Here is a 222,917-nt window from a genome sequence, read left to right on the forward strand (position 1 = left end):
TGCGCTGTTACAATCGCTGCATTTCCTGCTTCGGCAACCGCAGCTGTTTCGACAGATGTTTCATTTAATGTTTGCGTGGACTCCGCAATACGTTGCACACCCGAAGCTGTTTCGTCTGTTGCTTTTGCTGTTTCAGCGGCAGCAGATGATGAAATACGCGCTAAGTCAGCTACTTCTACCATATTGGTTGTCACTTCTTGACTAGAAGCATTCATTTGTTGTGTGCTAGCAGATAATAACATCGCAGATTGCGATACTTGATTACTATTTTGTTGAACATTGCTTACAATACGATGTAAATTGTCTTTCATCGTATTAAATGCGTTTGCAAGCATCCCGATTTCATCGTTTGCTTTATGTTGTAGCGAAGGAATTGTTAAGTCGCCTTGTGCAATGGCATCCGCGTGTGACACAACATTGCGTAATGGGCGCGTTATGAAGTTACGTACTAGAACGATTGCTAAAATACTAATAATGATACCAATGGCGATGGCTGTAAATGCAATGATTGACGCTGTCGTAACGGATGCTTCTGTATCCTTCTTAACAATTTGTAGTTGCTTTTGTTGATAGGCCATAATGTCTTTTGATGCGTCTAAAATGCCGATATTGGCTGTACGTGCTTGTGTGTTCACAAACATAAGTGCTGCCGCTTCATTATTGTCATCTAGCGCTGTTAGTACATCACTAATGGCGTCGTTAAATGAGTTGTTATAGTCATTTAAAATTGATACATATTCTTGAAACTCTGCTGTTTCTTTTGTGGTAAGTTGTTGTAATTCGGCAATTGAATCATCTAATTGCTGTTGATACGTGGCGAGGTCGTTACGGTTGCTTTCAGTATTTTCTAACATCAGTGCGCGCATATATAAACCTTGCATCGCTAGTTCAAATTGAATATCATTGCTTACTTGAACTTGCAGCATGCGGTTATCAACTGTATCTTCCACTTTTTGGTCAATAATCGTAATTTGTGCGAAAATAATCCCAAGTGAAAGGACAAGAACTGCTAAAATGATGAAAAAGCCGATATTCAGTTTTTTCCCTATGGACATATTACATCCTCCTTACTAATGAATATGTTTATAATAACGCATAAAGAAATTGAAACAAAGCCCTTATGCCTAAAAAGAATAAAAAAATAGATAAAAAGATAGCATCCGTAAAAAAGTAAATAGTGAGACTGTAGTCATTGGAAAAGCTTTCCATAATGCAGACGAAAGACGTATGTAGTCACGGTATACAAGAACTGCCTAACAACTAGCATCGTGTTTTCCAAAAGAGGAGAAATCAGAAAATTATTAAGGTAACGGCAATTATTTGCACATCTTTTTAACTATAATCAGCGCACGTAAAAAAATCCTTCAGCGAGGAAAACTGCTGAAGGATAAAAGTTGCTAGTTTATTGTCATTGTTACGCACGTTTTAGTTGCATAACTAATGCTTCGTCTGGTGTTACAAATAATGTTTTTTGCTCAAAATAAATAACGAAGCCTGGTTTTGAGCCATTTGGTTTTTTTACGTGGCGTACTTCAGTGTAATCCACCGGCACAGCAGACGATTCGCGCGCTTTACTAAAGTAAGCGCTTAGTACAGCTGCTTCTGCAAGGGTTTGCTCATCGGGGGCGTCACTATGAATGACGACGTGTGAGCCAGGAATATCTTTTGTATGCAGCCATGTTTCATTACGTTTTGCAAGCTTAAACGTTAAGAAATCATTTTGTTTATTGTTTTTGCCGACAGAGATGGCGATACCAGTAGACGATGTAAAGTTTTCTGGTAACGGCTTTGTGGGTTTTTTCTTTTTCTTAGAAGCACGTAGACGTAAATAGCCTTGTTCAGCTAGCTCTTCGCGAATTTCTTCAATATCGCTTGGGGCAGCGTGTTGTACTTGTTGCGCCAGTAAATCAAAGTATGCAATATCGTCACGTGTTTTATCAAGCTGCTCTTGAATACGTACAAGCGCATTTTTGGCTTTATTGTAGCGTGTGTAATAGCTTTGCGCGTTTTCTACAGGCGTTTTACGTTCATTTAATGGAATGGTTACTTGTGCGCCATCCTCACTATAATAATTGACGACCGTCACTTCTTTCATGCCTTTTGAAAAGCTATAAATATTCGCCATTAATAGCTCGCCGTAAAGCTGTAATGTATCGAGCTTTTCAGCACGTGCATAATCTTGCTCTAGCTTGCGCACCTTTAGTTGTAACTTATCGCGCTCATTTTGTAGCCAACGTTCTAAATCACCAGCTTGTTGCTTCACACGATCACGTTCTGCACGGGCGAAAAAGACGCGGTCTAACAGTTCGCCAAGTGTCGCAAATGTTGTTGCTGTAGCAGGAAGATGGGTCAAGGTTGTTGGTGAGAAGGAAATTTTGCCGTCAATTTCATAATAGCTTGGTGTAGCACCGTCACGGATTTCAGTTAAAAATTGTTGCCAAGCTGTGACGATGTCGCTGTCGCCAATACGGTGCAAAATTTCTTGTGCGTGCAATGTTGAGAAGCCTGCAAAAAATTGCTGTACTTCTTTCGCTTCACGTCCACGTGCAAAAAAGTTAATCACATCATTTATTGGAATTGTATACGGGTTTTCCTTTTGTTGTGCAGGTGGTGCGATATAGGCAGCACCCGGCATAATGGTACGATAGCTGTTTACAGCAGGTGGTAAATGCTTTAAGCTATCGATAATTTTATTTGTGGCGCAGTCAATTAATAAAATATTACTGTGGCGTCCCATAATTTCTGCCGATAAAATGCGTTTTACGGGGTCGCCAATTTCATTTGTCGCATTTACTTCCATTGTAATAATACGGTCTGTGCCGTCCTGGGTAATGCTCGCAATCATACCGCCTTCTAAATGCTTGCGTAACAGCGTACAAAACATCGGTGGTTCTGCTGGATTTTCAATCGATTGGTTTGTCAGTTGCACACGTGCGTATGCAGAGTGAATTGAATACAGTAATTTATAGTTTGTCCCACCTGCGCGCACATGTAATAAAATCTCTTGTGCGTTCGGTTGGTGAATTTTTGTAATACGACCTGTGACAAGTTTTTGTAGTTCTGTTGTCATCGCTGTTGTAAATAATCCATCAAATGCCATGTGTCATTCCTCGTTCCATATGAGTTCTATTGTTTATAGTAGCATCTTTTTCGCATTTCATCATTATGCAGCTGTCATTTAAATTCCTGCGCCGAGCAACTTTTATTTATGGTATAATGTTTTCTAGTATGCAAAGAAAGGTGTGACGAACCTTGGTGCGTAGTATGACTGGTTTTGGCAGAGGTGTCACAACTACGGAAACATTCCAACTCACAGTTGAAGTTCGATCTGTAAACCATCGCTTTTTAGAAATTTATACGAAGTTTCCGAAAGAGTGGATGGAAGCAGAGCAATTAGCGAAGAAGCTAATTTCACAAGAAGTGTTACGCGGTAAACTAGACGTTGCCGTTCATGTAAAATCATTAGCAGAAAGCGATGAAATGTTCCAAATTAATTGGCCATTAATTGAGGCGTACAAAAAAGCAAAAGCACAACTTGCTGAAGTAGTCCCATTAGATGCTTCATGGACAATGCAGGAATTATTCTCACTGGAGCATGCATTAACGTACGAAAAGCAAGAGATTGCCATAGAACAACTAACAGCAGCGGTTGAACAAGCCGTTCAGCAAGCCATTGTTGGGTTAGTTGATATGCGAATGCGGGAAGGGCAGTCATTGAAAAATGCTGTGCTGCAATATAAGGAAGAGCTTCATACGCAAATCCGCCTCATTCGTGATGTGTCACCACAAGCTGTTCAAAAGTACCGTGAGCGCTTAATCGAAAGAATTGCCGAGATTGCGAACGTCGATGTGCTAGAGGATCGTTTGTTAGCAGAAGTTGCATTGTTTGCAGAGCGGGTTGATATAGCGGAAGAGCTAGACCGTTTAGAAAGTCATTTTGAGCAATTAACGTCTACGCTTAATGAAGCGGGTTCAATTGGTCGTAAATTGGATTTCTTAATGCAGGAAATGCACCGAGAAATTAATACAATCGGCTCGAAAAACCAATCTTCAGAAGCGTCTGTCGCAGTTGTTCAAGCAAAAACCATTTTAGAAAAAATGCGCGAACAAGTACAAAACATTGAATAATTTTGGACTTTCGCTCATAATAAACAAGTTACCCAGTATATAAAGGAGTTATGGTGAATGAGAAAAGAACGCGGCTTGTTAATCGTGTTGTCAGGGCCATCAGGTGTTGGTAAAGGCACGGTTCGTAAAGAGTTATTCTCGCAACCGGATACGAATTACGAATATTCGATTTCAATGACGACACGCCAACCTCGTGAAGGGGAAATAGACGGTGTCGATTATTTCTTCAAAACACGTGAACAATTTGAAGAGCTAATTGAAGAAGGTGGCTTATTAGAGCACGCTGAATTTGTTGGCAATTATTACGGTACACCATTAGCTTATGTCAATGAAACACTTGATGCAGGGCGCGATGTATTTTTAGAAATTGAAGTGCAAGGAGCTGCGCAAATTCGTGAAAAAGCACCGGATGCACTCTTTATTTTCTTAGCACCGCCAAGCATTTCAGAGTTACGCGAACGTTTAGTTGGTCGCGGGACAGAGACAGAAGATGTCATTGCAAAGCGTATTGCGACAGCCAATGAAGAAGTAGAAATGATGAACTTATACGATTACGTTGTCGAAAATGATGAAGTTCAAAACGCTTGTGACCGCATTAATGCCATTATTATGGCAGAGCATTGCCGCCGTGAACGCGTAGAGAAACGTTATTTATCGATGTTGAAGGGAGAATAAAACAGATGTTATATCCATCAGTTGACGCATTAAAAAAAGAAGTAGATTCAAAGTATTCATTAGTGAGCCTAGCGTCTAAACGTGCTCGCCAAATGCAAGAGGTACAAGGTACAGAACGCTTAGAGAAGTATGTATCGTACAAGCCAGTAGGTCGTGCACTTGAGGAAGTATCTAGCGGAGAGCTACGTATGAAAGAACAAGACGCTTCAACTATTTACGAAGACGAAATTTAATGACACGTATATAAGCTCCCGGAGAATTCTCTTTGGGAGCTTATCGTTTGAAGGGGTGGAAACGACATGAATGGTAAAAAGGTTTTAGTATGTGTGACAGGTGGCATTGCCGTTTATAAAGCGGTTGCTCTTGTAAGTAAATTACAGCAAGCAGGTGCGGTTGTAAAAGTGATGATGACTGATTCAGCACGTCAATTTGTCAATCCATTAAGCTTTCAAGTAATGTCAAAAAATGATGTCTTTTTCGATACATTTGATGAAAAAGATTCAAGTGTCATCGCGCATATCGATTTAGCAGATTGGGCGGATTTAATTTTAGTTGCGCCTGCCACAGCGAATGTGATTGGCAAAGTGGCCAATGGCATTGCCGACAATATGGTTACAACAACATTACTTGCTGCGTCAAGCCCTGTTTGGATGGCACCAGCGATGAATGTACATATGTATGACCATCCAGCTGTTGTACGTAATATTGAACAATTATACAAAGATGGCGTGCGCTTTATTGAGCCGTCAGAAGGCTTTTTAGCATGTGGGTATGTTGGAAAAGGGCGTATGGAAGAGCCTGAAAAAATCGTTGCACTTGTAGCGGAGCATTTCCAACCGAAAACATTACCACTGCAAGGTAAAAAGGTCATTGTATCTGCTGGACCTACACGTGAGCGTATCGATCCGGTTCGTTTTGTGACGAATTTTTCAAGTGGCAAAATGGGCTATGCTATGGCTGAAGCTGCACGTGATTTAGGGGCGGATGTTGTGCTCGTTTCAGGACCGGTCGCACTTGCAAAACCAACTGGTATGCGTGTTGTCGATGTGGAAAGCGCACAAGATATGCTAGAAGCGATTGAAGCGGAATATGATACAGCCGATATCGTTGTGAAAACAGCGGCAGTTGCGGATTATCGTCCGAAAAATGCGGCAACACAAAAGGTCAAGAAAAAAGACGGTGATACGTTTATGGAAATGGAACGCACACCGGATATTTTAGCAACACTTGGCAACAAGAAGAAGCATCAGTTACTGATTGGCTTTGCTGCTGAAACGAATGATGTTGAAACATATGCGCAAGGGAAATTAACGCGTAAAAATGCGGATTATATCGTTGCAAACGATGTGACTGAAGTCGGTGCAGGATTTAATACCGATACAAATACCGTCACGCTGATTGGACACAGTGATTATCGTGCGCGCTTTGAGCATATGCCAAAAACCGAATTAGCAAAACGTTTATTTGAAACGATTTTAAAGCGAGCTGAGCAATAATGTTTGCACAAGTTATTGTCGATGTGGCGGCCTATCCTGTAGACCGCCCATTCGATTACCGTATTCCAGAAAAATTAGCGACGGTTGTTGAGCCTGGCAGTCGTGTGAAAGTACCGTTTGGACCGCGGCACGTGCTTGGATACGTCGTTGGCATCGTTTCGCAAACCGATGTGCCACCGAATAAAATTCGCGCGATTAATGAAGTGCTTGATTTAGAGCCAGTCATTAATGCAGAGCTCTTACAATTGTCCAAATGGCTGAAGCATGAAACGATTTGCTTTGAAATTGATGCGCTACAGCTTATGGTGCCGTCTGCATTGCGCGCAAAATATGAAAAAGTAGCACATATGCGTGTCGAGCGTCCGCAACTGGATATGCGACTGCAAGCGATTTTTGGTACGAAGCAAACGGTTGATGTGAAACAGTTTGAAAAAGCAGGTGTTTTGCATCTCTTAAAACAAGCGGTGACTGCTGGAGCTGTCGAACTTGAAAATATTGTGAAGCAACAAGGAAAAGTAAAGACGATTCGCATGGTGAAAGTGGTAGAAGATGTTGCGTGTTTACAGCAAATTCAGGCACACATACCAGCGAAGGCACGCAAACAAATTCAACTAATTGAATGGTTAATACCGTATGCGGGTGAGACATTGACACCTGCTTTTATTTGTGATGAGGCAGATGTTGGAACGACCGTCTTGCACGCTGTACTAGAGCGCGGTGCCGGTGAGTTTGTGCAACAGGAAGTGTATCGTGACCCGTTCACAAAAGACGTGGCGCAAACGACGAATTTACAATTAACAGATGAGCAAGATTTGGCGTTATTAGCGATTCAAAAGAAGTTAGACCAACAAGTTGGACATACGTTTTTATTGCATGGTGTCACGGGTAGCGGAAAAACAGAGATTTATTTGCAGGCGATTGAACAGGTACTTGCACAAGGCAAGCAAGCGATGATGCTCGTACCAGAAATTGCGCTAACGCCCCAAATGACTGAGCGCTTTCGTTCACGCTTTGGCGATGCCGTTGCGGTGATGCATAGTGGCCTATCGACCGGTGAAAAATACGACGAATGGCGCAAAATTCAAAACGGTGAAGTGCAAGTGGTAGTCGGTGCACGTTCTGCGGTGTTTGTGCCGTTTACAAATATCGGCTTAATTATTTTAGATGAAGAGCATGAATCCACATATAAACAAGAAGATTCACCACGCTACCATGCGCGAGATGTCGCTATTTGGCGTAGTCAGTATCATCAATGTCCGGTTATTTTAGGCAGTGCGACACCATCGCTCGAATCGTATGCACGCGCTCAAAAAGGTGTGTATACATTATTGACGTTATCGGAGCGTGCAAAAAAGCAAAGCTTACCGGCTGTTCACGTTGTCGATTTACGCGCAGAGCTCGCCACTGGCAATCGTTCCATGTTCTCTACCGCCTTAGTTGAGGCGATGCGTGTGCGACTTGAAAAAAATGAGCAAATTGTGCTGTTTTTAAATCGTCGTGGTTATTCAAGCTTTGTATTATGTAGAGACTGTGGAACTGTTGTACAATGTAAAAATTGTGATATTTCTTTAACGTACCATCGACACCAAGAAAACTTAAAATGTCATTATTGTGGCTATGAGGAACATGTCCCCTCAACATGTCCACAATGTACAAGTGAGCATATTCGTTATTTTGGGACGGGTACACAAAAAGTTGAAGAAGAGTTGCATGCGCTGTTTCCAGAAGCACGTGTATTGCGGATGGATGTCGACACAACCTCGAAAAAAGGGGCACATGAAGATATTTTAGAAGCGTTTGGCAATAAGGAAGCGAATATTTTACTTGGCACGCAAATGATTGCGAAAGGACTAGACTTTCCAGACATTACACTTGTGGGCGTGCTGAGTGCCGATACGTCGCTGCATTTACCGGATTACCGAGCAGCTGAAAAAACGTATCAACTGCTAACGCAAGTAAGTGGTCGTGCCGGGCGTCATGATAAACCAGGACAAGTTGTCATTCAAACGTACACGCCAGAGCATTATGCAATTGAGTTAGCGAAGGCGCAAGTGTATGCACCGTTTTATACACAAGAGATGGCGAATCGTCGTCGCTCTGGGCATCCACCGTACTATTATATTGCGCTTGTTCAAATTTCGCATGAGGATGTTATGCTCGCTGCCGATTATGCACAGCAGACGATGTACTGGTTACAAGCTCGTTTACCACACACTGTGCAACTACTTGGACCGACAGCAGCAAGCATTAGTCGTCTCCAAAATAGATATCGTTATCAATGTTTGATAAAATACAAAATAGAACCAAGCTTAATTCCAACGCTCCACGCGTTAATTTCGCATTATCGTGCAGAGTGGATAAAACAAGGAGTACAGCTTACAATCGATTTAGATCCGAGTATGATTTAAATACGTACGTATAGAAAGAGGCATATATTATGGCAATTAAAGAAGTTGTAAAAGCACCCGCACAGGTGTTATCACAGAAAACGAAAGAAGTAGAAGTAATTGATGAATCAATTATCGCGTTATTAGACGATTTATATGACACGATGGTTGAGCATGATGGTGTTGGGATTGCTGCACCACAAATTAATGTAAATTTACGTGTTGCTATCGTTGAATTAGGCGAGGATATTTTAGAAATGATTAACCCAATTATCATCGAAACAAAAGGTGAGATTGTAGAAGATATTGAAGGTTGCTTAAGCTTCCCAGATGTATTTGGTATGGTTGAGCGCCCAACATATGTGAAAATTGAAGCAGCAGACCGTGAAGGACGTATTTATGAATTAGAAGCAGAAGATTTCGAAGCGCGTGCAATTATGCATGAAATTGACCATTTAGATGGTGTATTATTCGATTCGAAAATGACACGTCGTCTATCAGAGGAAGAGTTAGAAGCTTTATACGCTGAGGAGGAATAGTCTGTGAAAATTGTATTTATGGGAACACCGGCCTTTTCAGCACCAATTTTACGTATGTTGCATGAAGAAGGTCATGACATTGTAGCGGTTGTAACACAGCCGGATCGTCCAGTGGGGCGTAAAAAAGTATTAACGGCAACACCTGTAAAAGAAGAGGCGTTAGCGTTAGGTTTACCAGTATTACAGCCAGAAAAGCTACGCGGTTCACAAGAGATGGCAGACATTATTGCCATGAATGCGGATTTAATTGTTACAGCGGCATTTGGTCAAATCTTACCGAAAGACATTTTAGATGCACCGCGCTTAGGCTGTGTAAATGTACACGCATCACTGTTACCGAAATATCGCGGTGGTGCACCAATTCACCAATCGATCATTGATGGTGAAGCACAGACAGGTGTGACAATTATGTATATGGCAGAGAAGCTGGATGCCGGTAACATTATTTCACAGCGTGCGATTGCGATTGAAGAAACAGATCATACAGGTAGCATGTTTGATAAACTAAGCATCGTTGGCCGTGATTTATTGAAGGAAACATTGCCTTCACTTGAAGCGGGCACGAATGATTCAATTGTACAAGACGAATCACAAGTGACGTATGCACGCAATATTTCTCGTGAGCAAGAACGTATCGACTGGACAAAATCAGCGCGTGACTTATATAACCAAGTGCGCGGCTTACATCCTTGGCCAGTGGCATACACAACGTTTGAAGAAGCAACGTTTAAAATTTGGTGGGCACAAGTCGGTGGACAAACCGATGCAGTACCAGGCACGGTTGTAGAAATTAACAAAGACTCATTTGGCGTTGCAACAGGTGACGGTGTACTGCTGTTAACAGACGTGCAACCAGCTGGTAAAAAACGTATGTCAGCAACGGATTATTTACGTGGGACAGGGTCGAAATTACAGATTGGGGACCGCTTTGAATGAGTAAACAAAAGAAAAAAGAAATCATTTGGGATGGCAATGTACGCGACGCGGCATTAACGATTTTATTAACGGTTGATAAAAGCCAAGCATACAGTAATTTATTACTGAACCAAACGATTGAGAAATACAACATTAAAGATGCCAAAGACCGCGGTTTATTGACGGAATTAACGTATGGCACATTACAATATAAATATACGCTAGATTATTATTTAGAGCCGTTCATTCGCGGGAAAGTAGACTTATGGGTGCGATGGTTACTGCGTTTATCGCTGTACCAAATGCATTATTTAACACGTATCCCAGCACATGCCGCGGTAAATGAAGCGGTTGAAATTGCGAAACGTCGTGGTCATAAAGGCATTGCTTCAACGGTCAATGGTATATTACGTAGCATTTTACGTGAAGGTGTGCGTTCAGTAGATGATATTGCAGACCGCGTAGAGCGTTTAGCGATTGAAACATCTCATCCGCAGTGGCTTGTATCACGCTGGGTAGAGATGTATGGCTATGAGCAAGCGAGTGATATGTTACAAGAAAACAATGTGCCACCACTGCAAACGATGCGTGTGAATACGACGCGTATTACCGTAGACGAAGCGCTTCAAATTTTAGAGCGCGAAGGTGTGAAAGCACGTCGTAGTGACATTATGCCAGAATGTATTCATTTAATGAGTGGGACAGCTGCGCGAACATCTTTATTTAAAAAAGGATTTGCGACTATTCAAGACGAAAGCTCGATGTTACCAGCAACGGTGCTTGACCCACAGCCAGGTGAACGCATTTATGATATGTGTGCAGCACCAGGTGGGAAAACGACACATATTGCCGAGAAAATGCGCAATGAAGGGAAAGTATTAGCGACAGATTTACATGCGAAAAAGCTTGATTTAATCGATGAAAATACAGCCCGTTTAGGCTTAAACATTGTAGAAGCAGTGCCGCTTGATGGTCGGAAATCAGCAGCTTTACTTGGTGAAGCAAGCTTTGACCGCGTACTTGTTGACGCACCATGTTCAGGCTTAGGGGTTATGCGTCGTAAGCCAGACATTAAATATACGAAGCGTGAAGAAGATTTAGCGAACTTACAAACGATTCAATTAGCACTGCTTGACAATGCCGTGACATTATTAAAACCAAATGGTCGTTTAGTGTATTCAACATGTACGGTTGACCGTACGGAAAATGAAGGCACTGTCGAAGCATTTTTAGCAGCACATCCACAAATGGAAGTAATCGAAATGCAATTGCCAACAAGCTTAATGGATAAGCAGCAAAACGGCATGCTACAAGTATTCCCACAAGACTTCGGTAGTGACGGATTTTTTGTAGCCGCGTTTCGTAAAAAAGGAGAATAATAATTTAATATGTTAGAAAAACAACATGAAGAAATGAAAGAGCAAATTGCAGGCCGTATTGAAGATTTAGTACAAGAAGCTGCACCAAAACGTCGTGAGAAAAAAGAGAAGCCACAACTAAAAGAATCGATTTATTCTTTACGTTTAGATGAACTGCAAGCTTGGTTAGAAGAACACGGCGAGAAAAAATTCCGTGCTGCACAAATTTATGAGTGGTTATATAGTAAACGTGTGAAAACGTATGATGATATGAAAAACCTTCCGAAGTCATTACGTGAAAAGTTAGAGGAAAACTTCCTATTAACAACATTATCAACAATTATTAAACAAGAATCAAAAGATGGCACAATCAAGTTTTTATTCCAATTACAAGATGGCTATTCAATTGAAACGGTATTAATGCGCCATGATTACGGAAATTCAATTTGTGTAACGACACAAGTGGGTTGTCGTATCGGTTGTACGTTCTGTGCGTCAACATTAGGTGGTTTAAAACGTCACTTATTAGCAGGTGAAATTGTTGAGCAAGTAGTGAAAGTACAACAAATTTTAGATGAAACAGAAGAGCGTGTATCGTCTATCGTTATTATGGGTATCGGTGAGCCGTTTGATAACTATGATGCGATGATGAACTTCTTAAAAATTATGAACCACGATAAAGGCTTACACATTGGTGCGCGTCATATTACGGTATCGACATCAGGTATCGTACCGAAAATTTATGAATTCGCAGATGAAGGTATGCAAATTAACTTCGCGGTATCATTACACGCACCGAACCAAGAAGCACGTCAAAAGCTAATGCCAATTGCACGTGCCTATAAATTAGAAGAATTACTAGCAGCGGTGAAATACTATACAGAAAAAACAGGTCGTCGCGTAAGCTTCGAGTATGGGTTAATGTCGGGTGAGAATGACTCAGTTGAAGTTGCAAACGAGTTAGCCACATTAATTAAAGGGATTAAGTGTCACGTAAACTTAATTCCAATCAACTATGTACCAGAGCGCGATTACGTACGTACATCACGCAGCAGTATTTTTGCATTTGAAAAAGCATTAAAAGCACGAGGTGTAAACGTAACTATTCGTCGTGAGCAAGGTGCGGATATTGCCGCTGCATGTGGACAATTACGTGCACAAGAACGTGCTGAAGAAACAAAGTAGGTGAACTATTGTGAAATTCACAGTCGAATCGGATGTGGGCTTAAAACGCGCGGTGAATGAAGACCGTGTACACGTATCAGTGCGAGAAGACGGGCATATGCTCGCGCTTCTTGCCGATGGTATGGGTGGCCATAATGCTGGAGAAATTGCGAGTGACATGGCGATTACATTATTTGAAGAGCAGTTTTTACAAGTAGATACAGCGACACTTAATGAACAACTAAGTAAGCAAGTATGGGTAGAACAAACGGTGAAACGAATTAATGAAGAAGTATATGATTATTCATTACGCCATAAGCAATGTACAGGGATGGGAACGACGTTAATTGCAGCACTTATCGACGGTGGGCATTTCACGATTTGTCACATTGGTGATAGCCGTGTGTATACATTTACCGAACAGGATGCCGTGCAAATTACGCGTGACCATTCCTATGTCAATGTACTTGTAGACCACGGTGAAATTAGCGAGGAAGAAGCGGAGCATCATCCGCGTCGCAATGTTATTACAAAAGCGGTCGGCACGGAGCGACATGTAGAGCCAACATTTTACACATTTGAAGTGCCGGCTGATACGTATATTTTATTATGTTCAGACGGCTTAAGTGATAAATGCAGTATCGCAGAAATACAGGCCATTTTATTGCTCGAAAAAACACTAGAAGAAAAAGGTCGAATGCTTGTACAACTAGCAAACGATAGCGGCGGCGAGGATAACATTTCTCTCGCCCTTCTTTATAATGGATAGGAGGTGTAGGGTATGTTAGAAGGAAAACGTATTAGTGATCGTTATAAAGTGTTAAGTCTTATTGGCGGCGGCGGGATGAGCCACGTTTATTTAGCGCATGATATGATTTTGGACCGTGAAGTGGCGATGAAAGTATTGCGCTATGATTTTAAAAACGAAGAAGAGCTGCATCGTCGTTTTCAGCGAGAAGCATTATCTGTAACGAGCCTTACACATCCAAACATTGTAGGAATTTATGATGTCGGTCAAGATGAAGATGTGCATTATATTGTGATGGAGTATGTCGATGGCCAAACATTGAAAGAATACATACAACAACATTCACCAATTCCGGTAGCACGTGTCGTAGAAATTATGTTAAGTCTGACACACGCGATTAGCCAAGCACATGATAATCATATTATTCACCGTGATATTAAGCCTCAAAATGTGTTGATGAATAAAGAGGGCGAAGTAAAAGTGACGGATTTTGGCATTGCGGTAACGCTCAATGCAACGGCGTATACACAAACAAATTCTGTACTAGGCACAGTGCATTATTTATCGCCTGAACAAGCACGTGGTGGCATGGCAACGAAAAAGTCTGATATTTACGCACTTGGTGTTGTCATGTATGAATTGTTAACGGGGGAGCTACCATTTTATGGTGAATCACCAGTAGCGATTGCTCTGAAGCATTTGCAAGAAGAGACACCATCTGTTCGAGAAAAGTATAGTTATATTCCACAAAGTGTCGAAAATGTCGTGTTAAAAGCGACCGCAAAAGACCCATTGCATCGTTATCAGTCTGTCGAAGAAATGACGCAAGATTTACAAACGGTATTAAGTCCTCAGCGTTTACATGAACAACTCTTTACATTGCCGCTTGACGATGATGATGCAACAAAGGCAATGCCGATTATAAAACCGGTATTTCCGGTGCAAGATGCGACACCGACACGTCGTATAGAACCGGTACAGCCCGCTGTTGAAGAGGAAGACGATGATGTGGTCATTGCACCACCTATAAAAAAGGCGGCTGTTGAACCATCGCCGCCATCACCAGAACCGCCAGCGAAAAAGAAAAAGTCGAAAAGCCCGATGATTATTGGTATTTTGCTCGGTATTATGGCACTACTTGCTTTGCTGATCTTTTTACTGCCGTCTCTTATGTCACCGACAAAAGTAAGTGTACCAGACGTCACAGCACTGACATTAGAAGAAGCGATTGATGAGCTTGAATCACAAGGCTTTGCGGTAGGTGACGAGCGTGAACGTACATCTGATACGGTTGACGAAGGTAAGATTATTGAAACGTCACCAGCTGCTGGAAAAGAAATTGAGCAAGGTGGCGAAATTGATTTAATCGTCAGCATTGGGAAAGAAAAGAAAAGCGTCAGCAATTATGTTGGACAAAATGTCGACCAAGTACTGAGCATTTTAAAAGACCGCGATTATGTGGATGTTGTCATTAATGAAGAGTATTCAGACGAAAAAGCAGGTACTGTGTTGTCGCAGTCGCCAGTGCCAGGAGAGCAAGTCGTTGAAAGTGAAACGGTACTGACATTAACGGTGAGCCAAGGTAGCAATACAGCGCGTGTTGCGGACTTAACAGGTTACAATGAATCGGCGTTAAATGAATATGCGCGTTCGTCTGGCTTTAAAATTAACGTCACACGAGAAGAGCATTCAGAGACGATTCCAGCAGGCGATGTTATGAACCAAACACCATCAGCCAATTCGTCAATTGAAGTCGGCAGCACCATTAGTGTTGTCATGTCAAAAGGACCAGCAGAAAAGCCGGTAAAAACATTCGTGCAAGTCATTTCGATTCCTTACAGTGCTGAGGAACAACCAGTAACGGAAGCACCGCAACAAGAGGAAGAGGCACCAGCGCCGGACGAAGAGCAAGACATTACGGATGAAAATGAGTCTACTGAAGAGGAACTACCAGTCGAAGAAGAGCCGGTAGAGCAGCCTTCTGAAACGGCAGAACCAATCGAGCAAACGATTCAAATTTATATTCAAGATAAAAACAATACGATGTCAAAACCAGTAGAAGAGTTCACAATTACTGAGACGACATCACATCGCATTCAATTGCAAATACAAGAAGGAACAGAAGCTGCGTATCGTGTGATGCGTGACAATGAAGTGATCATTGAAGAAGTAATTTCATATGATGACTTATAAGAAAGGATGATCTGATGGCGACAGGCCAAATTCGTAAAGCTTTAAGTGGCTATTACTATGTAGAAAAAGATGGACAACTGATTCAATGTCGAGGAAGAGGCGTATTTCGAAATCGCGGTGAATCACCATTAGTGGGTGATTTCGTTGAATATACGGTAGAAACAGCAGGCTCCGATGGGACGATTCAAAAGATTTTCCCACGTGATAATGAGCTTGTACGTCCGCCGATTGCCAATATTGACCAAGCTATTTTAGTGTTTTCTGTGAAGGAGCCGAATTTCAATACCATTTTACTCGACCGCTTTTTAGTTGTTTTGGAATCTTTCCACATTCAGCCGATTATTTGCTTAACGAAAATGGATTTATTAAGTGAAGCGCAGCGTACAGAATTACAACCTTATATTGATGATTACAAAGAAATCGGCTATGATGTTATCGAAACATTTATTGACGATGCATCGTTAATGGAGCGTCTTGTGCCAGTACTTGAGGGCAAAACAACGGTTTTAGCAGGACAATCAGGGGTTGGAAAATCAACGTTACTGAACACTTTATTACCATCGTTAGCGCTAAAAACAGGTGTTATTTCACAGCATTTAGGACGCGGTAAACATACAACGCGCCATGTGGAGTTAATGGAAGTAGCAGGTGGCTTATTAGCAGATACGCCAGGGTTTAGCTCGTTTGATTTCGATACGATTGAGCGTGAAGAATTAACGGCGTGCTTCCCAGAACTTGCGCGTACAGCAGAGTCGTGTAAATTCCGTGGCTGTTTACATGTGAAAGAGCCAAAATGTGCTGTGAAAGATGCTGTAGAAGCGGGAGAAATTCGTGCATATCGTTATGAGCATTACTTACAATTTTTAGAAGAAATTATGGATCGAAAGCCGAGGTACTAATAATTATGATTAAAATTGCACCATCTATTTTAGCGGCGGATTTTGCGCAGCTAGGACAAGAAGTAAAAGAAGTAGAAGCAGCTGGAGCACAATTGATTCACGTAGACGTAATGGACGGCCATTTTGTGCCAAATATTTCATTTGGCTCATTAGTAATGGATGCGATTCGTCCGCATACAACATTACCACTTGATGTTCATTTAATGATTGAAAATCCAGACCAGTACATTGAGCAATTTGCAAAAGCAGGTGCAACATATATTACAGTACACGTTGAAGCGTGTCGTCATTTACACCGCACGATTCAATTAATTCGTTCATATGGCGTAAAGCCAGGTGTCGTGTTAAATCCACATACACCGATTGAAACGATTCAGCACGTGTTAGAAGATATCGACATGGTATTATTTATGACCGTAAACCCAGGCTTTGGTGGTCAAAAATTCATTTCATCAGTCGTACCGAAAATTGAAGCGTTATCTACAATTATTAAAGAGCGCGGTTTATCAATTGACATTGAAATTGATGGTGGTATTACAGCAGAAACGATTGTACCATGTGCAAAAGCAGGCGCGAATATCTTTGTTGCCGGTTCGGCTATTTTCGGCAAAGAAGACCGTGCGGCAGCGTTACAAGAGATTCAAGCAGCTGGAGAAGCAGCAATTTCGTGATTGCGTTTATTTGTGCAGGCGGGCCACGAGAACAATTGTATGACCTGACTGCTTTGGCGTCGCGACAAGACATCGTGTATATCGGTGCTGATCGCGGCGCTTTTTATTTACTGCAAGCAGGGCTGAAGCCGACAGCTATTCTTGGAGATTTTGATTCGCTAAATGACGAAGAGTGGGCGTATGTGTCATCGCAAGTATCGGAAATTCACCGTTACGCTGCTGAAAAGGATGATACGGATACCGACTTAGCGTTATTATATGCCGTTGAGCAGGGATTTTCAGAAATTTGGATTACGGGGATTACAGGTGGACGTTTAGACCATTCAGAGGCAGCGATGCGTTCAGTAGGGCGTATTCAGCTTGCGCATGAACAAGTCATTGTGAAGGTACTAAACAATCAAAATGAGCTGCGTATTTTAGTGCCAGGGACGCACCGTGTGAAACGAGCAAAGGAGTTTCCATATATGTCGCTTTTTGCATATGACGGTCATGTTGAAGGCATTACATTACGGGGCGTGAAATATGAAACGACGAATGAAACGATTACACGTATGTCATCGCGTTTTACGAGCAATGAAATTGTAGCAGAGGAAGCGACAATTTCGTTTACAGCGGGCATTTGCTTAGTTGTACGAAGCCACGATTAAACAAATAAAAAAAGGACTTACCATAAAGGTGAGTCCTTTTTATATGCACGAATTAAACGCGCTCGATTTTACCTGATTTTAATGCACGAGCAGAAACCCATACACGCTTTGGCTTACCGTCAACTAGGATACGAACCTTTTGTAGGTTAGCGCCCCAAGTACGTTTAGAAGCGTTCATTGCGTGAGAACGAGTGTTACCTGAACGAGCTTTACGGCCAGTGATTACACATTGTTTTGGCATGTATATTTCCCTCCTAACAAATGAATCTGAAAGCTTGTTTTTCAGTTCGGTATTTCACATACCATAATAATTTACCACAGTCTAAGGGTGAGTGCAAGACATTTCACATACACTTTCAAGAAAAAAACCTTTACACCTAAAATGTGTGACAACAATAGCAAAAGCGCGGATTGAGGAAGAATTATAAGGCAACATATTCCCAAAAGTTTTCACAAACGCCTGTAATTTTTTGAAATAGATACTATGTCTCACTAGCTTAATTGGTGAGTTTTCTTTTATAATGTGTTGTTGTGTAGTACAATATAGTTTAGTCTAATAGAGCCAAGGGGGCATTTACATGTCAATTGAGTTAAACAACGAATTCGGTCAAATTGATATTTCAAACGATGTCATAGCGCAAATTGCTGGAGGTGCAGCGATTGAGTGTTACGGGATTGTTGGGATGGCATCTAAACATCAAATCCGCGATGGACTGACAGATATTCTTCGTAAAGAAAACTTTGCGAAAGGCGTATTAGTACGTCAGCAAAATGACGATTTACATATTGATATGTATATCATTGTAAGCTATGGTACGAAAATTTCGGAAATCGCTTACCAAGTGCAATCAAAAGTAAAATACACAGTAAATAAGACATTAGGAATGAGCGTTAAATCGGTGAACATTTTTGTTCAAGGTGTGCGTGTCATGAACGTATAAGAGGAGGAACAGAATCGCATGCAGTCTTTAGACGGATTAAAGTTTGCGGAAATGGTACAAATGGGTGCACATCACCTTTACCAAAACGCAGGCTACGTAGATTCTTTAAACGTATTCCCAGTACCAGATGGCGATACAGGGACAAATATGAACTTGTCAATGACATCAGGAGCAAAGGAAACAGAAGCACATGCCCAAGCACATATTGGGAAAACAGCACAAGCGTTATCAAAAGGATTATTAATGGGTGCTCGTGGTAACTCAGGTGTTATTTTATCACAGTTATTCCGTGGTTTCGGTAAACATATCGAGAAGCTAGAAGAAGTAACGGCAGCTGATTATGCACAAGCGTTCCAAGCCGGTGTAGATACGGCATATAAAGCCGTTATGAAGCCCGTTGAAGGGACAATTTTAACGGTAGCAAAAGACGGAGCGAAAGCAGCGGTAGCAGCAGCAGAGCATTCGACAGACTTAATTGCGATTACAGAAGCATTAGTACAAGAAGCGAAAGCGTCATTAGACCGTACACCAGATTTACTACCAGTACTAAAAGAAGTAGGCGTAGTCGATAGTGGTGGTCAAGGCTTACTATTCGTTTACGAAGGTTTTTTAGCATCGTTAAAAGGTGAAGCATTACCAGAAAAAAATGATGCATCATTAGATGATTTAATTAACGCAGAGCATCACCGTGCACAAGACTTTATGGATACAGCTGATATTGAATTTGGCTATTGTACAGAAATTATGGTGCGTTTAGAAGCAGACAAAGCACCATTTGATGAATACGCTTTCCGTGAAGAGCTAAGCGTTATGGGTGACTCACTATTAGTCATTTCAGATGATGAAGTTGCAAAAGTACATATTCACTCGGAAACACCAGGTGCTGTACTAACTGCAGGTCAAAAATATGGTAGCTTAATGAAAATTAAAGTCGACAATATGCGTGAGCAACACTCGGCAATCGTCGGTGAAGACCATAAAGCACCAGCGAAAGCTGCAACGAAAAAAGTACCGTATGCGATTGTAACGATTGCGATGGGTGAAGGTGTAGCCGATATGCTACGCTCTATTGGCGCGTCTTACGTAATTGAAGGTGGTCAAACGATGAACCCTTCAACGGAAGATATCGTGAAAGCGGTGCAAGAAATTGGTGCAGAGCGCGTCTTAATTTTACCAAACAATAAAAACATCATCATGGCAGCTGAGCAAGCTGTGGAATTATTAGAGATTGAAGCAGCAGTTGTTGCGACAAAGACAATTCCACAAGGGATGGCAGCTGTGTTAGCATTTAACAGCGAAGTATCGGTAGCCGATAACAAAGAAGTGATGACTGAAGCGTTCTCAGCTGTGAAAACAGGTCAAGTAACATATGCGGTACGCGACACATCAATTGATGGCGTAGAAATTCGCAAAGATGATTATATGGCATTAGCAGAAGGTAAGATTGTTTTATCGACACCACAATTAACAGATGCTGCACAAAAAGTAGTAGCAGAGCTAGTGGATGAAGATTCAGAGATTATTACAATCATTTACGGTGAAGATACGACAGAAGAAGCGGCTAACGAATTAGCTACCTTTATTGAGGAACAATTCGAAGACGCAGAAGTAGAAGTATTTAACGGTAAACAGCCGTTATATCCATATATTATTTCGGTAGAATAATAAAAAGTTGTCCTGAATCAAGTGTTCAGGGCGCTTTTTTTGTTCACATGAAAAGGTCAGACATGTTGCCATTTAACGTTGGTTTTTCCGAATTTTTTCGGGTACAATTAGAGACACATCTTCGAGGAGGGATTTGGAATGAAATTTACATCGGTGTTTGATATTATTGGGCCGGTAATGATTGGCCCTTCCTCGTCACATACAGCAGGTGCTGCGCGTATTGGACGAGTAGCAAGGGATTTATTCGGGCGTCAGCCAAAATGGGCGAAAATTCATTTATACGGCTCATTTGCAGAAACATATAAAGGGCACGGTACGGACGTAGCGTTAGTCGGCGGATTACTGGACTACGATACCGATGATGAGCGTATTAAAACCGCATTTGAAGAAGCGGAAAAAGCAGGACTTGCGTATACATTTATTCCTGAAACGGCGCATATGGAGCATCCGAATACAACACGCATCGTCATGGGCGATGACGAAGGCGAAATGTCTGTTGTCGGCATTTCTATTGGTGGCGGCAAAATTGAAATTAGTGAAGTAAATGACTTTAAGCTGCACTTAACGGGTGGCCTGCCGACGATTTTAGTGGTGCATGATGACCGAGCAGGATGTATCGCGAACGTTGCCAATTGTTTAGCGATGCATAATGTCAATATTGGCCATATGGAAGTATCTCGTATTGAGCGTGGTTTAACAGCATTAATGGTTATTGAAGTAGACCAAAATATTGATGACCGTATTATAGAACAAATATCATATATACCAAATATTATTAAAGTATCACGTATGAATACGTAAGGGGGATTTGACATGGACGTTTTATTTCATAATGTACGCGAACTAGTAGCGCGCGCTGAAAATGAAGGGAAACTGATTTCTGATATTATGATTGAGCAAGAAATGGCAATGACACGCCGTAGCTATGAAGATATTTATGCACAAATGGACCGCAATCTTGTCGTAATGGAAGAAGCGGTTGAGCGTGGCTTAAAAGGTGTAACGTCTGTAACGGGCTTAACCGGTGGAGATGCTGTGTTAATTCAGAAATATATTCAAAGTGGGAACGCACTAAGTGGCGATTTACTACTGGATGCGGTGAGTAAGGCAGTCGCAACAAATGAAGTCAACGCAGCAATGGGTACAATTTGCGCGACACCTACAGCTGGTTCAGCAGGTGTTGTACCAGGTACACTATTCGCTGTGAAAAATAAATTACATCCAACGCGTGAGCAAATGATTCGCTTCTTATTCACGTCAGGCGCATTTGGGTTTGTCGTAGCAAATAATGCTTCGATTTCTGGTGCGGCAGGTGGATGCCAAGCAGAAGTTGGTTCAGCAGCAGCGATGGCAGCAGCAGCGATTGTCGAAATGGCAGGCGGTTCGCCACAGCAAAGTGCCGAAGCGTTTTCAATTACGATGAAAAATATGCTCGGCTTAGTGTGTGACCCAGTAGCGGGCTTAGTAGAAGTACCGTGTGTAAAGCGTAATGCAATGGGCGCAGCCAATGCACTTGTGGCAGCGGATATGGCACTAGCAGGTGTAACAAGTCGTATTCCAACCGATGAAGTAATCGGTGCGATGTTTAGAATTGGGCAACAAATGAGTCCAAGTTTAAAAGAAACCGCTCGTGGTGGATTAGCAGCAACGCCAACAGGTCAGGCACTTGCACGTAAAATCTTCGGAAGCGCAGCAGATGTTCAACACTAAAATTGACACGCCAATTACCGCGCTAAAAGGTGTTGGTAAAGAAACCGCTGAACATTTATTCGCAATGGGCATTTTGACGATGCATGACCTGTTTTACACATTTCCGTATCGTCATGAAGACTTTCGTTTAAAAGATTTAGCAGAAACACCGCACAATGAGCGGGTGACAGTGGAGGCTCGCGTTGAACGTGAGCCTGCTGTTATGTTTTTAGGGAAAGGAAAATCACGTCTTCAAGTGGCGGTGTTAGCAGGACGTCATCTTGTGAAGGCTGTTTTTTTTAATCAAGCATATTTAAAGGCAAAGCTTATCCCTGGAGAAATTGTGACGATTACAGGTAAATGGGACCGCGGACGCCAAGCCATTAATGGCACGCATGTTCATTTTGGGCCGAAAACAGACCAAATCGATTTTGAGCCTGTATACAGCTTACGTGGGACACTACAACAAAAGCGTTTCCGTAAATTAATGCGCCAGGCACTTGATGAATATCAGGAAGATGTGGTCGACATTTTGCCTGCTTCACTACGCGAGCAATATAAGCTGTTACCGGTAAGTGCAGCACTTGAGGGGATTCATTTCCCGCAAAATGCAGAGCATGCCAAGCAGGCGAGGAGACGCTTTGTATTTGAGGAGTTACTGTTGTTCCAATTACAAATTCAAGCACTGCGTAAAATGCGCCGTGATGATGAAAAAGGGACAGTCATTAAATTTGATAACACGCGTCTGAAGCAATTTATCGAAACATTACCATATGAACTGACAGGTGCACAAAAGCGTGTCGTCAATGAAATTTGTCGAGATTTACTGACACCGTACCGGATGAACCGTTTACTGCAAGGCGATGTAGGTTCTGGAAAGACGCTCGTTGCGGCAGTTACATTATATGCAGCCGTAACAGCGGGCTATCAAGGGGCATTGATGGCACCGACTGAAATTTTAGCGGAGCAGCATGCCGAAAATTTAGCAGGGTGGTTTGATGCAGTAGATGTACGTACCGCGCTATTATCAGGTTCTGTAAAGGGCAAAGCACGCCGTCTAATACTAGAACAATTAGCAAATGGCGACATTGATATTTTAATCGGTACACATGCGCTCATTCAGCCCGATGTCGTGTTTCAAAATTTAGGCTTTGTTATTACGGATGAGCAGCACCGATTTGGCGTGGAGCAACGTCGTATTTTACGTGATAAAGGTGAGAGTCCTGATGTGTTATTTATGACGGCAACACCGATTCCAAGAACATTGGCGATTACTGCCTTTGGTGAAATGGATGTGTCGATGATTGATGAAATGCCAGCAGGACGAAAGCCAATTGAAACGCACTGGGTGAAAAAAGAGCAGTTTGGTGCGGTTGTGACGAAGCTTGAGTCAGAGCTTGTGAAAGGGCGACAAGCGTATGCGATTTGTCCATTAATTGAGGAGTCGGACAAGCTCGATGTCCAAAATGCGGTAGAGGCGTATGAGCAATTACGTGAAGTATTCCGAGGACGCTTTGAAGTAGGGCTTATGCATGGCCGTTTAACATCGGCTGAAAAGGATGCTGTGATGCGTGAGTTCAGTGAGGGGCGCATTCATATTTTAGTGTCCACAACGGTCGTTGAAGTAGGTGTAAACGTGCCAAATGCGACATTTATGGTAGTGTATGATGCGGAGCGCTTCGGTTTAGCACAGCTCCACCAATTGCGCGGACGTGTAGGGCGTGGCGAGCATCAATCATACTGCGTATTAATGGCAGACCCGAAAACAGATGAAGGTAAAGAGCGTATGATGTCAATGACGGAAACGAATGACGGCTTTAAACTGGCAGAGAAAGATTTGGAATTGCGAGGACCTGGGGATTTCTTTGGGAAAAAGCAAAGTGGTTTGCCAGATTTTAAAGTAGCGGATTTAGTGCATGATTATCGTGCGCTCGAAGTAGCAAGACAGCATGCGGCAGAACTTGTGCAACAAGATGCGTTTTGGCAACATGTTGAATACGCACCAATACGAGCGATTTTAGCGCGTTCGGGTGTACTTGAAGGTGAACGAATTGACTAATGAAGAATGCAGTAACCAAAAAAGGTTATTGCATTCTTTTTTATGGTCATATATACTGTTGTTAGTACCAAGTGCTAAAAAGGTGGCGGATGATTTATGAGAAGATCCAAAAAAGAACGTCAGCGGTTATTAACGCAAACGATTGAAGACAATCCATTCGTCACAGATGAACAATTAGCGCAGCAATTTAATGTGAGTGTCCAAACGATTCGTTTAGATCGTATGGAGCTAGCGATTCCAGAACTACGTGAACGTATTAAAAACGTTGCCTCAAAAACATTTGAAAATGAAGTGAAATCATTGCCACTTGAAGAAGTAATCGGTGAAATGATTGATATTGAACTAGATAAGCAAGCATTATCGATTTATGATGTCACACCTTCAGATGTATTTGCGCGTAATGGCATTGCACGAGGGCATCATTTATTTGCTCAAGCGAACTCATTAGCTGTCGCCGTGATTGATGATGAATTAGCCTTGACCGTTAAATCAAATATTCATTTCGTCAAGCCTGTACACGTAGGTGACCGCATTATTTCAAAAGCGGTTGTTACAGGAAAAGACGATGACAATAATCGAACATATGTCAATATTACATCGACGGTAAATGGTGAGGTTGTATTTAAAGGCGAGTTTGAAATGTACCGCACGAAAGGTAAGGGTGAATAGCATGAAATTAGCAGTTGATGGCATGGGCGGCGATCACGCACCCAAAAGTGTAATTGACGGTGTATTACGTGCACTAAATGAATTTCCAGATTTAGAAGTGCAGCTATATGGCAATAAAGACACGATGCGTCCGTTTTTAACAGCGCATGACCGTATGCAAGTTATTCACTGTGAAGAAGTGATTACAAATGACGATGACGCAGCACGCGCTGTTCGTCGTAAAAAAGATTCATCGATGGCAAAGATGCTAGAAGCGGTGAAAACAGGAGAGGCACATGCTTGTTTATCTGCTGGGTCAACCGGCGCATTAATGGCAGGTGGTTTATTCCAAGTAGGGCGTATTGCAGGTGTAGAGCGCCCAGCATTAGCGACAACATTACCAACATTAGATGGACAAGGCTTTTTGATGCTAGACTTAGGTGCAACTGCAGATGCAAAGCCCGAGTACTTATTACAATATGCCATTATGGGTGTCATTTATGCGCGTGAAGTACGCGGCATTCAAAACCCAACAGTTGGCTTACTGAACATCGGTACGGAAGATAAAAAGGGTAATGAATTAACAAAGGCAGTATTTGACCTTTTAAAAGCATCAGATGTAAATTTCGTCGGCAACGTCGAATCACGTGATCTTCTGACAGGGGTGGCAGACGTCGTAGTGACAGATGGTTTTACTGGGAATATGGTGTTAAAAACAATTGAAGGTACAGCAGGCATTATGTTCAAAATGTTGAAAGAGGGCTTTATGAGTTCTATGAAAACAAAGATGGCAGCTGCGATGATGAAACCTCAATTAAAAACGATTAAAGACAAAATGGACTATACCGAGTACGGCGGCGCAGCTTTATTTGGCTTGCAAGCACCGGTTATTAAAGCGCACGGTTCGTCGAATGCGACAGCTATTTTTAGTGCGATTAAACAATGTGACTTAATGGTACGCCATAACGTTTGTCCAACAATCGAAAAAACGATTCAAGCGTAACTTGAACATACACAAAGGGGATTTACATAATGAATAAAATTGCGTTTATTTTTCCAGGGCAAGGGTCGCAAGTAGTAGGAATGGGTGCAGAACTTGCTGAGCAAGACAGTACATTATATGCGAAGGCAGATGATATTTTACGTTTGCCATTATCGACATATATGCTTGAAGGGCCAGCAGACACACTGACACTTACTTATCACGCACAGCCTGCACTACTAACAACCGGTGTGATGGTAGCACAGCGTTTACAAGCTCTAGGGGTGGAGCCAGACGTTGTTGCTGGACATTCGCTTGGTGAATATAGTGCGCTCGTGACAGCAGGGGTGATGTCATTTGAGGAAGCAGTCGCAATTGTTCACAAACGTGGTTTATATATGAACGAAGCTGTACCAGCGGGAGAAGGTGCAATGGCAGCCATTTTACAAATGGATGCTACAGATTTACAACAAGTAACAGACGATGTTACAGCAAACGGGCATAGTGTTCAAATTGCCAATTATAACTGTCCTGGCCAAATTGTTATTTCGGGTAGCGCACAAGGAGTACAACAAGCGTGTGAGCTGGCGAAAGAACGCGGGGCGAAACGTGCAATCCCATTACAAGTAAGCGGTCCGTTTCACAGTGCATTAATGGCACCAGCAGCGCAGCAATTACAACAAGATTTGCAGCAATGCACATTTAGTGAAGCGACCTCTACGATTATTGGGAATGTTCGTGCGGACGTTTTAGCAGTAGAAGATGTACAGCAAGAACTCATTGAGCAAGTAAGCCGTCCTGTATTATGGGAGCAATCGGTTCGCAAAATGTTGGACTTAGGTGTGACAACATTTATTGAATGCGGTCCGGGAAAAGTGCTAAGTGGCTTAGTAAAAAAAGTAGACCGTTCAGCAACATGCTTATGTGTCTATGATGAAGCAACATTACAACAAGCAGTTGAACATGTGAAAGGGGCACTTCAGCATGACTAAGTTACAAGGACAAGTCGCAATTGTGACAGGCGCAAGCCGTGGAATCGGTGAAGCTATCGCGTTAGAACTCGCTGCACAAGGCGCAAAAATTGTTGTCAATTATAGCGGTAGCACTGAAAAAGCACAGCAAGTTGTATCTACGATTCAAGCAAATGGCGGCGAAGCGATTGCGGTGCAAGCAAGCGTTTCACAGACAGATGCAGTCGATGCACTTGTGAAACAAACAATCGAAGCATTTGGACGCGTCGATATTTTAGTGAACAATGCAGGCATTACGCGTGATAATTTAATGATGCGTATGAAGGAAGATGAGTGGGACGATGTAATTGACACGAACTTAAAGGGCGTTTTCCTTTGTACAAAAGCTGTAACGCGTACGATGATGAAGCAGCGTTACGGACGTATCATTAATATTTCATCTATTGTGGGTGTATCGGGGAATGCGGGACAGGCAAATTATGTGGCAGCAAAAGCGGGTGTCATTGGCTTAACGAAAACGACAGCCAAAGAGCTTGCAAGCCGCAATATTTTAGTCAATGCGATTGCACCTGGCTTTATTACGACAGAAATGACCGATGCGTTACCGGAAGATGTGAAAAATGCGATGCTCGCACAAATTCCACTTGCAAAGCTAGGACAACCTATGCATATTGCAAAAGCAGTAGCCTTTTTAGCATCTGAGGACGCAAGCTATATTACAGGACAAACGCTACATATCGATGGCGGCTTAGTGATGTAAGGATAGGATCAATAATTACTTTGAGAGGAGGTGGCATACATGAGCACAGTAATCGAGCGTGTAACACGCGTAATCGTTGACCGTTTAGGCGTTGAGGAAAGCGAAGTAACACCAGAAGCTTCATTCCGTGAAGACTTAGGTGCAGACTCATTAGACGTAGTTGAATTAGTAATGGAACTAGAAGATGAGTTTGATATGGAAATCTCTGATGAAGATGCAGAGAAAATCTCAACAGTTGGTCACGCAATTTCGTATATCGAAAGCAAACAATAATAGCGTAAGTAGATGGTTTATCCATTTCAAAGAGGCACGGATTTAACGTGTCTCTTTTTCGTTGCATTATCGGAATTATAGAAAAATAACGACTTCTGCACGATTTTACATGTTTCCTTTTGCACAATTACGCTAAAGAGGATAAACTAACGGTAGAAACTAAAGGAAGGCAGATCTTAAATGGGAACTAAACGTAAAGGGCAACACCAACAGCCAGGTGTATTATCAGAGAAAGCGCGTCAGCAATTTGAAGTATTACAACGTGAATTGAATGTTCAATTCGACAATAAAAATTTGCTATACCAAGCTTTCACACATTCATCTTATGTGAATGAGCATCGTCGTAAATTATTTACAGACAATGAACGACTAGAGTTTCTAGGAGACGCTGTACTCGAATTATCTGTTTCTAAATATCTTTTTGAGAAATACCCACATATGAGTGAAGGAGAGCTAACAAAGCTACGTGCATCTATTGTTTGTGAACCGTCACTTGTTATTTTTGCCAATGAATTAAATTTCGGGCAATTTGTATTACTTGGAAAAGGCGAGGAGCTAACAGGTGGTCGTGAACGTCCAGCATTACTGGCGGACGTATTTGAATCATTTGTTGGCGCATTATATTTAGATAAAGGGTTAGATGAGGCAGTATGCTTTTTAGAAAAAATCGTATTTCCGAAAGTAGAAGTCGGTGCTTTTTCGCATGTGATGGATTTTAAAAGTCAGCTACAAGAAATGGTGCAGCAATCGAATAATGGCGTGCTGCATTATGCCATTATTGAGGAAAAAGGACCGGCACATAACCGTACATTTGTGTCACAAGTTGTGTTAAATGACACAGAGTTAGGGATCGGCCGTGGGAAATCAAAGAAAGAGGCAGAGCAGCAAGCAGCGCAAGTAGCAATGAAAGCGTTGCGCGAAGCAGCTCAACAGGAGGGCTAATATGTTCCTGAAGCGACTAGATGTTATTGGATTTAAATCGTTCGCAGACCGCATTGGTATCGATTTTGTACCCGGCGTAACAGCTGTAGTTGGTCCAAATGGCTCCGGAAAAAGTAATGTCATTGATGCGGTTCGTTGGGTATTAGGTGAACAGTCAGCGAAGTCGCTTCGTGGCGCGAAAATGGAGGATGTTATTTTCGCAGGTAGTGACTCACGTAAGCCACTGAACTTTGCGGAAGTGACATTGGTGTTAGACAACACAGATGAGCAATTAAACTATCCTTATACAGAAGTGAGCGTTACACGTCGTGTGTACCGCTCAGGGGATAGTGAATACTTATTAAATAAGCAAAGCTGTCGATTAAAAGATATTACCGATTTATTTATGGACTCTGGTCTCGGGAAAGAAGCGTTTTCGATTATTTCTCAAGGGCGTGTCGATGAAATTTTAAATAGCCGTGCACTTGATCGCCGCTCGATTTTTGAGGAAGCGGCAGGTGTTTTAAAGTATAAGCTACGCAAGAAAAAAGCAGAGCATAAATTAGTGGAGACAGACGAGAATTTAAATCGAGTGCTCGATATTTTACATGAATTAGATCGTCGTTTGGAGCCACTGCATATGCAGGCATCTGCTGCGCAAGATTATTTACAAATGACCGAAGAAATGCGCGACTACGATATTGCGCTACTTGTACATAATTTGCAAACGTATACGGCACAATTAGCCGCCGCACAAACAGAAATGGCAACATTAAAACAGCAAGAGCAGCAATTTGCGACGCGTATCGAAGCGGAAGAGGCACAAGTATTTACGTTACGTAAAGCGTTAGCGACACTTGATACGACCTTAGATGGCGCACAAAATGCCTTAATCGAAGCGAGTACGGAAGTCGAGCGTTGGGAAGGGCGTAGAGCACTCCAAACACAACGTTCTGAAAGCCGTGAGCAACAGCGTGCAAAATTAACGGAATCAATCGCGGAAGTGCGTGATACGGTAGAAGCATTGACAGCGCAAGAAGCAGATGTAAAAGAACAGTTTGAGCGCAAGCAAACTCTATTAGCGGATATTAAAGCAGAAGTGAAGCGGCTTGAACATGTATTAAGCCGTTCTGCATCAGAAATTGCGGATGAAATTGAAGAGCAAAAATCTATTTATATTGAGCGCTTAAATGAACAAGCAACTGTCAAAAATGAGCTGAAACATTTAGCGAATCAATTAGTACAGCAGCAAGAAATGAACGTTCGTATGACATCACAAACGGAACAAATTAATGATGAGCTGGTCGCGATTCGTGAAGAAAAGCAGCAAGTAGAAGCATTATTAGCACAAACGGACGAGGCACTTTCGACGCAGCTTGCGAATTACGCAACATCACAGCAGCAATTTACACAGTTAGCACAAAAGCTTGAACAAAAAGAAGCAGTGCTCTATGATGCCTATCGTCTACAACAGCAACAACAGGCACGCAAAGATTCTTTAGAAGCGCTTGAAGCGGATTTTTCAGGGTTTTTCCAAGGTGTTAAAGAAACACTTGTTGCGCGTGATAAAGGCGAATTACGTGGCATTGAGGGGGCTGTAGCGGAACTTGTGCAAGTGCCGACACAGTTTACAAAAGCGATTGAAACAGCGCTGGGTGCAGCTGCACAACATATTATTACAACGGATGAACAAGCAGCTCAGCAAGCGATTGCCTTTTTAAAACAAAAGCGCGCAGGTCGTGCAACGTTTTTACCGAAAACGGTGATGAAATCGCGTAAATTACAACGTCAAGCGATTGCGCATATCGTTGAACACCCAGCATTTGTTGCAGTAGCAGATGAGCTGGTGTCATTTGATGACGCAAACCGAACGATTGTTGAGAATTTAATTGGCAATGTGATCGTTGCGAAAGATTTAAACGGTGCAAGTGCCATTGCAAGAGCGTGCCAATTTAAATTCCGTGTTGTGACACTTGATGGAGATATTGTCAATGCAGGTGGTTCATTAACTGGTGGTGCAATGAAAAACCAAAATTCGGTATTCTCACGCCGTTCCGAGTTAGACCAATTACTCGTAACATTAACCGAAATGACAGCGAAAATTGCGCAAGCAGAAAAAAGCATTGCAGCAGATAAGCAAGCACTCATGACGATGCGTGAGCAAGTAGAGCAAGCGAAAGTCGCAAATGATGACTTACGAGCAACGCAAATTGAGCGTGCTGCGAAATTACGCGAGCTGGAATCGATTGAGCGCACATTGAAAACACGTGTATCGCTAACAACGTCTGAGCACAATGATTTTGCGACGCGTAAAGAGGCATTACTTGTTGCACAGCAACGCGCACAGCAACGTTTAACGGAGCTTGCAACAGAGTTGACGCAAATTAACGCCTTAATTGACACGATGAATATATCGAAAGAACAAAATGAATCGAAAAAAGATGCGATACGTGAAACGTTTGCAGAAAAACGCGCGGAGTTAGCGGTGCTTGAAGAGCAACGTGCACACATTCAAGTAACAGCTGCCGAAGTCGCATTGCAAAAAATGCGCGCAACCGAGCGTCTTGAAACGTTAACACAAGAGCTGGAATGGATGGATTCAGAAGAGCAGCAAGGTGAGATGACACTGGAGCATTTAATGCAGCAAGTGCACGACTGGACAGTGAAGCGTCAAACGTTAACGGCTGATATTCAAGCGTTAAAGGAGCAGCGTACAGCAGACCAACAAGCCCTTCAAATATTGGAAGTACAATTACAAGAAGTAGTACGCCAACATAAAGGCTTTGTGGAGGCACTGCACCAATTAGAAGTAAAGAGCAATCGTCTAGAATTATTAGTGGAATCTGAAACGCATCAACTGCATGAGCAATACGAACTCACATTTGAAGATGCACAGTTAGAAGTGAAAAATATTGCTGATTTAGAGTATGCGCGTCGTAAGGTGAAGCTGTTAAAACAATCGATTGAAGAATTAGGTCCTGTCAATTTAAATTCAATTGCGGAGTTCCAAGAAGTATCGGACCGCCATCAATTTTTAACAGACCAGCGTAATGATTTAATTGAAGCGCAAGAAACGCTTCACGGTGCGATTCGTGAAATGGACGATGAAATGACGCAACGCTTTACCGAAACATTTATGTCTATTCGTGAGCATTTCAAAGTCGTCTTCCGTGAATTATTCGGTGGTGGGCAAGCAGATTTAGTGCTGACAGACCCTGAGAATATGTTAGAGACGGGGATTGAAATCGTTGCGCAACCACCAGGCAAAAAGCTCCAAAACTTAAGCTTATTATCCGGTGGTGAACGTGCATTAACGGCAATCGGCTTATTATTTGCGATTTTAAAAACGCGCCCTGTGCCGTTTTGTATTTTAGACGAAGTAGAAGCAGCACTTGATGAATCAAATGTTGTTCGCTATAGTCAATACTTACAAAAATTTAGTGCAAACACACAATTCATTGTCATTACACATCGTAAAGGAACGATGGAAGGTGCCGATGTATTATATGGTATTACGATGCAGGAATCGGGTGTATCGAAGCTTGTCTCTGTTAAGTTAGAGCAAGATGCCCCGGTCACAATGTAGCGAAGGAGAGGTACACATGAGCTTTTTTAAACGTTTAAAAGAAAAGTTAACAGGTAGTAGCAGTGAGGAAGAAAAGGTAGACAAGGTTGTGACTGACGAGCAGGAAGAGCCGAAAGCCGACGAATTGGTTGAAATACCTGCCACAGTAGAGACACCTACAGAGCCGACATTCCCAGCAAAAGAAAAAGAACAAATTGAAGAACATATTGTAACGTTACCGGTTGAGCCAATTCAAGAGGTAGTAACGGTTATCGAAGAGCCAGCTGAAGAAGTAGCTGTTGTAGCTGTAGACGAGGAACAAACAGAAGAGAAAAAAGCTTCTGCATGGTCGATTACGCAAAAATTCAAAGCCGGCTTAGCGAAAACACGCGATTCGTTTACGTCAAAAGTAAATGATTTAGTAGCACGTTATCGTAAAGTCGATGAAGATTTCTTTGAAGAATTAGAAGATTTATTATTGCAAGCCGACGTTGGTATCGAAACGGTTATGGAATTAATGGATAAGCTACGCTTTGAAGTACAGCGTAAAAATATGAAAGATACAAACGGCATTCAAGCGATTATTTCAGAAAAACTTGTTGAAATTTATGAGCGCGGTGAAGAAGATTTAATCGACTTAAACATGCAACCTAAAGGTGAACTAACGGTTATTTTATTCGTAGGTGTAAACGGTGTTGGTAAAACAACAACAATCGGTAAATTAGCACACCGCTTCAAGCAAGAAGGTCGTTCAGTTATGCTAGCAGCGGGGGATACTTTCCGTGCTGGTGCGATTGACCAACTACAAGTATGGGGTGACCGTGTAGGTGCTGAAGTTGTGAAGCAATCAGAAGGTTCAGACCCAGCAGCAGTCATGTTTGATGCGATTCAAGCAGCGAAAAAGCGCGGCGTTGATGTATTAATTTGTGATACAGCTGGTCGCCTTCAAAATAAAGTAAACTTAATGAACGAACTTGAAAAAGTAAAACGCGTTATTTCACGCGAAATTCCAGATGCGCCACATGAAGTATTATTAGCGCTTGACGCAACAACGGGTCAAAATGCGCTTGTACAAGCAAAAATCTTCAAAGAGGCAACAGATGTATCAGGGATTGTGTTAACGAAGCTTGATGGTACAGCAAAAGGTGGTATCGTGTTAGCCATTCGTCAACAGCTTAACATTCCTGTGAAGTTTGTTGGTCTTGGTGAGCAAATGGATGACCTACAACCATTCGATGCAGAACGTTATGTATATGGCTTATTTGCAGAAGGTCTTGAAAAAGAGTTAGAAGAGGCAGACGAATAATTATCATACATGTGTAGGATGAACGTTAAAAAGTAAGTGACACAAAAAGAAATATCCTTCAGCAACGACAACTGCTGAAGGATATTTTTCTGCTTTTGGCGCTACTCTACATAGTAGACGCGTTTCGCAGGTATGGCTTGAGGCAAACACGATGTTTGTCACATCTAAGAGGTGAGGGGAACGGGCGAAGAGAACGAATTTTTACGTGTAGTCTGTAAAATCAGATAATTTATCATTGCTTTTTGTCGCAATATTTGCGATGATAACGTTAACTAAAACGTTTTAGTAACTTTAGGAATTCGAAAAGGAGATAAAAGTGTATATGAAAAAAGTATTCACATTAGGCGATGCACTTATTACGTTTAATCCTATTGCGACAGGACCACTTCGTCATGTATCAAGCTTCGAACGTAAACTAGGCGGCGCAGAACTGAATTTTGCGATAGGCTGTGCACGTTTAGGCTTAGGGGTGAAATGGTTAAGTCGTTTAGGTCATGATGAGTTTGGCAAGTATATTTTTAATACAGTTCGTGGAGAAGGCATCGACATGAGTTACGTACAATTAATGGACGGCTATCCGACATCATTAAATTTTAAAGAAATTCGGGAAGATGGGTCAGGTAAAACGTTTTATTATCGCTATGCGTCACCGATGTCTACGCTGTCGGTTGAGCAATTAACAGCGGATATGCTTGATGATGTAGCTGTTTTACATTTAACAGGCGTGTTTTTAGCGATTGCACCACAGCATATCGACATTTCACTGAAGCTTGCGCAACTTGCAAAAGAGCGTGGCATTACAGTGTCGTTTGATCCAAATATTCGCTTGAAATTATGGAGCATTGAACAAGCGCGTGAAGCCTATGCAAAGCTATTGCCATATGTTGATATTCTTTTAACAGGGCTTGATGAGCTAGAACTGATTTTACAGCAAAGTGGACGACCAGCATTTGAACAATTTGCAGCGCAATATACGATTAAAGAGCTGATTATTAAAAATGGTGCAGCGGGAGCGCAAGCCTATATAAATGGCGTCTGGACCGAAAAGGAAGCGTTCTCAATTACACCGATTGATACTGTGGGTGCAGGAGACGGTTTTGATGCCGGTTATATTTATAGCTATTTACAGCAACTATGTATCGAAGAACGACTGCGCTTTGCGAATGCAGTAGGTGCTATGGTCACGACTGTAAAAGGTGATAATGAAGGCTTACCGGAATTAGATGATGTACACATGTTTTTAGGTCAAAAAATGAGCATTGAGAGGTAATGAACATGGGGAAACAAGAAACAATTCAGCATATTAAAGATACGAAATTAGTAGCCGTTATTCGCGGTGAATCGCCTGAGGAAGCAACCTCCCTTATTAAAGGATCTGTTGCAGGTGGCATTGCATCGATTGAATTAACGTATACAACACCGTATGTAGAAGATGTATTTAAAGCGTTACGTGGTGAAAATATCGTGATTGGTGCAGGCACAGTACTAGACCCTGAAACAGCACGTCATGCCATTTTACAAGGCGCACAGTTTATCGTAAGTCCGTCATTTAACGCTGATATTGCAACGTTATGTAATCGCTATACGATTCCGTATTTACCAGGCTGTATGTCATTAAAAGAAATGGTCACAGCGCTTGAAAGTGGTTGTGATATTTTGAAATTATTCCCAGCGAATAACTTTACACCAAAGTTCATTGGTGCAGTAAAAGGTCCATTACCATACGCGCAAATTATGCCAACAGGTGGTATTAATGCGGATAATTTAGAAGAATGGCTACAAGCTGGAGCTGTCGCAGTTGGAATCGGTAGCGATTTGAATCGTGCATACGCAGCAGGTGGCGTTGAAGCAGTAACAGAAGCAGCACGTGTATATAGTGCAAAATTACAATAGGAGTGAACAGCATGAATATGACATTTCGTTGGTACGGTCGTGACAATGATACCGTAACACTTGAACATATTAAACAAATTCCCGGAACAAAAGGTATCGTCTGGGCGCTTCATCAAAAGCAAGCAGGCGAGGTATGGCATGAGCAAGAAATTGCAGAAGAAGTTGCTTATATTACCTCTCACGGCTTCCATGCGACAGTTGTTGAAAGTGTAAATGTACATGAAGATATTAAATTAGGGAAGCCGAGTCGAGATGCGTATATTGAAAATTACATAACAACGATTCGTAATTTAGCAAAGCACGGTGTAAAAGTGATTTGTTATAATTTTATGCCGATTTTTGACTGGACGCGTACAGATTTATTTCATCCATTACCAGATGGCTCTACAGCATTGTATTTCGATAAAACGAAAGCGATGCGTTTAGACCCACAGCAATTAGTTGATGAAGTTAATGCAAGCTCGCATCTATCATTACCAGGTTGGGAGCCGGAACGATTAGCGCATTTAAAAGATTTATTCGCAGCATATGAACATGTCGATGAAGAGCAGCTTTGGGACAATTTAGCATACTTTTTAGCACGTATTTTACCGGTAGCACAAGAGGTAGGCATTCAAATGGCGATTCACCCTGACGATCCGCCGTATTCAATTTTCGGTTTACCGCGTATTATTACAGGTGCAGCTAGCTATGAGCGTTTACTTCAAATTAGCGACAGCCCAGCAAACGGCTTTACATTATGCTCAGGTTCGATGGGCGCATCACCATATAATGATATGGTCGCGATTTTTGAGCGCTATGCATCACGCGCGCCATTTGCTCATATTCGCAATGTTTTAATTGAAGAAGATGGTAGCTTTGCGGAAACGTCGCATTACACATCAGACGGTTCAGTTGATATTAAAGGAATTGTAAAAGTACTGCAGCAACAAGGTTATACAGGGTATGTGCGTCCAGACCACGGTCGTCATTTATGGAATGAACAGTGTAGACCAGGGTACGGTTTATATGACCGCGCGCTTGGCATTATGTATTTATTAGGGTTATGGGATGCTTATTCAAATGGAGGTTCACAACAATGATTCAACGAACACATCATGCATTACAAAAATGAGTAGCCGTTATTACAGGTGGTAGCGGTGTATTATGTTCAGAAATGGCGAAGGAGCTTGCACGTCAAGGTGTACAAATTGCTGTGCTGAATAAAACATTGGCAAAAGGACAACAAGTGGTAGATGAAATTGAGGCACTTGGTGGCACAGCTATCGCAATTAGCGTCGATGTACTCGACAAATCTTCACTTTTAGCAGCAAGAGAGGAAATCTTGCAGAAGTTTGGTAAAATAAATATATTGATTAACGGCGCTGGTGGAAATCATCCGGACGCGATTACAGCAAATGAAGAATCAATTGAGGACGTAGCGGGTAATTCGTTTTTTGAGCTAAGTGAGCAAGGCTTTTCAAATGTCTTTTCATTGAACTTTACTGGGACATTTTTAGCATGCCAAGTATTTGGTGAAGTGATGTTACAAGCTGAAGCACCAACGATTATTAATGTGTCGTCGATGAGTGGTTACACACCGCTGACGAAAGTACCTGCGTATAGTGCAGCAAAAGCAGCGATTAATAATTTCACCGAATGGCTAGCCGTGCATTTTGCGAAGGAAGGCATGCGCGTAAACGCGATTGCACCTGGATTTTTCGTAACGTCTCAAAACCGTGATTTATTGCTGACAGCAGAAGGAGATTATACTGCCCGTTCGAAAAAAATATTGGCGGCTACTCCAATGAAAAAGTTTGGAGAACCTCAGCATTTATTAGGAGCTTTGTTATTTTTAGCAGATGAAACGTATTCAGGGTTTGTTACTGGCACGACAATTCCGGTAGATGGAGGATTTAACGCCTACAGTGGGGTGTAAACATGAAAAAAGTGACGATTGGAGATGTCGCAAAGGAAGCGGGCGTCTCAATCAGTACAGTGTCACAATTTATGAACAAGCGTTATGAATATATGAGTGCGGAAACACGCACGAAAATTCAAGAAGCTGTTGGACGTTTAAATTACCGTCCGAATATGCTTGCGCGTAGTTTGAAAAATAAAGGAACGAAAACGGTTGGCATTATTGTGGCGAATATTATGCACACATTTACGACGCAAATTATTCATCATTTAGAGCAGTATTTACAGAAACAAGGGTTTCACGTGATTGTATGTAATGCGAATGATGACCCAGAAATAGAGCGTGAGCATATTGAGAATTTATTAGCACGTCAAGTGGAAGGATTTATTTTATTCCCTACTGGTGAAAATATTGCGTTGTACACGCGCCTATATGAAGAAAGAATCCCTGTTGTTTTTATGGATAGAATGGTAGAACATCATGAAATTCCTGCTGTGTTACTAGATAATGAGCAGGCAAGTGCAGTGGCTGTCGAAGCGCTTCACCGTAAAGGCTATACGCAGTTAGCAATTGTTACAGATTCGATTGACCGTCCCACTACGCCACGTTTAGAGCGTTTAACAGGGTTTGAAAAGAAAATGACCGAGCTAGCCTTGCCTTGCGATGAACATCAATTGATTGCAGCAAGTTTAGTCGATATTCCAGATCGTTTACAGCAATTATTTGCACAAACCCCGATAGATGCGATTGTAGCGGGGAATGACCGCGTGTTACTAACGGTGCTGAACAGTTTGCCACATCCAGTCGGCATTGCGGTTATTGACGATATCCCACTTGCTCAATTTATGTCACCAGCTATTACAACGATCGCACAACCAACCGAACAAATGGCGCAAAAAGCAGTAGAGGTTTTTCTGCATATTAAAGAATGTGGTTATAAAAACGTCTTAAAACATGTGTATCGCTTTTCGCCCGTGTTACAACAGAAATAAATGAAAGCTGGGGTAAATTACTGTTTAGTCCAGCTTTCTCTAGATTTTTCGCGTAAAGCGCATCAAAACTAAAAAATATCAGAATATTTATTATTTTGTGTTGCAATACGCCAAAAAATCTTTTATCATCGTTACATTATTGATGTGGCAAGTGGTCAGCAATTAAATCACGAGCGTAATCAATTTAAAGAGATGGCGATCTTTAAAACAGGTGTGACGTTATAACGATACGAAAATTAAGTGAGGCTGTTCAAAAATAACGTGCGAACAGCCTTTTTAGCATGTGCAAAATTTATGTATATTTCATTGCAACAAGTCGCGTGCTTGCGTATGATAGAAGGCGAGTAAGCAATCACTGCTACGGCTTGCTGTATAAAGGTTTTTTCCTTGACAGAACGTGCTTTTTCGATATAATAAACTACAGACAAACTATGATGAGGAGAGGTTTCCTATGCTACTTGAAAAAACAACACGCATGAACTTTCTCTTTGACTTTTATCAAGCGCTCTTAACGGAGAAGCAGCGTAGCTATATGGAGCTGTATTATTTAGATGACAACTCCCTTGGCGAAATTGCTGATTCGTACGGGATTTCACGCCAAGCTGTGTACGATAACATTCGTCGAACAGAGGCAATGCTTGAAGAATATGAAGATAAATTACGTTTACTTGAAAAATTCCAACAGCGTAAGCTAGCAATCGAGCAGTTAACAGAAGGTATCAATAACGATACGTTAACGAAAGCACAACAGATTGATATGCTTGAAAAATTGCAAGATTGGGATTAGGAGGAGACAATTATGGCATTCGAAGGTTTAGCTGAACGCCTTCAAGGAACGATCCAGAAGATTAAAGGTAAAGGTAAAGTTTCTGAACAAGACGTAAAAGAAATGATGCGTGAAGTTCGATTTGCTTTAATCGAAGCGGATGTTAACTTAAAAGTTGTAAAAGACTTTGTTAAGCGCGTAAGTGAACGTGCTGTTGGTGCAGATGTCATGAAATCATTAACACCTGGCCAACAAGTGATTAAAATCGTTCAAGATGAATTACAACAACTAATGGGTGGCGAACAGAGCCCGATTAAATTTAATACAAAGCCACCGACTGTCATTATGATGGTCGGCTTACAAGGTGCCGGTAAAACGACGACAACAGGAAAGCTTGCTAATGTATTGCGCAAAAAATACAACCGTAAGCCATTGCTTGTTGCAGCCGATATTTACCGTCCAGCTGCCATTCAACAATTAGAAACGCTTGGGAAGCAATTATCGCTGCCAGTGTTCTCGTTAGGCAATCAAGTGTCGCCTGTTGAGATTGCGCGTCAAGCCATTGAAAAGGCGAAGGAAGAGCACTTAGACGTTGTCATTATCGATACAGCAGGTCGTCTGCATATTGATGAAGAGCTGATGCAAGAGCTAAAAGATATTCGTAGCTTAAAAGAGCCGGATGAAGTATTTTTAGTGGTAGATGCGATGACAGGTCAAGATGCAGTAAACGTTGCGAAAAGCTTTGATGAAGCAGTAGGCATTACAGGCGTTGTGTTAACAAAGCTTGATGGTGATACACGCGGTGGTGCGGCATTATCAATTCGTGCTGTAACGGAGAAGCCAATTAAATTCGTCGGTATGGGCGAAAAAATGGATGCGTTAGAGCCATTCCACCCAGAGCGTATGGCAAGCCGTATTTTAGGCATGGGTGACGTTTTATCGTTAATCGAAAAAGCGCAAGCTGAAGTTGATATGGATAAAGCAAAAGAGCTTGAAGAAAAGTTTATGACGCAAACATTTACGTTTGATGATTTCATTGAACAGCTACAAGCCGTGAAAAAAATGGGCCCACTTGATGAAATTTTAAAAATGATTCCAGGGGCAAGTAAAATTAAAGGGTTAGACAATGCGAAGGTCGATGAGAAGCAAATGGCGCACATTGAGGCGATTATTTATTCGATGACACCTGCAGAAAAAACAAACCCGGAAATTATTACAGCGAGCCGTAAAAAACGTATTGCGAAAGGGTCAGGCACATCAATTCAAGAAATCAACCGACTGCTAAAACAGTTTGAAGATATGAAGAAGATGATGAAACAAATGACATCAATGGCAGGCGGAAAAGGTAAGAAAAAGATGAAACTACCTGGTTTAGATTCACTTTTTAAATAAAATTATAAGGTGTTAAGAAAAAACACTTTACAAACATCAGAAACATTGATAATATACTATCTTGTGTGAAACTTATTCGGAGGTGCTAGAAAAATGGCAGTTAAAATTCGCTTAAAACGTATGGGAGCTAAAAAATCTCCTTTCTATCGTATCGTAGTTGCAGACGCTCGTTCACCACGTGACGGTCGTTCAATCGAAACAGTTGGTACTTACAACCCACTTACTGTTCCAGCTACAGTTCAAATCGATGAAGAGAAAGCTCTACAATGGTTAACAAATGGTGCAAAACCATCTGATACTGTACGTAACCTGTTCTCAGAACAAGGTATTATGGAGAAATTCCACAACGCAAAATTCGGTAAATAATTTTGGAGGTGCGCTATGGAACAGCTGATTAGAGCAATCGTTACACCGCTTGTCGATTATCCTGAAGAACTTCGTATTGAGACGGAGGAGCATTCAAATCGTATTGTTTACAAACTTTTTGTTCATGCAAATGATCGCGGGAAAGTAATTGGTAAACAAGGTAGAGTTGCGAAAGCGATTCGAACAATTGTTTACTCAGCAGCAAATAGTCACCACACAAAAAAGACGTATGTCGACATACTGGATTAAAAAAAAGGCGTCCGAGCAATGACTTTCGGAACGCCTCTTTTTTTTGTATTTTTGAATGAATGATTCTTTTTTGCGTAACGACATCGCATTCGTTATAATAAAACAAGATTAATATAGAGGTGAAGGACATGCAATGGTTTAACGTAGGACGTATCGTTAACACACACGGAATTCGTGGAGAGTTACGTATCATTTCAACAACAGATTTTGAAGAAGAGCGCTTCGCAATTGGCACAAAGCTAGCAGCATTTAAAAAGGATGATAAAAAACCGACTTGGGTAACAATCGGTTCAGCACGTCGTCATAAAAACTTTATTTTAGTAACGTTTGAAGGCATGGAAAATATCAACCTTGTCGAGCCGTTTAAAGAAGGGATGCTGAAAGTGTCAGCAGACCAACTACAAGACGATGAACTTGGTGAGAACGAATACTATCACTTTGAAATTAAAGATTGTGAAGTGTTCTCAGAAGAAGGCGAGTTAATCGGTGTCGTAACAGATATTTTAGCAACAGGCGCAAACGATGTATGGGAAATTACGGCTGGTAAGAAAAAGCATTACATTCCGTATATTGAAGACGTTGTAAAAGATATTAATGTTGATGAGAAAAAAATCACAATCCATGTGATGGAAGGATTACTATAATGCATATCGAAGTATTTAGTTTATTCCCAGGCATGTTTGAGGGAGTATTTAATGCCTCTATTATGAAAAAAGCCCAGGAAAAAGGTGCTGTGACATTTAATGTGACCGATTTCCGTGCGTATTCAGAGAACAAGCATTCACAAGTGGATGATTATCCGTATGGAGGCGGCGCTGGCATGGTGTTAAAGCCAGAACCGTTGTTTAATGCGGTAGAAAGTTTACAAACGTCAGGGAAAGCGCCACGCGTTATTTTAATGTGCCCACAAGGGGAGCGCTTTACGCAAAAGAAGGCAGAAGAGCTAGCACAAGAAGAAAACTTAGTATTTTTATGTGGGCATTATGAAGGCTATGATGAGCGCATTCGTGAGCATCTTGTAACCGATGAAATTTCAATTGGTGACTTTGTGTTAACAGGCGGAGAACTTGCGGCAATGACGGTTGTCGATAGCGTCGTTCGCTTATTACCAGGTGTATTAGGGCAAGCCGATTCACATATTCAAGATTCGTTTTCAACGGGCTTACTCGAGCACCCGCATTATACGCGTCCAGCCGATTACCGCGGCATGAAAGTACCAGACGTGTTATTATCCGGGAATCACGCGAAAATTGCGCAGTGGCGTGACGAGCAGTCACTGAAGCGTACATTTGAGCGTCGTCCAGATTTACTCGAGCACATCGAGTTAACCGAGAAGCAGCAGGCGTATTTGAACACATTAAAAAAATAAAGATGGTCTTTATGCGATAACGCCACTGTAAAGTAAAAAACCTTGTAATTAAGATGAATTTTAGTTGCAACGTATTTTTCTTTATGGTAATATTCAATTTGTGCTTATAAGCATATGAATTACGGTGTTCCGCTGTGCGTTACAAAAGTCGTGTAAGAGCATCGGTCGAAGGAGAGAAAACATAATGTCAAACATTATTACAGAAATCACTAAAGAACAACTTCGTTCTGACGTACCATCATTCCGTCCGGGTGATACAGTACGTGTACACGTTAAAGTTGTAGAGGGTACTCGTGAGCGTATCCAATTATTCGAAGGCGTTGTAATCAAACGTCGTGGCGGTGGCATCAGCGAAACTTTCACAGTTCGTAAAATTTCTTCTGGTGTTGGTGTTGAGCGTACTTTCCCAGTACACACTCCAAAAATCGCTAAATTAGAAGTAGTACGTAAAGGTAAAGTACGTCGTGCTAAACTTTACTACCTACGCAACCTACGCGGTAAAGCAGCTCGTATTAAAGAATTACGCTAATATGGCTTTGAGGAAAAGGAGTTTTTGTGTTTACACAAAACTCCTTTTTTTCATGACGTTTAAAGCGCTCTAACTTGTCAACATGATGGTATATACACTAAAATGGAAAAGAACTAAAGGGAGGCGTATCGTTTGGAAAGTGCAAAAAAAGAGAAAAATGAACTTTGGGAATGGACCAAAGCATTACTGATTGCGTTTGCTGTAGCAGCAATTATTCGTTTCTTCTTATTTACACCGATTGTCGTAGATGGTGAATCAATGATGCCAACGCTTGAGAACGGTGACCGTATGATTGTGAGTAAAATTGGTTATATGATTGGTGAGCCTGACCGCTTTGATATCGTCGTATTCCATGCACCTGAAGGGAAGGATTATATTAAACGTGTAATCGGTGTACCGGGTGACCATGTTGAATATATTGATGACCAATTATATATTAACGGTGAAGCGATTGAAGAGCCTTATTTAGACGCAAAAAAAGCTGAGTTATCAGAAGGTACGCTAACAGAAGATTTCATGTTAGAAGAAAAAACAGGTGTTTCTGAAATTCCTGAAGGTTATGTATTTGTGATGGGTGATAACCGCCGTTATAGTAAAGATAGCCGTCACATTGGTTTAGTGAGTGAAGAGGAAATTATCGGCAATACAAGCTTAATTTTCTGGCCATTAAACGAAATTAAATTAGTAGATTAACACGCAGGCGAGGGCTGTTTTCACATCCCTCGCTTATGTTTGTAATGGAGGTTCATAGTATGACAATTCAGTGGTTCCCAGGGCATATGGCGAAAGCCCGCCGTGAAGTAACAGAGAAATTAAAATTAGTGGATATTATTTTTGAATTAGTGGATGCACGTTTACCATTATCATCACGTAATCCAATGATTGATGAAGTGATTAATCAAAAGCCACGTTTAATCATTTTAAATAAGATGGATATGGCAGATGAAGTGCAAACACGTCGTTGGGTGCAATTTTTTGAAGAGCGCGGTATGCGAGCAGTAGCACTTAACTCATTCGAAGGAAAAGGCTTGAATGCTTTAAATAAAGCGGCAAAAGAAATTTTACAAGAAAAATGGGACCGTATGGCATCAAAAGGCATGAAGCCACGTGCCATTCGCGCAATGATTGTTGGTATTCCAAACGTAGGGAAATCAACATTAATTAACCGTTTAGCGAAGAAAAATATCGCCAAAACAGGTAATACACCAGGTGTGACAAAAGCGCAGCAATGGATTAAAGTTGGTAAGGAAATTGAGCTATTAGATACGCCGGGTATTTTATGGCCAAAATTCGAAGACCAAAAAATCGGATATAAATTAGCAGTAACAGGTGCCATTAAAGATGCCATTACGAATATGGAAGATTTAGCGATTTATATTTTACGCTTCCTAGAAGAGCGTTACCCAGAGCGTTTACAAGAGCGTTACGGCATTGATGGTGTTGACGAAGATTTAGTTGTGACATTTAATGCAATTGGACAAAAGCGTCGCGTTTTTGGACAAGGTGGCGAGATTGATTATGACCAAGTAGCGCTGTTAATTGTGCGTGATTTACGTGCCGAGTATTTAGGGCGCATTACATTTGATTTTGTTGAAGAAGCAGTGGCAGAGGAAGAACGTCAAGCAGCAATCGCAGAAGAAGATGCAGAACGTCGTCGTCAAAATAAACAACGACGCGCAGAAGAAAAAACAGAATCTTAAACGGAAAGAAGCATCACTAAGAGCACAACTTTTAGTGGTGCTTCTTTTTGTGCGCGGCATGTCTTTTTTGTTTGATATAATGAACAGATGATAAAAGCCGATATAATGATAACGGAAGAAAGAAGGATTTTAACGATGACATCAATTAAAGAGATTACAACTGCCTTAAAAGAGGCGTCAACATATGAAGTGTGGATGGAAGATATTCGTTTAGATGAACGTTTAGGCGTACAAAAAGCGTGGGCAAGTTTTGAAAAGCGTATGCAAAAGCAGCAAGCGATGATTGAGGAACATATGAAAAAAGTTGCATTTGATAAAGAGCATGTACAACAAGGCACGTACGTAGCTGGCGTAGATGAAGCGGGACGCGGCCCATTAGCTGGACCAGTCGTAACAGCTGCAGCTATTTTACCACTTGATTGTGAAGCGTTAATGGGCATTAACGACTCGAAGCAATTATCAAAAGAAAAACGAGCAGCGTATGCCGAGCTGATTAAGCAACATGCCATTAGCTATAGTGTTCATTTTCAGTCGGTTGAAGAAATTGACCGTTTAAATATTTATGAGGCAACAAAAGAGTCCATGAAAATCGCTGTGGAGCAATTGGCTATACAGCCGGATGTAGTGCTTGCTGATGCGATGACTTTAAATATTACACACGCTCAGTACAATATTATTAAAGGTGATGCACTTAGCTTATCAATTGCAGCTGCGTCTATTTTGGCAAAGACGGCACGTGATGCTTATATGGATGATTTACATGAACAGTACCCACAATACGGCTTCAATAAGCATGCAGGCTACGGTACGAAGGAGCATGTTGAAGTATTGCAGCAATATGGTGTTACACCACATCACCGTCGCAGCTTCGAGCCGATTAAATCTATGGTGAAATAAGGAGGGTTTCTATGACATCGATGTCATTTCAACCAATTCAATCACAAAGTGCGCAACCAGTGTCCACACAGCCAGTAGCGTTACAGCAAGGTCAAATGTTTCACGGTACAATTAAGCAGTTATATCCGGACCAAACTGCGGAAATTCAAGTCGGTAACCAAAAGATGATTGCAAAATTAGAAGTGCCGTTAAAACAAGGGGATGCGCATTTATTCCAAGTGACACAAACACAGCCCCAAACGGAATTAAAAGTTGTCACAAATGCAGCAACGCCACAACAGCAAATGCAACAAGTGATGAACGCAATGAATTTACCGAAAACACCAGAGATGCAGCAAGCGTTACAGCATTTTATGAAAGCCCAGCTACCGATTACGAAAGAAAATATGCAACATGTGGCACAATTTTTAAAAACATTACCAGCAGATGTTAGCGTAAAAGATGCACTTGCAGCGATGACGAAAATGATTGAACAAAAATTGCCAATGACGCAAACGGTATTTCAAGCGTTAACGCAAGGGACAAAAACATCGGGCATGGTACAAGTGATGCAGCAGCTACAACAAACAATTGAAGCAGACCCGATGATTCGGCAAGATACGAAACAACAAGTGATGCAACAATTACAAAAAATTGCGCAACCATTTACGGCGCAAACAGCGAATCTATACGCAGCGAAGCTTATCGAACAGTTACAAACAGGTACAGCTATACAAAAGGAACAGGCACTTAGCACGTTAAAGCAAGCCAATTTGCTGCCACCGCAAGCCAGCGTGATAAATTGGCAACAGCCTGCTGGACAAGCAAGCTTAGCGCCACAGGCAACAGCAGGACAAGTGATGCAAGCGTTGACGCAAGCAACGCCACAGCAGTTACAAGCCCAGCTACCGATGCTGAAACAGTGGATGAATGAGCAACCCGCCTTACAAGCTCCACAAAAAGAGGCATTACAGCAATTCATTCAACGTTTTGAGCAATTGCCGAAAACTGCGCAAACAGCAGCCATTTTTACAAAGCAGTTTCATGAACAATTATTGCAACAGATGACGAAAAATAGCCAACAAGGGAATGCAGCTGCAACGGCTCACATGTTATCGTTAGTCTCACCGCAAGCACAAGCGAATATACAGCAACTTCCACAAGTAATCGCGCAGCAGCCACAGCTCCAGCAGATGATGCTGCAAGTGGAAAGCACTGTACAACAAAATGTCGATGCAAAAGCAATTGAGCAAGCGATGCGTCAAACGATGCGAGATTTAGGCATGAGCTATGAAGCAACGATGAAAACAAACGACCCTCAAACGTTGGCGACGCAGCTAAAGCCACAGTTACTGGCGATGTTACAAGAACCGATGCTTGCTGCGACAAAGGATGCGGCAGAAACGATGTTAGCGCGATTAAACGGTATGCAGTTGCAATCGGGCGACAATGGGCATCAACATCAATTAGTGATGCAAGTACCACTGCAATTTTTAGGGAAGCAGAGCGAGGCGACTTTGCAGTGGAATGGACGAATGAAAGATGATGGACAAATTGATGCAGATTATGCGCGCATTTTATTTTATTTACAATTATCGTCATTAGAAGAGACGATGATTGATATGCAAGTGCAAAATCGTATTGTGACGGTACATGTATTTACGCATCACGATGCCCTACAAGCGCTTGCAACACCATTGCAGACTGCGCTGAAAGAAGGATTGGCAAAACATGATTATCAATTGTCTGGTGTCTTTTTAAAGCCATTTACAGCACCAACTGTGACGAAAAAGGTGGAAACCATCCAAACAACAGGGGTTGATTACCGCATATGAGTGAACAAAAACATTATATTCGAAAGCAAGCGATTGCTCTAAAGTACGACCCAGCTGTGTCATCTGGGCCAATTGTCGCCGCAAAAGGAAAAGGGAAAATTGCTGAGGAAATTTTAGCGAAAGCAAGCGAAGCGGAAGTACCGATTTATGAGGACCCGAGCCTTGTAGAAGTACTTGGACAACTCGATTTGAACACAGCGATACCAGAAGAACTTTACCAAGCGGTTGCTGAAGTATTTGCATTTATCTATCATTTAGACCAAAAGCACCAGCTAACACGTAAAAAATAATATTTTTTAAAGAAACTTTTGTGAAATAGTTTCGAACGACGTGTAAAAATTCAAACAATTAAAGTGATAAAACATTCAAAAAACATTTTTTTAGAGAAAAAAAGAGTATTTAACTAAAAAAACTACTTTAAAGAGTATTATAGACATTGTAAGAATTTTTGGGTAAAATAATGTTTGTAAGAACGAATTTAACTATTGTTTGAATGGGAGGATGGATCATGAATATTCATGAGTATCAGGGGAAAGAAATTCTGCGTCAATACGGCGTAGCAGTTCCGCGCGGTTATGTTGCTTTTTCACCAGACGAGGCTGTGAAAGTTGCAAAAGAGTTAGAAACAGCAATAACAGTCGTGAAAGCACAAATTCATGCCGGTGGTCGTGGTAAGGCAGGCGGTGTTAAAATCGCTAAAAATTTAGATGATGTTCGTACATATGCGAAAGAATTACTAGGTAAAGTGTTAGTGACACATCAAACAGGTCCAGAAGGTAAAGAAGTAAAACGTTTATATATAGAAGAAGGCTGCCCAAATATTGAAAAAGAATATTACATCAGCTTAGTAGTAGACCGTGCGACATCTCGCGTAACGGTAATGGGTTCTGCTGAAGGCGGTATGGATATTGAAGAAGTAGCAGCAGAAACACCAGAAAAAATCTTCACGGAAGTTGTCGATCCAGTATTAGGTTTAACAGCATTCCAAGCGCGTCGTTTAGCGTTCAACATAGAGATTCCGGCGAAGCTTGTAAACCAAGCAGCGAAATTAATGTTAGGTTTATACCAAGCATTTTTAGAAAAAGATGCATCAATGTTAGAAATTAACCCACTTGTTGTAACAGGTGACGATAAAGTTTTAGCATTAGACGCGAAATTCAACTTTGATGGCAACTCATTATACCGCCAAGCGGAAGTGCGTGAGTTACGTGACTTAGATGAAGAAGATGCAAAAGAAATTGAAGCATCAAAATATGACTTAAGCTACATTTCTTTAGATGGTAACATCGGTTGTATGGTTAACGGTGCCGGCTTAGCGATGGCAACGATGGATACAATTAGTTACTACGGCGGTTCACCCGCGAACTTCCTGGACGTTGGGGGCGGTGCGAACGCAGAGAAAGTAACAGCAGCATTTAAAATTATCTTATCAGACCCGCAAGTACAAGGCATTTTCGTAAATATCTTCGGTGGTATTATGAAGTGTGACATCATTGCGGAAGGTGTTGTAGCAGCTGCTCGTGAAGTAGGTCTACAAGTGCCATTAGTTGTACGTCTAGAAGGAACAAACGTAGAGCTAGGAAAAGACATTTTAAATAACTCAGGTTTAAATATTATTGCGGCGAACTCAATGGCAGACGGCGCGCAAAAAATTGTGAACTTAGTAGCTGGGGAGGTTAAGGCATGAGCGTTTTCATCAATAAAGACACAAAAGTAATCGTTCAAGGTATCACAGGAGAAACTGCACGTTTCCATACAAAGCAAATGGTTGAATATGGTACAAAAATCGTTGCCGGTGTAACGCCAGGTAAAGGTGGTACAGAGGTTGATGGTATTCCAGTATTCAACACGGTTGAAGATGCAGTAAAAGAAACAGGCGCAACAGTATCTGTTATTTACGTACCAGCAGCATTTGCAGCAGATTCAATTTTAGAAGCAGTTGATGCAGAGTTAGATTTAGCGATTTGTATTACAGAACATATTCCAGTACTTGATATGGTGAAAGTAAAGCGCTATATGGAAGGGAAAAAGACTCGTTTAGTAGGTCCTAACTGCCCAGGTGTTATTACAGCGGATGAGTGTAAAATCGGTATCATGCCTGGTTACATTCATACAAAAGGCCATGTAGGTGTTGTATCTCGTTCTGGTACATTAACATATGAAGCGGTACACCAATTGACACAAGCTGGTATCGGTCAAACGACAGCAGTAGGTATTGGTGGAGACCCTGTAAACGGCACAAACTTCATCGATTGCTTAAAAGCATTCAATGAAGACCCAGAGACATATGCAGTTGTGATGATTGGTGAAATCGGTGGTACAGCTGAAGAAGAAGCAGCTGAGTGGATCCAAGCAAACATGACAAAACCAGTTGTTGGCTTCATCGGTGGTCAAACAGCACCTCCAGGTAAACGTATGGGCCATGCTGGTGCCATCATTTCAGGTGGTCAAGGAACGGCAGCAGGTAAAATCGAGGCGATGAATGCAGCGGGTATCGAAGTTGCACCAACACCATCAGTAATCGGTGAAACATTAATTAAAGTGATTAAAGAAAAAGGCTTATACGAAGCTTGTAAAACACATTAATTAGCTTTAGGAGACTCCATAATCTTTCGTATGGTGGAGTCTCTTTTTCCTATTTCCTCTTGTAAGCACCATGTTCATTTTTAAAAATGACAAAGGAGGCTTATTTTGTATGCGCAAAAATCTTCTATTATTACATCAAATATATCCGGTGTCTTACGATAAAATCTCCCCATTACTCACAATTACTCCGCAGCTCGACGAAGTTGTAACGATGCCAACGAAGCAGTTGCAACAGCTATTACGTACTTCATTTAAACAAGCCCAGAACATTCAGCACTATATGCACACGACAAATTACGAGATTGTAGTAGAACATTACCAACAGCGCGCCATTCACATTGTGATGTATGGTGATGCGCTTTATCCTACGCATTTATATAATATGTACGACCCACCCGCTGTTTTATATGTGAAAGGAAATGAAACATTACTCAAGAGGCGTAAAGTCGCTATTATTGGTTCGCGTGAAGCAACACAATATTCACAAGATGTTATTAACTGGCTTGTACCAGCTTGTAGAGATGCCAATATGACGATTGTTAGTGGCTTAGCACGAGGTGCAGACACAATGGCTCATTTAGCAGCGATGGCTACGCAGGCGTCGACGATTGCAGTACTTGGGCATGGGTTGCAGTATATGTATCCGCCAGAGCACCGTGCACTTGCGGAACAGATGAGTACGCAGCAATTACTTTTGACAGAATATCCATATCATATTGCGCCGCAACGCTGGCATTTTCCGATGCGAAATCGAATTATTAGTGCATTAAGTGACGCTGTTGTTGTAACAGAAGCAGCGAAAAAGAGTGGTACGATGAGTACAGTTGATTATGCTTTAGCGCATGGCAAAGATATTTATGCGTTACCTGGAAATATTTTTTCGAAGCTTTCAGAAGGGCCAAATGCTTTAATAGCAGAGGGTGCGACGCCTTTATTATCACTCGAACATGCGACGTTTTTACAACATTTATATGAGAAAAATTGAAAAAAAGTTGCATTATATGAAAATCTGTTATACATTTTGCAACAGATATTCTTTTCAAATGGCTCTGTTGAAATTTGGGCAAAGACGTCTGAAAATGTTACGAGTTTAGCGAAATAAGGGCAAGCTTTTCATACGATAGAGGTAATGCCGCAATGGTCAATGGATGAAAGAAGTGTCCGCTAACTCAACGCATCAAGAGCTTTACAAACATAAAAAACAAAACCTCTAATTTTAAGAAGGAGGATTATTGAATGGCGGATTATTTAGTAATTGTAGAATCACCAGCAAAAGCAAAAACAATTGAACGTTATTTAGGAAAGAAATATAAAGTAAAAGCATCGATTGGACATGTACGTGATTTACCACGTTCACAAATGGGCATCGATACAGAAAATAATTATGAGCCACGCTATATTACGATTCGTGGGAAAGGGCCGGTGTTACAAGAGTTAAAACAAGCGGCTAAAAAAGCGAAGAAAATTTATTTAGCGGCTGACCCTGACCGTGAAGGGGAAGCAATTGCTTGGCACTTAGCAACCGCGTTAAATATCGACATTGAATCGGATTGTCGCGTGGTATTCAACGAGATTACGAAGGACGCTATTTTAGAATCATTTAAGCATCCACGCCCAATTGATTTAGATTTAGTAGACGCACAACAAGCTCGTCGAATTTTAGACCGTTTAGTTGGCTATAATATTAGTCCTATACTATGGAAGAAAGTCAAAAAAGGTTTGTCGGCTGGTCGTGTACAGTCGATTGCACTACGCTTAATTATTGAGCGTGAAGAAGAAATTAAAAACTTCCAACCAGAAGAATATTGGACGATTGAAGGCGAGTTCGAAAAAGGCAAAAAGCCGTTTAGCGCATTGTATTATGGTGATGGCGACCAAAAGATTAAATTAACGAATGAAGAACAAGTAAAAGAAGTGCTTGGCTCGATTAAAGGGAAAGCATTCAATGTAACGAATGTTGTACGTAAAGAGCGTAAACGTAATGCAGCACCACCATTTACAACGTCTTCTTTACAGCAAGAAGCAGCACGTAAATTAAACTTCCGCGCGAAGAAAACAATGATGCTGGCTCAGCAATTATATGAAGGTATCGATATCGGTAAAAAAGAAGGTACAGTCGGGTTAATTACGTATATGCGTACCGATTCAACACGTATTTCTGATACTGCGAAAGCAGAGTCAGTGGCATTTATCGAAGACACGTATGGTAAAGAGTTTGTGGGCACAGATGTAAAACCTGCGAAGAAAAACTCAAACGCTCAAGATGCGCATGAAGCGATTCGTCCGACAAGTACGTTACGTTCACCAGACACATTAAAAGCGGTGTTATCACGTGATCAATTACGTTTATATCGTTTAATTTGGGAGCGCTTTATCGCAAGTCAAATGGCACCAGCTGTCCTTGATACGATGACGGTTGATTTACAACACGAAAATGTACAATTCCGTGCGAGCGGTTCACAAGTGAAGTTTGCTGGGTTTATGAAATTGTACATTGAAGGTACAGATGACCAAACAGAAGAAACGAATAAATTATTGCCGGCAATGGAAGTTGGGGATGTGGTCAATTCGATTCAAATTGAACCGAAGCAACACTTCACACAACCACCACCACGTTATTCGGAGGCACGTCTTGTAAAAACGTTGGAAGAGCTAGGTATAGGTCGTCCATCAACATATGCACCAACACTGGATACCATTCAAAAGCGTGGATATGTAACGCTTGAGACGAAGCGATTTGTACCGTCTGAGTTAGGAGAAATCGTTCATTGGGCAACGCTAGAGTTCTTCCCTGAAATTTTAAATATCGAGTTCACAGCACAAATGGAACGCGATTTAGATAAAATTGAAGAAGGCGATAAGCGCTGGCGAGAAGTGATTGATGCATTTTATCAAGATTTTGAAAAGCGTGTGCAATATGCTGATGCGGAAATGGAAAAAATCGTTATTAAAGACGAGCCAGCAGGGGAAGATTGTGAGCTATGTGGCTCTCCAATGGTCTTTAAACTAGGGCGTTACGGTAAGTTTATGGCATGCTCGAATTTCCCGGAATGTCGCAATACAAAAGCGATTATGAAGCAAATTGGCGTAAAATGTCCAGACTGTGAAGAAGGACAAGTTGTAGAACGTAAAAGTAAAACGAAACGTCTATTCTACGGCTGTGACCAATACCCAACATGTGAATTTGTATCATGGGATAAGCCAATTAGTAGACCTTGTCCGAAATGTAGTGCATTATTAGTGGAGAAGAAAATTAAAAAAGGTGTTCAAATCCAATGTACGAAATGTGATTATGAAGAAGCACCGACTCAATAATAGAAAGATAGGTAATACAAATATGTCACAACAAATTGTTAATGTAATTGGCGCAGGTTTAGCAGGTAGTGAAGCTGCTTGGCAAATCGCAAAGCGCGGCGTGAAAGTACGTTTATATGAAATGCGTCCAGTGAAGCAAACACCAGCGCATCATACAGATAAGTTTGCAGAATTAGTATGTTCAAACTCATTACGTGCAAACGGTTTAACGAATGCAGTAGGCGTTATTAAAGAAGAAATGCGTCGTTTAGACTCAGTAATTATGGCGGCAGCCGATAAGTGTGCTGTACCAGCAGGTGGTGCATTAGCAGTAGACCGTCATGAGTTTGCAGCTTACGTAACAGAAATGGTGCGTAATCACCCAAATGTAGAAGTCATTAATGAAGAAGTAACGGAAATTCCTGAAGGCATTACAATTATTGCAACAGGTCCATTAACATCTGAAGCGTTAGCGAAGGAAATTCAAGCGTTAACAGGCGAAGAATATTTATATTTCTATGATGCAGCAGCACCGATTTTAGAAAAAGATTCAATCGACATGGATAAAGTATACTTAAAATCACGCTATGACAAAGGTGAAGCAGCATACTTAAACTGTCCGATGACGAAGGAAGAATTTGATGCGTTCCGTCAAGCATTAATCGAAGCAGAATGTGCACCATTGAAAGAATTCGAGAAAGAAAAGTACTTTGAAGGATGTATGCCAATCGAAGTAATGGCAGCTCGTGGTGAGAAAACAATGACATTCGGTCCGATGAAGCCAGTTGGTTTAGAAGATCCGAAAACAGGTAAGCGTCCATATGCAGTTGTGCAATTACGTCAAGATGATGCAGCAGGAACACTTTACAATATCGTTGGTTTCCAAACGCATTTAAAATGGCCGGAGCAAAAACGTGTATTCTCGATGATTCCAGGTTTAGAAAACTTAGAAATCGTACGTTATGGCGTTATGCACCGTAATACATTTATTAACTCACCAAAAGTGTTAGAAAAAACATATCAATTATCAGCGAACAAAAACTTATTCTTTGCCGGTCAAATGACAGGGGTTGAAGGATATGTAGAGTCAGCTGGTTCAGGTTTAGTTGCAGGTATTAATGCAGCGCGCTTAGCAATCGGTGAAGAGCCAATTATTTTCCCATTTGAGACAGCACTTGGCTCAATGGCACGTTACATTACAGAAGCAGATGCGAAAAGCTTCCAGCCGATGAACGTAAACTTCGGTATTTTCCCAGATTTAGGCGAGCGCATTAAATCGAAGCCAGAACGTGCAGAGCGTCACGCAACACGTGCATTAGACACAATTGAGAACTTTATGAACACAACAACAATTTAGTTTGAAAAAGCCTCTAAGACTTGTTATAATCTTAGAGGCTTTTTAGTTGCAAAGCGTATGAAAATATGAAATATTCAACATAAGACGAGATGTCTGACGTTTTGATGACACAAATTAACGAAAATTAGTGGAAAATAATATTTACTACTTGTCAGACAGTTAAAATAAGTCTATTGTCTAAAAGGTGAACTTTTTATACGATACATCTTTCGTCCATTAATCCTTCTAGACGACAATGGAGGTACGACATTTCAATGACACTTGAACAATCATTGCAAAAGTTTATGTACTATATTCAAGCAGAGCGAATGTTGTCACCGCATACCATTCGTGAATATGCTTACGATTTAGAAGAGTTTATAGCATTTTTGGAGCAAGAAGGAGTCCGAGAGATTCTACATGTAGATTACATACATGCGCGTGCCTTTATAACGAAACTATATGAGGAACAAAAAGCAAGAACGACGATTTCAAGAAAAATTTCTTCGATTCGTTCTTTTTTTGCGTTTTTAAACAGAGAGATTGCGTTAGATGACACACCGTTTCAAGCATTGTATCATCCGAAGCGGGAACAGCGGTTGCCGCACTTTTTTTATGAAGAAGAATTAGCACAGCTATTTGAAGCAAATGCCGGTGACGATTTACAATCCATTCGAAATATAGCGTTACTGGAGCTATTGTATGCAACAGGCATACGTGTAAGTGAGCTGCTTGCAATAGAGTGCTCACATATCGATTTTCAATACGGTTTTGTGCGTGTAACAGGAAAAGGTCGAAAAGAGCGAATCGTTCCATTTGGTCAATATGCGTTAAATGCGTTAGCATATTATGTAGAGTATGCACGACCGCGTATTATGAAAAAGGAACAACACGCGATGCTTTTCGTCAATATGCGTGGAGGCGCGTTAACAGCTAGTGGTGTTCATCGTATTTTACAGAAGATGATGGACAAGGCTGCGATGCACTTAAAGATTTATCCGCATATGTTGCGTCATACATTTGCGACGCATTTACTGAATAACGGAGCGGATATTCGAACGGTGCAAGAGCTGTTAGGACATGCGCAACTATCAACAACGCAAGTTTATACACATGTTACAAAAGAACATTTGAAAAAAACATATATGAATGCACATCCAAGGGCATAAGAGGAGTGGAAAGTATGGGACAAATTCATGCAACAACGATTTTTGCAATTCAACACAATGGTGAATGCGCGATGGCTGGTGACGGTCAAGTAACGTTAGGAAACCAAGTAGTTATGAAAGCGACAGCGAAGAAAGTACGCCGTCTGTTTAATGGACAAGTATTAGCGGGCTTTGCCGGTTCGGTGGCAGATGCATTTACATTGTTTGAAATGTTTGAAGCGAAATTAAATGAATATAACGGTAATTTACAGCGTGCAGCAGTAGAAGTAGCTAAACAATGGCGCGGTGATAAAATGCTACGTCAATTAGAGGCATTATTACTTGTGATGGACAAAGACACATTATTACTTGTCTCAGGTACAGGCGAGGTTATCGAACCAGATGATGGCATTTTAGCAATCGGCTCGGGTGGGAACTATGCGTTATCAGCAGGCCGTGCTTTAAAGAAATTCGCAGGTGACACGTTATCAGCAAAAGAAATCGCACATGCATCGCTTGAAACAGCAGCGGATATTTGTGTGTTTACGAACCATAACATTATTTTGGAGGTATTGTAATGACGACAAAAAACTTAACGCCAAAACAAATTACTGAGCATTTAAATCGTTATATCGTAGGACAAAATGATGCGAAACGTGCAGTTGCTGTAGCATTCCGTAACCGATACCGTCGAAGCCTTTTACCGGAAGATATGAAAAATGAGGTCATCCCTAAAAATATTTTAATGATTGGACCAACAGGTGTTGGTAAAACCGAGATTGCGCGTCGTATTGCGAAATTAACGAATGCACCATTTATTAAAGTAGAAGCGACAAAATTTACAGAAGTCGGCTATGTCGGTCGTGATGTAGAATCAATGGTCCGCGATTTAGTGGAATCGGCTGTGCGTGTTGTGAAAGAAGAGAAGATGGAAGATGTGAAGGAGCAAGCGGAGCAGTTAGCGAACGAACAAATTGTGAAGCTACTAGTGCCAGTGATGCGCAAAAAACAAACATCACAAAATCCGTTTGAAGCCTTATTTGGCGGCAATCAACAGCAAACAGATGAAGACCCTTCAGAGCAAGCGGAAGTTCGCTCTCGTCGTGCACAAGTTTCAGTCGATTTAGCGGCAGGTAAACTTGAAGAAGAATGGGTAACGGTTGAAGTGACGGAGCAGCAAGCCTCAATTTTTGATGCACTACAAGGTACAGGTATGGAAATGGCAGGAAACGGCATGCAAGATATGCTGTCGAATTTAATGCCGAAGAAAACAAAGAAACGTCGTGTGCAAGTGAAAGATGCACGCCGTTTATTAACGGTAGAAGAAGCGAATAAGCTTATTGATACAGATGAAGTGACACAGGAAGCTGTAGTACGTGCTGAACAAGCAGGTATCATCTTTATTGATGAGATTGATAAGATTGCGTCAAAAGGTAATACAGGTGGTAATACACTTGTTTCACGCGATGGTGTACAACGTGATATTTTACCAATTATTGAAGGTTCAACAGTGACGACGAAATATGGTCCTGTTAAAACGGATTATATGTTATTTATTGCAGCGGGGGCATTCCACGTTGCGAAACCATCTGATTTAATCCCTGAGTTACAAGGACGTTTCCCAATTCGTGTAGAACTTGAAAAGTTAACGAAGGAAGATTTTGTACGTATTTTACGCGAGCCAGACCACTCATTAATTTTACAGTACAAAGCGTTATTAGAAACAGAAGGTGTAACGATTGAATTTACAGATGAAGCAATTGACCGACTTGCTGAAGTAGCAACAAATGTCAACCAAGAAACAGACAATATTGGTGCGCGTCGTCTACACACAATTTTAGAGCGACTGTTAGAAGAACTATCATATGAAGCATCTGAAATTGCACCGGCACATATCGCGATTACGCCTGCGTATGTGGACCAAAAGTTAGGCGAAATTGTGAAAAATAAAGATTTAACACAATTTATTCTATAATGTTCAGTTCAAATTATTTTATTTGAATTATAAAAAGGTTTAGAATATTAAGTGAATTAGCTCGACGGCAGCAATATGTCATCGAAGCGAAACAACATTAAAAATAGTGATCGATAACGATCAGGAGGATATAGATTCATGAACTTATTAGCAAAAACTCGTAAAATTAACTCGATGCTTCAAGCATCTGCTGGTAAACCAGTAAACTTTAAAGAAATGGCTGACACTTTAGGTGACATCATTGATGCAAACGTATTTATCGTAAGCCGTAAAGGTAAATTATTAGGCTTATCAATTCATCAACAAATTGAAAATGATCGTATTAAAAAAATGTTTGAAGAGCGTCAATTCCCAATTGAGTATACGCAAAACTTATTCTCAATTACAGAAACATCTCCAAACTTAGATATCGACAATGAACATACGGCATTCCCAGTAGAAAACAAAGACCTATTTGCAGCTGGTTTAACAACAATCGTACCAATCGTAGGTGGCGGTGAGCGTTTAGGTACATTAATTTTAGCGCGTATTAACGGCCAATTTGAAGATGACGATTTAATTTTAGCTGAATATGGTGCAACTGTAGTTGGTATGGAAATTTTACGCGAGAAATCAGAAGAGATTGAAGAAGAAGCACGTTCAAAAGCTGTTGTACAAATGGCAATCAACTCATTATCATATTCTGAGTTAGAAGCAATCGAGCATATTTTTGAAGAGTTAGACGGTAATGAAGGTTTATTAGTAGCTTCTAAAATCGCTGACCGTGTCGGTATTACACGTTCAGTAATCGTTAATGCATTACGTAAATTAGAATCAGCTGGCGTTATTGAATCTCGTTCTTTAGGTATGAAAGGAACATACATTAAAGTATTAAATGACAAATTTTTAACAGCTTTAGCAGAAATTAAAATGAAATAAGCAAGTAGGCAGTGTAAGTACCTAGTTAGAGGGAAACTTACATTTTAAAAAGTGACTACTTTGTGACGGACAGATTATGTACTTCTTTTTCAGTGTGAAGAAGACGTAATCTGTTTTTTTTGAGCCTTCAGACTTTGGTCTAAAGCTTTTACACTGTTTAACAAGTGTTAATAGGACTTTTCACTAAAAGGGTATTTGGTTTCATTTTGTGACTTTTATAGTAGGTAACTAGAATCAATTTATGGGATTATTGGGAAGTTAAAAAGATATGAAATGATTAAAACAACCTAGTTTAAATTCCTAAAAGATAATAGACACTATTTCATAACTTCTTTACAATAGTAACTAATGATTTACTTTGAGGAAAGCATTTGTAGAGCGAGGTGTAAAAATGAATTTATTCGGTGGAACAATTAGTAATTTAGAGAACGGTTTACGATATTCAGCAACAAAGCAAAAGACGATTGCACAAAATATTGCCAATGTAGATACACCTAACTACAAAGCGAAAGATGTAAGTTTTGCGAAGATGTTAAAGGATGCACAAACTGAAACGATGTCGGCATTCCGTACCGACCAACGTCATTATGAATTTAAACAACCAGAAGCAACGAGCGGTGTATATAGCTATACAAACTTACGCTATCGCCAAAATGGTAATGGGGTAGATATGGATGCAGAGCAAGCAAAATTAGCTGAAAATAATATTTATTATAATGCGTTAATTGACCGTACAAGCGGAAAACTCACATCATTAAAAAATGTCATTAAAGGAGGCCAATAATTATGAGTATTTTTCATAGTATGAATACGACGGCCTCAGCGTTAACTGCCCAACGACTGCGCATGGATGTAACGTCATCAAATATTGCGAATGTGGACACAACGCGAGGCACACAAAATGCAGATGGCACATGGGACCCATATCGTCGTAAAACAGTGACGATGACTGCACAAGAAGGTAAGTTTTCAAATTTTTTAAATCAAGCAATGGGTATTCAAACTAAAGAAGGTGTCGGCAATGGTGTGAAAGTCACTCAAATTGGTGAGGATACAGAGACACCATTTAAACTAGTATATGATCCTACACATCCAGATGCCAACGAGCAAGGGTATGTAGAAACACCCAATGTGGATTTACTTACAGAGATGGTGGACTTAATGTCAGCAACTCGTTCGTATGAAGCGAATATTACAGTATTTAATGCCAATAAGGCGATGTTAACAAAAGCATTAGAAATCGGGAAATAAAAGGAGAGACAAATAAATGGCGATTTCAGCCGTATCAAATAACGTAGCGACAATGAATGTACAAGAGCAACGTCAAACACCATTCGCGTCACAACAAAACTTCGCTCAATCTTTAAAGGATGCGATTGCGACTGTGAATGAAGGTCAACTTGCTTCAGATAAAGCAACAAACACATTAATTTCCGGTGGCGACATTGAACTGCATGATGTCATGATTGCATCGCAAAAAGCAAGCGTTTCATTAGATTTAACAATGCAAGTTCGTAATAAAGCTGTTGAAGCGTACCAAGAAATTATGCGCATGAGCGTTTAATTAGCATGTAGTTAAGTGGAGCATTTCACGAATACCGGAGGATTCATAATGAATGAACGATTGAATAAATTAAAAACTGACTCCACCGCTTTTTGGACGAGTCGCAGTAAAAAACAAAAAGGCACAATTATTGGCTCAGCAGTTGCAATCATTTTAGTAGCAGCCGCTTTGACATTCTTTTTAACAAGAACTACATATGTACCACTGTTTACCGATTTAACGTTAGAAGAAGCTGCGCAAGTGAAAACGTCGTTAGATGCGTTAGTCGTTGATTATGAGTTAGCAGGTGGTGGCACGTCGATAAACGTACCAGAAGAGCAGCTGGAATCTTTAAAGCTACAGCTTGCTTCAGAAGGGGTACCGAGTGGTTCCGGTAACGGTTACTCTACGTTTTGGAATAACGCTGGATTCGGGATGACTGACAATGAATTTGATGTATTACAGTTATCGGCAATGCAAACAGAGCTTGCCACACTCATTCGTCAAATTGACGGTGTTAATGATGCAAATGTCATGTTGGCGTTACCTGAAACAGGCGTTTTCTTACAAGATACAACACAGGAGCCGACTGCTACTGTTATTTTACAAACAGCATTAGGTCATCAATTTTCAGAAGAACAAATTAAAACGCTTTATAATTTAGTCGCGATGAGTGTACCGAATTTAAAGCCTGAAAATATTGTGATTACAAATCAATATTCAGAAGACTTCTCACTATCAGATACAACTTCATCAGCATCTATTGTCGCTGATCAAATGGCGATTAAAGAGAAAATCGAAAAAGATTTACAGCGCCAAGTACAGAGCTTATTAGGTTCATTAATGGGTGCAGGCAAAGTGGTTGTTTCGGTTACAACGGATATCGACTTTAGCCAAGAGAACCGTAAAGAAGATTTATTAGAGCCGGTAAATGAAGAAAATATGGAAGGTATTATTATTAGTGCCCAAAATATTAGTGAAACGTATACAGGAACTGGTGCAGCGGCTACTGGTGAGCCAGAAGCAGATACAACAACAGATAACTTTACAACCTATAATGAAGGTACATTTGGCGATGGGGAGTATGAGCGTGTAGAGGAGCAATTAAACTACGGTGTAAATGAAATCCATCGTGAAATTTCAGAAAGTCCGTACAAAATTCGTGACTTAGGTATTCAAGTTGTTGTAGAACCACCAACACCGGATGACCAAGCATCAATGCCAGATGGTTTAACAACAGATATTGAAGCGATGTTAGGCACGATTGTTCGAACAACGCTTGATAAATCAGCAGTTGGTCAATTAACAGAAGAACAAGTAGGCGACAAAATTGTCGTGTCGGTACAACAATTACAAGGTATGCCAACAGAGGAAGAGCAAACAACACCAGTTATTCCGTGGTGGGCATATGTCATTGCAGGTATTTTACTTGTAGCGATTATTTTACTTGTTGTTTACATTTTACGTGCGCGTAAGAAGAAGCAATTAGCAGAAGAACAGGCATTGCTTGAAGCACAAGAGGAACTTGTTGTGGAAGAGATTCCAACTGAGGATGATAACGAAGCAACAGTACGTCGTAAGCAGCTTGAAAAATTAGCGAAAGAAAAACCAGAAGAATTTGCGAAATTATTACGTACATGGATTTCTGAGGACTAAGCAGGAGGAACAGCATGTCTCGAAAAGATAATAAAGAACTCACAGGCAAACAAAAAGCTGCGCTTCTATTAATTTCATTAGGACCAGAAGTTTCTGCCTCAGTATATAAGCATCTGAATGAAGAGGAAATCGAACGTTTAACGCTTGAAATTTCAAGCGTTAAAAAGGTCGATTCACAAGTGAAAGAAGAAATTATTGAAGAATTTCATAATATTGCGTTAGCGCAAGATTATATTTCACAAGGTGGTATCGGTTATGCGAAGACTATTTTAGAAAAAGCGTTAGGGGAGCAACAAGCACAAGCCATTATTAATCGTTTAACATCGTCACTACAAGTGCGACCATTCGATTTTGCGCGTAAAGCAGATCCATCGCAAATTTTAAACTTTATTCAAAATGAACATCCGCAAACAATTGCGTTGATTTTATCGTATTTAGACCCAACACAAGCAGGCGTTATTTTATCATCGCTGCCACAAGAAGTGCAGGCTGATATTGCAAAACGTATTGCGATGATGGAGTCAATTTCACCGGAAGTTATTAGTGAGATTGAATCGGTGTTAGAACGTAAATTATCATCGACAGTCACGCAAGATTACACAGAAACAGGCGGCGTAGATGCAGTTGTCGAAGTGTTAAATGGTGTAGACCGTCAAACAGAAAAAACAATTCTCGATGCGCTTGAAATTCAAGACCCAGAGCTTGCAGAAGAAATCAAAAAGCGTATGTTTGTATTCGAAGATATCGTTACACTCGACAATCGTTCGATTCAACGTGTGGTTCGCGACTGCGAGAACGAAGATTTACTATTATCAATGAAAGTATCAAGCGAAGAAGTAAAAGATATTATTTTCCGCAATATGTCACAGCGTATGGCTGAAACATTCCGAGATGAAATGGAAATTATGGGGCCGGTGCGTCTACGTGATGTAGAAGATGCACAATCTCGCATTGTTGCTGTTATTCGTCGCTTAGAGGAGTCTGGTGAAATTATCATTGCCCGTGGCGGAGGAGATGACATCATTGTCTAGAATTATTCGTTCAGTACACTATCAACAACAAGAGAATGAGCCAAAGGAAATTTCGATTCGTCCAATGTTTGAGCAACATACAGCAAACGATTATGAAGAAATTATTCAACAGCCGAAAGTACCGACGTTAGAGGAAGTAATTGCTGAACGAGATACGTTACTTGCAGAAGGACAGCAGCAATTAGCAGAATTGCAACAGCAGCAAGCTGAACAATTTGAAGCGCAGCAACAAGCTTTTTTACAAGAGCAACAAGCGTTTTATGACAGCTTGCCACAAGTGCAACAAGATGGCTATGACGCAGGTTTTCAGCAAGGATTTGAAGAGGGAACATTAAAAGCCCAAGCCGATTTAGCAGCCTCTTTACATCAGGCAAATGATATTGTCGTACAAGCACAACACAATGCGAAGGCGTATATTGATGCCCAAGAAGCATTAATTTTAGAGCTTGCATTAGTGTCTGCTGAACAAATTTTAGGAATTGTGCTCGATCGTCAAGATGAGGCGTTTGTTTCGGTCGTTGCACGTGCTTTAAAAGAAGCGCGTGAAATGAAAGAGATAAAAGTCTATGTCGCACCTGATTTTTATGAGGTAGTGTCGCAAAATCGGGACGAATTAGCCGAAATGTTTCCACCTGACGTACCATTTTTAATATTTGTGAATGAGGACCTACAGTCTACAGAAAGCTATATCGAAACAAATCATGGCAGAATAGTAGTGAGTATTGATACTCAGTTGCAACAATTAAGAAAAGCGTTAAGTGAATTATTGTACAGTAAGGAATGATGACAATGAAAGCAGCTGATTTGCTAAAACATATTCCCAATATGCCGACGCTTAAAAAGTATGGTCGTGTTTCTCGCGTTGTCGGTTTGATGATTGAATCACAAGGGCCAGAAAGCTCGATTGGTGATGTTTGTAAAATTCATGTGCAATCAGCGCGTCACGGTCATCAAGTGATTTTAGCAGAGGTTGTCGGGTTTAAAGATGAAATTGTCGTTTTAATGCCATACACAGCGTTACAGGAGATTTCGACAGGCTGCTTAGTTGAAGGGACAGGTGCGCCGTTAGAAGTGAAGGTAGGGCCTGAACTTATTGGACAGGTGCTTGATTCAATGGGGAATCCATTTGATGGTCGTGCTTTACCAAAAGGGCTTGCGACTATTGCGACTGAAAATGACCCGCCAAACCCACTATCACGCCCGCCCATCCATGAGCGCTTAGAAGTAGGCGTCAAAGCGATTGACGGTATGTTGACGGTTGGGAAGGGACAAAGGATTGGTATATTCGCGGGTTCAGGTGTCGGAAAGAGTACATTGCTTGGCATGATTGCCCGCAATACAAAGGCGGATTTAAACGTGATTGCACTTGTTGGTGAGCGTGGGCGTGAAGTATTAGAATTCGTAGAACGTGACTTAGGCCCAGAAGGATTAAGTCGTTCAATTATTGTCTGTGCAACATCGGACCAACCAGCACTTATGCGTATTAAAGCGGCTTTTACGGCTACAGCAATCGCGGAGTACTTCCGCGAACGTGGTATGGATGTCATGTTGATGATGGATTCTGTGACACGTGTTGCGATGGCGCAGCGTGAAATTGGTCTTGCGACAGGTGAACCGCCTGCAACACGAGGTTACACACCCTCTGTATTCGCGATTTTACCACGTTTATTAGAGCGTACGGGCACGAATGAAAAAGGTTCGATTACGGCATTTTATACGGTACTTGTGGACGGGGATGATATGAATGAGCCAATTGCTGATACAGTTCGCGGTATTTTGGATGGACATATTGTACTCGATCGGAATTTAGCGAATAAAGGGCAATATCCTGCAATCAATGTTCTAAAAAGTGTGAGTCGTTTAATGAACCATATTGCAGAGCCAGCACATAAAGAAGCAGCAGAACGTCTACGAGAGCTTTATTATTTATATGCGAAATCCGAAGACCTGATTAATATTGGTGCTTATAAACGAGGGACGTCAAAAGATATTGACGAAGCCATTCATTATGAGCCAATTATTACGAATTTCTTGAAACAAGGTTTTCGTGACCATGTATCATTGGAGCAATCAACGCAAGAAATGATACGCATTAGTAATGGTGGGTGACGAGTATGAACAATTATACGTATCGCTTTGAGCAAATTTTAACAGTTCGTGAACAAGAGAAAAATGAGACGGAGCAGGCGTATAAAGTGGCTGTACAAGCATTTGAAGAGGTGGCAACGAAGCTGTATGACTTATTACGTCGAAAAGAAGAGCTGCTTGCGTATCAAACAGAGCGCTTACAGTTCGGCTCAACAATTGACGAAATTCATCAAAATGCACGTTTTTTAACGAGCTTAGAAAAGACCATTGATGATGTGCAACAAAAAGTTATGCAAGCACGTGCCAAAATGTCTTGGTATGAAGAGCGTTTGCTCGAAAAAAATTTAGAAGTGCGCAAGTATGAAAAAATGAAAGAGCGTGATTTCGAACACTTTAAAGAAGAGCAGCTTCGTGTGGAAGCAATTATGCTCGATGAAATCTCCACACTTGCGTTTAATAAAAAAGAAATCAGGTGATGTCAATGGCGAAAAAAACACAATCTGTCACATCTGAAGTAACCGAAGTTGACCAATCACCAAGCTTTTTTCAAAAATTATTTTATTGGTTTTTAATTCCGCTCATGTTTTTAGTAGCTGTCGTTCTTGTCGTAGCACAAATTAGCGGTGTAAATGTTTTTGAAAAAGCACGTGAAACAGCTAATGTGTTACCGTTTGTATCTTCTGAACAACAGTCGACAAGCGAATCACAGGCAGCAGGTGAAAAAGTGGTAGAGTTACAGGCTGAAATTATGGAAAAAGAAACACAAATTGCAGAATTACAAACGCAGCTTTCGGGTGTTTCTTCAGAAAACGAACAATTATTAATTGAGCAAGAGAAGTTATTGTATGAAATCGAGACGTTAAAACGTGAAAATAATGCGTCTGAGCTTGAATTCCAAGAAGTGTTAACAACTTACGAAAAAATGTCACCAAAGAAAATTGCAGCAGCAGTTGTACAACTAAATGATGCGGAAGCATTACGAATTTTAAGCAACTTAAAAACAGATACTGTCGCAAAAGTGTTTGAAAAGATGGAGCCAGAACGTGTGGCACATTATACTTCGTTGATGACAGAGTAAGGGGACAAAAGAATATGGCCATTACGTTTACAAATATGATTCAGCCAGCTGCGGCACCTGCACAACAGTCAGTTGCGAAAGTCAATTCGTCGACTTCGCAGTCATCGCAACAAAATAAGTTTGATGATTATTTAACAGACGCCACAACGACAAAAGAGCCGGTACAAACACAAAGTGACCAGCCAGACGTTGTGAAAGAAGTAGAGGAAGTTATTGCTGCTGAGACACTTGATGAAGTGGGCGAAGTACTTGATGTTGAATTAACGGACGATGCAGTTGTTGTAGAAATCGCACCGGAGCAGCTTGTACCAGTAGATGAACTGATGAATTTAGAAGATTTAGCAACACTTCTAAATATCGATATTGAGGAGCTTGAAGCGGTATTAACGCAGCTATTAGAACAAGAAGTGCAATTAGACAGCGTTTGGGATTTAATAACACTTGTTGAACAACAAGCACCTGAAGTGATTGCACAGCTGGTGACAGCATTGCAAAGTGAGCATGCACAAGTGACGCCAAAAGATGCTGCACAAGTGATTAAACTGTTAAAAATAGCCGAGCTAGTTGGGCAAAAAACAGATTTATTACAGCCGCAAGTACAGCAGCTTCAAGCTGTGAAGCAAGCATTAGAGCAAGTAGCAGTAGCGGTTAAACCAGTACCGGTAGAGACGCCAAAACCAGCACCATTACCATTCCAAACGTTCCAGCCAGTATTTGCAAAAGTGACAGTGACGGAAGGGAAAACGGATGTGCCACAGGAAGTGAACGTAGCGCCACAGCAAACGACACAAAATGCGAAACCTCAAGTGATACAAGTAGCATTGCCACAAACAAATTCATCGGCACAATCAGAGGCATTAGCAAAAGAAATTCAAGCGATTATTCAGCGTCAGCAAATTTCTAACCAACAAGGTACGTTAAAGCTAGCGATTAAATTGTATCCAGAAAATTTAGGAACAATTCGTTTAGAACTGATGCATAAAGACGGCATGTTAACAGCTCGTTTAATGGCATCAACGGCGTCAGGTAAAGAACTGCTAGATGCACAAATTAATCAATTGAAGCAAGGTTTAACAGCACAAAATATTCAAATTGATCGTATTGAGATTACGCAATCACTACAAGACCCATCACGTAACTTAAATAATTCAGATCAACATTTATTTAATAACTTCTTCCAACGTCAGCAGCAAGACGACGATGAATCAGAGGACACAGAAGAAGAGCAACCGTCATTTAGTGACTTCTTAGCGCAAATGGAGGAGATAGAAGCATGACAAACAATTCAGCAGGGATTCCAACAGATATTTCTACCGATTTTTATTTAAAGAACGCGCCGAAAAAATCTGTTCAGACAGGTGATAGTAATTTAGGAAAAGACGCCTTTTTACAATTACTTGTGACACAACTACAGCACCAAGATCCAACAGCACCGATGGATAACTCAGAGTTTATTGCACAAATGGCGCAGTTTTCTTCATTAGAACAAATGCAAAATATGACGTCATCCATTGAGAAATTAATTGACATGCAGGGACAATCACAGCTAATTCAATATAGCAATTTCCTTGGACAAAGCGTCAATTGGACAGAGGTAACGGAAGAGCAAGATGAAAATGGTGACTTCATTACAAATACAGGCACAAACAGTGTAACAGGTGTGTCGTATGTTGATGGTTCGCCAGTCTTTTTACTGGATAACGGGAAAGAAATTACACCGGGAAATATTGCCGGAATTTCTTCAACCGAAACAGCTACTACTAATCAGGGGAATGCACTGGTACAAGCAAGCGCATTAATCGGTAAAGTGGTTGAATATTTAGTAGATGACATCGTGACAACTGCTCAAGTGACATCTGTAAGTATGAAAGATGGCAATGTGATGTATACATTGGGAAATGAAGATAGCATTCAAGCAAGTCAGTTTACAGCCATTCGTCAATCATAACTTTTAAATGAGGTGACCTTGATGCACAATATGAACATTTATCATGTGCCGTTACGTGTTAGTCATCCTCCAACATACCAGCAGGCGACGTTAAACAGCAGCTCTTTTGAAGCGCATTTACAGAAAGCGACTGCACAACAACAACCGCTTAAAATTAGCAAGCATGCACAGCTCCGTATGTCTGAACGTGATATCCATATTTCAAGCGAGCAATGGCATCGTATTGAAGAAAAGGTGAAGACCGCTCAACAAAAAGGTGTGCAACAGCCACTTGTATTGATGGACCAAGCTGCGTTAATTATTAGTGCTAAAAAAAGCACGGTCATTACCGCAATGGATCGCATGGAAGCGAAAGAACAAATTTTTACGAATATTGACGGTACAATTATACTGTAGGGCAGGACCTTTATGGATGCCCTTAGCTGTGGACTGATCGAAGCAGCTAGTGAAAAATGAAAGGAGAACGACCATTATGTTACGTTCTATGTATTCAGGTATCTCAGGGTTAAAAAACTTCCAAACTAAACTGGATGTTATTGGTAATAATATTTCTAACGTAAATACGCACGGGTTTAAAAAAGGCCGTGTTATGTTTAAAGATTTATTATCACAATCAAATGCAGGTGCATCAGCGCCAACAACAACACGTGGTGGTGTCAACCCAACACAAATCGGCTTAGGAGCACAAATTGGTGGTATTGATACAATCCACGGTACAGGCTCACTTCAAACAACAGCACGACCATTAGACTTAGCCCTTTCAGGTGATGGCTTCTTCATGGTAGCAGACTCAACAGCAGCACCAGAAGATGGCGTCATTGATGTGACGGGAGAAGACGCATTTGCGAATATTGCGTATACACGTGCAGGAAACTTCTATATGGATGAAAACGGCTATTTAGTAAACCCAGATGGTAAATACTTAGTCGGTGTACGTGCGGATGAATACGCAGATACATTAGAAGACGAAGGTGTTTTAATGGACGATAAACCAAACGTTGCCGGTGATGAAGGTGCCAACCTTTTTGATGAAGATGGTATTTTAACACCTGGTGAAGGGGAAGTCGGCACAATCCGTATACCAACATCAGCACAGCAAATTAGTATTGGGCAAGATGGTACGGTATCGTATACAGACCAAAATGGTGAACTTAAATTTGCAGGTCAATTAATTTTAGCGAAATTCGCGAACCCAGGTGGTTTAGAGAAAGTTGGCGGTAACTATTACCGTGAAACAGCAAACTCAGGCGCAGCGTATGCACAAGTAGCAACGGTGGCAGGTATGGCATCGATTGTATCAGGCTCTTTGGAAATGTCGAACGTTGACTTATCAGAAGAATTCACAGAAATGATTGTTGCACAACGTGGTTTCCAAGCAAACTCACGTATTATTACGACAGCAGATGAAATTTTACAAGAATTAGTAAACTTAAAACGTTAATGACCGTATAATAGGGCATTAAATTCATTGTAGAGGAGGGTCGGGCCGGCTCTTATTTAAGCACCGGCCCTAAATCAATGATTGAATTACAAAAGTTAAACGGAAAGCCATTTACATTGAATGCAATATACATAGAAACGATCGAAGCGAATCCTGATACAACCATTATGCTGACAAATAAAACGAAGTATATTGTGTTGAATTCTGTTGAGGATGTTCGTCGTCAAGTGACACAGTTTTACTTGAATGTACAAATTTTATCGAACCCGCATCTACGAGGTGATGAAGATGAAGAAGAATAAAACAATGAATGTCATGATTATTATTCTAGTAACCATTTTATTATTAGGGGTTGTTGGGATAGTTGTCGTAAAAAAACTTGGTGAAAATAATGCAGAAAATACGTCTGCGCTAGAGCCTTCAATTGATGAAATTTTAGTATCATCTGTAGATGTACCAGAGTTAACAACAAACTTAATGGATAATAAATTCGTACGTATTTCTTTAAAAATTCAAACAAACAGTGAAGATGCTGCTGCTGAATTAACAAAACGAGATTTCCAAACGAACAATATTGTTATTCAAACCTTATCAGAAATGTCTTCAACAGATTTAGAAGGCAAAACTGGTAAAATTGATTTCCAAAATACAATTAAAGTACAGCTAAACGAATTAATGCAACAAGGTGAAGTACAGAAAGTTTACATTACTTCATACATTATTCAGTAAGCAGTCTGATGAGAAGAAATAGGAGGTGGGCAAATGGCAGGAGATGTGTTGTCGCAATCTGAAATTGATGCGCTACTCTCAGCGATTTCAACAGGAGAGATGACGGCAGAAGATGCGAAAAAGGACGAAGAAACGCGTAAAGTAAAATCATATGACTTTAAACGTGCCCTTCGCTTTTCAAAAGACCAAATCCGAAGTTTGACCCGAATACACGAAAACTTTGCGCGATTATTGACAACGTTCTTTTCTGCGCAATTACGAAACTACGTGCAAATTACGGTTGTGTCGGTAGATCAAATTCCGTTTGAAGAATTTGTCCGCTCGATTCCGAATATGACATTGATAAATGTGTTCGAAGTGCCACCATTAGATGGCAATATTTTAATGGAGATTCATCCAAATATTGCGTATTCCATGATGGACCGTTTAATGGGAGGTACAGGTGGCAGTTATAGCAATGTTGATAATTTAACGGAAATTGAAACGAAAATTATGACGAATTTATTTGAACGTTCGTTTGATAATTTACGTGAAGCGTGGGAGAATGTTGCAGAAATTGATCCGATTTTAGTGGAATTAGAAGTGAATCCCCAGTTTTTACAAATGATTTCACCGAATGAAACGGTGATTGTCATTTCATTAAATACCATTATCGGTGATACAAGCGGCATGATTAATATTTGTATTCCGCATGTTGTACTAGAGCCAATCGTACCGAATTTATCGGTACGCTATTGGATGCAATCAAATACGAAGCAAATGTCGGATGAGCAAATCCGCACATTAGAAGGTCGTGTTAAGCAAGCTTCATTACCAGTCGTGACAGAATTAGGGGCAACGGATATTTCGGTGCAAGATTTCTTAACGATGCAAATTGGTGATGTCTTGCAGTTAAATCAAAAAATAGAAGATCCATTAACGATTAAAGTAGGGACATTGCCTAAGTTTACAGGGCAAGCAGGGAAGGTCGGTAAAAAGATGGCCGTACAAATTCTTGACCCACTGAAAGGAGCTGACGAACATGAGTGATGATATGCTTTCACAAGAAGAAATTGAAGCCCTATTACGAGGCGAAACGTTAGGAGAACCAACTCCGCCAACAGACAATACGTCAGTGCCACAAGATGATTTGCATGTGGATGATTATCTGGATTCATTGGAGCAAGATGCACTAGGTGAAGTAGGTAACATTTCATTTGGTAGTTCGGCAACTGCGTTATCGGCATTACTTGGTCAAAAAGTCGATATTACAACACCACATTTAGCGATGATTAATCGCAGTCGCTTAGAGGAAGAGTTTCCACATCCTTATGTAGCGATTCAAGTAGAATATACAACAGGTTTATCAGGCATGAATGTGCTTGTCATTAAACAATCAGACGCAGCCATTATTGCGGACTTAATGTTAGGTGGCGACGGGTTAAACCCGAGCAACGACTTAAGTGAAATTCAATTATCGGCTGTGCAAGAAGCGATGAACCAAATGATGGGTTCTGCCGCTACATCGATGTCAACGATGTTCAATCAAAAGGTGGATATTTCACCACCAACGATTGATTTAATGAATATTTCTAAAAATGAAGGACGCGACAATATCCCAGATGAAGACCTTCTTGTGAAAATTTCGTTCCGTTTACGCGTTGGTGAGCTAATTGATTCAAATTTAATGCAACTTTTACCTTTGAACTTTAGTAAAAAAATCGTAAAATCATTAATGGGAGAACCAGATGGTATTGATAGCGTAGAACAAGCAGCGCCATCATTGCAAAAAGAGCAACCAGCAGCGGTTCAACCACAAATGCAGCAACCGGTTTATGAACAACAGCCAATGCAAGAACCACAAATGCAACAACCAATGTATCAACAACAACCGGTACAGCCACAAATGCAACAGCCGATGTATCAGCAACCACCTGTACAACCGCAAATGCAACAGCCAATGTACCAGCAACCACCCGTACAGCAACCGATGTATCAACAGCAACCGGTACAGCCAGCGTATCAGCAACCTGCTGTAAATGTACAGCAAGCACAGTTTGCAAGCTTTGATGCACCGCAAATGACGGCGAATGAAACGCAAAATTTAAATATGTTACTTGATATTCCATTACAAGTAACGGTAGAATTAGGTCGCACGAAGCGCTCAGTAAAAGAAATTTTAGAGCTAACGAGTGGATCTATTATTGAACTAGATAAGCTTGCAGGTGAGCCTGTCGATATTTTAGTCAATAGCCGTTTAATTGCAAAAGGTGAAGTTGTCGTTATTGATGAAAACTTTGGCGTGCGTATTACAGACATTGTGAGTCAAACGGATCGCTTAAATAATTTAAGATAGTTTAATTGGAGGAATGAATGATGGGAAATCGTATTCTAATCGTAGATGACGCGGCTTTCATGCGTATGATGATTAAAGATATTTTAACGAAAAATGGTTATGAAGTTGTAGGAGAAGCAGCAGATGGAACACAAGCTGTTGAAAAATACAATGAATTAAAGCCAGATTTAGTAACGATGGATATTACAATGCCAGAAAAAGATGGTATTGCAGCATTAAAAGAAATTAAAGCAACGAACCCGAATGCTACAGTAATTATGTGTTCTGCAATGGGGCAACAAGCGATGGTAATTGACGCAATCCAAGCGGGTGCAAAAGACTTTATCGTAAAACCATTCCAAGCAGACCGTGTAATCGAAGCCATTCAAAAAGCTTTAGGTTAATACGATGCATGCACGAATGATTTTGACACGACTGAAACAAAGTGCACTCGCAATTGTGTTAATGATTGTTGCTTTTGGAGCACCTATACATACCCAGGCTTCCGTAAGCGACAACATTAATGCGACGCAAGAGTGTTTACAAAATCCTGACGTTGCATGCCCAGATACTACACCTACAGCTGCCGAAATGGAAACTCCGTCGGCAGCTGTTAGTTTTAATGCTTGGGAATATGTGAAGATGCTCGGTACGTTTGTACTTGTCATTGCACTGTTATTCCTCGTTTTAAAGTTTGTAACAAAGCGTAATCAGCGTGTACAGCAACATGCGCTCATGCAAAATTTAGGTGGCGTACCAGTAGGGCAACAAAAGTCGATTCAGCTCGTAAAAGTAGGGAACAAAATTATGATGGTCGGTGTAGGTGACAATGTTCAGCTTTTAAAAGAGTTGGATGATCAGGAAGAAATTGAAGCATTATTATCGATTTATAATGCTCAACAGTCAGATGAAGAATTGTTACCATATTTTATGAAGTTTTTCAAAAAGAAACAGCAATCAGCTCCGCCACAAGATTTCGGAGCAGAGTTAAATAAACGGTTAGCAGAAATTAAGCAAGGTCGAGCGCAAGAACTCGAGCAGTGGCGTCAAAAGGAGGACAATGAGCGATGAATGATTTTATTAGCATTTTCGCTGATAGTGATCCAACAAACGTCTCGACCTCAGTGAAATTACTTTTATTATTAACGGTGCTGTCGTTAGCGCCAAGTATTTTGATTTTAATGACATCGTTTTTACGAATCGTGATTGTGTTGTCATTTGTGCGTACGGCACTTGCGACAGGGCAAATGCCGCCAAACCAAGTGATTATCGGATTGGCATTATTTTTAACATTCTTCGTTATGACACCGGTGCTTTCGCAAGTAAATGAAGAGGCGTTGCAGCCATTATTTGCAGAAGAGATTGGATTAGAAGAAGCGTATGACCGTGCGGCTGGTCCGTTTAAGGAATTTATGGCTGAGCATACACGTCAGCAAGACTTGGAGCTATTTTTAGAATATAACGGAGCGGAAGCACCTGCATCAGTTGATGAGATTCCGTTAACGATGTTAGTGCCAGCATTTGTTATTAGTGAATTAAAAACAGCATTCCAGATGGGCTTCATGATTTTCATTCCATTTATTGTGATTGATATGATTGTAGCCAGCGTATTAATGGCGATGGGGATGATGATGTTACCACCTGTTATGATTTCGTTGCCATTTAAAATTTTATTATTCGTATTAGTCGATGGTTGGTATTTAGTGATGAAATCGTTATTAGTGAGTTTTTAGGGGGGAACGCATATGACACAAGAAATGGTAGTGAAAATTGCAGAGCAAGCAGTATGGGTTATTTTGCTTGTTTCAGGTCCCCTTATGCTCATTGCACTTATTATCGGGTTGCTCGTAAGTATTTTCCAAGCAACAACATCGATTCAAGAACAAACATTAGCGTTCGTCCCAAAAATTATCGGTGTACTAGTCGGTATTGTTCTTTTTGGGCCGTGGATGTTGTCACATACGACAAGCTATTTTTATGATATTATGAACAATTTAACGCGTTATATAGGGTGAGTAAATGGAAGAATTAATCCCCAAAATCACAATCTTTTTGTTAATTATGGCGCGTTTAACGGCATTTTTTGTGACTGTCCCGTTTTTCTCGTATCGTACAATTCCGAGCCAAGCCAAAATTGCGATTCCTGTCGTATTGGCATGGACGATGTACTATACATTATCAGCGGACGTCGCCATTGCATTTGATGGCACGTATATTTTATATGTGCTGAAAGAAGTAGTGGTCGGTTTAATGCTTGGCTTAATGGCGCAGCTTATTATGGCAGCGGTCCAAATTGCAGGTGGCTTAATCGACTTCCAAATGGGTTTTGCGATTGCCAATGTTATCGATCCGCAAACCGGAGCACAAAGTCCGATTACCGGGCAATTATTTAATATTTTAGCGTTACTGACGTTGTTAGCGATTGATGGGCATCATCTGTTATTAGATGGGATTTATTATAGCTATCAATATATCGCATTAGATGATTTAGCGTTGCATACTGGTGATGAATCTTATGCATGGTTTATGTTTAAAGTAATGTCAACGATGTTTGCAATTGCATTTCAAATGTCAGCACCTGTTATTGCAGCACTCTTTTTAGTAACACTAGCGTTAGGGATTGTCGGGAAAACAGTACCTCAGATGAACATTTTCGTTGTGGGATTCCCGATTAAAATTATGGCTGGTTTTATTTTAATGATTATTGTAATGGGTGTAATGGTTGATGTTATGCGACGTTTAATTGAAGTGATGATTTATGGCTTACGAGATTTTATGACGATATTAGGTGGTATGTAATATGAATTTATTACTTCGTTTAGACTTGCAATTTTTTGCAGGGGAGAAAACTGAAAAAGCGACGCCCAAAAAACGTCAAGATGCTCGTAAGAAAGGACAAGTACTGAAAAGCCAAGACGTAACGGCAGCATTATTATTGCTCATTATGTTTTTAGCATTATTTTTCATTGCACCGTTTATGCAAGAACGCATTTTGAATATTTTGCGGGAGTCGATGGAAACGTATGTCTTGGTAGAAGACTTGTCGATTGAATCAACGATGAAGTTATACGAGACGTATATTATAGAGATGGCAATCATCGTTGTACCAATAATGGTGATGGGGATGCTCGCGGGAGTGGCTGCGAACCTACTGCAATTTGGTTTTTTATTTACGATGCACCCATTGAAAATGGATTTAAAAAAGATGGATCCAATTAAAGGGCTTAAAAAAATATTTTCAGTGCGCGCACTTGTCGATTTAGTAAAGTCGATTTTGAAAATTGCCGTTATTGGTACGGCGACGGTTTTAGTCATTTGGATTTATTTAGAGGATGTGTTAAAGCTCGCCTTTATGGATCCAAAAGACACGATGTCCATGGTGGCTACGTTAACGGGCATTATGGGCATTATTGCAGCGCTTGTGTTGTTGCTCGTATCAGTGATTGACTACTTTTATCAACGCTATGACTATGAAAAGAACTTAAAAATGTCGAAGCAAGACATTAAAGATGAACATAAAAATGTTGAAGGTGACCCACAAATCAAGGGGAAAATTAAACAGAAGCAACGAGAAATGGCGATGCGCCGTATGATGCAAGAAGTGCCCAATGCGGACGTTGTCATTACAAACCCGACACACTATGCGATTGCCTTAAAATATGATGGTGATTCGATGGATGCACCAATTGTTATCGCAAAAGGGACGGACTTTGTAGCTCAAAAAATAAAATTAATTGCAAAACAGCATGATGTTGTGATGGTTGAAAACCGTCCACTTGCACGTAGCATGTATGACCAAGTTGAAATTGGTCAAGCTGTGCCGGACGATTTTTTCAAAGCTGTTGCAGAGGTGCTTGCATATGTATATCGTATTAAACGAAAAATTTGATTGGATGTAATCAGGAGGGACATGTATGAAATTCAGCGATCTTGGCGTGTTAGGTGCGGTTATTTTAATCGTAGCAATGCTTATTATCCCTCTGCCACCATGGCTGTTAAGTTTTTTAATTATCATTAATATCACACTTAGTTTATTAGTATTATTAACAGCGATGAATATGAAAGAAGCGCTTGATTTTGCGATTTTCCCATCCGTTATTTTATTACTAACATTATTCCGTTTAGGATTAAGTATTTCAACAACACGTGCAATTTTAACAGAAGGTGACGCAGGTGAAGTTGTTGATACATTTGGTAACTTCGTAACAGGTGGTAATATCGTTGTCGGGCTTGTTATTTTCGCATTACTTGTCATTATTCAGTTTTTAGTCATTACAAAAGGTTCGGAACGTGTAGCTGAAGTTGCAGCACGTTTCACATTAGATGCGATGCCTGGTAAGCAAATGAGTATTGATGCGGATTTAAACGCCGGGATGATTTCAGAGAAGGAAGCACGTGAGCGTCGCGCGAAAGTATCAGGAGAGTCTGATTTTTACGGTGCGATGGACGGTGCGACAAAGTTCGTAAAAGGGGATGCGATTGCCTCTATTATTATGGTATTTATCAACTTAATCGTTGGTATGATTATTGGGATGATGCAGCTAGGCTTAGAATTTGGTGAAGCAGCAACACAATTCTCGAAATTAACAGTCGGTGATGGATTAGTATCACAAATTCCGGCACTTTTAATTTCTACAGCTACAGGTATTGTTGTAACGCGTGCAGCGTCAGACGGTAACTTAGGTTCTGACATTATGACACAGTTATTCTCACAATCAAAATTATTATATGTAGCAGCAGGTTCAATTGCGATTTTAGGTTTAGTAACGCCATTACCAGATTGGATTACTTTACCAATTGCAGCAACGCTTGCGATTGGGGCGTTCTTAATGGATCGTAACAAGAAGGAAAGTATTGAAGAGATTCAAGAGTTTGAAGAGGAGATTGCGACAGATACAATGAAGAGCCCTGAAAATGTTGTCAACTTATTAAGTGTGGATCCGATTGAGTTTGAATTTGGTTATGGCTTAATTCCACTTGTTGATACGTCACAAGGTGGCGACTTGCTTGACCGTGTTGTGATGATTCGTCGTCAGTTGGCATTAGAGCTAGGGATTGTCATTCCCGTTGTACGTATTCGCGATAATATTCAGCTTCAGCCAAATGAATATCGCATTAAAATTAAGGGGAATGAGCTAGCGCGTGGGGAGCTTTTACTGGACCACTATTTAGCGATGAGCCCTGGTGATGACGATATGATTGAAGGGATTGACACAGTGGAGCCATCATTCGGCTTACCTGCGAAGTGGATTACTGAACAGGTGAAAGAGGATGCAGAAATGTACGGCTATACAGTTGTTGATCCACCAAGTGTTGTATCAACACACTTAACGGAAATTATTCGTGCAAACGCGTCTGATTTATTAGGCCGTCAAGAGACGAAGCAGTTAATCGACCATTTACGCGAAACACATTCGATTTTAGTCGACGAATTAACACCATCACCATTAGCGATTGGGGATATTCAAAAAGTGTTAGGTCGCTTGCTACAAGAAGGTGTATCGGTACGAAATTTACCTGTTATTTTTGAAACGCTCGCAGATTATTCGAAATTAACGAGTGACACGGATATTTTAACGGAGTATGTGCGCCAAGCACTTGCGCGTCAAATTACAGCGCAACATTCAAACGGTCAGCCGACATTAAAAGTGATTACAGTGTCTGGCAAAATCGAAAAATTGCTTGCAGATAGTATTCAACAAACCGAGCATGGTAATTATTTAGCGATGGACCCACAAGATTCACAGCATATTTTAGAAGCCATTGCGAAAGAAGTAGAACGTGTATCGTTTATGGAACAGTCGTCGATTTTATTATGTTCGCCAGCTGTACGTATGTACTTACGTCAATTAACAGAACGTTACTTCCCACAAATTCCAGTGTTGTCTTATAATGAACTAGATGCAGCAATAGAAATCCAAAGTGTTGGGATGGTGAATGTAGATTGAAGATGAAGAAATTTTATGCGCAAACGATGCCAGAAGCCATGTTACAAATTCGGCAGGAGCTTGGCGAGGAAGCGGTTATTTTAAGCCAGCGTATGATTACGACGAAAAAGTTTTTAGGACTTGTGACGACGAAGCAATTCGAAGTAACAGCGGGCATAGATGAAGTCGTAAAGCCTGTTTTTGATAAAACAGCGGATTTTCCAACAGCGGTGTTGCCAAAGCAAGAAATGCAGGTGCAACCTCAGCCAGTAGCAACGGAGCAAACGCAGGAGTTGCGTAATGAAATTGCCGATTTAAAGGCCATGGTTCAATCGATGTCACGCCAGCAGGAACAAACAAAATATCCGCAAGAGTTAGTTGCTTTATTGCAATATTTAAAGCAGCAAGAGCTAGACGATGAGCTCATCACATATATTGGTGATGAGCTTTTCATCCATTTACGCAAGCATCGTAACGTTACAACAGCGATTCTGCGCCAAGAAGCGAAAAGAATACTTGCTGATAAACTAAAACATTTACCGTTTGGCGCATGTGATGCATCCATTCGATATGTGAATTTGTTAGGTCCGACTGGTGTAGGGAAAACGACAACGATTGCTAAAATGGCTGCCCGAACGGTATTAGAGCAAAAGAAAAAAGTTGGCTTTATGACAACAGATACGTATCGTATTGCCGCGATTGAACAATTAAAAACATATGCGAGTTTGTTACAAGCACCGCTTGAAGTTGTGTATACATCGAGTGATTACGCGGCTGCGATTGAGCGATTGCAAACGCAGGAGCGTATTTTTATTGATACAGCAGGGCGCAACTACAAAGAGGCGCGCTATATCGAAGAAATGAAGAAGCTCGTATCTTTTACTGAAGAGACAGAAACGTATATTGTGTTAGCAGCAACGTCGAAGCAGCAAGATATGTGTCAAATTATTGACCAATTTCAGGAGCTACCGTTTCAAAAATTTGTGTTTACAAAGCTAGATGAAACAGATTCTATTGGCACTATAGTCAATTTAATGGTTAAATATAATAAAGGACTTGCTTACTATACGTCTGGTCAAGAAGTCCCGGAAGATATTGAAGAAGCATCCATTGAGCAGTTGATGACGTTATTGTTCCAAGGAGACATTACATGAGGGATCAAGCCGAAAACTTACGAAGAAAATTATTGCAAAGCCAAGGTCAATTAGGACGTTCCATTGCAGTAGTCAGCGGTAAAGGTGGCGTTGGGAAAAGTAACTTCACAACGAACTTTTCGCTAGAGCTAGTTCGAAGAGGCAAGAAAGTGATTATTGTCGATATGGATATCGGTATGGGCAATATTCATATTTTAATCGGTAAAAGTGTGAAATATAGCCTGAAAGATTATTTGGATGGTGAGCAATCACTAGAAGATGTAATGGCTACACAATATAACGGCTTAACGTACATTTCAGGTGGCTCGGGTATGTCAACATTACTTGAATGGAACGACGCACAGTTTGCAAAATTAATTGAGGCGTTTGAATATTTACAGCAGCATTATGACTATATTGTGTTTGATATGGGTGCTGGTGCAACAAACTGGTCTTTAGATTTGCTTGTTTCAGTCGATGATATTGTTGTTATTACAACGGCAGAGCCGACATCGATTACCGATGCGTATTCGATGATGAAATTTATTTATTTAAAAGATGCACAAAAAGATTTTTATTTATTATGCAATCGTGTGTATAACACAGAAGAAGGGCGTGATACATTACAGCGCCTTCGCACCGTGATGACACAATTTTTGCATAAAGACGTAACTTTATTAGGGTCATTGCCCGAAGAACCGTTAGTGCGTAAAGCCGTACAACAACAAATTCCTTTTTCGGAGCTGTATCCACATGCGACGATTACACAAACGCTACGACAAATTGTGTCGACGTTTATTGATCAACGTCAAGAGGAGATACATGCGCCGACTAAAAATAGCAAGTTTTTAACGAAGCTGCGTTCGATTTTTTCGAAAGGACGTGAGTAAATGCTCGCCAAAAAGAAATTACTCATTGTTGATGATTCTGCATTTATGCGCAAGTTGATTGGTGATTTCTTTACGCATCATCCAACGATTGAAGTAATTGGAACCGCGCGTAATGGGAAGGATGCACTTCAAAAGATTGACCAATATAAGCCGGATGTTGTTACGATGGATGTTGAAATGCCGATTATGAATGGCTTAGATGCGGTGAAAGCAATTATGGAAAAACAGCCACTGCCAATTGTGATGTTATCAAGCACAACGCAACAAGGTGCTGAAAATACATTAATTGCGATGGAAAATGGTGCTGTTGATTTTATTGCAAAGCCAAGTGGCACAATTTCGCTTGATTTACATAAAATTCAGCAGGAGCTTGTTCAGAAGGTTGAACATGCACTACATGCGCCCGTTCGTAATTTACGCAAGCCGGTTTATCGTAGACCGCTGCATTCTTCAATGACTTTACGACAAGAGCAAGCCCCTGTATTGACAACGCCGACTGTGCCACGCCAGACGTTACCAGCAAAAGCGCAAAAAGCACCACAGCGCTGGCATGCGGCGTCGAAAAAAATTATTGTCATTGGTACTTCGACAGGTGGACCGCGTGCATTACAAGAAGTGATAACGAAGCTACCCGAGCATATTCAAGCGCCGATTTTAATTGTACAGCATATGCCAGCTGGTTTTACAAAGTCACTTGCGAATCGTTTGGACCAATTAAGTGCCATTCATGTAAAAGAAGCGGAGCATGGTGATATTTTACAAAACGGTACAGCCTATATTGCCCCTGGTGGATATCATATGAAACTACGTAAAGTCGGTATGTCTTTTGGTATTGTACTAGATCAAGAAGAACCACCACGTTCAGGGCATAGACCAGCTGTAGATGTGATGTTTGAAAGTGTCAGTCAATACGATGACTTCGATAAAATTGCGGTTATTATGACGGGCATGGGCTATGATGGCTCAAAAGGATTAGAAGCGTTAAAAAGAAATGGACATGTCATGGCGATTGCTGAATCACAAAATACGTGTATTGTATACGGTATGCCAAAAGCAGCGGTCGAAACACAGCTTGTTGATGAAGTGGCGGACGTTGAAGATATTGCCCAATCTATACTTAAATATTTGCCTTAAAAGGGGTGTCCTCTTATGGAAGTAAATCAATATTTAGAAATGTTCATTGATGAAAGTAAAGAGCATTTACAAGCTTGTAGTGAACATTTACTAGAGCTTGAAAAAAATCCACGTGACTTAGCGATTGTGAGTGAGATTTTTCGTTCAGCACATACGCTAAAAGGAATGTCAGCAACGATGGGCTATGAAGACTTAGCCGATTTAACACATAAAATGGAAAACGTTTTAGATGCGATTCGCAATGCTAAAATTGATGTTACAGCTGAAATTTTAGATGTTGTCTTTGAGTCAGTGGACCATTTGGAAGAAATGGTGAATGATGTTGCAAATGGTGGTGACGGGAAACGTGATGTTTCAGAAACCGTTGCAAAATTAAATCGCATTGAAGCTGGAGAAGACATTCAGACAACTGCTCTGCCGGTTGCTACGCCAACTGTAGAGACAGTGGCTTCGACGCTTAACTTTGATACATTTGAAAATACAGTGATTGCGCAGTCAGCAGAACAAGGTTTCCAAGCATATGAAATTTACGTGACTTTACGTGAAGATTGCTTATTAAAAGCGGCGCGTGTGTTTATGATTTTTGAAATTTTAGAGAAGCTTGGTGAAGTGATTAAAGCTGTACCGAGTGTCGATCAATTGGAAGAAGAGCAGTTTGATAGTGAGTTCCAAATTGGCTTTATTTCAAAAGAAGATGCGACGTCTTTACAACAGCAGTTAATGAAGGTTTCGGAAGTAGCGGCAGTTCGTGTGCAAGCAATTGAAGCGAATGTTGAACAAACGGTGGTAGAAGAGTCAGTTGTTGAAGCGGTGCAACCTGTACAACCCGTACCAACAGTTGAAACGGTCGAAGTAGCGCCAGTGCAAAAAAGTGAAAAAGCAGCACCTGCAAAAGCACAAGCTGCAACAAGCAAAACAATTCGTGTTAATATCGAGCGTTTAGATATTTTAATGAATTTATTTGAAGAGCTTGTGATTGACCGAGGGCGTTTACAGTCGATTGCAGCTGATGTCAACCATATGGAATTAACGGAAACCGTAGAGCGTATGAGTCGGACGATGGGAGATTTACAAACAATCGTCTTAACAATGCGCATGGTACCTGTCGAAACGGTATTTAACCGTTTCCCGAAAATGGTCCGTCAATTATCACGCGACTTAAATAAAAAAATTCGTTTAGATATTATCGGAGCAGAGACGGAGCTAGACCGTACTGTGATTGATGAAATCGGTGACCCACTTGTTCACTTAATTCGTAACTCGGTGGACCATGGTATTGAATCGCCAGCAGAACGTGTTGCAAAAGGAAAGCCAGAAGAGGGCGTTGTCCAATTACGCGCATTCCATAGTGGTAATCATGTATTCATCGAGATTGAAGATGATGGTGCAGGTGTGAACCGTGAAAAAGTATTGAAAAAGGCCATTTCACGTGGTTTAGTGACACCGGAAGTAGCAGCGACATTATCTGATAAGCAAGTAGCTGAATTTATTATGGCTCCAGGTTTCTCAACAGCGGATGTTATTTCGGACGTATCAGGTCGCGGTGTTGGCTTAGATGTTGTGAAAACAACAATCGAGTCATTAGGCGGTCAAATTTCAATTGATTCGACACCAGGAAGCGGTTCAATCTTCTCGATTCAATTGCCATTAACATTATCGATTATTTCTGTCATGCTTGTTGAAATTGAGCAAGAAAGCTATGCGATTCCGTTGTCATCAATTATTGAAACATCGATTATTCGTACATCAGATATTTTAAATGCGCATAATCAAAAAGTGATTGATTTCCGTGGAAAAGTTGTGCCATTAGTATTCTTGGAAGAAATTTTTGAAGTACCACGCGCAGAGCCGAAGACAGATGATTTCCATTCGGTTGTCATCGTTCGTAAAAATGATAAGCTTGCCGGCTTAGTTGTCGATTCATTTATTGGACAGCAAGAAATCGTTTTAAAATCATTAGGAAACTACTTAACAAATATTTTTGCGATTTCAGGTGCAACCATTTTAGGCAATGGTAAAGTTGCGCTAATTGTTGACTGTAACGCATTAATTAAGTAAGAGGTGAATGACAGATGACAGAAACATATACAACGGAAGTGGAAGCGATGAAAGTAATCGTCTTTCAACTAGCGGATAAAGAATATGCTGTACCGGTTGCGCAAGTACAAGGTATTGAAAAATTAATGCATATTACGCGTGTGCCAAAAACGCCTCATTATGTCAAAGGGGTTATTAATTTACGAGGTGTTGTGACGCCGATTATTGATTTGCGTCAGCGCTTCGGGTTACCGATTTCAGAAGATGAGGAAACGACACGCATTATTATTATTCAACTTGATGACATGGAAGTCGGCTTTGTAGTTGACTCCGCAAATGACGTCTTAGACATTGCAACTGACACAATTGAACCGCAGCCCGAAGTAGTAGGCTCACATGAAGAGGATTTTATTTCAGGCGTGGCAAAAATTGAGAAACGATTACTGATTTTATTACACTTAGATAAAGTACTAAATCCGTTAAAGTAGGCGATAGAGATGCATGAAGATACACCAATTACATCGTTACACTTAGATGTTTTAAAGGAAATTGGAAATATTGGTGCGGCACATGCTGCAACAGCATTGTCCGAGCTATTACAAAAGAAAATCGATATGCAAGTGCCCGATGTGAAAACCGTCTCGTTTGATGAGATGATGGATATTGCGGGCGGTGCAGAAGAAATGGTCGTTGGTATTTTCCTTCGTATTGAAGGCGATGCAGAAGGTAGTATGTTTTTTATTTTACCAGTGGAGCAAGCGAATCGTTTTATCCGTCGTTTAATTCACGATGATACATTTGATTTTTATACACCACCTGTATCGGAGCTTGGATTGTCCGCGATGCAGGAAATGGGCAATATTTTATCTGGTTCGTATTTGTCAGCGCTGTCTGATTTTACAGGATTGAAGTTGTACCCAACAGTTCCAGGGCTAAGTATTGATATGTTCGGAGCGATTATTAGTATTGGACTTATTGATTTATCGTATGTAACAGACCAAGTAATCGTTATTGATACGGCAATTTTTGAGGAAGATGAGCAACAATCGCAAAGTTTAAAAGGAAACTTCTTCTTACTGCCAGAGCCAGATTCATTTATGAAAATCTTTAAAGCGTTAGGTGTGATGTAATGCTACCAAATAGCCAAGTGGTGAAAGTAGGCATTGCACAGATGGATATTGCACGAGAGCCTGCGACAATTCGAACGTCGGGACTTGGTTCTTGTGTAGGTGTCGTCCTTTATGATGAGTCTCGCAAGTTAGCGGGGCTTGTCCACGTCATGTTACCGGACTCATCGTTAAACCGCACACCTCAAATTAATGAAGCGAAATTCGCAGATACCGGTGTTGTGGCGATGGCTGAGCTATTAAAGCGAAGTGGAGCGGTGCGTTTAAAAGCGAAAATTGCTGGCGGTGCGCAAATGTTCCAATTTACATCGGATAAAGATTCGATGCGCATTGGTCCACGAAATGTTGAAGCCGTAAAAGAGCAGTTGCGCAAACTAGCGATTCAACTTGTCGCTGAAGATACAGGTGGTAACAGTGGACGGACAATTGAGTTTGACCCTACAACGAGCATTTTGCATATTCGTACGGTAAATCAAGGAGTGACACAGTTATGACGTTATATGGCAGTATCTTTTATAATTGCTGGGTGGCACTTGCTGCTTTTAGTGTGCATTTCTTTATTGCAATTCAAGATGTATATGCGTCGCCGCGTATTTTATTTGGCTGTTTTGCGACGGCAATTATTGCGTTCTTTGTGACATTCATAGTGCGTTATGTCATTGCGTATGCATTATATACGCCAGAACCAGCTATTGTCGAGGATGAACAGACATCGAAAGAAGCGACGCAAGTAGAGGCAGCACCAGCGACTTCTACCATTGAATTTCAAGATGAAAGCTCAGAGGACATTGCGCAAGTGGTGCGTACAATGTTGCATAAAGATGAGCCAGCGAAATAAATTGATACACATGCTACAGCGCTTCCTTTTTGGAGAAGCTGTAGCATTTTTTTATAAAAATGGGTGATAGGACTCGCATATATTATATTTAGTAGTAATATGAGCAGATTTTCATAAAAAGCTGAAAAGAAAGCAATGAAATTGTTTCGTAAATTGTAAAGGTTTAGCTCGTTTTACATAAGGTATTTTATGCGTAGGTATGTTAAATTTAATATAACGAAAAGAGATGTATTGTGAAGAAAGAGGTGGTTTCATGACTCCAAAAACGTCAGAGGAACAGAAACTATGGTTGCGCTGGGCAAAAGATAAAGACCCAGTGGTTGGCGATATTTTAGTGAAGAAATATACCCCACTTGTGTCGTATCATGTACAACGTATTGCATCAGGCTTACCGAAAAATGTTTCTCGTGATGATTTAACGAGCTTAGGAATGATGGGCTTATTTGACGCGCTAAATAAGTTTGATATTCAACGTGATTTAAAGTTTGATACGTATGCATCATTCCGTGTACGCGGTGCGATTATTGACGGTTTACGCAAAGAAGATTGGTTACCACGTTCTGCTCGTGAAAAGGCAAAGCGTCTCGACCAACAAATCGAACAATTGGAACAGAAAATGATGCGTCATGTGACACCAGAAGAAATTGCGGAGCATACACAATTATCAGTAGATGACGTTTATCAGACGGTGCAGGAACATTTCTTTTCGAATGTATTGTCGATCCACGAACAATTTGATGACCAAGATGAAGCGGACGGCAAGTCATTTGTCATTCGTGACGATGCGACATTAACACCTGAACAGCAAACGGTGAAGTCAGAGTTAATTAGCGATTTGATTGACAATATTCAAAAGTTAAATGAAAAAGAGCAATTAGTGTTAAGTTTATTTTATACAGAAGAATTGACGTTAACGGAAATTGGAGAGCTTTTACAATTATCAACATCACGCATTTCACAAATTCATTCAAAAGCCTTGTTTAAGCTACGTAAGTTACTGATGAACGAAATGTTAAATGCTTAAGGAGTTGAACGACTGTGAGTTTAAAAAGTATTGAATTACAAATTGCTATTCCCAAAACATTTGATGCCGGAAAGATTGTCGAGCAGCAACAGCAACATGTTATCAATCAACAAATGCATGCGAATGAGGCGTTAAAAAAGCAAATCGATCGCCAGCAAACGATGGTCAATGATACCGAACATTTAGACGGTGTAGATATTGACGAAGAGCGTCAACAACAAGAGCAACAAGAACAACAAATGAAAAAGAAGCAACAGCTAGCTAAAAAGGCACAGCATCCGTTTAAAGGAAACTTTGTTGATTTTAGTGGATAGGAGTTATACATGGTCATCGCAATCGTCGCACTGTTTATTGGATTACTTGTCGCATTTGCGGTCATTATTTTGCTATATATGAAAGTATCACAATTAAAAGATGTTGAGCACAAACAGCAAATTATGATGCGTGAATTAGATCAATCTGTCAGTGCTTATTTAGTGGATATGAAAGAAGAAAACGACCGTTTTTTAGCAGAGCTACAGCGTACGAAAAAACCAGCTTCATTATTTAACGAGCCGATTGAAACACCGAAAGTAAAAGCTGCGCCGTATGTGCCACCAATGCCAGATGAAGAGGTAGTGGCATTTGAAGTACCGGTTGTGCCAAAGAAAAAGGCAGCGTCCGTATACGCAAGTCAGCCGCCGAAAGCACCGCTAACAAAACGCCCAACATTTGAAGAGGCGATGCAACAGGCGGTTGAAACGCCGGCCGAAAAACCACCTCAAACATTGCAACAACAAATTCAACAAATGCGTGAAGAGGGACAAACGATTGAGCAAATTGCAAAGGCGTTAAACAAAGGAAAAACGGAAGTCGAATTGTTATTAAAGTTTAATCTGCAAAAATAGTTGCAAGGGTATACGTGATATGCTATAGTGATTAACGGTAATAATTACATTACACACGCATTTTGATGTAGTAAGTGGTGCTTCTTTGTTAGAAGTAGCTTGTTACAAATGAAAAATGCGGAGGAAAACAACCAAAACTTAGGAGGCAATATCATGTCAGTAATTTCAATGAAACAATTACTTGAAGCTGGTGTACATTTCGGTCACCAAACTCGTCGTTGGAACCCAAAAATGAAGAAATATATCTTCGTTGAGCGTAACGGGATCTACATCATCGACTTACAAAAAACAGTTAAAAAATTAGAAGAAGCTTATGACTTCATGCGTCAAGTTGGTCAAGACGGTGGTAAAGTTTTATTCGTAGGTACGAAAAAACAAGCACAAGAAGCGATCAAAGAAGAAGCAGAACGTTCAGGTAACTACTACATCAACCAACGTTGGTTAGGTGGTACTTTAACAAACTTCGGTACAATCCAAAAACGTGTTGCTCGTATGAAGCAAATCGAAAAAATGGAAGAAGACGGTACTTTCGAAGTACTTCCGAAGAAAGAAGTTATCCAACTTAAAAAAGAACACGAACGCTTAGTTAAATTCTTAGGCGGTATCCGTGATATGACTGCAATTCCAGATGTAATGTACGTGGTTGACCCACGTAAAGAGCGCATCGCTGTTGCAGAAGCACGTAAACTTAACATCCCTCTAGTTGGTATCGTTGATACAAACTGTGATCCAGATGAAATTGATTACGTAATCCCAGCAAACGATGATGCTATTCGCGCGGTTAAATTATTAACTGCTAAAATGGCTGACGCTTTAATCGAGTCTAAACAAGGTGAAGAAGAAGCTGTAGCTGCAGAAGCAGAAACTGCTGCTGAATAATTCACTTTTACAAAAGGTGATAAGTGGATAAATCCCTTATCACCTTTTTTTGAAGATAACGCATAAAACTTTAAAAGTTTATTTATATTCCAAGGAGGAATTTCCAATGGCAATTACTGCTCAATTAGTAAAAGAATTACGTGAAAAAACTGGCGCAGGTATGATGGACTGCAAAAAAGCTTTAGTACAAACTGACGGTGACATCGATGCTGCAATCGATTTCTTACGTGAAAAAGGTTTAGCTGCTGCTGGCAAAAAATCAGACCGTATCGCTGCTGAAGGTACAACTTACATTTTAGAACAAGGTAACGAAGCAATTCTTTTAGAAGTAAACGCTGAAACAGATTTCGTTGCGAAAAACGAAAAGTTCCAAGTATTAGTTGCTTCTTTAGCTGAGCAATTATTAGCTGCTAAACCAGAATCAGTAGAAGCTGCTTTAGAATTAGAAAAAGACGGCGTGAAAATCGTTGACCAAATTTCTACAGCTACTGCTACAATCGGTGAAAAAATCTCTTTACGTCGTTTTGAAGTAAAAACAAAAACAGATGCAGACGCATTTGGTGCTTACTTACACATGGGCGGACGCATTGGTGTATTAGTAGTTCTTGAAGGTTCTACTGACGCTGCAGCTGCAAAAGACGTAGCAATGCACATCGCTGCTATCAACCCAACTTACGTTTCTCGTGACGAAGTTTCTGCTGAAGAAGTAGAGCGTGAGCGCAAAGTATTAACTGAGCAAGCGTTAAACGAAGGTAAACCAGAAAACATCGTAGCGAAAATGGTAGAAGGTCGTCTTGGTAAATACTTCGAAGACATCTGCTTATTAGACCAAACTTTCGTTAAAAACTCTGACCAAAAAGTACGTACTTTCGTAGAATCTACTGGCGGTCAAGTAACTGGCTTCACTCGTTACGCTGTAGGTGAAGGTATCGAAAAACGTGAAGATAACTTCGCGGAAGAAGTAATGAACCAAGTTAAAGGTAACTAATTAATAGTTTCATAACGAAAAAAGTAGGGAGCACCAATTTGCGTGTTCCCTATTTTTCAAGCAATGAAAACGTAGTAAAATAAAAGAAATGACGGAGGTTTCCTATGAGTGTTTCACAATACAAACGAGTAGTAATTAAGCTGAGCGGCGAAGCATTAGCTGGCGAAGCAGGTTTTGGCTTATCGCCACAAATCATTAAAGAAGTTGCAAAACAGGTGAAAGAAGTCGTTGATTTAGGCGTAGAAGTAGCAGTTGTTGTCGGTGGCGGTAATATTTGGCGCGGAAAAATCGGCAGTGAAATGGGCATGGAACGTGCATCAGCAGACTACATGGGCATGTTAGCAACAGTTATGAACTCGTTGGCATTACAAGACGCTTTAGAAAAGCTAGACATCGAAACACGCGTGCAATCATCTATCGTGATGACGCAAGTGGCAGAGCCGTATATTCGTCGTAAAGCAGTTCGTCATTTAGAGAAAAAACGCGTTGTTATTTTTGCGGCAGGTACAGGGAATCCTTATTTCTCGACAGATACAACAGCAGCATTACGTGCCGCAGAAATTAATGCAGATGCAATTTTAATGGCGAAAAACAATGTAGATGGTGTGTACTCAGCAGATCCTCGCGTTGACAAAGATGCAGTAAAATATGATACTTTAACATACTTAGATGTAATTCAACAAGGGTTACAAGTAATGGATTCTACTGCGTCGACACTATGTATGGATAACGACATTCCGTTAATCGTCTTCTCAATTTCAGAAGAAGGTAACATTCGTCGTGCCGTACAAGGAGAAAAAATCGGTACAGTTGTTAGGAGGAGCTTATAATGACAAAAGAAATTTTAGCATTAGCAAAAGAGAAGATGGAGAAATCAATTTCTGCACTTTCTCGTCAATTAGCATCAATTCGTGCAGGTCGTGCGAACGCTAGCTTACTTGACCGCATCACAGTAGATTACTACGGTGCACCAACGCCAGTAAACCAAATGGCAGGTATCGCGGTACCAGAAGCACGCCTTTTAGTAATCACACCTTACGATAAAACAATCTTAGGTGATATTGAAAAAGCGATTATGAAATCAGATATCGGCATTACGCCAACAAATGATGGTAATGTCATTCGTTTAGCGATTCCAGCATTAACAGAAGAGCGTCGTAAAGAGCTTGCAAAACAAGTGAAAAAAGAAGCAGAAGATGCAAAAGTTGCAGTACGTAACGTGCGTCGTGATGCAAACGATGACTTAAAGAAAGCTGAGAAAAACGGCGACATTACAGAAGACGATTTACGTGGCTACGGTGAAGATATTCAAAAGTTAACAGATGATTTCATCGCAAAAGTAGACGCTGTTGCAAAAGAAAAAGAACAAGAGTTATTAGAAGTTTAATTCGATAGAACCTTGTTCATTTCGGAACGTCCTACACGTTAGGACGTTCTTTTCTTTTTCGCTTACTACATATATCCGTATGACGCGCATTTATCATCCAGTAAAAAATACGAAAAAGCGACTACAAAAAATGGAAGTTTGTTGTAAAACGCTGAAAACTTCACAGAAACATAAGGTAATTTAGGGTAGATTTTGATATGATAATGAAGTACGTCCGATTTGTAGTCAGTGGAGGAATAAAGTAAATGTTAAAAAAATGGTTCGGAAAAACGGAAACGTTGCCGATAAGTGAATCTTTCGAGGAGCGTGTACAACAGGCAACTCAACATACCGTTCCAACGCATATTGCGATTATTATGGATGGCAACGGACGCTGGGCGAAGAAGCGTAGTTTACCACGTGTGGCAGGGCATCATGAAGGCATGAAGACCGTGCGTAAAATTACACGCTTTGCAGATCGTTTAGGCGTAAAAGCGCTGACGGTGTACGCATTCTCAACAGAGAACTGGAAGCGCCCAAAAGCAGAAGTCGAATTTATTATGAAATTACCACAAGAATTTTTAGGTGATTTTTTACCAGAAATGATTGAACGTAATATCCGTGTGGAAACAATTGGAGAGCCGGAATATTTACCAAAGCATACGCGTCTTGCCTTAGAAGAAGCGATTGAGCAAACAAAGCACAATACAGGATTAGTGCTGACATTTGCGCTGAACTATGGAAGCCGTGCTGAAATTGTAAAAGCAACACAAAACATAGCGACTGCCGTAAAAAATGGTGTGTTAGCAGTTGAAGATATTACAGAAGAGACGATGAACGCTGCACTGATGACAGCGGGATTACCAGAGCCAGAGCTACTCATTCGTACAAGTGGAGAAGTACGTTTAAGCAACTTTATGTTATGGCAACTTGCCTATACGGAGTTTTTCTTTACAGATGTGTTGTGGCCGGATTTTGCCGAGCAGCATTTATTAGAGGCTATAGAGAGCTTCCAAGGCCGTGATCGTCGTTACGGTGGTTTAAAAGGAGAGAGCAATTAGTGAAAACACGTATTATTACGGGTGTTGTCGCTGCTGCACTGTTTATACCGTTTGTTGTCTATGGTGGCTTACCATGGACAATTTTAGTGTATGCACTTGCAGCGATTGGTATGTATGAATTACTGAAAATGAATGACATATCGATTTTTTCAACGCCAGGCGTACTTGGAACATTGGCGTTATTTGTTTTGTTAATGCCAAATGAATGGGCAGTACAAGTAGAGCAGTGGACCGGCTATCCGAAGCTAGAGTTAGCTTTTATTATGGTCATTTTATTACTGGTGTATTCGGTATTAATTAAAAATAAATTTACGTTTGATAATGTCGGCTTTGTTGTACTAGCAGCGATATATGTCGGCTTAGGATTCCATTATTTCATCGAAACGCGTAATGAGGGACTTGTATATATTATTTTTGCATTGGTTGTTGTATGGTCAACGGATTCCGGTGCGTATTTTACAGGGCGTAAATTCGGTAAGCGTAAATTATGGCCAGAAATTTCACCGAATAAAACAGTAGAAGGTTTTGTTGGTGGCATCTTGATCGCTGTCGTATTTGCGGTAGCAATGGAACTGATTTATCCATTTGCTTCATCGTGGGCAAGTTTACTTCTTGTCACAATTGTCTGCTCAGTTTTTGGACAAATGGGTGATTTAGTCGAATCAGCGATTAAACGTCATTATGGCGTAAAAGACTCAGGGAATGTGTTACCAGGGCATGGTGGTATTTTAGACCGCTTTGATAGCTTATTGTTTGTGTTACCACTTCTACACTTTTTACATTTTGTGTGACGCTTGAAAGGAATCGTGATAAATATGAAAAAAATTAGTTTACTTGGTGCAACAGGTTCAATTGGTTTACAAACGATTGATATTTTAGAGCAACATCCAGAAGCATTTCAGCTTGTCGCATTTTCATCAGGACGTAATATGGATGTGACACGTTCAATTTTAACAAAATTAACACCAGAGCTAGTGTCGGTCATCTCTGCGGAAGATGCACAAACATTACAGGCAGAATTTCCACATGTCACGTTTACGTATGGAAATGAAGGGCTTGTAGAAGTAGCGACGCATCCAGCTTCGACAGTACTTGTGAATGCCGTCTTAGGAAGTGTAGGGTTAGAATCTACACTTGCAGCGATTCGCATGGGCAAAACGATTGCGATTGCCAATAAGGAAACACTTGTAACAGCAGGACATTTAGTGATGGCAGAAGCGAAAAAATACAATGCCCCAATTTTACCGGTAGATAGTGAACATTCAGCACTTTTCCAATCAATGAATGGCGAAAATACAAAGCGCATTGAACGTTTAATTTTAACAGCCTCTGGTGGTTCATTCCGCGATAAAACACGCGACGAATTAGTCGGTGTGACCGTGAAGGATGCGTTAAATCATCCGAACTGGTCAATGGGCGCGAAAATTACGATTGATTCGGCCACAATGATGAATAAAGGTTTAGAAGTCATTGAAGCACATGTGTTATTTGATATGCCGTATGACAAAGTCGATGTGTTGTTGCACCGTGAAAGTATTATTCACTCGATGGTGGAATACAGCGATACGAGCGTTATGGCACAGCTAGGCTCACCGGATATGCGTGTACCGATTCAATATGCACTGAGCTACCCAGACCGTTTACCGATTCAACATGCACAGCGTTTAAATTTAGCACAAATTGGACAATTGCATTTTGAAGAAGTGAATTTTGAGCGCTATAAAGCATTGCAACTTGCATATGATGCAGGGCGCGCAGGTGGTACGATGCTAACGGCGATGAATGCAGCGAACGAAGCAGCAGTTGCGTTATTTTTAAACGAGCAAATTACGTTTTTACAAATTGAAGAGTTAATCGAGCGTGTCATGCATACGCATAATAATGTGCAATTACCAGATTTAGCAACCATTTTAGCGGTGGATAGCGAAACGAGAAAAATTGTACAGGGCATGGTAAAATAAACACAAGCAATGAAGAGATGAGGGTGACGCAATATGCAAACAGTTTTAGCCTTTATCGTCATTTTCGGTGGACTTGTGTTCTTCCATGAACTAGGGCATTTTATTTTTGCAAAACGTGCAGGCATTATGGTGCGTGAGTTTGCAATTGGGATGGGACCGAAAATTTTTGGCGTAACAAAAGGCGAGACAATTTATACCATTCGTCTGCTGCCCATCGGTGGTTATGTACAGATGGCAGGAGAAGAAATGGATAGTGTGGAGTTAAAGCCAGGCTATCGTATTGGTGTCGTGTTAAACGATGACAATGTGATTGAAAAAATTTACTTCAATCAAAATAAAACATATCCAAACATTTACTTCATGGAAGTGGAGCGCGCCGATTTAAATCGTGAGCTATGGATTGAGGGCTATAACGAAGATGAAGAGCTTGTACGTTTTAATGTATCGCGTACAGCAGCGCTTGTTGAAAATGGTAAGGAAACGATTATCGCTCCGTATGACCGTCAATTTAATTCGAAATCGGTTGGCGCACGTACAATGGCGATTTTTGCAGGACCGTTATTTAACTTCATTTTAGCGTTCTTTATTTTTATGGCACTAGGCTTTATGCAAGGTGTGCCAACGAATGAGCCGATTATTACCGAAGTTGTTGAGGACTCACCAGCAGCAGTTGCAGGGATGCAAGATGGCGACCTTGTGACGGCGATTAATAATGAACCGATTGCTGAGTGGAATGATTTAGTGGCGATTGTGCAGGAAAGCCCGAATCAAGAAATTGCGGTGGATGTTGAGCGTAATGGTGAAGCGTTATCCTTAACGATGGTACCAGGTGTCATTGAGCAAGAAGGGAAAGAATACGGTCAAATTGGCGTACGTTACGCGTCACCAATGGACCGCATTACGAATCCATTTGAAGCGGCTTGGTACGGTGTAACATCAACGGTTGAGTATACAAAAATGATTCTTGGTTTATTAGGGGACTTAATAACGGGTCAATTCTCATTAGATATGTTAAATGGACCGGTTGGTATTTATAAATCAACAGAGGAAGTTGCGAAAACAGGTGTTTACAATTTAATGCACTGGGCAGCAATTTTATCGATTAACCTTGGGATTATGAACCTTTTACCATTACCTGCGCTAGACGGTGGACGTTTAATGTTCTTCGCTGTTGAAGCAGTACGTGGCAAGCCAGTCGACCCACAAAAAGAAGGCATGGTACATTTTGTTGGTATCGTCCTATTAATGATGCTAATGGTTGCAGTGACATGGAATGATATTCAGAGATTTTTCTTCTAATCTACCCATAAAAACATGCAAATGATGCACAAATTTTTCGGCTTTGAGTGTAATTGTCAAATATTGACTAGCGCTCAAAGCCAAATTTGATTATGCTAACTATATTAACTTAAAAGGTGGAACTTTTATTATGAAACAAAGTAAAACATTTATTCCAACGCTGCGTGAAGTACCAGCAGATGCGGATGTAAAGTCACATAAGCAATTATTACGTGCTGGCTTTATTCGTCAAAATACAAGTGGTGTGTATTCATACTTACCATTAGGTCGCCGTGTGCTTGCAAAAATCGAGCAAATCGTGCGCGAAGAAATGGAAGCTGTCAATTCAATTGAGCTATTAATGCCAGCATTACAAGCAGCTGAATTATGGCAAGAATCAGGTCGTTGGGATGCATACGGTCCAGAATTAATGCGTTTACAAGACCGTCATAACCGCGATTTCGCATTAGGTGCGACACATGAAGAGGTTATTACATCATTAGTGCGTGATGAAATTAAATCGTACAAAAAATTACCATTAACACTGTATCAAATTCAAACGAAATTCCGCGACGAAAAACGTCCACGCTTTGGCTTATTACGTGGTCGCGAATTTATTATGAAAGATGCATACTCATTCCACGCAACACGTGAATCATTAGATGAAACGTATGACGATATGTACCGTGCGTATTCAAATATCTTTACGCGTCTTGGCTTGAACTTCCGCGCAGTTATTGCGGATGCAGGGTCAATCGGTGGTAAAGGTACACATGAGTTTATGGTATTATCTGAAATCGGTGAAGATACAATTGCTTACTCGGATTCATCAGATTACGCAGCGAACATTGAAATGGCAGAAGTTGTTGTGGAGTACAAAGCAAGCGAAGAAGCAATGAACGAGCTTGAAAAAGTATCAACACCTGACCAAAAATCAATTGAAGACGTATCAAGCTTCTTAAACGTACCAGCGAATAACTGCATTAAATCATTAGTATTCAATGTTGATGGTGAGTTAGTTGTTGTTTTAGCACGTGGCGACCACGAAATTAACGACATTAAATTAAAAAATGCATTAGGTGCAACATCTGTTGAATTAGCAGAAGAGCAAGAAATTAAAGAGTTAATCGGTGCAAGCATCGGGTCAATCGGTCCAGTGAAATTACCAGTAGGCGTAAAAGTTGTTGCGGATAACGCAGTAAAATCAGTACGCAATGGTGTAGCAGGTGCGAACGAAGATGGCTTCCACTTTGTAAACGTTAATCCTGAGCGCGACTTTGCGGTAAACGATTATTTAGATATTCGTTTCATCCAAGTTGGTGACCCATCTCCAGACGGCAATGGCGTAATTAAGTTTGCTGAAGGAATTGAAGTTGGTCATATTTTCAAACTTGGCACAACGTACTCAGCGAAAATGGGCGCAACATTCTTAGACGACCAAGGGAAAGCACAACCATTTATTATGGGTTGCTACGGTATTGGTGTATCTCGTTTACTTGCAGCAGTTGCTGAACAGTTCCAAGATGATAACGGCTTCGTATGGCCAACACAATTAACACCGTACGACATTCACTTAGTACCGGTAAATGTGAAGGATGAAGCACAAGTTGGCTTAGCAGACGACTTATATTCATTACTACAATCATACCGCTACGATGTGTTATATGATGACCGTGCAGAGCGTGCAGGCGTGAAATTTGCCGATGCAGATTTAATCGGTTTACCAGTGCGTGTAACAGTTGGTAAAAAAGCAGCTGAAGGCATTGTTGAAGTGAAATTCCGTCATTCTGGTGAATCATTTGAATGGCAAAAAGAAGAATTAGTAGACCGCTTAAACGAGTTTTTCCGTACGAACTAATTCGTAGCGTCTTCGCTAATAAACAGCTAAAATAGTAGAAGGATGCATCATGCAGACTATACGATGAAAGGCGCTGACGTGACTCATGCTACGTCAGCCCTTTTATTTTGCTTGGAAAAGAGAAAGTGCAGGTGAAGAGTATGTCAACAACACAAGAAGCGCAGCAGCGTTTTCAAATTTTATTACAGCAATTAGAGTTAACAGAAGATGTGTATATGTCGTTTTTTGAAGGCGGTGAACTATCGCGTATGACCGTTCATAAAACGAATCGACAATGGCATTTTCATGTGACATTACAGCAAATTTTACCATATAAGTTATATGAACTATTTATCGTACGTTTACGCGAGCGCTTTTCGGGCATTGCCGCAATCCAGTTATCATTGTCTTCAGTAGACCCAGAAGTAACGGCGGCACTTATTCATGATTATTGGGCACTTGTTTTAAACAGTATTGATGGCATGGCACCACCGCTTCGTCAAACACTGAGTAATCAACAGCCACAATGGACAGGCAATAAAATGAAGCTCGTATGTGGGCAACAAGTGGAGTATTTAACGTGTAAAAATAAATATACGGACATTATTGCACAGCATTATCAATATTTTGGTTTCCCGCAATTACAAGTAGATTTTGAGCTACAAGAAGATAAAGAAGCATTCACGCGCTTACAGGAACAATTTTTCGAAAAGCGTCGTGAAGAAGAAGAACAGCTTGGGCAAAAAGCGTATGAAATAGTACAAAAAGGTGCTTCTGCTAAAGAAGATGTTGTCGTGAACGATATTGTTGTGCCAGCAGGGCCACTTCAAATTGGTAAGCCACTACAAGATGGCGAAGTGACAGAATTAAAACGTATTCAAGAAGAAGAGCGCTTCGTAGTCGTTGAAGGCTATGTCTTTGATGTCGAAGTGAAGGAGTTACGCTCAGGTCGTCACATTTTAACGATGAAAATGACCGACTATACCGATTCAATTGTTGTGAAAATGTTCTCGAACACGAAAACGGATATTGCACTCATGTCGATGGTGAAAAAAGGTATGTGGGTACGTGTTGGTGGCGGTGTACAAAATGATACATTTTTACGTGATTTAGTCATTATGGGACGTTCGATTACGGAAATTAGCCATGAATCGCGTAAAGATACAGCAAAAGACGACGAAAAGCGTGTAGAGCTGCATTTACACACACCGATGAGCCAAATGGACGCGGTGACACCGGTGAGTACACTTGTGGCACAGGCAGCAAAATGGGGACATCCTGCAGTGGCCATTACTGACCATGCTGTTGTGCAATCATTCCCAGAAGCGTACGCAGCAGGGAAGAAAAATGGCATTAAAGTGTTATACGGACTAGAGGCATATTTAGTAGATGATGGTGTGCCGATTGCGTATGACGCAGAGCATATTGACTTAGAAAATGCAACCTTTGTTGTGTTTGACGTAGAAACGACTGGTTTATCAGCTGTGTATGACACGATTATTGAACTTGCGGCAGTGAAAATTCAAAATGGGCAAAAAATTGATGAATTTTCAAGCTTTGCGAACCCGCACCATAAATTATCGGCAACAACGATTGAGTTAACAGGTATTGAAGATAAAGATGTCGAAAATGCACCAGAAGTGGAAGAAGTGATTCGCCAGTTCCATGACTGGATTGGAGAAGGCAGTATATTAGTGGCACATAACGCATCATTTGATATGGGCTTCCTGTATACATCATATAAACGCTTCGGTTTAGATGATACAATTCATCCGGTTATTGATACGTTAGAATTAGCCCGTTTTTTACATCCTGAAATGAAATCACATCGTTTAAATGTGCTTTGTAAAAAGTTTGGTATTGACTTAACGCAGCATCACCGTGCGATTTATGACTGTCGTGCAACGGGCGATTTACTATTGCATTTGTTAAAAGAAGCGATGGATAACCATGACATTACACATCAAGATGATTTAAATAATTACGTCGGTGCAGGAGATGCGTATAAGCGTGCACGTCCGTACCATTGTACGATTTTAGCAATGGACAATGATGGATTAAAAAACTTATTTAAGCTCGTATCAACAGCGCATGTACAAACATATTACCGTGTGCCACGTGTGACACGTTCTTCGCTGATGCAGTACCGCAAAGGGCTACTTGTCGGAAGCGGCTGTGATAAAGGTGAAGTATTTGAGGCGATGATGCAAAAGCAGCCGGAAGAAGTGGAAGAAATCGCGAAGTTTTACGATTACATCGAAATTATGCCAAAACCCGTGTATGCACATTTACTAGAATCAGAAATGGTGCAAACAGAGTTCCAATTAGAAGATATTATTCGTAAACTTGTGAAGCTTGGTAAAAAGCTCGACAAGCCAGTTGTTGCAACAGGTAATGTGCATTATTTAAATAAAGAAGATGCGATGTTCCGCCAAATTTTAATTGGCTCGCAAGGCGGTGCAAATCCACTTAATCGTTATAAACTGCCAGAAGTGCATTTCCGTACGACGAATGAAATGCTCGACGAATTTGCCTTTTTAGGTGAGGATGTGGCAAAAGAGGTTGTTGTAACGAACACGCAATTAATCGCTAATATGATTGGTGATGTGAAGCCGATTAAAGACGATTTATATACACCGAAAATCGAAGGCTCGGATGAAGAAGTTACGAACTTAACGTATGAAATGGCACGTTCTATTTATGGTGAACAGTTGCCAGATATTGTACAAGCACGTATTGATAAAGAATTAAAGTCGATTTTAGGGCACGGCTTTGGCGTTATTTATTTAATCTCGGCAAAGCTTGTAAAGAAATCATTAGCAGATGGCTACTTAGTAGGGTCGCGTGGTTCGGTTGGGTCGTCACTTGTTGCGACATTTATGGAGATTACCGAAGTAAATCCATTGCCACCACATTATGTATGTCCAGACTGTAAACATTCGGAGTTTATAGCGGATGGTTCTGTTGCATCAGGCTATGACTTACCAAATAAAACATGCCCGAAATGTGGGGCGAATTATAAAAAAGACGGACAAGATATTCCGTTTGAAACATTCCTCGGATTTAAAGGGGACAAGGTGCCGGACATTGATTTGAGTGCGACACGTTGCTAGTTGAAAAGACTAGCCACCATTATTGGTAGAACTGCTATTTCGAAGTGTGGAATGACGGAGTAACGCCCCGAAACACACTCGCTGAAGCTACGACATGCAAGCGGATGACTGCAAAACTGAAACTTGTATGAAGCTCGTTAAAGTAGGCTGAAGTTCACCCAAACAGTACGGCTGTGGAAAGGGAGACATCCTGTGAATGATAGGTCTGGCGTCTATAAACTTTCTATGGTTAGAATCAGTAGAATGACTGGGACAAACCCTCGATTGACTTTTCGTGAATGTCACGTAGTAGAAATGCTGCGGGATCCAAATTAGGATTTCTAGGTGTGGATGAGTAAGCGTTTGGTTATGAAAATCCATCTTGTGTTACAGGCACATGCAAGCCTAGCGGAATTTAGGGGGAACCTAAGGGAAGATGTACAGATAGAAATAGTGGAACGTGTGAAGCTCCGAACGTAAGAGACAGTTGCATGTCGATGACGACGGTACGAGGAAAGGCTTTTAGCTATAACTCGTTTTAACGGAGTGGCAGTAGTGCCGTAGTACCATTGAAGAAATGCCTGTGATGACTGAATACAAAATAGGTCGGAGGATAAAACATTTCAGAGGGAAGGGCACAAGTCGTTAGTGTTGAAATCAAACCTACAAAAAGTCAGATTCTAGTATGACTAAAGAGAACGAAAGCTCAAAAAGGAGTGATTAGTTGGCTGACTTAGTCTATAACATTCAACAAAACTAACGATGGAACGCCGTGTGAGTGTGAAAGCCTCATGCACGGTGTGGGACGGGGGAAAAGCGGGTGATAACTTCAAAGGCTTACCTATCGTCATACTTCTCCGGTGAATACCAACCACAAGCCCATAACTACACAAAGGTGCTTTTTGGTGAAGATTATGTATACCGTGCCGGAACGATTGGTACGGTAGCAGAAAAAACAGCATATGGCTATGTCAAAGGCTATGCGACAGATCATAACTTAACGATTCGTCCACCTGAAGTAGACCGCTTAGTACAAGGTTGTACAGGCGTTAAGCGAACGACGGGCCAACACCCAGGTGGTATTATTGTTGTGCCAGATTATATGGACATTTATGATTTCTCACCTGTACAGTTCCCAGCAGATGCGCAAGGTGCAGAATGGAAAACAACACACTTTGACTTCCATTCGATTCACGATAACATTTTAAAACTAGATATTCTCGGACACGATGACCCGACGATGATTCGTATGCTACAAGATTTATCTGGCATTGATCCGAAAACAATCCCGACAGATGACCCGTTTGTGATGCAAATTTTCTCGTCACCAGAATCACTCGGTGTAACGGCTGAACAAATTGGGACAAAAACAGGGACGCTTGGTATTCCAGAGTTTGGAACGAAATTCGTGCGTCAAATGCTTGAAAGTACGAAACCTTCGACATTTAGTGAGCTTGTACAAATTTCTGGCTTATCGCACGGCACGGACGTATGGCTAGGCAATGCTGAAGAACTTATTAAAGAAGGCACATGCGTACTATCCGAAGTAATTGGTTGTCGAGATGATATTATGGTGTATTTAATTTATCAAGATTTAGAGCCATCATTTGCCTTTAAAATTATGGAATCCGTGCGTAAAGGTAAAGGTTTAACGGAAGAGATGGAAGAAGAAATGCGCGCGAAAAAAGTACCGGAATGGTATATCGATTCGTGCAAAAAAATAAAATATATGTTCCCGAAAGCACATGCCGCTGCATATGTTTTAATGGCAGTACGTATTGCGTGGTTTAAAGTACATTACCCAATTTTATATTATGCAGCGTACTTTACGGTTCGTGCATCTGACTTTGATTTATTGTCGATGACGAAAGGTTCGCAAATGATTCGTGCAAAAATCGATGAAATTAATTTAAAAGGGTTGGACGCTGCACCGAAAGAAAAATCATTATTAACGGTGCTCGAAATTTCACTTGAAATGTGTGAGCGTGGTATGAGCATGGCGAAAGTGGATTTATATCGTTCAGAAGCGACGGAATTTATTATTGATGGGCAAACCATTATTCCACCGTTCAATGCAATTCCAGGGCTTGGCGATAACGTAGCGAAACAAATTGTGCGCGCGCGTCTTGATGGTGAATTTTTATCGAAGGAAGATTTACAGCAACGCGGTCGTGTATCGAAAACATTAATCGAATATATGGATCAAATGGGTTGCTTAGAAGGAATGCCAGACGCCAATCAGTTATCGCTATTTTAGTGGATGACAGTGTGAAACAACCTTTTTCGTATGCGAAATGAATAAAAATGCTTTGAAAGTGGTTAACACTGCTTGATGTCAACGTGCAATGTTTGCATTATAGGCATTCCTATGCTATTCTTGAATTAATTAATTGTTGAAAAACAAACGTGACGAAAGAGTGGGATATCCCGCTCTTTTCTCTTTGTTTGCGAGTAAGACAGAAGTCAGGGGGATTTTATGAGCAATGTAACATCTGTTATAGAAGCGTATGTAACACCTATTGTAGAAGAACTAAACTTAGTGCTAGTTGACATTGAGTTTGTTAAAGAAGGTCGTGACTGGTTTTTACGCGTGTATGTAGATACTCCTGAAGGCGGTATTGATATTGAACAATGCGTACAAGTAAGCGAGCGCTTAAGTCTAGTATTGGATGAAAATGATCCAATCGAAGAAAACTATTACTTAGAAGTGTCATCACCAGGTGCAGAGCGTCCGTTGAAAAACGAACAAGACTTTAACAATGCCGTTGGAAAGTTAATTTTTGTGAAAACATATGAGCCAATCAAGGACATGAAAGAATTCCTAGGCACGTTAGACGCATATGATGGTCAGACATTACAATTAACAATTAAAATTAAAACACGTAAAGTGTCCGTAACAATCGAAAAAGAAAAAGTCGCGCTTGCTCGTCATGCGATTGACTTTTCAGCATAATTTTAGGAGTGAACAAACAAATGAGCAGTGAATTGCTAGATGCGCTAGTTGCGCTGGAAACAGAAAAAGGTATCTCACGTGATGTGTTAATTGAAGCGATTGAAGCGGCATTAGTGACAGCTTACAAACGTAACTTTAACCAAGCACAAAACGTGCGCGTAGATTTAAATCTTGAAAAAGGCTCAATGCTTGTGTTCTCACGTAAAGATGTCGTAGAGGAAGTATTTGATGACCGCCTAGAAATTTCATTAGAAGATGCACAAGCTATCAACCCAGTATTTGAAATCGGTGATATTGTAGAGCAAGAAGTAACACCACGTAACTTCGGGCGTATTGCAGCGCAAACAGCGAAGCAAGTTGTCACACAACGTGTACGTGAAGCAGAACGCGGTAAAATTTATGAAGAATATGTAGAGCGTGAAGACGATATTTTAACAGGTGTTGTTGAGCGTTTAGATGCACGTAATATTTATGTAGGAATCGGTAAAATCGAAGCGGTATTACCAGTGAATGAACAAATTCCTGGTGAATCGTATAATCCACATGACCGCATCAATGTGTACATTACGAAAGTAGAGCGCACAACGCGTGGTCCACAAGTAGTAGTATCTCGTACACATCCTGGTTTATTACGTCGCTTATTCGAAAAAGAAGTGCCAGAAATCTTCGAAGGCTTAGTAGAAATTAAGTCTATCGCTCGTGAAGCGGGCGATCGTTCAAAAATCTCTGTGTTCACAGATAACGAAGAAATCGATCCAGTTGGTTCTTGTGTAGGAACAAAGGGTGGTCGTGTACAAACAATCGTAAACGAGTTAAACGGTGAGAAAATTGATATCGTGGAGTGGTCAGAAGATCCAATCGTCTTTGTTGCGAATGCACTTAGCCCATCGAAAGTATTAGATGTACAAGTGAACGAAGAAGAAAAATCGACAACGGTTGTTGTACCGGACTATCAATTATCATTAGCAATCGGTAAACGCGGTCAAAACGCACGTTTAGCTGCGAAGTTAACAGGTTGGAAAATTGATATTAAGAGTGAAACAGATGCGCGTGAATTAGGTATTTACCCATCTGCAACAAGCGACTATGTACAAGAGCAATTCGCTCAACAAGAAGAAGTAGCATTTGATTTATACCAAGATGACGAAGAATAATTAATAGTTAAGAGTATGCATGTTTATAGGCTTGCCACATGCTCGTGGCAACCTATACATATTCTTCAAGGCTCTGTTTCGTGCAGAGCGTATTCTTTAAAGTCGATTGAAAAGGAAAGGTGATTCTCATGGCGATCCAAAAGAAAGTACCTTTACGTAAGTGTGTCGCTACGGGTGAAATGTTGCCGAAAAAGTCGATGATTCGCGTAGTGCGTTCAAAAGAAGGCGAAGTATCTGTAGACCTTACAGGTAAGAAGTCTGGACGAGGGGCATATGTTTCAAAATCCGAGCAAGCAGTAGAAATTGCCCGTAAGAAAAATGTTTTAGGTCATCATTTAGAGGCGCAAGTGCCTGAGGAAGTGTACGAAGAGCTTATTCGCGTAATTCGTCGAGAAAGTATTTTATGATGACAGCACAGCAACAAATTATCCAAATGCTTGGTCTTGCAGCGCGCGCGCGCAAAATCATTTCTGGTGAAGAACTTGTTGTGACTGCCGTTCGTAACGGTTCAGCGAAGCTAGTCTTCCTTGCAGGTGATGCATCAAAAAACAGCAATAAAAAAATTCAAGATAAATGCACGTATTACAAAGTGCCGTATACGATTTTTGGAGATCGTTATACACTTGGACAAGCAACAGGGAAAGAAGCGCGTGTCACAGTGGCTATCACCGATGCAGGCTTTGCGAAAAAGTTGAAAAGCTTAATTGCACTGCTGGATGAAGCGTAACACCAAAAAACGGAACATACGTCTTTACACGTATGCACAAAAAATCTATGAAAGAAAAAGGGTATTAAAATATAGATATGACACAAAATAACAATAATCGTAATAATAACAACAACAATCGTCGCGGGGGCCAACGCCCGAAAGGTATTAACGGAGGTAAACGTCGTCCACAACGTACGCACCAACCTCAAGTACCAATGAAACAAAAAGAATTACCAGAAAAAATTACTTTCTATGAATCATTAACAGTAGCGGAGTTAGGGAAAAAATTACACCGCGAACCTTCTGAAGTCATTAAAAAATTATTTATGCTTGGCGTAATGGCTACAATTAACCAAGAGCTAGATAAAGATGCAATTGAGTTAATTTGTGCTGAGTACGGAGTAGAAGTAGAAGAAGAAGTACGCATCGACAAAACAGATTTAGACACGTACTTTGACGAGTCAATCGTAGAAGTGGATGAAAATGCTTTAACAGAACGTCCACCAGTTGTAACAATTATGGGTCACGTTGACCACGGTAAAACAACATTATTAGACTCGATTCGTAACACGAAGGTAACTGCAGGAGAAGCTGGTGGTATTACACAGCATATCGGTGCATACCAAGTAGAAGCAAACGGCAAGAAAGTATCATTTTTAGATACACCTGGTCACGCCGCATTCACAACAATGCGTGCACGTGGCGCATCTGTAACAGATATCGCAATTATCGTAGTAGCTGCTGATGACGGTGTAATGCCTCAAACAGTTGAAGCGATTAACCATGCGAAAGCTGCAGAAGTACCGATTATCGTAGCGGTAAACAAAATGGATAAACCATCTGCAAACCCGGACCGTGTACAACAAGAGTTAACAGAACACGGCTTAGTACCAGAAGCTTGGGGCGGGGACACAATCTTCGTACCAATTTCAGCTTTAAAAGGTGAAGGTATTGACGAGTTATTAGAAATGGTATTATTAACAGCCGAGGTAGCAGAATTAAAAGCGAACCCAACACGTTCAGCAATCGGTTCTGTAATCGAAGCACAATTAGATAAAGGTCGCGGTGCTGTTGCGACGTTATTAGTACAAGATGGTACATTACGTGTTGGTGACCCAATCGTAGTTGGTCATGCTTATGGCCGCGTACGTGCAATGGTAAATGACATTGGTCGTCGTGTAAAAGAAGCAGGTCCATCAATGCCAATCGAAGTAACAGGCTTAAACGAAGTACCACAAGCGGGTGACCGTTTCGTAGTATTCGAAGATGAAAAAACAGCTCGTCAAGTTGGTGAGTCTCGTTCAATGACAGCTATTCAAGCACAACGTTCAGAAAAAACACGTGTAACGCTTGATAACTTATTCGAACAAATGAGCCAAGGCGAAATGAAAGAGCTTAACTTAATCGTCAAAGCTGACGTACAAGGTACAGTAGAAGCAATGGCCGCATCATTAATGAAAATCGATGTAGAAGGCGTAAACGTGCGTATTATTCACACGGGCGCTGGTGCAATTACAGAGTCAGATATTTCATTAGCAGCCGCTTCAAACGCAATCGTAATCGGCTTCAACGTGCGTCCAGATGTAAATGCAAAACGCGCAGCTGAAGAAGAAGGCGTAGACATTCGTTTACACCGTATCATCTACAAAGTAATCGAAGAAATTGAGCAAGCGATGAAAGGTTTACTTGACCCTGAATTCGAAGAAAAAGTTGTTGGACAAGCGGAAGTTCGTCAAACAATTAAAGTATCAAAAGTTGGTACAATTGCTGGTTCTTACGTAATCGAAGGTAAGATGGTTCGTGATGCAGGTGTACGTGTTATTCGTGAAGGTATCGTTGTATTCGAAGGTGAATTAGATTCATTAAAACGTTTCAAAGACGATGCAAAAGAAGTAGCACGTGGTTACGAGTGTGGTATTACAATTAAAGCGTATAACGACGTTAAAGAAGGCGACATTATCGAAGCCTTCGTAATGGAAGAAATTAAACGCTAATGATTGTTTACGCTGAATGTGAATTTATGATCCATACAGCACACTCGTTAAAAGAAAAGCGCGCCGTCTTACAAAAAATGACGATGCGCACAAAGCAAAAATTTAATGTGTCAATTGCAGAAATTGACCATCAAAATGTATGGCAACGAACGCGACTCGCGCTCGTTGCTGTTGCATCTTCAAAGCTTGCAGCGGAGAAGGAAATTCAACGAGCCTTACGTTTTTTAGAGTCGAACCCTGAATGGGAACAACTCGACGTTTGGACCGAAAACTTATAAAGAGGTGACATGAGATGTCTTTACGTTCAAATCGTGTTGCAGAGCAAATGAAAAAAGAACTTGGTGAAATTATTACACGCAAAATTAAAGACCCACGCGTAGGATTTGTAACGGTTACAGATGTAGCAGTTACAGGGGATTTACAACAAGCGACTGTATATATTACTTCACTAGGGAACGACCGCGAACGCGCTGAAACGTTACAAGCCCTGGAAAAAGCTTCAGGCTTTATTCGTTCAGAAATCGGTTCACGTATTCGTTTACGTCGTACACCAGAAATTTTCTTCGAGTTTGATTCTGCGATTGAATACGGAAACAAAATCGACGCATTACTTCGTTCATTACACGAAGAGAAATAATGTACAAGTAAGCCTGCTCTGCATGAATTATGCAGGCAGGCTTTTTTATGTATACATTGGAGGAGGCAATTACCATGAACGGAATTATTCCATTGTGGAAAGAGCGTGGCATGACAAGTCATGACTGCGTATTTAAACTACGTAAAATTTTGCATACGAAAAAGGTGGGGCATACCGGTACACTAGATCCGGGTGTTGAGGGTGTATTACCAATTTGTATCGGTACAGCAACGCGCATTGCGGAATATTTAACAGATGCTGGTAAAACGTATGAGGCGGTCATCTCGATTAGCCGTACGACAACAACTGAAGACGCTGAAGGCGAGACCGTTTTAGAAAATACAGAAATGAAGTCATTTAGCCGTGCGCAAATTGAAGAGGTGCTAGCCTCATTAACAGGCGTTATTTCGCAAACACCACCGATGTATTCAGCGGTTAAAGTAAACGGTAAAAAATTATATGAATATGCACGCGCAGGTCAAGAGGTGGAACGTCCAACGCGCCAAGTGACGATTCATGAGCTGCTATTACTGGACGATGCGCAGCAATTTGATGGGCAAGATGTGCGTTTTTCTGTACGTGTAAAATGCAGTAAAGGGACGTATATTCGTACGCTTGCTGTTCAAATTGGGGAAGCGCTTGGGTATCCTGCACATATGCATGAGCTTGTACGTACAGCGTCAGGTTCATTCTCACAAACGAACTGCTTTACACTTGCACAAGTAGCTGAGTTAATGGAAGCCGGTCATATTGACGAGGCACTTTTACCAGTAGAACATGCATTGCGCGATTATCCGTACGTTGAAATTACAGCGGATGTTGACAAACAAATCCATAACGGACAAGTGCTTCCATCACACACATTGCTGACAGAACATGATAAAGTAGTATTTGGGAAGAATGAAAAAGCGGTTGCCGTTTATATTGCGCATCCGACAAAACCAGGTATGATGAAGCCTGATAAAATGTTTCCGAATGTAAACTAGAAGGGGGATTTGACGGTGGACGTCATTCATTTAAAATATCCACATCAAATTGATACACATGTAGAAGCAACATCTTTAGCAATCGGTTTTTTTGACGGTGTTCACCGAGGGCATCAAGCGGTTATTAAGCAGGCACAGCAAAAAGCGACAGCATTAGGTGTGAAAAGTGCCGTTATGACGTTTGATCCGCATCCATCGATTGTATTAGGTGGGCGCAATGAACGCGTGTTTTATATTACATTACTAGAAGAGAAGTTAGCGATTTTAGAAAAGTTGGGCGTGGATGTTGTATACGTTGCGCATTTCACATCAGAGCTTGCACAACTATCACCAGCGGCATTTGTTGAAACGTTTTTACATAAGTTAAATGTGAAGCATGTCACAGCAGGATTTGATTTTACATTTGGTGCGTTCGGTAAAGGCACGATGGCAGATATGAAAGCTTTAGCAAATGGTGCATATGGCGTTACGGTCATTGAAAAGCAAGAATGTGAAGCGGAGAAAATTAGCTCAACACGTATTCGCCAAGTGCTACAAGCTGGGGATATGGAGCAAGCAACGACACTACTAGGTCGACCATTTACAACAGCGGGTATCGTCGTACATGGCGATAAGCGTGGTCGTTTACTTGGTTTCCCAACAGCCAATGTGCAAGAAAAAGAAGGCAGCTTTACACCAGCAGTAGGCGTGTATGCAGTACGTCTATGCTTACAAAATCAATGGTTTGATGGCGTATGCAATGTTGGGTACAAACCAACGTTTAAAAACCCTGAGGAAAAGCAACTTTCGATTGAAGTACATGTCTTTGACTTTGCAAAAGATATTTACGGAGAAGAAGTCGTGGTCGCGTGGCATAAATATTTACGCAATGAACGTAAATTTGATGGGTTAGATGCATTAAAAGCACAGCTAGAAATCGATAAGCAACAAGCGCTCGATTATTTTGCACAATAGTTGCACCGATGAAAGCGACTGTGCTATAATGCTAAAGTATGTTAATTTAGCATACAAACCTTAGCTAGGTAGTGCGTTTCTCCAAACGGTTACTTTGCTAACGGGGATATTATAAATACTAGGAGGTCCATTCAACATGGCAATTACACAACAACGTAAAAACGAACTTATCGCTGAGTTCCGTACTCACGAGAGCGACACTGGTTCACCAGAAGTACAAATCGCTGTATTAACTGCAGAGATCAACGCTTTAAACGCTCACTTACAAACACACAAAAAAGATTTCCACTCTCAACGTGGTCTTTTAAAAATGGTAGGTAAACGCCGTCATTTATTAAAATACTTACGTGAAACTGATGTACAACGCTACCGTGAATTAATTCAACGTTTAGGTTTACGTCGTTAATCTTTGCGCATAACATAAAAAGCGGGAGTATTCCCGCTTTTTATTTATGTACCGAATGCTCCTCAGCCAATTAACTTCAAATATTCAATAAAAATTTTCGCATATAAATATGAATTTTGGTACACTTTAGTATGATACATATTCGATGAAGTGTACATGAGAAAGGGGTTCAGTAAATGAACGACAAAAAAGTCTATTCGTATGAATGGGCTGGCCGTCCTTTAGTAGTAGAAGTAGGACAGTTAGCAAAACAAGCAAATGGTGCGGCAATGGTACGCTACGGTGAAACCGCTGTACTTGCAACGGCAACAATGTCAAAAGAAGCAAAAGCAACAGATTTCTTCCCACTAACAGTAAACTATGAAGAGCGTTTATACGCAGCAGGTAAAATTCCAGGAGGCTTCATCAAACGTGAAGGTCGTCCATCGGAAAATGCTGTTTTAACGTCTCGTTTAATTGACCGTCCAATCCGTCCAATGTTCCCAGATGGTTTCCGTAATGAAGTACAATCAATTTTAATGGTAATGTCAAATGACCAAGATTGCCCAGCAGATGTAGCAGCAATGTTTGGCTCTTCATTATCTTTAGCTATTTCTGATATTCCATTCGATGGCCCAATCGCAGGTGTACACGTTGGTTATATTGATGGTGAATTCGTTGTCAACCCAACAGTAGAGCAAGCCGCTTTATCAACAGTTCACTTAACAGTAGCTGGTAATAAAGATGCGATTAACATGGTAGAAGCAGGCGCATTAGAAGTACCTGAAGAAATTATGTTAGAAGCGATTATGTTTGGTCACGATGAAATTAAAAAATTAATCGCATTCCAAGAGCAAATTGTTGCTGAAGTTGGTAAAGAGAAGAAAGAAGTCGTTCTTTACGAATTAGATGCTGAATTAACGGCTGCCATTAAAGCAGATGCAGAAGCAGATATGAACACAGCTATTCAAACTGTGGACAAGCAACAACGTGAAGTCAATATCACAGCTGTTAAAACACGTGTAATTGAAGCATACGAAGCACAAGAAGCTGACGAAAGTACAATGAAACAAGTCAAAGCCATTTTAGATAAAATGGTAAAAGACGAAGTACGTCGTTTAATTACAGAAGATAAAGTGCGTCCAGATGGTCGTAAACAAGACGAAATTCGTCCATTATCATCTGAAGTGGATTTATTACCACGTGCACACGGTTCAGCAATGTTCACGCGTGGACAAACACAAGCTTTATCAATTTGTACATTAGGGCCACTAGGTGATGTACAAATTATTGACGGATTAGGTGCAGAAGAGTCAAAACGCTTCATGCATCACTATAACTTCCCAGCATTCTCTGTAGGTGAAACAGGTCGTTACGGTTCTCCAGGTCGTCGTGAAATCGGTCACGGTGCATTAGGTGAGCGTGCTATTTTAGCTGTATTACCGTCAGAAGAGGAATTCCCATATGCAATTCGTTGTGTAGCGGAAGTTTTAGAGTCAAACGGTTCAACATCACAAGCGTCAATTTGTGCATCAGTAATGTCTCTAATGGCTGCAGGTGTACCAATTAAAGCACCAGTTGCAGGTATTGCGATGGGTCTTGTGAAAAAAGGTGAGCATTACACAGTATTAACAGATATTCAAGGTATGGAAGACCATTTAGGCGACATGGACTTTAAAGTTGCAGGTACGGCTAAAGGTGTTACAGCACTACAAATGGATATTAAAATCGACGGTTTATCACGTGATATTTTAGAAGAAGCGTTAACGCAAGCGAAAATTGGACGTATGCAAATTTTAGACCATATGTTAACAACAATTGCTGAATCTCGTACAACGTTATCTCAATACGCACCGAAAATCGTAACGATTAAAATTAACCCAGACAAAATCCGCGACGTTATCGGACCAGGTGGGAAACAAATTAACAAAATTATCGACGAAACAGGCGTTAAAATTGATACAGAGCAAGACGGTACAATTTTCATCGCATCTTCTGATGAAGCGATGATTGCGCGTGCAAAAGAAATTATCGAATCAATCGTACGTGAAGCTAAAGTAGGCGAGTACTACATGGGTACAGTAAAGCGTATTGAAAAATTCGGTGCATTCGTTGAAATCTTCACAGGTAAAGATGGTTTATTACACATCTCTGAAATTCAAGAAGAGCGCACAAAAGAAGTAGAAGACGTACTAAAACTTGGCGATCAATTATTAGTGAAATGTATTGAAATCGACAAGCAAGGTCGCGTAAACTTATCACGTAAAATTGTCTTAAAAGAAGAAAAGGAACGCGCTGAGCAACAATAAGAGGCGTTTCATTATATATCGGGGGCTGCGTGAGAATGCGCAGTCCCTTTTTATATGCATGACAAAAGGAGTGTTTGAATGGTTCAAATTTATACATGTCAAAACGGTGTGCGTATCGTGTCAGAGCACGTACCATACGTACATTCAGTTACAATCGGAATTTGGGTAGATGCGGGGTCTCGTTATGAATTACCACATGAAAATGGTATTACACATTTTATTGAGCATATGTTATTTAAAGGCACACAATCGCGTACAGCGCGTCAAATTGCCGAAGCGTTTGACCGTATCGGTGGCGAAATTAATGCCTTTACATCGAAGGAAAATACATGTTATTACACGAAAGTGTTAGCGCATCACGGCGAACATGCGATGGATATGCTCGCAGATATGTTTTTCAACTCGGCATTCCGACAAGAAGATATTGAGCGTGAGCAACAAGTGGTATTAGAAGAAATTTTAATGAGTGAAGATGCAGCAGATGATGATATTCACGAAAAGCTATGGTTTGAGATGTATCCAAAAGACGCGCTCGGCTTACCGATTTTAGGAACAGCGCAAACGTTAGAAACGTTTAATGCAGATATGATTCGTAGTTATATGGATAAACATTATGCACCGGAAAATGTTGTTATTTCAGTTGCTGGGAACGTCTCAACGGCATTGATTCAACATATTGAGCAGTTATTTGGTCATTACGGTCGCACCGAAAAATTCGTGAAGTCTGAATTGACGTACCCAACATTTACAGCAGGATCTTATATGCAAGAGCGTGATATCGAGCAGTCACATGTGGCGATGAGTTATCCAGCAATCGATTGTAAAGATTCACGCTTTTATAGCTTTGTTGCCCTGAATAATTTAATTGGTGGCAATATGAGCTCACGTTTATTCCAAGAAGTGCGTGAAGAGCGTGGTTTAGCGTACACAATTTTCTCATATGAGACAGCATATGCCGATGTTGGCGCATTTACGATTTATGGGAGTACAAGTAATAAACAAATGCCGGTGTTATTACAGACGATTGATGATACATTAGCAAGCATTGTGAAGTCAGGTATTACGTACGAAGAGTTATCGAATGCCAAAGAACAGCTGAAAGCAAGTGTTGTGCTCGGCATTGAATCAATGGAAACGCGCATGAGTCGTAACGGTAAAGCTGAGCTTATTTATGGTAAACATAAAACGATTGATGATGTCATTGCGGGTGTAGATGCTATTTCAATGGAAGTATGTCAGGAGTTAATTGAAGAAATGTTAACGAAAGAACGTGCTATTGCGATTATCCAAGGTACAGAAGACGATGAATAAGCAATCGCTATGAGCAGTAGTTTTTCATCAATAGATGTATTACGGGTGCGTTCGTTATGTAGAGTAGCACCTAAAGCAGAAAAATAGCCTTCAGCAGTTGTCGTTGCTGAAGGCTATTTCTTTTGTCCCGGTCTCGTTTTTTTCTGCCTGGCCCCTTTTTTAGGGAGACATTTGCAGCGATGCGTCATTTTTTGCGCTGAATGATGGTCGTAAAATAAATAAGACAGCCAATCATGCATAAAAAACCACCGATGCTAATGCGGATAGTAATATCAAAGTCGTCCAAAATAAGCAATGCTTGGAGCAAAAAAAGTAGAACTAATAAGTAACCCATCAACATTCCTCCTGATTATATTTTGATAGTTTTTTTACGTGAAATAGGCTAAAATAACACTAGTATAACTGTATAAAAATAATTAAAGATTAGTTATTTATACAATTTTTTAAAAACTAAGATTTTTGTACTCAATTCGCACTTTGTATGGTACAATAGCACACATTATGTAATATGTTAATATTTGAGGAGAGATGAATACAATGACAAAGCAATTAAACGTTGCTGTAGTCGGAGCTACAGGCGCAGTCGGAACAAAAATGATGGAGAAACTTATTGAGCGTAAGTTCCCAATCAAGTCAATTAAATTTTTAGCATCTGCTCGCTCAGCAGGTAACCCAATCGAATTTAATGGTTCTACATATACAATTGAAGAAGCGACACCAGAAAGCTTTGAAGGTGTGGACGTAGCGTTATTCTCAGCAGGTGGTGCTGTTTCAGAAGCATTAGCACCAGAAGCAGCAAAACGCGGTGCTGTTGTAATTGATAACACAAGCCACTTCCGTATGGACCCAGAAGTGCCACTTGTTGTACCGGAAGTAAACCGTCATGTATTAAAAGACATTCCAAAAGGCATTATTGCTAACCCGAACTGTTCAACAATTCAAATGGTAGCAGCATTACAACCATTACGTGAAAAATTCGGTTTAACAAAAGTAGTCGTTTCTACATATCAAGCTGTTTCAGGTTCAGGGATTGCAGCGATTGATGAATTAAAAGCACAATCAGCAAACTGGGATGCAGGCAAAAACGTTGAAGCAAATGTGTTACCAGTAAAATCAGATGTGAAGCATTACCCAATCGCGCGTAACGTGATTCCGCAAATTGATAAATTTACGGAAAATGGCTTCACATATGAAGAAATGAAAATGATTAATGAAACGAAAAAAATTATGGAAATGCCAACATTAAGTGTTGCGGCAACATGTGTACGCGTACCGGTTGTATCAGGTCACTCAGAATCTGTTTACATCGAGCTTGAGCAAGAAGTGTCTGTTGCAGATGTTTTCGAAGCATTACGTCATGCACCAGGTATCGTATTAGAAGATGACATTGCGACACAAACATACCCAATGCCAATTTTCGCTGAGAACGAGGACCCAACTTTTGTAGGGCGTATCCGTCAAGATTTAGATAACAAAAAAGGCTTCCACTTATGGATTGTTGCAGATAACTTATTAAAAGGTGCTGCACTTAACTCAATTCAAATCGCAGAAGCTATGTTAGAGGATAACTTACTATAAGGAGCGTGCTTTCAAATGAATCTTGGTCGTGTAGCAACAGCAATGATTACGCCGTTTAAAAAAGACGGCACAATCAATTATCCAGAATTAGAACGTATTATTAATCACTTAATTGACAACGGCACAGACGCCATTGTTGCGTGTGGGACAACTTCAGAAAACCCGACGATGTCAACAGAGGAGAAAATTGAAGTTGTGCGTTTCACAGTTGAAAAAGTAGCAGGTCGTGTGCCAGTTATCGCTGGTACGGGTGATAACGAAACCGCTTATTCAATTATGATGACACATAAGGCAGAAGAAAATGGTGCAGACGGCATTATGTTAGTAACACCTTACTACAATAAGCCGAACCAACAAGGGATGTATGCCCATTTCACAACAATCGCGAAAGAAACGAAGCTCCCTGTTATGCTCTATAACGTGCCAGGTCGTACCGGTGCAAACTGTAAAGCAGAAACGACGGTTGCATTAAGTAAAATTCACAATATTACATGCGTTAAAGAAGCAAGTGGCGATTTAGACCAAATGGGTGACATTATTGAAAATGTGGACGAGGACTTTATCGTTTATAGCGGTGACGATGGTTTAACATTACCGTTACTAGCGATTGGTGGTCGTGGTATTATTTCAGTAGCGTCACATGTTATTGGTAACGATATGCAAAAGATGATTAAAGCATTTGATGAAGGGCGTCATGCTGATGCAGCAGCCATTCACCGTGCGATGTTACCGCTTGTTCGTGCCTTATTTGCACAGCCGAACCCATCACCGATTAAATATGCGATGACGAAGCTTGGATTTGATACGCTAGATGTACGTTTGCCAATGGTTGAAATGACAGATGATGAAAAAGATGCATTCGACCGCATTTGGGATACATATCAAGAGAAAGCAAAGAATTTTAAGTAAGACTTGAATCATGAATGAATAGACATTGGCGTATTTTCATACGTCGATGTCTATTTTTATATGAGTGCATAGCGAAAAAATGTTTGATAGAGGATCGAGTGCAAAAAACGAGAGGTTCTTGAAATAACGGAATGACAATAGTTTTGCTCAATAATTTTTCGGAATGTGAAGATTTTCTCTTTTTTGTTTGTACAAACTGTAAACAACACCGTATAATAAGGACAAGTGGTTGTTGTTCGGGATATTTTTTAGGAGGAAATAACGTGACGAAAACAAAAAATGAATTAATTCGAGTAATCCCTCTCGGCGGTGTCGGAGAGATTGGTAAAGCAATGTACGTAATTGAAATTGACGAAGAATTATTCGTCGTGGATAGCGGGTTAATGTTCCCAGAAGATGAGATGCTAGGCATTGATATCGTTATTCCAGATATTACGTATTTAGAAGAAAATAAAGACCGCGTAAAAGGGATTTTCTTAACGCACGGTCATGAAGATGCGATTGGGTCAATTGCGTATGTATTACGTAAAATTAAAGCACCTGTATATGGTTCAAAGTTAACGATTGCATTAGCAAAAGAACACTTAAAGGACTTACCAGCACCATACCAAGTGAAGTTCTTTGAAGTGACAAATCGTAGCCGTATGAACTTTAACTCAACACACGTAACGTTCTTCCATACGACACATAGTATTCCTGATTCATTAGGAATTGTGTTCCATACATCAGAAGGCGCTATCGTGCATACAGGTGAGTTTAAATTCGACCAATCGGCACAAGGTAAATTTAGACCAGATTTAGCAAAAATGGCACAGCTCGGTGAAGACGGCGTGTTCATGCTATTATCGGATTCTACAGAAGCAGAGCGTCCAGGATATACAACATCTGAAGCAGTCGTGAATGACCACTTAGCAAAAACATTCCATTCGGCACCAGGTCGTTTAATCGTGGCATTATATGCTTCAAACTTTATTCGTATTCAACAAGTATTGCATCAAGCGCATGCATCAAACCGTAAAATCGCAATTATCGGAAAGCCACTTGAAAAAGTTGTCGATTTAGGTGTGAATTTAAGCTATTTAGAAGTGGAAGAAGATACAATTATTCCAATTCAAGATATTCATAAATACAATGATGACGAGCTAGCGATTATTGCAACCGGTAATCAAGGCGAGCCTTTAGATGCATTAGATAAAATTGTACGTAAGCATCACCGTGAATTAAAAATTAAAGATACCGATTCAGTCTTAATTACATTTACGCCATCACCATCAATGGAAGTACAAATGTTCCATACGATGAACAATTTAGCAAAAGCGGGCGCTACTGTCTTAACATCGGATAAGAAAGTACACGTATCTGGTCACGGTAGCCAAGAAGATTTAAAATTAATGTTAAACTTAATGAAGCCAAAATATTTTGTGCCAATTCAAGGTGAATACCGTATGTTAATTGCGCACTCAAAATTAGCGCAAACATTAGGAATGCCAAAATCACAAATTTTCATTGCTGAAAAAGGCGATATCGTTGAATTTAAGAGCAATAAAGTACGTATGAGCGGACGTGTCCAAGCCGGAAATGTGTTAATTGATGGTTCGGGTGTTGGCGATGTCGGCAATATCGTATTACGTGACCGTAAGCTGTTATCACAAGATGGTATTTTCATCGTTGTTGTCACATTAAACCGTGCACAAAAGAAAATTGCGTCAGGTCCGGAAATTTTATCACGTGGCTTCGTATATGTACGTGAATCAGAAGAGCTTATGCAAGAGTCTGCTAATATTGCCCGCAACGTTATTGAAAAATACGTGGGGAAAGAAACATTTGAATGGACAAATATTAAGCAAGAAATTCGCGATACATTAAACCAATATTTATTCCAAAAAACAAAGCGTCGTCCAATGATTATTCCAATCATTATGGAATATTAAGCCGAATAATTTGTTATGATTCACACACATGATGCATCTGCATTGTGTGTGTTTTTCGTTTGTTACATCGTGTGTGAAGTCCTTTTGTTTAGCTTTGACAATCGTTTCAAATAACCATACGATAATAGAGAGAACTTTTTGTGCTCAAAAAACGTCTGAAAAACAGCTGGTCATCGTAAGAAAGAGGTGAAGAAATGGCTCAGCCAAAAAAGAAAGAAAGTTCTCAACCAACCGCGTCGAAGCGAACGACGCGTAAACAAACAAATACCGCAACGGCCAATAAGCCGAAGCGTCCAACACAGGCGAAGAAATCGCAAAAAGAGGTTGGTGCAACGGTACGGGATGCAGCAGGAGACATGGTCAATGTTATGAAGTTTCATCCACTGGCATATGAAATTACCGGCATTTTATTAATTGCGCTTGCCGTCGTTATTTTCCAAGAATACGGTGTAGTTGGACGTGCATTGCAGTCCACTGCGCGCTTTTTCTTTGGAAATTTACATTTTTTCGTCCCGCTTAGTTTAATTTTAATTGCCATTGCGTGTATGTTACGACGTAAGGTAGCCATTAAAAACCGCATTGTTATCGGGATTAGCTTACTGTTTATGAGTTTCCTTATTTTTAGTCACGCATTATTATTTGAACAGCTAATGGCCGTTAATAATGTCGCATCAACATCTGTGTTAAAACAAACATGGAATATTTTAATTACGACAGGTGGCGTCGAAAATCGTTCAGGTGCGCTCGGTGGTGGGATTATCGGTGGGCTTTTATATAGCGTGCTAGCCGTGTTATTTGATACAACAGGTGCGAAAGTGGTGGCGTGGGTGCTACTGCTTGTCGGTGTCTTATTATTAACGGGTAAAGCGCTCATGCCTATCGTGACAACTCAGTTACAGCGTGGTAAAGAAGCGTTGCTGACAAAATTCCGTACGTTCAAACAACAGCGTCGTCTAAAAAAAGATGTAGAAGATGTAATGGAAGATGATACACAACCTGTTGTTGAAAAGCGACCAGCGCGTACAAAAAAGCCAGCCGTTGCGTTATCGGCTGAAGAGGTTGCCGAAGTGAAACAACAGGTCTCTGTTGAAGAAGAGGAACCAATCGTCATCAAAACATTTGCAGAGCGTGTAAATGACGAAAAGCCGTTTACAACTGGCAAAAAGCAGGAATATAAACAGCAACAGCCGGAAATGCCAACTGAATTACAGGAAGATGATGAAGCGGGTCCTTATGTATTGCCGTCTATCGACATATTGCAACGTTCAGCAGCGCAAGACCAAAGCGAAGAAAAGCGCAATGCGGAGATGAATAAAAAACGTCTTGAACAAACATTTGAAAGCTTTAATGTTCGGGCAAAAGTGACGAATGTATTGTTAGGGCCAGCTGTCACAAAATATGAAGTGACGCCAGAGCCGGGGTATAAAATTAGTAAAATTGTGAGCTTACAAGATGATTTAGCATTAGCACTTGCCGCCAAAGATATTCGTATTGAAGCGCCAATTCCAGGGAAATCAGCTGTAGGAATTGAAGTGCCAAATAGCGAAATCGCGGTTGTCACATTACGTGATGTGCTTGAAACAGATGCCAATAATAAACCAGAATCGAAATTAATGATTGGGTTTGGTATTGATGTGACAGGTGAACCGATATTAGCCGAACTGAATAAAATGCCTCATTTACTCGTTGCTGGTTCAACAGGTAGCGGGAAAAGTGTGTGTATTAATGGCATTATTGTGTCGATTATTATGCGCGCAAAACCCCATGAAGTAAAAATGATGATGATTGACCCAAAAATGGTCGAACTGAATGTGTATAATGGCATTCCGCATCTATTGGCACCGGTTGTAACAGATCCACGTAAAGCAGCCCAAGCATTGCAAAAAGTGGTATCTGAAATGGAGCGTCGTTATGAGTTATTTTCACATACGGGGACACGTAACATTGAAGGGTATAATAATCATGTGATGGAACATAATGAATCGACTGGGGAGAAACATCCGAAATTGCCGTATATTGTCGTGATTGTAGACGAATTAGCGGACTTAATGATGGTTGCGTCTAATGAAGTGGAAGATGCCATTATGCGTTTAGCACAAATGGCGCGTGCAGCAGGGATTCACTTAATTATTGCGACACAACGTCCTTCTGTAGATGTTATTACCGGTATTATTAAAGCAAATATCCCGTCACGTATTGCGTTTGCGGTATCGTCAGCGATTGATTCGCGTACGATTTTAGATATGAGTGGGGCAGAGAAATTACTTGGCCGTGGTGATATGCTCTTTATGCCAGCAGGTGTATCGAAGCCGACCCGTGTACAAGGTGCATTTTTATCCGATAAGGAAGTAGAGAGTATAACACAATTTGTCATTGACCAACAAAAAGCACAGTATGAAGAGAGCATGATCCCAACAGATGAGGACGTTATTGCGCCCGATGATGAGGTAGATGCCCTTTATTTAGATGCAGTGGACTTAGTGGTGGACATGCAAAGTGCTTCCGTATCGATGTTACAACGAAAATTTAAAATTGGTTATTCACGTGCAGCACGTATTGTCGACCAGATGGAAGCCCGCGGAATCGTAGGACCTTCTGAAGGTTCGAAGCCACGTAAAGTACTGGTATAACAGCATTTTGAGAGGAATAGAGCAGACAACTATGTAGAGGTTCTATTCCTCTCTTTTTAAACATTTTTTATAATCGGAATCATTAAAATTTTCTGTATGAAAACGTTTTCTGTCACAATTGCCAAAAAATCGCTGAAATTAGGATTAATTATTACACATTAATTCGAAAAGTATTCCCTTTTAATGCGAAAAGTGTTATATTATTTCTCGATTAGTAGGGATGTTTTACATCAGATGTCTGATTTCTAACTTTGGTGGTGGTTAAAGGTGACTATTAAATCTGATCATCGTCATTTGTACTTGCAAGTAATTGATCGACTAAAATCAGATATTGAACAAGGTATTTTCCGTGAAAACGAGAAGTTACCGTCAGAATTCGAATTATCTAAATTATTAGGCGTGAGCCGTGCGACATTACGCGAAGCGTTACGATTACTTGAAGAAGAAAATGTGATTATTCGTCGACATGGTGTTGGGACGTTTGTTAACCCAAAACCTGTATTTACATCAGGGATTGAGCAACTTACGAGTATCTCTTCAATGATAGAGAATGCTGGCATGGTACCGGGTACAGAATTTTTAAGTGCTCTTGAGATTGTGCCTTCTGAAGATGATATGAAGCGTTTTGAAAGTACAGAGAACGATAAAATAATCACAATAGAGCGAGTGCGGACAGCTGATGGCGAACCAGTCGTTTATTGTGTCGATCAGGCGCCAACAAGTCTACTTCCGAGTGACTTTGCAAACAGCGAGCAACGAGAGTCGATTTTTGAGGCGATTGAGCAAACAGGTGCTGTACGTGTAGCGTATGCAGTTACATATATTGATCCTGTTGGCTATCATGAAAAAGCGTCTCCGATTTTAAAATGTAATCGGGACACAGCGTTATTAGTATTAAAACAAGCACACTACGATGAGCAAGATCGCGTAGTGTTATATTCAAAAAATTATTTCCGAGCTGATAAGTTCAGCTTCCATGTAGTACGCAAACGGGTGTAAAACATTCTTCCGTATTACCTGCTAATTATAAAATTCTAGGGGGATTCTCAAAATGAAAAAACGTAAATTTGGTTTAGCTTTAACAGCGGTATTAGCTGCTGGTACAGTATTAGCTGCTTGTGGAGATGAAGAAGCAACAAACGAAAACGAATCAACAACAGGTGAAGGTTCAAACGCTGGTGATACGTTCTCAGTAGCAATGGTTACTGACGTAGGTGGCGTTGACGATAAATCATTCAACCAATCAGCTTGGGAAGGTATCCAAGCATATGGTGAAGAAAATGGTTTAACAGAAGGTGACGGCGGTTACGCATATTTACAATCAGCTTCGGATGCAGACTATAACACAAACATTAACAACTTATTACGTCGCGATTTCGACTTAGTATTCGGTGTTGGCTTCATGATGGCTGACGCAATGGGCGAAATTGCAAACGAAAACCCAGATTCAAAATTAGCAATCATTGACTCAGAAGTAGATGCGCCAAACGTAGTATCAGTACTATTCAAAGAGCAAGAAGGTGCGTTCTTAGCAGGTGCTGTAGCAGCTTCTATGTCTGAATCAGGTAAAATTGGTTTCGTAGGTGGCGTTGATATTCCAGTAATTAACCGCTTCCACGCTGGTTATGTTGCAGGTGCTCAAGCTGTAAACCCAGACATCGAAATCCAAGTACAATACACAGGTGCGTTTGACAAAGCTGACTTAGGTAAAACAGCAGCAAACTTAATGTACTCTTCTGGCGTAGATATCATTTTCCACGCTGCAGGTGGTACAGGTAACGGTGTATTCTCAGAAGCAAAAGAGCGTAAAGCAAAAGACCCAGATGCAAACGTATGGGTAATCGGTGTAGATGCTGACCAATACGACGAAGGTCAAGTGGATGCAGATACAAACGTAACATTAACATCTATGCTTAAAGGCGTTAACTCAGCTGTAGTAGATATTTCTACACGTGCTAAAGACGGCGAATTTAACGGTGGCGAAACACTTGTGTACGGTCTTAAAGAAGGCGGCGTACAATTAGCAGATTCTCGTGGCGCGATTCCTGAAGAGGTAATGGCAGTTGTAGAAGACTACACAGCAAAAATCTCTTCTGGTGAAATCGTAGTACCTGAAGAAAAGCCAGCTCAATAATTTTTTGTAACTAGCTTACAGACATCATAGAGGTCATCGTGGCTTCTATGATGTTTTTTACACTAAGCACTTAATTTTTAGTTAATTCAAAATTATTAGATGAAAGATTACTAATGGGTAGTCTTTCATGTAGTAATTTTATTTTCCGCACAAGCGGAGCCTTCATAAATTCAAATTCATTTTATGTGTATAAAGGAGTGACAGCAGTGGAATATGTGATCGAGATGCTCGGAATCCGCAAAGAATTTGGCAATTTCGTAGCGAATAATAACATCACGCTCCAGCTTAAAAAGGGTGAGATTCACGCGCTTTTAGGAGAAAATGGTGCCGGAAAATCAACATTAATGAACGTGCTGTTCGGGTTATATCAACCAGAAGCTGGCGAGATTCGTGTAAATGGTAAAGAAGTGAAAATTGCAAATCCAAATGTAGCCAATGATTTAGGCATTGGGATGGTTCACCAACACTTTATGTTAGTCGAAAACTTTACGGTAACGGAAAACATTATTTTAGGTAGCGAACCAACAAAATTCGGTACAGTTAACATTAAGCAAGCGGCGAAAAAAGTACAAGAGCTGTCAACGCGTTACAATTTAGATGTAGACCCATATGCAAAAATCGAAGACATTTCGGTTGGGATGCAACAACGTGTGGAAATTTTAAAGACATTGTACCGCGGTGCGGAAATGTTAATTTTCGATGAACCAACTGCGTCATTAACACCACAAGAAATCGAAGAATTAATCCAAATTATGCGCCTTCTTATTAAAGAAGGAAAATCAATCATTATTATTACGCATAAATTAAAAGAGATTATGGAAGTATCAGACCGCGTAACGATTATTCGTAAAGGGGAAGGGATTGGCACAGTTGTGACAGCTGACACAAACCCGAACGAGCTTGCGGAATTAATGGTTGGTCGTCAAGTGGAGTTTAAAACAGAAAAAACAGATGCAACTCCAGGTGAGGATGTACTATTAGTTGAAGGATTAACCGTTGCAGACTACAGAGGCATTGATAAAGTAGTGAATTTAAACTTAAATGTACGTCGTGGCGAGATTGTCGGTATTGCTGGTATTGACGGTAATGGTCAATCTGAATTAATTGAAGCCATTACCGGTTTACGTAAGGTAAAGAGTGGTTCAATTAAGCTAAATGGTAAAGATATTACCGGCTTAAAACCGCGTCAAATTACAGAGTCGGGTGTTGGACATATTCCAGAAGACCGTCATAAGCACGGCTTAGTACTTGATTTCCCAATCGGTCACAACATCGCATTACAAACTTATTATAAAGAGCCGATTTCGAAAGGCTTCTTAATGGACTATTCAAAAGTAAATGAAAAAGCGCGCCAAGTTATCGAAGAGTTCGATGTGCGTACAGGGCACGGAGAAATGACACCTGCTCGTGCATTATCGGGTGGTAACCAACAAAAGGCGATTATCGGTCGTGAAGTGGACCGTGACCCTGAGTTATTAATTGCGGCATTACCAACACGTGGTTTAGACGTAGGGGCAATTGAGTTCATTCACTCTCGTTTAATTGAGCAACGCGATAAAGGAAAAGCGGTACTCCTTATTTCGTTTGAATTAGATGAAGTAATGAACGTATCAGACCGCATCGCAGTTATTTATGATGGTCAAATTGTCGACACAGTTTATCCGAAATTAACGAACGAGCAAGAGCTAGGTTTATTAATGGCGGGTGAAAAGCGTCAAACAACAACGTTAAATAAGGGAGGGAACGACTAGATGTCAAATCGTCTAATTAATATTCTCGTTCCTGTCGTTTCGATTATTGTCGGTTTATTAGTCGGAGCGGTTGTTATGCTAGTATCTGGCTATGACCCGATACTTGGTTATACAGCGCTATGGAACGGGATTTTCGGAGATTCGTATTCAATCGGTAATACGATTCGTCAAATTACACCATATATTTTAGCTGGTTTAGCGGTAGCGTTCGCGTTCCGTACAGGTTTATTCAATATCGGTGTTGAAGGTCAATTATTAATGGGTTGGCTCGCAGCAGCATGGGTAGGTTACGCGGTTGAATTACCACGTATTATTCACTTACCACTTGCGATTATCGCAGCAGCAGTTGCCGGTGGTTTATGGGCATTCTTAGTAGGTTTCTTAAAAGCACGTTTAAACGTACACGAAGTAATTTCGTCGATTATGTTAAACTACACAGCACTTTATATTACAAATGCAATTATTAAATCATTATCAGATGGTGGCTTTAAAACAGAAACAGTTTTAGCATCAGCGACATTACGTGCACAATGGTTACGTGATTTAACGGATAACTCAAGTTTACACTTAGGGATTATTATCGCCCTGCTAATGGTGATTGTGATGTGGTTCTTACTTGAAAAAACAACGCGTGGTTACGAATTAAAAGCAGTAGGTTTCAACCAAAATGCGGCTGAATATGCTGGCATGAGCGTAAAGAAAAACATCATTTTAGCGATGACAATTTCAGGGATGTTCGCAGGTCTTGCCGGTGCAATGGAAGCACTTGGAACATTCCAAAATGCATCGATTAAAGCTGGCTTTACAGGTGTAGGATTTGACGGTATCGCTGTAGCCTTACTTGGTGCAAATACACCTCTTGGGGTTGTGTTCGGTGCAACATTATTCGGTTCATTAAAGTATGGTGCATTAAATATGCCAAATGCCGCTGGTATCCCAGAGGAAATGGTATCGATTATTATCGCCTTAATTATTTTCTTCGTAGCATGTGGTTACGTAATCCGCTTAGCATTAAGCAAATTTGGATCGAAGAAGGAGGGGAAATAAGATGAGTGCATTAGAAATTTTATACTTCATCATCCCTTCAGCGATTCTTTATGCGACACCGCTGATTTTCACAGCAATTGGTGGCGTATTCTCTGAACGTGCGGGTGTTGTTAACATCGGTTTAGAGGGGATCATGGTTGTTGGTGCGTTTACAGGTATTTATGTGAACTTAGAGTACGGACCGTCAATGGGTGCAAGTGTTATATGGCTAGCGATTTTAGCGGCACTTGTAGCAGGCGCAGTATTCTCGATTTTATTAGCGGTAGCGGCTGTATCGTTCCGCGCTGACCAAACAGTAACAGGGGTAGCCTTAAATATGTTAGGTGGCGCTGTTACAATTTTCTTAGTAAAGTTAATTTATCAAAAAGGGCAAACAGATATTATTTCAAATCCAATTCGTCGATTTTCAATGGACGGTATAGAGATCTGGGGTATTAACTGGTTCCCACTTGCGAATATTCCGTTTTTCGGACCATTATTATTCCAAAACGTTTACAGCACGTCAATTTTAGCGTTTGCCGTAGCGATTGGTGCATGGTTAATTATTTACAAAACGCCATTCGGTTTACGTTTACGTGCAGTTGGTGAACACCCAATGGCAGCAGATACAATGGGTGTGAACGTCGCGAAAATGCGTTATATCGCAGTGCTCATCTCAGGTGCTCTTGGTGGTATCGGGGGTGCGGTATATGCGCAAACGATTACGTTAGACTTCTCAGCGTCAACAATCGCAGGTCAAGGTTTCATGGCGATTGCCGCGTTAATCTTTGGTAAGTGGAATCCACTTGGTGCTTTAGGTGCTGCATTATTCTTCGGGGTAGCGCAAACATTAAGTATCGCGGGTAACCAAATTCCAGTTATTCAAGATATTCCGGCTGTATATTTACAAATCTTGCCGTACGTCTTAACGATTTTAGCGTTAGCTGGTTTCATTGGGAAAGCAACAGCGCCAAAAGCGTCAGGTGTACCATATATTAAAGGGAAACGCTAATTTCCCACATGAATTGAAAAAAACGAGTGAATACATACAAAGTATTCGCTCGTTTTTTTACTTTGCGGTACAATGCAATAGACATGCTTTTTAAATAGAAAGAATTTAGATATGAGTTTTTGAAGGAGGTTATGGATTTGTTTGAAACAATCCAATTAGCAAAAGGGGTACAACTTCATGTGCGCCCAACAACACAATTTAAAACCGTGAACTTTTCGGTGAAATGGCGTACAGCGCTGACGAATGAGGCGGCAGCGGTACGTACGGTGCTGACGAACGTTTTACAGCACAGCAATGCCAAATTCAAAACGACAGCGGCTTTCCGCAGCTATTTAGACGATTTATACGGGACGGTGCTTTACTTTGATACGTCAAAGCGTGGCAATGAACATACGGTCCTATTAAATATTGAAACGGTAAATGACCAATACTTAAACAATGCGAATGTATTACAAGAAGTGCTATCAATTGTACATACAGCTGTCATGGAACCAAACGTCGATGAAAACGGTCAGTTTGTAGAGACGATTGTGAGCCGTGAACGCGAAATGGTCGTACAACGTATTCAATCGATTTTTGACGATAAAACGCGTTATGCACAAACACAATTAACAAAAAATATGCGTCCTAATCACCCTGCATCGATTTCAGCAAATGGCTCACTAGAAGCAGTAAAAGCAGTAACAGTAGAGTCATTAATGGCAGAATATACACGTATGCTTGCGCAAGACCGTGTCGATATTTATGTTGTCGGTGATGTGAATGTAGAAGAGATTGCGGAGCAAATGAAGCAAGCATTGCCGCTTCAAGACCGTGAAGTGTCATCTATAACTGTACCTCAAGCAGATGTACAACCATTTGAATATGTGCGCGAGCAACAAGATATGAAGCAAGGGAAGCTTCATATTGGCTATAGCACACCGGTAAAGTTTGGCGATAGCGACTTTGCGACGATGCAAGTGTTTAACGGTATTTTCGGTGGCTACCCACATGCGAAGTTATTTATGAACGTACGTGAAAAAGAAAGCTTAGCATACTATGCATCAAGTTCTTATTCAGGTCATTACGGTCTGTTGTTCGTTTTAGCGGGCATTGAAGCAGCCAATGAGAAAAAAGCATATACGCTCATTCAGCAGCAGCTAGAGGCGATGCAACAAGGGGAAATTAGTGATTTAGAGCTTGCGCAAACAAAAGCGATGCTAACGAACCAATTAAAAGAAGCGCTAGACTCAGCACGTGGACAAATTGAAATTTACGACCAATATAAAGACTTACCAGAAAGTTTCAATATTGATACATGGTCAGCACGTTGGACACAGGTGACGAAGGAAGATGTGCAACGTATCGCACAGCAAGTGACATTAGAAGCGGTGTACTTCTTGAGTGGAAAGGACAATGCATAATGGAAAAGATTACATTTGAACAACTAGATGAGACATTATATTATGAAAAGCTTGAAAACGGCTTAGATGTGTATATTTTACCAAAAAAAGGTTTCTCAAAAACGTTTGTAACGTTTACAACGAAGTATGGCTCGATTGACCGTACATTTGTGCCAATTGGTCAAGAAGAAATGATTACGGTACCCGACGGCATTGCACACTTTTTAGAGCATAAAATGTTCGAAAAAGAAGAAGGCGATGTATTCCAAAAGTTTAGTGAGCTTGGTGCATCAGCAAATGCATTTACATCATTTACACGCACAGCTTATTTATTCTCAGGTACAAATCATATTTATGACAGCACAAAAGTATTGCTTGATTTCGTGCAACAGCCGTATTTCACTGAAGAAACGGTGAATAAGGAAAAAGGCATTATCGGTCAAGAAATCACGATGTATGATGACCAACCAGATTGGCGCCAATATTTCGGGACGATTGAAAACATGTATCACAACCATCCTGTGAAAATTGATATTGCTGGGACAATTGAAACGATTGATGGCATTACGGCAGAGCATTTATATACGTGCTATAACACGTTTTACCACCCGTCAAATATGTTAATGTTTGTTATTGGTGCAGTGGACCCAGAAGAGATGATGACATTTATTCGTAATGACCAAGCGTCAAAAGAGTTTGCAGAGCCAACGCCATTAAACCGTCATTTCGATGAAGAGCCGACAACTGTAGCGGTAGCGGAGCGTACATTACATATGGACATTCAAAAGCCGAAAGTAATGGTTGGCTTAAAATCACGTAATGTAGCGTTACAAGGCGCGGAGATGTTAAAACATGAGTTAGCGATGAATATTGGCTTTGAGTTATTATTTGGTCGTACATCACCATTTTACACACGCGTATACGAAGCAGATTTAATTGATGAGTCATTTGGACAAGATTTTTCATTAGAAGAAGGCTTCGGCTTTGGCTTAATCGGGTCAGATACATTTGAACCAGAGCGCCTGATTGCGGAAATTAAAGAAGAGCTAGCACAAGCAGAGCAAGCCGTACCGTTTACAGCAGAAGATGTAGAGCGTATGAAACGTAAAAAAATCGGTTTCTATCTACGCGCGATGAACTCGATTGAATTTATTGCTAATTCATTTACGCGTTATAAATTTAACGATATGAACTTATTTGATGCTGTACCAACATTAGAAAGTTTAACATTTGAGGATATTGTTGAAGCATTAACAGCGATTCACGGAGAATCACAACAAACAATCTTTACCGTTTTACCAATGCAAGAGGATTCAAAAAGTGCGTAACCGTTTTGCATTCGTCGCCGGCGCTTCTGGTGCTATCGGTCAAGCAATTTGCCACCGTTTAGCACAGGAAGGATGGTCGCTTTATTTACAATATCATCATGGGCAACAAACGGTACAAACACTGTATAACACACTGCAAGCACAGTATCCTGAGCAAGAGTTTATGCCCATTCAAGCCGATTTTACGGAGCTAGACGCAGCCGATACGTTAGCGACACAGTTATTTCAGCTAGACGCACTTATTTTTGCAAATGGGCAGGCCTATTATAATATGTTGGAGGACACACCAACAGTAGTGATGGAACAGCTTTGGCGTGTACATGTACAAAATCCGATGCGTCTTTGTGCGTTAACGTCTTCTAAGTTACGCGCGAATAACGGCTATATTTTGTTTATTGGGTCGATTTGGGGTGAGGCTGGTGCATCGTTTGAAGTAGCGTATTCAGCGGTAAAAGGTGCACAGCATGCGTTCGTCAAAGCATATGCCCAAGAAGCCGCACCAGCCATTCGCGTGAATGCGATTGTTCCTGGCATGATTCAAACACCAATGAACGGTCATTTAGATGCGGAAGAACTAGCAGCCATTATTGAAGAAATTCCATTAGGTCGTCTTGGTGAAGCCGACGAAGTTGCGAATTTAGTTGCCTTTTATATAAGCGGGCAAGCCGATTACGTAACTGGTCAATGCATTCGTTTAAACGGTGGTTGGTACATTTAGACGTACGTACGTTCCATTCGAGATAACTTCATGGGATATTTGATGTGATTTACATCGAAACACTTGAAAATATCGAGAATGGAACTTTTCAATAGGTAGAAAATCCGCTATGATGTTACATAGAAGCAACAATACACGCACAGGATGAAGGAGTCGGTGTAAATGAATGAATGGTATTTTGAGTACGAAATCCAAGTGAATCGTCCAGGTCTACTCGGTGACATTTCATCACTACTAGGAATGCTGCGTGTTAATATTGTGACGATTAATGGGATTGATGAAGTGCATCGTGGTATGCTACTTTCTGCTGAAAAGGAAGCGTCAATTGAACGCTTTCGCTCGATTGTTTCGACGATGGAGCATATTCATGTAACGAAATTCCATCAACCGAAATTACGCGATTTATTAGCTTTACGTCATGGTCATTATATTCCGAAAGACAGCGACGAAAAAAATACGTTTCGTTTTATTCGAAGTGAGCTCGGTATTTTAGTTGATTTTTTAGCGGAGATTTTTAAAAAGGATGGACATAAGCTAATTGGTGTACGTGGTATGCCGCGTGTTGGTAAAACGGAATCAGTTGTAGCAGCGAGTGTTTGTGCCAATAAACGATGGATTTTTTTATCGTCCACAATGATCAAGCAAACGTTGCGTAACAAGCTACTGGGGGATGAATTTAATCCAAATAACGTTTTTATTTTAGATGGTGTTGTAACACGACGTTCAGGAGATGAACGTCATTTACAGTTAGTGCGAGAGATGATGAGCTTACCTGCGATTAAGGTGGTAGAGCATCCAGATATATTTGTCGAAAACTCGGAATATACGCTAGATGACTTTGACTATATTATTGAATTGCGTCATCATCCTGATGAAGAAATTACATTTGAAATTTTAGAACAAAACCAACGACAATCCAGCTTTGATGGATTTGGGGACTTTGGTGGGTTCAATTTTTAAACAAAGTAGGTGTTAATCGTTGAATGAAATTGGAAGTCGCTTGAAAGAAGCGCGTCAAGCAAAGGGATTATCTTTAGATAATTTACAAGAAATGACGAAAATTCAAAAGCGCTACTTAGAGGCTATCGAAGAAGGTAATTTCGATATTATGCCAGGTGCCTTTTATGTACGCGCTTTTATTAAACAATATGCGGAAGCTGTAGGGCTAGACGCAGAAGAATTATTAGTAACATATAAACTCGATGTACCAAAAACGAGTTCAGAAGAAGTGACACAATCCATTCAAACTACACCTAGTCGTAGAAAGATTTCTCGCTCATCATCGAATAAATTCATGGAAAACATGCCAAAAATTATTGTGGCCTTATTCATTATCGTATTATTTGTCACGTTTTGGATTTTACTACAGAAGAAATTAGGCGATGATACACCACAGGAAGAAGAAACAACGCCAGCAGTAGAATATGTACAACCAGGGGACAATGCGGCTGAAGAAGCACCGGCTGATGACACAACAGAAGATGCAGCAGAAGAGCCTGCTGAGGAAGTTGTCGAAGAAGAGCCAGTGGAGGAAACACCAGCGCAAACAATTGCCCCGGGTGAAATTCAAGGAGACGGTGTAACAACTGTTTATAATGTTTCAGGTACAGAGACGTTAAATATTCGTGTCGAAGCGGCAGGATTAACATGGATTGGTATTCGCAATGCAGCAGGTGCAGAACAAGTAGAAGCACGTGCTTACAATGCAGGTGAAGTCGTTGAGCATGATTCAACAGCCAACCGTTATGCACGTATTCGTTTAGGTGATTCAACACAAGCGAAAGTATTTGTAAACGACCAGGAAGTACCGTACGCACAAACAATTGTAACGCAAAATATTATTATTCAGCTTGCTGAGTAACGCATGAAGGAAGTAGCTATCATATCGGTAGCTATTTCCTTTCTATTGCTTTTAGACATAATTTTAGAAGTGCATGAAAAAACATGATGGTATACGTTCTTTAGTGACGCGCAATATGTTTTTCTATTGTACAATGTAAAGGAACAGAAGGTGATACGACGCAGTTTTTTGCGGAGTGCGCGCTTTCTAAATAAACAATTGAATGAATATATTCAAACTGAAAGGTGTTAAAACAATGAACATTCCGAATAAGATTACGGTTTCTCGTATTTTATTAATCCCGGTATTCATGATTTTCGTCATGTTTGACTTCGGATGGGGAACAATGTCGTTTATCGGTGCAGAAATTGGTGTTAGCCAATTTGTCGGTGCGCTTATTTTTATTTTTGCATCAGCAACAGACTGGGTAGATGGTTATTATGCACGTAAATACAATTTAGTAACAAACTTAGGGAAGTTTTTAGACCCGTTAGCCGATAAGCTTCTTGTATCAGCAGCACTTATTTTATTAGTGGAAATGAGTTATGCACCAGCGTGGGTTGTCATTATTATTATTAGCCGTGAATTTGCTGTAACAGGGTTACGTCTTGTGTTAGCAGGTGGCGGTGAAGTGGTGGCAGCGAACAATTTAGGCAAAATTAAAACATGGACACAAATTGTAGCTATTTCAGCACTTTTATTAAATAATACGATTTTTACATTAATGGACATTCGTTTTGATTTAATTATGTTATATATCGCGTTATTCTTCACAATTTGGTCTGGTTGGAGCTACTTCTACGCGAACCGACATGCTTTACTAACAGAAAAATAAAGGGGCGCTTTGTGTGAACGCAGAAATCATTGCAGTAGGTTCGGAGTTATTATTAGGACAAATTACAAATACAAATGCACGTTTTATTTCAGCGCAATTATCGGAGTTAGGCATCAACGTGTATTATCATACGGTGGTTGGGGATAATCCCCAGCGCTTGGAAGAAGTTGTAGAAACAGCGAAGCAACGTGCAGATTTAATTATTTTTTCAGGTGGCTTAGGCCCAACAAAAGATGATTTGACGAAGGAAACCATTGCACGCCTAGTTGGTAGAAAACTTGTAACGGATGAGGAAGCGATGCAATCAATCGAAGCATTTTTTGCGAAGCGCAATCGTCTGATGACTGAAAATAATCGCAAGCAAGCACTCATCATTGAAGGGAGTGACGTTTTAGTTAATCGTCACGGCATGGCACCAGGAATGTTGCTAGAAGACGGCACACATACGTATATGTTATTACCTGGCCCTCCAAATGAATTAGAACCAATGTTTCAATTTGAAGCAAAGCCTTTGCTTGCAGCGAAACTAAACAATGAGGAATGTGTCATTGTGTCTCATGTTATGCGTTTTTATGGTATTGGTGAATCCGAATTAGAAGAGCGTGTACAACATATTTTAGAAGCGCAAACGAATCCAACAATTGCGCCACTTGCATCAGCAGGCGAGGTGACGCTACGCATTACAGCGAAAGCAGCGACGCTTACAGAAGCCAATCGTTTAAATGCTGAAAAAGAACGTGAGTTACAGGCACTTGTTGGTCAATATCAATATGGTGTGAATGATGATACAATTGTCTCAAAAACAGTGGCGATGTTATCGAAGCATAATTTAAAAATTGCCGCGGCAGAAAGTTTAACAGCAGGCATGTTCCAAGCGGAGCTAGCTGATATTAGCGGTGTCGGTACGGTATTAGTTGGCGGTGTTGTCGTTTACAATGAAAAAATGAAAGAGCAGCAATTAGGCATTTCACGGGACTTTATTGAAGCGCATACGGTCGTAAGTGCAGAGGTAGCACGCGAAATGGCTAAAGCTGTGCAGCGAAAATTTGGTACAGAAATTGGTATAGGTTTAACGGGAGCTGCGGGTCCAATGCCGCACGGGAATAGTGCACCAGGTACGGTCTTTGTCGGCATTGCGATTAATGATGATGTCGAGACATATGAGCTACATTTACAAGGTCAGCGCAATAGCAATCGTATTCGTACTGTGAAATTTGCGTGTCATTATTTAATGCGTCAGCTAGAAAAAAACGGCTATACGCGAGCATAAAGTGTCTCAATTGAGTCTCTATAAGAGGCTCAATTTTTTTATTTTCAACGTGAAAAAAGCTATAATTTAAAGGTAGTTGTAATTTTTAAATTTGAACAAAATCGAAAATATGTTCGCTTTTTGCTTGAATGTTTCAATGAAACAAGTTATACTTTAAATATAGTTAATTGAGAAGAACGAAGGAGGACGCACAGTATATGAGCGATCGTAAACAAGCATTAGAAATGGCTTTAAAACAAATTGAAAAACAATTTGGTAAAGGTTCGGTAATGAAATTAGGTGAGGCGACAGACCGACAAGTGAGCGCTTCATCATCAGGTTCATTAGCATTGGACGCAGCACTAGGAATAGGCGGATATCCAAAAGGACGTATTGTTGAAATTTACGGCCCAGAATCATCAGGTAAAACAACTGTTGCGTTACATGCCATTGCAGAAGTACAAGCAAACGGTGGTACAGCTGCATTTATTGATGCAGAGCATGCATTAGACCCAGTATACGCTCAAAAATTAGGTGTCCAAATTGATGACTTATTATTATCACAGCCAGATACAGGGGAACAAGCATTAGAAATCGCAGAAGCATTAGTACGTTCGGGTGCGATTGATATTATCGTTGTTGACTCAGTAGCAGCATTAGTACCAAAAGCTGAGATTGAAGGCGAAATGGGTGACTCTCACATGGGTCTACAAGCGCGTTTAATGTCTCAAGCGTTACGTAAATTATCAGGTGCGATTAATAAATCAAACACATTAGCCATTTTCATTAACCAAATTCGTGAAAAAATTGGTGTTATGTTCGGTAACCCGGAAACAACTCCAGGTGGACGTGCGTTAAAATTCTATTCATCTGTACGTTTAGAAGTACGTCGTGCAGAAGCGATTAAACAAGGCACGGACATTATCGGGAACAAAACAAAAATTAAAGTGGTGAAAAATAAAGTAGCACCACCATTCCGCACCGTAGAAGTAGACATTATGTACGGCTTAGGGATTTCTAAAGAAGGTGAAATTGTTGACATTGGGGCAGAATTAGATGTCATTCAAAAGAGCGGTTCTTGGTATTCGTACAATGGTGAGCGTATCGGTCAAGGGCGCGAAAACGCGAAACAATTCTTAAAAGAAAATCCACAAATTAGTGAAGATGTATCGAATAAAATTCGTGAATCATACGGTATCGGTGCAGCAGATTATGTCATCGCAGCACATGATGAGTCAGAAAAAGATGAAGAGTTTTCATTATTAGACGATAAAGAATAATCTTTTTAGGAGAGCTGTCCAACAAATACGTTTAGGGCAGCTCTCTTTTTTTCCACAAAAACGAATGAATGATCCTATTTTTACGGTAAATAGATAAAACTATCGAAAAATTGATGGCAATTTAGCAAGAACGACGACAAAGTTAGGCAGGAAGTCCGCGTGTTCTTGACAGTATGGCAACGTTACATTTACAATTAAAGTTGTATAATTTCTTACATTTGAAATGAAAATGCGTATGGATCATACGTAACAATTGAACATGAACTGACATAGCAAGAGGAGGTGTTCGAATGCCAGAAATCATTACAATCATCATCTCCGCAGTGCTTGGTATCATCGTCGGTGCCGTTGTTGTTTATTTCTACGTGAAACAAGTGAATGAATCAAAAGTCAATGGTGCGAAGTTTGTCGCTGAGCAAATTGTCGACGAGGCAAAACGTGAGGCGGAGGCTTTAAAGAAAGAAGCGCTATTGGAAGCAAAGGATGAAACTCACAAACTTCGAACTGAAGCAGAAAATGACATTCGTGAACGTCGTTTCGAACTTCAAAAGCAGGAAAATCGCTTATTACAAAGAGAAGAAAACTTAGATCGTAAGGATGAAGCTCTAAATAAGAGAGAAGAAGGGTTAGAGCGTAAAGATCAAGCTGTAGCTGAAAGACAACAGCAAATTGAGCAGATGGAAAGCAAAGTGGAACAACTTGTTGCACAGCAACAATCTGAACTAGAACGCATCTCGGCACTTACACGTGAAGAGGCGAAAGCCGTTATTTTACGTGAAGTAGAGCAAGAATTATCAACAGATATTGCTGTACTAACAAAAGAAGCAGAAGTGCGTGCGAAAGAAGACGCAGACAAAAAAGCGCGTGAAATTTTATCGCTTGCATTACAACGTTTTGCAGCAGACCATGTAGCTGAAACAACAGTATCTGTTGTTACGTTACCGAATGATGAAATGAAAGGTCGAATTATTGGTCGAGAAGGTCGTAATATTCGAACGCTTGAAACATTAACAGGTATTGATTTAATTATTGATGACACACCAGAAGCGGTTATTTTATCAGGCTTCGATCCAATTCGTCGTGAAACGGCACGTTTAGCGCTTGAAAAATTAGTGCAAGATGGACGTATTCACCCAGCACGTATTGAAGAAATGGTAGAAAAATCACGCCGTGAAGTGGATGAACAAATCCGTGAAACAGGTGAACAAACGACATTTGAAGTAGGTATTCATAATCTACATCCAGATTTAATGAAAATTTTAGGACGTATGAAGTACCGTACAAGTTATGGGCAAAACGTACTGAAACATTCAATCGAAGTGGCACACTTAGCGGGCTTATTAGCCGCAGAGTTAGGCGAGGATGTCACGTTAGCAAAACGTGCAGGTTTACTACATGATATCGGTAAAGCGATTGACCATGAGGTGGAAGGTAGTCACGTTGAAATTGGTGTGGAACTTGCAACAAAATACAAGGAACATCCAGTTGTTATTAACAGTATCGCCTCGCATCATGGAGATACAGAAGCGACATCGGTTATTGCTGTATTAGTTGCAGCAGCAGATGCTTTATCAGCAGCGCGACCAGGTGCTCGTAGTGAAACATTAGAAAACTACATTCGCCGTCTTGAAAAGCTTGAGGAAATTTCAGAGTCATATGATGGGGTTGAAAAGTCATTTGCAATTCAAGCAGGACGTGAAGTACGTATTATTGTTCAACCAGAAAAAATTGATGATTTAGCTGCACATCGATTAGCGCGCGACATTCGCAAACGTATCGAAGAAGAGTTAGATTATCCAGGTCATATTAAAATTACCGTATTGCGTGAAACACGTGCTGTAGAGTACGCTAAATAGTTAAAAAAAGGCAAAAGAGAACTAGTTCTTTTTTGCCTTTTTATTATTCTGATACAATTTTATCCATAACTTTTGTTTTTTACATATGAAATTATATGTGGTAAAGTAATGTATATACAATTAAAGGAGGATTTTGGAATATGACGAAACGAAATAAATTTGTTGCGGCAACAGTCGCATCATTAGTAGCGGTATCAACAGTAGCGGTGGCGGCACCAACACAAGCAGCTGAAACAAATACGGCAGTAACTACTTCAACATCAGTAGTAGCATTCCCAGATGTTCCAACGACACACGGTCATTATGAAACGATTACAGAGCTAGCACAACGTGGCATTGTAAAAGGTTTCCCAGATGGTACATTTAAGCCAGGACAAAGTGTAACACGTGGTCAAGCGGCAAAAATGATTGCTGGTATTTTAGGGCTGGATACGAAAAATGTACAAAACCCAAACTTTACAGATATTAAAACGGATTTCCAATACTACGGTGCAATTGCAGCGTTAGTAGATGAGGGCATCATTGAAGGTTATGAAGACAATACATACCGTCCAGATGCAACTTTAACACGTGGTCACATGGCGAAAATCTTACAACGTGCCTTCAAATTAACAGCTGACGATGAAGTTTCACCATTTACAGATATCGCATTATCTGAGTACAAAAATGACATCGAAGCATTATATGATAACGGTGTAACAGTTGGTACAACACCAACAACATATAGCCCACGTGCAAACGTGACACGTGCACAATTATCATCATTTATTATTCGTGCAGAAGATGCAGTCGCATTTGAGCTTGTAGAAGTATCAGGCACAATTGCAGCAATCTTTGAAGGCGTTATTACAATTGACGGCGTTGAATACCGTGCAGATGCGCAATTAGCGAAATTATTTGGCACAGATAATGCACCAGCTTTATTAGGTGCTGAAGTGGTATTAACTGTTCAAAAGTCAAAAGACGGCAACGTGATTAAAGCTGTAAAATCGTTAAAATTAAAAGCACCTAACACAACATTTGATGGTGATGGTTTACACATTCCAAACCTAGAAGTAGCTGCAACTGGTGTTACAGTGAAAAACGTGAAAACGGATGAATTAAAAGTAGCTGACAATGTGAAAGCAAACATCGCGGATAGCGAAATTGGTAACTTAGTGTTAGGCATAAATGCGCAAGCGGCATTCTCTGGCAATAACCGCGTAGACAAAATTACATTACCTAAAGGTGTAACACCAGGTTCTGTCGTAACAGGTCTACCAAACTTAAATACAATCCCAACAGAAGAGTATGGTGACGGTCCTCCAGTACCACCAACTCCTCCAGGCGGCGGTGGCGGCGGTGTTATCGTCCCAACAAACTACGAGCCGGCACTTGAGTCAATTTTAGGAACGGTATCAGCAACAGCTGGTTTCGAAACATATGCAGATATTGTAGCGAAATATGCAACTGTAACACCGGTTTTAGGTTCAACTACAAACGGCGGTGGTAAAGTTACAATTGACGTAAACGACAAAGCAGCAACAGCTTACGAGCTACAAGAATCATTAAAAGGTGAACAAGGTAGTGGTGCACTGACATTTATTAAAAATGTAAGCTACACAACACCTCAACTAACAGCATTAACGGCATTACGCACAATTGAAATTACATCAACAGATTTTGATACACAAACAATTACAGTGAATGCATCAGCTTCTTTAGATCAAACAATTGAGGCGTTAATTAATGATGCAAATGAAGCACGTAAAGAAATTGCAGCAGATGTAACAGATGGTACATTAGCAAAAGATCTTGCAGATGTAACAGTGAAGCTGACATTCTCAAATAACACAGCATTAACGTACACAATCGACGTACAATAATTGCATGAACGGAGCGGCAAGCAGTGATGCTTGTCGCTTCTTTTTCTGTATTTTTACAACGCACGTAAAAAACGCTATAATAAACGGTATCTATTGGAGAAAGAGTGATGAAATGAAAGTTTTATTTATCGGGGATATCGTAGGTTCAATTGGTCGAGATGCCGTTGAAAAATATTTACCTCGTTTAAAAAAGAAATATGCAGTGGATGTTGTCATTGCAAATGGAGAGAATGCAGCAGCAGGTCGCGGCATTACGCGTTCTATTTATAATGATTTATTACAAATGGGTGTCGATGTGATTACGATGGGGAACCATACATGGGATAATCGTGATATTTTTGAGTTTATTGACGATGCAGATTATTTAATCCGTCCTGCTAACTTCTCACCGGATGCACCAGGTAAAGGAATGGTGCAAGTTTCGAAAAATGGTGTGACATTATCGGTCATTAACTTACATGGTCGTACGTTTTTACCACCACATGATGACCCCTTCGCAAAAGCGGACGAGCTAGTAGCGGAAGCGAAAGAAATTTCACCACTTGTATTTGTAGATTTCCACGCAGAAGCAACGAGTGAAAAAATCGCGCTTGGTTGGCATTTAGATGGTCGTGCTTCAGTAGTTGTTGGCACACATACACATGTACAAACTGCCGATGCACGTATTTACCCAGGTGGAACAGCGTATATTACAGACGTAGGTATGACAGGTCCGTATGATGAAATTTTAGGGATGACAAAGGAAAATGTTATTTATCGTTTCCAAACGCAAATGCCACAACGCTTTGAAGTACCGAAAAAAGGTCGCGATGTGTTAAGTGCATTCTTTGTTGAAATTGACGACAAAACAGGTAAAGCATTACGCCAAGAGCGCATCTATATTAATGCGGATTATCCGTTCCAGCCATAAAGAGTAGCGGTTGCTTAAGCATATGCTTAGGCAACCCTTCTTTTACATAGTGAGTTGAAAAAAATAACTCACTTTATAAAAGTAAAGTGACAGAATTTTGTCATTTTACGAATAATTCATTTCGGCCTAACGACTGAAATTTACAAAAAACCAATAGAAACAATAGAGAAACACTATTCTTCATGTTAAACTTATGAAGGAAATTTATATATATATTTAAGGAGATGTTTACATGTTACATCAGCTTTCGTGGAAAGTCGGTGGGCAACAAGGTGAAGGGATTGAAAGTACAGGTGAAATTTTCTCAACGGCAATGAACCGTTTAGGATATCACTTATATGGATACCGTCATTTCTCTTCTCGTATTAAAGGTGGCCACACGAACAATAAAATTACAGTACGTCCAACACCAGTACAGGTGATTGCTGACGATTTAGATATTTTAGTCGCATTTGACCAAGAAACAATCGATGTGAACTATCAGGAATTAACAGCAAACAGCATTATTTTAGCGGATGCAAAATTTAAGCCGGTTAATCCTGAAGATAGTAAAGCGCCATTATATGCGATTGGTTTTACAGAAATCGCAGCAGAACTTGGCACATCTCTGATGAAAAACATGGTAGCCATTGGTGCAACAGCTGCGTTACTTAACTTAGATGAAGCAGTATTCCAAAGCGTTGTCGATGAAATTTTCGGCCGTAAAGGGGAAGAAGTTGTTGCGAAAAACTTAGAAGCGATTAAACGTGGTCGTGAAGAAGTTGTCGCACAAATTGGCGAGCGTGTCGGTGCATGGGAATTAGTACCAGCAGATGGCAAGCGCCGTATGTTTATGATTGGGAATGATGCCGTAGCACTTGGCGCATTAGCAGCCGGCTCTCGTTTTATGGCAGCATATCCGATTACACCAGCATCTGAAATTATGGAATATATGATTAAGAAAATGCCACTAGTTGGTGGAGCGGTTATTCAAACGGAAGATGAAATTGCTGCTGCAACGATGTCAATTGGTGCAAACTTCGGTGGTGTACGTGCCTTTACAGCATCAGCAGGTCCAGGTTTATCATTAATGATGGAAGCCATTGGTTTATCAGGGATGACCGAACAACCACTTGTGATTATTGATACACAGCGCGGTGGCCCATCAACAGGTTTACCGACAAAGCAAGAGCAGTCAGACTTAATGGCAATGGTGTACGGTACACACGGTGAAATTCCGAAAGTGGTTATCGCACCTTCAACAGGTGAAGAAGCATTTTATGATACGATTCAAGCATTCAACATCGCAGAAGAATTACAATTACCAGTTATCATTATGACGGATTTACAATTATCATTAGGTAAGCAAACAGTGGAGCCGTTTGATTACAGCAAAATTGAAATTCGTCGCGGGAAAATTGTTGAAAGCGTAGAAGATGAAGAAACGAAAGAATATTTCAAACGCTTTGAGGTAACAGAAGATGGCGTATCACCACGTATGTTACCAGGTACAAAAGGTGGTATTCACCATGTAACAGGTGTCGAACATGATGAGCAAGGGAAGCCATCAGAAGCGACAGGCAACCGTCGTGCGCAAATGGATAAACGTTTCCGTAAATTAGAGCATTTAACATTCGATAAACCTGTGCATATTAACGCACCGCATGAAGAAGCGGATGTATTAATCGTTGGATTTAACTCAACACGCGGTACGATTGAAGAAGCAATTGATAAGCTAGCCGAAGAGGGCATTAAGGCGAATCATGCGCATGTTCGTTTAATTTTCCCATTCCCAGCAGAAGAAATGCGTCCACTTGTGGAAAGCGCAAAACGTGTTGTTGTGGTGGAAAATAACGCGACAGGTCAGCTTGCCAATATGCTGAAAATGAACGTTGGCGCACATCAAAAAATCGCAAACGTTTTAAAATATGACGGTACGCCGTTCTTACCACGTGAATTAGCACAACTTGTAAAGGAGAGCATCTAATTATGGCAACATTTAAAGATTTTCGTAACAGCATTAAGCCAAACTGGTGTCCAGGCTGTGGTGACTTCTCGGTACAAGCAGCAATTCAACGTGCGGCAGCAAACGTTGGCTATGAGCCGGAAGAATTAGCTGTTATTTCAGGGATTGGCTGTTCAGGTCGTATTTCAGGCTATATTAACTCATACGGTTTCCACGGTATTCATGGTCGTGCATTACCAATTGCACAAGGCTTAAAAATGGCAAATAAAGATTTAAAAGTTATCGCATCAGGCGGTGACGGTGATGGATTTGCGATTGGTATGGGGCATACCATTCACGCGATTCGTCGTAATATTGATATTACGTATGTCGTAATGGATAATCAAATTTACGGTTTAACGAAAGGGCAAACATCACCACGTTCAGCAGCGGGCTTTATTACGAAGTCGACGCCAGGTGGTGCAATTGAGCCGTCATTAAAACCACTTGAAGTCGCATTAACATCAGGTGCAACATTTGTCGCACAAGGCTTCTCGACAGATATTAAAGAGTTAACAGCGCTAATCGAAGCTGGTTTAAATCATAAAGGGTTCTCATTTATTAACGTGTTCTCACCATGTGTCACATACAATAAAGTAAACACATATGATTGGTTTAAAGAAAACTTAACGAAGCTATCAGAAGTGGAAGGTTATGACCCACATAACCGTGAGCAAGCGATGCAAACAGTAATGGCACATGAAGGTTTAGTAACAGGCTTAATTTATCATGATACAGAAACAACATCGTACCAAGAGAAAATTAAAGGCTACTCTGAATTGCCATTAACGGATATTGATATTTCATTATCAGCTGACCAATTTGATGTCTTTGTGAAAGAATTTATGTAAGTAACGGAGTGTTCGAGAGAAATTTCTCGAACACTCTTTTTTATTTATCGATGTTCATAGTTGTCGTGTCGCTCTTTTTTCGTTACAGTGAAGGGAGGAGGTGATGGTATGACGGAAATTATTGACTTTTTACAGCGACGAGATGCGCAGTTTGAACAGCAAGTAGAGCGATTATTTGCGATGGCGAATTCACATTCAGAGCGTTTGGAAAAATTGCTCGCATACCACGCACCAAAACCACAAGACTATAGTTATTTTTTAGCGTTTATTGCATACACGAAACAGCGTGGTATCGTCGTAAAAGATGTGTTTGACGATGTGCTACGGTTGCCAAAGCATCAGTTTGAATGGCAGTATGATATGAAATGGTCACAAGTTGTGAAATTATGTGTGACATTTTTAACGTTAGCGAGTCGTGCAGAGGTTGTCGGAGAGCAGCCACGTTCGCTATAATAAAGCTTTAGTTATTTGTTTGAGAGGGGTTTATACAACAATATGAATGAGGAACAACGACGCGCAAGTCAACAGGTGAAGGAGCCAAAAGACTACAGTAAATATTTTGAGAAAGTATTTACAGCGCCATCATTAAAAGACGCAAAAAAACGTGGGAAAGAAGATATTAAATATCATAAAGATTTCACGATTGATGAGGCGTTTTTACAAATGGGTGTCGGACGTAAGTTTTATATTCGTACGTACGGCTGCCAAATGAATGAGCACGACACAGAAGTAATGGCAGGGATTTTTGCGAGCCTTGGCTATGAAGCGACAACAAATATTGAAGAGGCAGATGTCGTATTACTAAATACGTGTGCCATTCGTGAAAATGCAGAGAACAAAGTATTTGGAGAGCTTGGCTTCCTGCTAAAATACAAACGTAAAAACCCAGATATGTTAATTGGGGTATGTGGCTGTATGTCACAAGAAGAAGCGGTTGTAAACAAAATTTTAAAACAGTACCAACATGTTGATATGGTATTTGGTACGCATAATATTCACCGCTTACCGAATATTTTAAAAGACGCGTATTTATCAAAAGAAATGGTCGTTGAAGTATGGTCAAAAGAAGGTGACGTCATTGAAAGCCTTCCGAAAAAACGTAATGGTTCCATTAAAGCATGGGTAAACATTATGTACGGCTGTGATAAATTCTGTACGTATTGTATCGTACCGTATACGCGTGGAAAGGAGCGTTCTCGTCGTCCAGAAGAAATTATTCAAGAAGTGCGCGAGCTAGCAGCACAAGGTTATAAAGAAATTATGCTGCTTGGACAAAACGTGAACGCGTACGGGAAAGATTTTGAAGATTCGACGTATCGTTTAGGCGACTTAATGGATGAATTACGTACGATTGATATTCCGCGTATTCGCTTTACAACAAGTCACCCACGTGATTTTGATGACCATTTAATCGAAGTGTTAGCAAAAGGCGGCAACTTAGTTGAACATATTCATTTACCGGTACAATCAGGTTCAAATGATATTTTAAAAATTATGGCACGTAAATATACGCGCGAGCATTTTTTAGCGTTAGTTGATAAAATTAAAGTAGCGATGCCAAATGTAACATTAACGACAGATATTATTGTTGGTTACCCGAATGAAACGGAGGCGCAATTTGAAGAGACGCTTGATTTATATCGTCAAGTTGGCTTTGATATGGCGTTTACGTACATTTATTCACCACGTGAAGGGACACCGGCTGCAAAAATGGTTGATAATGTATCGGACGAAGAGAAGAAGAGCCGTTTACATCGCTTAAATGATGTCGTTGCAGAGTTTTCTGGAAAAGCGCTGAAAAAGCTAGAAGGACAAGTTGTCGAAGTGTTAGTGGAAGGTAGCAGTAAGCGTCGTGACGACGTATTAGCCGGCTACACACGTAGTAACCGTCTTGTAAACTTTGAAGCGGACGTTCCTGCAGAGGAATTAGTTGGTAAGCTTGTACATGTACGTGTTGTCGAAGCGAAAACACACTCATTGCAAGGGGAGTTTATCGAAGTAGTGAAATAAAAGGGGGACTATACATGTCAACGTATTATACGAAAGACCAAATTGTCGAAAAGGCAAAGGAAATCGCCCATATGATTGCGAATACAGAAGAGGTTGCATTTTTTAAGCAAGCAGAAGCACAGCTCAATGAAAATCAATTTGTTCGTGAAAAGATTGCATCACTGAAAACACTACAAAAGCAAGCTGTTAATTTTCAGCATTTAGGGAAAGAAAATGCCCAGCTAAAAATGGAACAAAAAATTGACGCCATCGAAGCTGAAATTGATGCACTGCCAATTGTGCAACAGTTCAAGCAGTCACAAGTCGATGTGAATCATATTTTACAACTTGTGTCGAACAGCATTGCGAACACTGTGACAAATGAAATTATTGAAGCAACAGAAGGCGATTTATTGCGCGGCGAAACAGGTTCAAAGGTTGCCAACGCAACGCCGGGAAGTTGTTCATAAATACGATGTGGTACCGTTTCAACGACGAAGCGGTACCACTTCTTTTGTTTAGGCACGCAAAGCGCAGGGATGTGCTTTTTTTGTTATAATAAAGAAATCTTGAATTTACGTAAGTGAGGTTTTAACGATGGCACACACGCCAATGATGGTCCAATATTTATCAATTAAAGAACAATATAAAGATGCATTTCTGCTATTCCGTTTAGGCGACTTCTATGAAATGTTTTTCGAGGATGCAGAACGCGCATCACAATTACTAGAAATTACATTAACGAGCCGAGCAGGAGATGGCGAGAACCGTATTCCGATGTGCGGTGTGCCACATCATTCAGCACAAGGATATATCGAAACACTTGTGTCAAAAGGCTATAAAGTAGCTATTTGTGAGCAAGTAGAAGATCCTAAAATGACAAAAGGTGTCGTTAAGCGTGAAGTTGTACAACTTGTGACACCGGGGACGATTACACAAGGAAAAGCATTAGATGGGAAAACCAATCATTATTTAGCAGCGACGACACAAGAATCAGCTGGCTATGCACTGGCATATTTAGATGTGACGACAGGTGAAGCGACGGCGATGATGGTCGATGGCGATGAACGTGCACTGCTCAATCAACTGCTAGCGTACAATATTAAAGAGTTAGTTGTAGCAGACAGCCTATACCATACACTTGTTGAGCAGGCAGCAACGATGGGTATTGTATTATCGATTGCAAACGAGCGTATGGCAGATGAGCAGGTAGCACCGTTTGTTATTGATGTACCACTGTATATGCAACAAGCATGCGCATTATTACTCTCGTATGTGATGCAAACACAAATGCGTGCGTTATCGCATTTACAAACCTTTACGTACAATGAAGCGACGAACTTTTTACGTATTGATACAAATTCGAAGCGCAATTTAGAGTTAATTCAATCGATTCGTGGTGGCGATACGAAAGGGACGTTGCTATGGCTTGTTGATGAAACGGTAACAGCAATGGGCGGGCGAAAGCTGAAGCAATGGATGCACCAGCCACTTGCCAGTAAACGTTTAATTGAACAGCGACAGCAATTTGTTGGCGACTTTTTAGATGAATTTTTTGTCCGTGCAGAGCTACAAGATTTACTGAAAAAAGTATATGATTTAGAGCGTTTAGCCGGACGCGTTGCATTTGGCAGTGTCGGTGGACGCGATTTAGCACAGCTGCGTGATTCATTGCGTCAAGTGCCACATATTCAGCACCAATTACAGCAAGCAAATTCAGCAGTGCTGCAACAATTTGGCGCGAACTTGGATGCGTGTGCAGATATTGAAGCGTTTTTAGCAAGTGCTATTACAGACCAGCCACCGTTAACGATTAAAGAAGGCGATGTGATTCGCGACGGCTACAATGTGCGTTTAGATGAATTGCGCGATGCTTCGCGTAACGGCAAAGACTGGATCGCCCAGCTTGAGCAGCGTGAGCGCGACATTACCGGTGTGAAAAATTTAAAAATCGGCTATAACCGTATTTTTGGTTATTATATTGAGCTGACAAAATCACATGTGCAGCATGCGGATTTAACGCGTTATGAGCGTAAGCAAACGTTAGCGAATGCAGAACGTTATATTACGCAGGAGCTAAAGGAAAAAGAAGCGCTTATTTTAAATGCGCAGGAAGAAAGCTTAGAATTAGAATATCAGCTATTTGTAGAGATTCGCGAAACGATGAAAGGCTATATTCCACGTGTGCAAGCATTAGCCGCACAGCTGAGTGAACTCGATGTGTATATGAGCTTTGCATACATTGCAGAGAAATATCATTTTGTGAAGCCAACATTCCATAACGGACGAGCAATGCACATTATCAATGGACGTCACCCAGTCGTTGAAAAAATGCTGGGTAAGCAGACATATGTACCGAATGACTGCGTATTAGAAGAAGAGCGTAATATGTATTTAATTACCGGACCGAATATGTCGGGTAAAAGTACGTATATGCGTCAAGTGGCGCTTATTATCGTCTTAGCGCAAATGGGTAGCTATGTGCCAGCCGATGAAGCGGTGCTACCGATTACGGACCAAATTTTTACGCGTATCGGTGCGGCAGACGATGTAGCGTCAGGACAGTCGACATTTATGGTCGAGATGATGGAGTCACAACATGCGATTATGCATGCGACGAAAAACAGCTTAATGTTATTTGATGAAATTGGACGTGGTACATCAACGTATGATGGTATGAGTTTAGCGCAGGCAATGATGGAATATATTCATGAAGAAATTGGGGCGAATACGTTATTTTCAACGCACTATCACGAATTAACAGCACTTGAAGACGTATTACCACGCTTAACAAATGTCCATGTAGCAGCGGCGGAGCAAGATGGCAAAGTCGTCTTTTTACACAAGGTAAAACCCGGTGCAGCTGACCAATCATATGGTATTCATGTGGCGGAACTTGCGCAGTTACCACAGCCGATTTTAGCGCGTGCACGTGTGTTACTAACGTCGTTTGAAGCGCAAAGTGGCGATGTACAAGTGATTGAAAAAATCGTTGAGAAGCCTGTTGAAGTGATTGTTGAAAAACCAGTTGAAGTCATTGTAGAGCGCGTCGTTGAAAAGCCAGTTGTCCAAGATGATGCACAGCAGCTGTCATTGTTTAGTGAAGAGGGATTAACACCACAGCAAAAAGAAGCACTTGCGCAAATTGAGCAGTGTAATGTTATGAATACAACACCATTTGCGGCATTGCAATTATTAAATGAACTCCAACAATTATTACGAAAATAAAACGAGGTGAAGATGATGGGGAAAATTCATATTATGGACGAATGGCTGTCAAATAAAATTGCAGCAGGGGAAGTAGTTGAACGCCCAGCATCTGTCGTGAAAGAATTAGTTGAAAATGCGATTGATGCAGGCAGCACACAAATTGAAGTGTTTTTAGAGGAAGCGGGGCTCGCGAAAATCCAAGTAACGGATAACGGCAGTGGCATGGATGAGGAAGATGCGATGAAGTCGTTTGCGCGTCATGCGACGAGTAAAATTGTCAATGAGCATGATTTATTTCGTATTCGCACACTTGGCTTTCGTGGTGAGGCATTAGCATCGATTGCATCGGTTTCAAAAATTCATTTGAAAACCTTTGATGGTACATCGGGTATTGATATTGTACTAGAAGGCGGGCAATTAAAAGAGCGTCACGCAGCACCGTCACGTCGTGGTACCGATATGACCGTGAGCCAACTGTTTTTCAATACACCTGCTCGTTTAAAATATATGAAAACGATTCAAACGGAGCTTGGACATACGATTGATTTAATGAACCGTTTAGCACTGTGTAACCCCGATATTGCGTTCAAGCTCATGCATTATGACCAGTTATTGCTACAAACGAATGGGCGTGGCAATGTACAGCAAGTGCTAGCGTCGATTTACGGCATCCAAAATGCGAAAAAAATGATTCGTTTTGAAGGTGCATCAAATGATTATCGCATTTCGGGCTACGCGACACTGCCAGAAGTTACACGTGCGTCGAAAAACTATATGTCGATTTTTGTCAATGGACGTTGGGTCAAGCACTTTTTAGCACAAAAGGCGATTGTCGATGCGTACCATACGTTTTTACCGATTGAACGTTTTCCAATTGTCGTGCTGTTTGTCGAAGGCGACCCTTATTTAACGGATGTTAACGTTCATCCAGCGAAGCATCAAATTCGTTTGTCCAAAGAAACAGAACTAATGGAGCTTGTGCAGCGTACGATTCGTGAGGCAATTCGCGCAGTGCACCGCGTACCTGAAGCGGTGAAACCACAAAAGCCGGTAAAAGTACCATCTGAGCAGATGAATATCTTTAAGCCAAGCTTTGACACGTCACGTTTACAGCAAGTTTCGGAGCGCTTAGCAGCAACGACAACAACGTCTACGATGACCCCACAGCAGCGGGATGTAGCGAAGGAGCTTTACAGTGCACCGGTTATTGAAAAACAGGCATATGAACCGCGTCAAGTGGCGGAAGAATTGTCACCAATTATGCAACCGACGACTACCGAAGAAACGGTTATCGATGCGTATGAGCAACCGATTGATGTGGAACAAGATCGTGAGCATTTCCCAGCTGTTGAAATCGTTGGGCAAATTCACGGGACGTATATTGTGGCACAAATGGAAGAGGGCTTTTATTTAATTGACCAGCATGCGGCACAGGAACGCATTAAATACGAATATTTTCGTGATAAAGTGGGCGAGGTCGATGCGAATGAACGCCAAGCGTTACTGTTACCACTGACATTTCATTACGCAGCAGACGAAGCACTTGCATTACGTGAACACCGCGCAGAGCTAGAGCAAGTCGGTGTGTTTTTAGAAGACTTTGGACAAGGCTCATTTATTGTGCGTGAACATCCGAGCTGGTTCCCAAAAGGTATGGAGCAAGAGATTATTGAAGATTTATTGGAGCAAGTGTTACGCTTTAAGAAAACGGATATAAAAAAATTACGTGAAGAAGCCGCGATTATGATGAGCTGTAAAAAGTCGATTAAGGCGAATTACTATTTAACGAAGGAGCAAATGGAAAAGCTCATCAATGATTTACGTCAATGTGAGCATCCATTTACATGTCCACATGGTCGTCCGGTGCTCATTAATTTTACAACGTATGAAATTGAGAAGATGTTTAAGCGTGTCATGTAGGAGGCGGTCGACATGGAACAGTTTATTACGGTAGAAGATGGTACGCGTATTTTTGTACGCCAGTGGCAAGCCAAAGGGGAAGTGCGTGGGCATATTCATGTATTGCATGGTATGAGCGAGCATAGTGGGCGCTATGCATACTTTGCAGAGCAACTTGCTGAAGTGGGTTATCATGTGTCGGCGCACGATCACCGAGGGCACGGTCAAACAGCGGAGGCAAATGATATGCCATTTGGCTATTTTGCAGCAGTAGATGGTTTTACGCAAGTGGTACGTGATGTCGAAGCGGTGACACAAGCATTACATATTCATGCACCGTTTATATTGTTTGGGCATAGTATGGGGTCATTTATTGCGAAGCGTTATGCACAGCTCTATCCGCACCGTCTAACGAAATTACTCTTATGTGGCACAGGTGCTACGACCGCGCTCCATCTAGTAGGCAAACAGCTTGCGATGCGGCTTGCATCATGGCAAGGGGCAGATGTGCCAAGTCAGTGGATGGATAAACTGTCATTCGGTCAGTTTAACCGTGCGTTTCAACCAGTGCGTACGCCGAGCGATTGGCTTGCGGCAAATGCAGAAGCTGTCGATGCGTACCGAGCAGACCCGTATTGTGGTTTTGTGTCAACGAATCAGCTATATGCTGATTTACTTGGTGGCATGCGAAGTGGTCATACGAAAAGAGCGCTACAACAAACACCTAATATTCCTATTTTGTTAATTAGCGGTGATAAAGACCCGGTTGGACATTACGGAAAAGACGTGTGGAAGGTGGCGAAGCATTACGTTAAAGCAGATGTAACGAATGTGCAAGTGTGTTTAGTGGCCAATATGCACCATGAAATTTTAAATGAAAAAAATCGTGCGAATACAATCGCATATATACAACGGTGGTTATATGAATAAACAAATTGATGTTGTGGCAATTGTTGGCCCAACTGCGTCTGGTAAAACAGCGCTTAGTATTAAGCTTGCGAAGAAGTATAACGGAGAAGTGATTAACGGCGACTCGATGCAAGTGTATAAAGAATTAAATATAGGGACAGCGAAAATTACACCCGAAGAAATGGAAGGGGTTGTCCATCATTTAATCGATATTAAAGAACCGACCGATAGCTTTTCGGTCGCCGAGTATCAAACGCTTGTACGCGCGAAAATTGCTGATATTCAAGCGCGCGGGAAGTTGCCAATTATTGTTGGCGGTACGGGCTTATATGTGCAGTCGGTGCTGTATGACTTCCGCTTTACCGAAGATGAAGTCGATGAAGCACGTCGCCAAGCGTATTATGAAGAGCTAGAGCGCGTCGGTCCTGAAGCAATGCACGCACGTCTTGCACAGCTAGACCCGAAAACAGCAGCTGAGCTTCATCCGAACAATACGCGTCGTGTACTACGTGCTATCGAAATGATTGAAGCAAGCGGCGTGCAGAAATCGAGTGAAGCGCATCAGCAGGGAGACACGCCATTATACAACCATCTCATTATTGGGATGGATTGGCCACGTGACCTTTTATACAAACGTATTAATGTACGAGTTGATATGATGATCGAGAACGGGCTAGAGCAAGAGGTGCGCGGTTTATATGACCGTGGTATTCGCGATGTACAGTCGATTAAAGCGATTGGTTATAAGGAGTTATATGCGTATTTTGATGGGCTGTTGACGCGTGATGAAGCGATTGAAGCGATTAAACAAAATTCACGTCGCTATGCAAAACGTCAGCTCACGTATTTACGCAATAAGCTAAATGTAAAGTGGATTGGGCAAGATTTTTCAGAAATTGAAAAATATTTCATTCCTGAAGAGGTTTAAGAAGGGATTTAATGTGGAAAACCCGAATAAGTGTATTGACGCACAAATAAGGAGGGCTTTTTGTGAAATCCATTAATTTGCAAGAAACATTTTTAAATTACTTACGTAAGAATAATGTACAAGTGACAGTCTTTTTACTGAATGGTTTCCAGCTGAAAGGATACATCAAATCATATGATAATTTTACGGTATTATTTGAAGTAGACGGGAAGCAGCATTTTATTTACAAACATGCCATTTCCACATTTGCACCCTCAAAGCCCGTTCCTTTGAATGGCGAAGGTGAACAAGAAGCATAGACTTTTTGTTCGTTAAGCGTATAATAAAAAATGTACTAATTATTTTGGAGGCAAGAGCATAATGAAAGTAATGTCAACGGAAGAAATCGTAAACTTATTAGATGCAAACGAAGATTTATACATTATCGACGTGCGCGAAGATGAAGAAGTAGCTGAAGGAATGATTCCTGGTGCTGTACATATTCCTCTAGGTCAAATCGCCGAGCGCGCTGATGAATTAGATGCAACAAAACCATACATTTTAGTATGTCGTGCAGGTCGCCGTAGCGAATCAGCATGTGGGATTTTAGAAGAAAAAGGCTTTGATGTAACAAATCTTGAAGGCGGTATGTTAGCATACGATGGCGAGTTAGAGTTCAAATAATGAACGTGATGCGCTAATAGAAAAAGATGTGCTGGGCAGTTGCTCAGCACATCTTTTTTATTTAATCGGCAGCTTCCGAAATGGAAGTTGCCATTTGCGTGTATAAGAAAGTACACGTAAAGCCGTAATGACGACGAACACAATATATAAGGCAATGTCGGACACTGCTAAGCCAAACCAAATCGCAATCGCTGCTAAAATGGCCCAAGCAGCATAAATTTCATCGCGTAATACAAGTGGTTTTCGTTGTGCTAATAAATCACGTACAATACCACCACCACATCCTGTTAATACCGCAGCTACAATGGCTGCACTGAGCGGTAAACCTAAATTAACAGCATGTAGAGCGCCTTGAATGGCAAATGCAGATAAACCGATTGCATCGGTGAAATTCCCCCAACGATGCCAGTGCGACAGTAGGCGATGTGGAAATAAGAAAAATAGCGTGATCGAAAATAAGGCAACTTGGAACATCATTTCTTGGCTCCATAAAGTGGAGACGGGTAGTCCGATTAACAGATTACGGATTGCACCGCCACCAAACGCAGTTACGATGCCGAGTAAATAGACTCCAAATAAATCATAGCCTTCTTCCATTGCAATAATGGCACCTGAAATTGCAAAGGCAATCGTACCAATAATGCTGAACACTTCCCAAGCCATGTCATCATACGTCCTTCCTTTTTACATACTGCCAAGATTGTAGCAAACTTTTTCGAAATGCACTATGTTTTTTTCTATTTCTGTCACAAGTGATTCGTTGTCCCAAAACGTGAGAGAATGTGGTACATTGATAGAATGACAAATTAATAGCAATAGGAGTAAGAAAATATGTTTACATCGAGTTTAAGTACGCAAACAATCGAGCTTGCGCAAAAAGTAGAAGAAAAAGTATATCCGTACCACCGTGCTGTTGATGAGCGCGCGTTTATTAATCAGCAAAAAGTATTAAGTGCTTTTCGAAAGCATCAAGTAAGTGATTTCCATTTAAATCCGTCATCAGGCTACGGCTATGACGATGAAGGTCGTGACAATTTAGAGCGCGTATATGCGACAGTTTTCGGTGCAGAAGCGGCGATTGTCCGTCCCCAAATTATTTCAGGGACACATGCGATTACATTAAGCTTATTTGGTGTGCTACGTCCAAATGATGAGCTTGTTTATATTACAGGGAAACCATATGATACATTGCAGTCGATTGTAGACGGTGGCGATAAAGATACGGGTTCATTAAAAGATTTCCATATTGGTTATAAGCATGTCGATTTAATCGATAACCAAGAAATCGACTGGGCTGGGGTAGAAGCAGCTATAACAGAAAACACAAAAATGGTTGCGATTCAGCGTTCAAAAGGCTATGCGACACGCCCATCGTTTACAATCGCACAAATTCAAGACATGTGTGCGAAAATTCGTCTATTAGCACCACAAGCCATTATTTTCGTCGATAACTGTTACGGCGAATTTGTTGAGCTGCAAGAGCCAACAGAAGTAGGGGCAGATTTAATGGCAGGCTCACTCATTAAAAACCCAGGTGGCGGTTTAGCGAAAATTGGTGGCTATATCGCAGGACGTGCGGATTTAGTCGAACAATGTGCATACCGTATGACATCGCCAGGCATTGGTGCAGAAGCGGGCGCTACATTAAATACATTAGCGGACTTTTACCAAGGTTTCTTCCTAGCACCGCATGTTGTAGCACAAGCGCTAAAAGGCGCAATTTTCACATCGGCTATGTTAGAAGAAGTTGGTATGACCACATCGCCACATTATAGCGAAATACGTACGGATTTAATTCAGTCGGTGTCATTCCAAACGGCTGAGCAAATGGTTGCGTTTTGCCAAGAAATTCAAGCAGCGTCACCTATTAATGCTCATTTTGCACCAGAGCCTGCGTATATGCCGGGTTATGAAGATGATGTTATTATGGCAGCGGGCACATTTGTACAAGGGTCAAGTATTGAACTAACAGCGGACGGTCCAATTCGTCCACCATATACAGCATTTATTCAAGGTGGCTTAACGTATGAACACGTTAAATTTGCCACGTGTGCAGCTGTACAAAAAATTACAGCACAGTAAGCAACTTTTAAAAGCTTTTCTCGTCTAGGTGTAGAGGAGAGGAGCTTTTTTTACGTGGAATTTATTGATTGGTATACATATTATGTGCTGCATTTAGATGAATTAATTGATTATATATTAGAACGTTTTGGTACATGGATTTATGTGATTTTATTCGGCATTATTTTTGCTGAAACAGGCTTCATTATTTTTTCGTTTTTACCAGGAGACTCGTTATTGTTTGCCGCAGGAACATTTGCCGGGCTAGGGGAGTTAAATATTTGGCTATTAGTAGTAGGCTTCTTTTTAGCTGCAACGCTTGGCGATATGCTTAACTTTACGATTGGTCGTTATTGCGGACAAATGCGTTGGGTACGCCGTATGGTAAATAAAAAAAATATGGCAAAAGCACAGCACTTTTTTGAGACGTATGGTGGCATTACCGTCTTATTAGCGCGTTTTATGCCGGTGTTACGTTCGCTCATTCCGTTTGTTGCAGGTGCGAGTGAGATGCGTTATCGCTATTTTATGTTTTACAATATGCTTGGTGCGCTCATTTGGGGTGTGGGTTGTACTGTACTTGGTTACTTTTTAGGGACGATTCCGTGGGTGCAAGATAACTTTATGCTGGTCATTATCGCGATTATGTTCACGACAATAATCCCACCGATTTATGCTATGATAAAAGCACGAACACGTAAGCGCTAACATAAGGGGGAGTTTGTGTGAAGTGGTTTGCTGTTTTGACAATGGTATGTATGTTGCTTGTCGGGTGTCAGCAACAACAAGCAGAGCAAGCAGTTGTTGGCAGTATGGCACCGTCGTTTACAGCGCCAACACTACAGCAAGAGGAACTTGATTTGGCGGCATTTAAAGGCAAGCGTGTCATGCTAAATTTTTGGGCAACGTGGTGTGGGCCATGTCGTGATGAATTGCCGCATATGCAGCAATATTACGACGAAGCAACGGATATTGAAATGATTGCGATTAATCGGACGGACCAAGATTATGGGATCGACAAAATACAAGCATTTACCGATGAATATGGACTGACGTTTCCGGTAGTGCTCGATGAAGATGGTGACATTGCGAAAAAGTACGGTGTTTTAGCCATCCCATCGACGTATTTTTTAGATGAGAACGGGACGATTACAGCGGTAATTAGTGGTCCACTTACAGCCGAACAAATTGCGACTTATATGGACTAAAGCTTGCTAGACTTCACTTCTAGCAAGCTTTTTTGTTGTATGCTACAATGGTATGTGCTGAACATGAACGAATAGAAAGGAAGATTAACTATGGGTGTTGCATCGAAACCAGGTGCAGAGCAACTGTCGCCCGCTAAACTAATGTGGCAAATGACACGCCCGCATACATTGACCGCGACATTTGTGCCGGTTATTTTAGGGACAGTTATTGCATTATTTGAAGCAAGCATGAACTGGGTTATGTTTTTCGCGATGTTAATCGCATGTTTTTGCTTACAAATTGCGACGAATTTATTCAATGAATATTATGATTTTAAACGAGGCTTAGACACAGCTGATTCAGTCGGGATTGGCGGCGGGATTGTCCGTCACGGGCTACAGCCGAAAAATGTATTAACGGTTGCCTTTTTACTATATGCGGTTGCAGCAGTTATTGGCATTTATATTTGTTCTCAAACGAGTTGGATGTTATTAATTATTGGGCTTGCAGGCATGGCGGTAGGTTATTTATATACAGGTGGTCCGCTTCCGATTGCGTATACGCCATTTGGTGAAGTATTCTCAGGCTTATTTATGGGGACGGCGTTTATTTTAATTGCGACGTATATTCAAACAGGTACCATTACAGAGTTAAGCTTGTTTATTTCTGTGCCGATGGGTGTGTTAGTCGGCTTAATCAATATGTCGAACAATATTCGTGACATTGAAGAAGATACAATTGGTGGACGCAAGACGTTGCCGATTTTACTTGGACGTAAAAAAGCGATTTTTGTGCTAGGCATTGGTTTTGCATTTGCATACATTTGGATTATTCAATTAGTCGTATTAGGCGATATTACACCGTGGGCATTGCTTGTATTAGTAAGCTTACCAAAACCTCTAAAAGCATTTACAAGCTTTAAAGAAGGTTTAGGGAAACCAGCAGTGACGGGCTTAGCCATGAAATCAACAGCACTGACAAATACATTTTATGGTGCGCTACTGTCGATTGGGCTAGCGATTGAATTATTACTAAAATAATAATATAAAATGAAGCATACGCGAATGTACTCGTTATTTCGTGTATGCTTTCTTTTGTAGAGTTGCCTTTTTGCGATGGCTTGACCTGTTATTTTTACGAATAAAAAAACAAAAAATGTCAAAGTGAATGCTTATTTTGGAACATTTTCGCTGATTAATAGACAGAATATACGCATTAGTGTTAGAATAAAAAGAAAATGATGTTAGGTTTTCTTACATAGATTTGACAAAGTTTTTGACAGTCTGTATGATGAACCTAGCTAGAGGAGAGGTGAAGGTAGATGAGTAGTGAAATTCGACGTTCAATGCCATTGTTACCAATCAGTATTGTGATGCAGTTAACCGAATTAACAGCGCGTCAAATCCGCTATTATGAGGAGCATCATTTAATTGAGCCGCATCGCACAGAAGGAAACAGACGTATGTTTTCACTGAATGATGTTGATACCCTTCTAGAAATTAAAGATTTACTAGAGCAAGGCATCAATATGGCAGGCATTAAAAAAGTTTTTGCATTAAAAGACTTGCCAGAGAGCGAAAGCGCAGCGGAAGAAATTTCAGATTCAGAACTTCGACGTATTTTACGCGAAGAGATGCGTCAGGCGCAACGCATGCAAAAAACATCGATTCGACAAGGCGATTTATCACGATTCTTTCAATAGTTTCGTATAAATAGATAAAAACTATAAACCATTATTAGGAGTGTGCATTTTCGTGGGTAAATACACAAAAGACGATATCCATCGTTTAGTCAAAGAACAAGAAGTAAAATTCATCCGTTTACAGTTTACTGATATTTTAGGAACGATTAAAAACGTTGAAATTCCAGTAAGCCAGTTAGACAAAGCGTTAGACAACAAAATGATGTTCGATGGTTCATCAATCGAAGGTTTCGTTCGTATTGAAGAATCAGATATGTACTTATTCCCTGATTACGATACATTTATGATTTTCCCTTGGACAGCTGAAAAAGGCAAAGTAGCACGTTTTATTTGTGACATTGCTCGTCCAGACGGAACACCTTTTGAGGGGGACCCACGTTCGAACTTAAAGCGCGTATTAAAAGAAATGGAAGATCTAGGGTTCACAGACTTTAACTTAGGGCCTGAGCCAGAATTCTTCTTATTCAAATTAGACGCTAAAGGCGAACCAACTCTTGAGGTAAACGACCACGGTGGTTACTTCGACTTAGCACCAACAGATTTAGGTGAAAACTGTCGTCGTGATATCGTATTAGAGCTTGAAGAAATGGGCTTTGAAATCGAAGCATCACACCATGAAGTAGCACCAGGTCAGCACGAAATCGACTTTAAATATGCAGATGCAATTCAAGCATGTGATAATATCCAAACATTTAAATTAGTTGTAAAAACAATCGCACGTAAACACGGTTTACACGCTACATTTATGCCAAAGCCATTATTCGGTGAAGCTGGTTCAGGCATGCACTTTAACGTATCATTATTTAAAGGCAAAGAAAATGCTTTCTATGATGACTCAACAGAGCTAGGCTTATCAGAAACAGCAATGCAATTTATGGCGGGAGTGTTAAACCACGTAAAAGGTTTCACAGCGGTTATTAACCCAACAATTAACTCATACAAACGTTTAGTACCAGGTTACGAAGCACCATGTTACGTAGCATGGTCAGCACAAAACCGTTCACCATTAATTCGTATTCCATCGTCTCGTGGTGTATCAACACGCGTAGAAGTACGTTCAGTAGACCCATCTGCAAACCCATACTTAGCGATGGCGGTGATTTTAGAAGCTGGTCTAGAAGGTATTCGTCAACAAGCGACACCACCAGCAGCAATTAACCGCAACATTTATGTGATGAGTGAAACAGAGCGTAAAGCAAACGGTATTGATAATTTACCAGCTTCATTAGAACATGCATTACAATTACTTGCAGAAGATGAAGTAGCGAAAAAAGCATTAGGTGAACACATCTATGCAAACTTCCGAGAAGCAAAAGAAATTGAGTGTGAAATGTTCCGTACACAAGTACATCAATGGGAACGTGACCAATATTTAAAAATGTATTAATTTTAAGCAGTTCCATTAGCATTTATACGCTAATGGAACTATTTTTTTGGTCGGTTGGTGAAATATTTCATAACAATAGTAGTGAATGACACGATTTAGACATCAATACACAAACCTTCGTCGCATTGACAACACTAGTAAAGATTAGGGAAAATAGGGGGTGTAATACTTAGTTGAAGGAGTTTTTTTGATGAGTTGGCTTATTCCACTGCAAACGTCTAGTGAACAATCGCAAACTACCGAAGATGAAGCAATGAAAGAACGCGCATCTTATCAGTCTCATTCGCAAGTAGTTCGCTTGTATCATTCAAGACGACATGAATTTAATGATGAAGGAATCCATAAAAATGGTACGTTTTTAGATGATGAAGGCTACAATATAGATGGTTTTAATTACTTTGGTTATGACCGCGAAGGCTATGACCGTGGAGGCTACAACCGTCACGGCTATGATCGAGATGGCTACAATAAACAGGGTTACAATAAACAGGGTTACAATCGAGAAGGATTAGACGCCTATGGTTATGATGTGGATGGCTATCACCACCTAACAGGCTATAATCGCAACGGTTATGACCGAGAAGGCTACGATGAAGAAGGTTATAATCGCTTTGGATTTAACCGCGAAGGCTATACACGGTATGGCTATGATAAGTATGGCTATGACAAAGACGGCTATACAATTGCTGGCTACAATAAAGACGGCTATAATCGACAAGGGTATAATCGAGAAGGCTATAACGAAGCTGGGTTAGATAAAGATGGATTTGATCAACAAGGCTATAATCGCGACGGAGAAAAACGCGATGTGCGCTTTAATTATTTCCATCGTTAAGAACGAAACGTTTATTGCATACAGCAGTAAGCGTTTTTTGTTTTGAAAAAATACGGTATGATAGAACAAATAGAAGGAGGGTATAATGTTGAACATTGAATTTACAAAAATGCACGGCTTGGGCAATAATTACTTATACATCAATTTATTTGAACATACATATGACGAAGCGTTATTTGTACCACTTGCAATTGCGATGTCCGATGTAAACCGAGGCATCGGTGCAGATGGGCTCGTACTGATTCACCAAACAGCTGATGCGGATTGTGGCATGCGTATTTTTAATAAAGATGGCTCTGAAGCATCGAACTGTGGCAATGCATTACGCTGTGTCGCAAAATACGTATATGATCGCGGATTACTGCCAAGAGCTACATTTACGATTCAAACGAAGTCGGGCATTAATTATGTATCGTTACAAGTGGCAAATGGGGAAGCAACATCGATTACGATTAATATGGGACAGCCAAAATTCGAACGACAAGCGATGCCGATGCAAGGTGAAGCAACTGCACATGTCATTCATGAACCATTTGACGTTGATGGTGAAACATTGCATATGACCAATGTCTTTTTAGGGAACCCTCATGCGGTATTTTTTGTTGAACACATTGAACAAGCACCTTTATATACACTTGGTGAAAAAATTGAGAAGCATCCTATATTCCCAGAACGCACCAATGTCGAGTTTATTGAAGTTGTCAATGACACAGAACTAAACTTTCGTGTTTGGGAGCGCGGGTCAGGTGTTACCGAAGCTTGTGGCACAGGGGCATGCGGAGCAGTAGTTGCAGCTGTTGTCAATGGGCATTGTAAGCGGAATGAAGATGTAACGGTTCATTTAGCGGGCGGCGATTTAACGATTAAGTGGGATGAAGCCGGTGACGTGTGGATGACAGGGCCAGCAGCGTTTATTGCGGACGGTACATTTTTTTACAATCAATAATAAATATGAAAAGCTGTGTAGGGCATAAAGCACCTATACAGCTTTTTATTAATGAATATTACGATATAAGCCAACAACTTTGCCTAAAATCGTGACATGCTCAACGATAATAGGAGCCATTGTTGCATTTTCTGGTTGTAGGCGGAAGTAGCCATCTTCTTTAAAGAAGCGTTTGACCGTTGCTTCGTTATCGAGTGTCATTGCGACAACAATATCGCCGTTTTGTGCAGTTGTTGTTTGACGCACGATGACGTAGTCACCGTCTAAAATACCGGCTTCAATCATTGATTCGCCCATAATTTCTAACATGAAAATATGGTCATCTGCGTTCCCGTACGTATTCGGTAAAGGGAAATATTCTTCAATATTTTCAATCGCTGTAATCGGCGAACCTGCAGTTACCTTTCCGATTAACGGTACGTGAATGACGTCTGTTTTTTGTAAGCCGCTTACATCTGCTTGGTCTAAAATTTCAATGGCACGAGGCTTCGTAGGATCTCGGCGAATTAATCCTTTTGCTTCGAGCCTTGCTAAATGGCCATGAACAGTGGAACTAGATGCTAAGCCAACCGCTTCTCCGATTTCTCGAACAGATGGTGGATAGCCTTTTGTACGTACTTCTTCTTTAATGAAACTTAAAATATCATTTTGTCGTTTAGAAGCTTTTTTCATTTTGTTTCACCTCTCCTACTGCAATTTATTACAGATAGTATAACAAGTGTTCGGTTAAAGTGCAAACACAAGTTCGAAAAACATATTGACAAAAACAAGTGTTCGATTTAAATTGGAAGTAATAAACGAACAAACATTCTAAAAGAGGTGAAAGAATGATGAAAAATATACTGAAATTTTTTAGTTATGTCGTATGCGCAGCAGTCGTGTTATGTGCAATGGGCTTATTTATGTTAAATGAAGATGTGACATACAATGAAATGAACATACCAGAAGGAGAAGATTTATATACATTAGCCGAAAAATATCGTGGTACACTATCAATAAGTGAATGGATAGCCATTGTTAAACGTGAAAATGACATGTATGGCACGTATGTATACGAAGGACAAACATTAATTATTCCCGTTCATAAAGACCTTCCGAGTGTGGAAGACGATTCTATAAAGTTAGCGAGAAATACACAATGACAAAAAAATGTGTTTTATATTGCCGTGTGAGCACCGAAAAAGAGGCGCAACAAACGTCGTTAGCACGTCAAGAAGAAGAGTTAACGATGTTTGCGAAGGAGCAAGGTTACAGCATTGCGCACGTATTTATCGAGCAAGAAAGTGGCTATGATGTAGACCGTGAAGAGTTACTCAATATGCTCGATTATATTAAAGATGAGCAAATCGACGTTGTATTTGTGCAAGACGAAACGCGCTTAGGTCGCGGAAACGCACGTATGGCGATTATCCATATGCTACAAAAAAATAATACAACCGTTTATACATTAAGTGACGGTGGCAAAATGGCACTGACAGATGTCGACCAAATGCTGCTGGAAATTTTAGCGATTGTCGAAGAGTATCAGCGAAAAGTGCACAATGCGAAAATTAAACGGGGTATGAGAAGAGCGGTAGAAAAGGGATATCGCCCTGAAAAAAACTTAACAACACGAGGGAATCCAGAAGGACGTGAGCGTATTGATGTGCCGATTGAAGAAATTGTGGCACTACGAAAAGAAGGCTATACGTATAAAGAGATTGAAACGACGCTCCAAAACCGCGGCTACGAGGTAAGTAAAGCGACAATTCATCGACGTTTTATGGAATATCAATCGAGGCTAGAAGATTAAATACTTGCGATTCTAGCCTTTTTTGCATACCTTTGTATAGAAGGTATTTAAGAAAGGTTGAGAACACATGTTATCAAAAGAAAAATTACAACGTATTAACGAATTATCAAAGAAGAAAAAAGCAGGCACGTTAACGGAAGTTGAAGCGAAAGAGCAAACAGCTTTACGCAAAGAGTATTTAGAAACATTCCGCGCGACGATGCGTGATAATATTGAACATTTAACAATCGTTGACCCAGAAGGTAATGATGTTACACCAGACAAGTTAAAACAAATTAAAGCGAACAAATTCCTTAATTAGTATGACATAATTGTGGATTAGGATAACTTTTTTTCTTAATTCGTGTAAATAGCATTGTTTTATTGACGCTTTTTGCATAAACTGTACTATGAAGATTTTATTATGGAACGAGAAAGGATGTCACTTTAACATGACTCTACAAGCGGATCAATTAGCGATTAACGCTATCCGAACATTATCAATTGACGCAATCGAAAAAGCAAATTCTGGTCACCCAGGTTTACCAATGGGTGCAGCGCCAATGGCTTACACTTTATGGACAAAACAACTTCGTCACAACCCACAAAATCCAAAGTGGTTCAACCGCGATCGTTTCGTACTTTCAGCAGGTCACGGCTCGATGCTATTATATAGCTTATTACATTTAGGTGGTTATGGTTTAGAGTTAGACGAAATTAAAAACTTCCGTCAATGGGATTCAAAAACACCAGGTCACCCAGAGTTTGGTCATACTGTAGGTGTTGAAGCAACAACAGGTCCATTAGGTCAAGGTATCGGTATGGCTGTTGGTATGGCAATGGCAGAAGCACATTTAGCGGCAACATATAATAAAGAGGGTCATAACATCGTTGATCATTACACATATGCATTATGTGGCGATGGCGATTTAATGGAAGGTGTAGCAGCAGAAGCAATTTCATTAGCTGGTCACTTAAACTTAGATAAATTAATCGTTTTATACGATTCAAATGATATTTCATTAGATGGCGATTTAGAGAAATCATTCTCTGAGAACATCCAAAAGCGTTTTGAGTCTTACGGTTGGAGCTATTTAAAAGTACAAGATGGCAATGACATTGAAGATGTAAATGCAAAAATTGAAGCGGCAAAACAATTAAATTCACCAACAATCATTGAAGTGAAAACAGTAATTGGCTTCGGTTCACCAAACAAATCAGGTAAAGCAGATTCTCACGGTGCGCCACTTGGTACAGACGAAGTAACATTAACGAAAGCGGCATATGGTTGGGAGCATGAAGCATTCAACATTCCAGCAGACGTATATGATACATTTACACAAGCAGCACAAGTACAAGGTGTTGATGCAGAAGCGGCATGGAATGCACAGTTCGAAGCATATAAAGCAGCATTCCCAGAGCTTGCAGCACAATTAGAAGAAGCGATTGAAGGGAAAGTCGTTGTAACAGAATTACCATCGTATGAAGTTGGTCAATCAATCGCAACACGTTCATCTTCAGGTGACGCAATTAATGCAATTGCAAAAGCAGTGCCATCATTCTTCGGTGGTTCGGCTGACTTAGCAGGTTCAAATAAAACGACGATGAAGGGCGCTGGCGACTTCGCAAAAGAAGACTACGCTGGTCGCAATATTTGGTTCGGTGTACGTGAATTTGCAATGGGTGCAGCATTAAATGGTATGGCGTTACATGGTGGCTTAAAAGTATTCGGTGGTACTTTCTTTGTATTCTCTGACTACGTACGTCCAGCGATTCGTTTATCAGCGCTTATGGGCTTACCAGTAACATATGTATTTACACATGATTCAATTGCTGTTGGTGAAGATGGTCCAACGCATGAGCCAATCGAGCATTTAGCTTCATTACGCGCAATGCCAAACTTATCGGTGATTCGTCCAGCAGATGCACATGAATCAGCGGCAGCTTGGAAGTTAGCAGTAGAGTCAACGAATGTGCCAACAGTATTAGTATTATCTCGCCAAAACTTACCAGTATTAGACGCACCAGTTGATGCAATTTATACAGGTGTTGAAAAAGGTGCATACGTAGTATCACCAGCAACAAAAGATGTAGCGGATGCAATTTTAATTGCAACAGGTTCTGAAGTATCTCTTGCTGTAGAAGCACAAAAAGCATTACTAGCAGATGGAATTGACGCATCAGTTGTATCAATGCCTTCAGTAGACCGCTTTGATAAGCAGTCAGCAGACTACAAAGAATCAGTATTACCAAAAGCAGTGACAAAACGTTTAGCAATCGAAATGGGTTCTTCATTCGGATGGCATAAATACACTGGATTTGAAGGTGACGTACTTGCAATTGATAAGTTCGGCGCTTCTGCACCAGGTGAAATTGTGATGGCTGAGTACGGCTTCACAGTTGAAAATGTTGTTGCAAAAGTAAAAGCACTATAATTTCAATAAACGTTCACAAACAGCGCCGAAAAGCATTGCTTTTCGGCGCTGTTTTCATTGTTCGATGATTATTTTTCTGTCATAATGATGGAAAGGCACACGACATTTTCTGAGTTCATATAGTAACGACTTTAGAATTAGTGTATAATCGAGCGTGGAGAGTTTTTCTCGGACATCGCAAGCGGAGGAGGTTTGTTATAATGGCTTTATGGTTAGCAATCGTATTAATTATCGTTGCTTTAATCGGTGGTACGGCTTTAGGTTTCTTTATCGCACGTAAATACATGGAGAAATACTTAAAAGAGAACCCACCAATTAATGAAAATATGTTACGCATGATGATGATGCAAATGGGTCAAAAACCATCTGAAAAGAAAATTCGTCAAATGATGGCGCAAATGAATAAATTCCAAGATAAATAAGTTGAAATAGGGCAGTCTGCACGCGCAGATGTGCCCTATTTTTTAGTTTGCTACGTATTGGCGTAAAAAGCGTGCCACCACTTCTTCATATTCAGCAGGGTTCACATTGAAGCTTTGCGCATGAGCACCGTGTTCAAATAAATGAAGCGCCTTTTGATCGGCTTTCGCATTGTATAAATCAACGGACATATTGGCTGGAATATAAGCGTCCGGCAAGCTATGCAAAAAAAGGACAGGCTTTTCAATATGACGAACAGCATCAATAGGGGTTACACTACCAATAGAATAGCCATCACGTAAGCGCACGAAAAACTGCCCGATATGGTACGGCAATGTATGCATTTTTAACTCGGATGTCATAATCGTTGCGAGCAGTGCACGGAAGCTTGAAAAGGCACAATCCGAAATATAAAAGTCGGCATCATCTGCAATTGTTCCGGCATATAAAAGTGTTGTCGCAGCGCCCATTGATTCGCCGTGAATGCCGATAGCAGCATGTTCACCAACAATGTGACGCACATGTTTTACGACGGCTTGTAAATCGAATTTTTCGTAGTGGCCGTAGCTTGTCGTTTTGCCACCGGATTCACCGTGCCGACGATGATCATAAATAACTGTGTTAAAACCGAGGCGTTCGAACATACGCGCATAGCGAGCGGAGTTAATTTTATTTTCAGTAACACCGTGACAAATAATGACGGTGTTCGGTGTATCGAGCGGTCGAAGGAAATAGCCCTTTAATAAATAACCGTTTGGCGAGTCAATGGTTAATGTTTCTTTCGTACATTGTTGAAACCATGCTTCATCATAGCGCTTTGCATCAATTTCACGTTGTAAAATTGTTGTATCTTCTTTCTTTTTAATGTACATAATACGATTGGATATATGCACACCAAGGGAGCTGACAGCTGCAGCTGCAACACTCGCAGCAATCGTTGGGATAAGCCAAGTGCGTTTTTTCATATTATTCACCTCATGACGATTATACCACGCATACATATTCGCAAAGAAACGTCTTCATGCTACAATAAGATGAAAGAATTGGAGGGACGTCCGATGGCAAAGAAAAAACAAACGCCAGCAGCACAAAGTTATGATAAAAAAGAGCAAGTGACATTAAAGGACCAACTTGGCGGTGACGTACTTGCGAAGCTACAACAAGCAAAACAAGGACTCGTTGAAAAAGAAGAACAACAAGCAAAAGCCGTGGCAGAGCAAAAGCGTAAAGAGAAAAAAGAGCGCGAAAAAAATATGTCATTTGAAGAGTTACTGAACTTATACGGTGACAAAACGTCTAAGTATTAATACAAATTGCACAGTTTCGTAAAGAAATTGTGCGATTTCCGTTGAATTTTGGAAACGCTTTCAATTGCGACATAAAATCGCCACCATGTTTACAAAATTGTAAGCATCCCTACTCTTGAAATAGGAGTTATCTTAGTAGTAAGATAAAATTACAAAAAGTTACTAATTTTAAAGAGAAAGCGAGGCATGAAGAATGACCGTTACGATTTATACACAATCAAGCTGTTCTTCATCCAGAAAAGCGATTAAATGGTTGAAGGCACATGACATTGCCTTTCACGAAAAACGCATTACATCTGCATCACTAACGATGGCGGAGTTTAAAGAAATTTTAAGTATGACAGAAGAGGGTACAGACGATATTATTGCAACGAATTCAAATGACTTTAAAGCGCTGCAAGTAGATATTGACCAGTTATCGATTCAACAATTATATGAGCTTATTCAACAGCATCCACGTTTGTTGCGCAGCCCGATTGTAAAAGATGAAAAACGTCTACAAGTAGGCTATAACGAGATTGATATTCGTCGCTTTATCCCACGTAAAGTACGTGCGTTTGAACTGAATTTATTACAGCAAAAAGCGATGGACGTGTAAAAACAGCCCTAGAGAAAAAACTAGGGCTGTTTCTTTTTGCGTAATTTATTTGTTTTATAAATGACCCATGCAATGGATACGAAGAAAAATGCGCCTGTTGTGTCAATATATACATCTTTAATCGTCCCGGTACGGTCGGGTGAAAAACTTTGACGAAATTCATCGAGTGAACCGAGTATAAAAACCGCAGCAATCGCAATAAGCGGTGCAAACGGTCGTTTGCGTAGCACATAGTAAATGACGACACCAATGATGCCGAAAAATGAAAAGTGCGTACCTTTCCGAATTAAAAATTCAAGAAAATGATAATAGCCAGATCTTTCTACTGAAATCAGGCGATTCCAGTACGTAATCTCAAATTGGCTTAAAAAACCGATAAATGGTTGTGTTGGTAATAATGTTTGTAATAATGGAATTAATGTTTGTTGTTCATACGACGTATTGGAAAAGATGGCAAGTAATAAAAGTAATACGCCGAGAACGATATATTTTTTCATCGGTGTTCTGTATAAATAGACTGCTTTGTTTGCGTTGTCGCAAACGTTACATCACTAAGCTCTTGTGCTAATTCATATGCTGAAAGTGTTGTACGCAATTGTTCATCTGAGCTTGCGCCAATGACCGTTGACGCAACAGCTGTATGGTTTAAGTTAAATGCAATCGCTGCAGCCTGTAAATTTCCATAATGCTGTTCCAACGCATTAAGTGTCGTTGTTAAATCGTGATATGTGTAATCTAAATAGCCATCTTCTTTCATACGGTCTTTCCATTCATAAGACAATAAGCCTTTTGCAATCGTCCCGCGTGTGACAACTGATGCACCCGCTTCTTCAATTGCGTCAAACCATTCTTCAGGGCGACGGTCAAGCAAGCTATACTGCATCATTACTGAAGCGGCATTGCTTGGTGGTACGAAGCGTTGAATGACATTTGGACGAATGGATGAAATGCCATATGCTCGAATTAACCCTTCTTTTTTTAACGTTTCAAATGTATCGATTACTTCTTCGAGTTGGTCATCCATTGTACCGCCATGTAATTGATAAAGGTCGATATAATCTGTATCAAGGCGCTGTAAGCTATTTCGAACAGCGCGATTAATATAATCACTTGAGGTATCCCACGACCATCCCTCTTGCCCCTCTATCCACTTATTGCCGACTTTTGTGGCGATGTGCACATCGTGACGATGGTGCTTTAATAATTGGCCGATGAGTTCTTCGTTTTTACCTTGGTTATATAAATCAGCTGTATCAAAGTAGTTGATACCGTAATCAAGTGCTAACGCAATAATTGGCTCTGCTTCTTCGAAAGTTGTAGGTAGTGACATACAACCAAGCCCTAATTCAGAGACGAAAAGCTCACTTTGTCCTAATTGGCGTTTGTTCATGAAAATCCTCCTTTTCTTTCCTGTCTATTCTTAATAATGGTACAATGATTGGTAGCAATAAAACAAGCGAGGGATGCGACATGAAAAAATTTGAAGAGAAAACGTTACATACAGAAGCAATTTTTAACGGACGTATTATTTCATTACAAGTAGACGATGTGTCACTACCAAATGGTGCGACAGCTAAGCGTGAAATTGTGAAACATCCAGGAGCAGTAGCGGTAATTCCAATAACAGATGATGGCAAAATCATAATGGTCGAACAGTACCGTAAAGCGCTAGAGCGTTCTATCATCGAAGTGCCAGCAGGGAAGCTTGAGCCAGGCGAAGAACCGATTGTCACAGCACGACGTGAACTAGAGGAAGAAACAGGCTACGGCTGTGAAACGTTAACGTATATTCAAAGTTTTGCAACGTCGCCAGGTTTTGCGAATGAAATTATTCACATGTATGCGGCAAGTGGTCTTTATAAAATCGAGCATCCGGTAGCAGGGGATGACGATGAATTTGTAGAATTATTATATGTAACGATTGAAGAAGCGGAAGCAATGGTTCAGTCTCAGGCGATTTACGATGCGAAAACAGCGTTTGCAGTAATTTGGGCAAAAATGCAAAAATAAGACATAGATGTATGCGTCATTATACGCCTTGTGTTATGCAGCTATCGCTACGTATAGAAAGAACATGCTTGGCAAAGTTATGTGAATTAAGGCAGATTTTAGGCAAAAAGTGAAAAGTACTCGCATATCGACTATATTTCGCTTATACTATGTGATGGTTTATATTATCAGCATGTTACGATTCATCGAAGAACAACAAAACGTTTATTACTAAAACGTGACATATTTTGAAGAAGCAATCGTCTTATTTCTCGTTTATGAGTGTACCAATCTTGTCAGCAGAATTAATCATTTGGTATAATAAGATGAGTTTAGGAGGGCGTCATATGGAGAGCCGTATTGATCGAATAAAAAAACAGTTGCATAGTGCTAGCTATAAGCTGACGCCTCAGCGAGAAGCGACAGTCGCGGTCCTTTTAGAAAACGAAGAAGATCATCTTTCAGCGGAAGATGTATACTTACTAGTAAAAGAAAAAGCACCGGAAATTGGCTTGGCAACTGTGTATAGAACACTAGAATTATTAACTGAATTAAAAGTCGTTGATAAAATTAATTTCGGAGACGGTGTATCGCGTTATGACTTACGTCAAGAAGGCGCAACACATTTCCACCACCATCTAGTATGTTTAGAATGTGGTGCTGTTGATGAAATTCAAGAAGACTTGCTTGAAGATGTTGAGACGATTGTAGAAAATCGTTGGAACTTCCAAATTAAAGACCATCGTTTGACATTCCATGGCATTTGCTGGCGTTGTCATAGCGAAGAAAATGAATAAATACAGAGCCTAGCAATAGGCTCTGTATTTTTTTATCGGTACAATCACTTTAACAATAGAAGAAAAGGGGTATAACTATGAATGAAGCACAATTTGCACTTGAAGATTATTTACATTTTTTGCGTGTAGAACGTCAGCTTGCGACAAATACATTACGCTCGTATGAACGCGATTTACAAGCGTATTTAGCCTATGTGGATGATAGCGCATTGCCATTAGCGCAAATTGACCGATTACATATTGTGCAATTTTTGCAGCGGTTAAAAGAGCAAGGGAAAAGTACAAGTACCATTTCACGTCATATTTCGTCCATTCGTAAATTCCACCAGTTTTTACTTCGCGCACGTTTAAGTGACACGGACCCGACTGTACATTTAGAAATGCCAAAGCAAGAGAAGAAACTGCCGCATGTATTAAACATTGAGCATATTGAACAGCTACTAGAAGCGCCGAATAAAGAAACTGCACAAGGTTTACGGGATTGTGCGATTTTAGAATTGTTATATGGTAGTGGTATTCGTGTCAGTGAGTGTTTATCGTTAAATTTAGAAGATTTACATTTATCAATGGGCTTTATTCGCGTGTTTGGTAAGGGTGGCAAGGAGCGTATTATTCCACTTGGTCGCAGTGCTGTAGAGGCGTGTGATGCATATGTTCGACAGGCACGACAACTTTTACTTGGTAGTGCCCCTGCAACGGATGCTTTTTTTGTGAATCAACGCGGTGGACGTTTAACACGTCAAGGCATTTGGAAGATTTTAAAGCAACACGCACAAACAGCAGGTATTCAGATTGACATCACGCCACATATTTTACGCCATTCATTTGCCACACATTTAGTCGAAAACGGCGCAGATTTACGTGCGGTACAAGAGATGCTTGGACACGCAGATATTTCAACTACACAAATTTATACCCATGTCAGCAAAACACGATTATCGGAAGTCTACAAGCAATTTCATCCGCGCGCATAAATTTTTGTTAGTCAGAGGTCTGACGTATATTTTTTTAAAAATATTTGGTAGAATAGAACAAGCAGTAGTGTAGGAGGAAAAAACGATGACATTTAAAAAAGTACATGTAATTGTAATGGATTCAGTTGGGATTGGTGAAGCACCAGACGCTGAAAAATTTGGCGATGTAGGTTCTGATACGCTTGGACATATCGCAGAAAAAATGAACGGCTTACACATGCCGAATATGGCAGCACTAGGCTTATCAAATATTCGCGACATTCAAGGTGTTGAGAAAGCGGATACACCGAAAGCATACTTTACAAAAATGCAAGAAGCATCCGTAGGAAAAGATACAATGACAGGTCATTGGGAAATTATGGGCTTAAACATCGATAAGCCATTCAAAGTTTATCCAGACGGTTTCCCACAAGCGCTAATTGATGCGATTGAAGAAAAGACAGGTCGTAAAGTAGTTTGTAACTTACCGTATAGTGGTACACAAGTAATTGATGACTTCGGTCCAGCACATATGGAAGAAGGCAATATTATTGTGTATACATCTGCTGACCCAGTGCTACAAATTGCAGCACATGAAGATATCATTCCGTTAGAAGAATTATATAAAATTTGTGAAATTGTACGTGAGTTAACATTAGACCCGAAATATTTAGTAGGGCGTGTGATTGCTCGTCCATTCATTGGCACACCAGGTAATTTTGCGCGTACAGCGAACCGTCATGATTATGCGTTATCACCATTTGGTCGTACAACAATGGATGAATTAAAAGATGCTGGCAAAGATGTTATCGCTATCGGGAAAATTTCGGATATTTTCAACGGTGCAGGAGTAACAGAATCATTACGCACAAAAGATAACACAGATGGTATGGACAAATTAGCAGAAGTAGTACGTCGTGACTTTAACGGTTTAAGCTTCTTAAACTTAGTCGATTTCGATGCAAACTTTGGACACCGTCGTGACCCAATTGGCTATGGAGAAGCGCTAGAGGAATTTGACCGTCGTTTGCCAGAAATTATTGACGCATTAGGTGACGATGATTTATTAATGATTACAGCAGACCACGGCAATGACCCAACATTTGAAGGAACAGACCATACGCGTGAATATGTACCGTTACTTGTGTACTCACCACGCTTTAACGGCGGCAGTGAATTAGCAATGCCAGAAACATTTGCTGATATCGCAGCGACGATTGCGGAGAACTTCAATGTAGCTGCACCACCATTTGGTACAAGCTTTTTAGGTCAACTAAAATAATAAAGAAAAGGTGGCTACGGAAAACGTATGCCACCATCTTCCGTTAAGGCGTTTTGCAACTTTCGAAGCGGTCAGACGTCTTATTTATAGCTTTGACGCGTTATGCGCGAAAATAATAGAAAGAAGTGACGCATATGAATATCGTAAGCATTATTGAACATAAGAAAAATCACCAATCGTTAACAAAAGAAGAAATCCAATTTTTCATTCAAGGATATGTTGCAGGTGACATTCCAGATTATCAAATTTCCGCATTATTAATGGCGATTCGCTTAAACGGTATGACCCCAGAAGAAACATTTGCATTAACAGATGCGATGATTCAATCAGGTGACGTCGTTGATTTATCTTCAATCGAAGGGTTTAAAGTAGATAAGCATTCAACAGGCGGTGTTGGCGACAAAGTAACATTAGTGGTAACACCAATTTTAGCGGCGCTTGGCGTACCTGTAGCGAAATTTTCTGGTCGTGGCTTAGGTATTACAGGCGGGACATTAGATAAATTAGAATCCATTAAAGGCTTACGTGTCGAGCTTGAAATGGATGAGTTTATTGCAAATGTGCAAAATGCAAACATTGCAGTAGCAGGTCAAACAGCAAATATCGTACCAGCGGATAAAAAATTATATGCACTACGTGATGTAACAGGAACAGTGGACTCGATTCCGTTAATCGCAGCATCAATTATGTCGAAAAAAATCGCTTCCGGTGCTGATGGGATCGTATTAGACGTAAAGTACGGTAACGGTGCGTTTATGAAAACTGAAGAAGAAGCACAAACACTTGGACAAGCGATGCAAGAAATTGGTGAAGCATTTAACCGTAAAATGAAAATTCATTACTCAGATATGAATAATCCACTTGGTCGTTTCATTGGTAATAAGCTAGAAGTAGTCGAAGCAATCGACGTATTAGCGGGGAACTTTGAGAAAACAAGTAAAGATTTAATTGATACGTGCGTAGATGTTGCAACAGATATGTACAATATGGCAACAGACAACAAGCCAACTGCACGTGAAGAAGTGCTAGCAGTTCTTGAAAACGGTCAAGCAAAAGAGAAATTATTTGAAATGATTCGTTTACAAGGCGGCGATGTAACAGATACAGTGATGAACGACGTAGCATATAAAGTAGCGGTTGTTGCGGATAAAGCGGGAGTTGTACAATCAATCGATGCACAACAAATCGGTGAAGTATCTGTATCACTTGGCGCAGGTCGTTTAACGAAAGAATCTGTACTTGATTTTGATGCAGGTATTGAATTAGTCGTTAAAGACGGCGCAGAAGTTGCAGTTGGTGATACAGTCGCGTATTTATATGCGAACAAAGAAATTTCAGCGGCAATCGTTGAACAAGCGTTACGCGCATATAACGTACAATAATATAATAGATGAAAAAGCTCGCCTAAACATAGGGCGGGCTTTTTTGTTTTGTGCAAGCAGTATATGAATATGTGCATAATTATAAGAGGTCTGACAGTTCTAAAAAGTTCAGTAAGTATTGTCAGCATAAACGAAACATATTTGTGAGAGTGTTTGTGATTCTTTATAATTATTCAATTTATCGAATAATTTTAGTCGTCGTTGTTGCGGTTGCAAAAGGTCTGTGGTAAAGTTTTTTCATAATTACGTTTTGAGGTTAAACGCGATTAACGAAGAAATTTGATGAATGATAAGGAGCAAAAAACGATGCATTTATATGGAACACAGGCAATTAAAGATAATGAATTAACAATCGGTGGCGTATCAACAACAGAATTAGCAAATACATATGGTACACCATTATTTGTATATGACACAGCATTAATTCGTGAACGTGCACAAGGCTTCGTCGAAACATTTAAAGAGCTAGGTGTACAAGCACAAGTAGCATATGCATCAAAAGCATTTGCATGTGTAGCGATGTACCAACTAGCTGTACAAGAAAACTTATCAGTAGATGTTGTATCAGGAGGCGAGCTATACACAGCGTTAAAAGCAGGTGTACCAGCAGAGCGCATTCACTTCCATGGTAACAATAAAAGCGTAGAAGAAATTGAAATGGCGTTTGACGCAAAAATCGGCTGCATCGTCGTGGATAACTTTTACGAAATCGAATTAATTAATACAATCGCACAACAAAAAAATGCCAACATGAACGTGTTACTACGTGTAACACCAGGTGTTGAGGCACACACACATGAATTTATTACAACGGGCCAAGCAGATTCAAAATTTGGCTTTGATTTAAATAATGGGCAAGCAGATGATGCCTTTAAAGCAGCGCAAGAAAAATCGGGCATTACATTACTTGGTTTACATTGCCATATCGGTTCTCAAATTTTCGAAACAGAAGGCTTTAGCTTAGCAGCCGGAAAGTTAATGGCGAAATTAGGGGCTTGGCGTGACGAAACAGGCTTTACACCACAAGTATTAAATTTAGGTGGCGGCTTTGGTATTCGTTATACAGCAGAAGACACACCACTTGCACCACAGCAATATGTAGCAGATATGATTCAAGTTGTAAAAGAAGAGGCACAAAAATTAAACCTAGATGTACCAGAGATTTGGATTGAGCCAGGTCGTTCACTTGTTGGTGATGCAGGTACTTCTTTATATACAATCGGTTCTCAAAAAACAGTACCAGGTGTACGTGAATACATCGCAGTTGATGGCGGGATGAGCGATAATATTCGCCCAGCATTATATGATGCGAAGTACGAAGCAGTCATTGCTAATAAAGCAAATGAAGCGGCAGACTATACGTACACAGTAGCGGGTAAATTATGTGAGTCTGGTGATAAATTAATGACAGACGCAAAATTACAAAAGGCAGAAGAAGGCGACATTTTAGCGATGTTCTGTACGGGGGCATATGGCTACTCAATGGCATCAAACTATAACCGTGTAGCACGTCCTGCTGTTGTATTTGTAGAAAATGGACAACATCAACTAGTAATTCGTCGTGAAAGTTATGAAGATTTAATTCAAAATGATTTACCATTCACGTTAAAATAAACTCATAAAGGGGGATGGCAACGTGAGAGGTTCTAATCGTAAGTGGTTAATAATGTTGCTAGGAGTAGGTTTTGCGTGGGGAATTGTCTATTGGTTAAGCGTCTTTTTCTGATGGGAAAAGACTGGTAAAAAATTTGCCCTTCTGTCTGAAATCATGTAGGATATGTCATATGCAATTATGTGACTGAAAAAAATGAGGGATTAAATATTATGTTATATCGTTACAAAAAAGCTTTCGAAAAATTAGCGATGGGATTATTATCGTTTAACCCAGCGCAAAAGGATTTGAAAAAGCTACAAGAGACGATGGCACGTTATGAAGAAGATGAACAATGGCACTTATATTTATGGAAGCAAGACGATGAATATTTGGGCTTAATCGGTGTACAATACGACAACGAAACAGCATATGTTCAGCATATCTCGGTTATGCCGAGCCATCGCGGAGAAGGCATTGCGCGTTGTATGATTGAAGCTGTTGAGCAATTGCCAGGCGTGTCGCATGTTGTGCCGTTAAATGGAACAGCACCTCTTGTTGAAAAATGTACGAGACAATCATAAGCAGCACGACGCTGTAAACTTAAAAAGGGCGTGTCTTAGACGGATGTCTAAGGCACGTCCTTACTTTATGCTCGGCGCGCGGCAATTTTAGCATCGCGTGCTTCATATACTTCTGTGCGGTCACGTAATTTATGCTTGTCGCGTAAAAAATCCTCATCTGCTGGTGGTAAGTTTGCGATACATTGCATAATATGTGCGTGAAGCTCCACGTGGTGAACAGGCAGTGAAAATGGTGTAAATGGCTGTTGTTGCATCATTTGTTCTTTCGTGTTTTGAAGGCGCTCTAGTAATTGCGGCATATGAAAAACCGTTAATAACGGATGTGCTTGTTGAGCATTTATACAAGCAATCCCTTTTTCAAAAATACGGATAGCGCCGCGTAAATTGCCGCGTCGCCAATGATACATACCTGTTGCGATTTGTACGAGTCCAACTAATACATGTTCTTTATCGCGCGGCGCGATGTCTTTCCAATATTCCTCTAAAACTTCGTGGCATTCAAAATAATCACGATTGCCATTAAAATAGGTGATATAATCAATAAACAATGGATGGAATGATGGATGATGCAATTGTTGTTCACTTCCTCTATACTAAAATGGAGTTTAAAATGACAGGATTGATGATACATGTCTTATGAAGTTAAGGTTGACGCATTTAGCGGACCTCTTGATTTATTATTACATTTAATTCACCGCTTGGAAATTGATATTTATGATATTCCGATGGCGGAAATTACCGCGCAGTATATCGAACATATTCATGCGATGAAAGAATTAGAGCTAAATGAAGCAAGCGAATATTTAGTCATGGCAGCAACACTGCTCGCGATTAAAAGTCGTATGCTTTTACCGATTCACGAAGGGGAGTTAGAGGACGAAGAATTTGAACTCGACGCACCTGACCCACGTGAAGAATTAGTCGCACGTTTAATCGAATACAAGAAGTATAAAGAAGCGGCGCAGCAACTGCAAGTGTTAGAGGAGGAGCGTGCCCGTAGCTTTACACGTCCACCAACCGATTTATCACATTTAATGCCGTCTGAGCAGCTACAATTATTTGAGACGAATATTAATGTCTTTGATATGCTCGGCGCATTTCAAAAAATGATGCGACGTAAGCAATTGAAATCACCGCTAAAGACAACGGTGAAGCGCGCAGACTTTTCAATTAAGGAACAAATGCGGACGGTTATTACAACATTGCAAAGCTTTGGCGGACGTACGATGTTTTCAGAGCTATTCCCATATGACGATAAAACGGCACTTGTTGGCACATTTTTATCGATACTCGAGCTGATGAAGCGTCAAGTCATTGAAGTGGAGCAACAGCATAATTTTGACGATTTAACGGTAATGTTAGTAAAAGAGGAGTTTGAACTAAATGACGATACAGAGTAAAGTGGAAAGTTTATTATTTGTTGTTGGTGATGACGGTTTAACATTACAGCAACTTGCGCACATTACCGAAGTAGAAGAGCTGGAGTTAAAGGACGTACTCGCACAGCTACAACAGCAATTAGAGCAAGACGACACACGTGGTGTAACCTTAAAAGAGCTAGCGGGTACATATCAGCTCGTAACGAAACAATCAATGGCAGATACGATTCAAAAGCTCATCGAAAACCCACCGGCGCAGTCGATGTCACAAGCATCACTGGAAGTGTTAGCCATTGTTGCATACAAGCAGCCAATTACACGTGTAGAAGTGGAAGATTTACGTGGTGTGAAATGTGAGCGTCCAATTCAAACGCTTGTGTCAAAAGGGCTGATTCAAGAAGTGGGGCGTGTAGAAGGAACAGGGCGTGCCATTTTATATGGGACGACAAAGGAATTTTTAAATTTCTTCGGTTTAAATGATTTACGCGAATTGCCACCGTTACCGCAAGCAGAACAAGACGGTATCGACGGAGAGCAAGATTTATTCATGACGAAATTCCAAGAAGCCTTTGAAAAAGACGCAGAATAAGTTATACTAAAAGTTAGCTTATAAAGCGTGACACGATATATATACAAGCAAGGGCTGCACAAAAGGAGTTTGCTTTTGGCGCAGCCCTTTTATTGTGGTTCTATAAATAGCCGACTAGGCGAGCCGCTTTCATTCTAGTAGTATTTATGCCATAATCGGTGCTAGAAGAAGCAGGAAATTAATGAGGTGAAGAAGAATGGAAAGATTACAAAAAGTGATTGCATACGCAGGTGTTGCATCTCGTCGTAAAGCAGAAGAATTAATTTTAGAAGGTAAAGTAAAAGTAAACGGCAAAACGGTAACAGAGTTAGGAACAAAGGTGTCAAACTCAGACGTTGTTGAAGTAAATGGTGTGAAGTTAGAGAAGGAAGATAAAGTATACTTCTTACTATATAAACCACGTGGTTATATTTCAGCTGTAACGGATGATAAAGGTCGTCAAACAGTTGTTGATATTTTCGGTAAGCATGTTATTGAACGTATTTTCCCAGTTGGTCGTTTAGACTACGATACATCGGGCTTATTATTATTAACAAATGACGGTGAATTTGCGAACTTAATGACGCACCCGAAATTTAAAATTGATAAAACATATATTGCACGCGTAAAAGGTGTACCGGATAAAAAAGGGTTAATGGCGTTACAAAACGGTATTAAATTAGAAGATGGTAAAACAGCACCAGCGAAAGTAAGCATGACATCATTTGATGAAACAGCGAAAAAAGCGATTTGTGAAATTACGATTCATGAGGGACGTAACCGCCAAGTGCGTCGTATGTTCGAAGCAATTGGTACACCAGTCGTGAAATTAAAACGTGAACGCTTTGCATTTTTAGATTTAGGGAACTTAACACCAGGTGAGTATCGTCAATTAACAAAGCATGAAGTAAAACAATTACGCGTATTAGCTGAAACAGGTTCAATTGGGTAATTCTATTTAAAATGTTTGAAATTCGCTAGAAATACCTTCTTTTTGCTATAATCAAAGTACTGGATGAAACAGAAGGAAGTGATATTGTGGAGAAAAAGAAAAAAAGGCGTTTTACACGTGCGCTTATTTTGACGGTGTTAGCTGGTGCCATTTTATATAGCATCATTAGCAGTCAAGAAGGCGAGAAGCGTGAACTGCTCGCTGTTGGGGATGCCGCACCGAACTTTACGCTAGTCGATATGGATGGTGCGAGCCATACATTGTCTGATTACCGAGGGCAAGGGGTATTTTTGAATTTCTGGGGAACATGGTGTGAGCCATGTAAAAAAGAAATGCCTGCGATGAATCGCCAACATGCTATTTATGAGTCACAAGGTGTTCAAACGTTAGCAGTTAACATTGAGCAATCACCGTTTGAAGTACAAAAGTTTATGCAGCAATATGGTTTACAATTCCCCGTTGTTATTGATACGACAGGTGATGTCAAACAGGCATACAGCATTATTCCACTACCTACGACAGTTTTGATTAATCCAGAAGGAACAGTCACAAAAATCATTACGGGTGAAATGACTGAGCAGCAAATTGCGCAACATATGGAGTCGATTAAACCGACGGAACCAACTGCTCAGTTACACTAGCCGTGAAGGGGTTACAGGATATGGAGACGATTACGTGTGAGTGTGGTCACGTAAATCCATATGGCACACATTTATGTGCCATGTGTGGACGTCCTTTAAGCGATGAGGAGAAGCAACGAAAAATTGTCGATATGCGTTATGAGGGGTCAGCAGTTCGCTCGAAAACGTATAATGTGTCAATCGTTGATAAAATATGGAATTTTTTCTCAAGTGTTAAGGTCGGCGTGACGTTAATTGTGATTACATTAGTAGCTGCAGCAATCGGTACACTTTTGCCACAAACTTTTTATATTCCCGTGTCTGAAGCGGATGCTGCAGCGTATTATGAGCAAGTGTATGGTGAGTTCGGAAAAGTGTATTATGCATTAGGGCTATCGGACTTATATACGACTTGGTGGTTCCAAGTTATTGTCGGCTTACTCGGTATTTCGATTATTATTGCGAGTATTGACCGCGGTATTCCACTACATAAATCATTAACAAATCAACGTGTCAAGCGACATAAAAGCTTTATGAAGCGTCAGCGTATTATTGCAGAAGGGCCCGCTTCACCGCAAACACTTGCACAAGCAGAAGCGCAATTACAAAAAATGCGCTATCGTGTGCGCCGTGAAGATGGTGCGTTGTTAGCGGAAAAAAATCGCTTTTCCCGCTACGGGCCATATATTAACCATGTCGGCTTAATCATCTTTTTAGCAGCGATAATGATGCGTGTCATTCCCGGTGTTTATGTCGATGAGTCAATGTGGGCACGTGAAGGACAAATTACAGCGGTTCCAGGCATGGATGGCTATTATTTAGAAAATAAAGAGTTTATTTTAGAATTTCATGAAGGTCAAGAGCAAACAGATGCCATGATGGAGCAAGGTGTTAATACCGTTGCGAAAAACTTCCAAACAGATGTGGTGTTATATAAGCAACCAGAAGGCGCATTGCCAGGTGATACATCGAACTTAGAAGTTGTTCAGGAGTATTCGATTCGTGTCAATCATCCGTTAACAGAAAGCGGCTATTCATTATTTCAAATGGATTATCGCTTAAATGATGAGTTAAAAGAAATGACCTTTAACTTAACAAATAAAGCGACAAATGAATCGCTTGGTGCGATCACCATTGATTTATATAATCCTGAGCCGCAATATGTCATAGATGACGAAACACGCATTGAAATATTAGGGTATTATCCAAATTTCACAGGGTTTGAAGATGGCGAGCCACAAACAGGTTCACGTTTCCCGACAAATCCAGCATTTTTCTTTAAAATGTTTACACCAGAAACACCAGAAGGCGAAACAAGTTTTGTCGGCATTCAGCAAACCGTCGAATCAACGGGAAATAATGCGTATAAAATGGCGTTTGTTGATGCGCAGTTTACGGATATTTCGGGTTTAACGATTCGTAAAGACCGTACAATTCCACTATTATTCATTGGTGGCTTTATCTTTTTAGTAGGTGTCGCAATCGGTTCATATTGGCAGCATCGTCGTATGTGGATACAACAACAGCCAGACGGTACACTGCTCTTTGCGGCACATACAAATAAAAACTGGTTTAGTTTAAAAAAGGATGTAGATGCGGTACGTGAACATGCACAATTGCCGATATATATAGACCAACTAGCAGAGCAGGAGCAGTTACGTGACCAGGAAGGTGGACGAGGCGAATGACGATGTTACAACTAAGTGGATATTTATTATATGCAGCATTTATCGGTTACTTAATCGCCACGCTTTTATTTGGTGGTGCGATTAAAAAGTCTCCAGTAAAACAGCAGGCGAACCAATGGGAGAAGCTCGCTGTGAGTGTGACAGTGCTTGCATTTATTGCGAATATCGGCTATTTTATTTGTCGATGGATTGCGGTAAAGCATGCGCCGGTTAGCAATATGTTTGAATTCACAGCAGCTTTTGGGATGTTTATTGTCGGTGCGTTTTTAGTGATTTACTTTATGTATCGCGTACCGGCACTTGGCATTGTAGCATTGCCGATTGCGATTTTAGTGATTGGCTATGCCGCGATGTTTGACCGTGAAGTGTCGCCACTTGTGCCGTCACTTCAATCGCATTGGTTAACGATTCACGTCATTTGTGCAGCGATTGGCGAGTCGATTTTAGCGATTAGCGCTGTTGCGGGTCTTGTATATTTACTAAAAAATGTGGATACAACGAAACGTTCAAAATCGAGCTTTTGGCTAGAGAGTGTCATGTACAGTGTAATGATTGTCATTGGATTTGTGCTTGCGAGTGTGACGTTCTCTGTAATAGGGTACGAATCGAGCTTTGATTATGTTGATAAGGAAGGTCGCGACGCTGAAATTACATATACGATGCCTGCCATTTGGGGGATGAATGAGTATGTGCCACAGCAAGAAGATACCTTTACGCCACTTGCCGAAACACCACCTGTTATTAATGCGAAAAAATTAACAACAGTGACGTGGGCAATCTTATTTGGTACGGTGTTATATGGTCTTATTCGTGTAATCGCTCGACGCAGAATTTCGACGATGCTACAGCCATTATTTAAACGTGTCAATTCGGATTTAATGGATGAAATTGGCTACCGTGCTGTATTAATTGGCTATCCAATCTTTGTTCTGGGTGCACTTGTGTTTGCAATGATTTGGGCACATGAAGCATGGGGACGTTATTGGGGCTGGGACCCGAAAGAAGTATGGGCGCTCATTACGGCATTATTTTATACGGTGTTTTTACATTTACGTTTATCAAAAGGTTGGGAAGGCGAGAAATCTGCATGGCTTGCGGTGATTGGCTTTATTATTATTATGTTCAATCTTGTTGCCGTGAACTTAATTATTGCGGGTTTACATTCGTACGCTAGCTAAATGATATGAGAGAAGATGGTAGGAGAAACGATACATTTCTCCTACTACTTTTTTACTTTTAGTGCTACACCATATCGCGTACAAAATTTCGCTTTCTGTTTTACGATGATGTCTGCTGTTTTTATGGTGGAACATTAGCGATGGTTAGCTAAATTGCCCTGCTGTCCCGCGCACATTTTTTGATGAAAACGCCTATTTATCGGGTTTTGCCGCCCCTTTTCCTTTTCATTTATGGCAATACTATGTACAATATAAGATAGAGTAAGCATGAAAGGGGTATACCTTGTGTCAGAAAATATTACGATTTTAGTGGTAGATGACGAAGACCGTATTCGTCGTCTTTTAAAAATGTATTTAGAACGTGAAGGTTATCAAGTAGAAGAAGCTGAAAATGGTGAACAAGCATTGCAAAAAGCAATGGAGTTTGATTACCACTGTATTTTATTAGATATTATGATGCCTGGCAAAGATGGATTAGAAGTATGTGGCGAACTGCGTGAAAAGAAAACAACGCCAATTATTTTATTAACAGCTAAAGGTGAAGAAGCAAATCGCGTACAAGGATTTGAGCTTGGTGCGGACGATTACATCGTAAAGCCATTTAGCCCGCGTGAAGTGGTACTACGCGTAAAAGCAATTTTACGTCGTTCAGCAGCATTTGCACCGACTGTTAATACATCGTCGTCCAAAGACCTTGTTGTATTCCCACACTTAACAATTGACCATGATGCACACCGCGTAACAGCAGATGGTATTGAAGTGAATTTAACACCGAAAGAATACGAATTATTATATTTCTTAGCAAAATCGCCGGATAAAGTATTTGACCGTGAGCAGCTATTAAAAGAAGTGTGGCATTATGATTTCTTCGGTGATTTACGTACGGTTGACACACATGTTAAACGTTTACGTGAGAAATTAAATCGAGTTTCAGAAAACGCCGCGAAAATGATTGTAACGGTATGGGGCGTGGGCTATAAATTCGAGGTCGTGAATGAATAAAATATGGAGAAGCGTAGTCGGGAAGCTATGGGCAACCATATTGCTTCTCGTTTCGTTTATTCTATTCATTTTTACAGTGCTTATGTTGGAGTTTTTGGAAAATTACCATACCAACCAAGCGGAAAGTTCATTGCGTCAAACGGCGTCTGTTATTGCGCGCCTGCTCGATGAAAATGAACAACCAGACCAAACATTAGCGCTCGTAAAAGATATTTTATCAGAGCATACGAACGCACTCATTGCGACTGATAATACGAATATCGCGTTTGCTGTGCAAGAAGGGATTAATGGTGATGCGATTCAACAAGCCATTTTATCAAGCGAGAAATTTTCACGTATTTATGTGATGGATCAGCCGATTGTCAATGAATTAATTTTACCGTCAAACATTGAAGAAGATAAAATGGAAAATTACGTTGTGCTCGGTTTTCCAATTAATGCGGATGAAACATCGCACGGGGCAATCTTTATTTATCAGTCACCAGAGGCACTACGTGATGCAACAACACAAACAACTCGCATTGTCTTTATTTCTGCACTCATTGCATTCGTTTTAACGACATTCTTTGCGTTTTTCTTATCCAGTCGTATTACATTACCGCTGCGTCGTATGCGAGAGGCGGCGTTTGATATGGCGAAGGGGAAATTCGATGCGAAGGTCGAATATAACGGGCAAGATGAAATTGGCCAATTGGCGACAGCTTTTAACCAGATGGGGCGTCAAGTGCACCATCATTTAGAAGTGAATAATCAAGAGAAAGAACAGTTATCCAGCATTTTAACCTCAATGACGGATGCGGTTATTACATTTAATCGGGATAAAACGATTTTAGTAACGAATCCACTAGCTGAAAAACAACTACAAGAATGGTATGTACAAGAAGCGTATGATGCGTCAACGAACCATTTACCGCCTGAAATTTATCATATGCTCGACCATGTATTACATTTTGAGGACCATTTAGCTGAGCGTTTAGAAATTGGTGGGCGCTATTTAATTATTACGTTTAGTCCATTGTATAGCGGAGATGCGGTGCGCGGGGCACTTGCGGTTATTCGTGATAAAACGGAACAACATCGTTTAGAGAAGCTGCGTACTGATTTTGTATCGAATGTATCGCATGAACTACGCACGCCAATTGCGATGCTCCAAGGTTATTCAGAAGCGATTATTGACGGTGTAGTAGAAACTGACGAAGAAAAAGATGAAATGATTCGCATTATTTATGATGAATCACAACGTATGAACCGTCTCGTATCGGATTTATTAACACTTGCCCGTACAGAATCGGGGAAAATGCGTTTGTATAAAGATTTCGTACCGATAGCTTCTACATTTGAACGTATGACGTATAAATTTAGCCAAGTAGCACGCGAAAAAAACATTTATTTGCGTTATGTATGTGAATATACAGACAACTACTATATCGAAATGGATGAAGACCGTATTGAGCAAGTACTGACGAATTTAATTGATAATGCACTGCGTTATACACCAGAGCAAGGTACTGTACAAGTTGCGGTATTGCGTGATGCAGGTATAGCAAAAATAGAAGTACGTGATACGGGGCAAGGCATCCCGAAAGAAGATTTATCGTATGTTTTTGAGCGTTTTTATAAAGCGGATAAAGCACGTACGCGCGGTAAAGGTGGCACAGGCTTAGGGTTAGCCATTGCTAAAAATATCGTAGAAGGTCATAATGGCACGATTAAGGTCGAAAGCATTCAAAATATGGGCACGACGTTCTCGTTCACATTACCGATGAGCGAATAAGTAATAGAAAAATAGTACAACAAAAAGAAGCACTACCGTTTTACGGTATGCTTCTTTTTTGTTTGCATGTCACGCGAAGTTACAATTAAGTATTCTCCTTTATTTAAATATATGCTATAATATACGTAAATATCATGTTTTGTACTTATTTTCTTTTAAAGTATAGTGAATTTGTTGGTTTTTTTGAAACAAAGCTATTTACTTTGAAATTAGGATATGTATAATAGAGATATAACAAATTCATATTGATTCATCTTCGGGGCAGGGTGTAATTCCCGACCGGCGGTAATAAACGATGTAATCTCCGACCGTAATGGAGGACATTACAACAATCGTTTCGAGCCCGCGAGCCGAAATTTATTTCGTGCAGGATTTGGTGCAATTCCAAAGCCGACAGTATAGTCTGGATGGGAGAAGGTGAAGGTGCAGTCGTCTCAATGTTGATGCGCACAAGTACAGTGTTTGAAAAAACTGTTTATTTGTCTATGACAAAAATAGTGAAAAAACGCTTGTTTACGTGTACCTATTCTCCCTTATCAAGCAATTTGATAGGGGATTTTTTATGGCATTAACAGCGCAAGACGCACCTTTCTTCTAGCGAGATGATCAGCAAGAGGAGAGATGTAACGTGAGCAAGCAAAGTAAAAAACTTCGTTCATTCATTACAATCGGGATGTTAAGTAGTATTTCATTTATTTTAATGCTGTTAAATTTCCCATTACCGTGGTTCCCAGCATTTTTACAAATTGATTTTAGTGACGTACCAGCATTAGTTGCAACAATCATTATGGGGCCAGTCGCGGGCATTACTGTAGAACTTGTAAAAAACGTGTTAGATTGGATTTTCTCGGGCGCGCCAACAGGTGTACCAGTTGGGCAAATGGCAAACTTTGCAACGAGTATTTTATTCATTCTTCCAACGTATTTCGTATATAAAAAATTAAAATCATCATCAAAAGGTTTAGCAACAGGTTTAGTAGCAGGTACAATTTCAATGGCAGTTGGCATGAGTATTTTAAATTATGTAGCCTTTTTACCGATGTACACATATTTATTAGGTTGGGGTACATTTGATATGTACGAAACAATCGTATTAGGGATTTTACCATTTAACATTTTTAAAGGTGTCTTAATTATGGCAGTTATGTTATTACTGTATCGCACAATGCATAGCTGGATTGCACAGCAACGTAAAGTCTTTATGGCATAAATCGAAAGCTCATCTCCTTTAGGAGGTGGGCTTTTTTGTGTGCAAGTTTACTTTAGTGATGAAAAATAGCTATTCGTTAGTAATATTGACATAAAAAGAAAGCGTTTTCGCTAAAAGACGTTAATTTTATATCTAAAAGTGCGATAATTCCATTCGAAAATAGATATGTTATTTCTTCTAACATGGGGTTGCGGAAAGAACTTACATGATGGTAAAGTAATACATGTGAAGAGGAGGTAGTTAACATGAGCAGATTAGATAGAAAAGCGATTCCGCTGTTATCGATTAGCACTGTAATGAGAATTACCGATTTAACAGCACGACAAATTCGCTATTATGAAGAGCATAATTTGATTTCACCACAGCGAACAGAAGGCAATCGACGCATGTTTTCATTAAATGACATCGACGCATTACTGGAAGTACGAGAGCTGTTAGAACAAGGAATTAACATGGCTGGTGTTAAGTTAGTGTTTGACATGAAAGCGGAAGGGCAAACGCCTAAAAAGGTAGAGACATTAAAAATCTCTGACCAAGAACTACGTGCGATTTTGCGTGAAGAAATGCAAGCGCAAATGCTGCAACGAACATCAGGCTAATCATACATAAATAAGTCAGAATGTTCTGTAATATGATAACAACAATTAGGAGAGTGAAGGAACATGGGTAAGTACACAAAAGAGGATATTAAACAATTAGTACAAGATAAAAACGTAAAGTATATTCGTTTACAGTTTACGGATATTCTAGGTACGATTAAAAATGTTGAAATTCCAGTAAGCCAGTTAGACAAAGCGTTAGACAACAAAATGATGTTTGACGGTTCATCAATCGAAGGCTTCGTGCGTATCGAAGAGTCAGATATGTATTTACGTCCAGACTTAGACACATTCATGATCTTCCCTTGGACAGCTGAAAAAGGCAAAGTAGCACGTTTCATTTGTGATATTGCTCGCCCAGATGGTACGCCATTTGAGGGGGACCCTCGCTCAAACTTAAAACGAATTTTAAAAGAGATGGAAGCGTTAGGGTTCACAGACTTTAACTTAGGGCCTGAGCCAGAATTCTTCTTATTTAAACTAGATGAAAAAGGACAACCAACATTAGAATTAAATGATGATGGTGGTTACTTCGACTTAGCACCAACAGATTTAGGTGAAAACTGCCGCCGTGATATCGTATTAGAGCTTGAAGAAATGGGCTTTGAAATCGAAGCATCACACCATGAGGTAGCACCAGGTCAACACGAAATCGACTTCAAATATGCAAGTGCGATTGAAGCGTGTGACAATATCCAAACGTTCAAATTAGTTGTAAAAACAATTGCGCGTCAGCACGGTTTACACGCTACATTTATGCCAAAACCATTATTCGGCGTGAATGGTTCAGGGATGCACTTTAACTTATCACTATTCCAAGGCGATAAAAATGCGTTCTGGGATGAAGGGTCAGACTTACAATTATCTGACACAGCACGTCACTTCATGGCAGGTGTTTTAAAGCACGTACAAGGCTTTACAGCAGTGACAAACCCTACTGTTAACTCGTACAAGCGTTTAGTACCAGGTTACGAAGCACCATGTTACGTGGCATGGTCAGCACAAAACCGTTCACCATTAATTCGTATCCCAGCTTCTCGTGGCTTATCAACGCGTGTAGAGCTACGTTCAGTAGACCCATCTGCAAACCCATACTTAGCAATGGCTGTTATTTTAGCATCAGGCTTAGATGGTGTGAAAAATGAAATCGCACCGCCAGCACCAGTAGACCGCAACATTTATGTGATGAATGCGAAAGAACGTGCTGAAAATGGTATCGCGAATTTACCAGCATCACTTGAAGCGGCATTATATGCATTAGAAAGTGATGAAACGGTAAAAGCAGCGTTAGGCGAGCACATTTACTATAACTTCAAAGAAGCGAAAGAAATTGAGTTTGATATGTTCCGTACGGCAGTTCATGAGTGGGAACGCGACCAATATTTAAAAATGTTCTAATGACACAAAAAAAGGTTGGCGAATTTCGCCAACCTTTTTTAGCTGTATCGAGCCAGCATATTCGTAATGGTCTGTTGCATTTCAGCACGTAATGATGCAGGTTCTAACACTTCGATGTGATGCCCTTGTGATAACAACCACATTTGAATGCCACGACTAAACACTTCTGCGCTAAATATAAAATAGTCTTCTTTTTGTACGTACGTAGCGGTCGGTAAGCGGTCGAGTACAGCTTGTGGAGAAGCACCACTGAATTTGAATTTTAGATGGATAAGCTCACCACTATGCATGAACTGAACACGCTTGCGGAATTTGCCTTCTTCAAAGCGAGACGCATACGGCTGTGAAAAATTGCTATCTAACACTGTGAAATCCGTAATGCGATCAACGCGGAATGTAATCGGAATTTGTTTATCGGTTTCTTCTTGCTGTGCGTCATATGCGATAATATAGAAGTAATATTCTGAGAAAATAATACCAAGAGGCTTAATAATGCGACGAGAAGCTGTTTTATCATGTTCTTTTAAATAATACATCTCTACATATTGTGAATGATGGCTCGCATTGGCAAGTTCCCAGACAGTATTCATTAACCATTTGTTATGACGTACCGGTGTGTAGTGCTCTAATTCATTACTAGCTAATGCCCTTACTTTTTTGCGGTCCGTTACAATTGTCGTATCAATTAAAACATTTAAAATATGTTGTAATTCGTCTTTGCGAAATGCGCGCGAATCAAATAAAATTTTAGCTAATGAATAGGAAAATTCTCCTTTAAATGCTCGTTTGTAATGTGATAAATAATATGAATTATCACGTTTGTCATATGGTAGTTCGATATTGTCAAAGGCAAGAATTTCTCGCAAATCGGTAATATCTCGCTGGATAGTTTTAGGTGAAACGCCATAACGCTCTGCTTCATGTGATTTTTTTAGTCGTTCCCCGTCTAATAATCTCGAGTACATCGAAAGTAATCGTTGATTTTGACTTGTTTCCATAATTCTCCTCCTACAACGGTCTACCAGCAGTATATACTAGTGGAATGGACAAAAAATGACTATTTATACAAAAAAATATAGTAAATTGTGAATAGCCGATTATGATAATTTATTATAAGTGAAAAAAGGATTATTTTAAAGAGCTTAAATAGTAATATTAGATTATTTATTTAGTAGTATAAAAGTACTTTTAAAGAGGTTCGTGAAATGTCCATCACATAGCAGAGGAAAGGGGATAAAAAAACACCTACTATAGTAATAGTAGGTGGAAGTAATAAGTGCTATTAACCCATAATGTGATAGCCACTGTCAACATAAATTGTTTCGCCCGTAACGCCACGTGATAATGGTGATAGCATCACAAGTGTCATATCGGCAACTTCTTCTTGATTTGTGTTGCGACGAAGTGGGGCATTGTCTTCGATTTTATGCATAATGTCATTGAAGCTAGGGACACCCTTCGCTGCTAATGTACGAATCGCGCCTGCTGAGATAGCATTGACACGTACACCTTGTTCGCCAAGGTCATAGGCTAAATAACGCATAGCTGCCTCTAATGCTGCTTTTGCGACACCCATGACATTATAGCCTGGTAATACACGTTCAGCGCCTAAATAGCTCATTGTGACGATGCTCGCAGTTGGAGAGAAGTAAGGCTTGGCTGCTTTTGCGACAGCAATTAATGAATACGCACTTGTGTCCTGAGCAAATGCATAGCCTTCACGTGTTGTTTCAACAAATGCGTTGCGTAAATCTTCTGCATGGGCAAATGCAACCGAATGGACTACACCTTCTAATACAGGATACGTTTCGCCAATTGTGGTAAACGCTTGTTGAATACTTTCGTCACTGTTGACATCGCATTCCACTAAAGCAGTAGTAGCGTCTGGATACGCTGTTAATAGCTTTTCAATTTTGCCTTTCGAACGTTCTTTACGATATGTGAAAATAACGGTAGCACCTTCTTCTAATAAGCGCTTTGCGACACCCCACGCAATACTACGCTCATTGGCAACGCCCATCACGACATAATTTTTTCCGCTAATTTGTAAAACTGACATATAAACTAAACCCCTTTGTTGTATGTAGTATTAGTACCTGTTACTAATAATTAGTGTAACACGACTATTCTTATTCGACAAGCGTAAAAATAGAGGACAATTGGGTTGCTGTTACAATAGAAAAAGATAAGGGCGAAATACATTCACCACTTATCTTTTAAGTAATTATACGTTTTGTAATTCTTTATGGAAGTTTGTGCCGTCAGTTGTTGCAGCGATAATGCCTGCACGAATCACGAAGTCGCCGAAGTGTTCGCCTTCTTCACGTTCTTTTGCATAGCGCTGTAAAATTGGCGTTAGCTCTGCTAAAATTTCTGGCTCGCCAATATTTTCTTTGAACAGTTTATTTAAACGACTGCCATCATGCGCAGCTCCTAAGTATAAATTGTATTTACCAGGACCTTTTCCGATAAACCCGATTTCACCAAGTGCCGCACGTGAGCATCCATTTGGACAACCTGACATACGAATGATAATTTCTTTATCGGCAATACCTGACTCATCTAATACAACTTCTAACTTTTCAAGTAAAGATGGTAAGTAACGCTCTGCTTCAGCCATTGCTAAACCACAAGTAGGGAAGGATACACAAGCAATTGAACTACGACGCAGCGCAGAGTAATGCGCGCCATCTGTAATATTATACTGTTCAATTAATGCTTCGATTTTCTTTTTCTTTTGTGCGGTTACGTTCGCAATCACTAAGTTTTGGTTACCGGTCATACGGAATTCACCTGTATGAATTTTAGCGATTTCACGTAAGCCAGTTTTTAACGGATAGCCGTCAAAGTCTTTTACGCGACCACTTTGGATAAATAATGTGAAGTGCCATTTTTTATCTTCACCTTGTACCCAGCCGTAACGGTCGCCAGAGTGTTCAAATGTAAATTCGCGTGCTTCTTCTAACTCGTAACCAAGACGATTGTGTAACTCTTGTTTTACCGCATCTAATCCTAAGCGATCTACCGTATATTTGAAACGAGCATTTTTACGCTCTACACGGTTCCCGTTATCACGTTGAATCGTTAATAACTTTTCACAAACATCTACGACTCTATCTTTTGAGACATAACCAACGAAACGTCCAAGCTGTGGATACGTTGTGTCGTCCCCATGTGCCATACCCATACCGCCACCAGCAAGTACGTTAAAGCCTTTTAACTCATTGTCTTCAATAATCGCGATTAAGCCAATATCTTGTGAATATACATCGACATCATTTAGTGGTGGAATCGCCATACCGATTTTGAATTTACGTGGTAAATAAAGCTCCCCGTAAATTGGCTCCATTTCGCGGTCTGGTGTTGCTTCTACTTTTTCACCATCTAACCATAATTCATGGTAAGCGCGTGTTTTCGGTAATAAATGTTCACTAATAGCTGAAGCGATGTCATATGCTTCTTTGTGTAAGCTTGAGATAAATGGATTCGCATTACACATGACGTTACGGTTAACGTCACCACATGCTGCGATACAGTCAAGTAGCACATCATTAATTTCTTGCATGTATTTTTTGACATTCCATTTTAAAATGCCGTGTACTTGGAATGCTTGACGTGTCGTAATTTTTAATGAGCCATTGCCGTATTTGTCGCCCATTTCGTCCATCACAAGCCATTGTTTCGGTGTAGCGACGCCTCCCGGAGTTCGTACACGTACCATGAATTGGTAAGCAGGCTCTAATTTTTTCTTCGCGCGTTCTGTGCGGACATCACGATCATCTTGTAAGTAAGAACCGTGGAATTTCATTAAACGGTTATCATCGTCATTAATACCAGAACTAATTGGCTCTACCATTGATTCTGCTAATGTGCCGCGTAAGTAGTTACTTTCCGTTTTAATACGTTCAACGTCACTAAATGTGCCGCCTTGTGGTGCGATTGTAATTTTTTCAGTCATGCTTAAATCCCCCTCAATTAATACACGTCGCGTAAGTAACGCTCATCTTGTTGCAGTTGTTTAATATATGCCGATGCTTGTTCTTGTGATAAATTGCCTTGTGTTGCCACGATGTCAATTAACGTTTGTTCCACATCTTTTGCCATATGCTTTTCATCGCCACATACGTAAATATAGGCGCCGTTTTGAAGCCATTTGTATAATTCTTCTGCTTGCTCTTGCATGCGGTGCTGTACGTATACTTTTTGGTCGGTATCACGTGAGAATGCAACATGTAAGTTTGTTAATGTACCGTTTGCTAACCATGCTTGTAATTCTGTTTGGTATAAGAAGTCTGTTACGAAATGTTGTTCACCGAAGAATAACCAAGATTCACCTGTTGCGCCTGTTTCCTCGCGCTCTTGTAAGAACGAACGGAATGGGGCAATCCCTGTACCAGGACCAATCATAATGACTGGTTTATCTTCCGCAGGTAATTTGAAGTTCGGGTTTTTATGAACATATACATTTACTGTATCGCCAATTTCTAGTTGGTCCGCTACTTGTGTAGAGGCAACACCGAAACGCTCACGTCCGTATGCTTCATAACCAACACGTCCGATTGTTACATGTACTTCCTCGTCAACCGCTGATTGTGCGCTTGAAATAGAGTATAAGCGACCCGGAATCTTGCGTAGTAAGCTTACAAATTGCTCTTCTGTCCATGAGAATGGACCATAACTTTCTGCGATATCTAATAAGTCACGCCCATATACGAAGTCTTTTACCGATGTTTGTGTGACAATGTTTTGGAAATCACTATGTGTTGTAAATTCAGCGATTTTTTGTAATAAAGGTTTTGATAATACCGTAATTTCGTAATGGTTAATAAGCGCATCACGTAATGTTTGCGTCGTATCACCAGTAGGAACGGTTTTACTCGCATCGAACTTAAGTGTAGCGATTAATGCATCGACTAATTGTTCATTGTTTTTTGGTACAATGCCTAAGCTATCGCCTGGTTCATACGTAATACCAGAATTTTCAAGTGAAATTTCTAAGTGTGTCGTATGTTTATTTGAGCCTGTCATGTTTAAGTTGATTTTTTCAACGATTTCAGCTGCAAAAGGCTTGTTACGCGTATATTCCACTGCTGTTGCAGGTGATGAAGTCTCTTGTGACGAAGCAGCTGTCGTTTCTGTAGCAGTAGCTAATACTTGTTTCACATCTGTAAACCATTTTGCAGCAGGCTCTTCATAGTCAACATCGCATTCTACGATAGGGAGTAGTGCCTGTGCACCTAATTCTAAGAAGCGGTTGTTAAAGTCATGACCTGTTTTACAGTAAAATTCATACGATGTGTCACCAAGTGCTAATACAGCAAAGCGTACGTGATCAAGCTTTGGTGCGCGTTTTGAATATAAAAATTCATGGAAACCAAGGGCGTTATCAGGTGGCTCACCTTCTCCATTTGTGCTCGCCACAATTAACACATCTTCCACTTTCTTTAAATTGTTTGGCTTGAACTTTGCCATTGACGCTACTTCTACTTCTAAGCCTTGCGTTTGAAGCTCAGCACCGATATTTTGCGCAAGCTTTTGTGCGTTGCCTGTTTGAGAGGCGAATAATACAGTGACTGTACGTGTTTGTGGAGGCGCAGCAGGGGCCCCTACAGTCGGTGTGCTTCCAGCTTCAATCACTTCTTCAACGATAACATCTGACACGCTTGTTGCAGCTAAATAGCCATTTAACCAAACTTTTTGTGCGCTTGTTAGTTTAGGGAGTAACTCATTTAATAGTTTGACTTGTTCCTCGTTAAAAGGACTGTTAATTACTTGTAATTTCACTAATTCCACCTCGTAGAACGTTTGTTATTTCAAACGAATTTTTTCATTCTTTTCGATTTGTACAATGTAATTATCTTGCACCACTAATGTAACTGAACCATATTGAAGGTCACGCAAGAGTTTGCGCAAATTTTCAATCGTAGCTTCATGATTCTCTTTGCGCTTATCCATGCGCCACACGCTCCTTTATTGTTCGAATTTGCTGTAGTGTTTGCTCTGCACGTTCTGCGAGTACCGCTTGGACGTTTTTATCGTAACCGAGTGGGGCACAGAGTGTAACCGGTGCAGTTGTAAACTGTAGGCTTGCGATTGTTTTTTCAATGTGTTGCTGTAGTAAGCCACTAAATAGTAAATACGGAATAATATAAATCGGTGTACGGTCGTTTGATTGCTGTATGTGCTGGAGTGTGTCTTCAAATGTCGGACCAACGCCATACAAAAAGCAAACATCGACAGGGCGCTGAATACGCGCTGAAAAATGTTGAGCAATTATTGTTAAATCTTGCTTCGGTGTTGGGTCACTGCTACCACGACCAATCAAATAAATATGGGCATCTTCTTCCACAGAGTGCGCAAACAGACGGTCATGTAAGCTATCAAGCAGTTTGTCGTGCATACCAAACGGTTTTCCCAAGGTGAACTGTACGTGAGGGAATAATTGTTGTGCTTTTGCTAAGTCTTCAGGGATATCGATTTTGGCATGATTGGCAGTGAGTAATAAAATGGGCACGACAGCAATCGTTGTGGCACCTTGTTCGACGCAACGACGAACACCATCAACAATGTCAGGCTGCGCTAATTCTAAAAAGCAAATTTCCTGAATGTTAGTACGAACGTTTTGTTTGACGAACTCGATGAATTGAATCGCTTCGTCAACACCTTGTTGGACGCGTGTACCATGCGCGACGTATAAAACTGCTTCCATGTTTAACACCTTCTTATACTGAAATTCCTTGAACGCTTGCTTCTTGTGCTAGCTTTTGTTCGAACCATTGGATTTTGTCGCGTACTTGAACGACATCACCAACGATAATCATACTCGGGTTTTGAATTTGTGCTTCTGCAACAATAGTGACAATAGTCTCTAATGTACCAGTAACGGTTTGTTGATTATGTGATGTGCCCCAGTGAATAAGAGCTACAGGTGTCGAAGCGGCTTTACCATGTGTCATCAGCTGCTGCGTAATGTATGGTAAATTACCAACACCCATATAAATCGCTAATGTATCAACGCCTTGTGCTAAATTACTCCATTTAATGGCGTCATCTTTTCCTTCACGCATATGGCCGGTCACAATCGCAAAGCTTGATGCATAATCGCGGTGTGTAACGGGAATGCCTGCATATGCAGGTGCTGCGATACCAGATGTAATGCCTGGTACGATTTCAAATGGAATATTTGCCTCGGCTAATACTTCCGCTTCTTCCGCACCACGACCAAATACGAATGGGTCGCCACCTTTTAAGCGTGTAACTATTTTGCCACGTTTCGCATATTGCACTAACAATGTGTGAATGCGGTCTTGAATAACGCCGTGATAATTTGGTAATTTTCCGACAAAGATTAGCTCCGCACTTGGTTTTGCGTGTGACAATAACTCTTTATTAATTAAACGATCATATAGAATAACATCAGCCTGTTGAATGCATTTAAGTCCTTTAACCGTAATGAGATCAACATCGCCAGGGCCGGCGCCTACAATATATACTTTACTCATGTGAAATCCCCCTCTGTATGTCAGTAAGTTGTTTCTGTGAATTACGGTTTGACTTAACGTGCATAAAACCATATGTATTCACTGCCTCTATCCTGAATAGTCAGCAATTAAAATTTTTTTGTTCTGATTTATCTAACAATTTAGGATAGTCATATAATAATAATTAAAAACATATAAGTCAACTAGGAATTTAAGGTTTTTGGAATTTAATGAGGAAGCGAAAGAGGAGAAAGTCTGTTAAACTAAGGTTTTAGCACCTATACGCTATATATTTACGTGAAAATAAATTTCAGAACATGTAAAATGAAAAAAGAAAAAGCATGAGCGTCACTAGGAAATGCGCTCATGCTTTATGTGTACGAATTATTCGAATTTTAATGCGTCGCCGTCAAATGTTTCGTCAGCAACTTTAATTGAATCTGTTGGACAACCTTCGAATGCATCTTGCATATCTTCTAGTAAGTCCTCATCAATTGCACAAGTACCCATGTTATCATCTAAAATTACGAACGCGATGCCCTCATCATCGTAATCATAAATGTCTGGAGCTGCTGCGCCACAAGCGCCACAAGCGATACATGTATCTTTATCTACGATTGTATATTTAGCCATTTGTAATCTCTCCTTAAATAAATGTCTTTCCAAAAGCTACTACCTTATTCTAAAGCTCAAACGAGGACTTTTCAATAAAAACACTTAAAACGGGGGAATTAAGTTTGAAACTGGAAGAACTTCTATTATATTTATGTCACTTATTTCGAGAGGAACGTACCGTATCTGCACCGTATCATTTGTTAAAAGGAAAAAAGTCTGGACAAACGATTCAAGATGTTGGCTTATTTTCGCTCTATCCGTACTTTGGTATTTTGCCGAAATTACAGCGTGCGACATATGACCGTGCGATACAGCAATTAATCGACCAACAAATGCTCGTTGTTCAACCAGATGGCTATTATCAAATTTTACACATGCCAGAGCAGTTGCAAACGAATATTTTATATTTTGATGGATGGCATTATCGTGGAAACGAAACGATTTTTTTTGCGCGTGTATCGTTAGCTGTACAAACACTATCACAGCAACAAGCAGGTGATATGCGGTTTATCCCGCTTCAAAAAGATGACTATGTACAGCGGTTTGTCCGTGATTTTTTAACATGGGCGCAATATAGTAGCGGTGTCGTAGGGACAGCGTTAAAAGATGAACTGACTGTCATCTGTGAGCATTTAACACCTGAACGAGCACAGCTGCTGCTGCAGCGCTTAGCTGGTGCATCAATAAGTGGTTACTCGTGGGCACAGCTAGCACAATACCGTAATGAAAGCCCGTTAGAGACACAGTTAGCCTTTACAAGTGTACTGCATGAATGTTTAGCCTTAATTGCAACGCTGCATGTACCATTATTACAAGCGCTAGCACAAAATATTCGCATGACCGAGGTCGTTACTTCTTCGGCTGCACAAACTGCCAATTATTTTTATGCGGGTGATACGATTGAGCAAATTGCAGCGAAAAGACGCTTGAAAACGAGCACAATTGAAGACCATTTAATTGAGATGGCAATGAATGATGTGAATTTTCCATTTGAACAATTTGTGAGCGAGGATGAGCGAGCGTCTGTATTAGCACTTGCTGACCAATTACAAACGAAAAAACTACGTCAATTAAAAGAGCATGTACCGCAGCTTAGTTATTTTCAGCTGCGCCTTATTTTAGCGAAAGGGGGAAAAGCGTAATGTTAGAAGCAGCATTACGACAGTATTTTGGGTATCAGCATTTTCGAGAAGGACAGCAAGATGTCATTGAAGCGGTGATGCGCGGTGAAGATGTCATTGCGGTGTTGCCAACAGGGACAGGAAAATCGCTTTGTTATCAACTGCCGACAAAATTACTTCCTCATGCGACATTAATTATTTCACCACTCTTGTCACTGATGCAAGACCAAGTAGACCAATTGAAGCGTTTTGGTGAAAAACGCGTCATTGCCCTAAATTCCTTTTTAAATCGAGGCGAAAAGCAGGAAGTCCTACAGAAGCTTGGGCAATATGAATATATTTTCACATCGCCAGAGATGCTTCAACAGCCACATGTACAGCAAGCGTTACAACACGTAAAATTATCATTAATCGTTGTCGATGAAGCGCATTGTTTATCGCAATGGGGATTTGACTTTCGACCGGATTATTTACAGCTAGCATCAGTGTTTGATTCGTTAGCACGACCGGGTATACTAGCATTATCTGCAACGGCTACAACGCAAGTTTTAGTGGATATTAAACAATATTTGCAAATGCGTAGTCCACATGAATGTATTCATTCTGTCGACCGACCAGCTATTCGCTTAATGCGTGAACGTTTTGAAACAGCAGAGCAAAAATTAGCATGGGCATTTGATTATATTCGACAAGCGCAAGGAGCGGGTATTTTTTATACACAATCTCGTGCTAAATGTGAACAATATGCTGCGGTATTAGTTGAGCAAGGAGTACGCATTGCGTATTATCATGGTGGTATGGAGCTGTACGACCGACAGTTAATCCAACAGCAGTTTTTACAAGGACAGCTGGACTGGATTGTTGCAACGAACGCGTTTGGTATGGGTGTCCATAAAGATAATATTCGGCATATTATGCATGAAACATTGCCACAAACAATGGCAAACTATATGCAAGAAATCGGACGGGCAGGGCGAGACGGGCAGCCAGCAATCGCCGTATTATTATATGCACAAGGAGACGAGGAGCGCGTGCATTATATCGCGACAGAAGACTTACCACAAGATGCTCATGTTGATGCGTATGATGCACATCGACAAGGAGACGTTACACAGCTTGTCACAAATGGTTGGATGACCGAGACACAGTTTCGTGTGCTTCATTACTGGATGCAACAATTTTCCAACATAGAAATGAAACATTTTATCGGGCAACTACGTCTACAGAAGCGAGAGCAAATTATGGCGATGCAAAAAATGGTCGATGAGCAGAGTTGCTTACGACAAGTAATCTTGCACTATTTTGGTCAAACGTTACAAACGACGATTGAACAATGTTGTTCAAATTGTGGGGCTACGTACCAATTGCCAGCGTTTGAAGAGCCAGTAGTAGGGCTTACAATTGATGCATCGTGGCAAAAACGTTTATTGGCAATTTTTCCACAATAATGCATGGATTAACATTTACAATTTTAACGAAATTCGTCATAATGAACGAATAGAAAGTGAAAGACGGGGTGACTCGGAGTGTCAAAAGAAAAAAAGCAAAATAAATTTGAAGATGGCCGACAAGAAATTGATTTGGATAAAATCAATTCACGTGTATCCAAGTCAAGCCAGAACACAGCGACGAAAACGAAATCAAATTCTTCTATTTTAACACCAGTATTTTTATTGTTTATTTGTATTCCTTTAGCATTTGTTATCTATTTTTGGCAGTTTTATGATCCAGCAACGACGGCGGAGCAAGCGAAGGTAGAAGAAAATCAAGTAGTAGAAATCGCTAAAAATAATAATGGAACTTCCAATGAAGAACAAGCACTAGTAGATGATGAAAAAGAAAGTGCTGAGCAAGAAATTTTATCTGAAGAAGAGCGTACAGCGGCAACATTAGCAGCTCAAGCGGCAGCAGAAAAAGCAGCGAAACAAGAAGCGGACCGTGTAGCGCAAAAAATCGCAGAGGAAAAGGCGGCAGAAGAAGCAGCGCAACAAGCAGCGATTGAAGAAGAGCGTCGTAAAGCGGAAGAGGAAGCGCGCCGCCAAGAACAGTTAGCAGAAGAAGCACGTCAAAAAGCGGCTGCACAAGAGGCTGCGCGTCAAAAAGAAGAAGTAACGAAACAACAATCAACTGCGCGTAGTCATACAGTTCAGCCGAATGAAACGATTTATCGTATTTCGGTGAATTATTACGGAAATGGCGACGCGGTAGAACGTATTAAGGCAGCAAATGGTTTAACATCGAATGAAATTAGTGTAGGCCAAACGTTAATATTACCGTAAAAGAGCGCGTGACTTTTAAAAGTCACGCGCTTTTAATGAAACGAAAGGATGATGAAGTATGTGGAAGCAGTTAGGTGTATATGGTGCAATTGCGGGTGTTGGGACATTGGCATATATGTATCAGCTAGCACATCAAAACACCGTGAAAACACACGTGCTAACGTTAAAAGGCAAGCCAGAAACTGTACGTGTCTTTTTTATTTCAGATGTACATGCACGTGTTATCGACGAAGCTTTATTACAGCAAGTAACAAATGTTGATTTTATTATTATTGGCGGAGATTTTTGTGATAAGCGTGTCGGTTTAGCGCAAATAGAAAAAAACCTTGAAAAGCTAACGAATATTGCGCCTGTTTATTTTGCTTGGGGAAATAATGACCGAGAAGTAGGCGAAGCAATGCTAACGGAGCTTTTTGCACAGTATGATGTACGTGAGCTAAATAACGGCAATATTCGCTTGAATCAATTTAACAATCCATGGGTGATTGGCGCGATTAATGATACATCCAAGCGTGATTATAATATTGATGCGGCATTTGAAGGTACAAATGACGAAGATTTTGTTATTTACGTTTCGCATAATCCGCAAGTGTTTCCGCGTACAACACCACGCTATCAACCTGTGTTAATGCTAGGTGGTCATTTACATGGCGGACAAATTCGCGTAGGGCGCTTCGGGATGCACGAAAATGGTCGCTTTAAAATTGTCGATGGACGTGGTGAATTAATTAGTAACGGCTACGGGACGACGTTAGTGCCATTTCGTTTAGGAGCGCCACCTGAGACACATATTATTGAGATGCGTGTGACAGAGTAGAACGTTTTTGCGAACAAGTATATAATGAAAAGCAATTCAATGAGTAGGAGATGTCAATAAACATGGAAAAAGTAGATGCAGTTATTGTTGGTGGCGGGCCGTGTGGGTTAGCAGCAGCCATTGCACTGCAGCAAATTGGTTTACGACCTGTGGTGATTGAAAAAGGGAATATCGTGAACGCTATTTATGAATACCCAACGCACCAAACCTTTTTTAGTTCAAGTGAAAAGTTAGCGATTGGTGATGTGCCATTTATTGTAGAGCAACGTAAGCCACATCGTAACCAAGCGCTTGTCTATTATCGTGAAGTTGTCAAAATGAAGCAAATTACGGTACATCGTTTCGAGAAGGTCGAAAAAGTACAAAAACGACAAGACGGAGCGTTTACAGTGACGACATCAAAGGCATTGTATGACACACCGTATGTAGTGATTGCGACAGGTTATTACGACCATCCGAATTATTTAGGTATTCCAGGGGAACAATTACCAAAAGTACATCATTATTTCAAAGAGGGGCATCCATTTTTTGATACGGATGTTGTCGTGATTGGTGGGAAAAACTCGGCCGTAGATGCGGCACTTGAACTGCATAAAGCAGGTGCACATGTTACATGTGTATACCGAGGTAGTGATTATTCACCGAGCGTGAAGCCGTGGGTATTACCTGATTTTGCGGCACTTGTACGAAATGGCGACATTACGATGCATTTTGAGTCGCATGTGTGTAGCATTGATGAACATAGCGTAACGATTGAGAAACAAGGTGAGCAACTTCACATTGCCAATGATTTTGTATTTGCGATGACAGGTTATCACCCAGACCATAACTTTTTACTTGATATTGGTGTACGTATTGACGAGGAAACCGGGCGTCCATTTGTAAAGGATGAAACGATGGAAACGAATGTGGAAAATTTATTTATTGCGGGCGTAATTGCGGCAGGCAATAATGCCAATGAAATTTTTATTGAAAATGGTCGCTTCCACGGTGAGCAAATTGCGACAGCGATTGCTGCACAGCAACTGATTGAGAAATAAAGCTGTCTATATACGAGAAAAACACACTTCGAAATCATAACCGTTTCGAAGTGTGTTTTTTGTAGTAGTTACGCATTGAAAAAAGCAGATAAATTGACCGTGTCATGACATTCATTGAGCGCGATTAATAGCTTCAGGCGCGCTTTTTGTCCGTTTAAGCCGTTTGCGAAAATAACGCCTGCATCTTCAAGCTGTTTACCACCACCGTCATAGCCATACACACCTTCTGCAATCCCGTTAAAGCAGCGCGAGACAAGTACAATCGGCAACCCTTTTTGGACATATTCAATTAATTTTGTCGCAACGGCTGGAGGGACATTCCCTTGTCCAAGGCCTTCTAGTACAAGTCCGTCATAGCCACATTGCACGATAAAATCAATCGCATCTTCTTCCATACCTGCATATACTTTTAAAAGTGCGACACGTTTGGAAATCGCTTGGATATCGACATATTGTCGGTGAATCGGTGCGTGGTGGAAATGGATTTTCTTCTTTGTCACAAGCGCAATTGGCCCGTACTGCGGCGACTGGAATGTATTGACCGAGCTAGTGGACGTTTTCGTAATATTAAATGCTAAATGCACTTCGTCATTCATCACGACTAAGACGCCTTTTTCACGTGCTTGTGGGTCGATGGTGACACGAACTGCCTCGACTAAATTATAGACACCATCTGCTCCTAGCTCATTTGAGGAACGCATTGCACCGGTCAGCACAATCGGGAATTGAAAGCGTGTTGTCATATCTAAAAAATAGGCAGTTTCTTCGAGTGTATCTGTGCCGTGTGTAATAACGACACCGTCAAGTTGATACAGTTTAGCTTGCTCGACAATCACATCGCGTAGCAATAGCATATGCTGCGGTGTAATATGTGGAGACGGTAAATTAAAGGCTTCTACTTCAATAATATTGGCATATTGGTGGAGCGTTTGTTCATTTTTTAATGGGTTTTCATCATTTAAAATGACCGCTCCTGATTCGGTACTCATTTTCATCGAAATTGTTCCGCCAGTATGAATTAATAAAATGTTTTTCTTCAAACGTCAGCACCTCGCACGTATAATTCATTCGCATGTTATACTGATTATAGCAAAAACGGCGAGAAGGGGTTGGAAAAATTGTTCATTTTACTGACAGTCGCAATTGCGCCTGGTCTTGCGTTGTTTAGCTATTTTTACTTACGCAATGATATGAAAACGGAGCCGCGTCGAACATTACTTCATTCGTTCGTTTATGGTGCAGTCATTACGTTTCCAATTTTATTTATGCAATATGTGTTAACGGAAGAAGGTGTGTTTGCGTATCCGTTTATGCAGCATGTTGTCTTCACAAGTTTTATTGAAGAGTTTTTTAAATGGTTTATATTATATATTGCGATTTATCATCATGTAGAGTTTGATGATCCGTATGATGGTATTTTATATGGCGCCAGTATTTCGCTAGGGTTTGCGACGGTTGAAAATGTTATTTATCTGTTATCGTATGGATTAGACACCGCCTTTATGCGCGCATTATTACCGGTGTCGAGCCATGCACTATTTGGTGTGGTGATGGGCTATTATTTAGGGAAATCAAAGTTCACGGACAGCACGAAAAAGTATTTATATTTAGCGCTTTTTGCACCAATCGCCTTGCATTTAATGTACAACGGGATTTTAATGTTCCGTGATACGTGGGTGTATTTAATGATTCCGTTTATGTTGTTTTTATGGACGTTCGCCTTACATAAAGTAAAAGCGGCGCATGCGCATTTATTAGAACATTTGTATAAGCAGCATAAAATGTAGTGCTAATGATTCAACAAATGGGAGTTAATAGGTAAAAATAATGTGATATTTGTATGTCTTTTGTGGCGATGGGTCAGAGTATATGGCATAATAAAAGTACAAATTTTAACGTAAGTGTGGGGAACGACGTGGAATTAACAATTGGTATGCAATTAACGCTAGAACCAACATATACAGACCGGAATGAAAAGTTTCGCTGTAAAGTAGTTGAGGTGGATGAGCACATATTCTATATTGATTATCCAGTGAATATTGAAACGAAGAAGACCGCTTTTTTAATTGATGGAGCACAATTTTTAGTATTGTTTACAAGCGCAGATGGCAATGCCTCGTTTGCGTTAAACTCAGAAGTGTTAGGGCGTAAAAATGATGGCATTCCAATGATTGCGATGAAGCGACCTCGCGCGGAAGAAATTGTGAAAGTACAACGACGTGAGTTTGTACGTGTACAAACGCGTGTAGATGTAGCGATTGCTACCGAGCACATGACGTATCAACTAACAACTGAAGATATTTCAGCAGGTGGCATTGCAGCAATTTTACGCGGTCATGAGCAACTCGAAGAAAATCAAACGGTAGAACTGACGATTGTGTTGCCATTTGAAAATGGAGATACACATTATGTGATGACGGAAGCTCGAATTGTGCGTATTTTTGAAAAAGATGATGTGCTGAAAATTGCATCGATTCAATTTGTTGAACCGATGGATGTTGACCAACAATATATTGTACGTTTTTGTTTTGAACGACAAATTATGCTGCGTAGAAAAGAATTAAATCAATAATTACATAGAAAGAGTCTCGTAATAATACGAGGCTTTTTTTTTACTTTATGCTACAATAAAAGATGTAAGAAAGGGTTGAAATTGTGAAGAAAACTATTCAAATTGCAATAGACGGACCAGCAGGCGCTGGCAAAAGTACTATTGCCAAAATCGTAGCAGAAAAATTAGGATTTACGTATATTGACACAGGTGCAATGTACCGAGCGATTACGTATAAAGCACTTCAACAAGGTGTTTCTTTAGCAGATGAAGCGGCACTATCAGAGCTTTTACGTCAATCAACAATTACATTAAAGCCGTCTGAACGTGGGCAGCTTGTCTTTTTAGATGGACAAGACGTATCGGAAGTCATCCGTACAAATGATGTGACGGCTTCTGTATCGGAAGTAGCGGCACATGCAGACATTCGTGAGCAAATGGTGGCAGCACAGCAACAATTAGCGGAAGCGGGCGGCGTTGTCATGGATGGGCGTGATATTGCGTCACATGTATTGCCACAAGCAGAGCTAAAAGTGTTTATGTCAGCAACGGTTGAAGAACGTGCACGTCGTCGTTTTGTCGACAATGAAAAGCGTGGTATTCCCGCAACAATCGAATCATTAATCGAAGATATCGCACGCCGTGATAAATTAGATAGTGAACGCGAAGTATCACCGCTAGTGCAGGCTGATGATGCCATTTACTTAGATACAACATCGCTGACAATTGATGAAGCTGCAGAAGAAATTCTACGTTTAGCAAATGCGCAAATGAACTAATTTTTCAAATTTTTAACTTATTTTTTGTTTTTATTAACAAGATAGACTACAATAGAGTTGGAAAGATGCGAAGGAGGGTTACATATGTCTGAAGAAATGAACTTAGGATCAAGCCAAGAATTTAACGAAGGTGACATCGTCCAAGCGACTGCCGTGCAGGTCGATGATAAATCTGTAACAGTAACAATTGAGGGTGCTCCATTTGATGGAATTGTCCCAATTAGTGAGTTATCGAGCTTACACGTTGAAAAAGCTTCTGATGCAGTAGCTGTAGGTGATAAGTTAGAACTCATCATTACAAAAGTTGAAGAAGAAAACTTTGTGTTGTCAAAGCGTAAAGTCGATGCTTTAAATGCATGGGATAAGCTTGAAGCGCAATTTGAAGCGGGTGAAATCTTTGAAGCGGAAGTAAAAGACGTTGTCAAAGGTGGTCTAGTAGTTGATTTAGGTGTACGTGGATTCGTTCCCGCATCGCTTGTAGAAGATTATTTTGTAGAGGAATTTGACGATTACAAAGGGCGCACATTAGCGTTCAAAATTGTTGAGTTAGATAAAGATAAAGGACGCTTAATTTTATCACACCGCGCAGTGGTCGAAGATGAAAAGAAAGCGAAAAAACAAAATGTCATTGAAACCATTTCAGTGGGCGATGAGCTAGACGGTACGGTACAACGTATTGCAGCATTTGGCGCATTTGTTGATTTAGGTGGCATTGATGGTTTAGTGCACATTTCACAGCTATCACATCAACATGTATCAGATGTATCAGATGTGTTAACGGAAGGACAGGAAGTGCGTGTCAAAGTATTATCTGTTGATACTGCAAATGAGCGTATTTCGTTATCAATTAAAGATACGCAACCTGGTCCGTGGGATAGCATTGAAGAAAAAGCACCTGTTGATGCTGTATTAACGGGTACAGTTCGTCGTTTAGTGCCATTTGGCGCATTCGTTGAAGTGTTCCCTGGTGTTGAAGGACTTGTGCATATTTCTCAAATTTCTCATAAGCATATCGGAACACCACATGAAGTATTAACAGAAGGTGACGAGGTGCAAGTGAAAGTGCTGGAAGTAAGTGGTGAAGAAGGCAATCGCCGTTTATCATTAAGCATTAAGCAGCTGCAAGAAAATGATGCACAGCAAGAGAGTGCTGCAGCAGCAGATGAATCATATGAGTTACCAGAAGAAAATAGTGGCTTCTCATTTGCAGATGTGATTGGTGATCAACTAAAAGCATTTAAAAAAGACGAAGAATAAAAAAAATGAGCCGTTCGCATTGCGAATGGCTCGTTTTTTTATGCGTGTTGTTGAATGATTTGTTGCAGTTTTTGCGCAAGCACTGGTACGTCTTGTGTAGATACTGTAACGCGTACGAAGGATTCATCCATATCAAGTGCCTCTGCAAATAAGCTGCTGAGTCCACGAACTTTACGGTCGATTTGAATGAGTAGCTCTGCAGAATGCGCACTTTGTGATAAAAACATCACTTCTACTTCATCGAGACGACCACGGAAAGCGCCACTCGTTGGCACAAATTCAAACTCTTGAACGAATGGGTAACGGTTACGGTAACGCGGCGGTGCAGCCTCACATGCGACTTCACGTAAGCGGAAACCAAGTGATTGTACAGCATTCAATACTTCAGTAACAAGTACAGTAGGTTGTACCGAAATATAATCTTTATCGGTTGGGTCAATTGCCATCGCAATATCAAGTGCTGTATGTACCCAGACGCGTGTTTTACCCATTGTAATAGGTGTTTCATATGGTAGTATAAATGAAAATGGAATTTCTTTTTGTTCGCGGGCGCTAATCGTAAATGGCTCACTTACGCGTACACGCTCTAATTCAAGCTGTTCGTCAAATTTCGTATCATTCATTTCTTTCTCGTATGTTGTATAAAGAATTAATGAAATGGCGTCAATCGTTTGTTCAACATCGCCACCTTGAATACGAACGACTCCTTGTAATGTATCTCCAACGCGGTACGATGTATTCGTTAGTACCGTATCCACAGTTGCTGCACCGACACCGAAACTAGCGAGTGCTTTTTTGAAAAATGACATAAAAATGCCTCCTTATAAATAGTTCATCTATAAATATACGTATGAAGTTCTGGAAGGTTTCACAATACTAAATTGAACTTTTAGTATAAATATAGTGTATCCTTTATAATGGGCAAGAATAAATCGGAAACTAGTGAGTAGTATAAAGATTGGAGGAGCACATGAATAATCGGAAACGTCATGTGGCAGACATCGCCTTGTCATTATTTATTGAACAAGGTGTACAGCAAACATCGATACAGGAAATTATTGAGCAAGCGAATATCTCTAAAGGAACGTTTTATAATTATTTTGCGTCTAAAAATGAGTGTATTGCCGAAATATTAGAGTTGCTACGTTATGAGGCCAGTCAAACACGTTTAGCAATTGAGGTTGGAAAAGATTCAGCCGACCGTGATGTGTTTATTGACCAAGTTTCAGCTTTAATTCAAATGAATGAAGAGCGCCATTTACATTTACTATTTGAAGGGTTATTACATTCTAATGAACAAGAGTTAAAAAAACTTGTGTTGCAGCATCGTTTACATGAACTACGTTGGCTACAGCAGCGTTTAGTTGATATATACGGCTTTAATGTTGAACAAATTTCGTATGAAGCGGCGATTTTATTACATGGTATGATACAGCATATGTTATTTATGGCACGTATTACACATAGTGCCTATTCATTGCGCCAGTTAATTGCCTCTATTTTTTCATACATGGAGCTGATTTTACCGAATATGATCGTTACATTTGTCGATTTGGCAAGTGTCGAAATGTTAGAAGGGCGTGTTTCACAGCGGAATGTATCGAAAGAAGAAGTCATAGAAGCGGCACATGCTATATTAGCGCAAGTCGTGACGAATGAGCAGCGAGAGCTTATTGTAGCATTTATTGAAGAGCTAGAGCGTGTAGAACCGCGTTTATCGGTATTGCGGGCGATTTTGCCAGCGATTCCACAGAGCTTCGTACAATCGCCTCTTGAGGCACAAGTGCAGCAATTTGTGAATACAGCATGGTTTTATGTCAAAGTAAAGTAGGTGTGATGGGTGAGAAAGTGGTTACCGTTCGTGTTAATTTTGTTGCTAGTAGCGTGTAGTGATGAGCAACAACAAGGTGTGTTTCTATACAAAAACGCATATATAGGCGATGCATCAGCTGTTTCAGCAATTGTCGAGCAGCTAGAAAATAGCGAGCAATTTATGCAGATGGAGCTGTTCACAACAGCGAAGCCTTACGCAGTCAATTTGCAGTATGCACATATTTCAGAGCAGCAGGCAATGCGTAATGCCACGTATATATTTACGCTTGTACAAAATGTCGATGTGGTGCAGTTTACATTTGCTGACGAACAGTACGAGTTAACACGCCAAGAGATTGAAAGTGTATACGGGCTTGATGTTCGAAATATACATGACGAACAGAAGCTACAGGCGTTAATCGAAGAAAAATTGTGAGGCTAAATAAGGTCGTCTAAAATAGCGCGTGGACAGAACGTGATATCTCATAAAAATCCCCTTCAGCAATTGTGACTGCTGAAGGGGGTTTTATGTTTTTTTGTCTAGTCACGACGACGGAATAATTCAATATCTTCTATATGGTCTTTTGCTTGGCGTTGTTCGTCGCGTTGGATTTCTGTACCGATTGGACCTTCCTCGATATGAACATCACTTTTTTCGCGTGTTGCTTGATGCGCATCTTGTAAATTATCTTTCGATACCATATATACGATTGCACCGCCAAGATGCAGTAGCGTTAAATAATCATCTAGTTTGCTTTCTGCGACACCGATGTCACGCAGTGCTTCGGCTGACGGCTCCCCACCACTTAAAATCGCTTTTGCGTGATTCCCGATTGTATCTGATTTTTCGACGTCGACCGATGTGTAGTCTTTATATGCCTCTGTGTCTTCCGCTAAAATCGTTAATTCGTCTTTTGTATAGCCCTCTGCTTGAAGTGTTTCGAGCAAATGTTGTAGCTCTGTTACATCTTTTACCGCTTCAATTCTATTCATTGTCAAATTGCCTCCTTTAACGTTCTCTTAGGCTATGTTCCACAAATGATATAAAATTAAACCTTTTCATCATTGTACTATCCGTCAATGGATTTCGTGTGATATAATCAAGTCTTTGAGGTATAATACATTGTGGATTATTATACAAACACTGAAAGTTGGAAGGATGAAAACGATATGACAAAACCAGTAATCGCTATCGTTGGTCGTCCGAACGTTGGTAAATCAACAATTTTTAACCGTATTGTTGGTGAACGTGTATCAATCGTCGAGGATATCCCTGGCGTAACACGTGACCGTATTTATAGTTCGGCTGAATGGCTAACGCATGATTTTAATATTATTGATACAGGCGGCATTGAAATTAGTGACGCACCATTTATGGAGCAAATTCGTCAACAAGCAGAAATCGCTATTGATGAGGCAGATGTTATTATCTTTATGACGAATGGTCGTGAAGGTGTAACATTAGCAGATGAGCAAGTAGCAAAAATGCTTTACAAAACAAAAAAACCAATCGTGCTTGCGGTTAACAAAATTGATAACCCTGATATGCGCGAAATGATGTACGACTTCTATTCATTAGGCTTTGGTGACCCGTTCCCAATTTCTGGTTCACACGGTTTAGGTTTAGGGGATTTATTAGATGAGTGTGCGAAAAACTTCCCACAAGACAACGAGGAGCAATACGGTGAGGATGTCATTAAGTTCTCATTAATCGGTCGTCCAAACGTTGGTAAATCATCATTAGTAAATGCCTTTTTAGGTCAAGACCGCGTTATCGTATCAGATGTTGCGGGTACGACACGTGATGCGATTGATAGCCCGTATGAATATGATGGACAAGAGTATGTCATTATTGATACAGCTGGTATGCGTAAAAAAGGGAAAGTGTACGAAACGACAGAAAAATATTCTGTATTACGTGCATTACGTGCTATTGAACGCTCAGACGTTGTATTAGTTGTTCTAAATGCAGACGAAGGCATTCAAGAACAAGATAAAAAAATCGCTGGTTATGCGCATGAAGCAGGGAAAGCCGTTGTAATCGTTGTTAATAAATGGGATGCTGTTGAAAAAGACGAGAAAACGATGAATTTCTATACAGAGCAAATTCGTGAGCACTTCTTATTCTTAGACTACGCACCAATTATTTTCGTATCAGCGAAAACGCGTAAACGTGTACACCAAATTTTACCGGTTATTCAACGTGCAAGTGAAAACCACGCAATGCGCGTACAATCGTCAATCTTAAATGAAGTTATTGAAGATGCGGTAGCACGTAACCCAGCGCCAACAGATAAAGGGCGCCGTTTACGTATTTACTACGCAACACAAGTAGCGATTAAACCACCGACATTTGTTGTATTCGTCAATGAATCAGAACTAATGCACTTCTCTTATGAGCGTTTCTTAGAAAACCGTATTCGTGAAACATTCGATTTCGAAGGGACACCAATTCGTTTAATTACGCGTACACGTGCATAAGATAGGGGGAATCGATGTGGAGAATATTTCCGTTTTAGGTGCAGGTTCATGGGGGACAGCACTTGCAATGGTGCTTGCTGAAAATGGTCATCGTACAACGATTTGGTCTCATCGACAAGACCAAGTGGATGAAATCAATGAACAGCATACAAATGCTAAATATTTGCCGAACACGGTATTACCACAATCATTAACAGCGACGTCATCAATTGAAGATGCTGTAAATGACCATGATATCATTGTTATCGCTGTACCGACAAAGGCCATTCGTGAAGTGTGTCAGCAATTTGTGGCGACACAAACGACAGAAAAATTATTTGTGCATGTGTCAAAAGGAATTGAGCCAGATTCATTAAAGCGTATTTCTGAGTTGTTGCAAGAGGAAATTCCAGCAGCGCTTCGTTCAGATATTGTTGTATTATCAGGGCCAAGCCACGCAGAAGAAGTTGTGAAACAACAGCCGACAACGGTGACTGTAGCTTGTGAAAATATGGTTGCTGCTGAGCGCGTGCAAGATGCTTTTATGAATGGTTATTTCCGTGTGTATACATTAGAAGATGTTATCGGCGCTGAAATTGGTGGCGCATTAAAAAACGTTATTGCACTAGCAGCAGGCGCTGTTGATGGCTTAGGCTATGGTGACAATGCGAAAGCGGCACTTATTACACGTGGACTTGCTGAAATTACACGTCTTGGCGTGAAAATGGGCGCAAACCCGTTAACATTTTCAGGTTTAACCGGTATGGGTGATTTAATTGTGACCTGTACAAGTGTGCACTCACGTAATTGGCGAGCGGGCAATTTACTAGGGCAAGGGTATAAACTGCCTGAGATTTTGGCACAAATGGGTATGGTTGTGGAGGGTGTGCGTACTGCAAAAGCAGCGCATCAACTCGCACAAACCTATGATGTAGCCATGCCAATTTCTAGTGCTCTTTATAATGTACTGTTTGAAGAACAACCACCGAAAGATGCAGTGGATGCGTTAATGGCACGTATGAAAAAGCGTGAAATTGATGAAATGATGTAATTTCTATAGAAGGATTCCAAAAAGTATAGTTGCTTTTGGAATCCTTTTTTATGTTTTGAAAAAGCTAGTAATGTAAAGATTTTGCTAAGTGATGCGGTGTGATATACTGAAATTACAACTGAAAAGGGGTGTAGAAGGATGGGACCACTTGCGCATTTACCCGCATTAGATGTTATGTGGATTTCGTTTTATTGTATTTTCTTTTTACTTGCATCAATTGGCATTATTTATATGGTACGACATAAAATACATAATCGTTTTTTGCAATGGATGTTTAAATTGATTGCGTATGGCTTATTTTTTCTTGGTTCTTTTTTGATGGTGTTAGTTGTTGCGACGTGGCCAGCATAAGGGGGAATGAACATGAAGCGATGGATAATAGGAAGTTTAATAGCTGTTAGTTGTTTATTAAGCGGCTGTGGTGGAAGTTTTTCAGCAAGTGAGGAACAGCAGCGTTTACAGCAACAAGTAAATCCCGATGATGTGCAAGCTGTACAGCGCGCCGTTGAGGCATTTCAACAGGATTCAGGTGGATTATTACCGATTAAAACAGTGGATAATGATACAGATATTTATATTAAGTATTTAATCGATTTCCAAAAGCTTGTGCCAACGTATTTAGCAGCACTACCAGACAATGCATATGAAAAAGGCGGCATTTATCAGTATGTTATTTGGGATGCGGAACAGTCGCCTACTGTAAAGCTTGTCGATTTAAACGCTGCTGAACGTATTCGTGAGATTAATTTACGTGTGATGGTGCAGCAATACCCAGCGTTTCAGGAGCAAATAGCAGATTATATTTATACGCTTAATTACGAGCGCATGGGGCTAGAGCCGTTATCTGTGCAAAGCCCGTACTCGACAAATTATTTACCTATTGTCGTCACAACACAAGGACAAGCGATTGTTGACTACCGGATTGATTTACAACGCTTAATTGACGACATGGACATAGATATTACGCCAGGCGAAGATTTGCGCCCTTTATTAATTGAACGTTTCGATGTATTGCCTGCTTATTCCGTACCATATACTGTAAATGAAGCGCGCGAGGTAGTGTTTTTTTACACGCCATAAAACATGGAAATGGTGTCTGTTGCTGTAAATTTGAAGCAATCGACCCCTTTTTTATGTGAAAAAGCGAAAAAATGTTCGAAAAAGTGGACAAAACGTTGAAAACAGTAGGGTTTTGAGTTTACTTTATAAGAAATAGTGTATAGTATATTGAGAGTAGAGTTTTGCCGACTGCAAAAAGTGAAATGGGTCCAACAAATATCAGTGAAGTGCGAAGAAATTCAGTTGCATCAAGGGTTTTGTTATGTTACTCTTTTATCATGATTGATGAGCGGCAACCCTTGAGAGGAGGTGAATCGTGTGAATAAAACAGAATTAGTGAACTCTGTTGCTGAAGCTGCAGGTCTTTCTAAGAAAGACGCTTCTAAAGCAGTTGATGCTGTATTTGATACAATTCAAGATGCTCTTGCAAAGGGTGACAAAGTACAATTAATCGGTTTTGGTAACTTTGAAGTGCGTGAACGTGCGGCTCGTAAAGGTCGTAACCCACAAACGGGTGAAGAAATCGAAATTGCTGCAAGCAAAGTACCTGCTTTCAAACCAGGTAAAGCACTTAAGGACGCCGTTAAGTAGTCCGAAAAACCCTTACATAACAAGGGTTCAGGCATTTTATAAGTTCAGTAAAAACTGTCTGGACAAAAACCCTCTGAATTTTTCAGAGGGTTTTTGAATTTTTATGTAAAAATAAAAGAGCTGTTCACTTAAAAATGAACAGCCTCTAAATATTTATTTAGTAAGTAATTTTTGTCGAAGTTCAAAATTTTCTATGGTCAAATTTTCCACTCGTTTTTCTAATGCACTTATAATTTCGAGGTAATTAGATTTTTGATTAGTATCCAATGTGTCTTTAGAATTGGAACTAATAATAGATTGATTATTAAGTAAGATATCATCTATATCTTTAATTAGTTTGTCGTACCAAGTTGAAAGATATTCTGAATCATTGTTTTTCCATAATGATCGATCGCTACTTAATTTTAGTTTATGTGCTATTAATTTGTAGGCTTGAACTTTTGAAATTCGAGCATCAGCTTCATTCTTGGTAGCTTTGTTAATATAAGTCCTTTTAACGCCCTTTGTAGCACCGTATAGCTGGTCTTTAGTGTAAGATGTAGGTTTACTCATATGACTCCTTTAAACTAATTCTAGGGCTTCTGAGAAGCTTAGAGGGATTTTGTTGGTTTTATAATATGTTTTTGCAATCTTATCTAAATTTTTTTCGATTTCATTTCCTTCCTTTTGACGCAAATTGAATTTTGAGAATAGCGTAAAGAACGTTTTTTTTAATTTTTCCTCAATATCCTTTATATTCATTGAAATAAATTCTTTTTCTAATTTGTTTTTCTTAAGATTATCTTTGTAAAATAAAATAAGAACCATATAACGTAATATTTCAGCTTTATGTTCTTTTAACTTATCCTGATCAGGAAGATATTTGTTGCAGCTAAAGCAATCAAGTTCAGTATGTCCGCAATTAACTACAACAGTTGCAGTACAATTATGAGTATACATTGGCATACCTGTTGGCTGAGTTATATTTTCATTACTAGGCAACTGATTTAATTCTTGTTTTACTTTGGTAACTATTTTTTCAACAAGCAAGTTTGCTTCTTGCTTTTGGCTAGAAGTGGTTTGAAATTTAATGCTTCTTTCAATAACTTGATTTAGTGGGATTGTTGACTCGTCCTCTTGATAAGTTGTTAAATTACTCCAAACGCCCTCTAAACTAACTTTTTTTAAATCATTCACCACTTTCTTTGATTTTGTTGCTAAATATGGAAGTTGAGAATCAATATCTCTTTGATTTAATGCGTGTTGTATATCCACTTTTTCCTTTCCAATCATCTTCAAATATAAAGCGTGTATTTTACGAGAAGAGTGTGATGAAAAATGAGTTTTCAATTTAAGTCTTTTTTCAAGTCGCAAGAGAAATCTATTAATAGTTCCAGGTAATAGAATATTTGTGCAGTCTTTATTGGGAAATAGTCTTACTTTTTTTAAATCGTCACCGAATGTTGTAGATACATTTATTGAATTAACCTCTAGAGGAATATTCGGTGTTATTTGTATTAATTCATTGATCCATTCGAACATATTTGAATCCATTTTCACATAGAATTCAGACTTATTTTTTGTTTTATGAAAATGAATAAATTTCTCACCTTGATTATTCGTTGTTATACAGTCTTTTGTTAATAATAATATTTCGTGTATTCTAGCTCCTGTTGTCATTTGTAATAATATTGCCCGACGACATTTAGCCTGTGTGATATCTTTTTCGTCAATGCATTCGTTGCTGTCATTTAACAGTGCATCAATTAGTATTTGCGTCTCACCGAAGTTTATATTTTCACCATACATAGTTTTTTTGTTGGTCATTTTTTTTGGTGCTACCCTGTCGATGTTTATATCATAAATAGAGTTTGTAATTATGTAATATTTAATATAAGCCCTTATATTGTTTCTTATATTGTCCTTTAAGTTTTCGCTAAGGTTTTGAAAATCTTCGCTATTATAAAAGTTAAGAAGTGTGCCTCCGATTAAATCATTGGAATAAAATATCTGATGTTTAAATAGAAGTGGTACAACTTTTCTTAAGGTACTGGAAATCATATTGTAATTTCCCCAGCTCATTTTTTTGAATGTGATCGTTTCTAAATCTCCATTGTGATTTAGAATTTTTAAAGAAGCTGTATTATCGACTCTTAATTTTGTCCATTCCAAATAGTTGTATAAATCCCTATTCAAAGAGCTATCATACAGTGCGGTTAATGCACTCCATTTGTTTTCTTCGGATTCATCGCTAGGGAGTAATTGAACCTGTTTATCGGGTGTAGTAGTGACAGGAGATGAATCGCTATTAAGGAGTATAAATGCGATGAAACGTGCAATCCGTCTCTTATTTTTAAAAGAATATAAATATTGGATTTCGTTATCGGTAATGAATTTCTTATGAATGCCAGGAATCAATCCGAATCCACGCATCCATAGTTTTAGTAATTCATTTAAATATAACTTTCTAAAATTATCCTTATTTTCGAGATTTCCCATAGCAAAATCATCAATATAATCTTCGAAAAGTTTGTATGCTAATTTAAAGTTTGGAAGGATTTCAAGTGGATATAATTTATAGTTTATAGGAGAGCTTTGAAATTGTTTATCTAATTGAATTCGTCCCATTAAGGCTAATTTATAAGCATAAGTTTTTTCTGATTTACTTAATGAATTTATGTCTGTGAAGTAATGAAGGTCTTTATTGAATATATCTTTTCCAAGTTTAGTTGTTCTAAAAATTTCTCTTTGTTCTTGGTTAAAATGAGTCTCGATAAAAAGTTCAAATTCCACACCTCTATATAGAACTGTGAGAGATAAAGCTTTTTCTTCTTGAATGCTTGCAATCGCTAATCCCATATTTCCTCCTTAAAGTGCTTTAAAACCAGTTCTTCAATTTGTTCATCTGAGTATTTTAAATCACTTAGTCTTTCTTTGATTAATGCAATAGCACGAAGTTTATTTTGTGCTATTGTACTGTGTATATTAAAATTTTTGCTGTGCTGCTGGATATCTTTAAATTCCATAATTAGTTTAGCTAGTAATTCGACAGCACCCTCGATTTCTTCACGTTTCATCATAAAGAAAGGGCAGTTCCAACATTTTAAATAGTGATTGCAACTTTGCTCTTCTTCGAAACAATACCCCATTGCTGTTTTACGTCCGTGTTTTTTTATATATTCCTCAAATTCGATATTTTTTTCTAAGTCCTTCATTGTTGCACTATCAAATTCAGTTGTTTCTGTTAATTTAGCTATTATTTTCAAATAAAACTTTCCAGTGATATCTCCAGCTTCATATTTATCTAAAACTCGATATAACAAAGCATTTTTTGCGTGCTTACTCTTAATATACGCTTTTCGAACCATTTTCCCATCGTGATGTCCGGCAGCAGCTTGTGCAGCTTCTTCGCTCCCTGTCTTACGAACAATATGTGTTAACAAATAGTGCCTGAAAGAATGTGAAGAGAATTTCACTTCAGATTTATCCATATTTAAAGATTTTGCTATCTCGGTTTTGAAGTATTTTTCAGAGAAATTATTAATTTCATTTATGCTTAAAATCTTATTTGTACTTGTATATTGGAATAAGTGAATGAACATTCTTTCCGAATCGGTATTAAAGAGAGGTTTATAACAATCTCTATTTTCTTTAATATTTTCTTCTAGTTCACGTACAGCTTCAATCCCCATAGGGTCAAGTATTGGAAATTGCCCATTTTTATTTCCCGCTTTGTCAGAGTCTGTACTATATAGGCATAAGACGTCTTTTTCATTCAACATAGGGTACATACAATTATCGAATTCTAGACTTAATACAAAAGCACTTCTAACGGGGCAAGAAGAAATTATTCGCCAATAATTGTAGGCTAAAAACTCTTCTTCATTTTTGGGTTTAAAAGATTTTAAAATACTAGAAATCATTAATGGATACTCTTCTTTTTCAAAAGCAAAACCATCACTTTCTTCTCGGTGTCGCTTAGCTTCACTTCTTAGCATAGTCATCTTACTTTTTGAAAATTTGACTTTTTGTTTTGGAAGACTTGAGTATGATCCAACGCCCCAATCCAGAAAATTTTGAATCTTAGGTATATAAGTTAGAATGGTACTAGCCAGATAATTTTTGTTTTCCTTGCAATAATCGATAAATTTATCTAAATGTTCATTGCATAGTTCCTCAGAGTTAATGTTGTTAATCTCAATAAAATCAATGAAATTTTTTAGAGAGGTAAAGGAGAGTTTTCTATATGTTTTTTTAGCACCACCGGCAATTAAAAAAGTATTGTAGTCTTGAATTATATGGCCAAATGTATGATTTGCTGATAATAATTCTAAGTTAAACTTTTTTACATTTTTAGTAGACCTTTTATTGAAATAACCAAAGCTATATAAGATTTTTTTTAGGCGCTTTAAATTGTGTTGTGCCATATGATATTCATCAAAATCATTAAAATAACTTTGCATATCTGATATTGTTATTTCACCGAAAGGTTTATTTATATAAACGAAATGTAAATAAAAGAATTTAGCAGAATGAAGGATTAAACTATAATGCTCGGATTTAATCTTATTTACTTGTTCTTGAGTAAAGTAACCAAAGTATATAAGGATATCTAGTATTCGATTTCCTCTTATTCCAGGGCAATCAATAATTTTTTTTAAGATCATTTTTTTATAATTTTCATCAGAAAATAACTTTGTTTTTATTGCCCAAGTTAAAACGTAATAAACGTTATATCTGTTTAATTGCTTAGGAGAATTTAACCAATCGTTGGCCGATGTTTTTTGCAATTGTAATATTGCCTGTTTAACTTCTTCATTCTCGATTTTTAGATGTTTTTTTAATTCCGCATTTAATTTCTCTGAATTAATCCAATCCATTAGTAACCTCTCTATCTGATGAATAAGCGTCTTTTATTTTCTCAATGATATTACCTTCATCTGAAGTATCTTCTTCAAGGTAATGAATATATGTGCCTCTTGTAACGTCTGTGTCGGAGTGACCGAGCATTCTGGATACATCGTCTAAAGTAAATTTTTTTATTCTTAATAGATATGTAGCGAAATAATGGCGAAAAGTATGAGGATGTATCCAACTGAAAGCTATTCCGGATGCTTTAGAAACCCTTTTAGACATAGAAGTAATGATATTATTGGAAGTGTAATTTTTAAAAGCTTTCATTTTATTTCTAGGATTTAAAAATAAAAAATTAGATGTCTCTAAATTAGGTTTAGCTCTAAAAATTAACAATCGTTCTCTTATGACTAAATACAAAGCTGCACTAAATTCTTCCTGTTCAAATATATAAGAAACTTCTCTACTACCGCTTTTATTTCTTTTTGAATAATCTCTACCTTCGGCAATTACGACATTACAAGTCCAACGCTTGATTGAATTATTGTAATAAATATCACCTAGGTTTTTTGAGTTTTTTAGAAATGAAATAGCTTGATCATATGGCAGGCTCAAAAAGTTAGCAGGGATTAAACTATCGAAGAATTTGATATTGGATACTTCAGCTGATCTTAAGCCAAATCCTTTCAGTGTAAGCAAAAGTAGATTATGTATAAAGGTATTTTTTTCTTTAGAAACGCTCATAAATATATTCATTTCAGATAGACTTGGGATTCTTTCTTTCGTTGGTTTCGCTAGTTTATTGGTGTTAGAGTGGTTTAAACCGCTTCGAGCTAGAATATAATTAGCGTCATATACAGTTGAATCATAAGTGTCTTTAATAGTTGAAGAGAATGTTGATTTATTAGAAATGGATTTTCTAGGAATTGTATTAAGTGGTATCGCTTTCTCTTCGTTGTATTGTTCTAAGTATTTTATGGCATTTTGAATGTGTTGTACTATATGGTCCGCAGTGTAACCGCTAGATTGAGTTATATATTTTTGGCCGTATTCATTACTAACCAGCTCCTGAATGGAATCATCAACCAGTGGGACGTAATCTATTAAACTCCACTCAATACTTTTTTGAACTTTTATACTAGAAGTTCCTAACACTTGTAGATAGACAGCGAAACCGATAAGGATGTCTTCTAAATCCATTATTTCATCGAGATTAATTTTAAATAACATTAAGTAGTCTAAAAATTTTGTTAAATCATTCGCAATTCGTTTTATTGTATTAGGCGATTTATTATGGTCATTTAGTGCGATTAACATATTTGTAGCGGTATTATTAGTTACGTGGTCTGGATTTACAATATAGGTAATGCCTTTAGAGCTTATAAAAGATATGTAATGAAAACCTTTAACATCTACTTTCCTCAAATATTCATCCATAGATTTTAATTTTTGAGGATGACTATAAGAAATGATGTTGTTTAAAATAGTTATAGACAAAATCTCTCTCCTATCCATTGAGATTAAAAGTTAAGAAAATTGAATCTATTTAATTATAGAACAAAAGTTCGTGTTTTTCAATTGGTTCGACGATATGAAATACATTAATTTATTTTAAAATATATATTTATAATATAAAATATATTTGTTAATATTTTCTTTTTTGAGAATTTTTTCATTTAGAATGGAGGTTTGTGATGTACATCTCTCAGTTGACATTGAATAATTTTAGAGGGTTTTCTAACAAGGGAACTACATTATATTTCAAAGAAGGAATAAATGTAATACTCGGTGAAAATAATGCTGGGAAAACTACTATAATTAAAGCTTTAGAGATTTTATTTAGTAATAAGGCATCAAAAAAGTTAACTATAAATGACTTTAACAGAAATGTAGATTTAGAGTCTTTAAAAACAGTTGCTCCAAAAATGGTAATCTCTGCAACATTGAAAGAATCAGCGGATGAAGATGCATACTCTGATGAATTATTATCTGTTGCAACCTGGTTAACTAAAATTGAAACGCCGTATGAAGCAAAAATAACATTTGAATTTTTTTTGCCAGAGAATGAACTAGAAACTTATAAAAGCTTTATGGAAAATAGTTTTAGTGGAGATATAAATGATTTTTGGAAAATATTAGACCAGCATTTTTTGAAAAAGTATGTTTCTAAAATCTATGTTGGAAATGTAGATTTCAAAAATCAATTAAATATAGCGGATTTAAATAAATTTGATTTTCAATTTTTAAGCGCCATTAGAGATGTAGAAAGGGATTTGTTCAAAGGAAATAACGCTTTGTTGAAGGAAGTAATAGATTTTTATATGGATTATGAAATCAAAAGTAATTCTGAACTTAGTGATATTGAAAGAATAGAAAAAATTAATGAAAATAAAAAAGTTTTTTCTACAGAGGCAAAAAAGCTAATAGAAGAGCTAAAGAAAAGGATGACGAATGGTGAGGCTCAAATACTAAAGTATGTAGATGATACCGGAGCGAGTATTGATAATTCTAAACCTGTATTCGATGGTGAAATATTAGACACTGAGCTATATTCAAGTTTAAGGTTAATAGTCGAAAAAGAAACAGGGATTAAGCTACCTGCTGTAAGTAACGGCTTAGGTTATAATAATTTGATATATATATCAATTTTGTTATCGAAAATGCAAAGAGATTCAACAGGGAATTATCTAGGTTCGAATGCCAAGACTTTTTCAATTTTAGCTATTGAAGAACCAGAAGCGCACTTACACCCAAGTATGCAATATAAATTTTTGCAATTTTTAAAAAATAATAATCAATCTGAAGTAAATCAAGTTTTTATTACAACACATTCTCCTAATATTACAGCTGCCGTTGATTTAGAAGATCTTATGATATTACAAAAATATAAAAGTTCGGATTTTATAGAAAATATACGAGCTGCATATCCTAGTAAAGTCTTTAAAAATGATGACGAGGATGACGTTAAATCAAGTGAATATGTACGAAGATTTTTAGATGTAACCAAAGCAGATTTATTTTTTGCGAAAAATATTATCCTTGTAGAAGGAGTTGCAGAGCAATTAGTAGTTCCGGAATTTGCGAAAAAGATGAATAGAAGTTTGGAAGATACGCATACAACTATTATAAATATTGGTGGTAGATATTTTAATCATTTTTTAAAATTATTTGACTTAAATAAATCTGAATATGCTCTGAGTAAAAAAGTTGCTTGTCTAACAGATTTAGATCCCGTCAGGAAATTACTTAGCACAAAGGAAGATGGTGAATATGATGACGATATAGAATCTTCTAGCTGGAGCAAATGTTTACCTCTCTTTTTAGATAAAGAAAGAGAAAAATATGAATATAAGCTAAGTTCCAACAAACTAATTACCGAAAGAGATTTTTCGGATAATATAAAAATTTTCAGCCAAGATTTAGGGACTAGTTCAACTTTCGAATATGAATTAATTAGATTTAATTCTAATCAAAAAAAATTAATAACAAGTACGTTATCTAATCAGGCAGAATTAATAAATTTATTCGATATGTTATCTGAAGATGATAGTCTTGGAAAAATGGTTGAGTGTATGAGGAAATCAAAATTTAAAGAAGAACTTAAAGAATTGATAGAAACAAATAAAATAGAGGATACTATTGAAACCAAAATAGCCGTATTAGCCAGTAGATATTTACTATCTTTAAAAAAGGGTGAGGCTGCTCAGGAGCTAGCTTACTTAATTAATAAAAGTAATGGCGAGGAAATTATCCCACCGAAGTATATAAGTGAGGCGATTGAATGGATATCACGTTAGCAGAAGTTCTAGAGTCGAACAATACCAAAATCCCAGTTGATCAAAACTTCAAATTGTATGCGGGGCCAGGTGCAGGGAAAACTACATTTTTAGTCAATCATATTAATGAAATAGTTCATAATTCCACAAGACTAAGTAAGAATAGAAAAATAGCGTGTATTACATACACTAATACAGCTGTAAACACCTTAAAAAATAAGTTGGCTGGATGCGATGAGTCTGTCGAAATATGTACCATACACAGTTTTTGTTATAGATATATTGTGAAGCCATTTATTTGGGTGTTATCTAACTGTGAAATACCTATTGATAAAATAAATGGTCACGAAGAAATTAAATTGAGGCAAAGCCAAATAACTGAGTTTAAAAGAATTACTAATCAATTTCAGTTTGATGATAAACTTTTAGCAAAGGCTCTGTCAAAATTAATTTGGAGTATAGAAGATGGAAAATTAATTTTGAAATTCCCAAAAATCAATGATGGCAAATTAGATAATTACAATATCAAGAAAACTTCATATTTGGAATACAAGAAATTATATTGGAGTGATGGTAAGTTAAGTCACGACGATGTTTTATATTTCGCATACCGAATTTTGACAGAGAAAACTGAGGTTTTAAGAGTTATAAGAGCTATGTTCCCATATATTTTAATAGATGAATTTCAAGATACGAGTCCGATTCAAGCTGAGATAATAAAGATAATTGGAAAAATAGATACTTATGTAGCTGTTATAGGCGATTTATGTCAATCTATATATTCATTTCAAGGGGCAAATGTGAGTTTATTTAAAGAATTTAATTTAAATGAAACAAAGGAATATATTATTTCTGGGAATAGAAGATCAACTGAACAGATTATAAATGTACTTAATAAAATGCGAGGAAACACTGATTTTCAGCAATTTTCTCCTAATGGAACACAGGGAGAAAAACCAACTATATTAATTGGTGCTGCGAAAGATGTAGAAATTTATCTCAATGGTTTGTATAGTGATGTTGTATATCTATCATATAAAAATACTATAGAAACTTTTGATGATATCATTTTAAAAGATTCTAATAGTGATAGAAGCTGGATGATTTATTATGTTGCCCAGTCGATTGAATTTGCAAAAAATCTTGATATGAGCAGTGCTATGAAGTATATGAAACAGGCCTATAGGAAAAATAGTAATTTTGATGATAAATTCTCATTGATGAATTTAAAAAGGCTTATAAGTAAATATCCTACTTTTGAAAATACGTCGATAACGAGCTTTTATAATGATTTTTTGGTTGGTCACTATGATGTAAAAGGTAAAATTTCAAGGGGCGCTATAAAAGATTTCTATGATTCTATGACATTTAATCAGTTAGTAACGCAAATTAATAATGTTGATAAAAATTCAATTAATTATAAAACAATCCATCAATCCAAGGGGGATGAATTCGAGACGGTATGTATTATTTTTTCTAGTGAGTCAAAAGAAAAAAATTTAGAATTTTTAATAAATCCAGATATGAATCAAGAAACTCATAGGGTTTACTATGTGGCTTTAAGTAGAGCTATGAAAAGGTTATTTATTAACGTGGATAATCTTGAAACAGATTTAGAAAATAAAATGATTCAAATTGGTTTTGAAGTAATAAGGTTATGATTTTTATAATATTTTTGTGTGAATTGTAAGCCCGTAATCAAATAACGCATATATTCAGGCAGGCACCT

Annotated in this window: 216 protein-coding genes, 3 pseudogenes and 1 riboswitch (1 of these 220 cut by a window edge); of the genes and pseudogenes, 194 read left to right on the forward strand and 25 right to left on the reverse strand. The window is 40.0% G+C overall.

Annotated elements, in window-relative coordinates; genetic code table 11:
• Positions 1 to 1,055, reverse strand: the 5' portion of a protein-coding gene (locus A6M13_RS04540; protein WP_066543279.1) for a methyl-accepting chemotaxis protein. It extends 637 nt beyond the left edge of the window; only the first 1,055 of its 1,692 coding nucleotides appear in the window; the start codon lies at positions 1,053 to 1,055; its stop codon lies beyond the left edge, outside the window.
• Positions 1,056 to 1,414: 359 nt separating this feature from the next.
• Positions 1,415 to 3,100 (reverse strand): Rqc2 family fibronectin-binding protein, encoded by a 1,686-nt coding sequence (locus A6M13_RS04545; RefSeq protein ID WP_066543280.1) that lies wholly within the window; start codon positions 3,098 to 3,100, stop codon positions 1,415 to 1,417.
• Between the two features lie 152 nt (positions 3,101 to 3,252).
• Between A6M13_RS04545 and A6M13_RS04550 the strand changes: the two genes are divergently transcribed.
• From A6M13_RS04550 to A6M13_RS04615, 14 genes are all read left to right on the forward strand, one after another.
• A complete protein-coding gene (locus A6M13_RS04550) occupies positions 3,253 to 4,128 on the forward strand; it encodes a YicC/YloC family endoribonuclease (protein ID WP_066543282.1) in 876 nt (291 codons plus the stop codon).
• A 57-nt stretch (positions 4,129 to 4,185) separates the two neighbouring features.
• Complete coding sequence (gene gmk, locus A6M13_RS04555) at positions 4,186 to 4,803, forward strand: guanylate kinase (protein ID WP_066543284.1); 618 nt, start codon at positions 4,186 to 4,188, stop codon at positions 4,801 to 4,803.
• Positions 4,804 to 4,808: 5 nt separating this feature from the next.
• A complete protein-coding gene (gene rpoZ, locus A6M13_RS04560) occupies positions 4,809 to 5,036 on the forward strand; it encodes a DNA-directed RNA polymerase subunit omega (RefSeq protein ID WP_066543286.1) in 228 nt (75 codons plus the stop codon).
• Positions 5,037 to 5,102: 66 nt separating this feature from the next.
• Positions 5,103 to 6,299 (forward strand): bifunctional phosphopantothenoylcysteine decarboxylase/phosphopantothenate--cysteine ligase CoaBC, encoded by a 1,197-nt coding sequence (coaBC, locus tag A6M13_RS04565; protein WP_066543288.1) that lies wholly within the window; start codon positions 5,103 to 5,105, stop codon positions 6,297 to 6,299.
• The gene (priA, locus tag A6M13_RS04570; protein ID WP_066543290.1) at positions 6,299 to 8,707 is read left to right on the forward strand and encodes a primosomal protein N'; all 2,409 of its coding nucleotides are present in this window, start codon (positions 6,299 to 6,301) and stop codon (positions 8,705 to 8,707) included. Before coaBC ends, priA begins: the two co-directional genes overlap by 1 nt.
• A gap of 29 nt (positions 8,708 to 8,736) precedes the next feature.
• Positions 8,737 to 9,225 carry a peptide deformylase gene (gene def / locus A6M13_RS04575; protein ID WP_066543292.1) on the forward strand — a complete coding sequence of 163 codons (489 nt, stop codon included), beginning with the start codon at positions 8,737 to 8,739 and terminating at the stop codon, positions 9,223 to 9,225.
• 18 nt (positions 9,226 to 9,243) lie between these two features.
• Positions 9,244 to 10,161 carry a methionyl-tRNA formyltransferase gene (gene fmt, locus A6M13_RS04580; protein ID WP_066543683.1) on the forward strand — a complete coding sequence of 306 codons (918 nt, stop codon included), beginning with the start codon at positions 9,244 to 9,246 and terminating at the stop codon, positions 10,159 to 10,161.
• Positions 10,158 to 11,519: a 16S rRNA (cytosine(967)-C(5))-methyltransferase RsmB gene (gene rsmB, locus A6M13_RS04585; RefSeq protein ID WP_066543297.1), complete on the forward strand. Its 1,362-nt coding sequence runs from the start codon at positions 10,158 to 10,160 to the stop codon at positions 11,517 to 11,519. The genes fmt and rsmB overlap by 4 nt, the downstream gene beginning before the upstream one ends.
• A gap of 33 nt (positions 11,520 to 11,552) precedes the next feature.
• Positions 11,553 to 12,683, forward strand: coding sequence for a dual-specificity RNA methyltransferase RlmN (gene rlmN, locus A6M13_RS04590; protein ID WP_066543684.1), 1,131 nt, complete (start codon positions 11,553 to 11,555; stop codon positions 12,681 to 12,683).
• 10 nt (positions 12,684 to 12,693) lie between these two features.
• Positions 12,694 to 13,431, forward strand: a complete 738-nt coding sequence (locus A6M13_RS04595; RefSeq protein ID WP_066543298.1) for a Stp1/IreP family PP2C-type Ser/Thr phosphatase — start codon at positions 12,694 to 12,696, stop codon at positions 13,429 to 13,431.
• A gap of 12 nt (positions 13,432 to 13,443) precedes the next feature.
• The gene (gene pknB, locus A6M13_RS04600) at positions 13,444 to 15,603 is read left to right on the forward strand and encodes a Stk1 family PASTA domain-containing Ser/Thr kinase (RefSeq protein WP_066543299.1); all 2,160 of its coding nucleotides are present in this window, start codon (positions 13,444 to 13,446) and stop codon (positions 15,601 to 15,603) included.
• Positions 15,604 to 15,617: 14 nt separating this feature from the next.
• Positions 15,618 to 16,502 carry a ribosome small subunit-dependent GTPase A gene (gene rsgA, locus A6M13_RS04605; RefSeq protein WP_066543301.1) on the forward strand — a complete coding sequence of 295 codons (885 nt, stop codon included), beginning with the start codon at positions 15,618 to 15,620 and terminating at the stop codon, positions 16,500 to 16,502.
• A 5-nt stretch (positions 16,503 to 16,507) separates the two neighbouring features.
• The gene (rpe, locus tag A6M13_RS04610; RefSeq protein ID WP_066543303.1) at positions 16,508 to 17,173 is read left to right on the forward strand and encodes a ribulose-phosphate 3-epimerase; all 666 of its coding nucleotides are present in this window, start codon (positions 16,508 to 16,510) and stop codon (positions 17,171 to 17,173) included.
• Complete coding sequence (locus A6M13_RS04615) at positions 17,170 to 17,820, forward strand: thiamine diphosphokinase (protein WP_066543305.1); 651 nt, start codon at positions 17,170 to 17,172, stop codon at positions 17,818 to 17,820. Before rpe ends, A6M13_RS04615 begins: the two co-directional genes overlap by 4 nt.
• A 52-nt stretch (positions 17,821 to 17,872) precedes the next feature.
• Here A6M13_RS04615 and rpmB read toward each other — a convergent pair whose 3' ends face one another.
• Positions 17,873 to 18,061 (reverse strand): 50S ribosomal protein L28, encoded by a 189-nt coding sequence (rpmB, locus tag A6M13_RS04620; RefSeq protein ID WP_066463337.1) that lies wholly within the window; start codon positions 18,059 to 18,061, stop codon positions 17,873 to 17,875.
• A 337-nt stretch (positions 18,062 to 18,398) separates the two neighbouring features.
• Here rpmB and A6M13_RS04625 point away from each other — a divergent pair, with 337 nt between their 5' ends.
• The 98 genes and pseudogenes from A6M13_RS04625 (at position 18,399) to A6M13_RS05105 (ending at position 113,403) form a co-directional block, all read left to right on the forward strand.
• On the forward strand, positions 18,399 to 18,761 hold the full coding sequence (locus tag A6M13_RS04625; RefSeq protein WP_066543308.1) for an Asp23/Gls24 family envelope stress response protein: 363 nt from the start codon (positions 18,399 to 18,401) through the stop codon (positions 18,759 to 18,761).
• An 18-nt stretch (positions 18,762 to 18,779) separates the two neighbouring features.
• A complete protein-coding gene (locus A6M13_RS04630) occupies positions 18,780 to 20,426 on the forward strand; it encodes a DAK2 domain-containing protein (protein WP_066543310.1) in 1,647 nt (548 codons plus the stop codon).
• Positions 20,427 to 20,564: 138 nt separating this feature from the next.
• The gene (gene sdaAB / locus A6M13_RS04635; protein WP_066543311.1) at positions 20,565 to 21,227 is read left to right on the forward strand and encodes an L-serine ammonia-lyase, iron-sulfur-dependent subunit beta; all 663 of its coding nucleotides are present in this window, start codon (positions 20,565 to 20,567) and stop codon (positions 21,225 to 21,227) included.
• Positions 21,228 to 21,239: 12 nt separating this feature from the next.
• Positions 21,240 to 22,136: an L-serine ammonia-lyase, iron-sulfur-dependent, subunit alpha gene (gene sdaAA, locus A6M13_RS04640; protein WP_066543312.1), complete on the forward strand. Its 897-nt coding sequence runs from the start codon at positions 21,240 to 21,242 to the stop codon at positions 22,134 to 22,136.
• The gene (recG, locus tag A6M13_RS04645; RefSeq protein ID WP_066543313.1) at positions 22,123 to 24,174 is read left to right on the forward strand and encodes an ATP-dependent DNA helicase RecG; all 2,052 of its coding nucleotides are present in this window, start codon (positions 22,123 to 22,125) and stop codon (positions 24,172 to 24,174) included. The genes sdaAA and recG overlap by 14 nt, the downstream gene beginning before the upstream one ends.
• 96 nt (positions 24,175 to 24,270) lie before the next feature.
• Positions 24,271 to 24,843 carry a transcription factor FapR gene (gene fapR / locus A6M13_RS04650; protein WP_066543314.1) on the forward strand — a complete coding sequence of 191 codons (573 nt, stop codon included), beginning with the start codon at positions 24,271 to 24,273 and terminating at the stop codon, positions 24,841 to 24,843.
• Between the two features lies 1 nt (position 24,844).
• Positions 24,845 to 25,825: a phosphate acyltransferase PlsX gene (gene plsX / locus A6M13_RS04655; protein ID WP_066543315.1), complete on the forward strand. Its 981-nt coding sequence runs from the start codon at positions 24,845 to 24,847 to the stop codon at positions 25,823 to 25,825.
• A 29-nt stretch (positions 25,826 to 25,854) separates the two neighbouring features.
• Positions 25,855 to 26,796, forward strand: a complete 942-nt coding sequence (gene fabD / locus A6M13_RS04660; RefSeq protein ID WP_066543322.1) for an ACP S-malonyltransferase — start codon at positions 25,855 to 25,857, stop codon at positions 26,794 to 26,796.
• Positions 26,789 to 27,535 carry a 3-oxoacyl-[acyl-carrier-protein] reductase gene (gene fabG / locus A6M13_RS04665; protein WP_066543323.1) on the forward strand — a complete coding sequence of 249 codons (747 nt, stop codon included), beginning with the start codon at positions 26,789 to 26,791 and terminating at the stop codon, positions 27,533 to 27,535. The genes fabD and fabG overlap by 8 nt, the downstream gene beginning before the upstream one ends.
• Positions 27,536 to 27,574: 39 nt before the next feature.
• A complete protein-coding gene (gene acpP, locus A6M13_RS04670) occupies positions 27,575 to 27,808 on the forward strand; it encodes an acyl carrier protein (protein ID WP_066543324.1) in 234 nt (77 codons plus the stop codon).
• A gap of 180 nt (positions 27,809 to 27,988) precedes the next feature.
• Positions 27,989 to 28,750, forward strand: a complete 762-nt coding sequence (gene rnc / locus A6M13_RS04675; RefSeq protein ID WP_066543326.1) for a ribonuclease III — start codon at positions 27,989 to 27,991, stop codon at positions 28,748 to 28,750.
• A 1-nt stretch (position 28,751) separates the two neighbouring features.
• Positions 28,752 to 32,315: a chromosome segregation protein SMC gene (gene smc / locus A6M13_RS04680; protein ID WP_066543328.1), complete on the forward strand. Its 3,564-nt coding sequence runs from the start codon at positions 28,752 to 28,754 to the stop codon at positions 32,313 to 32,315.
• Positions 32,316 to 32,331: 16 nt separating this feature from the next.
• Positions 32,332 to 33,600, forward strand: coding sequence for a signal recognition particle-docking protein FtsY (gene ftsY, locus A6M13_RS04685; RefSeq protein ID WP_066543330.1), 1,269 nt, complete (start codon positions 32,332 to 32,334; stop codon positions 33,598 to 33,600).
• 322 nt (positions 33,601 to 33,922) lie between these two features.
• Entirely contained in the window at positions 33,923 to 34,870 is a 948-nt protein-coding gene (locus A6M13_RS04690) for a sugar kinase (RefSeq protein WP_066543332.1), read from the forward strand.
• Between the two features lie 5 nt (positions 34,871 to 34,875).
• On the forward strand, positions 34,876 to 35,493 hold the full coding sequence (locus A6M13_RS04695) for a bifunctional 2-keto-4-hydroxyglutarate aldolase/2-keto-3-deoxy-6-phosphogluconate aldolase (RefSeq protein ID WP_083998224.1): 618 nt from the start codon (positions 34,876 to 34,878) through the stop codon (positions 35,491 to 35,493).
• 11 nt (positions 35,494 to 35,504) lie between these two features.
• Entirely contained in the window at positions 35,505 to 36,575 is a 1,071-nt protein-coding gene (uxuA, locus tag A6M13_RS04700; RefSeq protein ID WP_066543336.1) for a mannonate dehydratase, read from the forward strand.
• 41 nt (positions 36,576 to 36,616) lie between these two features.
• Entirely contained in the window at positions 36,617 to 37,411 is a 795-nt protein-coding gene (locus tag A6M13_RS04705) for an SDR family oxidoreductase (RefSeq protein ID WP_066543337.1), read from the forward strand.
• 2 nt (positions 37,412 to 37,413) lie between these two features.
• Positions 37,414 to 38,385: a LacI family DNA-binding transcriptional regulator gene (locus A6M13_RS04710; protein WP_066543338.1), complete on the forward strand. Its 972-nt coding sequence runs from the start codon at positions 37,414 to 37,416 to the stop codon at positions 38,383 to 38,385.
• A 132-nt stretch (positions 38,386 to 38,517) separates the two neighbouring features.
• Positions 38,518 to 38,610: pseudogene (locus tag A6M13_RS16500) on the forward strand (hypothetical protein); the annotation flags it as partial.
• Positions 38,611 to 38,836: 226 nt separating this feature from the next.
• Complete coding sequence (locus A6M13_RS04715; protein ID WP_066543339.1) at positions 38,837 to 39,172, forward strand: putative DNA-binding protein; 336 nt, start codon at positions 38,837 to 38,839, stop codon at positions 39,170 to 39,172.
• A 12-nt stretch (positions 39,173 to 39,184) separates the two neighbouring features.
• A complete protein-coding gene (gene ffh, locus A6M13_RS04720) occupies positions 39,185 to 40,543 on the forward strand; it encodes a signal recognition particle protein (protein ID WP_066543340.1) in 1,359 nt (452 codons plus the stop codon).
• A 93-nt stretch (positions 40,544 to 40,636) separates the two neighbouring features.
• Complete coding sequence (gene rpsP / locus A6M13_RS04725) at positions 40,637 to 40,909, forward strand: 30S ribosomal protein S16 (protein ID WP_066543341.1); 273 nt, start codon at positions 40,637 to 40,639, stop codon at positions 40,907 to 40,909.
• Between the two features lie 15 nt (positions 40,910 to 40,924).
• A complete protein-coding gene (locus tag A6M13_RS04730; RefSeq protein WP_066543342.1) occupies positions 40,925 to 41,158 on the forward strand; it encodes a KH domain-containing protein in 234 nt (77 codons plus the stop codon).
• Positions 41,159 to 41,286: 128 nt separating this feature from the next.
• Positions 41,287 to 41,802 carry a ribosome maturation factor RimM gene (rimM, locus tag A6M13_RS04735; protein WP_066543343.1) on the forward strand — a complete coding sequence of 172 codons (516 nt, stop codon included), beginning with the start codon at positions 41,287 to 41,289 and terminating at the stop codon, positions 41,800 to 41,802.
• Positions 41,802 to 42,527, forward strand: coding sequence for a tRNA (guanosine(37)-N1)-methyltransferase TrmD (gene trmD, locus A6M13_RS04740; protein WP_066543345.1), 726 nt, complete (start codon positions 41,802 to 41,804; stop codon positions 42,525 to 42,527). Before rimM ends, trmD begins: the two co-directional genes overlap by 1 nt.
• Before the next feature lie 184 nt (positions 42,528 to 42,711).
• Positions 42,712 to 43,056, forward strand: coding sequence for a 50S ribosomal protein L19 (rplS, locus tag A6M13_RS04745; RefSeq protein ID WP_066543346.1), 345 nt, complete (start codon positions 42,712 to 42,714; stop codon positions 43,054 to 43,056).
• 132 nt (positions 43,057 to 43,188) lie between these two features.
• Positions 43,189 to 43,749, forward strand: coding sequence for a signal peptidase I (gene lepB, locus A6M13_RS04750; protein WP_066543347.1), 561 nt, complete (start codon positions 43,189 to 43,191; stop codon positions 43,747 to 43,749).
• Between the two features lie 59 nt (positions 43,750 to 43,808).
• Positions 43,809 to 44,756 carry a ribosome biogenesis GTPase YlqF gene (gene ylqF, locus A6M13_RS04755; protein ID WP_066543348.1) on the forward strand — a complete coding sequence of 316 codons (948 nt, stop codon included), beginning with the start codon at positions 43,809 to 43,811 and terminating at the stop codon, positions 44,754 to 44,756.
• Positions 44,757 to 44,891: 135 nt separating this feature from the next.
• Entirely contained in the window at positions 44,892 to 45,653 is a 762-nt protein-coding gene (locus tag A6M13_RS04760) for a ribonuclease HII (RefSeq protein ID WP_066543350.1), read from the forward strand.
• An 11-nt stretch (positions 45,654 to 45,664) separates the two neighbouring features.
• On the forward strand, positions 45,665 to 47,467 hold the full coding sequence (locus tag A6M13_RS04765; protein WP_066543351.1) for a hypothetical protein: 1,803 nt from the start codon (positions 45,665 to 45,667) through the stop codon (positions 47,465 to 47,467).
• Positions 47,464 to 47,757: an EscU/YscU/HrcU family type III secretion system export apparatus switch protein gene (locus tag A6M13_RS04770; RefSeq protein ID WP_066543352.1), complete on the forward strand. Its 294-nt coding sequence runs from the start codon at positions 47,464 to 47,466 to the stop codon at positions 47,755 to 47,757. Before A6M13_RS04765 ends, A6M13_RS04770 begins: the two co-directional genes overlap by 4 nt.
• A gap of 218 nt (positions 47,758 to 47,975) precedes the next feature.
• Positions 47,976 to 49,154 (forward strand): ADP-forming succinate--CoA ligase subunit beta, encoded by a 1,179-nt coding sequence (gene sucC / locus A6M13_RS04775; RefSeq protein ID WP_066543353.1) that lies wholly within the window; start codon positions 47,976 to 47,978, stop codon positions 49,152 to 49,154.
• Positions 49,151 to 50,053, forward strand: a complete 903-nt coding sequence (sucD, locus tag A6M13_RS04780; protein WP_066543354.1) for a succinate--CoA ligase subunit alpha — start codon at positions 49,151 to 49,153, stop codon at positions 50,051 to 50,053. Before sucC ends, sucD begins: the two co-directional genes overlap by 4 nt.
• Positions 50,054 to 50,162: 109 nt before the next feature.
• Positions 50,163 to 51,038, forward strand: coding sequence for a DNA-processing protein DprA (dprA, locus tag A6M13_RS04785; protein WP_066543355.1), 876 nt, complete (start codon positions 50,163 to 50,165; stop codon positions 51,036 to 51,038).
• A gap of 251 nt (positions 51,039 to 51,289) precedes the next feature.
• The gene (gene topA / locus A6M13_RS04790) at positions 51,290 to 53,368 is read left to right on the forward strand and encodes a type I DNA topoisomerase (protein WP_066543357.1); all 2,079 of its coding nucleotides are present in this window, start codon (positions 51,290 to 51,292) and stop codon (positions 53,366 to 53,368) included.
• A 22-nt stretch (positions 53,369 to 53,390) separates the two neighbouring features.
• Entirely contained in the window at positions 53,391 to 54,704 is a 1,314-nt protein-coding gene (trmFO, locus tag A6M13_RS04795) for an FADH(2)-oxidizing methylenetetrahydrofolate--tRNA-(uracil(54)-C(5))-methyltransferase TrmFO (RefSeq protein ID WP_066543361.1), read from the forward strand.
• A 248-nt stretch (positions 54,705 to 54,952) separates the two neighbouring features.
• A complete protein-coding gene (xerC, locus tag A6M13_RS04800; RefSeq protein ID WP_245669233.1) occupies positions 54,953 to 55,852 on the forward strand; it encodes a tyrosine recombinase XerC in 900 nt (299 codons plus the stop codon).
• A 14-nt stretch (positions 55,853 to 55,866) separates the two neighbouring features.
• Positions 55,867 to 56,409: an ATP-dependent protease subunit HslV gene (hslV, locus tag A6M13_RS04805; protein WP_066543364.1), complete on the forward strand. Its 543-nt coding sequence runs from the start codon at positions 55,867 to 55,869 to the stop codon at positions 56,407 to 56,409.
• Entirely contained in the window at positions 56,409 to 57,806 is a 1,398-nt protein-coding gene (gene hslU / locus A6M13_RS04810; RefSeq protein ID WP_066543366.1) for an ATP-dependent protease ATPase subunit HslU, read from the forward strand. The genes hslV and hslU overlap by 1 nt, the downstream gene beginning before the upstream one ends.
• 138 nt (positions 57,807 to 57,944) lie before the next feature.
• On the forward strand, positions 57,945 to 58,724 hold the full coding sequence (gene codY, locus A6M13_RS04815; protein WP_066543367.1) for a GTP-sensing pleiotropic transcriptional regulator CodY: 780 nt from the start codon (positions 57,945 to 57,947) through the stop codon (positions 58,722 to 58,724).
• A 391-nt stretch (positions 58,725 to 59,115) separates the two neighbouring features.
• Positions 59,116 to 59,508, forward strand: a complete 393-nt coding sequence (gene flgB / locus A6M13_RS04820; RefSeq protein WP_066543368.1) for a flagellar basal body rod protein FlgB — start codon at positions 59,116 to 59,118, stop codon at positions 59,506 to 59,508.
• A gap of 2 nt (positions 59,509 to 59,510) precedes the next feature.
• Complete coding sequence (gene flgC, locus A6M13_RS04825; RefSeq protein ID WP_066543369.1) at positions 59,511 to 59,975, forward strand: flagellar basal body rod protein FlgC; 465 nt, start codon at positions 59,511 to 59,513, stop codon at positions 59,973 to 59,975.
• Positions 59,976 to 59,991: 16 nt separating this feature from the next.
• Entirely contained in the window at positions 59,992 to 60,288 is a 297-nt protein-coding gene (gene fliE, locus A6M13_RS04830) for a flagellar hook-basal body complex protein FliE (protein ID WP_066543370.1), read from the forward strand.
• 48 nt (positions 60,289 to 60,336) lie between these two features.
• Positions 60,337 to 61,923 carry a flagellar basal-body MS-ring/collar protein FliF gene (fliF, locus tag A6M13_RS04835; protein ID WP_066543376.1) on the forward strand — a complete coding sequence of 529 codons (1,587 nt, stop codon included), beginning with the start codon at positions 60,337 to 60,339 and terminating at the stop codon, positions 61,921 to 61,923.
• A gap of 14 nt (positions 61,924 to 61,937) precedes the next feature.
• Positions 61,938 to 62,954 (forward strand): flagellar motor switch protein FliG, encoded by a 1,017-nt coding sequence (gene fliG, locus A6M13_RS04840; protein ID WP_066543377.1) that lies wholly within the window; start codon positions 61,938 to 61,940, stop codon positions 62,952 to 62,954.
• Positions 62,938 to 63,738: a flagellar assembly protein FliH gene (fliH, locus tag A6M13_RS04845; RefSeq protein ID WP_211270293.1), complete on the forward strand. Its 801-nt coding sequence runs from the start codon at positions 62,938 to 62,940 to the stop codon at positions 63,736 to 63,738. Before fliG ends, fliH begins: the two co-directional genes overlap by 17 nt.
• A gap of 5 nt (positions 63,739 to 63,743) precedes the next feature.
• A complete protein-coding gene (gene fliI, locus A6M13_RS04850) occupies positions 63,744 to 65,063 on the forward strand; it encodes a flagellar protein export ATPase FliI (RefSeq protein ID WP_066543379.1) in 1,320 nt (439 codons plus the stop codon).
• Positions 65,064 to 65,068: 5 nt separating this feature from the next.
• The gene (fliJ, locus tag A6M13_RS04855; RefSeq protein WP_066543380.1) at positions 65,069 to 65,518 is read left to right on the forward strand and encodes a flagellar export protein FliJ; all 450 of its coding nucleotides are present in this window, start codon (positions 65,069 to 65,071) and stop codon (positions 65,516 to 65,518) included.
• A gap of 5 nt (positions 65,519 to 65,523) precedes the next feature.
• On the forward strand, positions 65,524 to 66,120 hold the full coding sequence (locus A6M13_RS04860; RefSeq protein ID WP_066543381.1) for a MotE family protein: 597 nt from the start codon (positions 65,524 to 65,526) through the stop codon (positions 66,118 to 66,120).
• A gap of 14 nt (positions 66,121 to 66,134) precedes the next feature.
• Positions 66,135 to 67,397 carry a flagellar hook-length control protein FliK gene (locus A6M13_RS04865; RefSeq protein WP_066543382.1) on the forward strand — a complete coding sequence of 421 codons (1,263 nt, stop codon included), beginning with the start codon at positions 66,135 to 66,137 and terminating at the stop codon, positions 67,395 to 67,397.
• Complete coding sequence (gene flgD, locus A6M13_RS04870; protein WP_066543383.1) at positions 67,394 to 68,068, forward strand: flagellar hook assembly protein FlgD; 675 nt, start codon at positions 67,394 to 67,396, stop codon at positions 68,066 to 68,068. The genes A6M13_RS04865 and flgD overlap by 4 nt, the downstream gene beginning before the upstream one ends.
• A gap of 21 nt (positions 68,069 to 68,089) precedes the next feature.
• Positions 68,090 to 68,464: a TIGR02530 family flagellar biosynthesis protein gene (locus A6M13_RS04875; RefSeq protein ID WP_066543385.1), complete on the forward strand. Its 375-nt coding sequence runs from the start codon at positions 68,090 to 68,092 to the stop codon at positions 68,462 to 68,464.
• 76 nt (positions 68,465 to 68,540) lie between these two features.
• A complete protein-coding gene (locus tag A6M13_RS04880) occupies positions 68,541 to 69,509 on the forward strand; it encodes a flagellar hook-basal body complex protein (RefSeq protein WP_066543386.1) in 969 nt (322 codons plus the stop codon).
• 77 nt (positions 69,510 to 69,586) lie between these two features.
• The gene (locus tag A6M13_RS04885) at positions 69,587 to 69,811 is read left to right on the forward strand and encodes a flagellar FlbD family protein (RefSeq protein ID WP_066543387.1); all 225 of its coding nucleotides are present in this window, start codon (positions 69,587 to 69,589) and stop codon (positions 69,809 to 69,811) included.
• Complete coding sequence (gene fliL / locus A6M13_RS04890) at positions 69,798 to 70,238, forward strand: flagellar basal body-associated protein FliL (RefSeq protein WP_066543388.1); 441 nt, start codon at positions 69,798 to 69,800, stop codon at positions 70,236 to 70,238. The genes A6M13_RS04885 and fliL overlap by 14 nt, the downstream gene beginning before the upstream one ends.
• Positions 70,239 to 70,271: 33 nt before the next feature.
• The gene (gene fliM / locus A6M13_RS04895; RefSeq protein WP_066543389.1) at positions 70,272 to 71,267 is read left to right on the forward strand and encodes a flagellar motor switch protein FliM; all 996 of its coding nucleotides are present in this window, start codon (positions 70,272 to 70,274) and stop codon (positions 71,265 to 71,267) included.
• Positions 71,260 to 72,573, forward strand: a complete 1,314-nt coding sequence (fliY, locus tag A6M13_RS04900) for a flagellar motor switch phosphatase FliY (protein ID WP_066543391.1) — start codon at positions 71,260 to 71,262, stop codon at positions 72,571 to 72,573. Before fliM ends, fliY begins: the two co-directional genes overlap by 8 nt.
• A 20-nt stretch (positions 72,574 to 72,593) precedes the next feature.
• A complete protein-coding gene (locus tag A6M13_RS04905; RefSeq protein ID WP_066543393.1) occupies positions 72,594 to 72,956 on the forward strand; it encodes a response regulator in 363 nt (120 codons plus the stop codon).
• Positions 72,957 to 72,972: 16 nt separating this feature from the next.
• Positions 72,973 to 73,623 (forward strand): flagellar biosynthetic protein FliO, encoded by a 651-nt coding sequence (locus A6M13_RS04910; protein WP_169817414.1) that lies wholly within the window; start codon positions 72,973 to 72,975, stop codon positions 73,621 to 73,623.
• Positions 73,620 to 74,285, forward strand: a complete 666-nt coding sequence (gene fliP / locus A6M13_RS04915) for a flagellar type III secretion system pore protein FliP (RefSeq protein WP_066543395.1) — start codon at positions 73,620 to 73,622, stop codon at positions 74,283 to 74,285. The genes A6M13_RS04910 and fliP overlap by 4 nt, the downstream gene beginning before the upstream one ends.
• 12 nt (positions 74,286 to 74,297) lie before the next feature.
• Complete coding sequence (gene fliQ / locus A6M13_RS04920) at positions 74,298 to 74,567, forward strand: flagellar biosynthesis protein FliQ (RefSeq protein WP_066543396.1); 270 nt, start codon at positions 74,298 to 74,300, stop codon at positions 74,565 to 74,567.
• 4 nt (positions 74,568 to 74,571) lie between these two features.
• Entirely contained in the window at positions 74,572 to 75,351 is a 780-nt protein-coding gene (gene fliR, locus A6M13_RS04925) for a flagellar biosynthetic protein FliR (RefSeq protein ID WP_066543397.1), read from the forward strand.
• A 1-nt stretch (position 75,352) separates the two neighbouring features.
• Positions 75,353 to 76,441 carry a flagellar biosynthesis protein FlhB gene (flhB, locus tag A6M13_RS04930; RefSeq protein ID WP_066543398.1) on the forward strand — a complete coding sequence of 363 codons (1,089 nt, stop codon included), beginning with the start codon at positions 75,353 to 75,355 and terminating at the stop codon, positions 76,439 to 76,441.
• A 25-nt stretch (positions 76,442 to 76,466) separates the two neighbouring features.
• Positions 76,467 to 78,500 carry a flagellar biosynthesis protein FlhA gene (flhA, locus tag A6M13_RS04935; RefSeq protein ID WP_066543401.1) on the forward strand — a complete coding sequence of 678 codons (2,034 nt, stop codon included), beginning with the start codon at positions 76,467 to 76,469 and terminating at the stop codon, positions 78,498 to 78,500.
• 2 nt (positions 78,501 to 78,502) lie between these two features.
• Complete coding sequence (gene flhF / locus A6M13_RS04940; RefSeq protein ID WP_342669467.1) at positions 78,503 to 79,633, forward strand: flagellar biosynthesis GTPase FlhF; 1,131 nt, start codon at positions 78,503 to 78,505, stop codon at positions 79,631 to 79,633.
• Positions 79,630 to 80,502 (forward strand): MinD/ParA family protein, encoded by an 873-nt coding sequence (locus A6M13_RS04945; protein ID WP_066543405.1) that lies wholly within the window; start codon positions 79,630 to 79,632, stop codon positions 80,500 to 80,502. Before flhF ends, A6M13_RS04945 begins: the two co-directional genes overlap by 4 nt.
• A complete protein-coding gene (locus A6M13_RS04950) occupies positions 80,503 to 81,636 on the forward strand; it encodes a protein-glutamate methylesterase/protein-glutamine glutaminase (protein WP_066543407.1) in 1,134 nt (377 codons plus the stop codon).
• A 15-nt stretch (positions 81,637 to 81,651) separates the two neighbouring features.
• Positions 81,652 to 83,694, forward strand: coding sequence for a chemotaxis protein CheA (locus A6M13_RS04955; RefSeq protein WP_066543409.1), 2,043 nt, complete (start codon positions 81,652 to 81,654; stop codon positions 83,692 to 83,694).
• Between the two features lie 14 nt (positions 83,695 to 83,708).
• Positions 83,709 to 84,161, forward strand: coding sequence for a chemotaxis protein CheW (locus A6M13_RS04960; RefSeq protein WP_066543411.1), 453 nt, complete (start codon positions 83,709 to 83,711; stop codon positions 84,159 to 84,161).
• 9 nt (positions 84,162 to 84,170) lie between these two features.
• The gene (locus tag A6M13_RS04965; RefSeq protein WP_066543413.1) at positions 84,171 to 84,803 is read left to right on the forward strand and encodes a chemotaxis protein CheC; all 633 of its coding nucleotides are present in this window, start codon (positions 84,171 to 84,173) and stop codon (positions 84,801 to 84,803) included.
• Positions 84,803 to 85,294: a chemotaxis protein CheD gene (locus A6M13_RS04970; RefSeq protein ID WP_066543415.1), complete on the forward strand. Its 492-nt coding sequence runs from the start codon at positions 84,803 to 84,805 to the stop codon at positions 85,292 to 85,294. Before A6M13_RS04965 ends, A6M13_RS04970 begins: the two co-directional genes overlap by 1 nt.
• Positions 85,291 to 85,638 carry a hypothetical protein gene (locus A6M13_RS04975; RefSeq protein WP_066543421.1) on the forward strand — a complete coding sequence of 116 codons (348 nt, stop codon included), beginning with the start codon at positions 85,291 to 85,293 and terminating at the stop codon, positions 85,636 to 85,638. The genes A6M13_RS04970 and A6M13_RS04975 overlap by 4 nt, the downstream gene beginning before the upstream one ends.
• A 253-nt stretch (positions 85,639 to 85,891) precedes the next feature.
• A complete protein-coding gene (locus tag A6M13_RS04980; RefSeq protein WP_066543422.1) occupies positions 85,892 to 86,662 on the forward strand; it encodes a FliA/WhiG family RNA polymerase sigma factor in 771 nt (256 codons plus the stop codon).
• 14 nt (positions 86,663 to 86,676) lie between these two features.
• Positions 86,677 to 86,976, forward strand: a complete 300-nt coding sequence (locus A6M13_RS04985; RefSeq protein WP_066543424.1) for an RNA polymerase subunit sigma — start codon at positions 86,677 to 86,679, stop codon at positions 86,974 to 86,976.
• Positions 86,977 to 86,985: 9 nt separating this feature from the next.
• Positions 86,986 to 87,549: a hypothetical protein gene (locus tag A6M13_RS04990; protein ID WP_066543426.1), complete on the forward strand. Its 564-nt coding sequence runs from the start codon at positions 86,986 to 86,988 to the stop codon at positions 87,547 to 87,549.
• Positions 87,550 to 87,702: 153 nt separating this feature from the next.
• Entirely contained in the window at positions 87,703 to 88,428 is a 726-nt protein-coding gene (gene rpsB / locus A6M13_RS04995) for a 30S ribosomal protein S2 (RefSeq protein ID WP_066543428.1), read from the forward strand.
• Positions 88,429 to 88,534: 106 nt separating this feature from the next.
• Positions 88,535 to 89,416: a translation elongation factor Ts gene (tsf, locus tag A6M13_RS05000; protein WP_066543430.1), complete on the forward strand. Its 882-nt coding sequence runs from the start codon at positions 88,535 to 88,537 to the stop codon at positions 89,414 to 89,416.
• A 104-nt stretch (positions 89,417 to 89,520) separates the two neighbouring features.
• Positions 89,521 to 90,246, forward strand: coding sequence for a UMP kinase (pyrH, locus tag A6M13_RS05005; protein WP_066543435.1), 726 nt, complete (start codon positions 89,521 to 89,523; stop codon positions 90,244 to 90,246).
• A complete protein-coding gene (gene frr / locus A6M13_RS05010; RefSeq protein ID WP_066543437.1) occupies positions 90,246 to 90,803 on the forward strand; it encodes a ribosome recycling factor in 558 nt (185 codons plus the stop codon). Before pyrH ends, frr begins: the two co-directional genes overlap by 1 nt.
• Positions 90,804 to 91,048: 245 nt before the next feature.
• Positions 91,049 to 91,843 (forward strand): undecaprenyl pyrophosphate synthase, encoded by a 795-nt coding sequence (locus A6M13_RS05015; RefSeq protein ID WP_066543439.1) that lies wholly within the window; start codon positions 91,049 to 91,051, stop codon positions 91,841 to 91,843.
• Positions 91,843 to 92,634 carry a phosphatidate cytidylyltransferase gene (locus tag A6M13_RS05020; RefSeq protein WP_066543440.1) on the forward strand — a complete coding sequence of 264 codons (792 nt, stop codon included), beginning with the start codon at positions 91,843 to 91,845 and terminating at the stop codon, positions 92,632 to 92,634. Before A6M13_RS05015 ends, A6M13_RS05020 begins: the two co-directional genes overlap by 1 nt.
• Positions 92,635 to 92,658: 24 nt before the next feature.
• Complete coding sequence (locus A6M13_RS05025) at positions 92,659 to 93,804, forward strand: 1-deoxy-D-xylulose-5-phosphate reductoisomerase (protein ID WP_066543441.1); 1,146 nt, start codon at positions 92,659 to 92,661, stop codon at positions 93,802 to 93,804.
• Between the two features lie 33 nt (positions 93,805 to 93,837).
• A complete protein-coding gene (rseP, locus tag A6M13_RS05030) occupies positions 93,838 to 95,103 on the forward strand; it encodes an RIP metalloprotease RseP (RefSeq protein WP_066543442.1) in 1,266 nt (421 codons plus the stop codon).
• Between the two features lie 130 nt (positions 95,104 to 95,233).
• Positions 95,234 to 96,940 carry a proline--tRNA ligase gene (locus tag A6M13_RS05035; protein WP_066543443.1) on the forward strand — a complete coding sequence of 569 codons (1,707 nt, stop codon included), beginning with the start codon at positions 95,234 to 95,236 and terminating at the stop codon, positions 96,938 to 96,940.
• Between the two features lie 140 nt (positions 96,941 to 97,080).
• A pseudogene (locus A6M13_RS05040) lies at positions 97,081 to 100,011 on the forward strand (PolC-type DNA polymerase III); the annotation flags it as partial.
• Positions 100,012 to 100,864: 853 nt separating this feature from the next.
• Positions 100,865 to 102,268: pseudogene (locus tag A6M13_RS05045) on the forward strand (PolC-type DNA polymerase III); the annotation flags it as partial.
• A gap of 219 nt (positions 102,269 to 102,487) precedes the next feature.
• Entirely contained in the window at positions 102,488 to 102,964 is a 477-nt protein-coding gene (rimP, locus tag A6M13_RS05050; protein WP_066543445.1) for a ribosome maturation factor RimP, read from the forward strand.
• 20 nt (positions 102,965 to 102,984) lie between these two features.
• Positions 102,985 to 104,118: a transcription termination factor NusA gene (gene nusA / locus A6M13_RS05055; RefSeq protein ID WP_066543446.1), complete on the forward strand. Its 1,134-nt coding sequence runs from the start codon at positions 102,985 to 102,987 to the stop codon at positions 104,116 to 104,118.
• A gap of 128 nt (positions 104,119 to 104,246) precedes the next feature.
• Entirely contained in the window at positions 104,247 to 104,525 is a 279-nt protein-coding gene (gene rnpM, locus A6M13_RS05060; protein ID WP_066543447.1) for an RNase P modulator RnpM, read from the forward strand.
• The gene (locus A6M13_RS05065) at positions 104,525 to 104,845 is read left to right on the forward strand and encodes a YlxQ family RNA-binding protein (protein WP_066543687.1); all 321 of its coding nucleotides are present in this window, start codon (positions 104,525 to 104,527) and stop codon (positions 104,843 to 104,845) included. Before rnpM ends, A6M13_RS05065 begins: the two co-directional genes overlap by 1 nt.
• Before the next feature lie 77 nt (positions 104,846 to 104,922).
• Positions 104,923 to 106,821, forward strand: coding sequence for a translation initiation factor IF-2 (infB, locus tag A6M13_RS05070; protein ID WP_066543448.1), 1,899 nt, complete (start codon positions 104,923 to 104,925; stop codon positions 106,819 to 106,821).
• Positions 106,821 to 107,099, forward strand: a complete 279-nt coding sequence (locus A6M13_RS05075) for a DUF503 domain-containing protein (RefSeq protein WP_066543450.1) — start codon at positions 106,821 to 106,823, stop codon at positions 107,097 to 107,099. The genes infB and A6M13_RS05075 overlap by 1 nt, the downstream gene beginning before the upstream one ends.
• 14 nt (positions 107,100 to 107,113) lie before the next feature.
• Positions 107,114 to 107,458 (forward strand): 30S ribosome-binding factor RbfA, encoded by a 345-nt coding sequence (gene rbfA / locus A6M13_RS05080; RefSeq protein WP_066543451.1) that lies wholly within the window; start codon positions 107,114 to 107,116, stop codon positions 107,456 to 107,458.
• A 74-nt stretch (positions 107,459 to 107,532) separates the two neighbouring features.
• The gene (gene truB, locus A6M13_RS05085; RefSeq protein WP_066543452.1) at positions 107,533 to 108,444 is read left to right on the forward strand and encodes a tRNA pseudouridine(55) synthase TruB; all 912 of its coding nucleotides are present in this window, start codon (positions 107,533 to 107,535) and stop codon (positions 108,442 to 108,444) included.
• Positions 108,445 to 108,459: 15 nt separating this feature from the next.
• A complete protein-coding gene (ribF, locus tag A6M13_RS05090) occupies positions 108,460 to 109,398 on the forward strand; it encodes a riboflavin biosynthesis protein RibF (protein WP_066543454.1) in 939 nt (312 codons plus the stop codon).
• Between the two features lie 136 nt (positions 109,399 to 109,534).
• The gene (gene rpsO / locus A6M13_RS05095) at positions 109,535 to 109,804 is read left to right on the forward strand and encodes a 30S ribosomal protein S15 (protein ID WP_066543456.1); all 270 of its coding nucleotides are present in this window, start codon (positions 109,535 to 109,537) and stop codon (positions 109,802 to 109,804) included.
• 176 nt (positions 109,805 to 109,980) lie between these two features.
• A complete protein-coding gene (gene pnp / locus A6M13_RS05100) occupies positions 109,981 to 112,092 on the forward strand; it encodes a polyribonucleotide nucleotidyltransferase (protein WP_066543458.1) in 2,112 nt (703 codons plus the stop codon).
• A 78-nt stretch (positions 112,093 to 112,170) separates the two neighbouring features.
• Positions 112,171 to 113,403: a M16 family metallopeptidase gene (locus A6M13_RS05105; protein ID WP_066543459.1), complete on the forward strand. Its 1,233-nt coding sequence runs from the start codon at positions 112,171 to 112,173 to the stop codon at positions 113,401 to 113,403.
• Between the two features lie 184 nt (positions 113,404 to 113,587).
• Here the strand turns inward: A6M13_RS05105 and A6M13_RS16230 are convergent, their stop codons facing one another.
• Positions 113,588 to 113,737, reverse strand: coding sequence for a hypothetical protein (locus A6M13_RS16230; RefSeq protein WP_169817415.1), 150 nt, complete (start codon positions 113,735 to 113,737; stop codon positions 113,588 to 113,590).
• A gap of 203 nt (positions 113,738 to 113,940) precedes the next feature.
• Between A6M13_RS16230 and A6M13_RS05110 the strand changes: the two genes are divergently transcribed.
• From A6M13_RS05110 to A6M13_RS05260, 31 genes are all read left to right on the forward strand, one after another.
• Positions 113,941 to 114,981, forward strand: coding sequence for an aspartate-semialdehyde dehydrogenase (locus tag A6M13_RS05110; RefSeq protein WP_066543460.1), 1,041 nt, complete (start codon positions 113,941 to 113,943; stop codon positions 114,979 to 114,981).
• A gap of 15 nt (positions 114,982 to 114,996) precedes the next feature.
• Positions 114,997 to 115,890 carry a 4-hydroxy-tetrahydrodipicolinate synthase gene (gene dapA / locus A6M13_RS05115; RefSeq protein WP_066543461.1) on the forward strand — a complete coding sequence of 298 codons (894 nt, stop codon included), beginning with the start codon at positions 114,997 to 114,999 and terminating at the stop codon, positions 115,888 to 115,890.
• 263 nt (positions 115,891 to 116,153) lie between these two features.
• Positions 116,154 to 117,821 carry a ribonuclease J gene (locus A6M13_RS05120; protein WP_066543463.1) on the forward strand — a complete coding sequence of 556 codons (1,668 nt, stop codon included), beginning with the start codon at positions 116,154 to 116,156 and terminating at the stop codon, positions 117,819 to 117,821.
• Positions 117,822 to 118,177: 356 nt separating this feature from the next.
• On the forward strand, positions 118,178 to 120,451 hold the full coding sequence (locus tag A6M13_RS05125; RefSeq protein ID WP_066543688.1) for a DNA translocase FtsK: 2,274 nt from the start codon (positions 118,178 to 118,180) through the stop codon (positions 120,449 to 120,451).
• Between the two features lie 267 nt (positions 120,452 to 120,718).
• Positions 120,719 to 121,450, forward strand: coding sequence for a GntR family transcriptional regulator (locus tag A6M13_RS05130; protein ID WP_066543465.1), 732 nt, complete (start codon positions 120,719 to 120,721; stop codon positions 121,448 to 121,450).
• A gap of 52 nt (positions 121,451 to 121,502) precedes the next feature.
• Positions 121,503 to 122,585, forward strand: coding sequence for a BMP family lipoprotein (locus A6M13_RS05135; protein WP_066543467.1), 1,083 nt, complete (start codon positions 121,503 to 121,505; stop codon positions 122,583 to 122,585).
• A gap of 206 nt (positions 122,586 to 122,791) precedes the next feature.
• A complete protein-coding gene (locus A6M13_RS05140) occupies positions 122,792 to 124,336 on the forward strand; it encodes an ABC transporter ATP-binding protein (protein ID WP_066543469.1) in 1,545 nt (514 codons plus the stop codon).
• Complete coding sequence (locus tag A6M13_RS05145) at positions 124,337 to 125,383, forward strand: ABC transporter permease (protein ID WP_066543471.1); 1,047 nt, start codon at positions 124,337 to 124,339, stop codon at positions 125,381 to 125,383.
• Position 125,384: 1 nt separating this feature from the next.
• Positions 125,385 to 126,374: an ABC transporter permease gene (locus tag A6M13_RS05150; RefSeq protein WP_066543473.1), complete on the forward strand. Its 990-nt coding sequence runs from the start codon at positions 125,385 to 125,387 to the stop codon at positions 126,372 to 126,374.
• A 137-nt stretch (positions 126,375 to 126,511) separates the two neighbouring features.
• A complete protein-coding gene (gene yfmF / locus A6M13_RS05155; protein WP_066543475.1) occupies positions 126,512 to 127,777 on the forward strand; it encodes an EF-P 5-aminopentanol modification-associated protein YfmF in 1,266 nt (421 codons plus the stop codon).
• Positions 127,777 to 129,084: an EF-P 5-aminopentanol modification-associated protein YfmH gene (gene yfmH, locus A6M13_RS05160; RefSeq protein ID WP_066543477.1), complete on the forward strand. Its 1,308-nt coding sequence runs from the start codon at positions 127,777 to 127,779 to the stop codon at positions 129,082 to 129,084. The genes yfmF and yfmH overlap by 1 nt, the downstream gene beginning before the upstream one ends.
• A complete protein-coding gene (gene ymfI / locus A6M13_RS05165) occupies positions 129,077 to 129,802 on the forward strand; it encodes an elongation factor P 5-aminopentanone reductase (protein WP_066543479.1) in 726 nt (241 codons plus the stop codon). The genes yfmH and ymfI overlap by 8 nt, the downstream gene beginning before the upstream one ends.
• Positions 129,803 to 129,964: 162 nt before the next feature.
• A complete protein-coding gene (locus A6M13_RS05170) occupies positions 129,965 to 130,762 on the forward strand; it encodes a DUF3388 domain-containing protein (protein ID WP_066543482.1) in 798 nt (265 codons plus the stop codon).
• A gap of 19 nt (positions 130,763 to 130,781) precedes the next feature.
• Positions 130,782 to 131,663: a helix-turn-helix domain-containing protein gene (locus A6M13_RS05175; protein ID WP_066543483.1), complete on the forward strand. Its 882-nt coding sequence runs from the start codon at positions 130,782 to 130,784 to the stop codon at positions 131,661 to 131,663.
• A gap of 235 nt (positions 131,664 to 131,898) precedes the next feature.
• Complete coding sequence (gene pgsA, locus A6M13_RS05180; RefSeq protein ID WP_066543485.1) at positions 131,899 to 132,477, forward strand: CDP-diacylglycerol--glycerol-3-phosphate 3-phosphatidyltransferase; 579 nt, start codon at positions 131,899 to 131,901, stop codon at positions 132,475 to 132,477.
• A gap of 13 nt (positions 132,478 to 132,490) precedes the next feature.
• Positions 132,491 to 133,747, forward strand: a complete 1,257-nt coding sequence (locus A6M13_RS05185) for a competence/damage-inducible protein A (RefSeq protein WP_066543486.1) — start codon at positions 132,491 to 132,493, stop codon at positions 133,745 to 133,747.
• A 197-nt stretch (positions 133,748 to 133,944) separates the two neighbouring features.
• Positions 133,945 to 135,006 carry a recombinase RecA gene (gene recA / locus A6M13_RS05190; RefSeq protein ID WP_066543489.1) on the forward strand — a complete coding sequence of 354 codons (1,062 nt, stop codon included), beginning with the start codon at positions 133,945 to 133,947 and terminating at the stop codon, positions 135,004 to 135,006.
• Between the two features lie 290 nt (positions 135,007 to 135,296).
• On the forward strand, positions 135,297 to 136,862 hold the full coding sequence (gene rny, locus A6M13_RS05195; RefSeq protein ID WP_083998228.1) for a ribonuclease Y: 1,566 nt from the start codon (positions 135,297 to 135,299) through the stop codon (positions 136,860 to 136,862).
• Between the two features lie 140 nt (positions 136,863 to 137,002).
• On the forward strand, positions 137,003 to 138,727 hold the full coding sequence (locus A6M13_RS05200) for an S-layer homology domain-containing protein (protein ID WP_066543491.1): 1,725 nt from the start codon (positions 137,003 to 137,005) through the stop codon (positions 138,725 to 138,727).
• Between the two features lie 112 nt (positions 138,728 to 138,839).
• On the forward strand, positions 138,840 to 139,637 hold the full coding sequence (locus A6M13_RS05205; RefSeq protein ID WP_066543492.1) for a TIGR00282 family metallophosphoesterase: 798 nt from the start codon (positions 138,840 to 138,842) through the stop codon (positions 139,635 to 139,637).
• A gap of 232 nt (positions 139,638 to 139,869) precedes the next feature.
• Positions 139,870 to 141,603, forward strand: a complete 1,734-nt coding sequence (locus tag A6M13_RS05210) for a 2-oxoacid:acceptor oxidoreductase subunit alpha (RefSeq protein ID WP_066543493.1) — start codon at positions 139,870 to 139,872, stop codon at positions 141,601 to 141,603.
• Positions 141,604 to 141,605: 2 nt separating this feature from the next.
• Complete coding sequence (locus A6M13_RS05215) at positions 141,606 to 142,472, forward strand: 2-oxoacid:ferredoxin oxidoreductase subunit beta (RefSeq protein WP_066543495.1); 867 nt, start codon at positions 141,606 to 141,608, stop codon at positions 142,470 to 142,472.
• A gap of 108 nt (positions 142,473 to 142,580) precedes the next feature.
• The gene (locus A6M13_RS05220; protein ID WP_066543497.1) at positions 142,581 to 142,925 is read left to right on the forward strand and encodes a hypothetical protein; all 345 of its coding nucleotides are present in this window, start codon (positions 142,581 to 142,583) and stop codon (positions 142,923 to 142,925) included.
• A 42-nt stretch (positions 142,926 to 142,967) separates the two neighbouring features.
• The gene (gene miaB / locus A6M13_RS05225; RefSeq protein ID WP_066543499.1) at positions 142,968 to 144,482 is read left to right on the forward strand and encodes a tRNA (N6-isopentenyl adenosine(37)-C2)-methylthiotransferase MiaB; all 1,515 of its coding nucleotides are present in this window, start codon (positions 142,968 to 142,970) and stop codon (positions 144,480 to 144,482) included.
• A gap of 14 nt (positions 144,483 to 144,496) precedes the next feature.
• On the forward strand, positions 144,497 to 144,931 hold the full coding sequence (locus tag A6M13_RS05230) for a YlbF/YmcA family competence regulator (RefSeq protein ID WP_066543501.1): 435 nt from the start codon (positions 144,497 to 144,499) through the stop codon (positions 144,929 to 144,931).
• A 127-nt stretch (positions 144,932 to 145,058) separates the two neighbouring features.
• Complete coding sequence (gene mutS, locus A6M13_RS05235) at positions 145,059 to 147,689, forward strand: DNA mismatch repair protein MutS (protein ID WP_066543503.1); 2,631 nt, start codon at positions 145,059 to 145,061, stop codon at positions 147,687 to 147,689.
• A 15-nt stretch (positions 147,690 to 147,704) separates the two neighbouring features.
• On the forward strand, positions 147,705 to 149,591 hold the full coding sequence (gene mutL, locus A6M13_RS05240) for a DNA mismatch repair endonuclease MutL (RefSeq protein ID WP_066543505.1): 1,887 nt from the start codon (positions 147,705 to 147,707) through the stop codon (positions 149,589 to 149,591).
• A 12-nt stretch (positions 149,592 to 149,603) separates the two neighbouring features.
• On the forward strand, positions 149,604 to 150,500 hold the full coding sequence (locus A6M13_RS05245) for an alpha/beta fold hydrolase (RefSeq protein WP_066543507.1): 897 nt from the start codon (positions 149,604 to 149,606) through the stop codon (positions 150,498 to 150,500).
• Positions 150,493 to 151,407 carry a tRNA (adenosine(37)-N6)-dimethylallyltransferase MiaA gene (gene miaA / locus A6M13_RS05250; RefSeq protein ID WP_066543509.1) on the forward strand — a complete coding sequence of 305 codons (915 nt, stop codon included), beginning with the start codon at positions 150,493 to 150,495 and terminating at the stop codon, positions 151,405 to 151,407. Before A6M13_RS05245 ends, miaA begins: the two co-directional genes overlap by 8 nt.
• 62 nt (positions 151,408 to 151,469) lie before the next feature.
• Complete coding sequence (hfq, locus tag A6M13_RS05255; protein ID WP_066543511.1) at positions 151,470 to 151,706, forward strand: RNA chaperone Hfq; 237 nt, start codon at positions 151,470 to 151,472, stop codon at positions 151,704 to 151,706.
• A 61-nt stretch (positions 151,707 to 151,767) separates the two neighbouring features.
• On the forward strand, positions 151,768 to 152,070 hold the full coding sequence (locus A6M13_RS05260) for a rhodanese-like domain-containing protein (RefSeq protein WP_066543513.1): 303 nt from the start codon (positions 151,768 to 151,770) through the stop codon (positions 152,068 to 152,070).
• 57 nt (positions 152,071 to 152,127) lie between these two features.
• Here the strand turns inward: A6M13_RS05260 and A6M13_RS05265 are convergent, their stop codons facing one another.
• The gene (locus A6M13_RS05265) at positions 152,128 to 152,733 is read right to left on the reverse strand and encodes a trimeric intracellular cation channel family protein (RefSeq protein ID WP_066543515.1); all 606 of its coding nucleotides are present in this window, start codon (positions 152,731 to 152,733) and stop codon (positions 152,128 to 152,130) included.
• A 168-nt stretch (positions 152,734 to 152,901) separates the two neighbouring features.
• Here A6M13_RS05265 and A6M13_RS05270 point away from each other — a divergent pair, with 168 nt between their 5' ends.
• The 8 genes from A6M13_RS05270 (at position 152,902) to dapF (ending at position 160,189) form a co-directional block, all read left to right on the forward strand.
• Positions 152,902 to 154,152: a methionine gamma-lyase family protein gene (locus A6M13_RS05270; protein ID WP_066543518.1), complete on the forward strand. Its 1,251-nt coding sequence runs from the start codon at positions 152,902 to 152,904 to the stop codon at positions 154,150 to 154,152.
• Between the two features lie 54 nt (positions 154,153 to 154,206).
• Positions 154,207 to 154,839: a VTT domain-containing protein gene (locus A6M13_RS05275; RefSeq protein ID WP_066543520.1), complete on the forward strand. Its 633-nt coding sequence runs from the start codon at positions 154,207 to 154,209 to the stop codon at positions 154,837 to 154,839.
• Between the two features lie 17 nt (positions 154,840 to 154,856).
• The gene (locus A6M13_RS05280) at positions 154,857 to 155,339 is read left to right on the forward strand and encodes a TlpA family protein disulfide reductase (RefSeq protein ID WP_066543522.1); all 483 of its coding nucleotides are present in this window, start codon (positions 154,857 to 154,859) and stop codon (positions 155,337 to 155,339) included.
• A gap of 90 nt (positions 155,340 to 155,429) precedes the next feature.
• Positions 155,430 to 156,359 carry a 1,4-dihydroxy-2-naphthoate polyprenyltransferase gene (locus A6M13_RS05285; RefSeq protein WP_066543524.1) on the forward strand — a complete coding sequence of 310 codons (930 nt, stop codon included), beginning with the start codon at positions 155,430 to 155,432 and terminating at the stop codon, positions 156,357 to 156,359.
• Positions 156,360 to 156,640: 281 nt separating this feature from the next.
• Positions 156,641 to 157,021: a MerR family transcriptional regulator gene (locus A6M13_RS05290; protein WP_066543525.1), complete on the forward strand. Its 381-nt coding sequence runs from the start codon at positions 156,641 to 156,643 to the stop codon at positions 157,019 to 157,021.
• Positions 157,022 to 157,073: 52 nt separating this feature from the next.
• Positions 157,074 to 158,408: a type I glutamate--ammonia ligase gene (gene glnA, locus A6M13_RS05295; protein ID WP_066543527.1), complete on the forward strand. Its 1,335-nt coding sequence runs from the start codon at positions 157,074 to 157,076 to the stop codon at positions 158,406 to 158,408.
• Between the two features lie 190 nt (positions 158,409 to 158,598).
• On the forward strand, positions 158,599 to 159,243 hold the full coding sequence (locus tag A6M13_RS05300; RefSeq protein WP_066543529.1) for a hypothetical protein: 645 nt from the start codon (positions 158,599 to 158,601) through the stop codon (positions 159,241 to 159,243).
• An 85-nt stretch (positions 159,244 to 159,328) separates the two neighbouring features.
• On the forward strand, positions 159,329 to 160,189 hold the full coding sequence (gene dapF / locus A6M13_RS05305; RefSeq protein ID WP_066543531.1) for a diaminopimelate epimerase: 861 nt from the start codon (positions 159,329 to 159,331) through the stop codon (positions 160,187 to 160,189).
• Between the two features lie 48 nt (positions 160,190 to 160,237).
• Here dapF and lexA read toward each other — a convergent pair whose 3' ends face one another.
• Positions 160,238 to 160,861 carry a transcriptional repressor LexA gene (gene lexA / locus A6M13_RS05310; protein WP_066543533.1) on the reverse strand — a complete coding sequence of 208 codons (624 nt, stop codon included), beginning with the start codon at positions 160,859 to 160,861 and terminating at the stop codon, positions 160,238 to 160,240.
• A gap of 155 nt (positions 160,862 to 161,016) precedes the next feature.
• Between lexA and yneA the strand changes: the two genes are divergently transcribed.
• From yneA to A6M13_RS05335, 5 genes are all read left to right on the forward strand, one after another.
• Positions 161,017 to 161,331: a cell division suppressor protein YneA gene (gene yneA / locus A6M13_RS05315; protein ID WP_066543535.1), complete on the forward strand. Its 315-nt coding sequence runs from the start codon at positions 161,017 to 161,019 to the stop codon at positions 161,329 to 161,331.
• Positions 161,328 to 161,981: a YneB family resolvase-like protein gene (locus tag A6M13_RS05320; protein ID WP_066543537.1), complete on the forward strand. Its 654-nt coding sequence runs from the start codon at positions 161,328 to 161,330 to the stop codon at positions 161,979 to 161,981. The genes yneA and A6M13_RS05320 overlap by 4 nt, the downstream gene beginning before the upstream one ends.
• Before the next feature lie 67 nt (positions 161,982 to 162,048).
• Positions 162,049 to 162,282, forward strand: coding sequence for a DUF896 domain-containing protein (locus A6M13_RS05325; RefSeq protein ID WP_066543539.1), 234 nt, complete (start codon positions 162,049 to 162,051; stop codon positions 162,280 to 162,282).
• Between the two features lie 130 nt (positions 162,283 to 162,412).
• A complete protein-coding gene (tkt, locus tag A6M13_RS05330; protein ID WP_066543541.1) occupies positions 162,413 to 164,395 on the forward strand; it encodes a transketolase in 1,983 nt (660 codons plus the stop codon).
• A gap of 200 nt (positions 164,396 to 164,595) precedes the next feature.
• Positions 164,596 to 164,817, forward strand: coding sequence for a YneF family protein (locus A6M13_RS05335; RefSeq protein ID WP_066543543.1), 222 nt, complete (start codon positions 164,596 to 164,598; stop codon positions 164,815 to 164,817).
• A 42-nt stretch (positions 164,818 to 164,859) separates the two neighbouring features.
• On the opposite strand, the gene A6M13_RS05340 is transcribed toward A6M13_RS05335, so the two are convergent.
• On the reverse strand, positions 164,860 to 165,780 hold the full coding sequence (locus A6M13_RS05340) for an alpha/beta hydrolase (RefSeq protein ID WP_066543544.1): 921 nt from the start codon (positions 165,778 to 165,780) through the stop codon (positions 164,860 to 164,862).
• A 93-nt stretch (positions 165,781 to 165,873) separates the two neighbouring features.
• On the opposite strand from A6M13_RS05340, the gene A6M13_RS05345 reads away from it, so the two are divergent.
• Both A6M13_RS05345 and spx read left to right on the forward strand, forming a co-directional pair.
• Positions 165,874 to 166,122: a YqkE family protein gene (locus tag A6M13_RS05345; protein WP_066543545.1), complete on the forward strand. Its 249-nt coding sequence runs from the start codon at positions 165,874 to 165,876 to the stop codon at positions 166,120 to 166,122.
• A gap of 193 nt (positions 166,123 to 166,315) precedes the next feature.
• Complete coding sequence (gene spx, locus A6M13_RS05350; RefSeq protein ID WP_066543546.1) at positions 166,316 to 166,720, forward strand: transcriptional regulator Spx; 405 nt, start codon at positions 166,316 to 166,318, stop codon at positions 166,718 to 166,720.
• A 20-nt stretch (positions 166,721 to 166,740) separates the two neighbouring features.
• Here the strand turns inward: spx and A6M13_RS05355 are convergent, their stop codons facing one another.
• Complete coding sequence (locus A6M13_RS05355; RefSeq protein ID WP_066543547.1) at positions 166,741 to 167,217, reverse strand: VanZ family protein; 477 nt, start codon at positions 167,215 to 167,217, stop codon at positions 166,741 to 166,743.
• Positions 167,214 to 168,110 (reverse strand): aldo/keto reductase, encoded by an 897-nt coding sequence (locus tag A6M13_RS05360; protein ID WP_066543549.1) that lies wholly within the window; start codon positions 168,108 to 168,110, stop codon positions 167,214 to 167,216. The genes A6M13_RS05355 and A6M13_RS05360 overlap by 4 nt, the downstream gene beginning before the upstream one ends.
• A gap of 80 nt (positions 168,111 to 168,190) precedes the next feature.
• On the opposite strand from A6M13_RS05360, the gene A6M13_RS05365 reads away from it, so the two are divergent.
• From A6M13_RS05365 to A6M13_RS05395, 7 genes are all read left to right on the forward strand, one after another.
• The gene (locus A6M13_RS05365) at positions 168,191 to 168,730 is read left to right on the forward strand and encodes an NUDIX domain-containing protein (RefSeq protein WP_066543551.1); all 540 of its coding nucleotides are present in this window, start codon (positions 168,191 to 168,193) and stop codon (positions 168,728 to 168,730) included.
• A 326-nt stretch (positions 168,731 to 169,056) separates the two neighbouring features.
• The gene (fur, locus tag A6M13_RS05370) at positions 169,057 to 169,506 is read left to right on the forward strand and encodes a ferric iron uptake transcriptional regulator (RefSeq protein WP_066543553.1); all 450 of its coding nucleotides are present in this window, start codon (positions 169,057 to 169,059) and stop codon (positions 169,504 to 169,506) included.
• Between the two features lie 77 nt (positions 169,507 to 169,583).
• Complete coding sequence (gene xerD / locus A6M13_RS05375; RefSeq protein WP_066543555.1) at positions 169,584 to 170,480, forward strand: site-specific tyrosine recombinase XerD; 897 nt, start codon at positions 169,584 to 169,586, stop codon at positions 170,478 to 170,480.
• Positions 170,481 to 170,565: 85 nt separating this feature from the next.
• Positions 170,566 to 171,741: a phosphopentomutase gene (gene deoB, locus A6M13_RS05380; protein WP_066543557.1), complete on the forward strand. Its 1,176-nt coding sequence runs from the start codon at positions 170,566 to 170,568 to the stop codon at positions 171,739 to 171,741.
• A gap of 134 nt (positions 171,742 to 171,875) precedes the next feature.
• Entirely contained in the window at positions 171,876 to 173,123 is a 1,248-nt protein-coding gene (locus tag A6M13_RS05385) for a thymidine phosphorylase (protein ID WP_066543559.1), read from the forward strand.
• A gap of 306 nt (positions 173,124 to 173,429) precedes the next feature.
• Positions 173,430 to 174,737: a diaminopimelate decarboxylase gene (gene lysA, locus A6M13_RS05390; protein WP_066543561.1), complete on the forward strand. Its 1,308-nt coding sequence runs from the start codon at positions 173,430 to 173,432 to the stop codon at positions 174,735 to 174,737.
• Positions 174,738 to 174,947: 210 nt separating this feature from the next.
• Entirely contained in the window at positions 174,948 to 175,298 is a 351-nt protein-coding gene (locus A6M13_RS05395; protein WP_066543563.1) for a GNAT family N-acetyltransferase, read from the forward strand.
• 65 nt (positions 175,299 to 175,363) lie between these two features.
• On the opposite strand, the gene A6M13_RS05400 is transcribed toward A6M13_RS05395, so the two are convergent.
• On the reverse strand, positions 175,364 to 175,870 hold the full coding sequence (locus A6M13_RS05400; protein ID WP_066543565.1) for a DUF309 domain-containing protein: 507 nt from the start codon (positions 175,868 to 175,870) through the stop codon (positions 175,364 to 175,366).
• 57 nt (positions 175,871 to 175,927) lie between these two features.
• Here A6M13_RS05400 and A6M13_RS05405 point away from each other — a divergent pair, with 57 nt between their 5' ends.
• The 11 genes from A6M13_RS05405 (at position 175,928) to glnA (A6M13_RS05455) (ending at position 187,666) form a co-directional block, all read left to right on the forward strand.
• Positions 175,928 to 176,698, forward strand: a complete 771-nt coding sequence (locus A6M13_RS05405; RefSeq protein ID WP_066543567.1) for a segregation/condensation protein A — start codon at positions 175,928 to 175,930, stop codon at positions 176,696 to 176,698.
• Entirely contained in the window at positions 176,682 to 177,266 is a 585-nt protein-coding gene (gene scpB, locus A6M13_RS05410; RefSeq protein ID WP_066543570.1) for an SMC-Scp complex subunit ScpB, read from the forward strand. Before A6M13_RS05405 ends, scpB begins: the two co-directional genes overlap by 17 nt.
• A gap of 196 nt (positions 177,267 to 177,462) precedes the next feature.
• Positions 177,463 to 178,197, forward strand: a complete 735-nt coding sequence (locus A6M13_RS05415; protein ID WP_066543573.1) for a pseudouridine synthase — start codon at positions 177,463 to 177,465, stop codon at positions 178,195 to 178,197.
• Positions 178,198 to 178,283: 86 nt separating this feature from the next.
• Complete coding sequence (resA, locus tag A6M13_RS05420; protein WP_066543575.1) at positions 178,284 to 178,838, forward strand: thiol-disulfide oxidoreductase ResA; 555 nt, start codon at positions 178,284 to 178,286, stop codon at positions 178,836 to 178,838.
• A gap of 20 nt (positions 178,839 to 178,858) precedes the next feature.
• Entirely contained in the window at positions 178,859 to 180,505 is a 1,647-nt protein-coding gene (gene resB, locus A6M13_RS05425; protein ID WP_066543576.1) for a cytochrome c biogenesis protein ResB, read from the forward strand.
• Positions 180,502 to 181,683 carry a c-type cytochrome biogenesis protein CcsB gene (ccsB, locus tag A6M13_RS05430; RefSeq protein ID WP_066543577.1) on the forward strand — a complete coding sequence of 394 codons (1,182 nt, stop codon included), beginning with the start codon at positions 180,502 to 180,504 and terminating at the stop codon, positions 181,681 to 181,683. Before resB ends, ccsB begins: the two co-directional genes overlap by 4 nt.
• Positions 181,684 to 181,968: 285 nt before the next feature.
• Positions 181,969 to 182,685, forward strand: a complete 717-nt coding sequence (locus tag A6M13_RS05435) for a response regulator transcription factor (RefSeq protein ID WP_066543578.1) — start codon at positions 181,969 to 181,971, stop codon at positions 182,683 to 182,685.
• Entirely contained in the window at positions 182,678 to 184,459 is a 1,782-nt protein-coding gene (locus A6M13_RS05440) for an ATP-binding protein (RefSeq protein WP_066543582.1), read from the forward strand. Before A6M13_RS05435 ends, A6M13_RS05440 begins: the two co-directional genes overlap by 8 nt.
• A 248-nt stretch (positions 184,460 to 184,707) precedes the next feature.
• Positions 184,708 to 184,882: riboswitch (FMN riboswitch) on the forward strand.
• A 205-nt stretch (positions 184,883 to 185,087) separates the two neighbouring features.
• Positions 185,088 to 185,669 (forward strand): ECF transporter S component, encoded by a 582-nt coding sequence (locus A6M13_RS05445; protein ID WP_083998229.1) that lies wholly within the window; start codon positions 185,088 to 185,090, stop codon positions 185,667 to 185,669.
• A 245-nt stretch (positions 185,670 to 185,914) separates the two neighbouring features.
• Positions 185,915 to 186,268, forward strand: coding sequence for a MerR family transcriptional regulator (locus A6M13_RS05450; RefSeq protein WP_066543585.1), 354 nt, complete (start codon positions 185,915 to 185,917; stop codon positions 186,266 to 186,268).
• Positions 186,269 to 186,331: 63 nt separating this feature from the next.
• Positions 186,332 to 187,666, forward strand: coding sequence for a type I glutamate--ammonia ligase (gene glnA, locus A6M13_RS05455; protein WP_066543587.1), 1,335 nt, complete (start codon positions 186,332 to 186,334; stop codon positions 187,664 to 187,666).
• Between the two features lie 38 nt (positions 187,667 to 187,704).
• Here the strand turns inward: glnA (A6M13_RS05455) and A6M13_RS05460 are convergent, their stop codons facing one another.
• From A6M13_RS05460 to A6M13_RS05490, 8 genes are all read right to left on the reverse strand, one after another.
• Complete coding sequence (locus A6M13_RS05460) at positions 187,705 to 188,664, reverse strand: helix-turn-helix transcriptional regulator (protein ID WP_066543589.1); 960 nt, start codon at positions 188,662 to 188,664, stop codon at positions 187,705 to 187,707.
• 284 nt (positions 188,665 to 188,948) lie between these two features.
• On the reverse strand, positions 188,949 to 189,725 hold the full coding sequence (locus A6M13_RS05465; protein WP_066543595.1) for an enoyl-ACP reductase FabI: 777 nt from the start codon (positions 189,723 to 189,725) through the stop codon (positions 188,949 to 188,951).
• Between the two features lie 165 nt (positions 189,726 to 189,890).
• Positions 189,891 to 191,624, reverse strand: coding sequence for an assimilatory sulfite reductase (NADPH) hemoprotein subunit (cysI, locus tag A6M13_RS05470; RefSeq protein WP_066543597.1), 1,734 nt, complete (start codon positions 191,622 to 191,624; stop codon positions 189,891 to 189,893).
• A gap of 17 nt (positions 191,625 to 191,641) precedes the next feature.
• Positions 191,642 to 193,450, reverse strand: a complete 1,809-nt coding sequence (locus A6M13_RS05475) for an assimilatory sulfite reductase (NADPH) flavoprotein subunit (protein ID WP_066543599.1) — start codon at positions 193,448 to 193,450, stop codon at positions 191,642 to 191,644.
• Between the two features lie 24 nt (positions 193,451 to 193,474).
• A complete protein-coding gene (locus A6M13_RS15985; RefSeq protein ID WP_083998230.1) occupies positions 193,475 to 193,621 on the reverse strand; it encodes a YezD family protein in 147 nt (48 codons plus the stop codon).
• Entirely contained in the window at positions 193,614 to 194,375 is a 762-nt protein-coding gene (locus A6M13_RS05480) for a sirohydrochlorin chelatase (RefSeq protein ID WP_066543606.1), read from the reverse strand. Before A6M13_RS05480 ends, A6M13_RS15985 begins: the two co-directional genes overlap by 8 nt.
• A gap of 13 nt (positions 194,376 to 194,388) precedes the next feature.
• On the reverse strand, positions 194,389 to 195,168 hold the full coding sequence (cobA, locus tag A6M13_RS05485) for a uroporphyrinogen-III C-methyltransferase (RefSeq protein WP_066543608.1): 780 nt from the start codon (positions 195,166 to 195,168) through the stop codon (positions 194,389 to 194,391).
• Between the two features lie 363 nt (positions 195,169 to 195,531).
• Positions 195,532 to 195,780, reverse strand: a complete 249-nt coding sequence (locus tag A6M13_RS05490; protein WP_066543610.1) for a ferredoxin — start codon at positions 195,778 to 195,780, stop codon at positions 195,532 to 195,534.
• 104 nt (positions 195,781 to 195,884) lie between these two features.
• Between A6M13_RS05490 and A6M13_RS05495 the strand changes: the two genes are divergently transcribed.
• The 5 genes from A6M13_RS05495 (at position 195,885) to A6M13_RS05515 (ending at position 201,019) form a co-directional block, all read left to right on the forward strand.
• Positions 195,885 to 196,904 carry a YpbB family protein gene (locus tag A6M13_RS05495; RefSeq protein WP_066543612.1) on the forward strand — a complete coding sequence of 340 codons (1,020 nt, stop codon included), beginning with the start codon at positions 195,885 to 195,887 and terminating at the stop codon, positions 196,902 to 196,904.
• Entirely contained in the window at positions 196,904 to 198,331 is a 1,428-nt protein-coding gene (locus A6M13_RS05500; RefSeq protein ID WP_066543614.1) for a RecQ family ATP-dependent DNA helicase, read from the forward strand. The genes A6M13_RS05495 and A6M13_RS05500 overlap by 1 nt, the downstream gene beginning before the upstream one ends.
• A gap of 78 nt (positions 198,332 to 198,409) precedes the next feature.
• Positions 198,410 to 199,162 carry a LysM peptidoglycan-binding domain-containing protein gene (locus A6M13_RS05505; RefSeq protein WP_066543617.1) on the forward strand — a complete coding sequence of 251 codons (753 nt, stop codon included), beginning with the start codon at positions 198,410 to 198,412 and terminating at the stop codon, positions 199,160 to 199,162.
• Positions 199,163 to 199,220: 58 nt separating this feature from the next.
• Positions 199,221 to 199,979, forward strand: a complete 759-nt coding sequence (locus A6M13_RS05510; RefSeq protein ID WP_066543622.1) for a metallophosphoesterase — start codon at positions 199,221 to 199,223, stop codon at positions 199,977 to 199,979.
• A 62-nt stretch (positions 199,980 to 200,041) separates the two neighbouring features.
• Positions 200,042 to 201,019, forward strand: coding sequence for a YpdA family putative bacillithiol disulfide reductase (locus tag A6M13_RS05515; protein ID WP_066543623.1), 978 nt, complete (start codon positions 200,042 to 200,044; stop codon positions 201,017 to 201,019).
• Positions 201,020 to 201,087: 68 nt separating this feature from the next.
• On the opposite strand, the gene A6M13_RS05520 is transcribed toward A6M13_RS05515, so the two are convergent.
• Positions 201,088 to 202,059 carry an asparaginase gene (locus tag A6M13_RS05520; RefSeq protein ID WP_083998231.1) on the reverse strand — a complete coding sequence of 324 codons (972 nt, stop codon included), beginning with the start codon at positions 202,057 to 202,059 and terminating at the stop codon, positions 201,088 to 201,090.
• 78 nt (positions 202,060 to 202,137) lie between these two features.
• On the opposite strand from A6M13_RS05520, the gene prsW reads away from it, so the two are divergent.
• From prsW to rpsA, 4 genes are all read left to right on the forward strand, one after another.
• Positions 202,138 to 202,806 (forward strand): glutamic-type intramembrane protease PrsW, encoded by a 669-nt coding sequence (prsW, locus tag A6M13_RS05525; RefSeq protein WP_066543624.1) that lies wholly within the window; start codon positions 202,138 to 202,140, stop codon positions 202,804 to 202,806.
• A gap of 128 nt (positions 202,807 to 202,934) precedes the next feature.
• Positions 202,935 to 203,591, forward strand: coding sequence for a flagellar brake protein (locus A6M13_RS05530; protein ID WP_066543625.1), 657 nt, complete (start codon positions 202,935 to 202,937; stop codon positions 203,589 to 203,591).
• Positions 203,592 to 203,674: 83 nt separating this feature from the next.
• Positions 203,675 to 204,349 carry a (d)CMP kinase gene (cmk, locus tag A6M13_RS05535; protein ID WP_066543627.1) on the forward strand — a complete coding sequence of 225 codons (675 nt, stop codon included), beginning with the start codon at positions 203,675 to 203,677 and terminating at the stop codon, positions 204,347 to 204,349.
• Between the two features lie 84 nt (positions 204,350 to 204,433).
• Complete coding sequence (rpsA, locus tag A6M13_RS05540; RefSeq protein WP_066543630.1) at positions 204,434 to 205,606, forward strand: 30S ribosomal protein S1; 1,173 nt, start codon at positions 204,434 to 204,436, stop codon at positions 205,604 to 205,606.
• A gap of 38 nt (positions 205,607 to 205,644) precedes the next feature.
• Here rpsA and A6M13_RS05545 read toward each other — a convergent pair whose 3' ends face one another.
• Positions 205,645 to 206,415 carry a sporulation protein gene (locus A6M13_RS05545; RefSeq protein WP_066543632.1) on the reverse strand — a complete coding sequence of 257 codons (771 nt, stop codon included), beginning with the start codon at positions 206,413 to 206,415 and terminating at the stop codon, positions 205,645 to 205,647.
• Between the two features lie 161 nt (positions 206,416 to 206,576).
• Between A6M13_RS05545 and A6M13_RS05550 the strand changes: the two genes are divergently transcribed.
• Both A6M13_RS05550 and A6M13_RS05555 read left to right on the forward strand, forming a co-directional pair.
• Positions 206,577 to 207,437 (forward strand): TetR/AcrR family transcriptional regulator, encoded by an 861-nt coding sequence (locus A6M13_RS05550; RefSeq protein WP_066543634.1) that lies wholly within the window; start codon positions 206,577 to 206,579, stop codon positions 207,435 to 207,437.
• A gap of 9 nt (positions 207,438 to 207,446) precedes the next feature.
• Positions 207,447 to 207,854: a DUF4825 domain-containing protein gene (locus A6M13_RS05555; protein ID WP_083998232.1), complete on the forward strand. Its 408-nt coding sequence runs from the start codon at positions 207,447 to 207,449 to the stop codon at positions 207,852 to 207,854.
• A gap of 104 nt (positions 207,855 to 207,958) precedes the next feature.
• On the opposite strand, the gene A6M13_RS05560 is transcribed toward A6M13_RS05555, so the two are convergent.
• Positions 207,959 to 208,411 carry a general stress protein gene (locus A6M13_RS05560; RefSeq protein WP_066543639.1) on the reverse strand — a complete coding sequence of 151 codons (453 nt, stop codon included), beginning with the start codon at positions 208,409 to 208,411 and terminating at the stop codon, positions 207,959 to 207,961.
• Positions 208,412 to 208,588: 177 nt separating this feature from the next.
• On the opposite strand from A6M13_RS05560, the gene der reads away from it, so the two are divergent.
• The 5 genes from der to A6M13_RS05585 all read left to right on the forward strand — a co-directional run bounded on the left by der (position 208,589) and on the right by A6M13_RS05585 (position 212,579).
• Complete coding sequence (der, locus tag A6M13_RS05565; protein WP_066543640.1) at positions 208,589 to 209,899, forward strand: ribosome biogenesis GTPase Der; 1,311 nt, start codon at positions 208,589 to 208,591, stop codon at positions 209,897 to 209,899.
• Positions 209,900 to 209,915: 16 nt separating this feature from the next.
• Positions 209,916 to 210,929: an NAD(P)H-dependent glycerol-3-phosphate dehydrogenase gene (locus A6M13_RS05570; protein ID WP_066543642.1), complete on the forward strand. Its 1,014-nt coding sequence runs from the start codon at positions 209,916 to 209,918 to the stop codon at positions 210,927 to 210,929.
• A gap of 138 nt (positions 210,930 to 211,067) precedes the next feature.
• Positions 211,068 to 211,280, forward strand: a complete 213-nt coding sequence (locus tag A6M13_RS05575; protein WP_066543644.1) for a DUF2768 domain-containing protein — start codon at positions 211,068 to 211,070, stop codon at positions 211,278 to 211,280.
• Between the two features lie 12 nt (positions 211,281 to 211,292).
• Entirely contained in the window at positions 211,293 to 212,009 is a 717-nt protein-coding gene (locus A6M13_RS05580) for a hypothetical protein (protein WP_141680900.1), read from the forward strand.
• Positions 212,010 to 212,306: 297 nt separating this feature from the next.
• A complete protein-coding gene (locus A6M13_RS05585) occupies positions 212,307 to 212,579 on the forward strand; it encodes an HU family DNA-binding protein (protein ID WP_066543647.1) in 273 nt (90 codons plus the stop codon).
• A gap of 153 nt (positions 212,580 to 212,732) precedes the next feature.
• Here the strand turns inward: A6M13_RS05585 and A6M13_RS05590 are convergent, their stop codons facing one another.
• From A6M13_RS05590 to A6M13_RS05605, 4 genes are read right to left on the reverse strand one after another with little or no spacing between them, the layout of a single operon-like run.
• Positions 212,733 to 213,131, reverse strand: coding sequence for a hypothetical protein (locus A6M13_RS05590; RefSeq protein ID WP_066543649.1), 399 nt, complete (start codon positions 213,129 to 213,131; stop codon positions 212,733 to 212,735).
• 9 nt (positions 213,132 to 213,140) lie between these two features.
• A complete protein-coding gene (locus A6M13_RS05595) occupies positions 213,141 to 215,417 on the reverse strand; it encodes a tyrosine-type recombinase/integrase (protein WP_066543651.1) in 2,277 nt (758 codons plus the stop codon).
• A complete protein-coding gene (locus A6M13_RS05600) occupies positions 215,408 to 217,438 on the reverse strand; it encodes a tyrosine-type recombinase/integrase (protein ID WP_066543653.1) in 2,031 nt (676 codons plus the stop codon). Before A6M13_RS05600 ends, A6M13_RS05595 begins: the two co-directional genes overlap by 10 nt.
• Positions 217,425 to 218,909 (reverse strand): site-specific integrase, encoded by a 1,485-nt coding sequence (locus tag A6M13_RS05605; RefSeq protein ID WP_066543655.1) that lies wholly within the window; start codon positions 218,907 to 218,909, stop codon positions 217,425 to 217,427. Before A6M13_RS05605 ends, A6M13_RS05600 begins: the two co-directional genes overlap by 14 nt.
• 197 nt (positions 218,910 to 219,106) lie before the next feature.
• Between A6M13_RS05605 and A6M13_RS05610 the strand changes: the two genes are divergently transcribed.
• Both A6M13_RS05610 and A6M13_RS05615 read left to right on the forward strand, forming a co-directional pair.
• A complete protein-coding gene (locus tag A6M13_RS05610) occupies positions 219,107 to 221,209 on the forward strand; it encodes an ATP-dependent nuclease (RefSeq protein WP_066543657.1) in 2,103 nt (700 codons plus the stop codon).
• Positions 221,194 to 222,849 (forward strand): ATP-dependent helicase, encoded by a 1,656-nt coding sequence (locus A6M13_RS05615; RefSeq protein ID WP_066543658.1) that lies wholly within the window; start codon positions 221,194 to 221,196, stop codon positions 222,847 to 222,849. Before A6M13_RS05610 ends, A6M13_RS05615 begins: the two co-directional genes overlap by 16 nt.
• Positions 222,850 to 222,917 lie beyond the last annotated feature (68 nt).

The sequence above is a fragment of the Caryophanon tenue genome, from assembly GCF_001700315.1.
GTDB lineage: Bacteria > Bacillota > Bacilli > Bacillales_A > Planococcaceae > Caryophanon > Caryophanon tenue.

Coding starts and splice junctions, on each gene's coding strand:
- rbfA (WP_066543451.1), top strand. CDS start 107,114: ATGTCTTTACGTTCAAATCGTGTTGCAGAGCAAATGAAAAAAGAACTT.
- flgC (WP_066543369.1), top strand. CDS start 59,511: ATGAGTATTTTTCATAGTATGAATACGACGGCCTCAGCGTTAACTGCC.
- hslV (WP_066543364.1), top strand. CDS start 55,867: ATGGGACAAATTCATGCAACAACGATTTTTGCAATTCAACACAATGGT.
- A6M13_RS05320 (WP_066543537.1), top strand. CDS start 161,328: ATGACAAAAAAATGTGTTTTATATTGCCGTGTGAGCACCGAAAAAGAG.
- trmFO (WP_066543361.1), top strand. CDS start 53,391: ATGTCACAACAAATTGTTAATGTAATTGGCGCAGGTTTAGCAGGTAGT.
- A6M13_RS05135 (WP_066543467.1), top strand. CDS start 121,503: ATGAAAAAACGTAAATTTGGTTTAGCTTTAACAGCGGTATTAGCTGCT.
- A6M13_RS05335 (WP_066543543.1), top strand. CDS start 164,596: ATGGCTTTATGGTTAGCAATCGTATTAATTATCGTTGCTTTAATCGGT.
- A6M13_RS05230 (WP_066543501.1), top strand. CDS start 144,497: ATGTCAACGTATTATACGAAAGACCAAATTGTCGAAAAGGCAAAGGAA.
- A6M13_RS05110 (WP_066543460.1), top strand. CDS start 113,941: ATGACAAAGCAATTAAACGTTGCTGTAGTCGGAGCTACAGGCGCAGTC.
- mutS (WP_066543503.1), top strand. CDS start 145,059: ATGGCACACACGCCAATGATGGTCCAATATTTATCAATTAAAGAACAA.
- plsX (WP_066543315.1), top strand. CDS start 24,845: ATGAAATTAGCAGTTGATGGCATGGGCGGCGATCACGCACCCAAAAGT.
- dapF (WP_066543531.1), top strand. CDS start 159,329: ATGTTGAACATTGAATTTACAAAAATGCACGGCTTGGGCAATAATTAC.
- A6M13_RS05355 (WP_066543547.1), bottom strand. CDS start 167,217: ATGAAAAAATATATCGTTCTCGGCGTATTACTTTTATTACTTGCCATC.
- lysA (WP_066543561.1), top strand. CDS start 173,430: ATGCATTTATATGGAACACAGGCAATTAAAGATAATGAATTAACAATC.
- ccsB (WP_066543577.1), top strand. CDS start 180,502: ATGACGATGTTACAACTAAGTGGATATTTATTATATGCAGCATTTATC.
- A6M13_RS04865 (WP_066543382.1), top strand. CDS start 66,135: ATGGCCATTACGTTTACAAATATGATTCAGCCAGCTGCGGCACCTGCA.
- pyrH (WP_066543435.1), top strand. CDS start 89,521: ATGAGTGTTTCACAATACAAACGAGTAGTAATTAAGCTGAGCGGCGAA.
- A6M13_RS05150 (WP_066543473.1), top strand. CDS start 125,385: ATGAGTGCATTAGAAATTTTATACTTCATCATCCCTTCAGCGATTCTT.
- A6M13_RS05385 (WP_066543559.1), top strand. CDS start 171,876: ATGAATATCGTAAGCATTATTGAACATAAGAAAAATCACCAATCGTTA.
- A6M13_RS05025 (WP_066543441.1), top strand. CDS start 92,659: ATGAAAAAAATTAGTTTACTTGGTGCAACAGGTTCAATTGGTTTACAA.
- A6M13_RS04710 (WP_066543338.1), top strand. CDS start 37,414: ATGAAAAAAGTGACGATTGGAGATGTCGCAAAGGAAGCGGGCGTCTCA.
- A6M13_RS05360 (WP_066543549.1), bottom strand. CDS start 168,110: ATGAACAAACGCCAATTAGGACAAAGTGAGCTTTTCGTCTCTGAATTA.
- spx (WP_066543546.1), top strand. CDS start 166,316: ATGACCGTTACGATTTATACACAATCAAGCTGTTCTTCATCCAGAAAA.
- A6M13_RS05590 (WP_066543649.1), bottom strand. CDS start 213,131: ATGAGTAAACCTACATCTTACACTAAAGACCAGCTATACGGTGCTACA.
- A6M13_RS05500 (WP_066543614.1), top strand. CDS start 196,904: ATGTTAGAAGCAGCATTACGACAGTATTTTGGGTATCAGCATTTTCGA.
- A6M13_RS04905 (WP_066543393.1), top strand. CDS start 72,594: ATGGGAAATCGTATTCTAATCGTAGATGACGCGGCTTTCATGCGTATG.
- deoB (WP_066543557.1), top strand. CDS start 170,566: ATGACATTTAAAAAAGTACATGTAATTGTAATGGATTCAGTTGGGATT.
- A6M13_RS15985 (WP_083998230.1), bottom strand. CDS start 193,621: ATGGATAAGCGCAAAGAGAATCATGAAGCTACGATTGAAAATTTGCGC.
- A6M13_RS05450 (WP_066543585.1), top strand. CDS start 185,915: ATGAGCAGATTAGATAGAAAAGCGATTCCGCTGTTATCGATTAGCACT.
- pknB (WP_066543299.1), top strand. CDS start 13,444: ATGTTAGAAGGAAAACGTATTAGTGATCGTTATAAAGTGTTAAGTCTT.
- A6M13_RS04765 (WP_066543351.1), top strand. CDS start 45,665: ATGACATCGATGTCATTTCAACCAATTCAATCACAAAGTGCGCAACCA.
- yneA (WP_066543535.1), top strand. CDS start 161,017: ATGATGAAAAATATACTGAAATTTTTTAGTTATGTCGTATGCGCAGCA.
- A6M13_RS05480 (WP_066543606.1), bottom strand. CDS start 194,375: ATGGAAGCAGTTTTATACGTCGCGCATGGTACACGCGTCCAACAAGGT.
- A6M13_RS04625 (WP_066543308.1), top strand. CDS start 18,399: ATGTCAATTGAGTTAAACAACGAATTCGGTCAAATTGATATTTCAAAC.
- rimP (WP_066543445.1), top strand. CDS start 102,488: ATGAGCAATGTAACATCTGTTATAGAAGCGTATGTAACACCTATTGTA.
- A6M13_RS04715 (WP_066543339.1), top strand. CDS start 38,837: ATGCTACTTGAAAAAACAACACGCATGAACTTTCTCTTTGACTTTTAT.
- A6M13_RS04885 (WP_066543387.1), top strand. CDS start 69,587: ATGATTGAATTACAAAAGTTAAACGGAAAGCCATTTACATTGAATGCA.
- ylqF (WP_066543348.1), top strand. CDS start 43,809: ATGACAATTCAGTGGTTCCCAGGGCATATGGCGAAAGCCCGCCGTGAA.
- rnpM (WP_066543447.1), top strand. CDS start 104,247: ATGGCGATCCAAAAGAAAGTACCTTTACGTAAGTGTGTCGCTACGGGT.
- A6M13_RS05245 (WP_066543507.1), top strand. CDS start 149,604: ATGGAACAGTTTATTACGGTAGAAGATGGTACGCGTATTTTTGTACGC.
- A6M13_RS05550 (WP_066543634.1), top strand. CDS start 206,577: ATGAATAATCGGAAACGTCATGTGGCAGACATCGCCTTGTCATTATTT.
- A6M13_RS05170 (WP_066543482.1), top strand. CDS start 129,965: ATGAATGAATGGTATTTTGAGTACGAAATCCAAGTGAATCGTCCAGGT.
- A6M13_RS05215 (WP_066543495.1), top strand. CDS start 141,606: ATGGCAACATTTAAAGATTTTCGTAACAGCATTAAGCCAAACTGGTGT.
- A6M13_RS05415 (WP_066543573.1), top strand. CDS start 177,463: ATGGAAAGATTACAAAAAGTGATTGCATACGCAGGTGTTGCATCTCGT.
- A6M13_RS04965 (WP_066543413.1), top strand. CDS start 84,171: ATGCATGAAGATACACCAATTACATCGTTACACTTAGATGTTTTAAAG.
- fliH (WP_211270293.1), top strand. CDS start 62,938: ATGACATCATTGTCTAGAATTATTCGTTCAGTACACTATCAACAACAA.
- fliQ (WP_066543396.1), top strand. CDS start 74,298: ATGACACAAGAAATGGTAGTGAAAATTGCAGAGCAAGCAGTATGGGTT.
- A6M13_RS05490 (WP_066543610.1), bottom strand. CDS start 195,780: ATGGCTAAATATACAATCGTAGATAAAGATACATGTATCGCTTGTGGC.
- A6M13_RS05325 (WP_066543539.1), top strand. CDS start 162,049: ATGTTATCAAAAGAAAAATTACAACGTATTAACGAATTATCAAAGAAG.
- A6M13_RS05560 (WP_066543639.1), bottom strand. CDS start 208,411: ATGAATAGAATTGAAGCGGTAAAAGATGTAACAGAGCTACAACATTTG.
- A6M13_RS04630 (WP_066543310.1), top strand. CDS start 18,780: ATGCAGTCTTTAGACGGATTAAAGTTTGCGGAAATGGTACAAATGGGT.
- A6M13_RS05460 (WP_066543589.1), bottom strand. CDS start 188,664: ATGGAAACAAGTCAAAATCAACGATTACTTTCGATGTACTCGAGATTA.
- A6M13_RS05125 (WP_066543688.1), top strand. CDS start 118,178: ATGGTCAATGTTATGAAGTTTCATCCACTGGCATATGAAATTACCGGC.
- A6M13_RS04980 (WP_066543422.1), top strand. CDS start 85,892: ATGACTCCAAAAACGTCAGAGGAACAGAAACTATGGTTGCGCTGGGCA.
- A6M13_RS04975 (WP_066543421.1), top strand. CDS start 85,291: ATGACGTTATATGGCAGTATCTTTTATAATTGCTGGGTGGCACTTGCT.
- rnc (WP_066543326.1), top strand. CDS start 27,989: ATGGGAACTAAACGTAAAGGGCAACACCAACAGCCAGGTGTATTATCA.
- A6M13_RS05035 (WP_066543443.1), top strand. CDS start 95,234: ATGAAACAAAGTAAAACATTTATTCCAACGCTGCGTGAAGTACCAGCA.
- A6M13_RS05545 (WP_066543632.1), bottom strand. CDS start 206,415: ATGTCATTTTTCAAAAAAGCACTCGCTAGTTTCGGTGTCGGTGCAGCA.
- miaA (WP_066543509.1), top strand. CDS start 150,493: ATGAATAAACAAATTGATGTTGTGGCAATTGTTGGCCCAACTGCGTCT.
- fmt (WP_066543683.1), top strand. CDS start 9,244: ATGGGAACACCGGCCTTTTCAGCACCAATTTTACGTATGTTGCATGAA.
- rsgA (WP_066543301.1), top strand. CDS start 15,618: ATGGCGACAGGCCAAATTCGTAAAGCTTTAAGTGGCTATTACTATGTA.
- A6M13_RS05340 (WP_066543544.1), bottom strand. CDS start 165,780: ATGAAAAAACGCACTTGGCTTATCCCAACGATTGCTGCGAGTGTTGCA.
- A6M13_RS05210 (WP_066543493.1), top strand. CDS start 139,870: ATGTTACATCAGCTTTCGTGGAAAGTCGGTGGGCAACAAGGTGAAGGG.
- A6M13_RS05510 (WP_066543622.1), top strand. CDS start 199,221: ATGTGGAAGCAGTTAGGTGTATATGGTGCAATTGCGGGTGTTGGGACA.
- gmk (WP_066543284.1), top strand. CDS start 4,186: ATGAGAAAAGAACGCGGCTTGTTAATCGTGTTGTCAGGGCCATCAGGT.
- A6M13_RS05405 (WP_066543567.1), top strand. CDS start 175,928: ATGTCTTATGAAGTTAAGGTTGACGCATTTAGCGGACCTCTTGATTTA.
- A6M13_RS04860 (WP_066543381.1), top strand. CDS start 65,524: ATGGCGAAAAAAACACAATCTGTCACATCTGAAGTAACCGAAGTTGAC.
- A6M13_RS04910 (WP_169817414.1), top strand. CDS start 72,973: ATGATTTTGACACGACTGAAACAAAGTGCACTCGCAATTGTGTTAATG.
- flgD (WP_066543383.1), top strand. CDS start 67,394: ATGACAAACAATTCAGCAGGGATTCCAACAGATATTTCTACCGATTTT.
- fliF (WP_066543376.1), top strand. CDS start 60,337: ATGAATGAACGATTGAATAAATTAAAAACTGACTCCACCGCTTTTTGG.
- yfmH (WP_066543477.1), top strand. CDS start 127,777: ATGGAAAAGATTACATTTGAACAACTAGATGAGACATTATATTATGAA.
- der (WP_066543640.1), top strand. CDS start 208,589: ATGACAAAACCAGTAATCGCTATCGTTGGTCGTCCGAACGTTGGTAAA.
- A6M13_RS05365 (WP_066543551.1), top strand. CDS start 168,191: ATGAAAAAATTTGAAGAGAAAACGTTACATACAGAAGCAATTTTTAAC.
- topA (WP_066543357.1), top strand. CDS start 51,290: ATGGCGGATTATTTAGTAATTGTAGAATCACCAGCAAAAGCAAAAACA.
- resB (WP_066543576.1), top strand. CDS start 178,859: ATGGAGACGATTACGTGTGAGTGTGGTCACGTAAATCCATATGGCACA.
- fliY (WP_066543391.1), top strand. CDS start 71,260: ATGAGTGATGATATGCTTTCACAAGAAGAAATTGAAGCCCTATTACGA.
- rlmN (WP_066543684.1), top strand. CDS start 11,553: ATGAAAGAGCAAATTGCAGGCCGTATTGAAGATTTAGTACAAGAAGCT.
- flhF (WP_342669467.1), top strand. CDS start 78,503: ATGAAGAAATTTTATGCGCAAACGATGCCAGAAGCCATGTTACAAATT.
- codY (WP_066543367.1), top strand. CDS start 57,945: ATGAACTTATTAGCAAAAACTCGTAAAATTAACTCGATGCTTCAAGCA.
- rplS (WP_066543346.1), top strand. CDS start 42,712: ATGTCAAACATTATTACAGAAATCACTAAAGAACAACTTCGTTCTGAC.
- frr (WP_066543437.1), top strand. CDS start 90,246: ATGACAAAAGAAATTTTAGCATTAGCAAAAGAGAAGATGGAGAAATCA.
- A6M13_RS05595 (WP_066543651.1), bottom strand. CDS start 215,417: ATGGGATTAGCGATTGCAAGCATTCAAGAAGAAAAAGCTTTATCTCTC.
- A6M13_RS04955 (WP_066543409.1), top strand. CDS start 81,652: ATGGAAGTAAATCAATATTTAGAAATGTTCATTGATGAAAGTAAAGAG.
- A6M13_RS05260 (WP_066543513.1), top strand. CDS start 151,768: ATGAAAGTAATGTCAACGGAAGAAATCGTAAACTTATTAGATGCAAAC.
- coaBC (WP_066543288.1), top strand. CDS start 5,103: ATGAATGGTAAAAAGGTTTTAGTATGTGTGACAGGTGGCATTGCCGTT.
- A6M13_RS04990 (WP_066543426.1), top strand. CDS start 86,986: ATGGTCATCGCAATCGTCGCACTGTTTATTGGATTACTTGTCGCATTT.
- rpsA (WP_066543630.1), top strand. CDS start 204,434: ATGTCTGAAGAAATGAACTTAGGATCAAGCCAAGAATTTAACGAAGGT.
- flgB (WP_066543368.1), top strand. CDS start 59,116: ATGAATTTATTCGGTGGAACAATTAGTAATTTAGAGAACGGTTTACGA.
- hslU (WP_066543366.1), top strand. CDS start 56,409: ATGACGACAAAAAACTTAACGCCAAAACAAATTACTGAGCATTTAAAT.
- fliL (WP_066543388.1), top strand. CDS start 69,798: ATGAAGAAGAATAAAACAATGAATGTCATGATTATTATTCTAGTAACC.
- sdaAB (WP_066543311.1), top strand. CDS start 20,565: ATGAAATTTACATCGGTGTTTGATATTATTGGGCCGGTAATGATTGGC.
- rpmB (WP_066463337.1), bottom strand. CDS start 18,061: ATGCCAAAACAATGTGTAATCACTGGCCGTAAAGCTCGTTCAGGTAAC.
- nusA (WP_066543446.1), top strand. CDS start 102,985: ATGAGCAGTGAATTGCTAGATGCGCTAGTTGCGCTGGAAACAGAAAAA.
- ffh (WP_066543340.1), top strand. CDS start 39,185: ATGGCATTCGAAGGTTTAGCTGAACGCCTTCAAGGAACGATCCAGAAG.
- uxuA (WP_066543336.1), top strand. CDS start 35,505: ATGAATATGACATTTCGTTGGTACGGTCGTGACAATGATACCGTAACA.
- infB (WP_066543448.1), top strand. CDS start 104,923: ATGACACAAAATAACAATAATCGTAATAATAACAACAACAATCGTCGC.
- fliJ (WP_066543380.1), top strand. CDS start 65,069: ATGAACAATTATACGTATCGCTTTGAGCAAATTTTAACAGTTCGTGAA.
- A6M13_RS05300 (WP_066543529.1), top strand. CDS start 158,599: ATGAGTTGGCTTATTCCACTGCAAACGTCTAGTGAACAATCGCAAACT.
- trmD (WP_066543345.1), top strand. CDS start 41,802: ATGCATATCGAAGTATTTAGTTTATTCCCAGGCATGTTTGAGGGAGTA.
- A6M13_RS05285 (WP_066543524.1), top strand. CDS start 155,430: ATGGGTGTTGCATCGAAACCAGGTGCAGAGCAACTGTCGCCCGCTAAA.
- rny (WP_083998228.1), top strand. CDS start 135,297: ATGCCAGAAATCATTACAATCATCATCTCCGCAGTGCTTGGTATCATC.
- A6M13_RS05270 (WP_066543518.1), top strand. CDS start 152,902: ATGTTTACATCGAGTTTAAGTACGCAAACAATCGAGCTTGCGCAAAAA.
- fabD (WP_066543322.1), top strand. CDS start 25,855: ATGAATAAAATTGCGTTTATTTTTCCAGGGCAAGGGTCGCAAGTAGTA.
- fliE (WP_066543370.1), top strand. CDS start 59,992: ATGGCGATTTCAGCCGTATCAAATAACGTAGCGACAATGAATGTACAA.
- A6M13_RS04770 (WP_066543352.1), top strand. CDS start 47,464: ATGAGTGAACAAAAACATTATATTCGAAAGCAAGCGATTGCTCTAAAG.
- A6M13_RS05600 (WP_066543653.1), bottom strand. CDS start 217,438: ATGGATTGGATTAATTCAGAGAAATTAAATGCGGAATTAAAAAAACAT.
- A6M13_RS04545 (WP_066543280.1), bottom strand. CDS start 3,100: ATGGCATTTGATGGATTATTTACAACAGCGATGACAACAGAACTACAA.
- rpe (WP_066543303.1), top strand. CDS start 16,508: ATGATTAAAATTGCACCATCTATTTTAGCGGCGGATTTTGCGCAGCTA.
- rpsP (WP_066543341.1), top strand. CDS start 40,637: ATGGCAGTTAAAATTCGCTTAAAACGTATGGGAGCTAAAAAATCTCCT.
- A6M13_RS05075 (WP_066543450.1), top strand. CDS start 106,821: ATGATTGTTTACGCTGAATGTGAATTTATGATCCATACAGCACACTCG.
- A6M13_RS05515 (WP_066543623.1), top strand. CDS start 200,042: ATGGAAAAAGTAGATGCAGTTATTGTTGGTGGCGGGCCGTGTGGGTTA.
- cysI (WP_066543597.1), bottom strand. CDS start 191,624: ATGACTGAAAAAATTACAATCGCACCACAAGGCGGCACATTTAGTGAC.
- rseP (WP_066543442.1), top strand. CDS start 93,838: ATGCAAACAGTTTTAGCCTTTATCGTCATTTTCGGTGGACTTGTGTTC.
- dprA (WP_066543355.1), top strand. CDS start 50,163: ATGCGCAAAAATCTTCTATTATTACATCAAATATATCCGGTGTCTTAC.
- A6M13_RS04730 (WP_066543342.1), top strand. CDS start 40,925: ATGGAACAGCTGATTAGAGCAATCGTTACACCGCTTGTCGATTATCCT.
- recA (WP_066543489.1), top strand. CDS start 133,945: ATGAGCGATCGTAAACAAGCATTAGAAATGGCTTTAAAACAAATTGAA.
- fliI (WP_066543379.1), top strand. CDS start 63,744: ATGAAAGCAGCTGATTTGCTAAAACATATTCCCAATATGCCGACGCTT.
- A6M13_RS05220 (WP_066543497.1), top strand. CDS start 142,581: ATGACGGAAATTATTGACTTTTTACAGCGACGAGATGCGCAGTTTGAA.
- fliG (WP_066543377.1), top strand. CDS start 61,938: ATGTCTCGAAAAGATAATAAAGAACTCACAGGCAAACAAAAAGCTGCG.
- glnA (WP_066543587.1), top strand. CDS start 186,332: ATGGGTAAGTACACAAAAGAGGATATTAAACAATTAGTACAAGATAAA.
- xerD (WP_066543555.1), top strand. CDS start 169,584: ATGAATGAAGCACAATTTGCACTTGAAGATTATTTACATTTTTTGCGT.
- scpB (WP_066543570.1), top strand. CDS start 176,682: ATGACGATACAGAGTAAAGTGGAAAGTTTATTATTTGTTGTTGGTGAT.
- A6M13_RS05015 (WP_066543439.1), top strand. CDS start 91,049: ATGTTAAAAAAATGGTTCGGAAAAACGGAAACGTTGCCGATAAGTGAA.
- A6M13_RS05200 (WP_066543491.1), top strand. CDS start 137,003: ATGACGAAACGAAATAAATTTGTTGCGGCAACAGTCGCATCATTAGTA.
- def (WP_066543292.1), top strand. CDS start 8,737: ATGGCAATTAAAGAAGTTGTAAAAGCACCCGCACAGGTGTTATCACAG.
- fliR (WP_066543397.1), top strand. CDS start 74,572: ATGGAAGAATTAATCCCCAAAATCACAATCTTTTTGTTAATTATGGCG.
- A6M13_RS05610 (WP_066543657.1), top strand. CDS start 219,107: ATGTACATCTCTCAGTTGACATTGAATAATTTTAGAGGGTTTTCTAAC.
- A6M13_RS04875 (WP_066543385.1), top strand. CDS start 68,090: ATGCACAATATGAACATTTATCATGTGCCGTTACGTGTTAGTCATCCT.
- fliM (WP_066543389.1), top strand. CDS start 70,272: ATGGCAGGAGATGTGTTGTCGCAATCTGAAATTGATGCGCTACTCTCA.
- sucD (WP_066543354.1), top strand. CDS start 49,151: ATGAGCGTTTTCATCAATAAAGACACAAAAGTAATCGTTCAAGGTATC.
- A6M13_RS04960 (WP_066543411.1), top strand. CDS start 83,709: ATGACAGAAACATATACAACGGAAGTGGAAGCGATGAAAGTAATCGTC.
- pnp (WP_066543458.1), top strand. CDS start 109,981: ATGAACGACAAAAAAGTCTATTCGTATGAATGGGCTGGCCGTCCTTTA.
- A6M13_RS04950 (WP_066543407.1), top strand. CDS start 80,503: ATGCTCGCCAAAAAGAAATTACTCATTGTTGATGATTCTGCATTTATG.
- A6M13_RS05615 (WP_066543658.1), top strand. CDS start 221,194: ATGGATATCACGTTAGCAGAAGTTCTAGAGTCGAACAATACCAAAATC.
- dapA (WP_066543461.1), top strand. CDS start 114,997: ATGAATCTTGGTCGTGTAGCAACAGCAATGATTACGCCGTTTAAAAAA.
- A6M13_RS05205 (WP_066543492.1), top strand. CDS start 138,840: ATGAAAGTTTTATTTATCGGGGATATCGTAGGTTCAATTGGTCGAGAT.
- priA (WP_066543290.1), top strand. CDS start 6,299: ATGTTTGCACAAGTTATTGTCGATGTGGCGGCCTATCCTGTAGACCGC.
- A6M13_RS05345 (WP_066543545.1), top strand. CDS start 165,874: ATGGCAAAGAAAAAACAAACGCCAGCAGCACAAAGTTATGATAAAAAA.
- A6M13_RS04970 (WP_066543415.1), top strand. CDS start 84,803: ATGCTACCAAATAGCCAAGTGGTGAAAGTAGGCATTGCACAGATGGAT.
- cobA (WP_066543608.1), bottom strand. CDS start 195,168: ATGAGTAAAGTATATATTGTAGGCGCCGGCCCTGGCGATGTTGATCTC.
- A6M13_RS05065 (WP_066543687.1), top strand. CDS start 104,525: ATGACAGCACAGCAACAAATTATCCAAATGCTTGGTCTTGCAGCGCGC.
- A6M13_RS04945 (WP_066543405.1), top strand. CDS start 79,630: ATGAGGGATCAAGCCGAAAACTTACGAAGAAAATTATTGCAAAGCCAA.
- rsmB (WP_066543297.1), top strand. CDS start 10,158: ATGAGTAAACAAAAGAAAAAAGAAATCATTTGGGATGGCAATGTACGC.
- miaB (WP_066543499.1), top strand. CDS start 142,968: ATGAATGAGGAACAACGACGCGCAAGTCAACAGGTGAAGGAGCCAAAA.
- acpP (WP_066543324.1), top strand. CDS start 27,575: ATGAGCACAGTAATCGAGCGTGTAACACGCGTAATCGTTGACCGTTTA.
- rpsO (WP_066543456.1), top strand. CDS start 109,535: ATGGCAATTACACAACAACGTAAAAACGAACTTATCGCTGAGTTCCGT.
- fur (WP_066543553.1), top strand. CDS start 169,057: ATGGAGAGCCGTATTGATCGAATAAAAAAACAGTTGCATAGTGCTAGC.
- A6M13_RS04760 (WP_066543350.1), top strand. CDS start 44,892: ATGACATCAATTAAAGAGATTACAACTGCCTTAAAAGAGGCGTCAACA.
- rimM (WP_066543343.1), top strand. CDS start 41,287: ATGCAATGGTTTAACGTAGGACGTATCGTTAACACACACGGAATTCGT.
- ftsY (WP_066543330.1), top strand. CDS start 32,332: ATGAGCTTTTTTAAACGTTTAAAAGAAAAGTTAACAGGTAGTAGCAGT.
- sdaAA (WP_066543312.1), top strand. CDS start 21,240: ATGGACGTTTTATTTCATAATGTACGCGAACTAGTAGCGCGCGCTGAA.
- A6M13_RS05395 (WP_066543563.1), top strand. CDS start 174,948: ATGTTATATCGTTACAAAAAAGCTTTCGAAAAATTAGCGATGGGATTA.
- A6M13_RS04690 (WP_066543332.1), top strand. CDS start 33,923: ATGAAAAAAGTATTCACATTAGGCGATGCACTTATTACGTTTAATCCT.
- fliP (WP_066543395.1), top strand. CDS start 73,620: ATGAATGATTTTATTAGCATTTTCGCTGATAGTGATCCAACAAACGTC.
- A6M13_RS05290 (WP_066543525.1), top strand. CDS start 156,641: ATGAGTAGTGAAATTCGACGTTCAATGCCATTGTTACCAATCAGTATT.
- A6M13_RS05440 (WP_066543582.1), top strand. CDS start 182,678: ATGAATAAAATATGGAGAAGCGTAGTCGGGAAGCTATGGGCAACCATA.
- A6M13_RS05580 (WP_141680900.1), top strand. CDS start 211,293: ATGAAGCGATGGATAATAGGAAGTTTAATAGCTGTTAGTTGTTTATTA.
- fapR (WP_066543314.1), top strand. CDS start 24,271: ATGAGAAGATCCAAAAAAGAACGTCAGCGGTTATTAACGCAAACGATT.
- truB (WP_066543452.1), top strand. CDS start 107,533: ATGAACGGAATTATTCCATTGTGGAAAGAGCGTGGCATGACAAGTCAT.
- fabG (WP_066543323.1), top strand. CDS start 26,789: ATGACTAAGTTACAAGGACAAGTCGCAATTGTGACAGGCGCAAGCCGT.
- A6M13_RS16230 (WP_169817415.1), bottom strand. CDS start 113,737: ATGGGTTACTTATTAGTTCTACTTTTTTTGCTCCAAGCATTGCTTATT.
- A6M13_RS04880 (WP_066543386.1), top strand. CDS start 68,541: ATGTTACGTTCTATGTATTCAGGTATCTCAGGGTTAAAAAACTTCCAA.
- A6M13_RS05465 (WP_066543595.1), bottom strand. CDS start 189,725: ATGTCAGTTTTACAAATTAGCGGAAAAAATTATGTCGTGATGGGCGTT.
- A6M13_RS05265 (WP_066543515.1), bottom strand. CDS start 152,733: ATGGCTTGGGAAGTGTTCAGCATTATTGGTACGATTGCCTTTGCAATT.
- rpsB (WP_066543428.1), top strand. CDS start 87,703: ATGTCAGTAATTTCAATGAAACAATTACTTGAAGCTGGTGTACATTTC.
- A6M13_RS05575 (WP_066543644.1), top strand. CDS start 211,068: ATGGGACCACTTGCGCATTTACCCGCATTAGATGTTATGTGGATTTCG.
- tkt (WP_066543541.1), top strand. CDS start 162,413: ATGACTCTACAAGCGGATCAATTAGCGATTAACGCTATCCGAACATTA.
- recG (WP_066543313.1), top strand. CDS start 22,123: ATGTTCAACACTAAAATTGACACGCCAATTACCGCGCTAAAAGGTGTT.
- flhA (WP_066543401.1), top strand. CDS start 76,467: ATGAAATTCAGCGATCTTGGCGTGTTAGGTGCGGTTATTTTAATCGTA.
- A6M13_RS05105 (WP_066543459.1), top strand. CDS start 112,171: ATGGTTCAAATTTATACATGTCAAAACGGTGTGCGTATCGTGTCAGAG.
- tsf (WP_066543430.1), top strand. CDS start 88,535: ATGGCAATTACTGCTCAATTAGTAAAAGAATTACGTGAAAAAACTGGC.
- rpoZ (WP_066543286.1), top strand. CDS start 4,809: ATGTTATATCCATCAGTTGACGCATTAAAAAAAGAAGTAGATTCAAAG.
- A6M13_RS05145 (WP_066543471.1), top strand. CDS start 124,337: ATGTCAAATCGTCTAATTAATATTCTCGTTCCTGTCGTTTCGATTATT.
- lexA (WP_066543533.1), bottom strand. CDS start 160,861: ATGAAAAAAGCTTCTAAACGACAAAATGATATTTTAAGTTTCATTAAA.
- flhB (WP_066543398.1), top strand. CDS start 75,353: ATGAATTTATTACTTCGTTTAGACTTGCAATTTTTTGCAGGGGAGAAA.
- A6M13_RS04695 (WP_083998224.1), top strand. CDS start 34,876: ATGGGGAAACAAGAAACAATTCAGCATATTAAAGATACGAAATTAGTA.
- sucC (WP_066543353.1), top strand. CDS start 47,976: ATGAATATTCATGAGTATCAGGGGAAAGAAATTCTGCGTCAATACGGC.
- mutL (WP_066543505.1), top strand. CDS start 147,705: ATGGGGAAAATTCATATTATGGACGAATGGCTGTCAAATAAAATTGCA.
- smc (WP_066543328.1), top strand. CDS start 28,752: ATGTTCCTGAAGCGACTAGATGTTATTGGATTTAAATCGTTCGCAGAC.
- pgsA (WP_066543485.1), top strand. CDS start 131,899: ATGAACATTCCGAATAAGATTACGGTTTCTCGTATTTTATTAATCCCG.